Source organism: Vibrio sp. J2-4 (genome assembly GCF_021728155.1).
In the GTDB taxonomy this organism is placed as follows: domain Bacteria; phylum Pseudomonadota; class Gammaproteobacteria; order Enterobacterales; family Vibrionaceae; genus Vibrio; species Vibrio diabolicus.
Genome location: NZ_JAKKCN010000002.1, coordinates 576,715 through 807,400, shown reverse-complemented (window position 1 = coordinate 807,400; position 230,686 = coordinate 576,715). Strand labels below are relative to the sequence as shown.

At 45.0% G+C, this 230,686-nt stretch carries 206 protein-coding genes, 2 tRNA genes and 1 riboswitch (2 of these 209 running past the window's edge); of the genes, 81 read left to right on the top strand and 127 right to left on the bottom strand.

The features are described 5' to 3' along the window. The 4 genes from L3V32_RS09105 to L3V32_RS09090 all read right to left on the bottom strand — a co-directional run. On the bottom strand, positions 1-1,293 hold the 5' portion of the coding sequence (locus L3V32_RS09105; protein ID WP_237284143.1) for a protein-disulfide reductase DsbD. 819 nt of this gene lie to the left of the window's left edge; only the first 1,293 of its 2,112 coding nucleotides appear in the window; the start codon lies at positions 1,291-1,293; its stop codon lies beyond the left edge, outside the window. 65 nt (positions 1,294-1,358) lie between these two features. After that, positions 1,359-1,757, bottom strand: a complete 399-nt coding sequence (locus L3V32_RS09100; RefSeq protein ID WP_053808871.1) for a hypothetical protein — start codon at positions 1,755-1,757, stop codon at positions 1,359-1,361. A gap of 101 nt (positions 1,758-1,858) precedes the next feature. Next, on the bottom strand, positions 1,859-2,461 hold the full coding sequence (locus L3V32_RS09095; RefSeq protein ID WP_237284142.1) for a response regulator transcription factor: 603 nt from the start codon (positions 2,459-2,461) through the stop codon (positions 1,859-1,861). A gap of 25 nt (positions 2,462-2,486) precedes the next feature. After that, complete coding sequence (locus tag L3V32_RS09090) at positions 2,487-4,310, bottom strand: sensor histidine kinase (RefSeq protein ID WP_237284141.1); 1,824 nt, start codon at positions 4,308-4,310, stop codon at positions 2,487-2,489. A 178-nt stretch (positions 4,311-4,488) separates the two neighbouring features. Here L3V32_RS09090 and dsrO point away from each other — a divergent pair, with 178 nt between their 5' ends. From dsrO to L3V32_RS09045, 9 genes are all read left to right on the top strand, one after another. Next, complete coding sequence (gene dsrO / locus L3V32_RS09085) at positions 4,489-5,256, top strand: sulfate reduction electron transfer complex DsrMKJOP subunit DsrO (protein WP_237284140.1); 768 nt, start codon at positions 4,489-4,491, stop codon at positions 5,254-5,256. Beyond that, positions 5,253-6,383, top strand: a complete 1,131-nt coding sequence (nrfD, locus tag L3V32_RS09080) for an NrfD/PsrC family molybdoenzyme membrane anchor subunit (protein ID WP_237284139.1) — start codon at positions 5,253-5,255, stop codon at positions 6,381-6,383. The genes dsrO and nrfD overlap by 4 nt, the downstream gene beginning before the upstream one ends. A 17-nt stretch (positions 6,384-6,400) precedes the next feature. After that, positions 6,401-9,493, top strand: a complete 3,093-nt coding sequence (locus L3V32_RS09075) for a tetrathionate reductase subunit A (RefSeq protein WP_237284138.1) — start codon at positions 6,401-6,403, stop codon at positions 9,491-9,493. Positions 9,494-9,705: 212 nt separating this feature from the next. Continuing rightward, positions 9,706-10,269 carry a cytochrome c gene (locus L3V32_RS09070; RefSeq protein WP_370686147.1) on the top strand — a complete coding sequence of 188 codons (564 nt, stop codon included), beginning with the start codon at positions 9,706-9,708 and terminating at the stop codon, positions 10,267-10,269. A gap of 8 nt (positions 10,270-10,277) precedes the next feature. Further along, complete coding sequence (locus L3V32_RS09065; RefSeq protein WP_237284137.1) at positions 10,278-11,330, top strand: c-type cytochrome; 1,053 nt, start codon at positions 10,278-10,280, stop codon at positions 11,328-11,330. Positions 11,331-11,634: 304 nt separating this feature from the next. Next, complete coding sequence (locus tag L3V32_RS09060) at positions 11,635-12,966, top strand: paraquat-inducible protein A (protein ID WP_006742665.1); 1,332 nt, start codon at positions 11,635-11,637, stop codon at positions 12,964-12,966. After that, a complete protein-coding gene (gene pqiB / locus L3V32_RS09055) occupies positions 12,959-14,605 on the top strand; it encodes an intermembrane transport protein PqiB (RefSeq protein ID WP_237284136.1) in 1,647 nt (548 codons plus the stop codon). The genes L3V32_RS09060 and pqiB overlap by 8 nt, the downstream gene beginning before the upstream one ends. Next, positions 14,605-15,183 carry a membrane integrity-associated transporter subunit PqiC gene (locus L3V32_RS09050; protein ID WP_226420942.1) on the top strand — a complete coding sequence of 193 codons (579 nt, stop codon included), beginning with the start codon at positions 14,605-14,607 and terminating at the stop codon, positions 15,181-15,183. The genes pqiB and L3V32_RS09050 overlap by 1 nt, the downstream gene beginning before the upstream one ends. A 208-nt stretch (positions 15,184-15,391) precedes the next feature. Further along, complete coding sequence (locus L3V32_RS09045) at positions 15,392-15,631, top strand: hypothetical protein (RefSeq protein ID WP_005397103.1); 240 nt, start codon at positions 15,392-15,394, stop codon at positions 15,629-15,631. Between the two features lie 65 nt (positions 15,632-15,696). Here L3V32_RS09045 and L3V32_RS09040 read toward each other — a convergent pair whose 3' ends face one another. The 8 genes from L3V32_RS09040 to sohB all read right to left on the bottom strand — a co-directional run bounded on the left by L3V32_RS09040 (position 15,697) and on the right by sohB (position 24,798). Next, a complete protein-coding gene (locus tag L3V32_RS09040) occupies positions 15,697-17,535 on the bottom strand; it encodes an extracellular solute-binding protein (protein WP_237284135.1) in 1,839 nt (612 codons plus the stop codon). A gap of 497 nt (positions 17,536-18,032) precedes the next feature. Further along, on the bottom strand, positions 18,033-18,734 hold the full coding sequence (gene pyrF / locus L3V32_RS09035) for an orotidine-5'-phosphate decarboxylase (protein ID WP_237284134.1): 702 nt from the start codon (positions 18,732-18,734) through the stop codon (positions 18,033-18,035). A gap of 83 nt (positions 18,735-18,817) precedes the next feature. Next, positions 18,818-19,993, bottom strand: a complete 1,176-nt coding sequence (gene lapB / locus L3V32_RS09030; RefSeq protein ID WP_005376665.1) for a lipopolysaccharide assembly protein LapB — start codon at positions 19,991-19,993, stop codon at positions 18,818-18,820. Positions 19,994-20,011: 18 nt separating this feature from the next. Then, entirely contained in the window at positions 20,012-20,308 is a 297-nt protein-coding gene (locus tag L3V32_RS09025) for a LapA family protein (RefSeq protein ID WP_005397112.1), read from the bottom strand. 263 nt (positions 20,309-20,571) lie between these two features. After that, positions 20,572-20,853 (bottom strand): integration host factor subunit beta, encoded by a 282-nt coding sequence (ihfB, locus tag L3V32_RS09020; RefSeq protein WP_005385816.1) that lies wholly within the window; start codon positions 20,851-20,853, stop codon positions 20,572-20,574. A 213-nt stretch (positions 20,854-21,066) separates the two neighbouring features. Next, positions 21,067-22,737 carry a 30S ribosomal protein S1 gene (gene rpsA / locus L3V32_RS09015; protein ID WP_005385817.1) on the bottom strand — a complete coding sequence of 557 codons (1,671 nt, stop codon included), beginning with the start codon at positions 22,735-22,737 and terminating at the stop codon, positions 21,067-21,069. 110 nt (positions 22,738-22,847) lie between these two features. Further along, entirely contained in the window at positions 22,848-23,528 is a 681-nt protein-coding gene (cmk, locus tag L3V32_RS09010; protein WP_005397113.1) for a (d)CMP kinase, read from the bottom strand. A 208-nt stretch (positions 23,529-23,736) separates the two neighbouring features. Beyond that, a complete protein-coding gene (gene sohB / locus L3V32_RS09005) occupies positions 23,737-24,798 on the bottom strand; it encodes a protease SohB (RefSeq protein ID WP_005385819.1) in 1,062 nt (353 codons plus the stop codon). A 254-nt stretch (positions 24,799-25,052) separates the two neighbouring features. Here sohB and L3V32_RS09000 point away from each other — a divergent pair, with 254 nt between their 5' ends. The 4 genes from L3V32_RS09000 to L3V32_RS08985 all read left to right on the top strand — a co-directional run bounded on the left by L3V32_RS09000 (position 25,053) and on the right by L3V32_RS08985 (position 31,131). Further along, the gene (locus L3V32_RS09000; RefSeq protein WP_046874431.1) at positions 25,053-25,799 is read left to right on the top strand and encodes a YciK family oxidoreductase; all 747 of its coding nucleotides are present in this window, start codon (positions 25,053-25,055) and stop codon (positions 25,797-25,799) included. 129 nt (positions 25,800-25,928) lie between these two features. Next, complete coding sequence (gene imuA, locus L3V32_RS08995) at positions 25,929-26,621, top strand: translesion DNA synthesis-associated protein ImuA (RefSeq protein ID WP_237284133.1); 693 nt, start codon at positions 25,929-25,931, stop codon at positions 26,619-26,621. A 4-nt stretch (positions 26,622-26,625) separates the two neighbouring features. Beyond that, positions 26,626-28,029 (top strand): DNA polymerase Y family protein, encoded by a 1,404-nt coding sequence (locus tag L3V32_RS08990; protein WP_237284132.1) that lies wholly within the window; start codon positions 26,626-26,628, stop codon positions 28,027-28,029. Between the two features lie 27 nt (positions 28,030-28,056). Then, a complete protein-coding gene (locus L3V32_RS08985; protein WP_237284131.1) occupies positions 28,057-31,131 on the top strand; it encodes an error-prone DNA polymerase in 3,075 nt (1,024 codons plus the stop codon). A gap of 75 nt (positions 31,132-31,206) precedes the next feature. On the opposite strand, the gene L3V32_RS08980 is transcribed toward L3V32_RS08985, so the two are convergent. Together L3V32_RS08980 and L3V32_RS08975 are read right to left on the bottom strand one after the other, a co-directional pair. Beyond that, the gene (locus L3V32_RS08980) at positions 31,207-32,160 is read right to left on the bottom strand and encodes a chemotaxis protein CheV (RefSeq protein ID WP_005398212.1); all 954 of its coding nucleotides are present in this window, start codon (positions 32,158-32,160) and stop codon (positions 31,207-31,209) included. 368 nt (positions 32,161-32,528) lie between these two features. Further along, a complete protein-coding gene (locus tag L3V32_RS08975) occupies positions 32,529-33,746 on the bottom strand; it encodes an ROK family protein (protein ID WP_005398213.1) in 1,218 nt (405 codons plus the stop codon). Positions 33,747-34,158: 412 nt separating this feature from the next. Between L3V32_RS08975 and pyk the strand changes: the two genes are divergently transcribed. Then, positions 34,159-35,601 (top strand): pyruvate kinase, encoded by a 1,443-nt coding sequence (gene pyk, locus L3V32_RS08970; protein ID WP_005398214.1) that lies wholly within the window; start codon positions 34,159-34,161, stop codon positions 35,599-35,601. A gap of 121 nt (positions 35,602-35,722) precedes the next feature. Here pyk and L3V32_RS08965 read toward each other — a convergent pair whose 3' ends face one another. Together L3V32_RS08965 and L3V32_RS08960 are read right to left on the bottom strand one after the other, a co-directional pair. Further along, entirely contained in the window at positions 35,723-36,874 is a 1,152-nt protein-coding gene (locus L3V32_RS08965; RefSeq protein ID WP_005398215.1) for a patatin family protein, read from the bottom strand. A 44-nt stretch (positions 36,875-36,918) separates the two neighbouring features. Further along, the gene (locus tag L3V32_RS08960) at positions 36,919-37,011 is read right to left on the bottom strand and encodes a YnhF family membrane protein (protein WP_005372970.1); all 93 of its coding nucleotides are present in this window, start codon (positions 37,009-37,011) and stop codon (positions 36,919-36,921) included. 127 nt (positions 37,012-37,138) lie between these two features. On the opposite strand from L3V32_RS08960, the gene L3V32_RS08955 reads away from it, so the two are divergent. From L3V32_RS08955 to L3V32_RS08945, 3 genes are all read left to right on the top strand, one after another. After that, complete coding sequence (locus L3V32_RS08955) at positions 37,139-37,729, top strand: outer membrane beta-barrel protein (RefSeq protein ID WP_005398217.1); 591 nt, start codon at positions 37,139-37,141, stop codon at positions 37,727-37,729. Positions 37,730-38,299: 570 nt separating this feature from the next. Next, positions 38,300-39,766 (top strand): sodium-dependent transporter, encoded by a 1,467-nt coding sequence (locus tag L3V32_RS08950; protein ID WP_199804038.1) that lies wholly within the window; start codon positions 38,300-38,302, stop codon positions 39,764-39,766. Continuing rightward, positions 39,763-39,858, top strand: a complete 96-nt coding sequence (locus tag L3V32_RS08945) for a MetS family NSS transporter small subunit (RefSeq protein WP_005372963.1) — start codon at positions 39,763-39,765, stop codon at positions 39,856-39,858. Before L3V32_RS08950 ends, L3V32_RS08945 begins: the two co-directional genes overlap by 4 nt. A 61-nt stretch (positions 39,859-39,919) precedes the next feature. Here L3V32_RS08945 and L3V32_RS08940 read toward each other — a convergent pair whose 3' ends face one another. From L3V32_RS08940 to yceD, 15 genes are all read right to left on the bottom strand, one after another. Then, positions 39,920-40,321 (bottom strand): hypothetical protein, encoded by a 402-nt coding sequence (locus L3V32_RS08940; RefSeq protein ID WP_005396996.1) that lies wholly within the window; start codon positions 40,319-40,321, stop codon positions 39,920-39,922. Positions 40,322-40,531: 210 nt separating this feature from the next. Further along, entirely contained in the window at positions 40,532-41,962 is a 1,431-nt protein-coding gene (gene ptsG, locus L3V32_RS08935) for a PTS glucose transporter subunit IIBC (RefSeq protein WP_006743155.1), read from the bottom strand. A 444-nt stretch (positions 41,963-42,406) separates the two neighbouring features. Continuing rightward, positions 42,407-43,174 carry a TatD family hydrolase gene (locus L3V32_RS08930; RefSeq protein WP_005396993.1) on the bottom strand — a complete coding sequence of 256 codons (768 nt, stop codon included), beginning with the start codon at positions 43,172-43,174 and terminating at the stop codon, positions 42,407-42,409. Beyond that, positions 43,165-44,127 (bottom strand): DNA polymerase III subunit delta', encoded by a 963-nt coding sequence (locus L3V32_RS08925; RefSeq protein ID WP_152811897.1) that lies wholly within the window; start codon positions 44,125-44,127, stop codon positions 43,165-43,167. Before L3V32_RS08925 ends, L3V32_RS08930 begins: the two co-directional genes overlap by 10 nt. Positions 44,128-44,154: 27 nt before the next feature. Then, on the bottom strand, positions 44,155-44,787 hold the full coding sequence (gene tmk, locus L3V32_RS08920) for a dTMP kinase (RefSeq protein WP_031780597.1): 633 nt from the start codon (positions 44,785-44,787) through the stop codon (positions 44,155-44,157). Then, complete coding sequence (mltG, locus tag L3V32_RS08915) at positions 44,784-45,800, bottom strand: endolytic transglycosylase MltG (RefSeq protein WP_150919136.1); 1,017 nt, start codon at positions 45,798-45,800, stop codon at positions 44,784-44,786. The genes tmk and mltG overlap by 4 nt, the downstream gene beginning before the upstream one ends. Further along, a complete protein-coding gene (gene pabC, locus L3V32_RS08910; RefSeq protein ID WP_170902938.1) occupies positions 45,797-46,612 on the bottom strand; it encodes an aminodeoxychorismate lyase in 816 nt (271 codons plus the stop codon). The genes mltG and pabC overlap by 4 nt, the downstream gene beginning before the upstream one ends. 107 nt (positions 46,613-46,719) lie before the next feature. Further along, positions 46,720-47,970, bottom strand: coding sequence for a beta-ketoacyl-ACP synthase II (gene fabF / locus L3V32_RS08905; RefSeq protein ID WP_237284130.1), 1,251 nt, complete (start codon positions 47,968-47,970; stop codon positions 46,720-46,722). A gap of 93 nt (positions 47,971-48,063) precedes the next feature. Next, a complete protein-coding gene (gene acpP, locus L3V32_RS08900) occupies positions 48,064-48,297 on the bottom strand; it encodes an acyl carrier protein (RefSeq protein WP_004406112.1) in 234 nt (77 codons plus the stop codon). 246 nt (positions 48,298-48,543) lie between these two features. Continuing rightward, positions 48,544-49,278 carry a 3-oxoacyl-ACP reductase FabG gene (gene fabG / locus L3V32_RS08895; protein WP_031780596.1) on the bottom strand — a complete coding sequence of 245 codons (735 nt, stop codon included), beginning with the start codon at positions 49,276-49,278 and terminating at the stop codon, positions 48,544-48,546. Between the two features lie 46 nt (positions 49,279-49,324). Further along, complete coding sequence (gene fabD / locus L3V32_RS08890; RefSeq protein WP_012841591.1) at positions 49,325-50,248, bottom strand: ACP S-malonyltransferase; 924 nt, start codon at positions 50,246-50,248, stop codon at positions 49,325-49,327. Positions 50,249-50,323: 75 nt separating this feature from the next. Further along, a complete protein-coding gene (locus tag L3V32_RS08885; protein WP_005396980.1) occupies positions 50,324-51,274 on the bottom strand; it encodes a beta-ketoacyl-ACP synthase III in 951 nt (316 codons plus the stop codon). Between the two features lie 5 nt (positions 51,275-51,279). Continuing rightward, the gene (gene plsX / locus L3V32_RS08880) at positions 51,280-52,305 is read right to left on the bottom strand and encodes a phosphate acyltransferase PlsX (protein ID WP_104974988.1); all 1,026 of its coding nucleotides are present in this window, start codon (positions 52,303-52,305) and stop codon (positions 51,280-51,282) included. A 10-nt stretch (positions 52,306-52,315) separates the two neighbouring features. Next, on the bottom strand, positions 52,316-52,486 hold the full coding sequence (gene rpmF / locus L3V32_RS08875; protein ID WP_005396978.1) for a 50S ribosomal protein L32: 171 nt from the start codon (positions 52,484-52,486) through the stop codon (positions 52,316-52,318). Positions 52,487-52,545: 59 nt separating this feature from the next. Beyond that, positions 52,546-53,070, bottom strand: coding sequence for a 23S rRNA accumulation protein YceD (yceD, locus tag L3V32_RS08870; RefSeq protein ID WP_237284129.1), 525 nt, complete (start codon positions 53,068-53,070; stop codon positions 52,546-52,548). A 149-nt stretch (positions 53,071-53,219) separates the two neighbouring features. On the opposite strand from yceD, the gene L3V32_RS08865 reads away from it, so the two are divergent. After that, the gene (locus tag L3V32_RS08865; RefSeq protein WP_005396976.1) at positions 53,220-53,801 is read left to right on the top strand and encodes a nucleoside triphosphate pyrophosphatase; all 582 of its coding nucleotides are present in this window, start codon (positions 53,220-53,222) and stop codon (positions 53,799-53,801) included. A 59-nt stretch (positions 53,802-53,860) separates the two neighbouring features. On the opposite strand, the gene rluC is transcribed toward L3V32_RS08865, so the two are convergent. Next, complete coding sequence (rluC, locus tag L3V32_RS08860; RefSeq protein ID WP_005396975.1) at positions 53,861-54,805, bottom strand: 23S rRNA pseudouridine(955/2504/2580) synthase RluC; 945 nt, start codon at positions 54,803-54,805, stop codon at positions 53,861-53,863. 639 nt (positions 54,806-55,444) lie between these two features. On the opposite strand from rluC, the gene rne reads away from it, so the two are divergent. Then, a complete protein-coding gene (rne, locus tag L3V32_RS08855) occupies positions 55,445-58,519 on the top strand; it encodes a ribonuclease E (RefSeq protein WP_237284128.1) in 3,075 nt (1,024 codons plus the stop codon). Positions 58,520-58,851: 332 nt separating this feature from the next. Continuing rightward, positions 58,852-60,411: a SulP family inorganic anion transporter gene (locus L3V32_RS08850; protein ID WP_005396973.1), complete on the top strand. Its 1,560-nt coding sequence runs from the start codon at positions 58,852-58,854 to the stop codon at positions 60,409-60,411. 60 nt (positions 60,412-60,471) lie between these two features. On the opposite strand, the gene L3V32_RS08845 is transcribed toward L3V32_RS08850, so the two are convergent. Beyond that, entirely contained in the window at positions 60,472-60,921 is a 450-nt protein-coding gene (locus L3V32_RS08845) for a low molecular weight protein-tyrosine-phosphatase (protein ID WP_237284127.1), read from the bottom strand. A gap of 117 nt (positions 60,922-61,038) precedes the next feature. Between L3V32_RS08845 and cobO the strand changes: the two genes are divergently transcribed. Further along, complete coding sequence (gene cobO, locus L3V32_RS08840; protein WP_005396966.1) at positions 61,039-61,644, top strand: cob(I)yrinic acid a,c-diamide adenosyltransferase; 606 nt, start codon at positions 61,039-61,041, stop codon at positions 61,642-61,644. 62 nt (positions 61,645-61,706) lie between these two features. On the opposite strand, the gene L3V32_RS08835 is transcribed toward cobO, so the two are convergent. The 3 genes from L3V32_RS08835 to apbC all read right to left on the bottom strand — a co-directional run bounded on the left by L3V32_RS08835 (position 61,707) and on the right by apbC (position 65,881). Further along, entirely contained in the window at positions 61,707-63,794 is a 2,088-nt protein-coding gene (locus L3V32_RS08835) for an AsmA family protein (protein ID WP_161446070.1), read from the bottom strand. 188 nt (positions 63,795-63,982) lie between these two features. Beyond that, the gene (udk, locus tag L3V32_RS08830; RefSeq protein ID WP_005396962.1) at positions 63,983-64,624 is read right to left on the bottom strand and encodes a uridine kinase; all 642 of its coding nucleotides are present in this window, start codon (positions 64,622-64,624) and stop codon (positions 63,983-63,985) included. A 180-nt stretch (positions 64,625-64,804) separates the two neighbouring features. Further along, positions 64,805-65,881, bottom strand: coding sequence for an iron-sulfur cluster carrier protein ApbC (apbC, locus tag L3V32_RS08825; RefSeq protein WP_237284126.1), 1,077 nt, complete (start codon positions 65,879-65,881; stop codon positions 64,805-64,807). Between the two features lie 162 nt (positions 65,882-66,043). Between apbC and metG the strand changes: the two genes are divergently transcribed. Together metG and L3V32_RS08815 are read left to right on the top strand one after the other, a co-directional pair. Then, complete coding sequence (gene metG, locus L3V32_RS08820) at positions 66,044-68,119, top strand: methionine--tRNA ligase (protein ID WP_237284125.1); 2,076 nt, start codon at positions 66,044-66,046, stop codon at positions 68,117-68,119. Between the two features lie 206 nt (positions 68,120-68,325). Continuing rightward, the gene (locus tag L3V32_RS08815) at positions 68,326-69,135 is read left to right on the top strand and encodes a hypothetical protein (protein ID WP_005396956.1); all 810 of its coding nucleotides are present in this window, start codon (positions 68,326-68,328) and stop codon (positions 69,133-69,135) included. 119 nt (positions 69,136-69,254) lie between these two features. On the opposite strand, the gene fadR is transcribed toward L3V32_RS08815, so the two are convergent. Beyond that, entirely contained in the window at positions 69,255-70,094 is an 840-nt protein-coding gene (gene fadR / locus L3V32_RS08810) for a fatty acid metabolism transcriptional regulator FadR (RefSeq protein WP_005396954.1), read from the bottom strand. Between the two features lie 639 nt (positions 70,095-70,733). Between fadR and nhaB the strand changes: the two genes are divergently transcribed. After that, positions 70,734-72,320, top strand: a complete 1,587-nt coding sequence (gene nhaB / locus L3V32_RS08805) for a Na(+)/H(+) antiporter NhaB (protein WP_005396952.1) — start codon at positions 70,734-70,736, stop codon at positions 72,318-72,320. Between the two features lie 83 nt (positions 72,321-72,403). Further along, entirely contained in the window at positions 72,404-72,940 is a 537-nt protein-coding gene (gene dsbB, locus L3V32_RS08800) for a disulfide bond formation protein DsbB (RefSeq protein WP_065646638.1), read from the top strand. 91 nt (positions 72,941-73,031) lie between these two features. On the opposite strand, the gene L3V32_RS08795 is transcribed toward dsbB, so the two are convergent. Then, positions 73,032-73,649 carry a YecA family protein gene (locus L3V32_RS08795; RefSeq protein ID WP_048625767.1) on the bottom strand — a complete coding sequence of 206 codons (618 nt, stop codon included), beginning with the start codon at positions 73,647-73,649 and terminating at the stop codon, positions 73,032-73,034. Between the two features lie 170 nt (positions 73,650-73,819). Here L3V32_RS08795 and dusC point away from each other — a divergent pair, with 170 nt between their 5' ends. Next, positions 73,820-74,779: a tRNA dihydrouridine(16) synthase DusC gene (gene dusC / locus L3V32_RS08790; RefSeq protein WP_006742820.1), complete on the top strand. Its 960-nt coding sequence runs from the start codon at positions 73,820-73,822 to the stop codon at positions 74,777-74,779. Between the two features lie 35 nt (positions 74,780-74,814). On the opposite strand, the gene L3V32_RS08785 is transcribed toward dusC, so the two are convergent. The 6 genes from L3V32_RS08785 to yfbV all read right to left on the bottom strand — a co-directional run bounded on the left by L3V32_RS08785 (position 74,815) and on the right by yfbV (position 82,083). Continuing rightward, entirely contained in the window at positions 74,815-76,290 is a 1,476-nt protein-coding gene (locus L3V32_RS08785) for a sensor domain-containing diguanylate cyclase (RefSeq protein ID WP_134647358.1), read from the bottom strand. 176 nt (positions 76,291-76,466) lie between these two features. Beyond that, positions 76,467-78,293, bottom strand: coding sequence for a maltodextrin glucosidase (gene malZ, locus L3V32_RS08780; protein ID WP_237284124.1), 1,827 nt, complete (start codon positions 78,291-78,293; stop codon positions 76,467-76,469). Positions 78,294-78,434: 141 nt separating this feature from the next. Next, complete coding sequence (locus L3V32_RS08775; protein ID WP_005396631.1) at positions 78,435-79,229, bottom strand: ABC transporter ATP-binding protein; 795 nt, start codon at positions 79,227-79,229, stop codon at positions 78,435-78,437. Beyond that, entirely contained in the window at positions 79,226-80,161 is a 936-nt protein-coding gene (locus tag L3V32_RS08770) for an ABC transporter permease (protein ID WP_054574798.1), read from the bottom strand. Before L3V32_RS08770 ends, L3V32_RS08775 begins: the two co-directional genes overlap by 4 nt. A 174-nt stretch (positions 80,162-80,335) precedes the next feature. Next, positions 80,336-81,301: an ABC transporter substrate-binding protein gene (locus tag L3V32_RS08765; RefSeq protein WP_012841583.1), complete on the bottom strand. Its 966-nt coding sequence runs from the start codon at positions 81,299-81,301 to the stop codon at positions 80,336-80,338. Between the two features lie 329 nt (positions 81,302-81,630). After that, a complete protein-coding gene (gene yfbV, locus L3V32_RS08760) occupies positions 81,631-82,083 on the bottom strand; it encodes a terminus macrodomain insulation protein YfbV (RefSeq protein WP_012841582.1) in 453 nt (150 codons plus the stop codon). 346 nt (positions 82,084-82,429) lie between these two features. Here yfbV and L3V32_RS08755 point away from each other — a divergent pair, with 346 nt between their 5' ends. Together L3V32_RS08755 and pta are read left to right on the top strand one after the other, a co-directional pair. Beyond that, on the top strand, positions 82,430-83,626 hold the full coding sequence (locus L3V32_RS08755; RefSeq protein ID WP_005396635.1) for an acetate kinase: 1,197 nt from the start codon (positions 82,430-82,432) through the stop codon (positions 83,624-83,626). A gap of 136 nt (positions 83,627-83,762) precedes the next feature. Further along, positions 83,763-85,907 carry a phosphate acetyltransferase gene (gene pta, locus L3V32_RS08750; RefSeq protein ID WP_005396636.1) on the top strand — a complete coding sequence of 715 codons (2,145 nt, stop codon included), beginning with the start codon at positions 83,763-83,765 and terminating at the stop codon, positions 85,905-85,907. Between the two features lie 111 nt (positions 85,908-86,018). On the opposite strand, the gene L3V32_RS08745 is transcribed toward pta, so the two are convergent. Then, the gene (locus L3V32_RS08745; RefSeq protein ID WP_065646642.1) at positions 86,019-87,296 is read right to left on the bottom strand and encodes a DUF4010 domain-containing protein; all 1,278 of its coding nucleotides are present in this window, start codon (positions 87,294-87,296) and stop codon (positions 86,019-86,021) included. Positions 87,297-87,583: 287 nt separating this feature from the next. Here L3V32_RS08745 and L3V32_RS08740 point away from each other — a divergent pair, with 287 nt between their 5' ends. Continuing rightward, positions 87,584-88,006 carry a hypothetical protein gene (locus tag L3V32_RS08740; protein WP_012841581.1) on the top strand — a complete coding sequence of 141 codons (423 nt, stop codon included), beginning with the start codon at positions 87,584-87,586 and terminating at the stop codon, positions 88,004-88,006. A 114-nt stretch (positions 88,007-88,120) separates the two neighbouring features. On the opposite strand, the gene L3V32_RS08735 is transcribed toward L3V32_RS08740, so the two are convergent. From L3V32_RS08735 to moaA, 11 genes are all read right to left on the bottom strand, one after another. After that, positions 88,121-89,068: a glutathione S-transferase family protein gene (locus L3V32_RS08735; protein WP_237284123.1), complete on the bottom strand. Its 948-nt coding sequence runs from the start codon at positions 89,066-89,068 to the stop codon at positions 88,121-88,123. A gap of 167 nt (positions 89,069-89,235) precedes the next feature. Beyond that, on the bottom strand, positions 89,236-90,249 hold the full coding sequence (oppF, locus tag L3V32_RS08730; RefSeq protein ID WP_006742812.1) for a murein tripeptide/oligopeptide ABC transporter ATP binding protein OppF: 1,014 nt from the start codon (positions 90,247-90,249) through the stop codon (positions 89,236-89,238). Then, positions 90,228-91,199, bottom strand: a complete 972-nt coding sequence (locus L3V32_RS08725) for an ABC transporter ATP-binding protein (RefSeq protein ID WP_005396641.1) — start codon at positions 91,197-91,199, stop codon at positions 90,228-90,230. The genes oppF and L3V32_RS08725 overlap by 22 nt, the downstream gene beginning before the upstream one ends. Before the next feature lie 27 nt (positions 91,200-91,226). Further along, positions 91,227-92,129: an oligopeptide ABC transporter permease OppC gene (gene oppC / locus L3V32_RS08720; protein ID WP_005396642.1), complete on the bottom strand. Its 903-nt coding sequence runs from the start codon at positions 92,127-92,129 to the stop codon at positions 91,227-91,229. Between the two features lie 15 nt (positions 92,130-92,144). Next, positions 92,145-93,065 carry an oligopeptide ABC transporter permease OppB gene (gene oppB, locus L3V32_RS08715; protein ID WP_006742810.1) on the bottom strand — a complete coding sequence of 307 codons (921 nt, stop codon included), beginning with the start codon at positions 93,063-93,065 and terminating at the stop codon, positions 92,145-92,147. 128 nt (positions 93,066-93,193) lie between these two features. Further along, positions 93,194-94,870 (bottom strand): ABC transporter substrate-binding protein, encoded by a 1,677-nt coding sequence (locus L3V32_RS08710; RefSeq protein WP_005396644.1) that lies wholly within the window; start codon positions 94,868-94,870, stop codon positions 93,194-93,196. A 532-nt stretch (positions 94,871-95,402) separates the two neighbouring features. Next, positions 95,403-95,858 carry a molybdopterin synthase catalytic subunit MoaE gene (moaE, locus tag L3V32_RS08705; protein ID WP_048625774.1) on the bottom strand — a complete coding sequence of 152 codons (456 nt, stop codon included), beginning with the start codon at positions 95,856-95,858 and terminating at the stop codon, positions 95,403-95,405. 1 nt (position 95,859) lies between these two features. Beyond that, positions 95,860-96,117 carry a molybdopterin synthase sulfur carrier subunit gene (moaD, locus tag L3V32_RS08700; protein ID WP_237284122.1) on the bottom strand — a complete coding sequence of 86 codons (258 nt, stop codon included), beginning with the start codon at positions 96,115-96,117 and terminating at the stop codon, positions 95,860-95,862. After that, complete coding sequence (gene moaC / locus L3V32_RS08695; RefSeq protein WP_005396647.1) at positions 96,114-96,593, bottom strand: cyclic pyranopterin monophosphate synthase MoaC; 480 nt, start codon at positions 96,591-96,593, stop codon at positions 96,114-96,116. Before moaC ends, moaD begins: the two co-directional genes overlap by 4 nt. 26 nt (positions 96,594-96,619) lie before the next feature. After that, positions 96,620-97,132 carry a molybdenum cofactor biosynthesis protein B gene (moaB, locus tag L3V32_RS08690; RefSeq protein ID WP_237284121.1) on the bottom strand — a complete coding sequence of 171 codons (513 nt, stop codon included), beginning with the start codon at positions 97,130-97,132 and terminating at the stop codon, positions 96,620-96,622. A gap of 105 nt (positions 97,133-97,237) precedes the next feature. Further along, positions 97,238-98,227, bottom strand: a complete 990-nt coding sequence (gene moaA, locus L3V32_RS08685) for a GTP 3',8-cyclase MoaA (RefSeq protein WP_005396649.1) — start codon at positions 98,225-98,227, stop codon at positions 97,238-97,240. After that, positions 98,216-98,350, bottom strand: a riboswitch (molybdenum cofactor riboswitch). (Overlaps the previous gene by 12 nt.) Positions 98,351-98,525: 175 nt before the next feature. Between moaA and L3V32_RS08680 the strand changes: the two genes are divergently transcribed. Then, positions 98,526-99,422, top strand: coding sequence for a YvcK family protein (locus L3V32_RS08680; protein ID WP_150919158.1), 897 nt, complete (start codon positions 98,526-98,528; stop codon positions 99,420-99,422). 111 nt (positions 99,423-99,533) lie between these two features. Here L3V32_RS08680 and luxU read toward each other — a convergent pair whose 3' ends face one another. From luxU to uvrB, 3 genes are all read right to left on the bottom strand, one after another. Next, entirely contained in the window at positions 99,534-99,878 is a 345-nt protein-coding gene (luxU, locus tag L3V32_RS08675; protein ID WP_012841577.1) for a quorum-sensing phosphorelay protein LuxU, read from the bottom strand. Then, a complete protein-coding gene (luxO, locus tag L3V32_RS08670; RefSeq protein ID WP_005396653.1) occupies positions 99,875-101,281 on the bottom strand; it encodes a quorum-sensing sigma-54 dependent transcriptional regulator LuxO in 1,407 nt (468 codons plus the stop codon). The genes luxU and luxO overlap by 4 nt, the downstream gene beginning before the upstream one ends. A gap of 294 nt (positions 101,282-101,575) precedes the next feature. Then, entirely contained in the window at positions 101,576-103,606 is a 2,031-nt protein-coding gene (gene uvrB, locus L3V32_RS08665) for an excinuclease ABC subunit UvrB (protein ID WP_065646646.1), read from the bottom strand. A gap of 557 nt (positions 103,607-104,163) precedes the next feature. Here uvrB and L3V32_RS08660 point away from each other — a divergent pair. The 10 genes from L3V32_RS08660 (at position 104,164) to L3V32_RS08615 (ending at position 112,533) form a co-directional block, all read left to right on the top strand. Further along, a tRNA-Asn gene (locus tag L3V32_RS08660) sits at positions 104,164-104,239 on the top strand. A 328-nt stretch (positions 104,240-104,567) separates the two neighbouring features. Then, positions 104,568-105,146 carry an electron transport complex subunit RsxA gene (gene rsxA, locus L3V32_RS08655; RefSeq protein ID WP_005380762.1) on the top strand — a complete coding sequence of 193 codons (579 nt, stop codon included), beginning with the start codon at positions 104,568-104,570 and terminating at the stop codon, positions 105,144-105,146. Positions 105,147-105,149: 3 nt separating this feature from the next. Further along, positions 105,150-105,746: an electron transport complex subunit RsxB gene (gene rsxB / locus L3V32_RS08650; protein WP_012841575.1), complete on the top strand. Its 597-nt coding sequence runs from the start codon at positions 105,150-105,152 to the stop codon at positions 105,744-105,746. An 8-nt stretch (positions 105,747-105,754) separates the two neighbouring features. Next, on the top strand, positions 105,755-108,415 hold the full coding sequence (gene rsxC / locus L3V32_RS08645; RefSeq protein ID WP_237284120.1) for an electron transport complex subunit RsxC: 2,661 nt from the start codon (positions 105,755-105,757) through the stop codon (positions 108,413-108,415). Next, positions 108,415-109,461 carry an electron transport complex subunit RsxD gene (gene rsxD, locus L3V32_RS08640; protein ID WP_012841573.1) on the top strand — a complete coding sequence of 349 codons (1,047 nt, stop codon included), beginning with the start codon at positions 108,415-108,417 and terminating at the stop codon, positions 109,459-109,461. Before rsxC ends, rsxD begins: the two co-directional genes overlap by 1 nt. A gap of 7 nt (positions 109,462-109,468) precedes the next feature. Beyond that, positions 109,469-110,101: an electron transport complex subunit RsxG gene (gene rsxG / locus L3V32_RS08635; RefSeq protein ID WP_006743364.1), complete on the top strand. Its 633-nt coding sequence runs from the start codon at positions 109,469-109,471 to the stop codon at positions 110,099-110,101. Beyond that, positions 110,101-110,793: an electron transport complex subunit E gene (locus tag L3V32_RS08630; RefSeq protein WP_005396543.1), complete on the top strand. Its 693-nt coding sequence runs from the start codon at positions 110,101-110,103 to the stop codon at positions 110,791-110,793. Before rsxG ends, L3V32_RS08630 begins: the two co-directional genes overlap by 1 nt. A 64-nt stretch (positions 110,794-110,857) precedes the next feature. Further along, positions 110,858-111,499, top strand: coding sequence for an endonuclease III (nth, locus tag L3V32_RS08625; protein WP_005396542.1), 642 nt, complete (start codon positions 110,858-110,860; stop codon positions 111,497-111,499). A 32-nt stretch (positions 111,500-111,531) separates the two neighbouring features. Next, positions 111,532-111,948: a lactoylglutathione lyase gene (gene gloA, locus L3V32_RS08620; protein ID WP_005380739.1), complete on the top strand. Its 417-nt coding sequence runs from the start codon at positions 111,532-111,534 to the stop codon at positions 111,946-111,948. Positions 111,949-112,098: 150 nt separating this feature from the next. Beyond that, a complete protein-coding gene (locus L3V32_RS08615) occupies positions 112,099-112,533 on the top strand; it encodes a DUF2753 domain-containing protein (protein ID WP_005384886.1) in 435 nt (144 codons plus the stop codon). Positions 112,534-112,653: 120 nt separating this feature from the next. Here the strand turns inward: L3V32_RS08615 and L3V32_RS08610 are convergent, their stop codons facing one another. Beyond that, positions 112,654-113,535 (bottom strand): OmpA family protein, encoded by an 882-nt coding sequence (locus tag L3V32_RS08610; protein WP_012841571.1) that lies wholly within the window; start codon positions 113,533-113,535, stop codon positions 112,654-112,656. A 263-nt stretch (positions 113,536-113,798) separates the two neighbouring features. Here L3V32_RS08610 and rnt point away from each other — a divergent pair, with 263 nt between their 5' ends. Further along, positions 113,799-114,443 (top strand): ribonuclease T, encoded by a 645-nt coding sequence (rnt, locus tag L3V32_RS08605; protein WP_012841569.1) that lies wholly within the window; start codon positions 113,799-113,801, stop codon positions 114,441-114,443. 28 nt (positions 114,444-114,471) lie between these two features. Beyond that, entirely contained in the window at positions 114,472-115,797 is a 1,326-nt protein-coding gene (locus L3V32_RS08600; protein ID WP_005396535.1) for a Na+/H+ antiporter family protein, read from the top strand. Positions 115,798-115,872: 75 nt separating this feature from the next. Here L3V32_RS08600 and L3V32_RS08595 read toward each other — a convergent pair whose 3' ends face one another. Next, positions 115,873-116,502 (bottom strand): DsbA family protein, encoded by a 630-nt coding sequence (locus tag L3V32_RS08595; RefSeq protein ID WP_005396534.1) that lies wholly within the window; start codon positions 116,500-116,502, stop codon positions 115,873-115,875. Positions 116,503-116,576: 74 nt separating this feature from the next. Continuing rightward, positions 116,577-116,912 (bottom strand): Grx4 family monothiol glutaredoxin, encoded by a 336-nt coding sequence (locus L3V32_RS08590; RefSeq protein ID WP_017635833.1) that lies wholly within the window; start codon positions 116,910-116,912, stop codon positions 116,577-116,579. Positions 116,913-117,196: 284 nt separating this feature from the next. Between L3V32_RS08590 and sodB the strand changes: the two genes are divergently transcribed. From sodB to L3V32_RS08575, 3 genes are all read left to right on the top strand, one after another. Further along, positions 117,197-117,781, top strand: coding sequence for a superoxide dismutase [Fe] (gene sodB / locus L3V32_RS08585; protein ID WP_005396533.1), 585 nt, complete (start codon positions 117,197-117,199; stop codon positions 117,779-117,781). 155 nt (positions 117,782-117,936) lie between these two features. Then, positions 117,937-118,440, top strand: coding sequence for a VC2046/SO_2500 family protein (locus tag L3V32_RS08580; RefSeq protein WP_182036928.1), 504 nt, complete (start codon positions 117,937-117,939; stop codon positions 118,438-118,440). A gap of 132 nt (positions 118,441-118,572) precedes the next feature. Next, positions 118,573-119,316 (top strand): SDR family oxidoreductase, encoded by a 744-nt coding sequence (locus tag L3V32_RS08575; protein ID WP_053808810.1) that lies wholly within the window; start codon positions 118,573-118,575, stop codon positions 119,314-119,316. 141 nt (positions 119,317-119,457) lie between these two features. Here L3V32_RS08575 and adhE read toward each other — a convergent pair whose 3' ends face one another. Beyond that, complete coding sequence (gene adhE / locus L3V32_RS08570) at positions 119,458-122,160, bottom strand: bifunctional acetaldehyde-CoA/alcohol dehydrogenase (RefSeq protein ID WP_237284119.1); 2,703 nt, start codon at positions 122,158-122,160, stop codon at positions 119,458-119,460. A gap of 650 nt (positions 122,161-122,810) precedes the next feature. On the opposite strand from adhE, the gene L3V32_RS08565 reads away from it, so the two are divergent. Then, the gene (locus L3V32_RS08565; protein ID WP_005396528.1) at positions 122,811-123,449 is read left to right on the top strand and encodes a YchE family NAAT transporter; all 639 of its coding nucleotides are present in this window, start codon (positions 122,811-122,813) and stop codon (positions 123,447-123,449) included. A 35-nt stretch (positions 123,450-123,484) separates the two neighbouring features. Then, complete coding sequence (locus L3V32_RS08560; protein ID WP_237284118.1) at positions 123,485-124,348, top strand: ion transporter; 864 nt, start codon at positions 123,485-123,487, stop codon at positions 124,346-124,348. A 55-nt stretch (positions 124,349-124,403) separates the two neighbouring features. Here L3V32_RS08560 and asd read toward each other — a convergent pair whose 3' ends face one another. Continuing rightward, positions 124,404-125,519, bottom strand: a complete 1,116-nt coding sequence (gene asd / locus L3V32_RS08555; RefSeq protein WP_005396526.1) for an aspartate-semialdehyde dehydrogenase — start codon at positions 125,517-125,519, stop codon at positions 124,404-124,406. A gap of 430 nt (positions 125,520-125,949) precedes the next feature. Between asd and nhaC the strand changes: the two genes are divergently transcribed. After that, complete coding sequence (nhaC, locus tag L3V32_RS08550) at positions 125,950-127,383, top strand: Na+/H+ antiporter NhaC (RefSeq protein ID WP_005396525.1); 1,434 nt, start codon at positions 125,950-125,952, stop codon at positions 127,381-127,383. Positions 127,384-127,473: 90 nt separating this feature from the next. Here the strand turns inward: nhaC and L3V32_RS08545 are convergent, their stop codons facing one another. From L3V32_RS08545 to yejK, 3 genes are all read right to left on the bottom strand, one after another. Next, on the bottom strand, positions 127,474-128,637 hold the full coding sequence (locus L3V32_RS08545; RefSeq protein WP_237284117.1) for a chemotaxis protein: 1,164 nt from the start codon (positions 128,635-128,637) through the stop codon (positions 127,474-127,476). A gap of 104 nt (positions 128,638-128,741) precedes the next feature. Then, on the bottom strand, positions 128,742-130,058 hold the full coding sequence (locus L3V32_RS08540; RefSeq protein WP_237284116.1) for an Hpt domain-containing protein: 1,317 nt from the start codon (positions 130,056-130,058) through the stop codon (positions 128,742-128,744). Between the two features lie 82 nt (positions 130,059-130,140). Next, positions 130,141-131,139 carry a nucleoid-associated protein YejK gene (gene yejK / locus L3V32_RS08535; RefSeq protein ID WP_005396521.1) on the bottom strand — a complete coding sequence of 333 codons (999 nt, stop codon included), beginning with the start codon at positions 131,137-131,139 and terminating at the stop codon, positions 130,141-130,143. An 85-nt stretch (positions 131,140-131,224) separates the two neighbouring features. Here yejK and L3V32_RS08530 point away from each other — a divergent pair, with 85 nt between their 5' ends. The 3 genes from L3V32_RS08530 (at position 131,225) to L3V32_RS08520 (ending at position 133,528) form a co-directional block, all read left to right on the top strand. Further along, positions 131,225-131,452 carry a YejL family protein gene (locus L3V32_RS08530; protein WP_005380722.1) on the top strand — a complete coding sequence of 76 codons (228 nt, stop codon included), beginning with the start codon at positions 131,225-131,227 and terminating at the stop codon, positions 131,450-131,452. A gap of 22 nt (positions 131,453-131,474) precedes the next feature. Beyond that, on the top strand, positions 131,475-133,283 hold the full coding sequence (locus tag L3V32_RS08525) for a DUF3413 domain-containing protein (RefSeq protein ID WP_046874519.1): 1,809 nt from the start codon (positions 131,475-131,477) through the stop codon (positions 133,281-133,283). A 154-nt stretch (positions 133,284-133,437) separates the two neighbouring features. After that, a tRNA-Ser gene (locus L3V32_RS08520) sits at positions 133,438-133,528 on the top strand. A 191-nt stretch (positions 133,529-133,719) separates the two neighbouring features. Here L3V32_RS08520 and L3V32_RS08515 read toward each other — a convergent pair. After that, positions 133,720-134,643: a histone deacetylase gene (locus L3V32_RS08515; protein WP_237284115.1), complete on the bottom strand. Its 924-nt coding sequence runs from the start codon at positions 134,641-134,643 to the stop codon at positions 133,720-133,722. A gap of 271 nt (positions 134,644-134,914) precedes the next feature. On the opposite strand from L3V32_RS08515, the gene L3V32_RS08510 reads away from it, so the two are divergent. Both L3V32_RS08510 and L3V32_RS08505 read left to right on the top strand, forming a co-directional pair. Then, entirely contained in the window at positions 134,915-135,604 is a 690-nt protein-coding gene (locus L3V32_RS08510) for an SDR family oxidoreductase (RefSeq protein ID WP_237284114.1), read from the top strand. Between the two features lie 183 nt (positions 135,605-135,787). Next, complete coding sequence (locus tag L3V32_RS08505; RefSeq protein WP_005380717.1) at positions 135,788-135,994, top strand: hypothetical protein; 207 nt, start codon at positions 135,788-135,790, stop codon at positions 135,992-135,994. Between the two features lie 42 nt (positions 135,995-136,036). Here L3V32_RS08505 and L3V32_RS08500 read toward each other — a convergent pair whose 3' ends face one another. Then, positions 136,037-138,004 carry a DNA topoisomerase III gene (locus tag L3V32_RS08500; RefSeq protein WP_237284113.1) on the bottom strand — a complete coding sequence of 656 codons (1,968 nt, stop codon included), beginning with the start codon at positions 138,002-138,004 and terminating at the stop codon, positions 136,037-136,039. A 104-nt stretch (positions 138,005-138,108) separates the two neighbouring features. After that, positions 138,109-138,657: an NAD(P)H nitroreductase gene (locus L3V32_RS08495; protein WP_005396515.1), complete on the bottom strand. Its 549-nt coding sequence runs from the start codon at positions 138,655-138,657 to the stop codon at positions 138,109-138,111. A 173-nt stretch (positions 138,658-138,830) separates the two neighbouring features. On the opposite strand from L3V32_RS08495, the gene L3V32_RS08490 reads away from it, so the two are divergent. After that, positions 138,831-140,147, top strand: coding sequence for an MFS transporter (locus L3V32_RS08490; protein WP_237284112.1), 1,317 nt, complete (start codon positions 138,831-138,833; stop codon positions 140,145-140,147). 60 nt (positions 140,148-140,207) lie between these two features. On the opposite strand, the gene L3V32_RS08485 is transcribed toward L3V32_RS08490, so the two are convergent. Beyond that, on the bottom strand, positions 140,208-142,220 hold the full coding sequence (locus tag L3V32_RS08485; protein ID WP_171058478.1) for an NADPH-dependent 2,4-dienoyl-CoA reductase: 2,013 nt from the start codon (positions 142,218-142,220) through the stop codon (positions 140,208-140,210). Positions 142,221-142,444: 224 nt separating this feature from the next. Between L3V32_RS08485 and sppA the strand changes: the two genes are divergently transcribed. Continuing rightward, positions 142,445-144,295: a signal peptide peptidase SppA gene (sppA, locus tag L3V32_RS08480; RefSeq protein WP_012841560.1), complete on the top strand. Its 1,851-nt coding sequence runs from the start codon at positions 142,445-142,447 to the stop codon at positions 144,293-144,295. Between the two features lie 164 nt (positions 144,296-144,459). Beyond that, positions 144,460-145,473 (top strand): asparaginase, encoded by a 1,014-nt coding sequence (ansA, locus tag L3V32_RS08475; protein WP_237284111.1) that lies wholly within the window; start codon positions 144,460-144,462, stop codon positions 145,471-145,473. Positions 145,474-145,578: 105 nt separating this feature from the next. On the opposite strand, the gene L3V32_RS08470 is transcribed toward ansA, so the two are convergent. After that, positions 145,579-145,863 (bottom strand): YeaC family protein, encoded by a 285-nt coding sequence (locus tag L3V32_RS08470; protein ID WP_005380700.1) that lies wholly within the window; start codon positions 145,861-145,863, stop codon positions 145,579-145,581. A 101-nt stretch (positions 145,864-145,964) separates the two neighbouring features. On the opposite strand from L3V32_RS08470, the gene L3V32_RS08465 reads away from it, so the two are divergent. After that, positions 145,965-146,786, top strand: a complete 822-nt coding sequence (locus L3V32_RS08465) for a DUF2989 domain-containing protein (protein ID WP_237284110.1) — start codon at positions 145,965-145,967, stop codon at positions 146,784-146,786. Positions 146,787-146,901: 115 nt separating this feature from the next. On the opposite strand, the gene msrB is transcribed toward L3V32_RS08465, so the two are convergent. Beyond that, positions 146,902-147,312, bottom strand: coding sequence for a peptide-methionine (R)-S-oxide reductase MsrB (msrB, locus tag L3V32_RS08460; protein WP_005396508.1), 411 nt, complete (start codon positions 147,310-147,312; stop codon positions 146,902-146,904). Positions 147,313-147,649: 337 nt separating this feature from the next. On the opposite strand from msrB, the gene gap reads away from it, so the two are divergent. The 10 genes from gap to L3V32_RS08410 all read left to right on the top strand — a co-directional run bounded on the left by gap (position 147,650) and on the right by L3V32_RS08410 (position 157,764). Beyond that, a complete protein-coding gene (gene gap, locus L3V32_RS08455) occupies positions 147,650-148,645 on the top strand; it encodes a type I glyceraldehyde-3-phosphate dehydrogenase (protein WP_012841556.1) in 996 nt (331 codons plus the stop codon). A 158-nt stretch (positions 148,646-148,803) separates the two neighbouring features. Then, a complete protein-coding gene (locus tag L3V32_RS08450) occupies positions 148,804-149,688 on the top strand; it encodes a D-hexose-6-phosphate mutarotase (protein ID WP_012841555.1) in 885 nt (294 codons plus the stop codon). 199 nt (positions 149,689-149,887) lie between these two features. Further along, positions 149,888-151,924 carry a methyl-accepting chemotaxis protein gene (locus L3V32_RS08445; protein ID WP_124008378.1) on the top strand — a complete coding sequence of 679 codons (2,037 nt, stop codon included), beginning with the start codon at positions 149,888-149,890 and terminating at the stop codon, positions 151,922-151,924. Between the two features lie 96 nt (positions 151,925-152,020). After that, on the top strand, positions 152,021-152,848 hold the full coding sequence (gene rlmA, locus L3V32_RS08440) for a 23S rRNA (guanine(745)-N(1))-methyltransferase (RefSeq protein WP_006741742.1): 828 nt from the start codon (positions 152,021-152,023) through the stop codon (positions 152,846-152,848). Between the two features lie 97 nt (positions 152,849-152,945). Further along, on the top strand, positions 152,946-153,893 hold the full coding sequence (locus L3V32_RS08435) for a ChaN family lipoprotein (RefSeq protein ID WP_237284109.1): 948 nt from the start codon (positions 152,946-152,948) through the stop codon (positions 153,891-153,893). 251 nt (positions 153,894-154,144) lie between these two features. Beyond that, a complete protein-coding gene (locus L3V32_RS08430; protein ID WP_047010122.1) occupies positions 154,145-154,504 on the top strand; it encodes a hypothetical protein in 360 nt (119 codons plus the stop codon). Positions 154,505-154,901: 397 nt separating this feature from the next. Continuing rightward, on the top strand, positions 154,902-156,479 hold the full coding sequence (locus tag L3V32_RS08425; RefSeq protein WP_134647269.1) for an alkaline phosphatase: 1,578 nt from the start codon (positions 154,902-154,904) through the stop codon (positions 156,477-156,479). 136 nt (positions 156,480-156,615) lie between these two features. Next, a complete protein-coding gene (locus L3V32_RS08420) occupies positions 156,616-156,915 on the top strand; it encodes a ribbon-helix-helix domain-containing protein (RefSeq protein WP_031780613.1) in 300 nt (99 codons plus the stop codon). A gap of 151 nt (positions 156,916-157,066) precedes the next feature. Beyond that, the gene (locus L3V32_RS08415; protein ID WP_005397245.1) at positions 157,067-157,462 is read left to right on the top strand and encodes a VOC family protein; all 396 of its coding nucleotides are present in this window, start codon (positions 157,067-157,069) and stop codon (positions 157,460-157,462) included. 17 nt (positions 157,463-157,479) lie between these two features. Beyond that, positions 157,480-157,764, top strand: coding sequence for a putative quinol monooxygenase (locus tag L3V32_RS08410; protein WP_053808794.1), 285 nt, complete (start codon positions 157,480-157,482; stop codon positions 157,762-157,764). Between the two features lie 69 nt (positions 157,765-157,833). Here the strand turns inward: L3V32_RS08410 and L3V32_RS08405 are convergent, their stop codons facing one another. Together L3V32_RS08405 and L3V32_RS08400 are read right to left on the bottom strand one after the other, a co-directional pair. Then, positions 157,834-159,432: a mechanosensitive ion channel family protein gene (locus L3V32_RS08405; RefSeq protein ID WP_012841550.1), complete on the bottom strand. Its 1,599-nt coding sequence runs from the start codon at positions 159,430-159,432 to the stop codon at positions 157,834-157,836. A 267-nt stretch (positions 159,433-159,699) separates the two neighbouring features. Further along, positions 159,700-160,143 carry a YcgN family cysteine cluster protein gene (locus L3V32_RS08400; RefSeq protein ID WP_109169778.1) on the bottom strand — a complete coding sequence of 148 codons (444 nt, stop codon included), beginning with the start codon at positions 160,141-160,143 and terminating at the stop codon, positions 159,700-159,702. Positions 160,144-160,331: 188 nt separating this feature from the next. On the opposite strand from L3V32_RS08400, the gene L3V32_RS08395 reads away from it, so the two are divergent. Next, complete coding sequence (locus tag L3V32_RS08395; protein ID WP_005397239.1) at positions 160,332-160,580, top strand: GlsB/YeaQ/YmgE family stress response membrane protein; 249 nt, start codon at positions 160,332-160,334, stop codon at positions 160,578-160,580. Positions 160,581-160,706: 126 nt separating this feature from the next. Further along, positions 160,707-160,955 (top strand): YkgJ family cysteine cluster protein, encoded by a 249-nt coding sequence (locus L3V32_RS08390; protein ID WP_025574470.1) that lies wholly within the window; start codon positions 160,707-160,709, stop codon positions 160,953-160,955. An 18-nt stretch (positions 160,956-160,973) separates the two neighbouring features. Here the strand turns inward: L3V32_RS08390 and L3V32_RS08385 are convergent, their stop codons facing one another. From L3V32_RS08385 to L3V32_RS08375, 3 genes are read right to left on the bottom strand one after another with little or no spacing between them, the layout of a single operon-like run. Then, positions 160,974-161,633 (bottom strand): transcriptional regulator, encoded by a 660-nt coding sequence (locus L3V32_RS08385; protein ID WP_176319622.1) that lies wholly within the window; start codon positions 161,631-161,633, stop codon positions 160,974-160,976. 28 nt (positions 161,634-161,661) lie between these two features. Beyond that, positions 161,662-162,939 (bottom strand): serine dehydratase subunit alpha family protein, encoded by a 1,278-nt coding sequence (locus L3V32_RS08380; RefSeq protein WP_237284107.1) that lies wholly within the window; start codon positions 162,937-162,939, stop codon positions 161,662-161,664. Between the two features lie 15 nt (positions 162,940-162,954). Further along, on the bottom strand, positions 162,955-163,335 hold the full coding sequence (locus L3V32_RS08375) for a RidA family protein (protein WP_237284106.1): 381 nt from the start codon (positions 163,333-163,335) through the stop codon (positions 162,955-162,957). Positions 163,336-163,652: 317 nt separating this feature from the next. Between L3V32_RS08375 and L3V32_RS08370 the strand changes: the two genes are divergently transcribed. Together L3V32_RS08370 and aqpZ are read left to right on the top strand one after the other, a co-directional pair. Continuing rightward, positions 163,653-164,912, top strand: coding sequence for an amino acid permease (locus L3V32_RS08370; RefSeq protein WP_048625843.1), 1,260 nt, complete (start codon positions 163,653-163,655; stop codon positions 164,910-164,912). A 206-nt stretch (positions 164,913-165,118) separates the two neighbouring features. Beyond that, entirely contained in the window at positions 165,119-165,817 is a 699-nt protein-coding gene (gene aqpZ, locus L3V32_RS08365) for an aquaporin Z (protein ID WP_053808790.1), read from the top strand. Between the two features lie 51 nt (positions 165,818-165,868). Here aqpZ and recR read toward each other — a convergent pair whose 3' ends face one another. The 7 genes from recR to L3V32_RS08335 form a co-directional block, all read right to left on the bottom strand. Then, entirely contained in the window at positions 165,869-166,468 is a 600-nt protein-coding gene (gene recR / locus L3V32_RS08360) for a recombination mediator RecR (protein WP_031780610.1), read from the bottom strand. 30 nt (positions 166,469-166,498) lie between these two features. Continuing rightward, positions 166,499-166,828 carry a YbaB/EbfC family nucleoid-associated protein gene (locus L3V32_RS08355; RefSeq protein WP_005380618.1) on the bottom strand — a complete coding sequence of 110 codons (330 nt, stop codon included), beginning with the start codon at positions 166,826-166,828 and terminating at the stop codon, positions 166,499-166,501. Positions 166,829-166,910: 82 nt separating this feature from the next. Continuing rightward, positions 166,911-169,016 (bottom strand): DNA polymerase III subunit gamma/tau, encoded by a 2,106-nt coding sequence (gene dnaX, locus L3V32_RS08350; RefSeq protein ID WP_152811815.1) that lies wholly within the window; start codon positions 169,014-169,016, stop codon positions 166,911-166,913. A gap of 8 nt (positions 169,017-169,024) precedes the next feature. Next, positions 169,025-169,570, bottom strand: a complete 546-nt coding sequence (gene apt, locus L3V32_RS08345) for an adenine phosphoribosyltransferase (protein ID WP_005380615.1) — start codon at positions 169,568-169,570, stop codon at positions 169,025-169,027. Positions 169,571-169,732: 162 nt separating this feature from the next. Beyond that, positions 169,733-170,119 carry a YbaN family protein gene (locus tag L3V32_RS08340; RefSeq protein ID WP_371131105.1) on the bottom strand — a complete coding sequence of 129 codons (387 nt, stop codon included), beginning with the start codon at positions 170,117-170,119 and terminating at the stop codon, positions 169,733-169,735. 33 nt (positions 170,120-170,152) lie between these two features. After that, positions 170,153-170,284, bottom strand: a complete 132-nt coding sequence (locus L3V32_RS26075) for a hypothetical protein (RefSeq protein ID WP_005380608.1) — start codon at positions 170,282-170,284, stop codon at positions 170,153-170,155. Positions 170,285-170,508: 224 nt separating this feature from the next. Next, positions 170,509-171,615, bottom strand: coding sequence for a response regulator (locus tag L3V32_RS08335; RefSeq protein WP_005397213.1), 1,107 nt, complete (start codon positions 171,613-171,615; stop codon positions 170,509-170,511). 288 nt (positions 171,616-171,903) lie between these two features. Between L3V32_RS08335 and L3V32_RS08330 the strand changes: the two genes are divergently transcribed. Continuing rightward, on the top strand, positions 171,904-172,779 hold the full coding sequence (locus tag L3V32_RS08330) for a LysR family transcriptional regulator (protein WP_005397211.1): 876 nt from the start codon (positions 171,904-171,906) through the stop codon (positions 172,777-172,779). A 67-nt stretch (positions 172,780-172,846) separates the two neighbouring features. Here the strand turns inward: L3V32_RS08330 and purF are convergent, their stop codons facing one another. The 10 genes from purF to fabB all read right to left on the bottom strand — a co-directional run bounded on the left by purF (position 172,847) and on the right by fabB (position 187,196). Continuing rightward, the gene (gene purF / locus L3V32_RS08325) at positions 172,847-174,361 is read right to left on the bottom strand and encodes an amidophosphoribosyltransferase (RefSeq protein WP_005397209.1); all 1,515 of its coding nucleotides are present in this window, start codon (positions 174,359-174,361) and stop codon (positions 172,847-172,849) included. A gap of 36 nt (positions 174,362-174,397) precedes the next feature. After that, positions 174,398-174,889 (bottom strand): CvpA family protein, encoded by a 492-nt coding sequence (locus tag L3V32_RS08320; RefSeq protein WP_005380590.1) that lies wholly within the window; start codon positions 174,887-174,889, stop codon positions 174,398-174,400. Between the two features lie 61 nt (positions 174,890-174,950). Further along, positions 174,951-175,544, bottom strand: a complete 594-nt coding sequence (locus L3V32_RS08315; protein ID WP_237284105.1) for an SPOR domain-containing protein — start codon at positions 175,542-175,544, stop codon at positions 174,951-174,953. A 14-nt stretch (positions 175,545-175,558) separates the two neighbouring features. After that, the gene (folC, locus tag L3V32_RS08310) at positions 175,559-176,821 is read right to left on the bottom strand and encodes a bifunctional tetrahydrofolate synthase/dihydrofolate synthase (protein ID WP_237284104.1); all 1,263 of its coding nucleotides are present in this window, start codon (positions 176,819-176,821) and stop codon (positions 175,559-175,561) included. Between the two features lie 46 nt (positions 176,822-176,867). Beyond that, positions 176,868-177,794: an acetyl-CoA carboxylase, carboxyltransferase subunit beta gene (gene accD / locus L3V32_RS08305; RefSeq protein WP_005397203.1), complete on the bottom strand. Its 927-nt coding sequence runs from the start codon at positions 177,792-177,794 to the stop codon at positions 176,868-176,870. Positions 177,795-177,991: 197 nt separating this feature from the next. Next, entirely contained in the window at positions 177,992-178,786 is a 795-nt protein-coding gene (gene truA / locus L3V32_RS08300; protein WP_005397196.1) for a tRNA pseudouridine(38-40) synthase TruA, read from the bottom strand. Positions 178,787-178,924: 138 nt separating this feature from the next. After that, complete coding sequence (locus L3V32_RS08295) at positions 178,925-183,301, bottom strand: FimV/HubP family polar landmark protein (protein WP_237284103.1); 4,377 nt, start codon at positions 183,299-183,301, stop codon at positions 178,925-178,927. A 198-nt stretch (positions 183,302-183,499) separates the two neighbouring features. Then, positions 183,500-184,513, bottom strand: coding sequence for an aspartate-semialdehyde dehydrogenase (locus tag L3V32_RS08290; protein ID WP_006741728.1), 1,014 nt, complete (start codon positions 184,511-184,513; stop codon positions 183,500-183,502). Then, positions 184,510-185,643, bottom strand: a complete 1,134-nt coding sequence (locus L3V32_RS08285; protein ID WP_237284102.1) for a 4-phosphoerythronate dehydrogenase — start codon at positions 185,641-185,643, stop codon at positions 184,510-184,512. The genes L3V32_RS08290 and L3V32_RS08285 overlap by 4 nt, the downstream gene beginning before the upstream one ends. 341 nt (positions 185,644-185,984) lie before the next feature. After that, positions 185,985-187,196: a beta-ketoacyl-ACP synthase I gene (fabB, locus tag L3V32_RS08280; protein ID WP_006741726.1), complete on the bottom strand. Its 1,212-nt coding sequence runs from the start codon at positions 187,194-187,196 to the stop codon at positions 185,985-185,987. A 128-nt stretch (positions 187,197-187,324) separates the two neighbouring features. Between fabB and mnmC the strand changes: the two genes are divergently transcribed. Further along, positions 187,325-189,343 carry a bifunctional tRNA (5-methylaminomethyl-2-thiouridine)(34)-methyltransferase MnmD/FAD-dependent 5-carboxymethylaminomethyl-2-thiouridine(34) oxidoreductase MnmC gene (mnmC, locus tag L3V32_RS08275; protein ID WP_237284101.1) on the top strand — a complete coding sequence of 673 codons (2,019 nt, stop codon included), beginning with the start codon at positions 187,325-187,327 and terminating at the stop codon, positions 189,341-189,343. A gap of 76 nt (positions 189,344-189,419) precedes the next feature. Here the strand turns inward: mnmC and L3V32_RS08270 are convergent, their stop codons facing one another. The 3 genes from L3V32_RS08270 to L3V32_RS08260 form a co-directional block, all read right to left on the bottom strand. After that, positions 189,420-189,944 carry an NADPH-dependent FMN reductase gene (locus L3V32_RS08270; protein WP_237284100.1) on the bottom strand — a complete coding sequence of 175 codons (525 nt, stop codon included), beginning with the start codon at positions 189,942-189,944 and terminating at the stop codon, positions 189,420-189,422. A 145-nt stretch (positions 189,945-190,089) separates the two neighbouring features. Further along, the gene (locus L3V32_RS08265; protein ID WP_005397926.1) at positions 190,090-190,353 is read right to left on the bottom strand and encodes a YfcL family protein; all 264 of its coding nucleotides are present in this window, start codon (positions 190,351-190,353) and stop codon (positions 190,090-190,092) included. 25 nt (positions 190,354-190,378) lie between these two features. Further along, positions 190,379-190,909 (bottom strand): elongation factor P hydroxylase, encoded by a 531-nt coding sequence (locus L3V32_RS08260; RefSeq protein ID WP_012841543.1) that lies wholly within the window; start codon positions 190,907-190,909, stop codon positions 190,379-190,381. Positions 190,910-191,242: 333 nt separating this feature from the next. Here L3V32_RS08260 and L3V32_RS08255 point away from each other — a divergent pair, with 333 nt between their 5' ends. Beyond that, the gene (locus L3V32_RS08255) at positions 191,243-191,866 is read left to right on the top strand and encodes a trimeric intracellular cation channel family protein (RefSeq protein ID WP_074191661.1); all 624 of its coding nucleotides are present in this window, start codon (positions 191,243-191,245) and stop codon (positions 191,864-191,866) included. Between the two features lie 86 nt (positions 191,867-191,952). Here the strand turns inward: L3V32_RS08255 and aroC are convergent, their stop codons facing one another. After that, positions 191,953-193,038 (bottom strand): chorismate synthase, encoded by a 1,086-nt coding sequence (gene aroC / locus L3V32_RS08250; protein WP_005397911.1) that lies wholly within the window; start codon positions 193,036-193,038, stop codon positions 191,953-191,955. Between the two features lie 179 nt (positions 193,039-193,217). After that, the gene (gene prmB, locus L3V32_RS08245; protein WP_054868017.1) at positions 193,218-194,150 is read right to left on the bottom strand and encodes a 50S ribosomal protein L3 N(5)-glutamine methyltransferase; all 933 of its coding nucleotides are present in this window, start codon (positions 194,148-194,150) and stop codon (positions 193,218-193,220) included. Between the two features lie 63 nt (positions 194,151-194,213). On the opposite strand from prmB, the gene smrB reads away from it, so the two are divergent. Further along, entirely contained in the window at positions 194,214-194,744 is a 531-nt protein-coding gene (gene smrB / locus L3V32_RS08240; protein ID WP_012841540.1) for an endonuclease SmrB, read from the top strand. 97 nt (positions 194,745-194,841) lie between these two features. Here the strand turns inward: smrB and sixA are convergent, their stop codons facing one another. After that, positions 194,842-195,306: a phosphohistidine phosphatase SixA gene (gene sixA / locus L3V32_RS08235; RefSeq protein WP_005397904.1), complete on the bottom strand. Its 465-nt coding sequence runs from the start codon at positions 195,304-195,306 to the stop codon at positions 194,842-194,844. A 375-nt stretch (positions 195,307-195,681) separates the two neighbouring features. On the opposite strand from sixA, the gene L3V32_RS08230 reads away from it, so the two are divergent. Next, positions 195,682-198,459: an insulinase family protein gene (locus L3V32_RS08230; RefSeq protein ID WP_237284099.1), complete on the top strand. Its 2,778-nt coding sequence runs from the start codon at positions 195,682-195,684 to the stop codon at positions 198,457-198,459. A gap of 168 nt (positions 198,460-198,627) precedes the next feature. Then, positions 198,628-198,882: a CG2 omega domain protein gene (locus tag L3V32_RS08225; RefSeq protein ID WP_237284098.1), complete on the top strand. Its 255-nt coding sequence runs from the start codon at positions 198,628-198,630 to the stop codon at positions 198,880-198,882. A 62-nt stretch (positions 198,883-198,944) separates the two neighbouring features. Here the strand turns inward: L3V32_RS08225 and fadJ are convergent, their stop codons facing one another. Further along, positions 198,945-201,056 carry a fatty acid oxidation complex subunit alpha FadJ gene (gene fadJ / locus L3V32_RS08220; RefSeq protein WP_237284097.1) on the bottom strand — a complete coding sequence of 704 codons (2,112 nt, stop codon included), beginning with the start codon at positions 201,054-201,056 and terminating at the stop codon, positions 198,945-198,947. Continuing rightward, on the bottom strand, positions 201,056-202,363 hold the full coding sequence (gene fadI, locus L3V32_RS08215; protein ID WP_005394284.1) for an acetyl-CoA C-acyltransferase FadI: 1,308 nt from the start codon (positions 202,361-202,363) through the stop codon (positions 201,056-201,058). Before fadI ends, fadJ begins: the two co-directional genes overlap by 1 nt. Positions 202,364-203,081: 718 nt before the next feature. On the opposite strand from fadI, the gene L3V32_RS08210 reads away from it, so the two are divergent. From L3V32_RS08210 to L3V32_RS08195, 4 genes are all read left to right on the top strand, one after another. Next, a complete protein-coding gene (locus tag L3V32_RS08210) occupies positions 203,082-203,657 on the top strand; it encodes a sigma-70 family RNA polymerase sigma factor (protein ID WP_029836529.1) in 576 nt (191 codons plus the stop codon). Further along, entirely contained in the window at positions 203,650-204,381 is a 732-nt protein-coding gene (locus L3V32_RS08205; protein WP_005380527.1) for a DUF3379 domain-containing protein, read from the top strand. The genes L3V32_RS08210 and L3V32_RS08205 overlap by 8 nt, the downstream gene beginning before the upstream one ends. A 297-nt stretch (positions 204,382-204,678) precedes the next feature. After that, positions 204,679-205,938 carry an outer membrane protein transport protein gene (locus tag L3V32_RS08200; RefSeq protein ID WP_006741718.1) on the top strand — a complete coding sequence of 420 codons (1,260 nt, stop codon included), beginning with the start codon at positions 204,679-204,681 and terminating at the stop codon, positions 205,936-205,938. A 309-nt stretch (positions 205,939-206,247) separates the two neighbouring features. Beyond that, positions 206,248-207,576 carry an outer membrane protein transport protein gene (locus L3V32_RS08195; RefSeq protein WP_046875549.1) on the top strand — a complete coding sequence of 443 codons (1,329 nt, stop codon included), beginning with the start codon at positions 206,248-206,250 and terminating at the stop codon, positions 207,574-207,576. A gap of 73 nt (positions 207,577-207,649) precedes the next feature. Here L3V32_RS08195 and L3V32_RS08190 read toward each other — a convergent pair whose 3' ends face one another. The 24 genes from L3V32_RS08190 to fliR form a co-directional block, all read right to left on the bottom strand. After that, positions 207,650-208,423, bottom strand: coding sequence for a VacJ family lipoprotein (locus L3V32_RS08190; RefSeq protein WP_005394290.1), 774 nt, complete (start codon positions 208,421-208,423; stop codon positions 207,650-207,652). A 216-nt stretch (positions 208,424-208,639) separates the two neighbouring features. Beyond that, on the bottom strand, positions 208,640-209,854 hold the full coding sequence (gene ccmI, locus L3V32_RS08185) for a c-type cytochrome biogenesis protein CcmI (RefSeq protein ID WP_053349549.1): 1,215 nt from the start codon (positions 209,852-209,854) through the stop codon (positions 208,640-208,642). Then, positions 209,854-210,339: a cytochrome c-type biogenesis protein gene (locus tag L3V32_RS08180; protein ID WP_005380519.1), complete on the bottom strand. Its 486-nt coding sequence runs from the start codon at positions 210,337-210,339 to the stop codon at positions 209,854-209,856. The genes ccmI and L3V32_RS08180 overlap by 1 nt, the downstream gene beginning before the upstream one ends. Continuing rightward, entirely contained in the window at positions 210,336-210,890 is a 555-nt protein-coding gene (locus L3V32_RS08175) for a DsbE family thiol:disulfide interchange protein (RefSeq protein ID WP_237284096.1), read from the bottom strand. Before L3V32_RS08175 ends, L3V32_RS08180 begins: the two co-directional genes overlap by 4 nt. A gap of 1 nt (position 210,891) precedes the next feature. Then, a complete protein-coding gene (locus L3V32_RS08170) occupies positions 210,892-212,868 on the bottom strand; it encodes a heme lyase CcmF/NrfE family subunit (protein WP_139060712.1) in 1,977 nt (658 codons plus the stop codon). After that, positions 212,865-213,350, bottom strand: a complete 486-nt coding sequence (gene ccmE / locus L3V32_RS08165) for a cytochrome c maturation protein CcmE (protein ID WP_054868024.1) — start codon at positions 213,348-213,350, stop codon at positions 212,865-212,867. The genes L3V32_RS08170 and ccmE overlap by 4 nt, the downstream gene beginning before the upstream one ends. After that, entirely contained in the window at positions 213,347-213,553 is a 207-nt protein-coding gene (ccmD, locus tag L3V32_RS08160) for a heme exporter protein CcmD (RefSeq protein ID WP_005380515.1), read from the bottom strand. Before ccmD ends, ccmE begins: the two co-directional genes overlap by 4 nt. Before the next feature lie 11 nt (positions 213,554-213,564). Further along, entirely contained in the window at positions 213,565-214,308 is a 744-nt protein-coding gene (locus L3V32_RS08155; RefSeq protein ID WP_237284095.1) for a heme ABC transporter permease, read from the bottom strand. Between the two features lie 109 nt (positions 214,309-214,417). After that, on the bottom strand, positions 214,418-215,086 hold the full coding sequence (gene ccmB, locus L3V32_RS08150) for a heme exporter protein CcmB (protein WP_006741714.1): 669 nt from the start codon (positions 215,084-215,086) through the stop codon (positions 214,418-214,420). A gap of 1 nt (position 215,087) precedes the next feature. Beyond that, the gene (gene ccmA, locus L3V32_RS08145) at positions 215,088-215,705 is read right to left on the bottom strand and encodes a cytochrome c biogenesis heme-transporting ATPase CcmA (RefSeq protein WP_193447003.1); all 618 of its coding nucleotides are present in this window, start codon (positions 215,703-215,705) and stop codon (positions 215,088-215,090) included. 286 nt (positions 215,706-215,991) lie between these two features. After that, the gene (locus tag L3V32_RS08140) at positions 215,992-216,486 is read right to left on the bottom strand and encodes a DUF2802 domain-containing protein (protein WP_046875563.1); all 495 of its coding nucleotides are present in this window, start codon (positions 216,484-216,486) and stop codon (positions 215,992-215,994) included. 14 nt (positions 216,487-216,500) lie between these two features. Next, positions 216,501-216,995, bottom strand: a complete 495-nt coding sequence (locus tag L3V32_RS08135) for a chemotaxis protein CheW (protein ID WP_005380507.1) — start codon at positions 216,993-216,995, stop codon at positions 216,501-216,503. A gap of 35 nt (positions 216,996-217,030) precedes the next feature. Then, positions 217,031-218,107 (bottom strand): chemotaxis protein CheW, encoded by a 1,077-nt coding sequence (locus L3V32_RS08130; protein ID WP_237284094.1) that lies wholly within the window; start codon positions 218,105-218,107, stop codon positions 217,031-217,033. Continuing rightward, positions 218,097-218,876, bottom strand: a complete 780-nt coding sequence (locus tag L3V32_RS08125) for a ParA family protein (protein WP_006741712.1) — start codon at positions 218,874-218,876, stop codon at positions 218,097-218,099. The genes L3V32_RS08130 and L3V32_RS08125 overlap by 11 nt, the downstream gene beginning before the upstream one ends. 8 nt (positions 218,877-218,884) lie before the next feature. After that, on the bottom strand, positions 218,885-219,997 hold the full coding sequence (locus tag L3V32_RS08120; protein WP_109169796.1) for a chemotaxis response regulator protein-glutamate methylesterase: 1,113 nt from the start codon (positions 219,995-219,997) through the stop codon (positions 218,885-218,887). A 29-nt stretch (positions 219,998-220,026) separates the two neighbouring features. Then, the gene (locus L3V32_RS08115) at positions 220,027-222,267 is read right to left on the bottom strand and encodes a chemotaxis protein CheA (protein WP_237284093.1); all 2,241 of its coding nucleotides are present in this window, start codon (positions 222,265-222,267) and stop codon (positions 220,027-220,029) included. A 9-nt stretch (positions 222,268-222,276) separates the two neighbouring features. Next, positions 222,277-223,017 (bottom strand): protein phosphatase CheZ, encoded by a 741-nt coding sequence (locus L3V32_RS08110; RefSeq protein WP_006741709.1) that lies wholly within the window; start codon positions 223,015-223,017, stop codon positions 222,277-222,279. 120 nt (positions 223,018-223,137) lie between these two features. Further along, a complete protein-coding gene (gene cheY / locus L3V32_RS08105) occupies positions 223,138-223,506 on the bottom strand; it encodes a chemotaxis response regulator CheY (RefSeq protein ID WP_017635949.1) in 369 nt (122 codons plus the stop codon). A gap of 45 nt (positions 223,507-223,551) precedes the next feature. Next, a complete protein-coding gene (locus tag L3V32_RS08100) occupies positions 223,552-224,286 on the bottom strand; it encodes an RNA polymerase sigma factor FliA (RefSeq protein ID WP_237284092.1) in 735 nt (244 codons plus the stop codon). After that, a complete protein-coding gene (locus tag L3V32_RS08095) occupies positions 224,279-225,166 on the bottom strand; it encodes a MinD/ParA family protein (RefSeq protein ID WP_005380498.1) in 888 nt (295 codons plus the stop codon). The genes L3V32_RS08100 and L3V32_RS08095 overlap by 8 nt, the downstream gene beginning before the upstream one ends. 14 nt (positions 225,167-225,180) lie before the next feature. Beyond that, positions 225,181-226,698, bottom strand: a complete 1,518-nt coding sequence (flhF, locus tag L3V32_RS08090) for a flagellar biosynthesis protein FlhF (RefSeq protein WP_012841533.1) — start codon at positions 226,696-226,698, stop codon at positions 225,181-225,183. Positions 226,699-226,726: 28 nt separating this feature from the next. Beyond that, positions 226,727-228,826 (bottom strand): flagellar biosynthesis protein FlhA, encoded by a 2,100-nt coding sequence (gene flhA, locus L3V32_RS08085; protein ID WP_041853026.1) that lies wholly within the window; start codon positions 228,824-228,826, stop codon positions 226,727-226,729. Between the two features lie 210 nt (positions 228,827-229,036). Then, positions 229,037-230,167: a flagellar biosynthesis protein FlhB gene (gene flhB, locus L3V32_RS08080; protein WP_005380490.1), complete on the bottom strand. Its 1,131-nt coding sequence runs from the start codon at positions 230,165-230,167 to the stop codon at positions 229,037-229,039. A gap of 3 nt (positions 230,168-230,170) precedes the next feature. Next, on the bottom strand, positions 230,171-230,686 hold the 3' portion of the coding sequence (fliR, locus tag L3V32_RS08075; protein WP_005384463.1) for a flagellar biosynthetic protein FliR. 267 nt of this gene lie beyond the right edge of the window; the window shows 516 of its 783 coding nt (coding positions 268-783); the start codon falls outside the window, past its right edge — the gene reads right to left on this strand; the stop codon is at positions 230,171-230,173.

Below are 230,686 nucleotides of genomic sequence, written 5' to 3'. Positions count from 1 at the left end.
TTGAACGTAGTGACCCACTAGAGAGTTATCACCTTTCGATGCGAGCCATGTATTGGTACCCGATGACAGACGGATTTCAAATAACCCCAACATATTGGCACCGAACAAAGCAGTGACTAGTACCATCAATCCTAGGAACCAAGGGCTTTGGAACTGCACGCCCCAACCGATCGCGTTACCTGTAAGCTTCAACACCAAAATGAATCCAGCTATCAGCCAGAACGAAGTGAGAATCCCCAGAGAAGAAGCGATAAACTGGGTACGAATTTGACGGCGCTCTACACCATGCGCAGCCACAATACTGCTGAGCTTCATCCCCAATACAGGCAGCACACACGGCATGATGTTCAAAATCAAACCGCCTAACAGTGCAAATAAGAAAATACTCGCTAAAGAGGTAGTTGGCAGTGACGATGTAACCGCTCCTGCTTGTGCTTGTGTTACCTCTTCGACCAGCAAGTTATCATCTTTGATAGAAACATATAACGATTGTTCATTAAGCTCTACCTCACCCAGCCAGGTATCAACCGAGTAATTTGCTGTGACGCTATCACCTTCTTGCTGAAGTCCATCCAACTTGAAGCTGTAGTCACGAATCGCATCACCAACACCATCCACCAACACTTGAGGATTTTGCCAGCCTTGCGTGTTCTTTAGTTTGATTTGTAATTTGGATTGAGTCGCATCCCAATTTGTTTGCGTGACCTCAACAAAAGGCGAAGATTGAGGAACATTGCTCACCGCTTGGGCGTAACTGAACATCACGTCTTCGTCCACTTTCAGCTCAGAGGGTAAGAACGTCAATTGAATTTGGTAGTCCGTCAGCACACAAATCGTAGTACAGGAAGAAAGCGTGAGCACTGCATCAATCGTGACGGGTTTCGACATATCGTCGATATGCAGCGTCATTGGGAACAAAGTGTCGCCTTTGTAACCGAGAGTCTCAATGCCCAATAACTCGAACTTTTGCGGATATGGCCATTGCCAATCAACCTTGCTCAGGTTTTGCGAGTTTTGCCAATCTATCGATGGCGCGACACCACCCTCGCCCGGCGATCGCCAGTAAGTTTTCCAGTCTCCGGTTAACTTGACATCCAAATAACCTGTAAGTGTTTTGGCTTGCGGATCTTGTTGACCCGTTAGTACAAAGCGCGTTTGCACTGGAGGATGTTGTGGATTGGTCATCCAACCGGTATCGGTAGTTTGTGCTGAAATATTCAGAGAGAACAAACTCAAAGCCAGCGTCATAAAGAACATAGACGCGAACTGAGTCAGTTTGGTAATTTGATTCATAGTAATTCCTAATAATAAAAACAAATGTGCTAAATCACTGACGTTATTGGTCAGAAAGCACGTTTTTATTCTTGGAATACACAGAAAGTCAGATGGACTCGATACTTACGACCTATCGGCTCCGTCCAATGTTGTGCGCGAATATAAGCGCAGCACATCCAAATAGCCGACGCTAAAAGACCGACAAACAGAACAACAATAAATGCATCGAGTTGATGTTGAGAAAATTGAATTAACTTTTCAGACAATTCGCATTTGCTGGTTTCTTTAGCATCAATCGACTTGACGCTCGAACCCTCATCAGTAAGTGAAACAGCAGGCGATACTGTCTCGTACTTCATAGAGCATGACGATGCAAAACCTGAATTTTGCATCAGACACACGACAACCACCCAGCCAATAATCGCTAGTAGCCATTTCACCCGTTTATGTGGTGTGTGATGTCGTTTAGTCAATAAACTCATAAGAATTCAGATAAAGTAGGAACGAAGAAGATAATACGCGAGTCGTCATAAAGCTCAAGTTGTATCCACAAATAACATTAAGAAGCTTCACTCACTAAGCTCTAATCTAGCTTGCCATAAATATATGCCAACTCTGCGACGGTTTTCGCTGAGAACTTTTTCAATAGGTTGGCACGGTGTACTTCAACCGTGCGCATTGCAATGCAAAGCTCATCAGCAATTCGAATGTTCCGCTTGCCTGCAATGATCAAACGTAAAATGTCTTTTTCTCTGGGAGTGAGCGATTCATACGCCGATTTTGCCGCCGCCATATCAAGGTTTGCAGCCGACTGCACTTGCCCCTGCAAAATGGCTTGTGCCAACTCATCTCCTTTGACTGGCTTTTGGAAAAAATTGACCGCGCCAGCTTGCAATGCATCGACCGCCATCGGGACATCACCATGCCCCGTCAGGTAAATAACAGCCAAGGGACTGTTGGCTTGATTTAAAATTTGATGCACTTGCTGACCACGAAGGTTGGGCATTCGGCTATCAAGGATGACACACCCCGCCTGCTGAACGTCCACCCCATCGAGGAAAGACTGTCCATCCGGAAAAGTGGTGACGTTGAAGTCATGCTCTTCCAACATAAAAGCGAGCGAGTCACGCACCGATTCATCATCGTCGACCACAAAAACAGGTAGCTGCTTTTCACCGCTGCTCATTGAATGCTCCTATGCCTAGTTCAGATTAGTTTTGATATGGAAACACAAGCTCAACCAAACAGCCATGTGGCGCTGTCGAGCTGATGACAAACTCGCCACCATGCATTTCCATCACATCACGACAAATAGCTAACCCCAGCCCAAGCCCTTCTTCTTTGCTACTCACAAACGCTTGAGTCGGATTCTCTTGCTGCAACCCTGTACCGTTGTCCAATACTCGAATGGAGAGTTGATTGATTTGGTAATCGCAATGCAGGGCAATTTTACCTTGATAACCTGATGAGTGATATTTCTCTTGGAACAAAGTACACGCATCAATCGCGTTGCTGATCACATTAACTAAAACCTGTTGTACGCCAACTGCATCGACAAGTAACGGACGAATGTTCCCCTCTGTACTGGTCACGATCGAAATGTTTTGCTTCTGCATTCGAAAATGGAGCAACTCAATCGTGTCATCAATGAGTACTTGAAGATCGCAAGGCGCTTTGTCGACACTGCGCTTGCGAATCAACGTTCTTAAGCGCTGAATAATTGCATCGGCTCTTTCAACTTGCCCCTGTATTTTCTCAAGCACAGGGACAATATCTTCATGAGAGCGTTTTTTGGCCAAGCGAAGTAAACCGCCTTCACTGTAATTACGAATTGCCGCCAGTGGCTGATTGAGTTCATGGGCAAGACTAGTGCCAATTTCCCCGACAATCGCCACTCTTTGCGAATGCTCTAACTGTTCGCTTTTCTCTTTTAAGCGTAACGATGTCTGCTCCAACGCTTGCTTGCTCTTGCTAAATCGATACTCAAGCCAAAAGTGGTAAACGTTCAATACAATGACAAACATGAACAGCGCCCACGCCCATTCTTGATGACTACGCAGCCAGCGCAGTGCCTCACTCCACCAAGGTTGTTGCAACGGATGGAGATCCAACGCCTGATAAAGTTTGTCGATGCTCAGCAAGCTGACGGGTGACGTCCAACCTGACGCGCCAGCGGCAATAATGGCGGGGTGATCTGGCGGCATAGCAAGCAAGACTTGCGCAATCTGTTTGGCAAGCTGAGCTGAGCCACGCTCTGTTTTGGCAAATGACCAGTTTGGATATAACGGCGTAGAAACAGCGCACGAAGAGTGTTCATTTAGCTGTTGATTTAGGACTCGAAAATCACCTTGCTGTAACAGACCTTCATTTTGCATCTGTTCCAATAAACAAGCAGGGACGACAGCGGCTTCCACATTGCCATCACGCAATTGGTAGAGATTGGCATCAATTGGGAAACCGAGATAGCGAACATCCGCAAAAAAGTCATTCGGATCGAGTCCCATTTCCACGATTTGATAGCGCAGGGTCAGATAACCACCAAACGCTTTTTCGGACACTGCCGCGACAGGGAACCCAGAAACATCTTTTAATGTTTGGTATGGCGAATTTGCCCGAACCACCAGCGCCGAACCAATGCCGTAGTTCGAATTTTGCGGCGCTCGGCTGGTTAGCGTGGCCATCCACGACAGCGCGTATTGCCTGCCCAATCGCACTGCCTGACCGGGGTTAGTTAATATGAAGTCCATGGTCTGAAACTTCACCGCTTGGCCCATTTCATCCAAGTTAAGGGGATGAAGAACAAAATGCACATCAGAAATTTGCTGATTGAGCCAATCAATGGTCGGTTGCCATCTCTGCTCAGCATAAAGGTGACCACGTATCGCTAACACGCCCACTTCGACTTTCTGCTTGGCCTCTGGCTGCACTGCGTTTTGCTCTTGCAGATCTGCTTGTTCAGAAACAGCGCCCTGAGCTAAAGATGCAAAGGCAACCAAGCAAAGAATCCAAAGCTGAAGCCACAGTGCTTTTTTCATGATGAGTCGAATCGTTCCGTCAAGAGAGTGCGACAAGAATAACAGCTACCTTCCCTAAACCACATTTGTTTTAGATCAAGTTTGATCTGGGTATGTGGAAATCCACAATATAAGCCTCGCGGTGCATTTCTCACAATGGAATCAGTCAATTCAAATACAACAAAAAAGCAGGTGAGTTATGGATTCCACCAAACGTCGCTTTCTCAGCGCGGTCACAGCTGGAGCCGCGTTAATTCCAGTCGCGGGCATTGGCACGGCAACCGCGGGAAACATTATTCGAAATAACCAGTCCGCCGACCGAAAAGGACAAGTGGGGAAACGTTATGCAATGGTGGTGGATTTGCGAAAATGCGTCGGATGCCAGGCTTGCACCGTGGGTTGCAGCATCGAGAACCAAGCGCCTATCGGCCAGTTCCGGACCACAGTGAAGCAATACGAAGTCACACTGGATGACGGCTCGAAAGCCACGCGAGAAGCGAAAGCCTTTATGCTGCCTCGCCTTTGTAACCACTGCGAAAACCCACCCTGCGTGGCTGTCTGTCCGGTTCAAGCGACCTTTCAGCGCGAAGATGGCATCGTCATGGTAGATAACAGTCGCTGTGTTGCCTGCGCGTATTGCGTACAAGCTTGCCCTTACGATGCTCGTTTTATCAATGAGGACACCCTCACCGCAGACAAGTGCACCTTCTGCGCTCACCGCCTAGAACAAGGCCTATTACCTGCCTGCGTGGAAACCTGTGTTGGCGGTGCGCGTGTGATTGGTGATTTGAATGATCCATCAAGTGAAGTCCGCCGCTTAATTGCGAAGCACCAAGACGACATCAAAGTGCTAAAGCCCAATGAAGAGACCAAGCCACACGTGTTTTACATCGGCATGGATGAACGCTTTACCAGCCATATCGACGGACAACCTGCTATTTACGACCCACAAGGAGATCGCGCATGAACATCACCGAAGTGTTAGTCCAACCTCAAGCGATGGCATGGCTACCGTGGGCGGTGCAGTATTTCTTCTACATCGGTTCGGCTTATGCGGCCGCTATTTTATTCCTAATCGCCCTGTTATTTGAAAAACACACCAGCCACAGACTGCGCGCTGCGCTTGTGCTGACGCTGGCCATCGGCGCCATCGTGGGACCATTAGCGTTAACTGGTGATTTACACCAACCGGGACGAGCATGGCATTTTTACGCACACATCACGCCGTGGTCATGGATGTCTTTAGGGTCACTTTTCTTGCCTGTTTTCTCAGGTTTAGCGGTAGTGACCGCATGGCTGTATCTCCGCGAGGATCTGATCAACTTACGTAATCAGCCAGGGAAAGTACTGCCTCTAATTTCAAAGCTGTCATTGGGTGACTGGGCGCTCTCTCGTAGAGCGATGCTTATGGTGTCCGCCATCACGGTACTATCAGGCATCACCATCGCTGTCTACACAGGCGCTGAAATTGCGGTCGTTAAATCGCGCTCTTTATGGCACCAACCAGCATCACCGATTCTTTGGTTTGTCACTGCATTTATGGGCTCGGTCGGTTTCGCTCTGCTGATTTGGCTCTTGCTGCCTAGTCAGTCAAAGACGCTAACATCTGGCGATACTAATTTACTAAAAAAATCGGTGGTTACCAGCGGTGTATTAACGCTGATACTGCTACCGATTTGGGCATCTAACAATTCCGCATTTTCACTCTATTCCAGCGAGCAATGGATACAAAATATAGCTCTGCTCACTTTTGTCGTTTTAGGTTGTATTTTGCTCGCCTTCATCTTCTTGCGCGATACCCAAAAGTCCGCATCAGCCAGATTTCGTCACGGCATAGGGCTCGGTTTTGTGTCTGCTGCCGCACTGGCAAGCGCATGGCTGATCCGCTGGTTCACCATCATGGAAGTGCAAACCATCGCCAAGTTCGATGCAGGGCTGTATCCATACCAACTCACTATGGATGGAAATGGCTGGATAGGCATTATCGGCATGCTCGGATTATGGCTTGCACTGGCATTACTCGCTTCAGAGTTAATCCAGCCAAAGCGAAACTCCGAAGTGACACCAACATCACTCACCTTAACTGAACGCTAATCAAAGAGGATTTCATCATGGATAACAAACGCCGTCAGTTTTTGAAATCAGGCATTGCAGTGGGTGGGCTTGGCGCATTCGCTGCAGGTTACGCCACCACCACCAAACACATGGTCGAGGGTGCGATCGAAGGCACAGCAGGAGAAAAAACGCGTGATATTCACCACGGTAACTCGCTTGAACCAGAGTACACGGTCAACAACAAAGGCAACTTAATCCCGAATCCAAATCAGCGCGTCGCTCCATCCATGTGCTTTGGCTGTTGGTCACTGTGCGGGTTGCGTGTACGCATTGATAACCGCAACGACGAGATCTTGCGTATCAGTGGCAACCCATATCACCCACTGTCTCATCAACAACACATTCCTTTCGAAACGCCAGTCAAAGATGCTTATTTGAGTTTGGCAGGAGAAGCGGGCCTCGACGGCCGTTCCACCGCCTGTGCGAGAGGAAACGGGATGCTAGAAATTCGCAACAGCCCGTACCGCATTACTCAGCCCCTGAAACGAGCAGGCAAACGCGGCGAAGGAAAATGGATTCCGATCAGCTACGAACAATTGATAGAAGAAGTCGTAGAAGGCGGAGATTTATTTGGTGAAGGCCATGTTGATGGCTTGCGCGACATTCGCGATTTAACAACGCCCGTTGATCCTGAAAACCCAGAATATGGCCCGAAAGCCAACCAACTGTTAATGACCAACGCCGGTAACGAAGGCCGAGACGACATCTTCAAGCGCTTCGCGTTCAACAGCTATGGTACGCGAAACTTTGGGCACCACGGTTCGTACTGCGGCTACGCATTTCGTGCTGGCAGCGGTGCATTTATGAATGATTTGGATAAATTTGCCCATTTAAAACCAGACTTTGATAATGCGGAATACATCATCTTCATCGGTATGTCGCCAGCTCAAGCTGGCAACCCTTTTAAACGTCAGGCGCGCCAACTCGCCAATGCGCGAACAGAAGGTAGCTTGGAATACACCATCATCACACCAAGTTTGCCTGCGGGTTCATCGAGCTTGGCGGCAGGTGACAATAACCGCTGGGTACCAATCAAACCGGGCACCGATTCTGCCCTCGTGCTTGGCATGATCCAATGGATTATCGAAAACCAACGCTACAACAAAACCTTCTTAGCGCAGCCGGGGGCAAACGCGATGAAGCGAGCAGGCACCGCGCACTGGTGTAATGCTACGCATCTCGTGATAAGCGATGAGCAGCACCCGAGAAACGGCACGTTTTTACGCGCGTCGGATCTGAATCTGCCATTCGAGGGCAAAGCGTTGTCTGACTCCGACCCGTACGTCATCGTGGATGAGCAAAGCGGCGAATTTGGTGTTCATACCCAAGCTGAGGAAGCGGCACTGTTTGTCGATAAAACCGTTTCGCTTGCATCGGGCGAAGTGCGCGTAAAATCGTCTCTACAAAGACTCAAAGAAGAGGCGTTCAAATACAGCCTTGCGTTCTACAGCCAACAATGTGACATCCCTGTTGAGCAAATTGCAGAACTAGCGAAACGCTTCACCAGCTATGGCACAAAAGCGGTGGTCGATACCCACGGTGGCAACATGCACACCAATGGGTTCTATAACTCGTTTACCATCATGATGCTCAATGCGTTGATTGGTAACATAAATATGAAAGGCGGCGCGATGGCAAAAGCGGGAGGTTACCCGACTTCCGCTGCGGGTCCTCGTTACGACTTCACCAAATTTGCAGGCAAGGTCGGACCAAAAGGCGTGTTTCTATCTCGCAGTAAATTCCCATACCACAAAACCAGCGAATACAAACGTCGCGTTGAGGCTGGTGAATCCCCTTACCCAACTCGCGCGCCTTGGTATCCGTTTGCAGCGCCACTGCTGACGGAGCATCTGTCTGCGGCTATTGATGGTTATCCATATCGCGTTAAAGCGTGGATCAACCACATGGCGAACCCGATGTATGGTGTACCCGGTTTGAAAACACTGCTGGAAGACAAGCTTAAAGATCCAAAGCAGCTCGGTTTGATTGTGTCTGTTGATGCATTCATTAACGAAACCACCGCGTTGTCGGATTACATTGTGCCGGACACCGTTACTTACGAAAGCTGGGGCATGGCAACGCCTTGGCACGATGTTCCGGTGAAAACCGTCACCGCTCGTTGGCCGATAGTGGAAGCTCGAACAGAGAAAACCGCCGACGATCGCTCGATTTGCTTAGAGAACTTTCTGATTGATGTTGCTAAGAAAATGCAGCTGGGCGGTTTTGGTGACAATGCAATTCAAGATGCGCAAGGCAACTGGCACGCTCTCCACAGCGCTGAAGATTTCTACTTACGTTCCGCGGCAAACTTGGCTTATGTGAAAGGCGGCGTGCCTGAAGTTTCGGCAGAGGACATCGCGTGGTCCGGCCTAGAGCGTTTAATGCCAGCCATGCAGAAGACACTGACAGCGGAAGAGATGAAACGTGTGGCGTTTATTTTTGCTCGCGGTGGACGCTTTGAAAATGCCAGCGAAGCGTATCAAGGTCAGCAGATGAAGCATAAATGGACACGACCAGTTGCGATATGGAATGAACGTGTCGGCAGCGCAAGAAACACCATGACCGGTGATTTCTACACCGGTTGCCCAACATGGCATCCACAAAAGCTGGCCGATGGCACACCAATGGAAGAACAGTTCCCAAGCTCAGAATGGCCATTCAGCCTGACGAACTTTAAATCCAACATTCACAGTGCGGTATCCAACCTATCGCCAAGGTTGAACTCGATCAAAGGCGTAAACCCTGTGTACATCCATCCAATCGATGCCGAGCGCGCAGGCATTAAAACGGGTGATGAGTTTGTTATCGAAACTCCATCTGCAAGCACCAAAGCACTTGCGATGATAGTCAGCGGGATTCGCCCTGGCACACTCGGGTTTGAACATGGGTTTGGCCATACCGAGCTAGGGCAACGCTCACACTGGATCGGTGATAAACAGCAACCCGTAAAAACGCGCAGCCAAGATGGTGTCAACATTAACGACATTGGCTTAATTGACCCAACCCGAGAAGGGAAAGGCGTGTTGTTAGACTGGGTGGTAGGAGCCGCGGCTCGTCAATCATTACCAGCCAAAATCCGCAAAGCTTAGTAGACAACCAAACCTGAAGAGCTGCCATTTAGCAGCTCTTCACATCCTCTAAATATGTGGAAATCCACAATACCTTTCCTTATTGACAAGGCCGACAATACAGCACCCAAGTCACTATCACAGTAGACACTTGGAGATATTAATAACAATTAAAGTGAGTCAGCATGTCAAAAATACTACCTGTGGTGACGGCCTGTTTGCTGGCAACCACAATGGGCGCAAGCGCCTCGTCTATTCCTGAAAAAGCCAGCGTGTGCAGCGGTTGTCACGGCCAAGATGGTATGGGTCAACCAAACATTGCGCCTATGATTGCTGGTCTGAACGCGAATTATCTCAACACCCAAATAGAACTCTTCCTTAGTGGCGAACGACAAAACGTAGTCATGCAAGGCATGGCGAAAGAGCTTAGCGATCCTGCCGTTCGTAAAGAAGTCATGGATTACTTTGCTAACCTTCCAAGCTACGAGTTCACTAACCCAGAGCAACGCGGCGACCAAGCCGACATTCGTAACCCGTATCGTAAATTGATCTTCCAAGGTGATTGGGATAGAAACATTCCAGCTTGCGCGACTTGTCATGGAGCCAGCGGAATGGGCGTCGACAAATTCCCTCGCCTCGCAAGCCAACATGCTGATTACTTAAAAACGCAATTGATGGCATGGAAAAACGGCACTCGCAGTGGTGACCCGCTCAATATGATGGGTACTATCGCGAAAAATCTCACTGACGAAGAGATTAAAAACCTTTCCTACTACTTTGCCTCATTACGTTACTAGGAGCAGACATGAAACGTTTCTATTCTTTGCTCACATTGCCTCTCATCACTGCTGCTACTTGGGCCAACGAGCCACTGCCGGATCGTCAAACTGAACTGCCCGCGGTGAAAAAAGAGAATAACAATGAATATTTGCAGCCTCGCGATCTGAGTAAAATTCCAAACACCGCCTTTGGTGAGCAAGTAAAACGTGGTTATTCCCTATTTGTTAACTCGCAACAAATGCGCGGAAAATACGTTGGTAACGAACAAAACTGTGTGAATTGCCATATGGAAGCAGGACGAAAAGCCAATGCAGCACCGCTGTGGGCGGCTTACATGGCCTACCCGGCTTATCGCAAGAAAAACGATCGCGTAAACAGCTATGCTGACCGTATCCAGGGTTGTTTCGAATATTCCATGAACGGTAAAGCGCCCGCTTACGATTCGCCAGAAATTGTTGCTCTTAGTGCTTACGCCTACTGGTTGGCGATGGGTGGCTTGCTCGACAAACATGGTATGACGGATGAACCCATTCCGGAGCTAGACGCAAAAGCGTTGCAAGTTGGTGGAAAAGCAAAAGACTTCCCGTTGCCCGAAGCCATTGCACAAGCATTACCAATTGAAGAGCGAGGTAATCTCTCTGGACGTGGTTACCCAAAAATCGCCGCCCCTGAGCAAGAACCATCACTAGAGCGAGGGGCATTAGTCTACGAAAAGAACTGCGAAACTTGCCATCGCGCCGACGGTTCAGGCATAAAAGGCACCGACGGCCATTCATACATTCCACCACTTTGGGGCGAATATGCGTATAACTGGGGTGCAGGTATGCACCGTATTAACACCGCGGCCTATTTTATTTACGAAAACATGCCGCTTGGGAAAAGTGTCCAGTTAAGCAAACAAGAAGCGTGGGATGTTGCGGCATACGTCAATAGCCACGAGCGTCCACAAGATCCACGATTTAAAGGCAACGTGGCCGCAAACGCAGAGAGATATCACCAACATCAAGGCTATTACGGAAAAACAATTAGTGGTAAGCAAGTCGGCTCGAATGCTTTCAAGAGCGGTACCGTCGAGTAAAAGACAACCATTCATCTTAAATACCAGTGCTCCCACCTCCCTGCTCAGGCTCTCTGGGCAGGGTTGTTTTACTCTCCTGAAGCAATCACTGCCCCCCTCCAAACCAGCAACGTTAAGTAGTTTTCGGCTTCCAACATACCAATCTTCGCAGTAAAATAATGCGCCAAACGCGACTTTGTTTATATCTTAGAGCTTCCATATACTATGATGCCAAAAGTAAGAAACTCGTAAACTCCTGAATCAAAACAAGCGTGTCTAATGAAAAAAGAGTATTCTTAGGACAAATGAATCCAAAACCTACCCGATGAGTATTCAACCTAATTCCCGTCAGTTAATTTCATGCGAAGAATGCGGCCTTGTTGTTCGTATTCCCGATATCGATCAAGGGCAAAAAGCTCAATGTCCTCGATGCGCACATTCTCTGACAAAAGTGAATGCTAAGCCCTATCAAAGCGTGATCGCCATTTCATCGGCATGTTTGATCATGTTGGTGTTAAGCATTTCTTTCCCTTTTATGTCGTTCAGTGTGCAAGGGCTATCGCAAGAAATCACCTTATTGCATGCAGCCAAAATGCTGGCTGAATTTCAAAATGTACTTTTAGGTGTGTTGCTTCTCGCAACGGTCGTCGTATTGCCTGCTATCTATGTCGGTCTCATTCTCTTTCTTCATCTCGAAGCATTAAAAGCGCGTAAACATACGCCATCCAAAAAACAACAACGAATGGCGAAAGTTTTATGTCGCCTTCTGTTTCGAGTCGAACCCTGGCTGATGGTCGATGTATTCTTGATTGGCGTATTAGTCAGCTTAATTAAAATCGCTTCTCTGGCAGACATTGGAATGGGGACTTCATTCTGGGCGTTCTGCGTTTATACCGTACTGGTAGTCAAATGTATTTCTATGGTTGACAAAAGCTGGCTCTGGGGACACTTCATTCCAGCCATCGTGCTGCCCGATGTAAATGAGGGCGATACGCACCATAACCACAACCATATTGGTTGCCATACGTGTCATCAACTCAACCCAATTGAAGCGAAAAAGCACCAATACTGCATTCGTTGTAAAAGCCCTATTCATAAATACAACCCAGCAGATAATTTACAAAAAGCTTGGGCGCTTTTGTTTGCGTCAGTCATTTTCTATATCCCCGCGAACCTTTATCCAATGATGTATACCGTAAGCCTTGGACATTCAGAAGGTTCAACTATCATGGAAGGGGTAATACTGCTTTGGCATTTAGGTTCTTACCCTATTGCGATGGTAATTTTCTTTGCTAGCGTATTCATTCCAATGGCGAAAATGCTGGCACTCGCGTGGCTGTATTACAATGCGCAAAAAGCGCGATATCTTCCTCCTGAAGAAAGTATTTCACGCTTAAAGATATACCGCTTAACTGAGTTTATTGGTCGCTGGTCCATGATCGATATCTTTGTCGTCGCCATCTTAGTTGCACTGGTTCAGTTGCAAAACTTAATGGCGATTTATCCAGGCCCTGCTGCGCTCTCTTTCGCGGCAGTGGTCATTTTCACTATGCTTTCTGCAATGATATTTGACTCACGTTTGTTGTGGCAGTTGCCACAAAACGAAGTGCAGGAGCCGATTTCTGACAACTTAAACGAGAAAGCCAAATATGAGTGATGAGAACAACGTAACCGCTCAAATAAAACCGCAAAAGCAGATTTCTGCGATCTGGATTGTCCCGATCCTTGCGCTAGCCATGGGAGCGTGGATGCTGTTCCAATACATCAACAGTACAGGCCCACAAATTACTCTCCAACTGCCGACCGCAGATGGGATTGAGGTTGGTAAAACCGAGATCCGAGCATTGAATGTTAAAGTCGGTCTGATTACCGAAGTCACTCTCAGTGAAAACTACGATCACATCATCGCTAAGGCGCAGATGAATAAAGACGCGAAGCGCATGCTGCGAGATGACACCATGTTCTGGGTGGTGAAGCCGCGTATTGGTCGTGATGGTGTTTCAGGTTTAGAGACCTTGCTGTCTGGCGCTTATATCCAACTTCAGCCGGGTAAATCTAAAGTAGAAAAGGAGCACTTTACGGTATTAGATGTTCCACCAGTCGCTTCTCCTGATGCAGAAGGCCTGCGCCTTGTGTTAACACACCGCGAAGCCGGTAAACTAGGTGTTGGTGATCCGGTTATTTATAAAGGCTTTACCGTTGGTCGTGTAGAGAAAACCAGCTTTGATGTTGATGCTCGCAAGGCGCTGTATCAACTCTTTATTTTCAAACCTTATGACAGTTTAGTGCGCACTCGTACTAAGTTTTGGCTGAATTCTGGTGTTGATTTACAGCTCAATGCCGAAGGGTTTGAAGTTAAGTTTGGCTCGCTAGAGAGCATGCTAACGGGTGGCGTTACCTTCGATACTGTTCCAGGTCTTGAGTCCGGTGAACCACTCACAGAAGACATGGTTAACTTCCGCTTGTACGATGATATTAAGCAGCTGAGAGAAGGCATGTACGATGACTACATTGAGTTCGTCATGTTATTTGATGAATCAGTACGTGGCTTAAAAGCGAATGCGCCTGTTGAGTACCGCGGTCTTCGTATCGGTACCGTGACGAGAGTACCGATGCGTTTACCAACACCAGAAGAAAACTTCTCTGCGAAAAAAATTCCTGTTTTGGTGCGCGTTGAGCTCGGTCGAGTGTACGGAGATTTAGAATCCCAATCTTTATCTATGTTCAAAGAGAAGTTGAAGGAAGAGTTTGCTCGCGGTCTCCGTGGCACCTTAAAGACTGGTAACTTGTTAACTGGCGCGCTTTATATTGATGCAGACTTTTATCCTAATGATGATCAGTACGTTCCAAGTGAATATGAAGGTTTAGATGTATTTCCAACCATGCGTGGTGGTTTTGCCCAAGTTCAGCGCCAAGTTAACGACTTCCTAAATAAGATTAATAGCTTACCAATGGAAGAAACGCTTAACTCTCTCAATTCAACGTTAAAAACGTCGGAAAAGACGTTGGCGTCAGCAGAACGTGTCGCGGACAGTATTGATAAACTTTTAAATCAAAAAGAGACGCAAGAGATCCCAACAGATATTCGCCAAAGCTTGCAGCAGTTGCAAAAAACACTCGATGGTTATGGACCAAACTCAACCATGTACAATGAAATGGAAGCCACGCTCAAAGAACTAGAAAGCGTGATGACAGAGTTTAAACCCGTACTTAAACAGCTAAACGAAAAGCCAAACTCTCTCGTGTTTGGAGAAGATGAAATCAGTGACCCAATCCCAGTTAAAGGCCAAAACTAATGAAACGAGTATTCTTTTTGTCTATCGCGCTATTTGTCGGTCTAACGGGTTGCAGTAGTGCTCCAGAAACTAAAGGGGCTTTGTACCTTCTACCTAAGGCGGAACCAGTGACGCTGAGCTCTTCTGATATCTCACAGCGCCCTACTTTAGTTGTTCGTCCAGTAAAACTGGCAAGTTATTTAAACGACAGTGGTATCGTTTACCGAACCTCTGAGACTCAAGTTATCCAGGCAAGAAACAATCAATGGGCGCATAGTATTTCCGAGCAAATCACTCAGAGAGTCGTCACAGAACTACGCCACAAACAGACTCATTACTGGCCGACTGAAATGAACAACCTGTTGGATCAAAATGGTGAAGCCAAACTACAGCTGACGTTAAATAAATTTAATGGTAGCTACAAAGGCAATATCGAAATTGAGGGTGAATGGTTACTCATCAATGCTGAAGGTAAGGTAGAAAACAGTGCACCAATACAAATCTCTCAGCCTCTAAAGGACGAAGGCTATGGAGCACTTGTCGACGCACTATCCGTCGGGTTGGAAGAACTGACTTCGGACATTGCCAAAAAAATCTAAGATCGATGTTAATTACAGGGAAGCAAGTCGCTTCCCTTTTTTGTACTGCAAGAAGTTTTTTCGATCGAAATAGATGTAGATAATCAAGCGAGACAAATTGATCTTAGTCAGACTGCAATCCGTTCTTTGGTGCTACTCTACGGCAAAATATAAAGCCCCATCCTATGACCTTATGTAGAGGTCTTGTTGATAAGGTTCTTGAGTAGCAATGTCGATTAACATTTCCGATTTAACCACCGCCCTAAATAAGGTGGAGCATATTCATAAAGTTCAGCTTGAAAATGTGCATCAGTTCTTTAAAGCAAACGAAGCTTTCTCGGTAAAAACGTTCAGCCAACTAATATCTAGTGACTCACTTGATGAGCGATTTAAAACCATCGACAAGGCCTTCTCTTTGCTTGGTGATGTGAAAACCTACCTTTTAGAAGCGTCCTACTTAGTTAAGTAAAAATAAAAAAGCCCCTGTAACTTAATTACCGGGGCTTTCATTTTTATCACCGCTAAGTTGTGGAGTTACAACTTGTAGCGATCATCAATGACCGTTGTCTCTGGGAAGGTTTTACCCTCGTCCATCGCTTCCTCAGTCTCTTCTTTTACTTTGCTATCGATCCAGAAATTACCAATATCCATTGGATGAAGCACCCATTCTGTCGCTTTTGTCATGCCATCTTTAGGAATTTTAACCCAGCGCCAATGTGCAACTCGAGAATAAGGCACCATGTATCCAGGAACAATGATATTCGCTTTGCTGACATAGTTTTGGATTTGATGCGATAAATCGTAACGCTTCTCCTGATCAAACTCAGAGTCATAAGCTTCAATCAACTGGTCCAGCTCAGGGCTGCTGTAGTTGGTGTGAGCATTCGTTTGTGGTCGATTCGCATTATCCGAGTGTAGATATTCCCAATACGCAGGAATCTCACCAGAACCCATATTCAAGAACGCTAACTGATGCTTTTTCTCAAGAATGTATTTAAACGCAGATGAACCATCAACCAAGTTTAACGTGAACTCAAGACCAGCAAGTTTCGCTTGCTCTTTCAAGTACGCAATACGCGGTGTCCAAGAGTTGTATCCATAGGTGATAGCAAAGCTCAAGCGTTGGCCCTTGTCGTTGACACGAATACCATCTGCGCCAACTTTGTCAAAGCCCGCTTTTTCGAAATGTTTAACCGCCGCATCGGCATCAAACTTAGGCGGTGTATTGTTAGGATCATCGTATTCGCCATGACCAAAGCCGAGTCCATGCGGTTTACGTGAATAATCTCCACGCATGATATTTTCAATCATGCCGTCATAGTCAGTGGCTGCCATAACGCCTTTGCGCACTTCTAGGCTATCCAACATCGGCATCGCGGTGTTCATCCAAAGACCACCAGCGCCTTGTGGTGCTTCGTTAAAGCCCCAGTACTTTTGGATATAGCCTTTTTTGTACACATCACTATCGGTTTTGTCATGCCAAAAGCTTGGTAGCACCATCTCAAAGTAGTCCAAGTTGCCTTTCTCAAAGTGCTTCATGGCAATATCAGGATCGCGAATCACCTTAATGCGGACTTTTTCTACGTTGTAACGGTTTTTATAGTAGCGGTTGTTATACCCCCACCAATCTTCGCCCACGTGTTTGAATGTCACGCTCTTACCTTTCTTCACTTTATCAATGTAGTAAGGCGCCGCAGTTGGCTCAGATTTAAAGTTGAACTTTCTGACGAAGTTATCAGGCATGCCATCGTTATTTGCGTCCTTTTCTCCTTCAAAGAAGTGTTCCGGACGAGGCTGAAAACCATTACTCGGCATGTTAATCATAACCATGAGCGAGTCATGACTTTGAGCTACAGCAAGATTGACTTTGATCGTGTAGTCGTCAATTTTTTCAACACCAACAACGCTGTTCGTGAAGAAGTCGTTGTACCACGGGTCGATAATGTCTTTTGACGTGTAGTACTTCATCATAAAGACGTAATCATCTGCCGTAATTTTTTCACCATCTGACCACTCGGCCGTTTCATCAAGCTTAAAGAATACGGTTTTGTTGTCCTCTCCAAATGCCCATGACTTAGCAAGTTGGGGGATCCATTTACCAGTATTTGGATGACGCTGAGCAAGCTTTGGTGAACCATCCATTAAATATTGGCGCAAGCCGGAGTTCGCATCTGGACCAACACTTCGTAATGTCTGAGGAAAGCTCTGAATGTAAGTACGATAAGTACCACCTCGTACCGCTTCTTCAGAGGCGAACAGAGGTTCATTGTTATTTGAAATCCATTCTATATCAGCAGGTAGCTCTGCCGCACTCAGTTGAAAACTGGCAGCGGTCAGTGTTGCAAGTACTGAAAATGGCAGTTTTTTAGTCATGTTTCTTCCTTGTTGTGTTTGCGATTAAGGTCGTAGCAAGGAAGACGGAGTGTGAAAGCTGCAAATAGAAAATACGCAGATAGGAAATAATAGGAGCGTAATATGAAGTGACTTCCTGCCAGCTTCTATATTAATTTCAAAGAGTTTCACTAGGTCATCCTAGACCTTACAACGCAGTGAATGCATCTTCGCCATAGTATTCTTTAGGCTTTTGTAACGCAAGTCATCAATAATACATGGTCGCATTTTCTATGCATCACAGTGAGTTATGTTACAAAAGTGTGATCGATACAGTACCAAGCCCTACTTTTCTCATAATAAACCGTAGAACCTTTATCCGAATAAGCTCCCCCCTACACCAATTAAAGCAAGCAAGTAAGCGAGCAGATATAACTGGTTAAAATGAGCAGTTACTTACTACGGTTGGTATTTTTATTAGATACAAAAAAGGTGAGGCATCACAGCCTCACCTTTCTTTATACAATACAAGACTGTGCTTACATACTAGACAAGCTATCATTGATCGATTTCAACACTGCAGCAGGATCCACAGCTTGAGTAATTGGACGCCCAATAACAAGATAGTCAGAGCCTGACTGAATAGCCTCTACTGGTGTCATGATACGGCGCTGGTCACCTTGCTCAGAGCCAGCAGGTCGGATTCCTGGTGTAACTAACTTAAAGTCTTGACCAAGTTCGCTCTTAAGCAATGAAGACTCTTGAGCTGAACATACGACACCATCTAAACCAGCGTTTTTGGTCAATGTCGCCAGACGAATAACTTGATCCTGAGGCGCAATGTTCAAACCAATACCCGCTAAATCACTTTGTTCCATACTGGTTAGTACCGTTACTCCAATCAGAAGTGGGCGATCTTTACCGTATGGCTCAAGAATTTCACGTGATGCCGTCATCATGCGCTCACCACCGCTCGCATGCACATTCACCATCCAAATCCCTAATTCCGCGGCTGCGCGGACCGCCTTAGAACACGTATTTGGAATATCGTGAAATTTCAAATCCAAGAAGACTGAGAAACCACGTTTGTGGAGTTCACGTACGAAATCAGGACCAAATAGCGTAAACATTTCCTTGCCAACTTTTAGGCGACATGACGCAGGATCAATTCTATCTACAAACGCAAGTGCGTCTGCTTGGTTATCATAATCCAGTGCGACAATAACTTTTTGGTCGATCATTTCATCTCCTAACTATTTTGGTTCTTATTAAATAAAAAGTTAAAAAAATGCAGCGGACAGAAACTCTGTCAGCTGCATTAAAATTATTCACCATCCAATCCGCGGATTGGCTTGATCGTCCCCCACCCTTTACAGGATGGGCAGTGCCAATAAAGGGAATGAGTAGAAAACCCACACTTCCGGCATCGGTAGTGTGGTTTCACTTTTAACTGTTCACCCACCATCGCTTGTAGCGTCGATAGACTGTCCTTCGCGCGACCGTCTTCTGCTTCAGCAATGTGGTAGTCAATTAATCGATAAAAGCCCTTCATGGTTGGATTTTTCAGCAGCTGTTTGGTCAGCAGCTCTTGTGCAGCCCCGACGTTCTCGTGGTGAGCAACCAACTGAGCCAACATTAACTCGGCTGATACGCCTGCTTTCTTATCAATACAAGCTCGCAGAAACTCTACAAGTTCATCTTCCTGGCCCAAATGATGGTAGCACTCTGCAATGGTTGGTAAGACATCGCTGATAAAGTCTTTGTCTTGCTCAAGCACACCCGTCAGGTATTTTATCGTGTGTTTATAATCTTCAGACTCTAGATAAATTCGTCCCAAAGCAATACTCGCTCGAACACACTTTGGGTCTTCTGCTAGGGCTTTTTTAAAGTGCTGTATTGCCTTATTAGTATTACCATCGGCTTGGTCGAGCATTGCAATTTCACACCAAAAATGCGCAATATTCGCACGCATTCTGGAGCGTTTATTACCCAACTTAGCCAATTGATTGGCGTAATAAATTGCTTTTTCCCATTCACGTGTTTGTTGGTAAATGGTTACCAATTGCTGAAGGGCCGCTTCTTTGTAATCTGGCTCTTCGACTAACTGTTCGAAGATTTTCTCTGCACGATCGAGAAAACCAGAGACCATGTAATCTTTCGCCAACTGTTGAAGTGCAAGATTCTTTTGATCCAGTGTTAAGCCAGAGCGAGAAATGAGATTTTGGTGAATTCGGATTGCACGGTCGACTTCGCCACGAGACCGGAATAGGTTACCCAACGCAAGGTGGGTATCGATGGTCTCGTTATCAACTTGGAGCAATTCAATAAAGTGATCGACAGCCTTATCTGATTGGTCAGAGAGCAGCAGATTAAGACCCGTCATATACTGACGAGAGATTTGATGAGATTGCTTCTGCTTGTCTTGCTGAGCGCTGCGATGCCCCATATACCAGCCATACGCAGCAGCTATAGGCAACAACAAGAAGAGTAGTTCAAGCATTAAAGTTAAGCCTTATCCTTATGCCTGTTTTTCGATGGCTGGCTTATCAGCAGGTTTGTTTGCATCTGTAGGTTCGTACTTTTTCAGTTTTTTCTTTAAACGACGAACTTGTAGCTGAGTTTTCAGCTGGATACTACCAAAGATAACCCACGCTAAAGCAAAGCCAACCACAAATACCACACCTAATAGTGTAGATAAGTGGAACTCTCCTTTGGCTAGAAGATAGTTAAAAGTCACGAGCTCTTGGTTTTGGGAACCTAACGCCAATGCAATTAAAAAGAGAGCTAAAACAGCAACGATTTTTATAATTTTCATTTACATCACCCTTCTAGGAGTAAGTCGGTAAGATTATGCAGGAAAATACTTCTTCAGACTACGTATATTAGCAATAATCTATACCCAAGTAACCTCAAGATGCTTAGTTTGTAGACACGCCTAGAAGTTAAAGTTACTTGGGTGTAGAAAGCTGCAAAGAAAACAGCCAGAATCAACAGCTCGCTTCGTAAACTGCTTGGATACATTACAAAAAAGCGGCATACACAAACGTATGCCGCTTTTTTCAAACTAATAAGAGTGCGTTAGCCAATATTTACACGCTCACGAAGCTCTTTACCAGGTTTGAAATGTGGAACGTATTTACCTTCCAATTCCACTTTATCGCCCGTTTTAGGGTTACGACCTACGCGAGGCTCGCGGTAATGAAGAGAAAAACTACCAAAGCCGCGGATCTCGATACGGTCACCGCTCTCTAGCGTAGAGGCCATGTGCTCTAAAATATCTTTTACAGCATCCTCTACCTCTTTCGCTGATAAGTGTGTTTGCTCAGCGCAGAGTCTTTCAATCAGTTCAGACTTAGTCATAGTTGCCCTCTTTGAGTATCTTTATCACTTATTATAGTAAGTAATACTAATTCCAACAAACACTTGCTGACAATTCTAGACAAATTTTATGCAAAATGCGCAATGAAGAAATGCCTTTTATTAAGATAGTTTACCGTCATTAGTATTACTACTTAAATATGCTCAAATATAAAAAAGGAGCCTTGCGGCTCCTTTTTTGCTTAAGCGAGTATATTATTCGCCTTTAGCAGCTTTGAAAGCGTCAGCCATTGCGTTACCGAATGCATTGTCATCTTGCTTGTTGATAGATGCCATTGCTTCTTGCTCGTCAGCTTCGTCTTTAGCTTTGATAGATAGGTTGATTACGCGGTTCTTACGGTCTACACCTGTGAACTTAGCTTCAACAACATCACCAGCGCTTAGGATTAGAGAAGCATCTTCTACGCGATCGCGAGATACTTCAGAAGCACGGATGTAACCTTCAACGCCTTCTGCGATTTCAACAGTAGCGCCTTTAGCGTCAACAGCAGTTACAGTAGCGTTAACTAGAACACCTTTCTTGTTGTCAGCAACGTAAGCATTGAATGGGTCGTTTTCCATTTGCTTGATGCCTAGAGAGATGCGCTCACGCTCAGCGTCTACTGCTAGAACAACTGCAGAGATCTCGTCGCCTTTCTTGTACTCACGTACAGCTTCTTCGCCAGCAACATTCCAAGAAATGTCAGATAGGTGAACTAGACCGTCGATGCCGCCTTCTAGACCGATGAAGATACCGAAGTCAGTGATAGACTTGATCTTACCAGTAACTTTGTCGCCTTTAGCTTGTGCTTCAGCGAATGACTGCCATGGGTTAGCTTTACACTGTTTCAGACCTAGAGAGATACGACGACGTTCTTCGTCGATTTCAAGAACCATAACCTCAACTTCGTCGCCAACATTAACAACTTTAGAAGGGTGGATGTTCTTGTTAGTCCAATCCATTTCTGAAACGTGAACTAGACCTTCAACGCCTTCTTCGATTTCAACGAAGCAGCCGTAGTCAGTTAGGTTAGTTACGCGACCAGTTAGTTTGTGACCTTCTGGGTAACGCTTAGCGATTGCTACCCATGGATCTTCGCCTAGTTGCTTAAGGCCTAGTGATACGCGAGTACGCTCACGGTCGAACTTAAGAACTTTAACTTGGATCTCGTCACCAACATTAACGATTTCAGATGGGTGCTTAACGCGCTTCCAAGCCATATCAGTGATATGTAGAAGACCGTCAACGCCACCTAGGTCAACGAACGCACCGTAGTCAGTAAGGTTCTTAACGATACCTTTAACTTCAGAACCTTCTTGTAGAGTTTCTAGAAGCTCGTCACGCTCAACGCTGTTTTCAGATTCGATAACAGCACGACGTGAAACAACTACGTTGTTACGTTTTTGGTCAAGTTTGATAACTTTGAACTCTAGCTCTTTGTTTTCTAGGTGAGCAGTGTCGCGGATTGGACGTACGTCTACTAGAGAGCCAGGAAGGAAAGCACGGATACCGTTTAGTTCAACAGTGAAACCGCCTTTAACTTTACCGTTGATGATACCAACAACAGTTTCAGCTTCTTCGTAAGCTTTCTCAAGTACGATCCAAGCTTCGTGACGCTTAGCTTTCTCACGAGAAAGTTGAGTTTCACCGAAACCATCTTCAACAGCGTCTAGAGCTACGTCTACTTCAGCGCCAACTTCAACTTCAAGTTCGCCAGCAGCGTTCTTGAACTGTTCAGCAGGGATAGCAGATTCAGACTTAAGACCAGCGTCAACAAGAACGAAACCGTTCTCGATAGCTACTACAGTACCTTTAACGATGCTGCCTTGTTGGAATTCTGTTTCGTTTAGAAACTCTTCAAAGAGTTGAGCAAAAGATTCAGTCATTTAGTTAATCTTCAATAAATTAAACGTCCACGGGTATCCTACCGCATGGGGTTATTAAATTCGCCAGTCATCATCCTTGCGACCAACGCTCTTAGTCTAGCCGAGTATCATTACTCAGCTAGCTTCGATTCGATATATTGTAGTGCCTTTTCTACTACTTCGTCGATAGTCATCGACGTAGAATCTAGCACAAGCGCATCCTCAGCAGGGCGTAGTGGCGCCACTGGGCGGTTACGATCTCGGTCGTCACGCTCTTGGATCTCGCTTAAAAGGTCAGCAAATTTAACATCTAACCCTTTCTCTTGCAACTGTTTAAGGCGTCGATTTGCACGCTCTTCTGCGCTCGCATCAAGGAAGATTTTCGCTTGTGCACTTGGGAATACAATTGTGCCCATATCACGACCATCAGCCACTAGGCCCGGAGCGGCCTCAAATGCACGCTGACGACGTAATAATGCTTCACGAACACGTGGCAGAGCCGCAACTTTAGATGCTGCCATACCCGTTTCTTCTTTGCGAAGCTCCCCTGACACATCTTCGCCTTCTAGAACGACCTTCACTAAGTCACCCTCTGCGATAAATTGAACGTCTAGGTGTGTTGCCAGTGGGACAAGTGCGTCTTCTGACTCTGTGTCGACACCGTGGTGAATCGCAGCGAGTGCAAGTACACGATAAATTGCGCCAGAATCTAAGAGTTGGAAACCCAACTTTTTCGCCAGCAACATACATAAAGTGCCTTTACCTGCACCACTAGGTCCATCTACGGTTACAACCGGAGTTTGAGAGGACATGTTCTTCTCCACCTATAGTTTCTTTTCAGCAATTTGCTCGGTTTTCGAGGCGCGCATTATACGGGTAATCGCCCTTTGGAGCGAGGAAAAATGTCGTGTAAAGCATTACACCTAATGCGCAATTGGATTCATCAATAAACATAAGGTTCAACAAAAACGGCGAGAGCTTCCACCCTCGCCGTTTTAAATGTCATGATCTTAGGTTCGATTAAACAATCGGTTTTTGGCCACGCTCAGCTAACTTTAAGATCACACTGTCAGCAACTTTGCCCGCGACACCTGCTAGCTTGTCTGCCAGCTTTTTCTTCTGCACATAATGCACAGAAAGTACGGTTTTATCTTTGCATGCCGCAACAACGATATCATCAGATGTACTAATGTCATCCACCAAACCAAGCTCTTTCGCTTGTGTACCGAACCAGTGCTCACCTGTGGCTACTTTGTCTAGGTCCAAACTAGGACGACGCTCGCGAATAAAGTCTTTAAACAAGACATGTGTTTCTTCAAGCTCTTGCTTAAACTTATCGCGCGCTTTATCGGTATTCTCACCAAACATCGTTAGCGTGCGTTTATATTCACCCGCGGTTAGTTGTTCGTACTCAATGTCATGTTTCTTCAACAGTTTGTTGAAGTTAGGAATTTGTGCGATAACGCCAATAGAACCCACAATTGCAAACGGTGCAGAAACAATCTTATCTGCGACACATGCCATCATGTAACCGCCACTTGCCGCAACTTTGTCAACAGAGATGGTCAGAGGAAGACCCGCAGCTTTGATTCGGTCCAGTTGAGAAGAGGCAAGGCCGTAACCATGAACCATACCACCGCCAGATTCTAAACGAAGTAATACTTCATCACCTTCACGTGCGACAGCCAAAATAGCAGTGATCTCTTCACGTAGAGACGCAACTTCTTTTGCATCTATACTACCGTTGAAATCAAGAACGAATAGGTGTGGTTCACGCTTGCTATCTAATGAACCGTCTTTGCTCGCTTGTTTGATCTCTTTTTCACGAGATTTGTTTTTCTCTTTCTCTTCTTTCTTGACCGCTTTATCTCGAGCTTTGATGAAAGCATCGTCGTGCAAATGATGTTCTAACTGCTCAACAGATTGTTTGTGTTGCTCTGAAAGGTTGGTAATCTCTAACTCCCCTTTCGCCGCACCCGATTTGCCACCAGCCGATTTTGCAATAATGAGCAGAACAATTATCGCAGCAACCACCGTGATAATTTTGGCCAGAAACAGACCATAATCTAATAAAAATTCCAACGAGAGCTCCTTTATCTCATTTCAGATGACGTTAGTATGTTACGCAGAAACATCAGCGAGAAGGCAGCGCGGTTTGTAACCACTTGTTCTGATTGATAGCATACCTAACGAAAGTTCTGGAATTGGTATAACACATGAATTGGTGTATTGTAACCATCTTGTCACGATTACCAAGATTTTCCATTGAGAAACAGGCGTTTTTTAGCGTCAATTAACTATCATGGACCCTCTTACAATAATAAGGATTTATCGCCGTGAACTACTCCGTTTCAGCTGATGCTCTAAAAGGTAAAGTCATTCTTGTTACTGGCGCTGGTAATGGCATCGGCCGTCAAGCCGCGCTTTCTTATGCCGAGCACGGTGCAACTGTTATTCTTTTGGGTAGAAATGTGCAAAACCTTGAATCTATCTATGATGAGATTGAAGCAGCTGGCTACCCACAAGCTGCTATCATTCCTCTGGATCTCAAGGGCGCAACTAAGCAAAATTACATTGATATGGCAGAGACAATCGAAGGACAGTTTGGTCGTTTGGATGGCCTATTACACAACGCTGGTGTCTTGAGTTCGCTGTGTCCATTTGATCAAATCAAAGAGGAAGATTTCGACGATATCATGCAGATCAACGTGAAAGCAGAAGTGTTAATGACTCAAGCACTACTGCCTGTGATGCGTAAATCAGAAGCTGGGCGTATTATCTTTACCTCTTCGACCGTCGGCCACTCTGGTCGCGCGTTCTGGGGGCCATACGCTATCTCTAAGTTTGCCGTAGAAGGCATGATGCAAGTTTTGGCTGACGAGCTGAGTGATACGCCGATCCGTGTTAACGCAATTAACCCTGGAGCAACTCGTACTCGCATGCGTGAAAAAGCATACCCGGGTGAAGATGCAAATACTCTCAAAACGCCATTGGATATCATGCCGCTATATTTGCACTTAATGGATCCAGCGGTTACCGATGTGAATGGTCAGTGCATCGACGCTCAACCGAAGCGTAAATAACTAATTCAGGTTACCTCACATAATCGATTAAAAAGGCAGCAAACGCTGCCTTTTTTCATTTCTCTCTTCATAAAAATCTTGCGACTTTCTTCCATAGAAATATACTGTACATATATACAGGTATTTATTATGCACGATATTATTCAGCACTTAAAAAGCCAGCACCTTGTTTGGCAAGCAAATTTAACGAAAACAGATCCTCAGCAGTTGCGGACTAGTTCCGGGTTTTCTGAATTAGATGATTTGCTCGGCGGAGGCTTTCCACCTCACGGCGTAGTGGAGATGGAATCTATTGGTAGTATTGGTGAATTGCGTTTGCTCGCTCCTTATTTAAAAGCCACTCAGACCAATGGTGTGACTGCATTTATTCAACCTCCCGCGTTAGTGAATTCTCTGTTCTTACACTACATCGGTTTGGATATAAACCAAGTGTGGGTCGTCACTCCAACTCACCCTAAAGATGCTCTTTGGGCTGCAGAGCAATGTCTGAAAAGTGGGGTATGCAGTAATGTTTTATTATGGCAAGAAGAGCTTGAAATACATCAAGTGAAACGCTTACAGGTAGCGAGTGAACAAGGCACTTGTCCTCTATTTATGCTCAAGCCTAATATGACAAACCGCTTGTCTTTACCTGTTTCATTAAGCCTAAAGCTGCAAGGTAATGTACAAGGCGTCAGAGTGGAAGTTCTCAAGCGAAAAGGTGGTTGGAGCAAAGGCAGTGTCGATATCAGTTTCCAACACCATTACCCGCAACTGGTGAAACCATCATCTGAAACTCTGCACTCGACTGTGGTCAATTTCCCACTGGCGAACCAAGGTTAGTGATATGGCTTTGTGGATTTACTTGCACTTCCCTCGCCTACAGCTAGACGCACTCTTTGGTGATAACCAAGATCAACCCGTGGTGATTGTCGAAAGCCAACGTTGTCAGATCATTCAATACAACGAGATTGCCGAACAACAAGGTATTAAGCCTGGTATGGGCTTAGGCAGTGCTGCGTCCTTGTGTCGAGATTTACAAGTGCACCCTTATCATCCACAAACCGAATTAAATAAATTACAAGAGGTAGCTCAGTGGTTGTATTTGATCACATCTGACGTTGTGTTGATGCCAAACCAAGGTATTTTGCTACGTGCCACACCGATGCTCACCCTATATGAAGGGTTGGACAATTACTGGAATAAAGTCAGTAATCACTTAACTAAACTGCAGTTAAGCTTTCAATTTGGTTGTGGCTTTTCACCTCTGTCGGCCAAGTTAATGGCATTGGCAGGAGCGAATGTGCTTAGTGACGATAAATCTCTTATCGAACAAATGTTATTCCCATTACCGCTGCCTCTAACCGATTTATCGAGCTCTATAGTTGAAAAGCTGCATCGCGTAGGCGTTACTTCCTTAAAAGGGTTACTTGAACTGCCATTGCAAGACATCGCACGACGCTTTGATATCGATTTGGTGAACTACGTTGGTCGACTGACAGGGCAGTTCAAGCATCCTGTAGACTTTTATCACCCGACCGAATCCTTCCAAGTTTATTTAGAGCTGTTATTTGAGCTCGAAAACGTCCAGTGGATTGAAAAGCCGCTGGCCAAGTTACTTCGTCAACTCGAAACCTTTCTTAAATTAAGAGATAAGGTCGCTTTTGAGCTGTGTTTAACACTCCACCAGCGTGAGAAACAAGAGCAACACCTTCAACTCACTTCTGCGCAAGGTGATTACCTATGTCAGCGTTGGCAGCAGTTAGCGAGTTTAAGCTTAGAGCCACTCTCGCTCAATGGCCCAGTCACAGGGCTAACGTTAAAAGTCGTCCGTCAAGGTGAGCCTATTAGTGCATCACGCGATCTCTTTGCTGGGCAAAAAGGGAACATGAATGCTTTAGAGCTGCTCTCTTTACTGCAAGCTAAATTGGGAAAAAGTGCCGTGTTAAAACCCAACATCGCTTGCGATCCTAGACCAGAAAAGGCCAGTCAGTATCGCCCTGCTGATGCTCCAGATGAAAAGGAGCACGCCATACCATCCATACTACGCCCCGCAATGCAATTGCCCACTCCCATTGCATTGCAAGAGCAAGTCTCTTTGGTCCACGGACCTGAGCGAATCGTTTCTGGATGGTGGGATGGTGATGAGATCATGCGTGATTACTACATTGCACACACCAAGCAAGGCCGCTGGTTATGGATATTTCGCGATCAGCACAAGCACTGGTTTCTTCATGGCTATTTTTGTTAAATCGACAGTTATTTTTGTTGGATCATTATGAGTTACGCGGAACTATTTTGTCAGTCTAACTTCTCTTTTTTGACTGGGGCTTCTCATGCAGAAGAACTGGTACTCCAAGCTGCTTTCTATCGCTATCAAGCTCTAGCCATAACTGATGAATGTTCGGTCGCGGGCGTTGTCAAAGCCCATGCGACCATCGAACAACATAAACTCGATATCAAACAAATCGTTGGAAGTATGTTTTGGTTAAATGATGAATGCCAAATCGTACTGCTTTGCCCTTGTCGCAAGGCTTATGCCGAGTTGTGTCGTATCATCACAAACGCAAGAAGACGAAGTGAAAAAGGCAACTATCAACTGTTCGAATGGGATTTGATGTCGATTCGACATTGCTTGGTATTGTGGCTGCCCACACATCAAGAGAGTGACCACTATTGGGGACGCTGGCTCAATCAACACCACGCTAATCGTTTGTGGGTAGCGATTCAGCGCCATTTGAGTAACAACGATACTGAGTACATTGCGCACTGCGAGCAGTTAGCACATGAATTTCAATTACCTATAACTGCCTGCGGAGGCGTTCTCATGCATGATGTTGAACGCTTGCCATTACAGCATGTACTTACCGCTATAAAGCATGGGTGTAGCGTCGATAAACTCGGTTTTGATCGTATTTCGAATACAGAACGAGCGCTTCGTCCTTTTAAAAAACTGGTTCGGATTTACAAACCAGAATGGCTGGAAGAAAGTACTTACATCGCCGATTTATGCGAGTTTAAGCTCTCCGATTTAAAATACGAATATCCTACCGAGCTGATCCCAGATGGTTATACACCCGACTCTTACTTACGTATGTTAGTCGAGCGTGGTAAAAAGCTGCGTTTTCCTGAAGGCGTGCCAGCAGAAGTCAATCAAACCATCGAGAATGAACTTGCGCTTATTCAAGAGCTGAAATACCACTACTACTTCCTTACCATCCATGACATCGTAATGTTCGCGAAACAACAAGGCATTCTTTACCAAGGTCGAGGTTCCGCCGCAAACTCTGTGGTGTGCTATTGCCTGGAAATTACCGCCGTCGACCCTCGACAAATCGCAGTCTTATTCGAACGATTTATCAGTAAAGAACGTAGGGAACCGCCGGATATTGATGTGGACTTTGAACACGAGCGCCGTGAAGAGGTTATCCAATATATTTACAAAAAATATGGCCGTGAGCGTGCAGCACTTGCTGCAACAGTGATCAGCTATCGCTTTAAAAGTGCCGTGCGTGAAGTCGGTAAAGCGCTAGGGATTGAAGAGACCCAATTAGATTTTTTCATTAAGAACGTTAATCGCCGAGATCGCAGCCAAGGCTGGCAAGCTCAAATTATTGAACTTGGCTTACAACCAGAATCTCTCAAAGGGCAGCAGTTTATCCAATTGGTCAACGAGATAATTGGCTTCCCACGCCACTTATCTCAGCACGTGGGTGGTTTTGTAATTTCATCTGGCCCTTTATATGAGTTAGTACCTGTTGAAAATGCCTCGATGGAAGATCGCACTATCATTCAATGGGACAAAGACGATTTAGAAAGCTTGAAGCTATTAAAAGTCGATGTGCTCGCACTCGGCATGTTAAACGCCATCAGAAAGTGCTTTCAACTGGTCGAGAAACACCACCAGCGCTCCCTCTCTATTTCCGAGATCACTCGCCGACAAGATGATCCACACGTGTACCGCATGATTCAAAAGGCCGACACGATAGGCGTATTCCAAATTGAATCTCGTGCACAAATGAGCATGCTCCCTCGCTTAAAGCCCGCTTGTTATTACGATTTAGTGATTCAAATTGCGATTGTTCGTCCAGGCCCTATTCAGGGTGATATGGTGCATCCTTTTTTAAAACGGCGTGATCACAAAGAGCCTGTCAGTTATCCATCGGAAGAAGTAAAAAGCGTTCTTGAGCGGACTATGGGCGTCCCAATTTTCCAAGAGCAAGTCATCAAGCTAGCCATGGTAGCAGCTGGGTTTAGCGGCGGCGAGGCCGATCAACTCCGTCGAGCAATGGCATCATGGAAAAAGAATGGCGATCTGGCTAAATTCAGGCCAAAACTGATCAATGGTATGCAAGAGAGAGGTTATGACTTAGCGTTTGCTGAGCGCATTTTCGATCAGATTTGCGGCTTTGGTGAGTACGGCTTCCCTGAAAGTCATTCAGCGTCTTTCGCAGTGCTGGCATATTGTTCTGCATGGTTAAAATATTATTACCCAGCAGAATTTTACACTGCACTGTTGAACAGCCAACCAATGGGATTTTATAGCCCATCGCAATTAGTACAAGATGCTCGCCGACATGGAGTCGAAGTATTGCCGGTGTGCGTCAATCATTCAAAATATCAGCATCATCTCGTCTCACGCCCGAATGGCAGGCTCGGCGTGCAACTTGGTTTTCGCTTGGTGAAAGGCTTTAACGCAGAAAGTGCGCAAAGGCTTATTGAGCGCAAACCACTTAATGGTTACCGCTCGATTCAAGAAGTAAAGCAGATATTAAGAAGCCGAAGTGACATTGAATTATTGGCTTCAGCCAATGCATTTCAGATCCTATCGGGGAATCGTTATAACGCACGCTGGGCAGCAATGGATTCCTTATCTGACCTACCATTGTTTCACAAGGTCGAAGAACCCAGTGTTAGCTACCAAACTCAGCCCTCAGAATATGAAAATTTAATTGAGGATTACGCGAGTACAGGACTATCTCTTAGCCGCCACCCGATTAAATTATTAGAAGAAACGGGCAAACTCCCTCATTTTACCCGCATGAGGCAATTGGCAGAGAAACCGCATAGGTCATTGGTCACAGTGGTAGGCGTGGTAACGGGAAGACAATCTCCAGGCACCGCCGCTGGCGTGACATTTTTTACGTTAGAAGATGACACTGGCAACATTAATGTGGTCGTTTGGCAAGCGACAGCACGAGCCCAAAAGCAAGCGTATTTAGGCGCTAAAGTATTAATGGTGAAAGGCATTCTTGAAAGAGAGGGAGAAGTCACGCACGTTATTGCTGGCAAGTTGATTGATTGCACGCACTATTTGAATAATTTACAAAGTAAATCTCGCGACTTTCATTAGTACAGAGATATTAATAAGCGAGGCGTTAAAAAATCAGAGGGAGAGCTGCTCCCCCTCTGATTTCACTATATCTAATCATGCACTTTTAGAAAGCATCTGGCGTAATCGGTCTTGAGCAACTTCAACCAACAGGTCTGGTTGGAATTTAGAGATAAAACGATCACAACCTACTTTTTGTACCATGGCTTCATTAAAGCTGCCGCTCAGAGAAGTGTTCAACGTAATAAACAACTTAGACATACGTGGATCTTGGCGCACTTCATGAGTCAGTTTATAACCGTCCATTTCAGGCATTTCAGCATCCGTAATCATCATCAACAGCTCTTTTTCTACGTCTTTCCCTTCATCACACCAGCGTTTTAAAACTGTTAACGCTTCTAGTCCGTCACGACACTCGATGATATTCATACCCAATTGAGAAAGCGTATCGCGAACTTGATTACGAGCTGTAGATGAATCATCCACAATCAGAACATTACGCCCGACCATTGCTTGGGCAAGTTCTTGATCCAGAATGTCCGCTGAAATCGTGACATCGTAATGCACGATCTCTGCTAAAACTTTTTCAACGTCAATAATTTCGACAATTTGAGAGGCATCCCCCTCTTTGATTTGCGTGATAGCTGTGAGGTAATTCGAGCGACCAGACGTGGAAGGAGGCGGCTGAATTTCAGTCCATGCCGTATTAATAATGTTTTTAACCGGACCGACTAAGAAGCCCTGCACCGTACGGTTGTACTCTGTCACGATCAAATTTTCTTCTTCCGCTTCACCACGCAAAGCTGGGAAACCTATTGCGCCACGCAAATCAATCACTGGCACCGCTTCACCTCGTAAAGAAGCGACCCCACGAATGTTGTAGTGTGAGCCAGGAAGCTTGGTTAACGGTGGCAGCTTGATGACCTCTTTCACTTTGAACACATTAATCGCAAACAATTGGCGACTATTTAAAGTGAACAGCAGAAGCTCTAGTCGGTTTTCACCAACCAAGTTCGTACGCTGGTCAACCGTATTTAACACTCCGGACATACTACTACCTAAATTATGGATAATTCTTATTTACTCGAAATCAATACAGACACATTAAGGTTCTAAGCCCAAGTAACCTTAAGATATTTGTTTTTCGAGCATGGCTTGAAAGTACAACGGTTTCAGCGCATTACTTCCCTTCTATTTGTATCAGACACAAAGTCACTCTACACATTGAAAGCCATTTGGGTTTATTTACTTGAGCTTTTTAGGAAATTACATGAATGGCGCAGATATAGCAATGCAGCACAACTCAAATTCACCTTCTAGTAATAGGCGATCAAAAAGGGTGAGCTGTTAAGCCTCACCCTAAATCATCTAAAAATGTATAGGCTCGACACCTAAACACTTAATCATATTTGAAGCAATTAGCCTTCCACAACCTTCATCAATAACTGACCATCGTACAACGCTTGCTTGATCAACGCGGCACCAGGCATTGTTGCTTGCTTATAGAAACGAGATTCCACCAGCTCAAGATCTTGGTGATAAACCGGTAAACTCTGCTCTTCGATACAGCGACGCACCGCAGGATAAAGTACATCTTTTGCTTGGTTAATCACACCACCGATCAAGATCTTCTCAGGGTTAAATAAGTTGATCACAATAGCTATTGCAGAGCCTAAATAGCGTCCAAGCTTTTCAATCACATCAACTGCCAACGGATCACCATTCGCTGCCGCTTCACAAATGCTCTCAATACTCATTTCTTCTTGCTCAGCAAGAATAGAGTCTTCGCCATCAGCAATTCGTCTTACGACTTCTTCACGAATGGCTTGAGAACTGGCAACGGTTTCCAAACAACCAATGTTGCCACAATGACAACGTTTTCCATTTGGATCGATTTGAATATGCCCAAGCTCACCAATGTTGCCGTGACGGCCTTGCAAAACGCGCCCATCCAGAATGATGCCGGCACCTAAACCATGGTGAATAGAGATAAGAACAGAGTTGTCATTGTCTTGAGAGTGGCCGAAAAGCTTTTCTGCTAATGCCCAAGCTCGCGTGTCATTGGCAATGAAAACTGGCAAGCCCGTTGCTTTATATATCTCTGGTCCAAGAGCAAGATTTTCGACATTGTAATGAGGCATTTGCAGCACGACACCTTGCTCTGAATTCACAAGGCCAGGCAGCGTAATTGCAATACTGGTAACACGGTCAAGTTGATCCGCGTAAGTTTGGAAGAATTCATCAATTTCGTAGAGCAGACGCTCAAGCACATCGTCTTGGTCACGTTCGTGTATCTCGATTTTAGTATCGATCAACACATCGCCACCTAGCTCATGCAGAGCAATAGTTAAATAACCTCGCCCCAAACGCATTGACAGAAATTGCCACCCTTCGTTGTTGACCTGCAAACCGACGGCAGGTCGACCACGACTCGTCGCTTCTTGTACTGTGGTTTCATGAATCAAGTGCGCTTCAATTAATTCTCGAGTGATTTTGGTGATACTGGCAGGAGCAAGCTCACTCTGCTTGGACAAATCAATTCGAGAAATAGGACCTTTTAGGTCAATTAGTTTATATACACGACCAGCATTGACCTGTTTGATATGATCAATATGGCCCGGTTGAGCCATGTACATCTTGCACTCCGAAATTCTATAACGAGACAATTTTTTTACTTTGCGAACTAATTGTGAAGTGAATTAATAAATCCCCGTGACAAGCATCACGTATAAACCTGTTTGTTTGTGTATTCAATCAAATAACGAAGAATCTACTCCTGTTAAATTGTTTGAAAAATAACTTATTTTTATTCACTAAATTATGAAGTAACTCCTGTTACAACAGCGCATTCTCTTCAATAGAGGCTGAAGCCTATGGAATATCTGTCTGTTTTACCGGGATTACTCTTAATGTAAACATTCTGTGCATATACTTATTCTCAAGCAGCTTTAAGGTGTGGGCTCAGCAACGAGGCAGACCTTGAGAGCGATTGAGGAAAGTAAGGATAGAGTTCAAGTTACCTTTACACATACATTCATCGGAGAATCTATGACTTCCAAACTAAGACGAACAAAAATTGTCACCACGCTTGGTCCTTCAACGGATAAGGACAATGTACTTGAGGAGATCATCAAAGCCGGTGCAAACGTTGTCCGTATGAATTTCTCACATGGAACCAGTGAAGACCACATTCAACGCGCCAAAAAAGTCCGTACCATTGCGGCAAAGCTTGGGCGTCAAGTTGCTATCCTCGGCGACTTGCAAGGCCCAAAAATCCGCGTATCGACCTTTAAAGACGGCCAAGTCATGTTGAATGTGGGCGACAAATTCACATTAGACAGTGATTTACCAAAAGGTGAAGGCAACCAAGAGTCCGTAGGGCTAGATTATAAAGAACTGCCGCAAGATGTGTCACCAAACGACATTCTGTTACTCGATGATGGACGCGTTCAACTGCAAGTCACCAGCGTCGAAGGCAATAAAGTTCATACCCGTGTGATTGTTGGTGGTCCACTATCTAATAATAAAGGGATCAACAAAAAAGGCGGCGGATTGTCAGCCGATGCGCTCACAGAGAAAGATAAAGCCGACATTCTTACCGCCGCAGAAATTCAAGTGGACTACCTTGCTATTTCGTTCCCACGTAACGGCGAAGACATGCATTACGCTCGACGCCTAGCCAGAGATGCAGGCCTTGAAGCCATGTTGGTGGCTAAAGTCGAACGAGCAGAAACCGTCGCAACTAATGAGTCTATTGACGATATTATTCTCGCATCCGATGTGGTGATGGTTGCGCGTGGCGATCTGGGTGTAGAAATCGGCGATCCTGAACTTATTGGCGTCCAGAAAAAACTGATTCGCCGCGCACGCAGTTTAAACCGCATCGTAATTACTGCGACACAAATGATGGAGTCCATGATTACTAGCCCGATGCCGACGCGTGCTGAAGTGATGGACGTGGCCAATGCGGTTCTAGACGGCACTGACGCAGTGATGCTGTCTGGAGAGACCGCAGCAGGTAAATACCCTGTAGAAACGGTCAAATCCATGGCCGAGGTATGTGTGGGCGCAGAAAAAATGTCTGAGGCAAGCCTATCCACTTATCGCTTAGATCGCACCTTCGAAACCGCTGAAGAAACCATCGCAATGGCAACCATGTACTCTGCGAATCACATGGAAGGAATTAAAGCGATGATCTCGTTAACAGAATCTGGCAGGACTGCGTTGATGATGTCTCGCTTAAGCTCTGGCTTACCAATATTTGCCTTATCACGTAATGAATCCACGCTCAATCGAGCTGCACTATACCGAGGCGTGACACCGGTATATTTCGAGTCAAAAAGTGATGCAGGTTTACCGACAGCTCAAGCTGCGATTGCCAGCCTTAAAGAACAAGGGTTCTTGCACAAGGGTGATTTAGTCATGATAACTCAAGGCGATGTAATGGATGTCGTTGGTTCAACCAACTGCATGCGAATTCTGCAAGCATAACCTTTATACCTAACCCTATTAACCATAGAGATTAGGTACGCACACGAATGAGGCTCCGAAAACGGAGCCTCATTTATTTACACCTCACTTTGTATTTAGCGTATGTCGTTAATACAAAAGGTTATGCACTCTCTCTGCCATCAATTTCAATATTCAGTTGGTCATAGAGTTGAACCAGATTAAACCCCGCCTGAAGTCCGAGTTGATAATCATGCTCTAGTGATTCTTGGTCACTTAACAAAGAAGAAGAACGAAGCCCCTCTTTAGGCGCGATTTGTAAAATGAAAGTATCGTCAGGTGGAGCAGATATAAAGGCCTGAGTGAGCTCAAATGTTTGATAGTGAATCATCAGCATGTCGGCTAAACCTGAGTCAAAATTCTCACCGATTAAATGGCTTAGACGATACAAATTATCAGCACCGAACAACCAACGGCCTCCATTCAATAGCATTTTTCCGGCAAGCTTCGACTGATGGGCGGCATTAATTTTTTGTTGGAAGAACGAAGCCCAATCCAACTTCCATCGATTCACTTTTTGCTGCCATGATTGCTGCACCGAATTGATAGACTCTCGATACCACTCGACAGGCACATCCCCTACTTCACTTTGCGCTCTCGCTTCAATCTCCGAGAACGGTTCTGTTCGGATGACAATAATGTTGCGAGCATTCTGACGCCACGCTTCTTGAACAGGGATAGAAGCCGACACACCACCATCAACAAACTTATTGCCATTAACGTCGACAGGTCCGTGGTACAACTTAGGAATCGCGCATGTTGCTAACATGGTGTTAAACCACGTGTCACCCAAGATTGGTAAATATTGATCCGATAGCGTCTCTACATTTGTTACCGCTGCAAACGCACCTCGTCCTCCTAGTGCACTGCGGCCTAAATCAAGATCGAGCTTGTAAGGGAAATCTTGAATCCGCTCTAACGCCCACTCTAAACCCAAGTACTGCTGCTTTCGAATATAACGAAACAGATTAAAAAATTCGGGAGACGTTGTCAGCTCGGTAATAAAAGCTTTGCCCATACCGTGTTGACGACATAAGTAAGAACATAAATTGAGTGCCCCAGCAGAGGTACCGTAGAATTCATCGAAAGGATCAAAGTTGGAAAGTAAAAATGCGTCTAATACGCCAGCGGTAAAAATCCCTCTCTGCCCGCCACCTTGCGTGACTAAAGCAGTTTTTCCATGCCTGAAATGCTCATAAACTTTGACATCAAGCTCAGTGTGGCTTTCTGTGATTATACCGCTGTTACGTATCATAGGCTCACGCCATTTTGTTAAAACACTTAGTAAAAGTAGTTATCTTAAGCCGTTGTAATCGCAATGATGCCAAACGACAAAAGTACTGCAAAAACAGTCACCACGATGATTAACGCGGATTTTAGATCGTGTTCCATAAACACCTCCTTAATATGTAACAAATTAATAACACCAGTGTGAAATATGTTCAAGATTTGCTTAATTTAGTCGCGCAATTTTGACTAACCCATCACAATTAGCTTAGTCATAATAAGGAGATAGGACATGAACCAAAAACTCAGCTGGCTGGTAGGAAGCATACTGCTCAGCACCGCGGTAAGTGCACAAGCCAATATTATCGTTACTCCATTCATAGGCTATACAGGTGGCGGTCAAGTAGAAGACGAAAGTGGCAATACATACGACCTCGATCCCGCAGTGAACTACGCACTTTCAATCGAGACGCCTTTTGAGAAAGGAAGAATTGGATTATTTTACTCCAACCAATCAACAGAACTTGAAAAGTTATCAAATTCGGCAGACATCCATTACCTGCAATTTCAAAGCAGCATGTACTACCCTGTTGCAGAAAACTGGCAAACCTATATTGGTGTTGGCTTGGGAGCCTCTTACACCGATGTTGATTGGGTAGACAAAAAATACGGATTTTCGGCTAGCGCTTTTGCAGGGCTGGAATATGAGTTTTCAAAGAACTTTGCGTTGACAGCCCAATTGAGATGGTTGGGAACGGTCGTTGATAACGATACCTCTGGAGCCTGCACCCTACCTAATGACGGCTCAAACTGCATCATTAAGTTCGATACCGATTGGATGAATCAATTCCAATCAAATATTGGTTTTAGTTTCCGTTTCTAATTTTTTGTACACTTCACTTCGTAGGGCTCTCCGCAAAGAGTGCTGGGCGAGTCCTACACAAAGCAGATAGAAAATATCATCTAAAAATCATCGCTTAGAAAAGTAACGAAGCATTCTCTAGCGGGGTGTGCAAAAGATAGCCGTACGCCCTAGTTCATCAAAATAGTTTTAAACACCAAGTCGATTATTGGATTCTAGTCATTTATTCCATACAACCAACCAATCCCCCACACAAAACCATAATCAAACTCAAATTTAACAAGATTAAAACCAGACAACGCATCTGAGTTAACATTTAGATTCTATTGCGCTAAGTATTATTAGAAGTTAGTCTGATTAGTGAAAACAGATAAATATTTCAGTTTCATCAAACACACATCAAAATTTTAAGATTAATAATCTACTTTCTCTCACAGTAACCAGAATATAGCTCTAGAAAATTATAATAAGCTAGAATTAAGGATAGAAAAGCTGATAGATAACAGCGGTCCTTTCTTCCAACAGTTTACGCAAATATTACTGTGTTACGGAGAGAGCTTCATTCCTCAGGGAGTCGTATAGGAGTCAAATATGAAGCGAGAACAATGGGGATCCCGAGCGGGATTCATCTTAGCAGCAGTCGGGTCTGCTATCGGTTTGGGAAACATTTGGCGTTTTCCATATATGGCCTATGAAAACGGTGGCGGCGCATTTTTTATTCCTTACATTTTCGCCATGATCACGGCCGGTATTCCATTTATGATCCTTGAGTTCAGTATGGGACAAAAGTACCGAGGCTCAGCACCAAAAACGCTAGCGAAAATTCATTCTAAATTTGAATGGCTTGGCTGGTTCCAAGTTGGTGTTGCAGCAGTTATCGCCGTTTACTATGTTGCAGTTATCGGTTGGTCAATTTCTTACTTTGGGTTGTCGTTCACTCAAGGTTGGGGAACCGATACAAACGCATTTTTCTTTAGCGAGTACCTAAAGTTAGGTGACAACTCACCAACAGACTTAGGCAGTATTCAATGGAAGATAGCCTTATCTATGGTGATTGCTTGGGCCATTACTTATACCGCCATTGCCAAAGGCGTGAAATCAGGGATTGAGCGCGCATCTAAAATCATGATGCCAATACTATTCTTGATGGTGATTTTTTTAATCGGACGTATGGTTTTCTTGCCAGGAGCTTTGGATGGCGTTAACTACATGTTTGAACCCGATTTCAGCAAAATTTGGGATGTGAAAGTATGGGCAGCTGCGTACGGTCAGATCTTCTTTACCCTAAGCATCGGCTTCGCGATCATGCTGGCTTACTCTAGTTATCTGCCAGAAAAATCAGACATCACGAATAACGCGTTTATGACCGTGTTGATCAACTGTGGCTTCTCCATCCTAGCTGGTATTATGATCTTCTCTGTCTTGGGTTACATGGCTCAAGAACAAGGTAAACCGCTAACAGAAGTGGTATCTGCAGGCGTTGGCCTTGCTTTTGTTACTTTACCTGCGGCAATTAACTTATTACCCGCACCATATATTCTTGGTCCTCTGTTCTTCTTTGCACTGGTGGTTGCTGGTCTAAGTTCGCACATTTCTATCATGGAAGCCGTAACATCCGCCATCATCGATAAGCTAAACTGGAGCCGAAAAAAAGCTGCAAACGTTGTAATCGGAACTGGTTTTGTGGTTTCTATGGCGTTCGCAACAAATGGCGGTCTATTGCTGCTAGACCTAGTAGACCACTTCGCAAACAACGTTGGCATTATGGTAGGCGGCTTGGTTGAGATTGTATTGATGGCGTGGCTATTGAAACGCGTGCCTGAAGTACGTAATTACGTAAATGAGCGCTCTGATTTCTCTATTGGTCAATGGTTTGAGATCTGTTTACGCTTCGTAACACCGATTATGCTCGCCATTATCTTAGCGACTAAGCTTTATGCTTTATTTACTGAAGGCTACGGTGGTTATGATCTAACTGTAGGCTGGGCACTTATCGCCGCACTATTTATCTTTGGTCTAGTGATTAACGCAGTGAATCGCAAGGAGACAGCGAAATGACAATCAGCGCAATTATTATGATGGTTATTGGTTTAGGTATCACTTGGGGCGGCGCAGCCGTTTGTATCAAGCGAGCCATGGATAAACAATAGCAGTATTGCATTCCAAACAAAAAACGCCGGTATTTACCGGCGTTTTTATGTTTCTTTTATTCTAGAAACTGTATTTGATGCCAACGGCACCACCAAGTTGTAAGTCAGCACCTTTGTAAAGATCTAGCTCTGGGTGTATTTGACCATAAAGATCCCAGCCGCGTGATAAATCCCAGTTCACACCGAGAGGCACACGCACGCCAAACTCATCATCCCATTCATACCAACCACCAACGCCAACATACCAAGTCACAGGCATGTTTTGATCGAATGTTCCACGTTTAGCGATGTAATCAAACGCCATACCATCGTTACCGATAATGCCGCGATACTTATTATCTAACTCAACAACAACACTCAACTGTTGATCGACAGCCATACCAACAGACAAGTTCGTTGGCTCATTTGCCGCCATTGCGGTACTAGAAACTAGTCCTGCTAATAAAATTAATTTGCTCTTCATACACGTTATCAATTATTAAAAAAACATCATGCGCTATTCAAACATAGTGGTGTTTCAATATGTCAACGATGAGTAAGCGCGATGTATGAAAAGACTGGCAAAAGTAAAGATGAGTTTAAGATCACACTCAGAAAGCACTTTTAGCAATGGGAGAGGAACTAAAAAAGGAGGCCGAAGCCTCCTTTTATTCATTGTTATGAATGACGGTGATTAGCCGTGGTTACGGATCCACTCATCCATTTCAGTTTTTAGGTTGTCAGACTTAGTACCGAAGATAGCCTGTACACCACCTGCAACAACTACAACACCAGCAGCGCCAAGTTGTTTCAGTTTGTCTTGGTCAACAGCTGCTGTATCTGCAACCGCGACACGTAGGCGAGTGATACATGCGTCTAGACCAGTAATGTTAGCTTTACCACCGAACGCTGCAACCAGTTCACCACCCATGTCAGAGCCAGAAGTTGCTGCCGCACTTTCTGTTTCATCTTCACGACCAGGAGTTTTTAGGTCAAGTGCTGTGATTACGCCACGGAACACTACGTAGTAAATCACTGCGTATACTAGACCAACAGCAATCATTAGACCCATCTTCTGAGCGTTACCAGATAGAACTAGGAAGTCGATCAGACCGTGAGAGAAAGAAGTACCGTGTACAAAGCCTAGAGTGTTAGAAACAATGTATGCAGAACCAGCTAGTAGAGCGTGGATACCGTATAGTAGTGGAGCAACGAATAGGAATGAGAATTCGATAGGCTCAGTAATACCAGTTAGGAATGAAGTCAGTGCAGCTGACGCCATGATACCCATTACTTTTGCGCGGTTTTCTGGTTTAGCACAGTGAGCAATTGCGATTGCTGCAGCTGGTAGACCAAACATCTTGAACATGTAACCACCCGCTAGCTGACCGAAGCCATTACCAGCAGCACGAGATGCTTCATCAGCAACTAGGTAACAAGTTAGTACGCCGTTTTGAGCTTCACCAGCAGCGTTAACACAAGAACCTGCTTCGAAGAAGAACGGTACGTTCCATACGTGGTGTAGGCCGAATGGGATTAGAGAACGCTCTACAACACCGTAGATACCGAATGCTAGTTGTGGGTTTTGGTGCGCAGCCCAATCAGAGAATGCAGAGATTGCACCGCCAATTGGTGGCCAAATTACAGAAAGGATAACACCAAGGATGATCGCTGCAAAACCAGTGATGATAGGCACTGCACGCTTACCAGCGAAGAAGCCAAGATACTCTGGAAGTTGAATTTTGAAGAAACGGTTGAATGCCCAAGCAGCCACACCACCGACAAGGATACCACCTAGTACACCTGTATCGATTTTCTCAACACCCATAACACCCGCCATTACACCTAGCGTTGCCGTCATGATGCCGTAACCAACGATTGCTGCAAGACCAGCAACACCGTCGTTATTAGTGAAGCCTAGAGCTACACCTACTGCAAATAGAAGTGCCATTTGGCCGAATACTGAACCACCAGCTTGTTCCATAAGATTAGAAACGATCTCTGGAATAAAGCTTAGATGGGCAGCACCCACACCTAATAAAATACCTGCAACTGGTAAAACTGATACTGGAAGCATCAGCGCCTTACCAACTTTTTGCAGGTTAGCAAAAAGGTTCTTAAACATGTTTATGCTCCTGATAAATTTATAAGTATTATTTGGGCACTAACGGCACACCCCCGTAGCCTAAAGGTTAGCACCCAATGAAAATGTAACCACAACTGCATTATATTTTCCGGCTCTAAATATATATTGATGACCCTCAAACTTTCCACACAGTTACGAAATTTAGTTTCAAAACAAGTCTTGGATCACACCCAAAAACAGCTAATGAAAAGGTTTGCATTGCAGTTATATTGCTGTTTTATAAAGAGTTTATTATTTATATAATTAATTTTAAGGCGTAAATAAAATACGCTCCAATGTTATTTTTAGTAACAAAATTACATTTGTGATTTTTGAATGTTATTAAATCAACATTTTTAGTAAACATTAAACTCATGAGTATATCTGTTGTTTTTATCAACAAAAAAGGAGCATGCGCTCCTTTTTTATGCTCTTATTGATTTTTCATCGCAAAAAAAGATTTCGGAAATTTTCGGTGGTTTTTTGTGCCACTTCAGAAAGAGAGCACGATTTGAGTTGCGCAATATAAGAAGCCACCTCGACAACATAAGCAGGTTGATTCTCTTTACCTCGGTGAGGGACTGGAGCCAAGTAAGGAGAATCTGTCTCAATGAGAAGCTTCTCTAGAGGTAGAGTCTTCACCACTTCTTTCAACTCTGTAGCTTGACGGAAAGTGACAATCCCCGAGATAGAAATATAAAACCCCAGCTCAAGTGCAGCTTCAGCAAATGGAAGATCTTCTGTAAAACAGTGGATAACACCACCACATTTCTCCGCCCCACCCTTACGCAAAATATCTAGAGTATCCGCACGTGCGTTTCTGGTATGGATAATTAAAGGTTTGTTAAGCTCCACCGCAAGATCAACGTGTTGCTCAAAACGCTCTTTCTGTAACGCTGCCGTTTCTGGCTTATAATGATAATCCAAGCCTGTTTCACCAATGGCAACGACTTTTTCATTCGATGCGTGGTGACGTAGCACGTCCATCGAAAAGTCGCTTTCAACATCAAGTGGGTGTACACCGCACGAAGCATAAACATTCTCATAAGGCTCAATCATTTCCATCATTTTAGGGAAAGAATCCAGCGTAACTCCCACAGAAAGCAGCTCGGTTACCTTTGCTTGTTTAGCTTTGTTAATAACGTCTTCCACATTGATGTGGAGATCGTCGTAATTCAATTTGTCTAAATGACAATGAGAATCTACGAACATAATACCTCTCGTGATTCAATTAACCAGTTCATTGATAGTAGCTCAAGGTTTAGACCAGGAAAGGCTTGCACCTGAGCTTTGAGGTCCATCAGCGCCTTCGCTGATGAGTACAAACCGTTGTAGTTGTTCGGCTGAAACTTTATAGCGCCAGGAAGCATTTGTGCTTCTGATACACCAAACTGCGCTTTCTGAGCGTCTGTCAGTAAATACCACGCCCAGTCTAGTGATTGCTCCGAGTGTTTAGCCATTAAAGAAGCACACTCAGAAATGTCTGAGGCAGGAGAAGACATCGCCTTAATAAAAGTGCGCTCAAAAGCCAAGTAAGCATCGAGATCGCCATTATTTAACGCATCCAATGTTTTTATAGGAGAGCCCATATTCAGTTTTAAGGCGTAAGCAGGAACTTGCTGCGCCCCTTGTTCGCGCATCCATTGCATCGCTTGTTCCGTTGACGGCGGCGCAACAACCCAGTGTTGGCAACGGCTACGAATCGTTGGAAGCAGGCGCTCCTGATTGTGGGTAACGAGCAAAAACAAGCACTTTGCCCCAGGCTCTTCTAGCGTTTTTAACAATGCATTCGATGCCGATTCATTCATAGAGTCCGCTGGCTCTATAACAAATAGGCGATAACCATTAAGCTGTGATGATTCCTGAGCAAGACGGTTGCAAGCTCGAACTTGGTCCACCGTTATCGCTTTTCCTTCTTTTTCTGGTTTGATCCAGTGTAAATCTGGGTGGTTGTGTGATTGATTTAATTGACAGCTATGACAAAAACCGCACGCTTCACTGGCGTAATTTTGGCAAAGAAGTGCTTGGCTAAAAAACTCGATAAGTTTTTCGATGCCTAAGCCTTGCTCGCTTTGCAATAAAAGCGCACCTGGTACTCTGTCCGACTCTAGCCCTACTTTGAGGTTATCCCATACTGGCTGCAACCATGGATAATCATTTAACATGAGTCACCTAAATTTAAGTTTCACTTATTATTGACGAGCTAACCACTCGTTAAGAGCGTCCCGAATATCACGCGACACGTCTTCGATCGCCTGCTCAGCGTTAATGATAATGATAGAAGGATCAGCATGAGCAATCTCCAAATAACGCTCTCGTGTACGTTCAAAGAAGCTGATATCCATCTTCTCGATACGATCGAGCTCACCACGCCCACGCGCACGCTCAAGCCCAACGCGAGGGTCAATATCCATATAGAGAGTGAAAGCAGGTTTAAAATCACCAAGCGTTGTGTCTCGAAGGTTTTTCATTAGCGACGCGTCAATCTGACGGCCACCACCTTGATAAGCCTGCGACGACATATCGTGGCGGTCACCCACCACCCACTGACCGTTCGCCAAAGCTGGTTTGATCACGTTCTCAACCAACTGGACACGTGCAGCATATAGAAGAAGCAACTCCGTCATGTCTTTAAGTTCTTCGCCTTCATGCTCTTCTTTCACCAGAGCGCGCATCTTTTCTGCTAGCGGCGTGCCTCCTGGCTCACGGGTATTTACGATATTTTCAATACCTGCCGCTTTTAGCGTATCTAAAACGGTTTTAATCGCAGTGCTTTTACCCGCGCCTTCTAGGCCTTCAACGACAATAAAGTTTGCTTTCATCATTTGTTCTTTCTTAGTTCTCTTAAATAGGCTCGAACAGCACGATTGTGCTCTGCAAGGGATTTCGAAAATACGTGTCCGCCCTTTCCACTTGCTACGAAATATAAATAGTTGCTGCTTTCTGGATTCAAAGCAGCTTCAATAGAGGCTTCACCTGCCATCGCGATTGGGGTTGGAGGTAAACCATTGATGGTATAGGTGTTATATGGTGTCGGCGTGCGCAAATCTTTCTTACGAATATTTCCGTCGTAAGCCTCACCCATACCATAAATAACCGTCGGATCCGTTTGTAAACGCATGCGTTTGTTCAATCGGTTGATAAACACAGAAGCGACGCGCTCACGCTCAGAGTCAATGGCCGTCTCTTTCTCGATGATAGACGCCAGAATCAAGGCTTCATATTTGTCTTGCAATGGCAGCTTTTCTTGACGAGCTTCCCAGTTAGCATCCAGAATCTTATTGAGTTTTCGATGCGCTCGTTTTAATAACTGGCTTTCACTTGCACCCGCCGTGTAATGGTAGGTTTCTGCTAAAAACAGTCCTTCAAGCTTTTCTCGCTCAATACCCAACTTTGCTGCCATGTCTTTTTCTGATAGATCGGTTAAGTCATGCTCTAAATAAGGAGCACTTTTCAATTGCTCTACCCACTCAGAAAAGCGGCTGCCTTCAACAAAAGTGATCGCAAACTGGTATTCTTTTCCGGTATTCAGGTGCTCCAATGCTTGCGAAAGCGACATACCAGGCTCTAGTTGATAAGTACCCGCTCGCACTTGCAACAGTTCTGGATATAAGTGAGGTATTAAACGGATGTACTCCGATGTTTCAATTACCTCATCTTCAACTAAGGCGCGCATGACATGATGAAAGCTTGTACCACTTTCTACAGTAAACAGCTGAGGTTGTTCCAATAGAATAGGCCTTTCAACGTATTGTTTAGCCTGTGAAATTATATAAAAAACAGCTGCTGCGCCTATCACTGCGATCAGCACAACAAAAGCCAACAGTTTTTTAATCACGTAGTTAAATTCCCTTGCAGTCGTTGAGTCAATTTTCCTATCGGAAATATAGTCTTAGAGTTAGATGCCACTATGCTGCGAATTGGTGCGACACCTAATATTGAGTTACACATGAAAGCTTCGTCTGCGCTCAGCAAATCTGGAAGTATAAAACGCCCCTCGATGACTTCAATATGACTTACTTTTAGTAACTCAAGCACCTTACGACGCATTACGCCCGCAACGCCAGATAAGGTGAGATCCGGTGTAAATACTTTATTACCTTTAACCCAAAAAAGGTTGGCCATTGTAGTTTCAATGACATGGTTTTGCACATTTAACGTTATTGCATCTGCAAACTCGGTATCGTCGATTTCAGCCTTGGCGAGAATCTGCTCTAAACGGTTGTTGTGCTTGTGTCCAGCAAGTAAAGGTTGAATCCCGAGACGAGTCTCACAAACGCCCAAATCCACGCCTTTTTCTTGCCAAGAAGAGTAATGAGAAGGAAACGCAAAATTGGAGATAGTCACGATAGGGCCTTCAATCCCATTAGGACTATACCCTCGCCCACCAATACCACGGCTAACGTGAATTTTCACCCCAGCTTGTGCATCAGATAAAGCCGCTTTGCTTGCCCAATCACGCACAACTTGCCAGTCAGGGGAAGAGATCTTCAATACGTCAAGGCAGGACTTCATACGCTCAATGTGTTCTTGCCAGTAAACCAACTCTCCGTTTTGGGTCAGAATGGTGGTAAAACCTCCATCACCGTATTGGAATGAGCGATCACCCAGTTCTACATGCGTTTGTGGAACTCCATTTACCCAAAACATTCGCTTACCTTCAAATTAGCAGACAACAAATAAAACAAAACGGCTCAATGCTAAGCATCGAGCCGTTAGAATACAAGTTTCGCTTATCTAAATAAGGTTAGATAGTGTTACTCAGCGAACTTTTTGAAGATCAAAGAACCGTTTGTACCACCAAAGCCAAACGAGTTACAGATAGCGTATTCCATACCTTCAACTTTGCGCGCAGTGTGCGGCACAAGGTCAATGTCTAGACCTTCTTCTGGATCATCAAGGTTAATCGTTGGTGGAGCGATTTGGTCAACCAAAGACATAACCGTGATAATTGCTTCAACAGACCCTGCTGCACCTAATAGGTGACCAGTCATAGACTTAGTTGATGATACAAGTACTTGCTTCGCACCTTCTTCACCAAGAGCACGTTTCACGCCCTTGATTTCTGCAACGTCGCCAGCAGGAGTAGATGTACCGTGAGCATTCACATAACCTACTTGGGTACCTGTGATGTTCGCGTCACGCATTGCCGCTTCCATCGCAAGTGCACCACCAGAGCCATCTTCGCTTGGAGAAGTCATGTGGTAAGCATCACCAGACATACCAAAACCAACCAGTTCTGCGTAAATCTTCGCGCCACGTGCTTTCGCGTGTTCGTACTCTTCAAGCACCATCATGCCAGCACCATCACCTAGAACAAAGCCATCACGGCCTTTATCCCATGGACGAGACGCTTTTTGAGGTTCGTCATTACGAGTAGATAGCGCTTTAGCTGCACCGAAGCCAGCCATGCCAAGAGGCGTAGACGCTTTTTCTGCGCCACCAGCAACCATCGCATCTGCATCGCCGTACGCAATCATTCGTGCAGCATGACCGATGTTATGTAGGCCAGTAGTACATGCTGTAGAAATCGCGATATTTGGACCACGAAGACCACGCATGATAGATAGGTTACCTGCAACCATATTTACGATGGTCGAAGGAACAAAAAATGGGCTAACTTTGCGAGGGCCTTTTTCTACTAATGCAGTGTGACCTGTTTCAATCAGATCTAGACCGCCAATGCCTGAGCCGATAGCAACACCAACTCGAGCCGCATTTTCTTCGGTAATTTGTAAGCCAGAGTTATCAAGAGCTTGAATACCCGCTGCAATGCCGTACTGGATGAAAAGATCCATCTTACGAGCATCTTTTTTAGACATGTACTCTGTGCAATCGAAATCTTTAACAAGACCTGCAAAACGAGTTGAGAAGTTCGTAGCATCAAAGTGCTCGATATTCACGATACCACTTTGACCTTCTAGCAGGGCTTTCCAAGATGATTCTACTGTGTTGCCTACCGGTGACAACATACCCATGCCAGTGACAACTACACGACGCTTGGACACGATATAATTCTCCGGGAATTGAATATTTCTATGAGAGGATAGAAGAAGTTAGAAAGAACACAGGCGGTCTAGGAGACCGCCTGGGAGAGCTAATTACTGAGCGCTGTTTACGTAGTCGATTGCAGCTTGAACAGTAGTGATCTTCTCAGCTTCTTCGTCAGGAATCTCAGTGTCGAATTCCTCTTCTAGAGCCATAACTAGTTCTACAGTGTCTAGAGAATCAGCACCTAGATCGTCAACGAAAGAAGCTTCGTTTTTAACTTCTGCTTCGTCTACACCTAGCTGTTCAACAATGATTTTCTTTACGCGTTCTTCGATGTTGCTCATTTTTCTTTTCCTTTACAGATTTCGCCTAATGCGATGATTCCGTAGTTTATTCGAACTATTGAAAGTTGCAAGGGGGTCCTTGCTGGTCAAACCACAAAATTAGCGAATTTAACCGAATTTCAATACATTTTTGACTTAAATCATGCACAAATCTTGCGCATAAGCATGACAAGTTCATGACAGTTAACTGCAACTATAGGCTATTTTTCACAATGTAAAATAGCTTATTTTGCACAAACTGTCGCATTAAACCATGTACATGCCACCATTTACATGCAAAGTTTCACCAGTAATGTACGCTGCTTCAGGAGAAGCAAGGAAAACTACTGCTGATGCAATTTCACGTGGGTCACCTAAACGACCAGCTGGCACGTTCGACAACGTTGCCGCACGTTGCTCATCATTTAGTGCCTTTGTCATGTCAGTTTCGATGAAACCAGGGGCAACAGTGTTCACTGTTACACCACGAGACGCAACTTCACGAGCCATTGATTTAGTAAAACCAATCACGCCCGCTTTCGCTGCTGCGTAGTTAGTTTGACCTGCGTTACCCATGGTACCAACAACAGAGCCTACGTTGATGATACGACCCGCACGTTTTTTCATCATGCCGCGTAAAACCGCTTTAGACATGCGGTAGATAGGCGTTAGGTTGGTATCGATGATGTCGTTCCACTCATCATCTTTCATACGCATCAATAGGTTGTCACGAGTAATACCAGCGTTATTCACCAGAATATCGATCACACCAAATTCTTCGTTGATCGTTTTTAGTGTCGCTTCGATAGACTCGACATCAGTCACGTTAAGAGCTAGGCCTTTACCGTTATCACCAAGATACTCGCTGATAGCTGCAGCGCCACTTTCAGAAGTAGCCGTACCGATAACCGTCGCACCGCGCTCTACAAGAAGTTCCGCGATCGCGCGGCCAATACCACGGCTTGCGCCGGTAACTAGCGCGATCTTACCTTCTAGATTCATCATGTTGTGTTTCCTTTTCTTATCGCAAGTTTTATCGCTTGATGGATTACTTCGCCGCGTCTAGCGACGCAACATCATTCACTGCTGCTGCAGTTAGCGTTTTCACGATACGTTTTGTTAGACCTGTTAAAACCTTACCAGGACCAAGCTCAAGAAGCTGTTCTACCCCTTGCTCGTGCATAAGCTCGACTGTTTCAGTCCAGCGAACTGGGCTATGTAGCTGACGAACAAGCGCATCTTTGATTTTTGCAGGATCTGTCTCAGCGACCACATCAACGTTGTTGATAACTGGAAGCTGTGGTGAGTTAAATTCGATAGACTCAAGAGCTACTGCAAGTTTTTCCGCTGCTGGCTTCATAAGCGCACAGTGTGATGGAACTGAAACAGGAAGAGGAAGCGCACGTTTCGCACCAGCTTCTTTACATAGTGCTCCCGCACGCTCTACTGCATCTTTGCTACCCGCGATAACTACCTGACCAGGCGAGTTAAAGTTTACTGGAGAGACCACTTCACCTTGCGCTGCGTCTTCACACGCTTTTGCAATCGCATCATCAGCCAAACCGATAATCGCGTACATAGCGCCAGTACCTGCTGGTACCGCCTCTTGCATTAGCTTACCGCGTAATTCAACCAGCTTGATTGCTTCTTTAAAGTCAATCACACCCGCACATACAAGTGCTGAATACTCACCTAGGCTGTGACCGGCTAGGTTTGCTGGTTGCTCTAAACCAAGCTCCTGCCATACACGCCAGATTGCAACAGATGAAGCTAGCAAAGCTGGTTGAGTGCGGAAAGTCTCGTTTAAATCTTCTGCAGGTCCATTTTGAACAAGCGCCCATAGATCGTAACCTAGTGCGTCAGATGCTTCTGCAAATGTTTGTTTTACTACGTCATATTGTTCGCCAAGTTCTGCAAGCATACCTACAGCTTGAGAACCTTGACCTGGAAATACGATAGCAAACTTGCTCATGTTGTTTTCCTTTAAGCAAAGTAAAAAGAAATAAGATGCACCAAGTGCACCTTAAATTTTGAATTCTCGTGAAACTTAGAACTTCACCAGAGCAGAGCCCCAAGTGAAACCGCCACCAAACGCCTCTAGCAATAAAGTCTGCCCGCGTTTAATGCGACCATCGCGCACAGCTTCATCCAGCGCAGACGGTACTGTCGCCGCAGAAGTGTTCCCGTGTCGGTCTAATGTCACTACGACTTGGTCCAAAGACATTGAAAGCTTTTTCGCTGTTGCCGAAATAATTCGATAGTTCGCTTGATGCGGTACTAGCCAGTCTAGTTCAGACTTATGCATGTTGTTGGCTTCAAGCGTATCTTTTACTAGTTTCGATAACTGAGTGACAGCGACTTTGAATACTTCGTTACCTGCCATATGAAGCCATTTGTCAGCATCTTGACCACGCTCAGGTACAGGTAGGCTTAGTAGCTCACCGAATTGACCATCCGAGTATATGTGGGTAGAAATAATACCTGGCTCTTGGCTAGCGCCGACGACAACGGCTCCAGCACCATCACCAAATAGGATAATGGTTGAACGGTCTGTCGGATCACACGTTTTAGACAAAGCATCTGAACCAATAACAAGTACGTTTTTACACATACCCGATTTAATATGTTGGTCTGCAACAGATAATGCGTACACAAAACCAGAACAAGCAGCGGCTAAGTCAAAAGCTGGACAACCTTTAATGCCAAGCTTTGCCTGCACCTGACACGCAGATGAAGGGAAAGTATGGCTACTGCTCGTTGTGGCTACGATAATCAGGTCGATATCGTTTTTATCAATACCCGCCATATCGATAGCGTTTTCAGCTGCGTAGAATGCCATGTCCGCTACAGTCTCATTTTCTGCAGCAATTCGACGCTCTTTAATACCCGTGCGAGCAACGATCCACTCATCACTTGTATCTACCATTTTCTCTAGATCTGCGTTTGTACGCACCTGAGATGGCAGGTAGCTGCCAGTACCTAAAATTTTGCTATACATGAAGACTAATAATGCCTCTCGAGTAAAACCGCTTCCAAACGATCGCTAATACGGCTTGGTACTTGTCGTTTGACCTCGTGTACTGCCTCGCCAAGTGCATTGACAATCGCAGATACATCCGCACTTCCATGGCTTTTTATGACAATGCCGCGCAATCCTAGCAAACTTGCGCCGTTATACTGGTCGGGGTTCAGTGTTTTTAGTTCATTAAATAGCCGAGAAAACAACTTTCTAGCAATCCAACCCTTTATCGTTGACGCCATCATACTGGTTTTAATTTTTTCGATAAAAAGTTGAGCTGTTCCCTCACTGGCTTTTAAGCATACGTTGCCGACAAACCCATCACATACAATGACGTCTGCAACATCATGCAAAATTTGATTACCTTCAATATAACCAACAAAGTTAATCGCGTCGGTCTGAGAAAGCATTTCTGCGCAACGTTTGACTAAATCGTTACCTTTAATCTCTTCTGCGCCAATATTGAGTACAGCAACGCGAGGAGGACAACCTAAGTGTTCTTCTGCTAATGCACTGCCCATTACAGCAAATTGGAACAAACTATCAGCATCGCACGATACATTCGCACCTAGATCTAGCATCCAAGTACGCTTTCCAGTAATCGTCGGTAGAGCTGAAACTAAAGCAGGACGTTCAATACCAGGAAGTAACTTAAGAATGAAACGCGATAGTGCCATTAATGCACCGGTGTTGCCACCACTAACACAAGCATCCGCCTTCTGCTCAGAAACCAAATCGATAGCCATACGCATGGAACTATTTTGGCTATTACGTAGTGCCAATGAAGGTTTTTCTGAGTTCGAGATAACTTTCTCACTATGAAGAATAGTCAAGCGGGAACTGGTCGAGGTACCGAGTTGAAATAATTGAGACGTGATCAGAGATTGATCACCTATAAGAATCACTTTTAGCTCTGGGAAATGAGACAGTGCCTGCACGGCGGCAGGCACTGTTACGCGTGGACCGAAATCCCCGCCCATTGCATCAAGTGCAACGGTAATACTTTGCAAAGGTTCAACCTTACTTGTTGATAACCTTTTGACCACGGTAGTAACCTTCAGCAGTTACGTTGTGGCGTAGGTGAGTTTCACCAGAAGTCGCGTCTACAGATAGAGCAGCTGTAGTTAGCGCATCGTGTGAACGACGCATACCGCGCTTAGAACGAGTTTTACGGTTTTTCTGTACGGCCATTGACCCTACTCCTATACTATTGGGTTAAAAACCTGAAGAAGAATCGGTTACCACACCTATTACTTTTTCAGACTTTTCAAAACGTCGAATGGATTCGGTTTTTCTTCCTCAATTTCTTCAGGAATCTCACCAAAAACCATGTTATTTGAATCAACGCTACAATCCGCTTCATCGTGCATCGCAATTTGAGGTAATTCTAAGATGAACTCGTCTTCAACCAGTTGTATAAGGTCTAATTCACCATATTCATTTAGATCTACCAAATCATAAATTTCTGGTGCTTCCTGTTCCGTTTTCTCACCGTAGTAAGGAGTAGAAAGGAATTCAACTTCGCACTCATGTGCGAATACCTCATTACAACGCTGACACTCTAAATCGACTTCGATGTTAGCTTTACCAGAGATAACAACGAGTCGCTGTTCATCCATCCCAAATGACAATGAGACTTCTGCGTCGCGTTTTACGCCTTCAGTTGTTTCCGCTAAGCGCTTGAAAAGACTAGCTTGGATGATGCCATCGTAATCCAATCGTTTCTGTGCAGCTTTTGCTGGGTCAACCGTTCGCGGTATTTTTACCTTTTGCATAGGGCGCGAATATTATCTTCCAAATCAAAATTAGTCAAAGAAAAAGGCAAAAAAGTTGTACTTTTTTACGCTTAACATACAGAGCATTAGCCAGAATCATTTTTGATCGATTATCCTATCGGAAATGCTCCCACGAATTGTAATTCAAAATGAAAAATTACCAACTGGTTTTAGCTTCAACCTCCCCTTTTCGTAAACAACTGCTTGAAAAGCTTTCACTACCGTTCATTTGTTTATCACCTGATTGCGATGAAACACCGTTTGACCAGGAAACGCCTCTTGAACTGGTGCAAAGATTGGCCCAAGAGAAAGCAACATCTTGCCAGACGGATAAAGCAAGTTTAGTTATCGGCAGTGACCAGGTTTGTGTCATTAATGGTGAAATCGTTGGCAAACCTTTAAATAGAGACAACGCAATAAATCAACTTTTGTCTCAAAGTGGAAAAGTCATCACTTTCTATACTGGTCTTGCGGTACATAACACCGTCACAAACCATACAGAAGTCGGCTTTGATTCTTTCGAAGTACACTTTAGAGATTTGACGCTTGAACAAATCGAGCGCTACGTCGACAGGGAAGAACCTTTTTACTGCGCAGGCAGCTTTAAAAGCGAAGGAATGGGAATTTGTTTGTTTAACAAATTAGTGGGGAAAGATCCGAATACACTTGTCGGGCTACCACTGATTGATTTGATTGATATGTTGCATGTTCAGGGACTCGATGTCCTTTAATCCAAAGACTATAAAAGGGAGCCACAGGCTCCCTTTTTATGTCCACGAGGAAAGCATGGTTACGCGTTTCTTAAACCCGCCAACACTTTTTCTAGCTTCGGTTCCATCGGTGCGTTGATTTCCATCCACTCATCATTTGATGGGTGTTGGAACTTGATGTTTGCCGCGTGTAGGAACAAACGATCTAAACCAACTTGACCTGTGTAAGCATCAAAGCGACGGTCACCGTAGCGATCATCCCAAGCGATTGGGTGGCCCGTGTATTGTGTATGAACTCGGATTTGGTGAGTTCGACCAGTAATCGGACTCGCTTGAATCAATGTTGCTTGTTCAAACTTTTCCAAAATCTTAAAACGCGTTTCAGACGGCTTACCGTTAGGGTTAACACGAACAATACTGTTCACTTCGTTTTTAAGCAGTGGCGCGTTCACAACCTTACAACTGCTTTTCCATTGTCCCATGACAAGAGCTAAGTAAAACTTCTTCACTGTCTTTTCACGAAACTGGGCTTGCAAGTGACGAAGTGCAGAACGCTTCTTAGCAACCAGCAAGATACCTGAAGTATCACGGTCAATACGATGCACAAGTTCAAGAAAGCGAGCTTGAGGACGAAGAGCTCTAAGCGCTTCGATCGCGCCAAACTTTAAGCCACTGCCACCATGCACAGCGGTGCCAGATGGTTTGTTTAGAATTAACATATGATCATCTTCGAAGATGATCATATCTTCCAACTCTGCGACTTTGTTTAGTTTCGTACTTGGCGCGACATCGTCATCTTTTTTCTCGACTGTCACCGGTGGGATACGAACGAGATCGCCTGCTTTTAACTTGTACTCTGCTTTTATACGCTTTTTATTTACACGCACTTCGCCCTTACGCACGATTCGGTAAATCATGCTTTTAGGGATGTCTTTTAATTGGTTGCGCAAAAAATTATCAATGCGCTGACCCGCCATATCTTCGTCAATGTCGACGAACTGGACTTTTGTTCTTATTTCGCTCATGGGCCGTATTGTAAACTCAATTTCGCGCGACTTCACATTATTCTTGTCGTAAAAGAAACACTTGATAGTACAAACTGGTCTAAATTTCGCCAAGCTTTTGTTTAAATTATTAAAACTCTCAATCGAGTTCTCAATTTGTTTTCTGTCTTGATCAGTTTACACATCTCAATTGCTTATGAAACAGCCAGTTATAAATTAGAAATTTTGAGTTTAGCGGCAAATTTTCTATCGTTTGCGTGAAAGCAGATTGCTGATAGCCACGCGCACTGCTATAGTTCACAGCTGCTAAGGAAGGTTTGGTTACATTTTATTCATTACCAATCATTTATCCTCAAGCAATGTGAGTAGATCGTTGAAGGTCGAGTGCAGCATTGGCGTGAGACACATCGAATTCAACACTCTTGCCACCCTACTCCTCGCATATTCACGTTGAGTACCTACCGCCCAAATAGCGGGTCACAAGTCTACGTTTCCAACAGAAACCGCAAGAGGCTTGTGATGACTGAAGTGCCCGAGAGCATCCCCTTCCAGCCGGGAGGCTGCAAAATACAAGCCATGGGATCAGGCACCGTGAAAGAGCGAAAAAACAGTGGCAAGTCGACAAGAAAGATATAAAAGAAAAGACAACGAGAATTTTCAATGAAAAGAATGTTAATTAACGCAACTCAAAAAGAAGAGTTGCGTGTCGCTCTGGTTGATGGCCAGCGACTTTTCGATCTTGATATCGAGAGTCCAGGTCATGAATCTAAAAAAGCGAATATCTACAAAGGACGTATCACACGTATCGAACCAAGCTTAGAAGCCGCATTTGTTGATTACGGCGCCGAGCGTCACGGTTTCCTCCCTCTCAAAGAAATTGCCCGCGAATATTTCCCTGAAGGTTACACCTACCAAGGTCGTCCAAGCATCAAAGAAGTGCTAACGGAAGGCCAAGAAGTTATCGTTCAAGTGGAAAAAGAAGAACGTGGAAGCAAGGGCGCAGCTCTTACTACTTTCATTTCTCTTGCTGGTAGTTACCTTGTTCTGATGCCTAACAACCCTCGTGCTGGCGGTATTTCTCGTCGAATCGAAGGTGACGAGCGTACTCAACTAAAAGCCGCATTAAGTACTTTGGAACTGCCTCAGGGCATGGGCCTAATCGTACGTACTGCTGGCGTTGGCAAGAGTGCTGAAGAACTTGAGTGGGATTTGAATGTACTACTTAACCACTGGGGTGCAATCAAAGGTGCAGCGGACTCGAACCCTGCTCCATTCTTAATCCACCAAGAAAGTAATGTTATCGTTCGTGCAATCCGTGACTATTTGCGTCGTGATATTGGCGAAATCTTAATTGACAGCAACACCATCTACGAACGTGCAAAAGAGCACATTCAATTGGTGCGCCCTGATTTCCTTAACCGCGTTAAGAAATATGAAGGCGAAGTTCCACTATTCAGCCACTACCAAATCGAAAGCCAAATTGAATCAGCTTTCCAACGTGAAGTGCGTCTGCCATCTGGTGGTTCTATTGTTATTGACCCAACCGAAGCACTAACGTCTATCGATATCAACTCTGCTCGTGCAACCAAGGGCGGCGATATTGAAGAAACAGCCCTAAACACGAACCTAGAAGCAGCCGACGAAATTGCTCGCCAGTTACGTCTACGTGACTTGGGTGGCTTAGTGGTTATCGACTTTATCGATATGACACCTGTTCGCCACCAACGAGAAGTAGAAAACCGTCTACGTGAAGCCGTTCGTCTTGATCGCGCTCGTGTACAAATCGGTCGTATTTCTCGCTTTGGTTTGTTGGAGATGTCACGTCAACGTTTAAGCCCTTCTCTAGCAGAAGCAAGCCACCACATCTGTCCTCGCTGTAGCGGTACTGGAGTCGTTCGCGACAACGAATCTCTAGCACTTTCTGTACTTCGTTTAATCGAAGAGGAAGCACTGAAAGACAATACAGCGCAAGTTCTCGCAGTTGTACCTGTGCCAATCGCTTCTTACTTGTTGAACGAAAAACGTCGTTCAGTGAACCATATCGAACGCATTCAAGAAGTGAAGATTACGGTTGTTCCAAACTCTGACATGGAAACGCCGCACTTCGAAGTTATCCGTGTTCGTGAAGGTGAAGAGTTCGATCTGATTTCTTACCTACTTCCTAAAAAACTGGAAGCAATGAAAGAAGCGGAAGGTAAAGAGCCAGCGGAAGTTGACGTAAAACCGAAACGAATCGAAGAACCTGTTCTTAAAGGCTTTGCGGCTCCTTCTCAAACGGCACCTGCACCAGCAGCTAAACCTGCCCCAGAGGCGAAGAAGAAAGAAGAGAAAGTTGAACAAGAAGAAAAACCTGGACTGTTCAGCCGTTTGTTTAAAGCACTTGGTAGTTTCCTATTCGGCGGTTCTGAAGAGGTAAAAGAAGAACCGAAACCTCAGGAAGAGAAAAAGCCAAATCGCGATAATCGACGCAACAAACGTGATCGCAATGATCGTCGTCGCAATAACAACCAACGCGATAATCGTGAGAACCGCGACAATCGTGATAACCGTGATAACCGACGTCGTCGTAAGCCTCGTGATGAGCAAGCGAATGAGCAAAACGAAGCTCAACAACAAACCAATAAACAGCAAAACCGCAACCAAAAGCGTAAGCCTAAAACTCAACAAGCAGATAAAGCCCAAGAGCAAAAAGCAAATGCAAAAGTAGCGGAAAAAGGCCTGCAGCTAGCGGCGGAAGCTCGAACTGAAACAAAACCAGAAGAGAGCAAACCAAAGCAACAAAACGCGAAAGCAGAAAAAGTGAAGGAGCGTCGCCAACGTCGCAAACTGAACAAGTCTGTACGCGTTAAAGACCAAGAAGCGGTTGAGAAGAAAGCAGAAGAAACGGCGGTTAAGACTCAAGAAACGGTTGAAACCAAAGTTGAGAAGCCAACAGAAGCAGCGGTAGAAGCACAACAAGACAACAAGCAAGCAGAGTCTAAGCAACGTCGTAACCGTCGTTCGCCACGTCACCTGCGTGCAAGTGGCCAGCGCCGTCGCCGTGGTCGCGATCGCCGTCCTAACCCGTTCCGCCTGCGTAAAGGTGGTGTAGCTTCTCCTGAGATGGCTATGGGTAAAGTAATGCCACGCTACATTCCGAAACCAGCACCTAAGAAAGAAGAGCAAGTTAAGGAAGAAACAGTAGCAGCAGTACCTACAATGCAAGGTGGTTTTGCTTGTCCAGAGATGGCTATGGGTAAAGTGATTATTCGCCGCGAGCAACCTGTTGTAACAGAAGCGCCAGTTGTTGAATCAAAGATTCAAGAAACAGTTGAAGCGAAAGTGGAAGCTCCAGTAGTAGAAGCACCTGTTGTGGAAACAGTAATCGCAGAAAAAACTGAATCGGCAGTAGTAGAAACAGCTTCGGTAGAGCCTATCGTTGAAACTCCTGCGACTGAACCGGTTGATGCCATTGTAGAAACGGCACCTGCTGAAGAGCCTGTGGTTGAAGCAGCAAAAGAGATTGCAGCCGAAGCGCCAGTAGCTAAACCAGAGCCTAAAGTCGAAGCCATTAAAGTTGCGGCTAAGCTAAACGCTAGCGCACCGATGACGAAAGCACCTGGCCCTCAAGAGCTACGCGAAATCACGGTTGCAGCAGCACCGTTCAAAACCGAACGTTACCAAGCTAAAGGTGCGGGTAGCCAAGTGGCTAAAAACCGCGCATCGGCAGAGATGACAAAGCCTAACTTTAACTAGGCTAAATCATTACGTTCAATTGCTTAACGGCATAAATAAATTAAAGGCTACCATCTGGTAGCCTTTTTTATCTTCATATTTGCCCAATAAATTGTTCATATAAATACCAATTCGTGATCACATTTGTACGCCATTATTCGTATCATTCTTGAACTTAATCACACTTTTCGGTAGCATGCGCCGACTCAAGTTTTCGACACCATTCTGATGCTGCTCTTTTAATACTACGGTTTACACTGCAATGTTTGATTAGAAATCAACCACTCAGTGGCTTGTGCAAATACGAATATGTGTCGGGTTTAACTCATTGCAAAGAGAACTTAAAAACAAACATGTTCGAATTTCCCCAATTTTCTAAGCACTCCGTAAAAAATGATGTGCTATCAGGCTTAACCGTTGCGCTAGCATTGGTTCCTGAAGCTGTCGCATTTGCGTTCGTCGCAGGCGTAGATCCGATGGTCGGTCTTTACGCTGCATTCATCGTTGGTCTTATTACTTCCATTTTCGGTGGTCGTCCCGGCATGATCTCTGGTGCAACCGGTGCCATGGCAGTCGTAATGGTTTCGCTTGTCGCGACTCACGGTGTCCAGTACCTATTCGCAGCCATCATGCTCGCTGGTATTCTTCAAATTGCCGCTGGTATGTTTAAATTGGGTAAGTTCATCCGTATCGTGCCTCACCCTGTGATGATTGGTTTTGTGAACGGTCTGGCTATTGTTATCTTCCTAGCTCAGTTGGGTCAGTTTAAAGCGCCAGATATCAACGGCATGCTTACTTGGCTACCACAAGACCAAATGCTGCTAATGCTTGGTTTGGTTGCGCTAACTATGGCAATCATTCACTTTCTACCAAAAATCACAACGGCTGTACCCTCTTCACTTGTTGCAATCGTAACGGTGACTGCTTTAGTGGTTGGTTTGGATCTGGAAACTCGCACTGTTGTTGACTTCCTGCGTACAATGTCTGGTGATGAAGCGGCAACACTCGCAGGTTCACTGCCGACCTTCTCTATTCCGGCGGTGCCATTTACGCTAGAAACTCTACAAATCATTCTTCCATACGCGATCATTCTAGCGGCCATTGGTCTAATTGAATCTCTGCTAACGCTGACAGTTTTAGATGAGATGACGAACACTCGTGGTCAATCTAACCGCGAATGTATCGGTCAAGGTATGGCAAACATGACTTGTTCTGTGTTTGGTGCTATGGGTGGTTGTGCAATGATTGGTCAGTCGATGATCAACGTAAACTCAGGTGGTCGCGGTCGTCTATCTGGTATCGTTGCGGCTATCGCTCTATTGATGTTTATCTTATTCGCTTCTTCGTTAATTGAAATGATCCCACTCGCTGCTCTGGTTGGTGTGATGTTCATGGTTGTCATTGGTACATTCGAATGGGCAACATTTAAACTAGCGCGTCGCGTACCGAAGCAAGACTTCTTCGTTATTGTTCTTGTGACCGTTGTTACTGTTCTTACTGACCTAGCCGTTGCCGTAGCGGTTGGTGTTATTGTTTCTGCATTAATGTTTGCATGGCAACACGCTAAGCACATCTATGCCGACACATGCTTAAACGAGGAAGGTTCAAAAGAGTACAAGATTCACGGTCCTATTTTCTTTGGCTCTGCCGCTAACTTCTTGGAGTTGTTTAACGCGCCTGAAGATCCAAAAGATGTGATTGTCGATTTTGCAGACTCTCGCGTGACTGATCACTCTGCAATTGAAGCGATTGAAACACTAGCAGAGCGTTACAACTCTCAAGGTAAAACACTACACCTTCGTCACCTAAGTCCAGATTGCCGTAAGCTTTTAGATAAAGCGGGCAGCTTGGTTGAAATTAACGTGAAGGAAGACCCAAGCTACAAAGTCGCAACCGACATTCTAGCGGGTTAACACGAATAAAAAGGGATGAGCTCAGCTCATCCCTTTTTCTACTGTCTTCAAGCCCGGCGATTATAGCTTCTTCAAAATCGCGTCTGATGCCTCTTCGATTAAATCAAGCACCAGTTCAAAGCCATCTTTTCCACCGTAATATGGGTCTGGGACTTCATTGTAATCTGACCCAGAATGACTTAAAAATAACGATACTTTGTGTCGATACTTCAACGGACAAATATCCAATAAATCGGCTAAATTTGCTTTATCTGCGGCTAATATAAGGTCAAACTTGTCAAAGTCATCAATGGTAACTTGACGCGCACGCATTCCTTTAAAAGAGTAACCTCGCTGCTTTCCTGCGGCCATTGCCCTTGAATCCGGTGGGTTTCCTGCGTGGTAGCCAATCGTACCTGCCGAATCAACCTCCACGGCAATATCCAACTCTTGAGCTTTCGCTCTTAACACTGCTTCTCCGGTTGGTGACCGACAAATGTTTCCCATACAAACAACAAGTATTTTCTTCATTTTATTCCCTGAATTATCGGTGGTTTTTCTTCACGATATGTTGGTCTATCATAGCGAGATAAATCAATGAACCCAAATCAGCTTGGGCAAAGCACAAAAAGGAATTAAGGAAGTATTATGTCTATCGAAGAAAATAAAGAAGCACGCCATAAGGCTCGCCAACAAAAAGTCAAAGAACAGGTAGACGCAAAAATTGCTGCTGCTCAAGAGGAAAAAGGTCTGCTACTGATCATTACCGGAAATGGTAAAGGTAAATCGACATCAGGATTCGGTACGATAGCACGCGCAGTGGGTCATGGGTTGAATTGTGCTGTCGCGCAGTTTATTAAAGGTACTTGGGACAATGGTGAGCGCAACCTACTTGAGAAACTCGGCGTTGAGTTCCAAGTAATGGCGACCGGCTTTACATGGGAAACTCAAAACAAAGCCGCTGATACCGAAGCAGCGCAAGGCGTATGGCAAGAATGTAAGCGCATGCTCAAAGATGAATCTATCGATGTGGTTCTTTTTGACGAGCTGACGTACATGGTGAGCTACGGCTACATTGATTTAGACGAGGTCGTTGAAGCGCTGAACAACCGCCCTAAAATGCAGTCGGTTGTCATTACTGGTCGTGGCGCTCATCGCACTCTGATTGAAATGGCTGATACCGTTTCTGAAGTGAAGAATGTAAAGCATGCATTTGAGTCAGGCGTCAAAGCGCTGAAAGGTGTCGACTGGTAAAGCTCACCAGCAGAATTAAAAAAGGGTTGGCTAATGCCAACCCTTTTTGCTTTGGCTCGAATCTAATTGAATAGATTCTTTATCAAACCATCGACTGCTTCTTTGGTTTTTTCGTCTTTGATCTTGTCCGTTAGCTTCTCTACGCCACGATCGATTTCTTTCTGAGCTTTCTGCTTCAGAACATCATCAAATACGAGCTTGAATTTAGGATCCGCCCACTTACCAGACACATTGATTGGAATCGTGATATCTTTCAGCTCATCTATATCTTTGCCGCCTTGGCCTTCTAGGCTACCTACGACTGATGTGCTGATAGTAAAGTTAACAGTTTCATTGATGTAGTTTGCGGTGCCTTTACCACGAACACGGAGCAATGGAGACTGAGCTTGCATATTATCCGTTGATACGACACCTTTATTGAGCTTCAATGTCGCCGTCATCGCACTAAAATCTGTTTTCTTAACTTCATTGGTGCCTTCGACTTTTTGCCCTTTAAATTTCGCGTAGTTTTCACGAATCAATTGAGCAACGTTGATGCCATTTACCGCACCGTCAGCAAAATTGATAACAACCGTACCAGAAAGATTCTTCTTGATACCGGTAGGCGTTAGACTCTTACCGGTAACATTCACATCAATGTTACCCGTCCCTTCAAGCTTGTCGTTATCAGCGACATCAATAAGTAACGGTTGAACTTTCACGCCTTTGATTGACTTTTTCACACTGTAAGTCGCTGGTGACTTGCGTGCATCTAACTTCGCTGTCGCTGAGATTGTGCCTTGGTACAGCTTCGAACTAAATGAAGTAAGCTCAAATACGCCACGATTTACAGTGAAGCTCGTTTTTACCGCTTCCATCTTCGCATTTGCCGCTTTGAATTTGTCGATGGTAATGTCACCCTTTACATCTAACGTTTTCAACGCAGACAAATCAGGCTCAACCTCAGACCCAGCTGGAGCACTCTCGCCACCAGAAGCAGGCTTATTACCTTCGGAATCTTGCTGATCTAATCCTAAGAATTCATCAAGATCGATATTTGGGCTGTGGAGAGCAAATCGTACTTTAGGAATATCGCCAAGTGTCACATCTGCCTTACCATCTAAGGCGATAGCATTCGCTGTTAACTTCTCTAGGACAAAACTCAGGTGGTTTTTCGTTAGGTCGAAAGACAGATCAGACACCATGTCGACTTTCATCGGTGACTGAGGTAAAGCATCCCCCTCAAAAGTCGATTTAAGAGTTAACTTATCCAACTGCACTTTGCTGATAGCCTTGTCCACGCTAAGTTGACCAGCACCCTGCATATCTAACTTCATACCACCAGCGTCGCCTTTCATGGCATAAGTCAGGTTATTTACTTTATCGAATTCAAAAGTATCTAAACCGATCGTTGCCGATTCAATCTTATTGGCAGGGTCAGAGTATGTCGCATCAAAGTTGATGTTCTTTAGCGCGTAGTTTGCCAAACCTTTTTCTAGCTTAAAGTCGGCCTGACCTTTCGCTGTGAACTTTTGGTCATTCATTTCGCCCTTCACGCCAAAATCAGCCGTTGTCCAGTTGTCAAAAGCGAATTCGGAAAGGTTTAATGAGATATCATAAAGTTTGGTGTAACTACCGGCTTGCTTATCCTGCATTTCTAATGAGCCATTAGAAACCGTAACACCAGCAAGATTAATGCTCCAATCAGAGCCAGAAGGCTGCGTTTCACCATTTTGCGTAGGCGCAGTATCGCTCGCTTGCTCTGCTTGTTGTGTTTGGGCTTTCGTCAATGCATCAATATTCTTGCTGCCATCTTTCTTGGTTTCGATATAGAACTCAGCCCCATCAAGCGTGACGTTTCCAATTTCAAGCTGTTGACTAAAAAGTGGCATGACAGAGATATCTACACCAACGGTATCAACTTTGAATAAATTGGGTTTACTAAAGCCTTGTGGGTTTCGCAATTCTGTATGTCCCAACTCAAAGCCGATCGATGGGAAAAATTGCCAACTGATATCTCCTTCAATCACTAGTTCTAAACCGGTTTGCTTTTGCGCTTGCTCAACAATAAGGGGCTTAAACTGGTTAGGATTGACGAAGATGGTTAACGCTAAAATTGCGACCAAAATGACCACAATCGGTATTGCTAGAATTAAGAGCAGTTTCTTCATTTGTTTTTCCTTGCTCGAGTGTTTTTACAATTATAAGCGCAGACTCCATTTACCGCTGACAGTTCCACAAAAGCGTGAAAAATGTCTGGTTTTAACCTGCAACTGACTAATTTAAAAACAAAAAAAGAAGTGGCACTTAAGGTGCCACTTCTTCTCTTAAAAATAAAGCGATATAGCCGTCTAAAGGCTTAAGCTTTCAAAAGTCTTGCAATGTGAGCTTTTAATACATCGATTGCGATACGGTTTTTACCACCGCGAGGAACAATAATGTCCGCATATTGCTTAGAAGGTTCGATAAACTGCATGAACATCGGACGTACTGTTTGTTGATACTGCTTGAGAACAGATTCCATAGTTCGGCCTCGTTCTTCCACGTCACGCTTAACACGACGAAGCAAGCAAATATCTAACGGTGTATCCATAAATACTGTCGCGTGCATCAAATCACGAAGACGAGGGTCAGTAAGAAGAAGGATGCCTTCTAGAATGATCACCTTTTTAGGCGTCATTGTGGTCGTGTTACTTGTTCTTGTGTGCTCAGTGTAGCTGTACTCAGGTACTTCTACTGCTTCACCACGTACCAATTTTTCAAGGTGCTCACACAGTAGGTCGTGGTCCAACGCACTCGGGTGATCGTAGTTCGTCTTTACTCGCTCTTCCATGCTTAGGTGGCTTTGGTCGTTGTAGTAGCAATCTTCCGTGATGACACCGATTTGATGATCGCCTACTTTCGCGCGAAGCTCATTATAAATAGTGCTCGCGATCAGACTTTTTCCAGAAGCAGAAGCGCCAGCAATACCTACGATGACGCATTGATTATTATCAGACATTAGTTTGCACCCGATGATGATTTCTAGTCACATAAAAAGATAAACTGCCTGATTATAGGGAGTTCACCCCATAGTTACTAGCTGGAATTAGGGTTTAGTCATAAGTTTCTGCCTACTCAGAGGATTAACCTCCGAGCAAACGTTAAAATGTGCAATTATCAACCAACAGGCATAGTAAACTTAGTTCACCATTGTAAAGCTAATCGCATCTGGTTTTGCTTTGCCTTGCCAAAACATCGTGCTACATACGCGATCGGCAAGCTGCTTGTAATACCCTGCATGCTCACTTTCTGGGCGCCTTGCTACTGTTGGCACGCCAGCGTCAATATCTTCTCGCATAGAGATATGAAGCGGAATTTGTCCTAGCAGTGCTAAGCCAAACTCTTGCGACATTTTTTCTGCACCACCCATGCCAAAAATATGCTCTTTCGCGCCACATTGGCTACAAATGTGATAACTCATGTTTTCCACAACACCAATAACCGGGACATGGACTTTGTTAAACATTGCCGCTCCCTTCCTTGCATCGGCAAGGGCTAGGTCTTGCGGTGTAGTGACTAACACACTACCTGTCACCGGAATCTGTTGTGACAACGTCAACTGTATATCACCCGTGCCTGGCGGCATATCAATCACCAAATAATCTAAATCTGGCCAGTCTGTCTCCGTTAATAACTGCGACAACGCTTTTGAAGCCATTGGCCCGCGCCATATTGCCGCTTCTGATTTGTCCACTAGATAGCCGATAGAATGAGTATAGATGCCGTGAGCAAAAATGGGCTCCATCCACTTGCCATCACGAACTTCTGGTTTTGCATCTTCTTGCCCCAACATCATAGGTACAGACGGGCCATAAATATCCGCATCCAACAATCCCACTTTCGCCCCAGATTGAGCAATCGCCAACGCTAAGTTAACCGCAGTCGTTGATTTACCGACCCCACCTTTCGCAGAACTAACGGCAATGATGTTCTTAACACCTTTAACCGGATTGGCCACTTGAGTTTCTAATGCTTTAACTCCAAGGCGAATATTGAATGGGAATTCAGCCACTTTATTTGCGGTTTGTTGCTGTTTAATCCAGTCATGCAATATGGTTTGAAGCTCATTACTTGCGAATGGCAACGTTATCTCAACAGAACCTTGTGCCGTAATCGAAATTGCGCCATGAATATCTGCCCAATTTTCCACCAACTGTGGATGCTGGAATTGGTTAAACCAGTGACAAAAATCTTGTTTTGAAGTGAACTGATGCATAAGTCCTCCTTTTAGATGTCATGCTAACACCGTCCTGCCTCAACCAGAACCCCAAAAAAACTAAGGCATTCCGCAGTTTGACACCTTGGAGTTAGTGAGTTCATGGGGTAGTATTATCCATCAAAATTTATTTATACCTATCAAGAAAAGCGAATATTAAGTATGGCAAACGATCCAAGAAACTTTCCGTCAAGGAAAATGCTGGTAACTTGTGCCCTTCCGTACGCTAACGGTTCGATCCACCTTGGTCATATGCTTGAGCATATCCAAGCGGACATTTGGGTTCGTTACCAACGCCTACGCGGCAACACTGTAAACTTCATCTGTGCTGACGATGCTCACGGCACGCCAATCATGCTTAAAGCGCAACAGATGGGTATTACTCCTGAAGAAATGATTGCCGCAGTTAGCGAAGAGCACCAGAAAGACTTTGCTGGCTTTGATATCAGCTTTGATAACTACCACAGCACACACTCAGATGAGAACCGTGAGCTAGCGTCACACATTTATCTTGAGCTGAAGAAAAACGGCTTTATCTCTAGCCGCACAATTTCTCAGTTGTTCGACCCAGAAAAAGAGATGTTCCTACCGGACCGTTTCGTAAAAGGTACGTGTCCAAAATGTAAGTCAGAAGACCAGTACGGTGACAACTGTGACAACTGTGGCGAGACTTACAGCCCAACAGAACTGATCAATCCTAAATCTGCGGTTTCTGGTGCGACGCCAGTAATGAAAGATTCTGAGCACTTCTTCTTCGACCTGCCTCAGTTTGAAAGCATGCTAAAAGAGTGGACTCGCTCTGGCTCGCTACAAGCTGAAACCGCGAACAAGATGCAAGAGTGGTTTGAATCTGGTCTGCAACAGTGGGACATCTCGCGTGATGCGCCTTACTTTGGTTTCGAGATCCCAGGTGAGAAGAACAAGTTCTTCTACGTATGGCTAGACGCGCCTATCGGCTACATGGGTTCTTTCAAAAACCTATGTGACAAGCGCGACGACCTAGACTTCGATGAGTACTGGAAGAAAGACAGCTCAGCAGAACTGTACCACTTCATCGGTAAAGACATCGTTTACTTCCACAGCCTATTCTGGCCAGCAATGCTAGAAGGTTCTGGCTTCCGCAAGCCTAACAACGTATTCGTACACGGTTACGTAACCGTAAACGGCGCGAAAATGTCGAAGTCTAAAGGTACTTTCGTAAAAGCAAGCACTTACCTAGAGCACCTAGACCCTGAGTGTCTACGTTACTACTACGCTGCGAAGCTAAACAGCCGTATCGACGATCTAGATCTTAACCTTGAAGACTTCACTCAGCGTGTAAACGCTGACGTTGTTAACAAGATCGTTAACCTGGCATCTCGTAACGCAGGTTTCATCGCAAAACGTTTTGAAGGCAAACTGTCTGACAACTTTGCAGAGCCTGAACTTTACAACGAATTTGTTGCTGCAGCTGACCGTATCGCTGAGCTTTACGAAACGCGTGAGTTTGGTCGTGCAATCCGTGAAATCACGGCATTGGCAGACAAAGCTAACCAATACGTTGATGAAAAAGCACCGTGGGTTGTAGCAAAAGAAGAAGACAAAGATCAGGAGCTACAAGACATCTGTTCTGTCGGTATCAACCTGTTCCGTGTACTGATGACTTACCTGAAACCAGTAATGCCTGCTCTAGCTGCACGTACTGAAGCATTCCTAAACCAAGAGCTGACTTGGGAAAACATCGCTGCGCCACTAACAGGCCACGAGATCACTAAGTTCAAAGCACTGTTCAACCGTATCGATCCGAAGAATGTTGAAGCGATGATCGAAGCATCTAAAGAAGATGCGGCGGCAGAAATGGCGGCGAAAGAGAAAGCAGAAGCGGAAAAGAACAAGGCTAGCCAAACTGAGCTAGACAAAGAGCCAATCGCTGAAGAGATTGAGTTCGACGCTTTTGCAGCAGTAGATATGCGTATCGCTCGTATCATCTCTTGTGAAGAAGTGCCAAAAGCAAACAAACTGCTTAAGTTCCAACTGGACATCGGTGGTGAAACTCGTCAAGTGTTCTCTGGCATCAAGTCAGCGTACAAACCTGAAGAGCTAGAAGGCAAACTAACGGTAATGGTAGCAAACCTAAAACCTCGTAAGATGAAGTTTGGTATGTCAGAAGGCATGATCCTAGCCGCTGGCCCTGGTGGTAGCGACCTATGGATTCTTGAACCGCACGAAGGCGCTCAGCCTGGCATGCGAGTAATGTAAGTCGCATTCCAAATATAACACTATAAAATCCCTGCCAATTTGGCAGGGATTTTTTGATCATATTCACAACTTTGGTGAATCCATGCACCAATAACGACCGTCCCAAAAGAACATTTAATATAACTAATTGTTTTAATTTAATTTTTGTTTGGCATCAAAACTGCAAACCTTCCTTGTTAGGTCCAAACACTAACAAGGAGTGGGTTATGTTTGTTTTGATTTCCACACTATTGTCCATCGCTATTTTAGCCGGAATATATCACTTATCTTCTAAACGAGAGCAGCAACACGCGCGTAAATATCAGCTGTTAACATTATTGCGAGATGTTGTTCATCTGCTGAGACGCCATCGAGCTGCGACGCACTACTCACTTCAATTTCAACAAAATAACGAACAAGAATTAGAAGTCCTTCATAACGATCTCACCAACAAACTGCATCTTTTGGTCGAAACCTCACGCTTTGAAAATAAACCCATGTATCGCGTGCTGCAGATCAAAGTAGGAAAACTGCTTGAACAATGGAACGATCACAGTGTTGCAAGGAACCAGATGGAGCATGGTAAGTTAATTCGTCATTGCTTGTTCTTGATGGATGAAGTCACGATTGCTTGGTTAGCGGTAGAACAACGAGATGATCTACATAATGAGTACCACATGAACTGGCAAAACATCATGGATAGCTTAGAAACCCTGACTCAATTGAGAATTAGCATTCAAGACTTGGGAGAGCAAGGGGGGAATGAGCGTTTCAAAAATTACGCATCGGTTATGACACGTAAACTAAATCAATTAGCAGTTATCGCTCCGCTTAGTATCGTTTCTCCTGCTTCCACACGCTCAATACAGATATTAAATAACTATGTGACAGGAAGTCATGTCGATTTAACAGAAGCTGAGCTTTATGGAGTCACATCAGACTTATCGTTGACCATCTTCAATACTTACGACCACGTCCTTTCAGACATCGTTGAAGCATTGTATCTACCGTTGCCCAAACTCTCTGTAGCAAGATAAGCTCTATACAGTACCGTGCCAATTGTCACAACAGGAACGTAACTGGTATCTATTGGTAAAAACAAAAAAACCGCAGACCTTAGGTTCTGCGGTTTTTCATTCATCTAACTTCTTAGCGCTTAGCTGTCATCTTCTGTGAAGTTCGTTGGTAATTGCTTTTTCATCTCATTCCAGATTAGCGCGCTTTCCATACCATAGTGACGAATCACAACTGGCAGTTGTTCACGCTGACCACTTTCACAAGTTTCTAGCAACTGATGGTAAAACTTCAGCGCTAGCTCACGAGAAGCTGGGTTTGAGAAATAATAGCTACCAACGCGATCATAGAGCTTCTTCAAGCCATTAAAAATCAAACCGTAAATCTGATTCCCTGAATGGAATGCTAGGCGTTGGAACAACATGTAGTCGTAAAAGTTGAACGTTTTAGCAATCAAGATTTCTTGACGCTTCGCTTCATCTTTCTCGTTGTCTTCTTTCACGTTCTGTAAGACTTTCTCAGCATAAGGTGAAGAAGCGATGAAATCGTCCCAAGAAGCAGCATTCATTAAAGCTTCACAAGATTCAATTACATTCTTGATCGTGCGCTCAGAGTTCTCTTTATTTGCTTTAAATGCATAACGCATAAAGATAGGGCTGATGTTGGTACGTGCTGCAAGCAAATCTTCTACAATGTTTGTTGCGTTATCTACGTCCAACGTCATCAACGTATCCAAAATATGCAGACCAGAGGTCTCCATAAATTGGTTTACCTTCGTTGGTTTACCGTGTTGGATTGTTAACCAACCATCACGGGCTAGTCGTTGAAGAACCTCTCGTAAAGTCGTTCGAGTAACACCAATTAGCTCAGACAGCTCGCGTTCAGCAGGTAAAATAGAGCCAGGAGGAAAACGGCCGTTCCAAATGCTCTCGATAATATATTTTTCTGCGAATCCCGCAGGGCTTTTCGCCTTTATGACCATTCTACTTTTTATCCAATATTGATTTCTGAGGGTCGATACTACTCATCATACCACTACTTAACGGTTTGAGAAAATTTACGATCAATAATTGAAACGATTCTACAATATAGAGTTAATACTCTATATGTTATGTCAATCTAGGACGGTCTGACGTGCGAGTGAAAGCGGTAAAATCTGAATTTTCGTTTAATTAAACAGCTCACAAATTGCGGAGAAATAAAGACAACTGCGTCACAATTTTATATTCAAAATATGAAAAATTACTTTGTATATCACAGTTAATATTCTTTCTTAATTTGCCTTTTCTCGTCACTGACCGTCATTTAAAATCCAAGAGGATTTTTTTGAGCCTTTCATGATATAGTAACGCCGTTTTGATCGCGTTATTACATTTAAAAAGTCATTTTAGTCGGTAGCATCACGTTTTGTTATTGACTAATAAATGCCTGAGTGTAGAGTTTGCGGTCGAAAGTGAGCGGTGCTTGAGTTCAGGGGAAGTAACTTGGCAAGACTGCAATAAACAAAGGATTGTTGTTTTACTAAGTTATTGTTTTAAAAGACTAGTTAATAAGTCTAACAAACAGATACTTAAGCACTATTGTAGTGTCTATTCATAATTTTGTTATAAAGAGAATTATCATGCCGATATCGCTCGGAAACGCTTTTATCAAGAACTTTCTTGGTAAAGCGCCTGATTGGTACAAAGTTGCCATTATAGCCTTCTTAATAATTAACCCGATTGTATTCTTCCTAATAAACCCATTTGTTGCTGGGTGGTTGCTGGTTGCTGAATTTATTTTCACGCTTGCAATGGCATTAAAATGCTACCCATTACAACCTGGTGGTTTACTTGCTATTGAAGCCATCGCTATCGGCATGACTAGCCCTGCGCAAGTTAAGCACGAGTTGGTGGCAAATATTGAAGTATTACTACTTCTGGTATTTATGGTTGCGGGCATCTACTTCATGAAGCATTTATTGCTGTTCATTTTTACCAAAATTTTACTTGGTATTCGCTCCAAAACCCTTCTATCACTTGCGTTTTGCTTTGCCGCTGCATTTTTATCTGCGTTTTTGGATGCTTTGACGGTTATCGCCGTTGTTATCAGTGTGGCGATCGGTTTCTACTCTATCTACCACAAAGTGGCGTCAGGTAATCCGATTGGTGACCATGACCACACACAAGATGACACGATCACTGAGCTAACGCGTGATGACTTAGAAAACTACCGCGCCTTTTTACGCTCATTGTTGATGCACGCTGGTGTAGGTACTGCGTTAGGTGGCGTAACCACTATGGTGGGTGAACCTCAGAACTTAATTATTGCAGACCAAGCGGGTTGGTTATTTGGTGAATTCCTAATCCGTATGTCTCCAGTGACGCTACCCGTATTTTTCTGCGGTCTCATCACTTGTGCTCTAGTCGAAAAGCTTAAAGTGTTTGGCTACGGTGCAAAACTTCCTAACAACGTTCGTCAAATCCTCGTTGACTTTGACAATGAAGAACGCAAAACGCGTACCAATCAAGACGTTGCAAAGCTATGGGTTCAAGGGCTTATTGCCGTTTGGTTGATCGTGGCATTAGCCTTGCACTTGGCGGCGGTAGGCTTAATTGGTCTTTCAGTGATCATCTTAGCGACGGCTTTCACTGGCGTCATTGAAGAGCATTCCATGGGTAAAGCGTTTGAAGAGGCTCTGCCTTTCACTGCACTACTTGCGGTATTTTTCTCGATCGTTGCGGTAATCATCGACCAAGAGTTGTTTAAACCAGTTATCGACGCGGTGCTTGCCGTTGAAGATAAAGGCACTCAGTTAGCTCTGTTCTATGTCGCGAATGGCTTACTATCAATGGTGTCGGATAACGTATTCGTCGGTACGGTTTACATCAATGAAGTAAAAACAGCACTCATTGAAGGTCTCATTACTCGCGAGCAGTTCGACTTACTGGCAGTTGCTATCAACACTGGTACTAACCTACCATCTGTTGCTACGCCAAACGGTCAAGCGGCATTCCTATTCCTACTCACCTCGGCTCTCGCTCCATTAATTCGTCTGTCTTACGGTCGAATGGTTATCATGGCGCTGCCTTACACCATCGTTCTTGCGATTGTCGGGCTAATGGGCATTATGTTCTTCCTAGAGCCTGCAACGGCTTCTTTCTACGATGCAGGCTGGATTTTACCTCATAGTGGTGATCTGACTCCCGTAGTCTCCGGCGGTCACTAAAATTTGAGTTGATTAGGAAACTTATCCACGTTAAAAAGCTCTGAGTATTCAGAGCTTTTTCTATTTCAGACAGGAACAAAAACGTGACTATTTTAAATTCACTTAACCAGTTTTCGAAGGGACGCTTATCGTGGCTGCTGCTTCTGCTATTCGTCGTTTTCTTTGAAGCATGTGCCCTCTATTTTCAGCACGTCATGATGCTTGCACCATGTGTCATGTGTATCTACGAACGAGTCGCGATGATGGGAGTGGGTGTCGCTGCAATCGTTGGTCTTATGGCACCAAATAACCCAGTTTTCCGTTGGCTAGGTTTGATTGGCTGGGGATTAAGCTCTTACAAAGGACTGTTGCTTGCTCAGCAGCACGTTGATTATCAGTTTAACCCATCACCATTCGCGACTTGTGATTTATTCGTAACATTCCCTAGCTGGGCTCCGCTTAATCAGTGGGCTCCTTGGATATTCGAAGCATACGGTGATTGCTCGAAGATTGTTTGGCAATTCCTCGATTTATCAATGCCACAATGGTTAGTAGTTATTTTCGCGGGCAATTTAATTGCTTTAGCATTAATTGTGATCGCACAATTCTTCCCAGCAAGACGCACTAATCCGATTCGTTAATCCTTCCGAGAAATGATAACGAAAAAAGCCGACCAGATGGTCGGCTTTTTACTGAGTAAACATCGCGGCTATTTAACTTAACCACGTTAACTCAACCACGTGATTGACCACAACACTGCTTGAACTTTTTGCCGCTCTCACAAGGACAAGGATCATTGCGCCCGATACCTTTGAATGGGTTTAGGCTTTGAGCCTTATTGCCTACCATCAACTCATCCGCACCTAACGCCACTTCACCGACCATCAAATCAAGCTGGTCGATCAAGTCTGCAAGAGCTGGAGGCGTTTCAATACCGGCGTCGCGCATCTGTTGCTGCGTTGCCGACTCATCGATAGCCAGCATCAAAGTGGTCAGTAATGCTTGTAGCATACGCTGCAATCCATCATTGAGCTCAACGTCTTGCCATTGTTCTTCAATCATTGGCCAAACAGACATAAAGCCTTCGGCAAAATCAGCAAGTTGTTCAGGTTCTTTGCCTGTTAGCTCTAGCACGGAATATTCGTTTCGTTGAATTCGGTTGTGCTGCTTGTGAATTTGCTCTTCTACTGCCGGTTGAATCGCTTTGAATCCTTCACCTAATAGCGGCTCTAACCACTTTTCAGGAGCGAGTGGTTTTGTCGTCAGATTAGCAGCGAGCACTGCGCCTTCGATAAATAGGCAAGATTCATCGATGTGAATTTCGCCTTTCTCAATCAATGTGTATTGCATGACATCTGGTTTCCCATAAATTTGGCGGCATTATACCTCAGAGCATAAAAGCACGTAACCGGGAGTTGCGAGTTTGACTGTATTGAGTGCTTTGAGTCTTTTAATGACAAACTTAGCTGACATCGCTACAATCGCCCTCCTTTTTATCACCAAACTGTATTAGGCAAACTATGCGAGTTGTACTAGGCCCAATGGAAGGCGTTTTAGACCATTTGATGCGCCAAATCCTGACCGAGATAAACGACTATGACCTATGTGTTACGGAATTTGTTCGAGTCATCGACCAGTTATTGCCCGATCATGTATTTCACCGTTTATGCCCGGAGCTGTTGCAAGGTTCTCAAACCGCATCAGGTGTGCCAGTACATGTGCAATTATTAGGACAAGAACCAAACTGGATGGCTGAGAACGCAATTAAAGCGGCGAGCCTAGGCGCCAGAGGCATCGACATAAATTTTGGTTGCCCAGCCAAAATGGTCAATAAAAGTAAGGGCGGTGCTGCTCTACTTCAGCATCCTGAGCTAATTCACCGTGTGGTAAAAGCTTGTCGAGAAGCCGTTCCAGAGGCAATCCCCGTAACTGCAAAAATTCGTCTTGGCTGGGAAAACCCTGAAGATTGCTTTGAAATTGTTGATGCCATTCAATCTGCTGGTGCAAATGAACTCACCGTTCACGCTCGGACTAAGCAGGGTGGTTACAAAGCGTCTGAGATAAAATGGGATTACATCAACCAAATTCGCGAACGTTTTGATATTCCGCTTATTGCGAATGGCGAAATTTGGAATTATGAAGATGGTCAACGTTGCATTGAAACGACTGGCGTTGACTCTTTGATGGTGTGCCGCGGCGCTTTCAATATCCCTAACTTGGGCAACATGGTAAAACACAACCACCAGCCAATGTCATGGCCCGAGGTGGTTGAGCTACTGATCTACTACTCCAAGTTTGAGATGAAAGGCGACAAAGGCTTGTACTATCCAAACCGCGTAAAACAATGGTTCTCTTACTTACGTCAGGCCTATCCTGAAGCAAAAGATCTATTCAGAGAAATCCGAACGTTTAACAAAGCCGCGCCGATTGTTGAGCATATTCAACGTTATCGTGATGAGTTAAATTCTCAGGTTGCATAAAACCTGAGCATTGCAAAGGGCGAACTGCTCGCCCTTTAAGCGCTTAGATCTTCGTAGCAAATCTTATTTTTGCCTGTACTCTTGGCTTGATATAACTTTTCATCTGCCGCTTTAAATAACTCATCAAAGCTTTCCACTCGGTTCTCTTTACTGAACACCACACCGCCAGAGATCGTAAAACCTTCTTTAGTCACGCGTGTCGAGCGTTCGTCTATGGCTTTTTTTACCCGCTCTAAAATTAGCTTAATGCCTTCCGAGTCTTCGTCGTAAATCGCCAACACGAACTCTTCGCCACCAAATCTTGAGGCGACATCTGTGTGGCGAATATTTTCACGTATACATTTTGCAACTAGCTGAATCGCAGAATCGCCGACATCATGACCATAGGTATCATTGATCTTCTTGAAGTTATCAATATCGAACACTGCTAATGCAACCTGTTTTTTCGTCATCTTATTGCGCCACACGGTTTGCATTCCTCGACGGTTCAACAAGCTCGTCATCGGATCTCTGGCGGCGAGATCTTTAAAATAACGTCGCTCACTATGCATATTCACATAGAACAATACGACTGTGCTCAAAACGTAAATAGAGATCGCAACAATAAGGCTGTATTTTTCAAACACCGCTAGGTTCTTAGCTTCATCCCAAAGGTTGTACTCGTAATACATGCTGTGATTCGCACTCAATCGCTCTAACTCGACTGGTTTGATACGTGTACTGTTTGAAGGAATGGATTGTAAATTGGAAACCAAATGAAACTTACCAACAAGACCTAGTGACGAAGCCATCAACGCATTGACATCAAAATCAATGGACAGCACACCTTGATGCCTCCCTTTTTCGTAAACAGGCACCGTCATACTAATGATTTGACCTTCCATCGAATCCAACATCGGCCCAGGTCCGGCCAAGGTGATGTTCACTTTATCTTGTGCGGTTTTTTGCCAAAATGGGCGCGCTTTTAGCGTTGACCAAAGCTCTCTAGTGAAGTTTTTCGCGTACGTGTCAGGAGACGAAATGACGTAACCACGCTTATCGATGTAATGAATACCAACGATATGGGATTCAATATCGTGCAGAAAAGACAATGACGGTGCAAAACCCGCCTTTTGTTCAGCTAATTGGTTAATCGTTGAACCTTGCTGACATAAGCTTTCATCGCCCACAATCATGTAATCAAGATCAACCGCAGGTAACCCCTCACTGTAGACACTCTCTAGCAACAAGACGTCTATCGGCCAAATATAACAAAGCCCCTTTTTGACTAAAGAATTGTGCTCTTCAGACAATGGGTTAGCGTAATTCGTATAGTTAGTAAAACTATAATCTAAGGCGGTGAGGACTTTAATACCACGGGACATGGCACGATCAATACGTGCATACTCAGAATCAATATAGCGATTGACCGCATCGTAGTAGTTTTTTGTCGTAACAAGCAAAACCACTACAAATAATGCGAGGGGAAAAAAGATGACAAATGAGAGACTAAATCGCCTTTGGTTAACCATTGAGTACCATGTATGTGAAAGGTAGATCGTCTCTTATCAAACAATGGGATTACGCTGTCTTATCAACTGGCAATGCGTAGTCCGCATCGCCAGATAATCAGATAACCAACAAATGTGTACGCATTGTAGGAGACTGTTTATATATTAAAGAAGTTTAATCAATATAGAATGTAGTGTCACTTCAGTTGCCACAATTTGAAGCTCTGTGCAGGTATATTGACAGAAAGATGACCCTTATAATCAATAAGTTCGCGTCCATCCAGTAGTGGCGAAAGATGGGTAGCCTCCAAACCAAGTTGCCACAGAGGCAAGTCAATTGAACACTCATCGCCACTTAGATTCATCACAACAACGATCGCTTCACTTCCAAGTACGCGCGCATAAGCCAGCACGTTGGTATCGCAATGCAGCCATTGAATACTACCAGACTGTAAAGACTTGTACTGTTTACGTATCGAAATCCATTGCTTGTAAATCGACAGCCATGCTGAGTTTTCGATTTCATTCCAAGGGAAACAGCGACGATTATCCGGGTCCAGCCCTCCCTCTAGTCCGACTTCACTCCCATAGTAAATACAAGGTGTACCGACGTATGTCATGAGCAGAGCAAGTGCGATGTTCATTTTACGCTTATCACCATCAACCAGTGTGATAAAACGAGCAGTATCATGACTATCGAGTTGATTTAGCTGCGATAGCTGATTCGAAAATGGAATTTTTGCTCTGGCTTCGTCCAACCATGCTTTAAACTCCAAACCATCAATGTCGATTGGTTCATACATAATATCTTGCTGCGCGATAAAAGCTCGAACTGGATGAGCAAAACCGTAGTAATTCATCGCCCCATCTTCTTGGTCACCTTGCAGCCACTGTGTTGCTTCAAAAAAGTGCTCACCTAGCACATAGGCATTCGGATTGACTGACTTCGTCGCATGGCGAAACGCTTCAACATAATGAGCATTGTTTTTCGCTCCCTCTCCTTCGCCAAGCATATGAATAACATCAAATCGCCAACCATCGACTGAGTATGGTGGCTTAAGCCAGTGCTTAATGACAGATGCTTCGCTTTGATAGATATAGTCACGCACTTGTTCATTTTCGAAGTTCAGAACCGGTAAGTTACCAATGCCCTTCCAACCAATATAGTGATTGGTTTCGCCTTCAAAAAAGTAGTAATCGCGGAACTTTGACTGCGGATTGCCATACGCCCCTTCTCCTTTTTGTTGGATATCAAACCAAGGATGATGCACTGACGTGTGGTTAAACACCGCGTCTAAGACAATCTTCATATTCTTACCACGGATTTTCTCACACAGTTCAGCAAACTGATCATTGGTGCCGAACATAAGGTCAACAGTGAAATAATCGGTGGTGTCGTATTTATGATTACTTGGTGAAGAAAAGATCGGATTAAAATAAAGCGCAGTAACGCCGAGCTGTTCAAGATAGTCCAACTTTTGTTCCACACCTTTGAGGTCGCCGCCAAAGAATTCACGTGCCCCGGTATTTTGGTGAGAGCCTACCGCTGCTCCCCACGATTTAATGATCGCTTCTGAATCATGCTGAGCATAAGCTTTACGAATGTCAGATTCACTTTTACTAGCAGAAAAACGGTCAGGAAAGATTTGATAGAACACTTGCTCCTGGACCCAGCTTGGTGGTTGATGGTTTACATTCAACTTAAAGTGGAACTCTTTGGGTGGAATACGCTTTTGTACGCCTCGTGCATCGAGCCAGTATTGTTGTCCATCTTTGAGAAGCTTAAACACATAATGTGTGACATCTCGATCTCGATTTGGGCGGAACGATGCTTCCCATAGTAACAATTCCCCAGCTGTTCCAATTTGAACCATGTCGACCAGATATTCTTCATTGTCCGGCTCAAGACGCACATATACGGAATCAAAATCCAATGTCTCGGTTTTCAGTCTGACTGTGACTTGCTCTTGATTAAAAGCTAAACCATCAATAGTTTGACTATGAAAAATAAATGGCAGGTTCATTATGGGCACTCCTCGTCATCGGATATGCCACTATGTTATTGAAGAATGAGAGACAAGAAATCCTCCTTGCGAGTTGACATATCAGCCAATTTTCCCAAGGAGGATCACACTTAGTAGGCGTAGTAACTAGTAGGATACTGCTTAGTTCAACAAGAGACTGTCATCTGCAAGCTCTTCACCACGCACTTTGGAGAACATATCCAACAAGTCTGGTACTTGCATGTTAGCGCGCTGCTCTCCAGCCACATCTAGCACAATTTCACCTTGGTGAAGCATTACGGTCCTATCGCCACATGCTAATGCGTCTTTCATCGAATGCGTCACCATCATCACGGTTAAATCGAACTCATCGACAATACGTTTAGTTAAGTCGATAACAAACGCCGCCATACGAGGATCAAGCGCAGCCGTGTGTTCATCAAGCAGTAACAACTTACTCTCCGATAACGTCGCCATCACAAGGCTAACGGCTTGTCGTTGTCCACCGGACAGTAAGCCAATGCTATCGCCCAGACGATCTTCTAAGCCAAGCCCTAGGATGCTAATTCGCTCTTGGAACAGCTTGCGACGTTTAGCTGAAAGCGCCAAACCCCAACTGCGTTTTTTACCACGCATGTACGCTAAAGCCATGTTCTCTTCTATCGTTAGCTCTCCACAGGTTCCGGCCAATGGATCTTGAAACACTCGTGCGCATTGCGTCGCACGCTGGGCTACCGTCTGCTTGGTGACGTCTTTGCCATCAATGATCACCTGACCACCTATCATCGGCGTCTCACCTGTCACCGCACCAAGCAACGTCGATTTTCCTGCGCCATTAGAACCAATCACAGTCAGAAACTGATGTTCTGGAACCTCTAAAGAGACACCTTTCAGTGCACGATTTTCCAAAATCGTCCCAGGGTTGAACGTGACCTGAATGTTATTAAGTTCGATCATAATGCCTCCCCAGAACCATTTTTTGATGCCGCTTGTTTAGCATCAGTAACGCGTTGTTTCGCTCTCATGCTCTGTTTTAGCTTTGGAGCAATAAGCGCCACAGCCACCAATACTGCTGTGACAAGGTTGAGGTCTGATGCTTGCAAACCAAACATGCCAGAGCTCAAAGCGAAAGCGACTGCAAGACGATAAAGTACCGAACCAATGATAACGGCAAATACCGCAACCCAAATCTTGCGCCCAGGAATAAGGGTCTGGCCCAAAATCACAGCAGCCAAACCAACCACAATGGTGCCCACGCCAGAGGTCACATCTGCAAAGCTGTTCGTTTGTGCAAACAACGCGCCTGCGAATCCGACAAAACCGTTGGATAAAGCCAACCCAAAGTAGGTATAAAAACCAGTGCTCGCCCCTTGCGCAGAAACCATACGCGCATTCACGCCCGTGGCTCGTAAACCAAGACCAAAGTCGCTGTTGAGCAGGCGAATGACAAAGAAAGCGGACAAAAGAACTAAGACCCCAACAACCAGAGGGCGAATGAACATCGGATCGCCCAAGGCTTCAAACGGCGTGAGAATAGTATCCTCTCCAAGCAACGCCATATTAGGTTTGCCCATAATACGAATATTGATTGAAAATGCCGCGATCATGGTAAGAATGGAAGCCAACAGGTGCAAAATACCACACCGAACAGCCAGAAAAGCGGTTACCCACCCCGTCATACTACCAGCTATCATCGCCATTATTGTCGCAAGCCAAGGATTAATACCTGCGACAATCGCCGTTGCAGCCACCGCAGCTCCCATTGGAAAGCTGCCATCCACACTCAAATCAGGAAAATCGAGAACACGGAACGTAAGATACACACCCAGAGCGACTAGGCCATAAATCAAGCCAATTTCGAGTGCGCCAAAAAAAGCAAATGCAGACATAACTGCTCCTTTCTGCATGCTCAGGCTGGCTAATACCAACCTGAACTTAAGACTTCTAACGTATACTCCCCTTCTTCTCTAGCAGAATGCTCTACACGAGAAATCCGGCGAGTATCAATTTTGGGGCAAGCCTCTACCAACCAACGTGACAGGCTTAACCCCAAAAAGCGTTACTTATTGCATGCTTGTCGCACGTTCAACCACAGAACTTGGCAGCTTGATACCGAGCTTAGATGCTGCGCTTTCATTAATTACAAGGTCAGAGCCCGTCGCGACTTTTACATCCAGCTTGCCTGGTTCTTGACCATCAAGAATCGCCGCCACGTAATCCGCGGTTTGTACACCAACCTGGTAGTAGTCAAAACCTAAGCCTGCAATTGCACCCTTTTCGACATACGACGTCGCGCCACCAAAGACAGGTTTCTTCGCTTGATTCGCTGCCACAATCATCCCTTCAATCGCACTTGCAACTGTATTGTCTGTTGGGGCGTAAAGAATGTCTGATTTCGCTGCAATCGCTTGAGTCGCAGACTGAACATCAGCACTTTTTAGTGCGGTCGCTTCAACCACTTGTATGCCTTTTGCTTTTGCGCTTTCTTTTAGTAATTCAACTAAAGTCACGGCATTAGCTTCACCGGGATTAAATACAACCCCGATGCTTTTCACCTGAGGAAGAATTTCTTGGATGAGATCGACATGCTGAGCAACGGGTGAAAGATCAGACAGGCCAGTTACGTTTTTGCCTGGTTGTTCCATCGACTTAACCAATTTCGCACCAACCGGATCTGTTACCGCAGTAAAGACAACAGGAATAGAGCGAGTAGCCGACACCAAAGCTTGTGCCGAAGGTGTCGCGATGCCAACTAACACATCAGGGTTTTCACCGACGTACTGACGGGCAATTTGCACCGCAATCGCAGGGTTACCCTGTGCGGTCTTATAATCAAATTCTAGATTTTTGCCTTCTTCGTAGCCTTTCGCTTTTAAACCATCAAGCAATCCTTGACGCGTCGCGTCTAACGCGGGGTGTTCGACAATTTGTGAAACTGCAACGGTTGCAGTGGCGGCCAGTACATTGGCAGAAGAGAAAATAGCAGTAGCAGATAGAACGGCAGTGGCTAATAAACGTTTCGTTTTCATCATAACTCCTTGATGTGACTTCGTCCTTGTTTCGCGAGCATTCAACATGAATATCGACTCGTGAATTCAAATGTTTGAAGGGGGTAATGTTGTGTTCGTATAACTGTGCACTTATTGCGCATCTTGTTTTTATTATTACTACTAAGTCTTAGTAAAGAAAAGAAAGATTTAACACTAAATCAACATTTGTGATCGGGGGACTTCTTCATCCGGAAAGAATCTTTGGTAAACAAAGCTTCGCTCGCTTCATCAACGACCGTCAAAGTAGGTAATAGAGGCAGGATCAAAAATGGAGCGGCTAGTGCACACTCCATTTCAAACAATTTAAATTAGAACCAACGCTCTAGTGACGATTTATCGAGCTGGCGAAACGCTCGGTTCAGTATTATCGCAAGCTCTTTATAACGAGGGCGAGCTTTAACAGGCTCTAGTGCAAAACCTGTTTCCACAATTTTTTGATGCAGCTCCCGATACCAAGATGCCAGAGAAGGCGGCAGTTTCGTGTTGGCTCGAGCACCAAGCCACCAAATCCCTTGGAGTGGCAAGCTAATCGCAAACAAGGCGACAACAATAGACTGAGGTAACGCGTGGTAATTGTTGAATGCCATTTGAGTGAGTACGCTGATCGCAGCAACGGCTGGCATGACTTTAATGCCAAAGCGAGTCGCCTTAATGATACGCTGTTCCGGAAATATGGCGCTTAGCTCTTTACGAACCGGCCAGATCTCCATGTAATTCTGGCCATCTTTCAGGCTATGGATCAATCCGACTTTATTACTCATACCGCTCTCTCACTAAAAAATAGTTGAACATTTCAACTGAAGGTACAAAAAATTGATGAAAGTTAATATTCTTTCAAATTTTTTTTGTTATCATTGCTTATTATCGCTATCCTTTGCAGACCCTCAATCTCATTGTTGCTGTTATTTACAATTTAAGCAACTCCGAGATATCTATCTGCACGGATCGCATCATAGTGATGGATGGGTTCATCACTATTTCTTCATATGGAATTAGAACAATTTTTGACCAGGATTAGTACGCAGCCTTCTGGGTATCGGCTATTCTTGTGATTAATTTTTCATTCTTTAACTGATTTTTTATCAGACGAATAACAGGTAGTCATACATGTCTAAGCTAGTTTTAGTTTTAAACTGCGGTAGTTCTTCTCTTAAATTTGCCGTTGTTGATGCCGAGAACGGCGACGAGCACTTATCAGGTCTTGCTGAGTGTCTTCACCTTCCTGAAGCTCGCATCAAGTGGAAACTTGATGGCAAGCACGAAGCTCAACTAGGCAATGGTGCAGCTCACGAAGAAGCACTAGCGTTTATGGTAGAAACTATTCTTGCTTCTAAGCCAGAGCTTAAAGCTAACCTAGGCGCAATCGGTCACCGTATCGTTCACGGCGGCGAGCAGTTCACTCAATCTGCACTAATCACTGATGAAGTTCTAAAAGGTATTCAAGACGCTGCAACATTTGCACCTCTTCATAACCCTGCTCACATCATCGGTATCGAAGCGGCTAAGAAAAACTTCCCAGAGCTGAAAAACGTTGCTGTATTTGACACTGCGTTCCACCAAACTATGCCTGAAGAGTCTTACCTATACGCTCTTCCATACAACCTATACAAAGAACACGGTATCCGTCGTTACGGTATGCACGGTACTTCTCACTTGTTCATCACTCGTGAAGTTGCAGGCCTACTAAACAAACCAGTTGAAGAAGTAAACATCATCAACTGTCACCTAGGTAACGGCGCATCTGTATGTGCGATCAAGAACGGTCAATCTGTAGACACTTCTATGGGTCTTACTCCACTTGAAGGTCTAGTAATGGGTACTCGCTGTGGCGACATCGACCCTGCGATCATCTTCCACCTACACGACGCTCTAGGTTACTCTGTTGATCAAATCAACACGATGCTAACTAAAGAGTCTGGTCTTCAAGGTCTAACTGAAGTGACTTCTGACTGTCGTTTCGTTGAAGACAACTACGGTGAGAAAGAAGAAGCAACACGCGCAATGGACGTGTTCTGCCACCGTCTAGCTAAGTACGTAGCTGGCTACACTGCTTCAATGGACGGTCGTCTAGACGCAATCACTTTCACTGGCGGTATCGGCGAGAACTCTGGCCCTATCCGTGAAATGGTTCTAAACCGTCTTGGCATCTTCGGTATCGAAGTAGATAGCGAAGCTAACCTTAAAGCTCGCTTCGGCGGCGAAGGCGTTATCACGACTGAAAACAGCCGTATCCCTGCAATGGTTATCTCTACTAACGAAGAGCTAGTCATCGCTGAAGACACTGCACGCCTGACAGGTCTTTAATTGAATTACTGGCTAGCCACTCGGCTAGCCAGATTTTCATTCAAACGAATTTCTTAGGGGCTCAACTCCTATTCTTCGAGCTTCATGGAATAAGAGTTGAGCTTTTATCCCCCAAATAGCTAAAGGTACTCTACGAATGTCTCGTACTATTATGCTTATCCCTACTAGCGCAGGCGTTGGCCTAACAAGCGTTAGCATGGGTGTTCTTCGCGCTATGGAGCGTAAAGGCGTTAAAGTTTCTTTCTACAAGCCAATCTGTCAGCCACGTTCAGGTGGTGATCAGCCAGATCTGACTTCAACTATCGTTGGCCACAACAGCGATATGAAGATCGGTGAACCAATGGCGATGTCTGTTGCTGAAAGCCTAATCGGTAACGACAACATGGACGAGCTGCTAGAAACCGTTGTTGAACGTTACAACCAAATCAACAAAGACGCAGACGTTACGCTAATCGAAGGTCTTGTACCTACTCGTAAGCACCCATTTGCAAACCAAGTAAACGCGGAAATCGCAGCAACACTTGGTGCAGAAATCGTGCTAGTTGCGACTCCAGGTACTGATAACCCTGCGCAACTGAAAGAGCGTATCGAAGTAGCATGTTCTAACTTCGGCGGCACTAAGAACAAAAACATCTCTGGCGTTATCATCAACAAGCTAAACGCTCCTGTTGACGAAGCTGGCCGTACTCGCCCTGACCTATCTGAAATCTTTGACGATGCAGACAGCGCGAAACAAAACGAATTGAAAGTGATGGAAATTTTCAACACTTCTCCAATTCGTGTACTAGGTTGTGTGCCATGGAGCATTGATCTGATTGCGACTCGTGCAATCGACATGGCTAAGCACCTGAAAGCAGATATCATCAACGAAGGTGACATCAACACTCGTCGCATCAAGAGCATCACTTTCTGTGCACGTTCTCTGCCAAACATGATTGAGCATTTCAAACCTGGCTCTCTACTTGTTACTTCTGCAGACCGTCCTGATGTTATCGTTGCTGCTTCTCTTGCTGCAATGAACGGTGTGGATATTGGTGCTGTACTGCTAACTGGCGGTTACGACATCCCTCGCGAAATCGAAGGTCTATGTAAACCAGCGTTCGACACTGGTCTACCTATCTTCAAAGCACAAGGTAACACTTGGCAGACATCTCTAAACCTACAGAGCTTCAGCATCGAAGTACCTGCAGACGATAAAGAGCGTATCGAGTTCATCAACGAGCACGTTGCTGGTCACATCGACGGTAACTGGATCGAGTCAATGACTGAAGGCACTCAGAAGTCTCGCCGTCTAAGTCCACCAGCGTTCCGTTACCAGCTAACTGAACTTGCTCGTAAAGCAGGCAAGCGTATCGTTCTTCCAGAAGGTGACGAACCACGTACTGTTAAAGCGGCAGCAATCTGTGCTGAACGCGGCATTGCAGACTGTGTGCTTCTAGGTAACCCAGATGAAATCCGTCGCGTAGCAGCTCAACAAGGCGTTGAGCTAGGTACTGGCGTAACCATCATCGATGCCGATGCTGTTCGTGAAAACTACGTTGCTCGTCTAGTTGAGCTGCGCGGTGCGAAGGGCATGACTGAAGTTGTGGCTCGTGAGAAGCTACAAGATTCAGTATTCCTAGGCACAATGATGCTTGAGAACGACGAAGTTGACGGCCTAGTTTCTGGTGCTGTTCATACTACGGCGAACACTATCGTTCCTCCGTTCCAAATCATCAAGACGGCACCAAATGCGTCTATCGTATCTTCAGTATTCTTCATGCTTCTGCCTGATCAAGTACTGGTTTACGGTGACTGTGCGATCAACCCAGATCCAACCGCTGAACAGCTTGCTGAAATCGCTATCCAATCTGCTGACTCTGCAGCAGCATTCGGTATCGACCCTCGCGTTGCTATGATCTCTTACTCTACTGGTGAATCTGGTAAGGGTGCAGACGTTGATAAAGTACGTGAAGCAACTCGCATCGCGAAAGAGAAGCGTCCTGATCTAGTGATCGACGGTCCTCTGCAGTACGACGCAGCTATCATGGAAAACGTGGCAGCGTCTAAAGCGCCTAACTCTCCAGTAGCAGGTAAAGCGACAGTATTCGTATTCCCAGACCTAAACACGGGTAACACGACTTACAAAGCGGTACAACGTTCAGCTGACCTAGTTTCTATCGGTCCAATGCTGCAAGGTATGCGCAAGCCTGTAAACGACTTGTCTCGTGGTGCGCTAGTAGACGATATCGTGTACACAATCGCTCTAACAGCAATCCAAGCAGACCAAGAAGCTAAATAATCGCTTCTGACATCTAGTTGGACAACTATCCAAAGCCCTCGATTCGTCGAGGGCTTTTTCTATTGTTGGCCACACAGCAAAGAGGCTATGAGCAATAGCACTAATACGCTCTTATGAATATAGCGCCATAAATACTCCAGCCCCAACCACAACACAACCTGTCATCACGGGTGCGATTCGGCGCCAAAGCTTCTTATCCCCTATCGCGATAACCATCCCCATTTTCACAATGGTATTAACCGAAGCGGCAATCAAAATGCCTAATGCAGCAGTGGTCACGCTTAATGTTTGCGTACTTTGACGTCCGAGGGTTAACGAGATCGCATCAACGTCAGTAATCCCTGATAAAGCAGAAAGGATCAACACCCCCGCATTGCCGAACCAGTCAGACAAAGCGTGAGCGAGCAGCATAATCACCGCCAACACGAGGCCAAAGAACAGTGCCGACTGCAAAGCAAGAGGGTTCGTTTGCTTATTTGATTGCTCAATCTGCTCAACTTCACTTCTGCGCCAAATCCACCATGCAGGAATGTACAGCGCAACCATCATCGCCATCACAATTGGCCAAAGCAGTTTCACTAATTGTGGATTGATAACGGACAGTACGATAAGTAAACGAGGGAACATGGTTCCGCAGCTCAAAAGAATACCACTAGCGAGTAACGGGCTGATGCTCGCTTGCTCACGAGAAAGATGGGAAAACTGCAACGTTAATGCTGTCGAAGAGCTAAGCCCCGCAAATACAGACGTAAACAAAATACCTCGCTTCGCCCCGCCGATCTTTATCGCAAAATAACCGACAAACGAGATACTAGCGATCAACACAACCATCCACCAAATCTCATACGGGTTAAGTGCATTCCAAGGGCCGTAAGATTGATTTGGTAACAGGGGTAACATGACTATCGAGATAAGTAATAAACGCAGTGCTGCGTCTAACTCATACTCTTGCAGTTTTTGTAGCGCTTGATGTAGCTCTCTTTTGTTATCAAGCACCACCGCGGTAATGACGGCCGCTGCTGCAGCCAAAACAGCCTCACCCGACACGGTAAGGTTACCCAGAACAAACACCACCATGATACTAACCACGCCAGTGATGCTCACATCTCCGCTCTTTTTCTGCTGTATAACAAAAGCGATGCAAGTGAGGATGACTAAAGCGATAAGCGCAAAACCAATGAGTAAAGGTGTATAGATGTTGGCGAGAATGCCAACTAAACCACCGAGTAAACCGACTAAAGAAAAAGTACGAATGCCTGCTACACGACTGCCTTCTACGCTATTGCGCATCACCCAGCCACGTTGGGTGCCAACAATTGCCCCCAGTAATAGAGCAATAAGCAGATTCCAAATTAGATGCTCGCCACTGACAAACTCATTGATATCCATGCATCACCCCCGTTAAAAAGCGGTTGTTATATCATTAGTTTATTTGAATATGGGTAAGAAGCTGTGACGATGAGAGGATAATCAGAAAATGGCCCCGGCACCTGGCTTACCATTGCGTCTTATAATTTCATTATTCTTTTACCTACCACCAAAACGTAATAGAACGAAGCGATCCTCCCTGTTCAATTTATCAGCATTATTTACATTTCAACTGAACTTTCTTACTCGAGCTACGTAACGAAGATGGACTGCAATTACGCAAACTCACACATAAGTAAGGAATACATATGAACAACTCCATCAACAACTCACTGCTAAAGCTTGGTTTAGCTGCAATTCTGTTCAGTTTTTCTTCATTCAGCTTTTCAGCCCCAAGCATTAAAGGCGTTGATCAAGATATGTCCGGAGGAACGGTAACCGCAAAAATGGCTCATGCTGACGACAACGGATGGATGGTCGTCCACCGAACAGACGAATCAATGAAGCCTGGCCCTGTTATCGGCTATGCCCCACTAAAGATGGGACAGAATGAGAACGTGAATGCAATTTTGATGGAACCGGTTGAGTCTGGCGACATGCTGATGCTAATGGTCCACGGAGAAAAAGGTGGAATGAAGACTGGCGTATTTGAATATACACTAGGAGCCAAAGAAGATGGCCCTGTAAAAGTCGACGGAAAACTAGTGATGGACGTCGTACGCGCTAAGTAAGACGTACGCACACTTAAAAGTCACTCTCCTACTCCTAGTATTTAGTTGGCATAAAAGTACTTAACGACATTGCTAACCGTTAAGTACTTTTTCATTTCTGATAGAGGCAGCAAACTAGCCAATTATTTCTCTTCCATGAGGAGAGTTTAAGTCTAAATCAGGCCCTTTGGGTACGACTTGCGTCGGGTTAATACCAGTGTGGCTGAAATAATAGTGACGTTTAATATGGTAGAAATCCGTGGTTTCTTCGACGCCTTCGACTTGATACAACTCTTTTAAGTATCCTTGAATATTTTCGTAGTCTGCGATGCGCTGCTTGTTACATTTGAAGTGACCCACATATACGACATCGAAACGGATCAGAGTCGTAAACAAACGCCAATCAGCTTCAGTAATCGTATTCCCTGCTAAATAACGATGAGTCGCTAGGTGCGAATCGATTTTATCTAGCGCAGCAAATAAAGAATCGAATGCTTCTTCATATGCCTCTTGCGTGGTCGCAAAACCACAGCGATACACTCCATTATTGACGTTTGGATAAACAAAATCGTTCCACTCGTCAATAACATGCTTTAGCTGTTCTGGATAATAGTCATCGTGGTTTCCTGTTAACTCATTGAACTCCGAGTTAAACATACGAATAATTTCTGACGACTCATTCGACACGATCGTATTGGTCTTTTTATCCCAAAGCACAGGCACAGTTACACGGCCTGTGTAATCTGGTTTGGCCTGCGTATAGATTTGGTGCATACGAGTGTGACCAAATAGTGGCTCAGGAAGCCCCATTTGCCAGCCTTGGCTTAACATATCAGGGCAAACAACCGTGACATCAATATGGGGTTCTAAGCCTTTCAGCTTGCGGAAGATGAGCGTTCGGTGTGCCCAAGGACAAGCAAGAGAGACATACAAATGGTATCGATCAGACTCTGGTTTAAACTCCGCATCAGGTTCGTTTTTAATCCAGTTACGGAATCCGGCATCTTCACGCACAAATTTGCCACCATTTGATTTTGTGTCATACCAGACGTCATGCCAAACACCTTCGACCAACTTACCCATGATTGCGCTCCTCTCATTCTGTTTATGTCTATATTAGCGTTTCCTATCAAACAGAAAATCACTGAACTTAGGACATCATGTTCAAGAAATTCGAATGTATAAATCAGATGCATAAAAAAAGCGCGACCCGATGAAGGTGTCGCGCTTAAGCCCGTCACAGGCTGAATTTATACACTAACGTGCAAACAAGATACCGCGTGAACGTCGTTGCCTTGAATCGTTGGCTTCGTCTTCGCACACTCTTCGGTTGCTTGTGGGCAACGAGTGCGGAACACACAACCCGATGGTGGACTGATCGGCGAAGGAAGGTCGCCTTCCAGCATTTGGATTTTCTTACTGCGTTCAATGTTCGGGTCCGGAATCGGAACCGCTGACATCAATGCGCGTGTATATGGGTGCTTAGGATCAGCAAACAGCGCCTCCGCTTCACCAAGCTCCACTGCGTTACCTAGGTACATAACCAGTACGCGGTCAGAGATGTGTTTTACCACTGACAAGTCGTGCGCGATAAAGACCAGAGAAAGACCTAACTCTTTCTGGATTTCTTTAAGCAGGTTGACGACCTGAGCCTGAATCGAAACATCCAGTGCCGATACTGGTTCGTCACAGATGATCATCTTAGGCTTAAGGATAAGCGCACGCGCAATACCGATACGCTGACACTGACCACCCGAGAATTCGTGCGGATAACGGTTGATCACATTTGGTAGTAGACCCACTTTCGCCATCATTTCTTTAACGCGGTCTTTCACTTCCTGCTTAGACAGTTCTGGGTAGAACGTTTCAAGAGGCTCAGCAATAATGTCGCCAACCGTCATACGTGGGTTAAGAGATGCCAAAGGATCTTGGAAAATCATTTGGATTTCTTTACGCGTTTCACGACGTTGGACGTCTTTCATCTTAGTTAGATCTTGACCCAACCAAACTACTTCTCCATCCGTCGCTTCAACAAGACCGATGATGGCGCGCGCAAACGTCGATTTACCACAACCTGACTCACCTACTACACCAAGCGTTTCCCCTTCGTATAGTCGAACGTTCACCCCATCAACCGCTTTTAGGCTTGAAGGCTTTGACCAAGGCCATGCCGATTTTGACGCAATGCTGAAGTGAACTTTCAGCTCTGAAATGTCCAGAATTAGCTTTTTATCTACTGCGTTCATTTGTTCCAAGCCTCCCATTCAGAAAAACATGCGCGCTGACGGCCATCACCAAATGGAGTCAGAATTGGCGCTTCACGCTTACAACGATCCATCACTCGGTGGCAACGCTCTTGATAAGGGCAGCCCGGTGGTAGACGAAGCAAGTTTGGTGGATTACCAGGAATGGTTGGTAGAATTTCACCTTCCGTATCAAGGCGAGGAATCGCCTTCAGCAGCCCCTCTGCATAAGGGTGGCTTGGATTATAGAAGATTTCGTTTACGTTGCCGTACTCCATCGTACGACCTGCATACATCACCAGCACTTTGTCACACGAACCTGCAACAACACCAAGGTCGTGCGTGATCATGATGATCGCCGTGTTGAACTCGTCTTTAAGCTCATTAAGCAGGTCCATGATCTGTGCTTGAACCGTCACATCAAGTGCAGTTGTTGGCTCATCGGCAATAAGCAGTTTAGGGCGACATAACAACGCCATCGCGATCATTACACGCTGACGCATACCGCCTGAAAACTCATGCGGGTACATCGTGATACGCTTACGCGCTTCAGGGATTTTCACCGCTTCCAGCATGCGTACTGATTCTTCAAATGCTTCCGCTTTGCCCATACCTTTATGCAGCATAAGCACTTCCATCAACTGGTCACTTACCTTCATGTAAGGGTTCAGCGATGTCATTGGGTCTTGGAAGATCATTGCGATCTGTTCAGCGCGAACTTTGTTCAGTTCTTTTTCTGGTAAGTTTAAGATTTCTTTGCCTTCAAACTTTGCGCTACCAGAGATAATACCGTTTTTAGCCAAAAGGCCCATGATTGCGAATACGGTTTGAGATTTACCTGATCCCGACTCTCCAACGATCCCTAAGGTTTCGCCTTGGTTGAGAGAGAAGTTCAAATCGTTTACTGCGGTTACGATACCATCTTGCGTGGTGAATTCGACGCGCAGATCTTTGACATCTAATAAGCTCATCATTGCTTCCTTAATCTTATCTTTTAATTATCTGTCTTTTGGATCCAGCGCATCGCGCAGGCCGTCACCAACGTAGTTGAAGCAGAATAGCGTCACAACCATGAACACGGCTGGGAATGCCAGCTGCCAGATTGCTACTTCCATTGTCTGTGCACCTTCTTGTAGAAGAGCGCCCCAACTTGTCATTGGTTCCTGAACACCAAGACCAAGGAATGATAAGAATGACTCCGTCAGGATCATGCTCGGGATAAGCAGCGTAGAGTAAACCGCTACGATGCCCAGTACGTTCGGCACGATATGACGAGTGATAATTTTCCAGTTGCTAACACCACACACATGTGCAGCTTCGATGAACTCTTTGCTACGTAAGCTGAGTGTCTGACCACGTACGATACGCGCCATATCTAGCCATGCGATAGCACCAATCGCAACGAAGATCAGCATGATGTTACGACCGAAGAATGTTACCAGTACGATTACCAGGAACATAAACGGTACCGCGTATAAAATTTCTAGAATACGCATCATTACGCGGTCAACTTTACCGCCGATGAAACCAGATGCTGCGCCGTAGAGCGTACCAATCAGTACCGCTACAAATGCGCCCATAACACCCACCATCAACGAAATACGCCCCCCAATTAGCGTACGCACATATAAGTCACGACCTAAGCTGTCGGTACCAAACCAATGGTCAGCATTCGGTGCAACGTGCATCGCGTACCAGTCAGTATCATCAAAGGTGTGCGGTGCGATCATTGGCAGAATAATCACCGCCAACGTCATTAGAACAAGAAGGAATAAGCTCACCATTGCCGCTTTGTTGCGCATAAAACGGATACGAGCATCTTGCCAAAGACTGCGACCTTCAATCTCCAAGTTTTCGGAGAACTTCTCAATCGCTTCTAGGTTTTCTTTTTTCGTTAACATAACCAAACGTCCCTGTTAGTAGCGAATTTTCGGGTCAATCATTGCAAGTAGAATATCTACAATCGCGTTGAATAAAATGAATAGGAAACCAATCAGGATGGTTACACCCATTACTAGCGAGTAGTCACGGTTAAACGCAGCATTAACGAATAGCTTACCAATACCTGGTAGACCAAAAATGGTTTCGATAACAACAGAACCGGTGATGATACCTACGAAAGCAGGACCCATGTAAGAAACAACAGGGAGAAGTGCCGGCTTAAGAGCGTGCTTGATGATAATGTAACGGTAGCTTAGACCTTTAGCACGAGCCGTACGAATAAAGTTACTGTTTAGGGTTTCGATCATCGAACCTCGCGTAATACGAGCGAAGGTTGCAACATACAGTAGTGACATACCAATGACAGGAAGCACTAAATACTGCCAGCTACCATCTTGCCAACCGCCCGCAGGGAAGATATTCCAGTGAAGCGAGAATAGATAGATAAGCGCAGGTGCCAATACAAAAGAAGGCATTACCACGCCGAGCATCGCTGTCGACATGATGGTGTAATCAATCCAAGTATTCTGCTTGAGCGCAGCAATGGTACCGACGGTAACCCCCATAATCAGGGTAAAGATAAAGGCGATGAAGCCCACTTTAGCCGAAACCGGTAAGGCAACCGCGATCAGCTCGTTAACCGAGTAATCAAGGTATTTAAATGACGGTCCGAAATCCCCTTGGATAACATTGGTCAAATACGTGGTGTATTGTTCAAATACAGGTTTATCTAAGCCATATTTAGCTTCGATATTTGCCATTACTTCGGGTGGCAATGGACGCTCTGTCGAGAAAGGGTTTCCCGGTGCAAAGCGCATAAGAAAGAAAGATACGGTGATCAAAACCAACATTGTTGGGATCGCCTCAAATATCCTTTTTGCGATGAATTTAAGCATAAACTCACTCTTTCAGTCTGTGACAGTTAAATTAAAGAAGTCGTCCAATTCTTTTGGACTAAAGATAGGCGCTACATGCAATTTCTCACATGTAGAGCCTCATTTTTATAGTTCTATCGAGTTACGAATTACTCTGTGATGTAGAGATCTTTAGAGTAAATCTTGTCTTCCGCGTTATTGACTGGGAAGCCACCAACTTTCGGTGATAGTAGACGTGATTTCACGTACTGGTAGATAGGTGCGATTGGCATATCTTTTGCCATCAACTTCTCTGCTTCTAGGTAAAGCGCTTGACGCTCTTCGTCAGAAGTTGAAGCAAATGCTTTGTTCATGATTGCATCGTACTCTTTGCTGTCGTAGTGAATACCACCAGTAGTGTTATTACTCATCATCAGCGTTAGGAAAGATGAAGCTTCGTTGTAGTCGCCACACCAACCTGCACGAGCAACCTCAAAGTTGCCAGAATCTTTGGTAGATAGGTAAGTTTTCCACTCTTGGTTTTCTAGCGTAACGTCTAGACCAAGCGTCTTCTTCCACATTGAACCCAGTGCAACCGCAAGTTTCTTGTGGTTCTCTGACGTGTTGTATAGAAGGTTAAATTCAAGAGGGTTGTCTGCACCGTAACCCGCCTCTTCCAGTAGACGCGCCGCTTCAGCATTACGCTCTTCTTGCGTCATTTTGCCGTATGCAGGGATTTCTGGGTTGAAACCCGCCGTGATTTCAGGCGTTAGGAAATAAGCTGGCTTTTGACCTTGTGCTAGGATCGCATCAGTCACGATATTACGGTCAATCGCATAAGAAATCGCTTTACGTACGCGAACATCATCAAACGGCTTTTTCTTCGTGTTGAAGATGTAGTAGTAAGTACACAAGTTACCCGACACAGACACGTCTTCTGGATGCTCTTGCTTCAAACGCTTGAAGTGCTCTGTAGGCAGTTCATTCGTGAAGTCAATTTCACCTGCTAGGAAGCGGTTCATTTCCGCTACTTGGTTTTCGATTGGTAGGAAAGTAACTTGATCAAGCGTCGTGTTTTCGTTGTCCCAGTATTGTTCGTTACGTTTTAGAACTAAACGCTCGTTTACAACCCAGTTGTCAACAACATAAGCACCGTTACCTACAAAGTTCTCAGGCTTCGTCCATTGATCGCCGAACTTTTCAACGGTTGCTTGGTGAACAGGCTTCACTGTTGTGTGGCCCATCATCATCACAAAGTATGGTACAGCAGTGTCTAGCTCAACCACTAACGTGTGGTCGTCAACCGCTTTAACACCCAACTCACTCTTGTCTTTTTTACCCGCAACAATGTCTTTTGCGTTCTTCATCTTGGTGTATTCCATGTACCAAGCGTATGGAGAAGCGGTTGCTGGGTCGACTGCGCGTTGGAAGCTGTATACAAAATCACCTGCAGTAACAGGATCACCGTTAGACCATTTTGCGTCTTCACGTAGGTGGAAAGTGTATGTTTTGTTGTCTTCAGTTTCCCAAGATTCTGCAACACCAGGGATAGTGTTACCGTCCGCATCTTGGTTTACTAGGCCTTCAAGAAGATCGCGAATCACGTGGGATTCTGGAACACCTTGAGATTTATGAGGGTCTATTGTCGCAACTTCTGTACCGTTACCACGCACCAATTCTTGAACAGCAGCAAGTTTTGGCTCTTTAGAGTCAGATTTAGCTTCAGGGGCTGGAGCCGGAGCAGGCTCAGCAGCTTGTTTCTCTGCAGGCTTTTCGCCACAACCAGCTAAAGCGAGAGAAAGACCAGCACCAATAAATAAAGCGCGCGTGATTTTATTCTTATACATGCGTAAAACTCCAAATTTTTTCGTTAGCATCCATGACTTCTTTGTAAGGGCCTGGAACGGTCAGAGTTTTAGATTTTTTTAGTGCATTTTCTGAGCACAAAAGCCTAAAACCTTACAAAGACTGCGGCACACATTAGCAATCATTGAAGTAATTTGCCATAAAAATGTAGCAAAAAAACCAATAATCCTGACTAAACCACACATATCTAGCAGTAAACTCTAATCAAAAAGTATTCACCAGCCAAATGGAGACCAGAAGCGACATTCCACAGACAAAACTTTCGATTAATCTACATTTAAACCATTTGATAGCATCTTATGCTAGATATTTACATATTATTTAACATTTATGACAAATGAAGTCTAACAAATAATTGTTTATATATTGGGCTAAAAACTTTTATTGTGAAGAATGTCACCAGAGCGAGCACGGGTTGTGTTGAAGCCAAATGAGCAGAATTATGAAAATAAGTACAAAAAAAGCTAAGTGCCATTGACACTTAGCTTTTTTCACTAGAATGAGGAGTGGGTTCTATTTTTCCCAACGCTGTGCAGCTTGATGATCGGTGTCGCGCGACTCAATCCAACGATCTTCACTCGTCGTGCGTTCTTTCTTCCAAAATGGTGCTTTGGTTTTCAAGTAGTCCATAATGAACTCGCAAGCATCAAATGCTGCTCCGCGGTGTGCACTTGAAACACCAACAAAGACGATTTGATCACCGCTATCCATGTCACCAACGCGATGAATCACGCGTACGCCCAATAATGGCCAACGTGATTCAGCTTGATCGCAAATGTCGCTCAAGCTCTTCTCAGTCATGCCTGGGTAGTGTTCCAAGTGCAAACCAACAACATTATCGCCAAGGTTCATATCTCGAACTTTACCAATGAATGTTACGACAGCACCAGCAGCCGTACCTTCGGATAAACGTTGATATTCGTGATCAACGGAAAAGTCTTCAACTTGTACAGAGACGCGTGGGTCCATCTTAACCTCCGGTTACCGGTGGGAAAAATGCAACTTCATCCCCCGCTTTTACTTCGGTATCAAGTGGGACAATAGATTGATTAACAGCAGCAAGTAGCTTTCCTGGCTCTAAAGCCAAATCCCACTTACCATTTTTATCAGCGCCCTCTTCCACGAGATGTGCGCGAATCGCTTCAACCGTTTCAAATTGATCATCTAATTCGACACTGTCGACACCAATCAGCTCACGAGTTTGAGCAAAAAAAAGTACTTTAATCATGATTCCGCCTTGAAGTGTCCAGATTTTCCACCCGTCTTTTCTAGGAGACGAACTTGACCGATAACCATGTCTTTTTGCACCGCTTTACACATATCGTAAATCGTCAGTGCAGCAACAGAAGCCGCCGTGAGCGCTTCCATTTCTACGCCCGTTTTACCTGCAAGCTTACAAACAGATTCAATACGAACTTTGTTTTCTGACTCAATAGCCTCCAACTGAACTTCGACTTTAGAAAGCAACAGAGGATGACAAAGTGGAATCAAATCCCACGTTTTCTTTGCAGCTTGGATACCAGCAATTCGAGCCGTCGCGAACACATCACCTTTATGATGCTGCCCGGAAACAATCAGTTGCAAGGTTTCTGGGGCCATGTGAACAAATGCTTCTGCACGTGCTTCACGAACCGTTTCTGCTTTTGCAGACACGTCGACCATGTTGGCTTCGCCAGACGCGTTGATATGGGTAAATTGAGTCATTGTTTTTCCTTCGCTTTTAGGAAAGGTTATACAGATAGGTGCGGCATGAAGTTACAAGGGCGATGGCTTGCATCTAACTGCTGCTTGATGATCTTCGTCCAGCCAGTGCGGCACGCGCCAGTTGAACCAGGCATTGCGAAGATAACTGTATGGTTAGCAAAACCTGCAATTGCACGCGATTGGATCGTTGACGTACCAATTTCTTCGTAAGACACCATGCGGAATAACTCACCAAAACCTTCTACTTCTTTATCAAACAGAGGCTTCAGCGCTTCTGGCGTGCTGTCACGTGACGTGAACCCTGTACCACCAGTAATCATGATCGCTTGAACATTGTCGTCCGCAATCCACTGAGAAACAATTGCGCGAATTTTGTACATATCATCAATAACAATTTGCTTATCGACAACATTGTGACCCGCTTCTTGAGCGTGTTCAACAAGGTAGCAACCAGAGGTATCGTTTTCTTCGGTACGAGTGTCAGATACCGTTAGAACGGCAATATTTGCAGGTTGAAATTTGCTTTCAGCGTGACCCATGTGTTCACCTATTCTCTTTTAACTTTGATACGTTTGGTATCGATTCTAGAAAAGCGAGGGAAAGCTAGCCTATAAATAAGCTTTCCCTACAAAATTTGAGTTGATTTAGCCGCCGATAGACGCCAGATGTGGCGTCATACCCGTATTACCATCATGCAAGAAATGGCTCACCGACTTAGTTTGTAACTGCGCTTGGATGCGTTCAATAAGCTCGCTTTCTTGCTCATCACGTTCCAATAGATCACGTAGTTCTACACCGTGGTCTCCAAACAAACACAGATGCAGCTTCCCCATCGCAGAGACGCGTAGTCGGTTGCAGCTCTCACAAAAGTCTTTTTCATAAGGCATGATTAGACCAATTTCACCCTTGTAATCTGGATGAACAAACACTTGCGCGGGGCCGTCATTATGAGAGCGCACTTTAAGCAGCCAACCGTTCGCAATCAACTGATTACGAATTGCTACGCCGGACACATGATGCTTATTGAATAAATCATCCATCTCACCCGTTTGCATCAACTCGATGAAGCGCAGTTGGATTGGACGATCTTTTATCCAGTTGAGAAACGCTGGCAGTTCTTGATGGTTAAGATCTTTCATCAACACCACATTAACTTTGACTTGCTCATAACCAACTTCAAACGCACGCTCGATACCATTCATCACCTCAGTGAACTTATTTTCACCCGTGATTTGATGGAACATACGCGGATCAAGGCTGTCCACGCTAACGTTGATGTGAGTTAAGCCCGCTTCACGCCAGTCTGCGACTTGCTTCGCCATGCGGTAACCATTGGTCGTAGTTGCAACTTTTTGGATACCAGGCGTCGTCGCCACTGAGTGGATAATGTCGGTAAAATCTTTGCGTAAACTTGGTTCACCGCCAGTAATGCGCACTTTTGACGTGCCACAATCAGCAAACGCTTTTACGACCCGTTTGATTTCAGGAAGAGATAAAAAAGACGAGTTTTTATTGCCCGAAGGCTTATAGCCATCAGGAAGGCAATAGGTACATTTGAAATTACATACGTCGGTCACAGACAGACGCAAGTAATAGAACTTACGATGAAATTTGTCTTCGAATTGTTGCGCCACGGAACACCTTTCCAAACACGGGAGGCATGGCCATTTCCAATCATGCCCTTGTGACAGTACGCCACTGGCTCAAAACGCTTATCCTCGGACTTAGCAATAGTGAGCTCGGAGTTATGGCAACCAGAGATATGAAACCTCTGATAGCTTTGCGGTGTAAAATACTTAATATTTGTACTGGAATCCAGACTTGAGTGATAAAAAACTCTCTAGAGACACAATTTACCGCTAAGTGAGTACCTTTCAAGCACTCCTTAAGATAAATTGTAGCCGTTTTTTACAAGATTATTAGAAGAACGTAATGAATATCTACACGGATAAAAAAGTGGTCGCTGTTGGCGGTGGTCATGGCTTAGGTCGAATGTTGGCCGCACTACGGGATTTTGGCGGCAATGCAACTGGCATTGTCGCCACAACAGACAATGGTGGCTCAACAGGAAGAATTCGTCACTGCCAAGGTGGAATCGCTTGGGGTGACACACGGAACTGCATTAATCAGCTGATCACAGAACCGTCGATCAGTTCAATGATGTTTGAATATCGCTTCAAAGGTACAGGTGAGCTTGATGGTCATAACCTCGGTAACTTGATGCTTACGGCGCTCGATAACTTATCGGTCAGACCGTTAGATGCCATCAATCTGATTCGAAACATGTTAAAAGTCGACGTTAACATTCTTCCTATGTCTGAACACCCTTCCGATCTTTCCGCGTTATCCGTGGATGGAAAATGGGTCACGGGAGAAACGAATGTAGACGAGATGGACACCGATTTACGTCGTCTCGATCTATCACCAGAAGTTCCTGCAACTAAAGAAGCAGTGACTGCACTGGCAGAAGCAGACGCTATTATTCTTGGTCCTGGCAGCTTTTTAACCAGCATCATGCCTCCTTTGCTGTTGCCTGAGCTCGGCAAAGCCATTGCCGCCAATGAGAAAGCAAAAGTCATTTTCGTTGCCAACTTGAGTCCAGAGTACGGCCCAGCCGGACGAATGACCATGGCACAAAAATTAGAATGGTGTGAGCGTGCCTGCCAAGGTAGGAAGATAGACGTGGTTCTAGCAGAGGAAACCGAGCAAGAAGTCTTGAGCCAGTGGAATGTAGTGACGGAATCGTTAGCTTCGTCGAACCGAGATTGGCGTCACGACCGAGATAAACTCAAGCTCGCTATTGAAAACCAGCTAAGGCTTTCAATTTAAAAAAAGCCCTCTAAAGCTAGGGGATAGCTTCAAGTTTACTCGCTGTCAGCAATGAAAAAACCCTTCACGTACGTGAAGGGTTTTGTGTAAGAGCCTCATCAGAACAATGCATTACTGCTGCCAATCACGATAAGCGTCGCGTGTTTCGTGCAAAAGATCGAACATCGTTTTTAACTCGTCTGACTCTTCAGCTAACTCACCTGCTTTGGCTTTTTTATCTATCGACATCGCCAATTGACAAAGACGGTCTGCTCCAAAGCTCGCTGCACTGCTTTTTAACGCGTGACTGATTTCTTTGAGGTAACGCAATCTCTCTGTCCCTTGAAACTGAGATAAATTCTCTATGTAGGTATCCATCTCCCCTAAGAAAATATCGAGTAAAACAGGAACATTATCACTGCCAATCTCCATCGACAGTTCATCGATTTTTTGCTGATTTAATACATTCACACTCATACTTTTTGCCGCTCTTCCTTGCCATTCCAAGCCTGTAACTTGCGGTAAATCGTCGACGGACTGACATCAAGGTATCCCGCCGCTCGGGGGATATTGCCATCACACGCTTCAATCGCTTGCTCTATCGCCATTTTTTCTGTCATCCACAACGGCATAATCTCAGACGCAGTCATCACTTTCGGCTCAATGAATTTCGCCACAGAAGACGGACGGTCAAGCGGTTGATTCAGCGGTGGCGGTAACATATCCAACGTGATTTCTTTACCGTTGTTTAGAACAACGATATTGCGCAGCACGTTTTGTAACTGACGAACGTTGCCTGGCCACTCATAGCTATTAAATCGGTCGATTACATCAGGCGCAAAACGCACGAAGCTTTTTCCTTCTTCGTGCGACATATAGCCTAACAGTGAGTATGCAATTTCAATGACATCTTCACCTCGTTCACGTAAAGGTGGCAAATGCAAAGGAATGACATACAAACGATAGTACAAATCTTCACGGAATCGACCTTCTTGTACCTCTTTCCATGGGTCACGGTTAGTTGCACAAACAAAGCGAACATCCACGCTCTTCATTTTTGATGAGCCCACTTTTTGGAACGTGCCGGTTTGAATAAATCGTAGCAATTTGGTTTGCAAATCTAAATCCATCTCACACAATTCATCAAGGAAAAGTGTGCCACCATCCGCTAATTCCGCTGCACCCTGACGATCATTTGCTGCACCGGTAAAAGCACCTTTCACGTGACCAAACAGTTCACTCTCAATCAAATCTTTTGGAATTGCAGCACAGTTAATCGCAATAAAAGGCTTGTCACCACGCTTGCTTGCCGCATGGATTGCCTCGGCACATACCTCTTTACCCGTACCACTTTCACCAGTGATGAAGATACTCGCTTTACTGCTCGCTGCTGAATCAATCGTGCGGTAAACCTGTTGCATAGTTTGGCTGCTGCCAATAAAGCCTTGATAACTTTGATTGCCCGGGTTATCAGCCTCGTTTTTTAACTTAGTCGCTTTACGAATCGCATTGTTAACCGTGACACGTAAACGGTCTGCTTCACACGGTTTGATCAAAAAGTCTTGAGAGCCATGACGCATTGCTTCTACCGCGGTATCGATAGAACCGTGAGCGGTCATAAAAATAATAGGTACGTCTGGATGACTCTTTTTTACAGCGTGTAAAACGTCCATCCCCGTCATATCTGGCAGACGAAGATCGAGCAGAATAAGATCTGGAATTCTATGGTTGAGACTTTCAATGGCATCCCTACCTGTACCGACAATATTGATATCTATACCAAGCGGTGTCAGGTATGAGCGGTACAGTGCCGCAACAGATGCGGTATCCTCAACCATTAAAAGGTAACGAGATTTAGGACCTTCAGATTTTTGTTGCATAACCTAGCTAATATTTTGTTGTGTTTTAAACAATAATCGCATTACGCTTTGCATTTTGCAAATAACATTAGCTAAATTATGGGTAAGAGAAAGGATTCAAAAATAATATCAATTATTTAAAAAATGGCATAAACCATGCTGATAGTTTAGTGACCCCTCGGGTCACCTAGCCAACTGACGTTGTTAGTGAACGAGATGTTCACAAAACAAGCCAATAGACCCGACTGCCTATTGGCTTCTTTTTTTTGCAAGCAATCTAAAACACTTGGCTAAGCTAGATCATTAAGCTTACTTTTAACTATTTGCGATGAACTGCGCTCTTAGTTTTTCAATCTCGTCACGCTTTTGCGCCGCCAATTCAAACTCTAAATCTTGCGCGTGCTGATACATTGCCGCCTCAAGTCGACTGATTTCTTTTTCCAACTGTTGAGGAGACATGACCTCGTATGTTTGTGAAGGCTCCGCCACTTTCGACAACGGTACCTGTTTAGTATTACGCTGACGTTTAGACTTGGTAATATCGCCCAATTCCATAATATCTTTGATATTTCGTTTGAGCGCTTGCGGCGAAATGCCCATTTCTTCGTTGTACGCTTTCTGCTTCTCGCGGCGGCGGTTGGTTTCATCCATCGCCTTTTTCATGGAGTTGGTGATTCGGTCAGCATACAAGATCGCCTTACCTTCAAGATTTCGCGCAGCACGACCAATGGTCTGAATCAGTGAACGCTCGGAGCGCAAGAAGCCCTCTTTATCTGCATCCAATATTGCAACCAGCGAAACTTCAGGCATGTCCAAGCCTTCTCGTAGCAAGTTAATTCCCACCAGAACGTCAAACTCGCCAAGACGAAGGTCGCGGATGATCTCCACACGTTCTACGGTATCAATATCTGAGTGTAAGTAACGTACCCTAACATCATGTTCGTGCAAATACTCAGTGAGATCTTCGGCCATTCGTTTGGTCAATGTTGTCACTAGAACTCGCTCATCTTTAGCAGAACGGAGACGAATTTCAGACAACAAGTCGTCTACTTGGGTCGCTACTGGGCGAACTTCCAATTCTGGGTCAAGCAAGCCTGTTGGACGAACAACTTGATCCGCCACATCGCCTGAAGATTTTTCTAGTTCATAATTTCCTGGCGTCGCAGAGACAAAAATCGTCTGCGGTGCTAATGCTTCAAACTCTTCAAACTTGAGCGGACGATTATCTAACGCAGAAGGTAAGCGAAAACCAAACTCCACCAGCGTTTCTTTACGAGAGCGGTCACCTTTATACATGGCACCAATCTGCGGCACCGTCACGTGAGATTCATCGATGATCAACAAACCGTCATGAGGCAAGTAATCAAACAATGTTGGTGGCGGCTCGCCTTCCGATCGTCCGCTGAGATAGCGAGAATAGTTTTCGATACCTGAGCAAAAACCTAACTCATTCATCATCTCGATATCGAATTGAGTCCGCTGGCTAATACGCTGTTCTTCCAGTAGCTTGTTGTTGTCTAGAAGCTGTTTTTTGCGTACTTCTAATTCAACCTTAATATTTTCGATCGCTTCAAGAATGCGATCTCTTGGTGTCACGTAGTGCGTCTTAGGGTAAATAGTGTAGCGTGGTAAATCTCGCTGTTTCACCACACCAGTCAATGGATCAAAAACACTGATGCAGTCAATTTCATCATCAAACATTTCGACACGAACTGCGTCTTGGTCAGATTCCGCTGGAAAGATATCAATCACTTCGCCACGAACCCGAAACTGTCCTCGCTCAAATGCCACGTCATTTCTCGAATATTGTAGCTCTGCCAAACGTCGTAGCATGTCCCGTTGATCAATCACGTCACCACGACGTAAATGCAACATCATTTGCAAGTAAGATTCTGGGTCACCCAAACCATAGATAGCAGAAACAGACGCAACGATAATCGCGTCTTTACGTTCCAATAGTGCTTTCGTTGCGGAAAGGCGCATTTGCTCTATGTGAGCGTTAACCGATGCGTCTTTTTCAATGAAAGTATCCGTCGTCGGGACATAAGCTTCAGGCTGGTAGTAATCGTAGTAGGAAACAAAGTATTCCACCGCATTATTGGGAAAGAATGATTTCATCTCGCCATATAATTGCGCTGCGAGCGTTTTGTTTGGAGCAAGTAATATTGCAGGTCGCTGGGCTTGAGCGATAACATTCGCTAGTGTGAACGTTTTACCCGATCCCGTTACCCCCAATAGTGTTTGATGTGCCAGTCCAGCATCAAGCCCCTCAAGCAGCTGCTTGATCGCTCCCGGCTGGTCACCCGATGGCTGATAATCGGAGACCAATTCATAGACTTTACTCATACCCTTCCTCAACTTTACTGCGCTTTGGCTGTATATATACACCTTAGCCAATGAAATCTACGTCTATTGAAAATTTACCCACCATTGTTAATAAATTTTCTTGTTTGTCTAGAATGCTATAGCCATACAAAACCTACTCTGATATAGTACTTCGCCCTAGCTGAAGAGCCACACCCATTCTTCACATTGCAGTTTCCACAACTTTTCCCCAAAAATTAGCCTAAACACTCTTTATCCCCAAAAGCTAGATTTTTATCCACCTTGAATACATTTTGCTTAACATCAATAAATCTATGTTTTAATTGCATATTCTCTGCATAACTCTGATTAAAAACTCACCAAATAAACACCACGTTGCATATAAAAGATCTTTACTCAGATCTCATCAACATAGTTATCCACAAAATTAGTGGATAAGTAACCTCACCCCTTTACGGACAAGCAGTACAGAAAAGTAAAGCCCTTCCCCCAATATTTTTTGCTAAAAATGTATTTTTTTACTGTTGACAGTAGTTTGGCTACTCGGTAAGATTCGTTCCGCTTTCAAGCAAAGCAATTCCTCCTTAGCTCAGTTGGTAGAGCGACGGACTGTTAATCCGCAGGTCGCTGGTTCGAGCCCAGCAGGAGGAGCCAAATTCCAGAAAAGTCGTGTCGCAAGACACGGCTTTTTTCGTTTTGAAATCAAAAACTTCTTTCACCATCAATATCTCAAGTGACGACTTAAAATTACTCGCTAAATGTAATTCCCGCCTTCTGAGCAAAAGATTCTTTGAGGAAAGGCAGCACCAGCGTCTTTGTAAAATCCATTCAGCAAACTGTTCAATTTCTTATTGATTCATCAAAATACCTCACATAGACGACTATTTTTCCATCGTGTATGTAAAACCACATCGTTCACTGGTTGTTATTGGTGTCACAAAACACGATAATATCAAGATCGGATTTTAAGAACGTAATAACTATGACCGAATATGTTTTGTTGTTGGTCGGCACTGTGCTGGTGAACAACTTTGTACTGGTGAAGTTTTTGGGCCTATGTCCTTTTATGGGTGTGTCCAAAAAACTGGAAACAGCAATAGGTATGGGCTTAGCGACAACTTTTGTGCTAACGCTCGCGTCAGTGTGTGCGTATTTAGTGGAAAGCTACATTCTTCGTCCACTGGGTATTGAGTACCTTCGAACCATGAGTTTTATTTTGGTGATAGCCGTTGTGGTGCAGTTCACCGAAATGGTTGTGCACAAAACAAGTCCAACACTTTATCGCTTGCTTGGTATTTTCTTACCGCTGATCACTACAAACTGCGCGGTATTAGGCGTCGCGCTTCTTAATATTAATGAGAACCATAACTTTATCGAATCGATTATCTACGGCTTCGGCGCCGCTGTTGGTTTCTCATTGGTGTTGATACTTTTTGCATCCATGCGTGAGCGCATAGCTGCCGCCGACGTACCAGTGCCTTTTAAAGGTGCATCGATTGCAATGATTACAGCGGGTTTAATGTCACTAGCCTTTATGGGCTTTACAGGTTTGGTGAAGTAAACAATGAGTACGATTTTAATTGCGATCATCGCGTTAGCGGTTCTTGCTGCGATTTTCGGCGCGATACTTGGTTTTGCTTCTATTCGCTTCAAAGTCGAGGCAGACCCAATTGTGGATCAAATCGACGCAATCTTACCTCAAACTCAATGCGGTCAATGTGGCTATCCTGGTTGCCGCCCTTATGCTGAAGCGATTGCAAATGGCGACCACATCAACAAATGTCCACCTGGCGGTCAGGCAACAATCGAAAAGCTCGCCGACTTAATGGGTGTTGAGCCAGAAGAATCTGCGCACGATCTCGACAACAAAATTCCAACCGTTGCGTTTATCCATGAAGATATGTGCATTGGCTGTACTAAGTGTATTCAAGCGTGTCCAGTGGATGCAATTGTAGGCGGTACAAAAGCGGTCCATACCGTAATTAAAGACGAATGTACGGGGTGTGACTTATGTGTTGCACCATGTCCAACTGATTGTATTGAAATGATTCCTGTGGCAACCACCACGGAAAGCTGGAAGTGGCAACTTAACTCCATTCCAGTACTCAACATTACGGATGCTGCCGACGATGCAGCGAACGTGAAAGATTCAATTAAGTAAGGTTTCGCATGTTGTCTTTGATTGAACAAATTCGTACAGGCTCGCTTTGGGATTTCCCTGGTGGTGTGCATCCGGCAGAAAACAAAAAGCAGTCCAACAAAACTGAGCTCGTTCACGCGGCTATCCCATCAGAAATTGTATTACCGCTAAAACAGCACATTGGTAAGGCTGGTAACTTATTGGTTGCCGAAGGTGACCACGTATTAAAAGGTCAGCCATTAACGCAATCCGAAACTGGTTTTACCGTTCCAGTGCATGCTCCTACATCGGGTACGATCACCGCAATTGAGCCTAGAACCGTTGCTCACCCTTCAGGTCTGAGTGAACTCTGTGCGGTCATTACACCTGATGGTAACGATACATGGTGTGACAGAAAACCCGTCGCGGATTACAAACAAGAAACACCTGACGCACTGATCGATATTATTCGTCTCGCAGGCATTTCAGGTATGGGTGGCGCAGGTTTCCCTACCGCAAAAAAAATCCAATCAGGTTTTGCTCGCACAGAGATTCTTATCGTCAACGCAGCTGAGTGTGAGCCATACATCACATCAGATGACAAGCTCATGCAAGAGCATGCCGAAGAGCTCATCCAAGGTATCGAGATTGTCGAACATATCCTGACACCAAAGCTCACGATTATTGGTATTGAAGATAACAAACCAGAGGCAATCAAAGCGTTAGAAGCTGCGGCTCTAAACAAAGATATCGTCATTCGCGTTATCCCGACTAAATACCCTTCTGGTGGTGAAAAACAGCTGATCAAAATTTTGACCAATAAAGAAGTACCAAGCGGCGCAATCCCAGCCGATATTGGTATTTTGGTTCAAAATGTCGGTTCTCTTTACTCAATCAAACGCGCAATCATCGATGGTGAACCGATGATAAAACGCGTGGTGACTCTCACCGGTAAAACATTCAAACAACCACGCAATGTTTGGGCATTATTAGGTACACCAGTACAGGCGTTATTGGATGAGTTTGGCTATAAAGCCGATAAGAAGTTACAACGTTTAATCATGGGTGGACCAATGATGGGCTTCACCCTTCCCCACTCTCAAGTGCCGATTACCAAGACAGCAAACTGTATCCTTGCTCCGACTCGTCGTGAGATCTCTCCGCACCAACATGAGATGGAATGTATTCGCTGTAGCCAATGTGCTGAAGCTTGCCCTGCTTCACTGCTACCTCAGCAACTGCAATGGCATGCAAAAGCTGAAGAGTATGACAAACTCGAAGAACTAAACTTAAAGGATTGTATCGAGTGCGGTGCTTGTGCGTTTGTGTGTCCAAGTGAAATTCCTCTCGTACAGTATTACCGCCAAGCAAAAGCGGAAATTCGCACCAGAACACAAGAAGCGGAAGCTGCGGAGCGAGCGAAGCTGCGTTTTGAAGAGAAGAAAGCGCGTATGGAACGCGAAAAAGCAGAACGTGAAAATCGCTTTAAGAAAGCAGCCGATCAGCGCCGTAAAGACATGAAATCTTCTGGTGGTGATGATGCGATTGCAGCAGCGATCGCACGAGTGAAAGCTCAGAAGACAGAAACAACAGAAAAAGCAGAGCCAGCCGTTAAACCTGCCGTCGCTGCAGCCATTGCCAAAGCGAAGGCAAAACAGGCCGCAGCCGCTAAAGCAGGCTCTAGTGAACCTGATAACTCAGAAATGGCAAAACTGCGCGAAGAACGCAAACGTCTAGCCCGCGAACGTAAAGCACAAAAAGAGCAAGGCGAAACGCCAGACAACAACGCTGATGATAAGAAATCGGCAGTTGCAGCAGCCATCGCCCGAGCTAAAGCGAAAAAAGCTCAACAAGAAGAACCAACCGAAACGTTAGAAGCTCAAGCATCTGCTGAGAAAACCGACGATCCGAAGAAAGCCGCCGTTGCAGCTGCCATTGCGCGTGCTAAGGCTCGTAAAGCGAAACAAGCAGACTCAACTGAAACTGAAGAAGTTGAAGCACCTGCTGAACAAGCTGAAGATCCGAAAAAAGTCGCGGTTGCTGCTGCCATTGCGCGTAAAGCGAAACAAGCAGACTCAACTGAAACCGAAGAAGCTGAAACGCCTACTGAGCCAACCGACGATCCGAAGAAGGCAACCGTTGCTGCTGCCATTGCACGCGCTAAGGCTCGTAAAGCGAAACAAGCAGACTCAGCAGACTCAGCAGACTCAGCAGACTCAGCAGACTCAGCAGAGACGGTAGAAGCTGAAGCGCCTGCTGAGCAAGCTGAAGATCCGAAAAAAGCCGCCGTGGCCGCTGCCATTGCACGCGCTAAGGCGCGTAAAGCGAAACAAGCAGATTCAACTGAAACGGAAGAAGCTGAAACGCCTGCTGAACAAACTGAAGATCCGAAGAAAGCCGCGGTTGCTGCTGCCATTGCGCGTGCCAAAGCGCGTAAAGCTAAGCAAGAAGAACCAGCCGAAACGGTAGAAGCTGAAGCGCCTGATGAACAAACTGAAGATCCGAAGAAAGCCGCGGTTGCTGCTGCCATTGCGCGTGCCAAAGCGCGTAAAGCTAAGCAAGAAGAACCAGCCGAAACGGTAGAAGCTGAAACGCCTGCTGAACAAACTGAAGATCCGAAAAAAGCGGCTGTCGCTGCTGCTATTGCGCGCGCGAAGGCTCGCAAAGCGCAGCAAGAAGCTAATAAAAATAATACTGAGGAGAACGAGTAGTGTCGTTTTTTATTGCCAGTTCACCGCATACCCACAGCCGTCGTAGTACACCTGACTTAATGAAATGGGTGGCACTTTGTGCTCTCCCAGGTTTAGCGGCTCAGACCTACTTCTTTGGGTGGGGAACGCTTATTCAGCTGATTTTTGCCATCGCAGTCGCTGTATCACTTGAAGCCTTAGTTATGGTCTTCCGTAAACGTTCGCCGATGCGAGCACTACGTGATAACAGTGCGATCGTTACCGCTTGGTTATTAGCCGTTGCTATTCCACCATGGTCTCCGTGGTGGATTATGGTGATCGGACTTATTTTCGCGATCGTAATTGCTAAACACCTATATGGTGGCCTTGGTCAAAACTTATTCAATCCTGCCATGGTCGCTTATGTGGTCTTGTTAATCTCATTCCCAGTGCAAATGACGAGTTGGAGTGCCCCGACGTCACTCATACCTGATCACGTAAATTTTGCAGATACACTCTCTTTAATTTTTACGGGCTATGATTACGACGGCTTATCGCTTCAGCAAGTTCGAACAGGGGTTGACGGTGTGACAATGGCGACGCCACTTGATGCATTTAAGACCGGCATTCATACAGGTGCAACCCCAAGCGAAGTACTGTCGCAGCCAATATTCGATGGATTAGCTGGCATTGGTTGGCAATGGGTAAATCTTGCCTACTTACTTGGTGGTTTAGTGATGATCAAAAAACGTATCATCCAATGGTATATCCCCGTAGGCTTCCTAGCGAGCCTGACGCTATTTAGCCTCGTGTTCAGCTTGCTGACCCCAGGGGAAACTGCGTCGCCAATCTTCCACTTGTTATCAGGTGCAACCATGCTTGGCGCATTCTTTATTGCAACCGATCCCGTGTCGGCGTCTACCACCGTTAAAGGACGTTTGATCTTTGGCGCGCTTATTGGTGCTTTGGTCTTTATCATTCGCAGTTGGGGCGGCTTCCCTGATGGTGTTGCATTCGCAGTGTTACTTGCAAATATGTGTGTGCCACTGATCGATTACTACACCAAACCTAGAACTTACGGTCACTGAGGTAAACATGTTAACCGCTATTAGAAAAAATGGTCTGACACTTGCGATCTTTGCCTGTGCAACAACCGGATTAGTCGCCTTTACTCAGTACCTAACAAAAGACCAAATCAAGATACAAGAACAACAACAATTGCTTTCTGTTTTGAATCAAGTCATTCCAGAAAACATGCATGACAACGCACTCACGCAAGCCTGCACTATGGTCACGTCACCAGAACTGGGGACATTGCGTGCGATGCCAGCCTACCTCGCCACAAAGAATGGTGAACCGACAGCAATCGCAATAGAATCCATCGCGCCAGATGGCTACAATGGTGAGATAAAAGTTATTACTGGGATTGACAATCAGGGCAATATTTTGGGGACACGCGTCTTAAGCCATCAAGAAACCCCTGGCCTGGGCGACAAAATTGATCTTCGTGTCACCGACTGGATCCTGAGCTTTACGGGCAAACAAGTCACGGAAAGTAACTGGAACTCATGGAAAGTTCGTAAAGATGGTGGTGATTTCGATCAATTTACTGGTGCAACGATCACGCCTAGAGCCGTCGTAAAAGTGGTGCGAAATACCGTTAACTACGTAAACCAATCTCGTGAAGACATTCTTAGCCAGCCTTTGGGCTGTGAAGGAGAGCAGTAATGAGTGAAAATAAATTGCTGATGAAAAACGGTATGTGGAGCAATAACCCTGCTCTCGTACAGCTGCTGGGTCTGTGTCCACTACTAGCGGTTTCTTCCACGATAACCAATGCCTTAGGTCTTGGTATTGCAACCTTATTAGTGCTGGTCGGCTCCAACGTCACGGTTTCTCTTATTCGTAATTACGTACCAAAAGAGATCCGCATTCCTGTGTTCGTGATGATCATTGCCTCTCTCGTTACCTGTGTTCAGTTATTGATGAATGCCTATGCGTATGGTTTATACCTATCTCTTGGTATCTTTATTCCTCTGATTGTAACCAACTGCATCATTATTGGTCGAGCTGAAGCATATGCTTCAAAAAATGATGTTGCGCCTGCAGCATTAGACGGTTTATGGATGGGGCTTGGTATGACAAGCGTTTTGGTCGTGCTAGGTGCCATGCGTGAGTTAATTGGTAATGGCACACTATTCGACGGGGCAGATCTGCTATTAGGAGACTGGGCATCCGCTCTCCGCATTCAAGTTTTCCAATTTGACAACAGCTTTCTGCTAGCGCTTCTTCCACCCGGTGCATTTATCGGTGTTGGTCTGTTGATAGCGCTAAAAAATGTCATCGATAATTCAGTCCAGGCACGTCAACCAAAAGAAGAAAAACCAACCATAGAACGTGCTCGCGTCACCAACGCATAACAAAATAAGGCTCTGTCATAGGAGCCTTTTTCATAAACCGCAGAGACGGTATTGGAAGTCAGCAATGAACAAAATAAAAAGAATCGAAATTCTTGAGCGATTACGAGAAAACAATCCGAATCCTCAAACTGAGCTTAACTGGAGCTCCCCTTTTGAACTGCTAATCGCGGTATTACTATCAGCGCAAGCAACCGATGTAAGTGTCAATAAAGCCACCGACAAGCTTTTCCCTGTCGCTAATACACCGAAAAGTATTCTCGATTTGGGAGTTGATGGCTTAAAAGAATACATAAAGACCATCGGTTTATTTAACTCAAAAGCAGAAAACACTATCAAGACTTGTAAGATCTTGTTGGAAAAACACAATGGTGAAGTTCCTGAAGATCGTGCAGCGTTAGAAGCGCTACCAGGCGTAGGTCGCAAGACCGCAAACGTCGTGCTCAACACCGCTTTTGGTTGGCCAACCATTGCCGTCGATACGCACATTTATCGCGTGTCGAATCGTACTAAGTTTGCAATGGGCAAAACGGTTGATGATGTCGAGCAAAAGCTATTAAAAGTTGTGCCAAAAGAGTTCAAACTAGATGTGCACCACTGGCTCATTCTTCATGGCCGCTACACGTGCTTGGCGAGAAAGCCTCGCTGCGGTAGCTGCATTATTGAAGATTTGTGCGAATATAAAGAGAAAGTATATCCAGATAGCTAACGCTATTTGAAAATCAAAGCTAGGAGCAAAAAATGTCAAATGGTCGAATTCTCCACACTATGCTTCGCGTAGGTGATCTAGACAAATCCATCAAGTTTTACACTGAAGTTATGGGCATGCAGTTGCTTCGTACGAACGAGAATAAAGAGTACGAATACACACTGGCGTTTCTTGGCTACGGTGACGAATCCCAAGGTGCTGTGATCGAGCTAACTTACAACTGGGGTAAAACTGAATATGACCTAGGTACTGCTTTTGGTCATATCGCCATTGGTGTTGATGATATCTACACAACTTGCGACGCTATCAAAGCGGCGGGCGGTAATGTGACGCGTGAACCAGGTCCAGTAAAAGGCGGAAGCACGCACATTGCATTCGTAAAAGACCCAGATGGTTATATGATTGAGCTTATCCAAAACAAGCAAGCTTCAGCAGGTCTTGAAGGCTAAGTAGCACTTCTGATAATTACTTGTGCTGCAAGTTGAACATCGATTACAGGCAGGTCTGCGATCTGCCTGTCCTTTTATAAACAAAACCCTTTACTTGATAATAATTATCGTTTAGATTTGTTCGCAACTTCGATATGCGGGATTACGATAATGATCAGTGAATGGGAAAAACACACACTTCTAGCCGATACGGCACTTCAACTAGATGACCCTGTTCGCAGCATTCTTCATTACCAGCAAGCCCTAAGCCTGAGTGAAGATATTAGCGAATGTGTGGAAATTGAAGCAGACGAGCGATTGTTAATTTCTGTGATTTCTTGTCATAACTTAGCTCAGTTCTGGCGTTGGGCCGGAGACACTGACTATGAACTCAAATACCTTCAGCTGGCTTCAGAGAAAGTCTTAACACTCATCCCACAATGCCCAAATAAAGAATGTGCAAGCTTTATCGACTCAATAGGATGTTGCACTAAAGCATTAATAGACTTCATGAAACGTCATCCTAATCCGGCTATTGCCAAACAGGTTGAAAAAATAGATACCGCAACCAATTGCGAAGTCATTGCCAAATTCCGCTTAAACTAACATTCAAATTATACAGCCGGACTCACCGAAAGGTGCTTGGCAAAATACCACTAAAATATTATTAACGACGTCAGTAAATCAAAAACGCCGAAGCTTTCAGCTTCGGCGTTTTTATATGCATTACACTTGGGTTCGCCCTAGAGATATCACTACTCGGCGGTTTTTGTCTTTTCCTATCGGCGAACCGTTATCAGCAATAGGACGACGCTTGCCGTATCCTTGCACTTGAATTCGATCTTCCGGTAGCCCTAGAGACTGAAAATAATCACGAAGTGACTCTGCACGTCGCTCAGATAAGCTTTGACTCGCACTTTTGCCATCAGTTGAATCGGTGTACGTCGCCACCAGCACGAGATCGATATCTTGATTATGTCGGATATAATCTGCAATTTGTGATAAACGCTTTTTGGAAGCCTTGGTTAACTGATCGCCTTGTCTTTCGTAGTGCAAAATCGTAAAGGCAATGTCTTCAAAACTGTATTTCAATAAATTGGAAATACAGTCGCTAAACGCGTTGTACTTATTTTGAAACAGCACGGATGACAATGCGACTTCAATTCTCTGATCTCGGCTCTGCCAATCCTGATAACTAAAGGTCGGATAACGCCCTTTTTCCAGCTCAGACAAAATGCCCCATGCTGTTTGCCCTCCGACATAACCATCAAACTGTTTAAAAAACTTTAGGTTTGTAATTCGATCGGCGTGTTCACCTGGTCGCCAAGGTGGCGGCATAGAGATGAGACTGACGTTACGTGTTTCTCCCATCGGACGGCGCATTTTTAACTCAAAGTCTAAATTGATTTTTTTATTCGCACGAGATGAAAATACCGCATCTCCAAAACTTGGAATAGGGTGAACAAGTTGGCATTCTAACGGTGTGTTGACCACCATTTCCCATTGAGATTGCTGTGGAGTGGCAACATAACGTTTGCCCATCACAGCAAAACTGCTTGTGCTAAACAACGAAAATACAACGCCACTAGTAATCAGCCATTTCTTCATCTAAGTACTGTCTCTTAAACGGCAGTCTGTTGCCGTCAATTTGAATCAATAAAACCACTTCACCTGGCATGCAAAAACCTCGCCAACGTGCGAAATATCGTGATATTACGATTAACGTTAATCATGGTAACTCAATCACCCGAAATGCGATCGAGCGTATTGATGAGATGCAAAATAGAATTCCGTTTTTCTCCTAAATTGCGGTTTTTCTCGTCGGTATAATCTGCAATAATGCAGCCTTCGTCACACAAAAATAAGCCGACATGACAATAGAAAATGAAGCTCTGACCTTGAAAAAACGCTTTCGTGGTTATTTCCCTGTGGTAGTAGACGTTGAGACCGCAGGTTTCAATGCTCAAACTGATGCACTTTTAGAAATTTGCGCCGTTACGTTAAAAATGGACGAAGATGGCGTGTTGCATCCAGCCTCCACCATTCATTTTCATGTTGAGCCATTTGAGGGCGCTAACTTAGAAAAAGAAGCGCTAGAATTCAATGGTATTCGTGACCCATATAGCCCTCTTCGTGGTGCAGTTTCTGAGCAAGAAGCGTTAAAAGAGATTTATAAACTTATTCGCAAAGAACAAAAAGCCGCAGATTGCTCGCGCGCAATTATGGTTGCCCATAACGCAGCATTCGACTTAGGTTTTGTAAATGCAGCCAATGAGCGCTGTAAATTAAAAAGAGTCCCTTTTCATCCCTTTGCTACTTTTGACACGGCAACATTGAGTGGCCTTGCTTATGGTCAAACGGTTCTCGCGAAAGCATGCAAAACGGCCGGGATGGAATTCGATAATCGTGAAGCACACTCAGCGCTTTACGATACACAAAAAACAGCAGAATTATTCTGCGGTATTGTCAACAAATGGAAGGCCCTCGGCGGTTGGCCGCTTGTTGATGAAGAATAATAAGTAAACACAACATATTAGGAAAAGTATGAATCCTGTCGTTATATCAGTGTGCGTCATGCTCGTGTTAGCATTGATGCGCGTAAACGTGGTGGTTGCCCTCACGTTTAGTGCCATCGTTGGTGGCCTTGTCGCAGGCATGAGCCTTGGAGACACAGTTGCCGCGTTCGAAAGTGGTTTAGGTGGCGGTGCGACTATCGCTCTGAGCTACGCAATGTTAGGCACTTTCGCCGTTGCTATCTCTAAATCTGGCATCACGGACCTACTGGCTAAAAGTGTTATCAAGCGCTTAAATGGTAAAGAAAACTCGGCGTCAACTACCGGGTTAAAGTACGCGGTGTTAGTCGCGCTCGTTCTTGTCACTATGTCATCTCAGAACGTAATTCCGGTCCATATCGCCTTTATTCCAATTTTGATTCCACCTCTTTTGGGCGTATTTGCGAAACTTAAGCTCGATCGACGTTTGGTCGCGTGTGTTCTTACCTTTGGTTTGATCACACCTTACATGATCTTACCTGTTGGTTTCGGCGGTATTTTCTTAAATAACATTCTATTAAAGAACCTACATGACAACGGTTTGGAAAACGTGGTTGCAAGCCAAGTTCCAACTGCAATGTTACTGCCAGGTGCTGGTATGTTGTTTGGTCTATTGCTGGCAATCTTTGTTAGCTACCGTAAACCACGCATCTACGAAGAAACGGAGTTGACTGTCGTTCACGAGACAGATCATGCTATCAATAAAAAGCACATCTTGGTGGCCGCTCTTGGTATTGTCGCCGCATTGGGTGTTCAGCTTTACACTGGCTCAATGATTATTGGTGCTCTAGCTGGCTTTATGGTGTTTACTTTTGGCGGTGTGATTGCCTGGAAAGAAACGCACGATGTCTTCACAAAAGGCGTGCATATGATGGCTATGATTGGTTTCATCATGATCGCTGCCGCAGGTTTTGCTGCGGTAATGAAGCAAACAGGTGGCGTTGAGACATTAGTACAGTCTCTCTCTACCAGCATTGGTGATAATAAGCCGCTTGCAGCACTACTGATGCTGATCGTTGGCCTGCTAGTAACAATGGGCATTGGTTCATCGTTTTCAACCATTCCAATCTTGGCGACAATCTACGTTCCACTCGCGTTGGCATTTGGTTTTTCGCCAATGGCAACAATCGCGCTAGTTGGTACTGCTGCTGCTTTGGGTGATGCTGGTTCTCCAGCGTCCGACTCGACATTAGGCCCTACATCTGGTCTAAATGCCGACGGTCAGCATGAGCACATTTGGGAAACGGTTGTTCCAACCTTTATCCACTACAACATTCCATTGATCATCTTTGGTTGGATTGCTGCAATGGTGCTTTAGTACCGTTGTTTGATGGATATACTTAGTTACGAAAAAGCCGCTCATTGAGCGGCTTTTTGTTATTTGAAATCGCGATTATTGCGCTGGCATATTGTCAATAATACGTTCACGTATCAGTTTCAAGGTAGGCTCTGTTGACAGATAATCCACGGCAATCGGGAAATAAGCGTCGTTAATTTGAAGAACCAAGCTAGGGTAAGAATCCACGCCTAGGCTCTTTGCAAGACTCAGTTGATCTTGGAACACACCTTCTAAGAAAGAGCCGTCCATATCGTTCTTGAACTGCTGAACATTCAAACCAATTTCTTTAGCTAGCTGCAAGTGAGTTGCTTCTTCATGGGGAGGCATCGCACGTAAGTAATACGCATGTTGAATCGCTTCCAGCATCTGCTCATAAGAATCTTGAAAGCCCGCTGCGATAACTGCGCGACAAGATTGGTAAGTGCTTCTTACTGGCGTACAAAGCTTCCAGAAATCGTAGTTAAACTTGGTGCCCAACTGACGCTCAATCTGCTTCCAAATACCTTCGAGTTTTTGTTGCATCTCTGGTGGCATCGGCAAACTAGTATCTGGCGCAAGACCACCCACCACATACTCAAACTGAATAACGCCTGGCAGTTGCTGTTTCAATTTATCAAGCGTCGGTTTGTAACCCCAACACCAACTGCACATTGGGTCATGCACGTAGTAAAGCTTTATGTTCATTCCACTAACCTAAAAAGAAAAAGGAGCCAGTACGGCTCCTTCGTATTCTATCGCTAAATGTGAGTATTTACGAATTACTCAGCTTGATCTTCAGCGCGCGCTGCAGCTTCTTTGATTAGAGGCTGAAGTTCACCTTTTTGGAACATTTCTAGAATGATGTCGCAACCGCCGATAAGCTCGCCTTCAACCCATAGTTGAGGGAATGTTGGCCATTGTGCGTACTTTGGTAGCTCAGCACGGATATCTGGGTTTTGCAGAATGTCTACGTAAGCGAACTTCTCACCACATGCCATTAGAGCCTGTGACGCTTGAGAAGAGAAACCACAGCTTGGCAGTTTCGGTGATCCTTTCATGTACAGCAGGATTGAGTTTTCAGAGATCTGCTGTTTGATTTTGTCGATAGTTTCCATCGCTTCCTCATTCATGGGTTTGAACTTTGTTTATTTGCCACATTCTACTCAATAACGACAGAATAAAAACCATATAATTAATAAGGCTTAAATTCAGGTTGCTTGATGGCGAACAATTCAGCACTTCACAGCCGCTAACCCCTTAAAATATTTTCATATCGGGGTTTTAATAAAGTAAAAACTTGCTAAAATACTTAGCAAGTCAGCCTTAAAGGCTACATAGCTATAAAAAACACTGGAAGCAATCGAAAGGTCATCCTTTCAAATCAATGGAGAATCGAGTAATGGCATTTGAACTACCAGCTCTTCCTTACGCGAAAGACGCACTAGAACCACACATCTCAGCAGAGACTCTAGACTACCACCACGGTAAGCACCACAACACATACGTTGTTAAGCTAAATGGTCTTATCCCTGGCACTGAGTTCGAAGGCAAAACTCTAGAAGAGATCATCAAGACTTCTACTGGTGGCGTATTCAACAACGCAGCGCAAATCTGGAACCACACGTTCTACTGGCACTGTCTTGCTCCAAACGCGGGCGGCGAACCAACTGGCGCAGTTGCTGACGCAATCAACGCAGCATTCGGTTCTTTCGAAGAATTCAAAGCGAAGTTTACTGATTCAGCAATCAACAACTTCGGTTCTTCATGGACTTGGCTTGTTAAGAAAGCTGACGGCTCTCTAGAGATCGTTAACACTTCTAACGCTGCTACTCCTCTAACAGAAGAAGGTACAACACCACTTCTAACTGTTGACCTGTGGGAACACGCATACTACATCGATTACCGCAACGTACGTCCTGATTACATGAACGGCTTCTGGGCACTTGTAAACTGGGACTTCGTAGCTGAGAACCTAGCGAAGTAATTTTACTTCCCCCTAAGTTCAATTTAGTCTTATTTTAAAAGCTCGCTGAACCAGCGAGCTTTTTATTTTTCGCTTAAAAACTCCAATTTAATCTCTTCTTTTTCCTAAAGTTCTTCTCAGACACGCCGTTAAAATGGCATCGAGCGAGGAACATCATGCAAATTCATACTTTAGACAAAGCGGCAATTATTAACGAACTTCAGTTCGGCAATGGTATCAACCATGCTGTCCACGAAGGACGTCGTGCCGATTTTGCACTGATTTTGTCGATGTTTTCTAACGATGTACGCGACGTTGTACCTGTAGAGGAAATCAAAGAAGTAGCCACCAGCGAAGATATACTCCGTCAACAACTTGAATTGTCAACGCCTCAAGCTCTTCGTTCTAATAGCAGCAGCTATGAGCTAGCAGCACAGCAAGCAAAACAATTCCACGGTGCAGGTCTACCCTCAGCGAAACTGAGTCACTACTTGAAACCAGACGCCCTGACCTACTTGCCGGAAGATACGTTTAACCTTCCTGAAGACGTTTATCACAACCTATCCGGTCATGAGCGACGCAAATTGGGCGAGCGCAACAAAAACCTCATCCCAGATGCAGGGCTATACAATCAACTAGTGACGGCTCAACGTCAGTATCAAATTCAACTGCAAGTATAGAGATCATTGTTCAACCAACAGCTTGCAGTATCCACAGTCAGAAATGTGACGCCTTACAAATTACCGCACAATAGTCCTCATCCAAAAGCGTTAGTTTGAAGTCTTTCACACTGAGCCTTTCTAATTTCAACCATGCTAATAGCACAAACCACTGGTGTATTTTTTTTCACACAGGGATACAGTGAAGGTGTTATGGATATTAAAGAATCAATTATTCTCGTCACGTCTGCAGGTTCTGTTATAGGAAGGACTTGTGCTAGTCACTTTGCTCACCTTGGAGCGACGTTGATTCTTTGTGACCAAAACTCTAGCGCTCTAAAATCGAGCTATGAGCAGATTAGTGCCTTCACAGATAAAGTCTATGCGATGAATGTGTGCAGTGATAACACAACGTCCATTAACTTACTGTTTGATCAGATAGAATCGCAGCTGCGTGCGACACCAGACGTGATAGTCAATTGCTGGACGAGCTCTCCCATGCCAGGCTTGATGGCTCCCGAACCTATGAGTACTTACATTGATCACTTGTCTTCTGCAGCACGTTTCCTCTACACCTATGGCCAGGTGGGAGCCGAACGATTTCGCGCTAGAAATAAGAAAGGGGTAATTGTTAACGTCATTTCCCATGACAGCCATGAAGATTTAACGGGAGTCGAAAGCATGGCTGCTTTGGTGTCAGGTTTTACTCACAGCTGGGCAAAAGAGCTCACTCCATTTAATATTCGGGTGGGTGGCGTCATTCCTTCGGTAAACCATACAAGAGAAGAACTTAACGAAAGACACTGGGCCGAGATCCAAGATGAATTGGTTCGCAATACCGCATATATCGTATCAAATGAGTATTTTAGTGGCAGAGTGGTTGCTACAGAAGTATGAATGGACAACGTGTTTGTTGCGTCAATGGATCGCTATTACTCAACTTTCTCAACAAAAAAGCCCCAGTCAAATGACTGGGGCTTTTACTTTTTCCCGGTTAAGGTTTCGTGCTAGCGAAAACCTTACTCACACGACTCTTGATTACGCGTCAGCTTTTTCTTTCTTTGCTTTAGGCGCCGCTTTCGCTGCTTCTTGGTCTGCTTTCTTCTTGATAACTGTTGTACCTTCGAAAGTTTCACCTTCAACGAATGCTTTACCGTAGTAAGAAGCCATTAACACATCTTTAAGTTCGCTAATTAGTGGGTAGCGAGGGTTCGCACCAGTACATTGGTCGTCGAACGCTTCAACTGCTAGCTCATCAAGTTTCGCGATAAAGTCTGCTTCAGCTACGCCTGCCGCTTGGATAGACATTGGGATGTCTAGGTTCACTTTTAGCTCATCCAACCATGCTAGTAGACGTTCAATTTTCTGAGCAGTACGGTCACCAGCTTGGCTTAGACCTAAGTGGTCAGCAACTTCAGCGTAACGACGACGTGCTTGTGGGCGGTCGTATTGAGAGAACGCTGTTTGTTTAGTTGGGTTATCGTTCGCGTTGTAACGTACAACGTTAGAGATAAGTAGTGCGTTTGCTAGGCCATGTGGAATGTGGAACTCAGCACCTAGTTTGTGCGCCATTGAGTGACAAACACCTAGGAATGCGTTAGCAAATGCCACACCAGCGATAGTTGCTGCGTTGTGTACTTTCTCACGAGCGATTGGGTCGTTAGCGCCGTTCGCGTAGCTTGAAGGTAGGTATTCTTTTAGCATCTTAAGTGCTTGTAGAGCCTGACCGTCAGAGTATTCGTTCGCAAGAACAGATACGTAAGCTTCTAGAGCGTGAGTTACTGCATCGTAACCACCAAATGCTGTTAGAGACTTAGGCATGTTCATCACTAGGTTAGCATCAACGATAGCCATGTTTGGCGTGATTTCGTAGTCAGCTAGTGGGTATTTAGCGCCAGTCTTGTCGTCAGTAACAACCGCAAATGGTGTAACTTCTGAACCAGTACCTGAAGTTGTAGTGATACATACAAGCTCAGCTTTTTGACCCATTTTAGGGAACTTGTAAATACGTTTACGGATGTCCATAAAGCGCATTGCTAGTTCTTCGAAGTGAGTTTCTGGGTGCTCATACATTACCCACATGATCTTCGCAGCATCCATTGGTGAACCACCACCTAACGCTAGGATAACATCTGGTTGGTAGCTAGCCATTTGAGCCGCACCTTTCTCTACAACAGAAAGCGTTGGGTCAGCTTCAACATCGAAGAATGTTTGAACTTCCATGCCTTGAGCTTTAAGTAGGCTTACTACGTCATCTGCGTAACCGTTGTTGAATAGGAAACGGTCAGTTACTAAGAATGCGCGTTTCTTACCTTCTAGGTCGCCTAGAGCAATTGGAAGGCTACCACGACGGAAGTAGATTGACTTAGGTAGTTTATGCCACAACATGTTTTCAGCTCGCTTCGCTACAGTTTTCTTGTTGATTAGGTGTTTAGGACCTACGTTCTCAGAGATAGAGTTACCACCCCATGAACCACAACCTAGAGTTAGAGAAGGCGCAACGTTGAAGTTGTACAAGTCACCGATACCACCGTGAGTAGTCGGGATGTTGATTAGGATACGAGCTGTCTTCATCTTGTCACCGAAGTAACGGATACGGTCAGCGTTAGTATCTTGGTTAGTGTAAAGACCAGATGTGTGGCCGATACCACCGATCTCAACCATAGTTACCGCTTGAGCAACCGCGTCTTCGAAGTTGTCAGCACGGAATAGACCTAGAGTTGGAGATAGTTTCTCGTGAGCAAATGCGTCATCGTAAGAAACTTTACCCAGACCTTCACCAACAAGAACTTTAGTATCTGCTGGAACTTTAACGCCTGCCATTTCAGCGATTGCTGCTGCTGGTTGGCCTACGATTTTCGCGTTTAGCGCGCCATCGATAAGCAGTACTTTACGAACTTTTTCCGCTTCTACTTTGCTTAGTACGTAAGCTTTGTGAGAAGCAAAACGCTCTTTCACTTCGTCGTAAACTTCGTCAACTACGATTGCAGCCTGCTCAGAAGCACATACTACGCCGTTGTCGAAAGTCTTAGACATCAGGATAGAAGCCACTGCACGTTTGATGTCAGCAGTTTCGTCGATAACAACAGGAACGTTACCTGCACCTACACCGATTGCTGGTTTACCAGAAGAGTAAGCTGCTTTAACCATGCCTGGGCCACCAGTTGCAAGGATAAGAGCGATGTCATCGTGTTTCATTAGAGCGTTTGATAGCTCAACTGAAGGCTGGTCGATCCAACCGATGATGTCTTTTGGTGCACCTGCTGCTACCGCTGCATCTAAAACAAGTTTCGCTGCGTCGTTAGTCGAGTTTTTCGCACGTGGGTGTGGTGAGAAGATAATACCGTTACGAGTCTTCAGAGAGATTAGAGATTTGAAGATCGCTGTAGATGTTGGGTTAGTTGTTGGTACGATACCGCAGATGATACCTACAGGCTCAGCGATAGTCATAGTGCCTAGGTTGTCATCCTCTTCTAGGATGCCACACGTTTGTTCGTCTTTGTATTTGTTGTAGATAAACTCAGAAGCGAAGTGGTTCTTGATTACTTTATCTTCAACAATACCCATACCAGATTCTTCTACCGCTTGTTGCGCTAGAGGGATACGAGCTTGGTTAGCTGCAAGAGACGCTGCACGGAAGATTTTGTCTACTTGCTCTTGAGAGTAAGTAGCGAACTCTTCTTGCGCTTTCTTAACGCGAGCGACCATTGCATCTAGTTCAGCCATATTAGTTACAGGCATAGGGAATCTCCTAAAATTAACAAATATTAAAAACTTTTTACTAAGGCTATTACTTATCGTTTTTACTGTTTATCAGTCACTTAGAAAACAAACGTCTTAGTAAATTGCTTTCAGGACTGAGTATAATATTTCAGAGTGTGAAAAAAATTGACTTGGATCAGTTCTCACGACCTAAATACCACCAAAGTGGTGCTCCATCACACTAAAACGACATAAATCACTGATAAACAAATAAATTAATCTTCAATTTTTATTGAGCAAAAAAGAAGCAAATAGACAAATAAATAAAAGAAACTACAACAACCTGTAAAAAAGTTTCATTTTTAGACAACAAAATTACATGTAGGCCCAATTCCTTGTGCTACTGAGAGTATATCGAACCGAATACATCTCTCTACAAACCACCTTAGTTTTTATCAAAAGTGTGCGAATGTTAACGTTTATGTAAAACAGCACGCTTTGACAGCAACTTTATACGCAACAATTCTTTTCCAGATTAGATACAGTTTATTAAAGAATTAGTTTTTCTCACTAAAACAGTAGGAAATGCGTTAGTTTTTTTCATTTCTTCCAACCCAACTTTTGCCTTACATTACGCCCAAATTACCCCTTCGCCTTTTCACTAATGTGAACTTTAATGAGTACGCAACATGCAAACTTTTGAACTTGCTATCTTCTTGCAGTTTTTTCTTGGTTTGGTCGCCGCAGTAAACCCTGTTGGTATCATGCCTGTGTTTGTGTCACTAACCGGACATATGACACCAGACGAAAAGCGCAATACGGCAACCACAGCGAACGTGGCTGTTGCTATCATTCTGATCATTTCGCTCTTTGCTGGCCAGTTACTATTAGATATGTTCAGCATTTCTCTGGATTCGTTTCGTGTTGCAGGTGGGCTACTGCTACTTAGCATCGCGTTCTCTATGATGAGCGGTAAACTGGGGGAAGATAAACAAAACAAACAGGAAAAATCAGAATACGTGAGTCGCGAGCAGATCGGTGTTGTTCCTCTTGCGATGCCGCTAATGGCAGGACCAGGCGCAATCAGTTCGACTATTGTTTACGGTGCACGCTACCCAAGCATGTTTGATACGGTAGGCATCAGCATTACAATTGGCTTGTTCTGTCTATGCTCGTGGCTGTTGTTCCGCTCTGCCCCACTGATCGTGCGATTTTTGGGCCAAACTGGTATCAACGTCATTACCCGTATCATGGGTTTGATATTAGGCGCATTGGGTATTGAGTTTATCGCCAATGGTTTACGCAACTTATTTCCAGGATTAGCCTGAGTTTCTATAAAATTGTATGATAGAGCGATTCAACAATGGATCGCTTTGTCATGACGACTGACTCTCTCAAACATACTCTATATGTCACCATTTTTGGTACTCATACCAAAGCTGGTCGAACCTTCGATATTGCACTCATTATCGCGATTATCAGTTCTCTAATCGTACTGGTCTTAGACTCAATACCATCCATGCGCGCCGAGTGGGCAAAAGAGCTGAAATACTTGGAGTACACTTTTACCGGTTTATTCACTATTGAGTATTTTCTCCGACTTTACTGCTCTCCAAAACCAGCGGCCTATGCGAAGAGCTTTTATGGCGTCGTTGATTTACTCGCGATTTTACCTACTTACTTAGCACTGTTTTTCCCTTCTGCCTCCTTTATGGGCGTAATAAGAGCACTGCGAGTCATGCGAATATTCCGCATACTCAAGTTGGTCCGCTATCTTCAAGAGTCCAACATCCTCTTACGCTCTCTACTGATGGCGCGCAGAAAGATTTTTATCTTCTTTAGCTCTGTCGCCATTATGGTCACGATCTTTGGGTCGCTGATTTTCGTCATTGAGGGGCCTGAAAACGGATTTACTAGCATTCCGAAAAGTATTTATTGGGCTATTGTGACCATCACAACGGTTGGATATGGTGACTTGGTACCTCAAACAGATCTCGGAAAAGGGCTTGCCTCACTCACCATGTTGTTGGGTTATTCAATTTTGGCGGTCCCTACTGGTATTTTCACAGCAGAGCTTCACCAAGAAATGCAATCGCACAAAGTATTAGTGAAGTGTCCGAACTGTTCTCACGCCGGGCACGACTCTGATGCGACTTACTGTAAACACTGTGGTAGTGAACTGGCCGATCCTGACAAACGCGTTGTTCGTGGAGAAGACGAAGCATAAAAAAGAGCTCCCTAGGGAGCTCTTTTATTTTGTCATCAAACAAAGGTTGATGTGATTATGCTTTCTCAGAAAGAATAATGCGTAACGTACGACGCAATGGTTCTGCTGCGCCCCAAAGTAGTTGGTCACCAACAGTGAAAGCATTTAGGAAGTCATCACCCATTGCCATCTTACGTAGACGACCTACTGGTACGGACATAGTGCCTGTTACTTTTGCAGGTGTAAGTTCTTGCGCAGTAATGTCACGATCGTTAGGAATCACTTTAACCCAGTCGTTATGAGTGGCGATGATTTCTTCGATTTCGTCCATTGGGACATTTTGCTTAAGCTTGATAGTGAGTGCTTGAGAGTGACAGCGCATCGCACCAATACGGACACAAGTACCATCAATTGGTACAGGCGAGCTTTGTGAGCCCAAAATTTTGTTTGCCTCTGCGCCCGCTTTCCATTCTTCTTTACTCTGACCGTTATCACGTTTCACATCGATCCACGGAATAAGCGAGCCAGCTAGTGGTACACCAAATTTATCGGTAGGGAAAGAACCGCTGCGCATTGTGTCTGCAACTTTTTTATCAATATCTAGGATAGAGCTTGATGGGTTTGCAAGTTCGGAACTTACAGAGTCATTGATAACGCCCATTTGCGAGATCAGTTCACGCATGTTTTGCGCGCCAGCACCAGAAGCGGCTTGGTACGTCATTGCGCTTGTCCACTCAACAAGGCCTTTCTCGAATAAGCCACCTAGACCCATTAGCATTAAACTAACCGTACAGTTACCACCAACAAATGTGTTCGTGCCACCGTGGATGCCTTGTTGGATTTGCTTTAAGTTCACAGGATCAAGCGTGATGATGGAATCTTCCGCCATACGTAACGTAGATGCTGCGTCAATCCAGTAGCCTTTCCAACCAGCTTGACGAAGTGCTGGGTAAACTTTTTCTGTGTAGCTACCACCTTGACATGTAATTACCGCATCAAGCTGTTTTAAGCTTTCAATATCATACGCGTCTTGCAGTAAGCCTGCGTCTTTTCCTAAGTTAGGAGCAGGAATACCAACTTGAGAAGTACTGTAGAATACTGGTTCGATTAGGTCGAAGTCTTTCTCTTCAACCATACGCTGCATAAGGACTGAACCAACCATACCGCGCCAACCAACTAAACCAACTCTCATCGTATTAACTCTCCATGTATTAAAAAACCTACCCCATAGTTAATTTTTCGCATCAAAATCTCAACCCCTATTTTGTAAATAAGCCTATTTTTTAACCTTTTCCTATGAAAATTCGTGTTAAACGAGATTTTTTAGTGTTTGGTTTGCGATTTCGGCCATTTTTCAAGTAGGGAAAGCCCTGTTACTCCAAATTGGTCTTACCACTCAGTGATAAAATAACACATGAAGCACAATAATTTCACATCACACAACATTTAAAACCAAAAAAGTTAAAACAAACTAACAGTTAATTTCACAAGCAAACGTTTTTGCCGACGAACATCAAGATAAAACACCAAATATTCGAAATATAATTTTTGTTAATGTATGTTATGCGCGATTACAACAAGGAGCGCCTTCCTCTATTGCTCCAAGATTGACAGAGGCACATATGAAGCAAGTTACACCACGCCTACCAAGCTTGATACAGGTATTTATCTCGCTCGGTTTATTTCTACTGCTGGCATTTTCGTTCACTGCCAAGCTAGACCTACCGATCCAGCTAGCGCTGTACATCGGTTGGTTCATTATCATGATATTAGGCATTAAGCTTGGTCATCAGTACAAAGATCTGGAAAAAGCTGCACTAAATGGCATTTCCAATGGACTTGGAGCCGTCTTAATTCTTCTTGCCGTTGGCGCGCTTGTTGGTACGTGGATCTCTGGTGGTATTGTTCCAACCATTATTTACTATGGCCTTAAAGCAATTCACCCTTCTATCTTTTTGCTCGCAACCATGATCATCTGTTCATTGACTGCGCTAGCGACTGGCACCTCTTGGGGCGCTGCTGGTACTGCTGGTATTGCGATGATGGGTATTGGCCAAGGCCTTGGCGTTCCTGCACCAATTACAGCTGGTGCGGTGCTTTCAGGTTGTTACTTTGGTGACAAAATGTCGCCTCTATCGGATTCCGTCATCCTTGCTTCATCTATGTCTAACGTTGAAGTAATGGAACATATTAAAGGCATGCTGCCGATCGCACTCATTAGCTACATTATTACAGGCATTATGTTTACTGCATTTGGTTTCCACTACGCAGGTCAAGTTGACATGAGCCAGGTAGACTCTGTAATTAAAGCGATGGAGCAGCAATTCTACATCACCCCTTACTCATTTGTTCCTGTGATCATCGTATTGTCACTTCTAGCAATGCGTATGCCTTCATTCCCAGTGATCAGTTTTGGTTCTCTGCTCGGTATTATTTGGGCAGTAATGATTCAAGATGTGGACTTCCTAACCGCGTTCAACACCGCTTGGGCTCCGTTTGCGATTTCTTCAGGCGTAGATTTCATTGACTCAATTCTTAACCGTGGCGGCATGTCTTCAATGCTTGGCTCGGTTGCTGTTATCGTATTCGGCCTTGGTTTTGGTGGTCTACTAGATAAAGTGGGTGTGTTAGAAACTATCGCTAAGCTGTTTGAAAAACGTGTTCAAAGTGCAGGTTCACTGGCAACAAGTACAATCGGTACAGCCTTTATGGGGAACGTATTTGGTTCAGCGATGTACGTTTCACTTATCCTGACACCAAAAATCTGTGCGAAGAACTACGATCGCCTAGGCTACAAACGTAAGAACTTGTCTCGTAACGCAGAGTTCGGCGGCACATTAACATCTGGTATGGTTCCTTGGAGTGACAACGGTATCTACATGGCAAGTATTCTGGGTGTTGCGACACTATCTTATGCACCGTTCATGTGGCTAAGCTTTGTATGTATCATTGTGACTATCATCAGCTCCTACATGGGTTGGTTTGTTGATAAATGCGAACCAACGGCGGAAGCAGTTGAACAAGCAGAAGGCGAACTGAAGCAGCAAACCGCTTAAGTTCGCATAGAGATAGGGAGAATCTCTCTTCCGAGTGAGAGACAAAGAAAAAGAGCGCATGAGCGCTCTTTTTTATATCTCAACCAAACGTTAACTTTGTTTGACTTGCGTTTTCACTGCTGCACGCTTACCAAACCAATAGCCCAAGCCAAGTGGTGCAAAGAATATAACGGCAATGAACAAGATGAAGTAGAGAATGGTACTTTTAACGAGCTCAATCAGCTTGGTCATCGCTAAACTGACCACTTCCTGCGAGACTCGGTCCATATCTTGAGCAAACTGCTCACGCTCATGGGTAATGATCTGCGCGATTTCTTGGCGCTCTCTGGCTACCATCAGCTCTAAAGCTTGGCGCTCCTCACCCAATTGAGATAAACGCGCTTGCGTTTTTTGGTCAATATCGTCAACCAAAGGTTGTAACTCTACCGCCATTTGCTCTGCCAAATAGCGCATGTACTCTGGATTGTTATCAATAAAGTCCTTCATCGAATCTGCCGTAACTTGTAAGCTATTTAGCGCAGCATTAACTTTTTCGATGCTAGCAGAGCTATTTAATGCTAATAACTGCGCCTTCCAAGTCATAATTTTTGGGGTCTGTTCTGATACAAGGCTTAGACGATCCGAGACATCACCTAATGCTTCTGGCATTGTACCTAGCGTAGTCACTGCCTCTTCCTCGCTAATTTGATTCGCATCTAACCACCCACGGTAAGCTGGCGTCCTGATCATACTTAAGTCCGCGAATGGATGTTGCTTAACGAACTCTGCAACAAACGCTTGTGTCTTGATGTACGCTTCTTGTTTCAACAGAGATTGAGCCAGTTTATCCACCTCTTTCGCTAAGTGAGCAGAAACTAACTTTGCCTCATCTGTCGCAAATAGTTCATTACCAGGGCCAGTCGTAAAGAATTGATCCATCTGTAGCGTAAAAGTCCAAGTATCAATCAGTGCTGCCATTGGCGAGACTTGGTATGCTGCTGCTTGAAGACCTTCTTCAGCATTTATCTTCCAAAGCAAAATATAAGATTGATGGACTTTATCATGCGGCTCATATTGATCGTGCAATGCATCAGCAGCTTGCTCTACCTGAGCAAAAAACTGTTGCGCATACTCACGAGTCAGGAGACGCATATTAAGCTCTTGTTTGGTAAGAGGGACGGTTTGACTCTCGATTTTCACTTCTAACAGGGAGCACCCTGAAAGCATCACAACCAACCCTATCAACATCATTGAAGACAATCGACGAACGGACATGAAAGTACCTTTAACAAATTGTATGGAACAGGAATAAAGCGAACTAAGTCATATAGTTCGGGCCTTTAATACCCCAACTCTGATGATTGTAAGTCAGAGCAATATCAATCTGTTAGCGCTTCTTGTATCTTTTCACTATTGAGAACGTGGTTAGCGAAAAGTATGGTTTGCTTTAGGACATCATCTAAACGTGTCAGTTTCTCTTCCGGCACTTTTTGCCCTTGTTTAATCAACAGTTCAATATCACCCGAAATGCAGTGCAATGGCATTGCCCCTAAACTTCCCGAGACCCCTTTAAGACTATGAGCCGCTCTTTGCGCTTGCTCTTTATCTTCTTCTAATAGCCGATGCATTTTTGAACCATCGCTAGAGTGATCCTGAATAAAGACTTCAAGTAACATTCGCACCGCGCTTTCATCTCCCGATAGCGAGTCCAGCATCTTATTAATATCTATATACGGCTCACGTTCCACGACTTCCACTTGTGATGAGTTCGGCTCATTATGACTCTGTTCGTTAACTTGGCTATTTTGAGAGCTTTCGGACTGAGCAGAAAAAACAACATAAGACCCACCAACTTGCTCAGACTCTTTATCCTCTGCTCTTGATGGTATTAGCGGCTGAACGGTTCTTTGGGAGAAAAGCCCCCATGAAATAAGAGAAAGAAATAAACCACTGATTACTGACAACCAAGTAACAAAGGTCATCAACTTTTGTTCCAACTGGTCATTTATCGAAGTTAACTGGTTCGGGAAATCAGGATTAAGCAGTTGATTAACTAGATAGCTGCCTTGCGCCTTGGCAGATAGCGCGCTTGAAGTATGGGCAAGTTGACGCTGAAAAGCACTTCGCTCTTGAGGAGAAAGCGTGTCCGACTCAATAAAAAGTCGGTCTAAATCACGATAAGTATCGCTATTCGTTGCTGAGTCACTAAAAATAGACTCCAAAACAAGTGCACCTAAGCGATAGTACATTGATTGAATTTGCTCAGAGTTTTCAGCTCGGGAGCGGCTTCTTCGCAACTGTTCAGCCAATGATACAAGCTCACTGTCACTCCCTACAAAGGCTCGAGCACTTTCTAAAAATCGATCGGTCGCATAAAGCAATTGAGTAATATCTGGTGTGATTTTGCCTTCAGAAAACTCACTTTCAAGCTGTAAGCGAACTGCATAGGCTAACTGAAGTTTTAGTGAAACTTGGTCGACGTGCTTAACACGATAAGGCAGATCGAAGTTAAAAAAATGTCTGACTTCTTCGACTTTGCTTCCTAGCTCATTCACTGTTGAAATGGTTTGAATCGTTTGTTTGGCTTGCAACCAAATCCCTAGCGCTAAAACACACCATAAAACGAACCAGAACCAAACAAACCGCCTCATTCCTTCTTTTAGCTTCAGCAACACTCGCCCCTCGCATATCTCCATTAATTACAAGCATATACTATGGATGTTTCTTATTCACATAAAAAAAGAGAGCCATTGGCTCTCTTAATTTGACGATATGGTTTTAGTTGCGACTCAACTGATCTTTTAGATTTGGTGGCGTACCTTTAATCGTTAAGGTATCCGTCTCTGGGTCATAAAAAATACGCTCGCCAAGCAATAGGCTATCAAAGCTAATATTCAAGCCACCACCAGCGCCAACAAATTTAGTCAGTTTGCGAACCGTCGCACGGTCACCAGGGAAAGACTCTTCAAGTTCGTACCCTTGCTCTTTGGTGAAATCCATAAAGCTTGTGCCATCTTGGCTTGGAGGAAGCTCTCCAGAAAGCTCTGAGATTTGAACCTCATCACCGGATTTAATTTGCTCATTGCAGTAATCGTAAACTTGTTTCTTGTACTCGTTCACTTCTTGCTTTTCTAGCTTCGAGTCAGCACAAAAATCATCCACTGCCTGCATCAACACTAAGTTTTGTTGTTTAGTATCTAAGCCGATGTCCGCTTGCAGGAAATCTAGGAAGAAATCCGCCACTTTACGGCCAACGCGTCCCTTGATGTATTGCAAGTAACGATTAGATTCCTTGTCAGTGTCGTAGCTCGACAAGTCAATGCGTGCCGCAATATCCATTTTGGTGATATCTAGGTAATCCGTGGCACTGATGTCCAAACCTTCGGTCACTTTTAAACTTTGGTTCATTGGTAAGATACCGATGAACAAGTAGTCCGTTGCTAAACTCTGATACTCAGCGAAAACCAAAATACCTTCATCCGCAAATGGGTACTTAATCAACTCTTCTTTCAAGCGATTTGCACTAATTTGTGAGAAGTCGTAAAAATCTCGCTCTCCTTTGCGCATTTCTTGAAGCCAAAATTGAAATTCGCTGTCTGACTGGAAAGAGCCAAAACCTTTACCAGCTTTAGAATGGAATACTCGGTGAAGCTCAGCGACTAAGTTTTCAGTAGATGCATCGTTCTCTAATGATGCTGGACGAAAGTTTACAACTAGCTCGTCCTGATCGTTTTTGCACAGTTGATGCAGAATAACGTTTGAAAGATGAAGGCTCATAGTGATTTTATCTTGCTACAAGGTTTTAGTTGATGGGCATTGTAGGTTATCATAAGCCGCTTTTACTATCATTATTAGAGTCTTTATGCCGATTACATCTAAATATACTGACGAGCAAGTAGAGAAAATTCTTGCTGAAGTAGCAACAGTTCTTGAAAAACACGCTGCTTCTCCTGAGTTGACGCTAATGATTGCCGGAAATATCGCAACCAATGTCTTAAATCAACGTGTTGCTGCTTCACAACGCAAAGCGATTGCTGAAAAATTTGCTCAGGCGCTGATGTCTTCTTTAGAAACACCAAAAACACACTAATAACGGACAATAGAACACATACATGGTAGACAGCGGAAACTCATACGGCGAACGTGTATCTCGACTGGTTGGTTGGGGTCACTGGTTTGCATTCTTCAATATCGTTGCATCGATGTTGATAGGCACACGCTACATTGTTCAGTCTCCTTGGCCCGAGACGTTACTTGGTCAGTTTTATCTGGCGGTTTCTTGGGTTGGTCACTTTGGCTTTCTAGTTTTCGCGCTTTACTTACTCGTTCTATTCCCGTTAACGTTTATCCTGCCATCGCGGAAATTGTTCCGTTTGGTGGCAGTGATTTTCGCGACCGTTGGGCAAACCATATTATTGATTGATACCCAAGCGTATCAGTCGATCAATTTGCACTTAACTCCTGTCGTTTGGGAGTTACTATTCAGCGAAGATAAAAGTGCACTCAGTACTGATCTACAACATCTCTTTGTTGTAATGCCGCTGATCTTCCTTATTCAGCTCGCTCTATCCGAATGGGTATGGCGAAAACAGCGCAAACTTTCTCATAAGCACGTAGGACGTCCTCTAGCAGCTGTATTTTTCCTCAGCTTTATGACCAGCCATTTGGTTTATATTTGGGCAGATGCATACTTCTACAATCCAATTACCAGTCAGCGTTCAAACTTCCCATTGTCTTACCCGATGACGGCGAAGAGTTTTATGGAAAAACATGGTCTACTTGACCGTGAGGAATACCTAAAACGCTTAGCGGAAAATGAAGGCAACGTAGAGTTAGTCAATTACCCTCTAGAAAAGCTAGAGTTTAACCGTCGAGTCAATAAGCTCAACGTGTTGATGATCAGCGTAAATAACCTGCGTGCAGACGCGCTGAATCCAGAAGAGATGCCTAACCTCTATGAGTTTGCCGAAAACAATCAGAACTTCCGTAATCATTACAGTTCAAGTAATGATACTTACGGGGCTTTTGGTTTGTTCTACGGCTTACCAACCAGTTACGCCTCAAGCATCAAGGCGCAAGGTGCTTCGCCAGTGTTACTCGATGTACTGAAAGATCAGGGTTACAACTTCGGCCTATTCAGTGGCAGCGGGTTTGAAGATGATCTCTACTCAGAGATTATTTTCCGCGACTTAAAACTAGCGGAAGACCTCGATGGCACACAAGCTCATACCGATAAGCAATCTATCGCGAACTGGAATACATGGTTAACAGAGAAAGCGAGTCAACCATGGTTTAGTTACATCGAAGTCACCACCGTTGATAATTTTGAATCGATCCCTTCAAATAATGACGAAGAAATGTCCGCAAGTGATCGCTTCAAAAAAGCTTATGAATATGCGGTGAAATCAGCGGATAAAACCGTCGCTAGTATTATTGATGAGCTTGAAAAAAATGGACTATTGACAAACACCATCGTGATTATCACTTCTAATCACGGTAGTGAGTTTAACGAAACCAATACGAACAGCTGGGGCGCAAACAGCAACTACAGCCGTTATCAGTTACAAGTTCCTATGGTAATCCAATGGCCAGGAATGTTGGCTGGTGAATTTAATCACAGCACAAGCCACTTGGACCTTTCGGTCACGTTGTTGCAGGATATGCTCGGTGTATCTTCCAACCCATATGATTACAGTAGTGGTCGTAACCTATTTGACGAAAGTCGTCGTCGTTGGATCCTAGCGGGTGACACTCGTGAGCTTGCCTTAATTACTAGCTCACAAACCACAGTGATCGATAAGTTTGGCAACTACAAGTTGTATGACAAAAATTACAAACGACTTCGAGATGATGCACCGAAGTTGCCAGTTTTGATGCAAGGTTTAACTGAGTTACAGCGTTTTTATTCTAAAAACGATTAATACCTAGCAATCCATAGACTATTCAAACTCCCCTTTTTGGGGAGTTTTTGTTTATTTAAACAACACAAACCACAAATTTGCGCAGTAAACATCCAATCAGTTCAACTAGGGGTTTACAACATTTTCAAAGCCTTATATTATGCGCCTCAACAACGGAGAGATGGCTGAGTGGTTGAAAGCACCGGTCTTGAAAACCGGCATACGTTAATAGCGTATCTAGGGTTCAAATCCCTATCTCTCCGCCACATTTAGAAAAAGCCCGCTAAGAAATTAGCGGGCTTTTTCGTATATCCAGATTTGAAAAGATTTGTACAAATCCCTCCTTGAATACAAGCCCAGCAATCGCCACATTCAAAAAGAGCACGCTTAGAAATTAACGACCTTTTCGTTTCAGTGTCCCGTTTTGAATCAGGTTGATACTTACGTCTAGTTGTATTTACTTACCAACAAAGACTTCTTTAGCGGCATTAATGAGCTGCAAATGAATTGGGACAAGGTCTGCATGATTCGTTCGATATCCACCTCCGACGACAGCTGCGACAGGGATACCTCGCGATTTCATTGTTTGCATTAAAAATCTATCACGTTCTAAAATCCCTTGCGTCGAAACATCAAAATATCCCAACTCATCGTCTTGATGTATATCAACACCAGCATCGTAGATAACCAAATCAGGACGATGAAGATTAAGCGCCATATCGACCACTTCCTTAAACGCCATTAAAAAATCCTCATCACCTGTTCCTCGCACCAAGGGCACATCTAGATCAGACTGAGGCTTTCTAGCCGGGAAGTTTTTGTCACAGTGGAAAGAAAGCGTGATGATATCTGGCTCATCGTGACACAAAGTTGCTGTTCCATCCCCATGGTGAACATCACTATCAATGATCAATACTTTATCGACATGCTCGACTTCGAGCGCTTGCCTGGCCGCGATCACTAAGTCATTAAATAAACAAAAACCACTGCCAAACTCTTTGTGTGCGTGGTGATACCCGCCACTCAAATGAATGGCCACACCATACTCAAGTGCTTTATTTGCGGTCAAAGCCGTGCCCGCTGCTGAAGTTAGCGTTCTGGTAATGAGAGACTCACTCCAAGGAAAACCTATTCGGCGCATTTTCGCAGCTGGCATATTTCCATTCACTAGCAAGTCGACGTATTCCTGATCATGAACACGTTTTACTTCCTCAACAGTTAATGCTTCTGGCTGGAAAAACTGCACGTGTTCTTTCCAGTTATCTTTCTCCATGTGTACCAATAGCGATTCATAGAGGTACTGGTACTTCATAATTGGGTAACGATGCCCCTCTGGCAACTCAAGTTGAGAATAAATCGGGTGGTAGATAAATGGCAGCATGAGAAATTCTTAATAACAATGGTAACGAAATAGTATCAACTTCAAGGGTTGAATAAAATGCAATTTAATTGATAATAATTTTCAATATCAATTAAATTTAATATACATATGAATTCTACTTTCTTTGCTATTCTCGGCGCACTGTTTGGCTCTCTTTGTGCTCTGTCCCTATTTTCATCTTTCGTTGTTGGTGCGTGGTGGCTGGTTGATTTTATTGCGCTTAGCTAACACAATGACTTTCAACTGAAATCAAAAAAATATAGGTGTTTGTATGAGTCAAACCGTCTTTATTACCGGAGCAAATCGCGGCATTGGCCTTAGCTTAACTGAGCTGTACCTGAAGCAAGGCCACCAAGTACATGCTACCAGTCGTTCCTTGGAGAACAGTTCAGAACTACAAACTCTAGCCTCACAATTCAGCAATCTGGTTTTGCACGAACTGGATGTCACTCACTACGAACAAGTCGCTAAGCTTGCCGATAAACTCCCTGCCATCGACTTACTCATCAATAATGCAGGATATTACGGCCCCAAGGGATATGGCTTTGGAGACACTGACGTAGAAGAATGGCGTAAAGTCTTCGAAGTAAACACCATTGCACCGTTAAAACTGGTTGAGCTCTGTTACCCTCGCTTACAACAAGGCACGATGAAAAAGATTGCTTGTATCTCATCAAAAGTGGGGAGCATGACGGAAAATACGTCCGGTGGCGGTTATATTTATCGTTCATCGAAAGCGGCGCTAAACTCGGTTGTTAAAAGCTTGAGCAATGATTTAACAACTGAAGGATTTACCGTTTTAGCGCTTCATCCTGGTTGGGTAAAAACGGCAATGGGCGGGCCAAATGCATTGATAGATACGCAAGCCTCCGCGCAGGGCCTAGCGAACGTGATAGAGCTGAGTACACCGCAACTTTCAGGTCGATTTATTAACTACGATGGTACTGAGCTACCTTGGTAGCGGCATTAAGAAACAACCATCAATAAACCAAATAACACCTAAGCTAGGCTTCATAATCGTGACTTGGTTGGCAAACATAATGTTCATCGGCGATCTACCAGCATAATTCGCGCAATCTAACTTGAATTTATCTATATCCAATCCAGACTTATGAAAAAGTAGAACAATTAAGGAGAAGGCACGATGGCAGCAGATAGGGATTTGGTTAATTTTAGCGAAGAGCACGAGCTAAACTACTGCTTGAGAAGTGCTGGTAAACGCCAAACTCAAGCGAATCGAGATACATTAGTTGACTTGGGCAACCAGGTGAAAGAGGTACTGGACAAACGCGTGTTAACTCAAGGTGAAGTAAGAGGCGCGATCCAAAACCACGGCGACCTGTTCGAGTAATCTATTTTCAAGTAAGTGCGGCTTAATTACGCCGCGCTTGTCTTAGGTCCGCTTACCTTTGGCTGCACCAGATTTAGTTGCGACACCACTCTTTGAATAACTACGCTTTTTACGTTTAAACGCAGGACGTTCCACCTTGGGTAGATGACGTAATGAATCAGGGATCGGCCCTGCTTTTACTTGTGCCATCAAGCCATCAATGCGTTGCTCTAGTGCTTGCATAAACGGCTGATATGCCTGATTTCTCTCTGCCATACCTTGTAACTGGTGCTCCCAATGAGCCGTCATATCTGGGTACGTTGAATCCTGTGGCAAGGCATGAATGAGACCTCTTCCCGCAGGAGAGCTGAGAATTGATTTACCTTGACGCGTGAGCAGTTGGCGTTTGAACAGCGTGTCCAAAATACCAGCGCGAGTCGCTTCCGTACCTAGCCCATCAGTATCGCGAAGGATTTTTTTCAGTTCTTTATCCGCAACGTAACGGGCGATCCCGGTCATCGCTTGCAACAGCGATGCTTCGGTAAAGTGCTTTGGTGGCTCGGTTTTTCGGTCTTTTATTTCCCCTTCACGACAAGTTAACACGGTGCCTTCTGGTAACGGTGGCACGGCATCAATACCTTCATCTTCCTTGTCAGTTTTGCCCATTAGCGCTTTCCAACCCGGTGAAACTAACTGACGACCTTTCGCGATAAACGTACCACCAGCGATATCGAAAACCAATTTCGCTTCTGCGTAAACCGCCGCCGGATAAAACTGCATGAGATACTGGCGCGCAATCAATTGATACACTTTCATCTCATTGCCCGAAAGCGCATTCACATTAGCTTGTTTTGGTGTAGGGATAATCGCATGGTGCGCATCCACTTTTTTATCGTTCCAGGCTTTGGACTTTAATGTTAAGTCTGCTCCCTGAACGGCACCTTGCAGCTCTTTTGCGTTATTCGCAATAGCTGTTGTCACCGTCCCTGCTTGTGAGTAGTGTTCCATCGGTAAATAGCGACAATCTGAACGCGGGTAAGTGATCAGCTTGTGCTTTTCATACAATGCCTGACAAGTATCTAGTACTTGTTGCGCACTCATACCATAGCGCTTCGCTGCATCGATCTGTAAAGCAGATAACGAATAAGGTAATGGTGCTGATTGCTTGGTTTGCTTTTGTTCCGACTCCGTCACTTTAGCGGGTTGATTTGCAATACGGTTTGCAACGTTTTCCACTAACTTACGGTTTAACACTCGCCCTTCTTCATCCTGCCAAGGCTTGCATGCCTCACTCGGCTTCCAACGAGCACGAATATCAAATGTACCATTGGCGTCTTGATACGGAATCAGAGCATGTAGGGTAAAATAGTCCTTCGGGACAAAGTTTTCGATTTCTTCATCACGACGCACCACTAAGCCAAGAACTGGCGTTTGCACTCGCCCTACCGAGAGAACACCTTGATACCCTGCTTTTTGACCAAGCAAGGTATAAGCACGAGACATGTTCATACCATACAGCCAATCAGCCCGAGAGCGGGCCAATGCAGAAACTGAAAGTGGGATAAACTCGCGATTACTGCGCATAGAACTGAGTGCGCGTTTAACCGCAGGTAAGTTCAAGTCGGAAATCAGCAAACGCTGTGTGGATTCCTTCTTGGTTTTAGATAACTTGCAATAGTCGAGAACTTCATCAACTAACAGCTGACCCTCTCGGTCTGGGTCTCCTGCATGAATGACTTCGTTAGCTTCTTTGAGCAATTTACGAATCACTGTTAATTGCTTACTTGCGCTTTTCCTCGGTCTGAGCTGCCATTGCTGCGGAACAATTGGTAAATCTGCCATATTCCACTTTTTATAACGCTCATCATAAGCGTCAGGTTCGACTTGTTCGAGCAAATGGCCGATACACCAAGTAACGATATCCCCGTTCCCACAGCGGATGAATCCTTGATCTTTCTTTTGAGGGTTTGGCAGTGCTGCGGCAATCGCACGGCCTAAGCTTGGTTTTTCAGCAATAAACAGACGAGACATAACGTTTTGGAAATAAATATAATTAGGGCCACATTAACGAATGTAGCCCTAATAAATCAAGAAAAACTGTATAAATAAACAGTCAAGTTTGTTTAAGTTTTCAGTTATAGAAATTCAACAAACTGAGAAAGGTCACGCTCAGGAACTTTCATCGGTGTGCAACCAGGCGTACCTAGGTACAAGAAACCAACAATCTCATCGTCACCTTCTAAACCAAACGCTTGATGAACTTCTGGATGGAACATCCACTTACCTGAGCGCCAAAACCCTTGAAAGCCTTGCGCTACCGCTGCCATCTGCATGGATTGTACGGCACATCCCGCAGATAAGTGTTGCTCTAGTGCAGGCACTTTTTCATGTTCCGTTACTTTAGCAATCACCGTGATCACCATTGGCGCACGAAATGGCGCATTTTTCACCTTTTCGACCACCGCTTCATCACTATTTTCAGCTTCTGCAGCTTTTACCAAGATATCTGACAGTTTTTTCAAACCATCGCCCTGTGCGATAACGAAACGCCAAGGGGTTAATCCCGCATGGTCAGGCGCACGAAGGCCTGCACGAATGATGTTCTCAAGCGCTTTACCTTCTGGTGCAGGCGCAGATAACTTCGCGATAGATCGGCGATTGAGCAAAAGATCGAGAGCGTCCATGAAAGAATCCTTATCGAATATCGTTGTTATTTTGTTTACGCCACTTTAGCACAATCTGTTCCTGCGAATAACAACCGGTTTTCTGTGGGCTTGATAACGTGCTTCACTTAACATCAAACTGGATTTAATGTTAATTTATTCGCGAAATGAATAAGTTGAACATAGGCAGGTTGATGAACAAGGACAAACAAAACAGCATTTACGAAAAGATCGTTAATGACGAAGATGCCCGTGCCTGTAAGGCGATTCCTGAATCAGCTTGTCATCAAGTTCCCGGCAACTTTCTTAAAATCATTCTCGCTCAGTTTTTAACGAAGGTCGGCGATGCGTTAATCAACCCTAAAGTCACGATGCCGTGGATACTACAAAGTCTCGGGGCACCGGTTTACTTAATTGGTTGGCTAGTTCCTATTCGTGAGTCAGGATCCCTTATCCCACAACTTAGCATCGCGCACTACATCCGACGCATCCCAGTAAGAAAATGGGTCTGGGTAATTGGCAGCATCTTGCAGGCTCTTTCCATATTTGCAATCGGAGTGGTCGCATTAACTCTGACAGGAGCTGCTGCGGGTTATGGTGTAATTGCATGTCTTGTGATCTTCAGCCTCTCACGCGGTTTAAATTCCGTCGCATCAAAAGATGTGTTGGGAAAAACCATCCCCAAAAACCAACGAGGTCAAGTCAACGGCTGGTCTTCAAGCGCTGCTGGCCTTGTTACGTTGCTTTTCGCTAGCCTTCTGGCACTAGCCTGGCTATGGGACGTAGAGCCGACGGAGCACTTTTACAGTCTGAGTTTAGGCTTAGCGGGCGCCATATGGCTTATTGCGGCATTAGTTTATGCACAAATTAATGAGTATGCAGGTGAGGTAGACGGTGGTCGAAATGGCGTCCTTGAGGCATTTAAACAACTCGCGTTACTTAAAACAGACGTGACCTTTCGTCGATTCGTTATCACGCGGACACTATTTTTATGTTCTGCGCTGAGTGCACCGTACTACGTTGTGCTGGCACAGCAATCTCTCGGTGGACAACTCTGGGTGCTAGCTCTCTTTATGTTTGCGAGTGGCTTGGCCTCCTTTGTGTCAGGTCCTTTCTGGGGAAGAATGTCCGATCGCTCTAGCCGCAGTGTGATGGTCATCGGCGCAACGATGAGCGCGCTACTTGGCGTTGTTTTATTTGTTTACGATACGTGGGTCACCGCTAGCCAAAGCTTCCTATTCGTGATTCCTCTGCTCTACTTTTGTGTGTGTATTGCCCACGACGGAATACGAGTCGGACGAAAAACCTACTTAGTTGATATCGCAGAAGGTGACAAACGGACGAGCTATGTAGCCGTGAGTAACACAGTGGTTGGGATAATGCTGCTTCTAATGAGTTCTCTTGGTGTTATGTCGAACTTCTTGAGCCTTTCAGCTGTGGTGTTAGTGTTCTCTTTTATTACTTTTGCTGGCGTGGTAATGGCCAAACAACTGCCAGATATTAGTGACTAGTTCTATACAAAAAAAGCTGCGCTCAAAGCGCAGCTTTTATGGTAAACACACATTAAAAGGCTAGAGTTTTACCGCCAATTTAACACCTTGACGAATCGCACGCACAGCATCAAGTTCACCCGCATGGTCAGCTCCGCCAATGATATGAATCTTCTCTCCAAGTTCAGACCATTTATCTTCAAATGGACGAACAGACTCTTGCCCCGCACAAATGACGACTTTGTCCGCGTTCAATAATTGTTCTTTTCCATCTACATGAATGTGCAAACCTTGAGCATCAATTTTATCGTAAGACACGCCACCGACTAAATGTACACCCCGTTTTTCAAGTGTACGTTTATGGATCCAACCTGTCGTTTTACCCGGACCTTTACCTACACGACCTTTACGACGCTGAAGCACCCAGACTTCTTTATCGCTGACCGCATCAGGGTAAGGGTATAAACCACCCGGTTGAGACATCTCTTTGTCTATTCCCCATTCATGCAACCAGTCATCCAACGTTTGTCCAACCGGCTCAGTGAGCATGGTCGCGACATCTACGCCAATACCACCAGCACCAACGATAGCCACTTTCTCACCGACTGGCGTTTTGTCTCGAATGAGAGTTTGATAGTCGACGACTTTTTCTGGGTTCTCAATTCCATCAATATTGACTTTGCGTGGCTCGACACCCGACGCCATCACGATCTCATCGTATTCTGTTAGTAGGTCATAATTCGCTTCCGTCGATAAGTGCAGATTCACGCCTGTTTCATCAATACGATTAGCGAAATATCTTATCGTCTCTCGAAACTCTTCCTTACCAGGGATCTGCATCGCGAGACGGAACTGACCACCGATGCGGTCGTTCTTTTCGAACAAATCAACCTTATGGCCACGTTCAGCCAGTGTAGTCGCACAAGCCAAGCCCGCAGGGCCTGCACCAACAACGGCAATGTTTTTCTTCTTAAAGGCTGGTTCAACAACAATTTCGGTTTCATAGCACGCTAGAGGGTTCACTAAGCAACTGGCGCGCTTACCTTTAAACACGTTATCTAGACACGCCTGATTACAGCCAATACACGTATTGATAAGCTGCGCTTTTTCCTGTTCGGCTTTAGCAACAAAGTAAGGATCAGCCAAGAATGGGCGCGCCATCGAAACCATATCGGCATGCCCAGAAGATAGAATACGTTCTGCTTCGTCTGGCGTATTTATTCGGTTACAAGTGATGATAGGAACCGAAACGTGAGGCTTAACTTTTTCCGTAACCCACGTAAACGCACCGCGTGGTACTTGAGTCGCAATGGTCGGAATTCGAGCCTCGTGCCAACCAATGCCAGTGTTAATAATCGTGACACCAGCCTCTTCAAGCGCTTTCGCCAATTCGATAACGTCTTCAAATGTGCTGCCCTGCTCGACAAGATCCAGCATAGAGAGACGGAAAATGATGATGAACTTGTCGCCCACCGCCTTACGAACCGCTTTGACAATTTCTAGCGGAAAACGCATACGTTTTTTGTAACTGCCACCCCATTCGTCGTAACGCATGTTCGTGCGCTTACATAAGAATTGGTTTATCAGGTAACCTTCCGAGCCCATTAACTCGACGCCATCATAACCAGCAAGCTGGGCTAACTCAGCGCTGTTCGCAAAGGCATCAATGGTTTTCTTAATCTGGCGGTCGCTCATTTCACTCGGAGCAAACTTTGCAATTGGCGCTTTAATGCCAGACGCACTTTGCGAGAATGGATGCATGGCATAACGCCCAGCATGAAGAATTTGTAGGGCAATTTTGCCACCGTGCTTGTGCACCGCTTCTGTCACAACTTTGTGGGCCTTGGCATGCTTTGGCTTGCTGAACTCAGCACTCAATGGGTGCAAACGACCGCGTAAGTTCGGAGAAAAACCTCCGGTTACAATCAGTCCAACACCGCCTTTCACGCGTTCTTCATAGAAAGCCGCGAGCTTCTGTAATCCTTCTTTGTGCTCTTCTAAGCCCGTGTGCATTGATCCCATCAGGACTCGGTTTCGTAATTGTGTAAAACCGAGATCCAGTGGCTTTAATAGGTTTGGGTACATGGCAGACATCACTTAACATCCATTGTTATTATCATGGTCTGACCAGATTAAGCCCGCTCAACCAAAAAATCAAACAAGCGTTTACATTTTTGTAACACCGATCAATCTCGCGTGAAAATATGCCAATTGTTGAGTGGTCGTGATAAGCTAAAAAAATGTTATCTTTTGAGATCTTAGAGATAAGAACCCATACTTTGTTAGACTCGGCGTAACTATCTCGTTATGGAGACAAGATGAAAAAACTCTTCAAATTTATTGGTTTGATATTTAAAGGGATATGGAAGAGCATCACCTTTATCAGACTCGCACTGGCAAACCTGATCTTCTTGCTGATGATTGCCGTTTTCTACTTTGCTTTTACTTATACCGGAGACGGTCAACCCGTCGTCGAAAAAGAGTCGGCATTGGTGATGAATCTTTCAGGTCCGATTGTCGAACAAAGACGCTATGTAAATCCAATGGACTCTTTTGCTGGTTCCCTTTTGGGCAATGAGTTACCGAAAGAAAACGTCCTTTTCGATATCGTTGATACTATTCGCTACGCGAAAGACGATCCTAAAGTGTCTGGATTAGTGCTAGCACTGCGAGACATGCCAGAAACAAATCTCACGAAATTACGTTACATCGCGAAAGCGTTGAACGAATTTAAAGCGTCAGGTAAACCAGTTTACGCTGTAGGTGATTTCTACAACCAAAGCCAATATTACTTGGCAAGTTACGCTGATAAAGTTTACCTGGCACCGGATGGCGGCGTATTGATTAAAGGTTACAGTGCCTATTCAATGTACTACAAAACGTTATTGGAAAAGCTTGATGTTTCTACTCATGTTTTTCGCGTAGGTACTTATAAATCCGCTATCGAACCGTTTATTCGTGATGACATGTCCGATGCGGCGAAAGAGTCTGCAACACGTTGGGTTACTCAATTGTGGAGTGCTTTTGTTGATGACGTAACGACAAACCGAAATATTGATGCGAAAGTGCTTAACCCAACCATGGATGAGCTGATTGACGAAATGAAGTCAGTGGACGGTGATCTTGCTCAGCTCGCGGTTAAACTGGGCTTGGTTGATGAACTCGCGACACGCCAAGACATTCGCACTCTATTTGCAAAGCAGTTTGGTAGTGACGGCAAAGACAGCTACAACGCGATTGGTTACTACGACTACCTTGCAACGATTCGCCCTGATTACACACTACCTCAGCACGATATCGCCGTTGTTCTAGCCAGTGGCGCGATTATGGATGGTCAACAACCTCGTGGTACTGTCGGTGGTGATACCGTCGCAAGCTTGTTGCGTCAAGCACGCAATGATGAAAAGGTGAAAGCGGTCGTGTTGCGAGTAGATAGCCCTGGGGGTAGTGCCTTTGCCTCTGAAGTGATTCGCAACGAAGTAGAAGCACTAAAACAAGCAGGCAAGCCAGTTGTTGTATCCATGTCGAGTTTGGCTGCCTCTGGTGGTTATTGGATTTCAATGAGCGCAGACAAGATCGTTGCTCAGCCAACAACCCTGACGGGTTCCATTGGTATCTTTAGCGTCATCACCACGTTTGAAAAAGGCTTTAGTAAGTTAGGCATTAATACTGATGGCGTTGGCACATCGCCGTTCTCTGGTGACGGTATTACCACTGGCCTTTCTGACGGCGCATCTCAAGTGTTCCAATTAGGTATCGAGCACGGTTACAAGCGCTTTATTTCTCTAGTTGGCGAGAATCGCGATATGTCTCTAGAGGAAGTCGACAACGTCGCTCAAGGTAGAGTTTGGACAGGACAAGACGCCCTATCCTTTGGTCTTGTTGACCAAATGGGTGACTTTGACGATGCTGTAGAGCTAGCGGCGAAACTGGCGAACGTGACCGATTACGGCATTTACTGGGTAGAAGAACCGCTTTCTCCCACTGAACTATTTTTACAAGAGTTCATGAAACAGGTGAAAGTCTCTCTAGGTATTGATGCAACCAGCTTGCTACCAAAAAGTCTTCAACCCGTAGCTCAACAGTTCGAACAAGACGCAAGCTTGCTACAAAGCTTTAACGATCCTAAAGGTCAATACGCATTTTGTTTGAACTGCCAAGTGCAGTAGCTTTTTCATTAATATTACAAAGGGTATCTCTACTTGAGGTGCCCTTTTTATTACGCTCAACATCTCCTCAGATGACTTTCTGATGCTGTGCGCATAGCCTCGCATCTCAAGGTTATTTAGGTATATAATCCCCGCCTCTGTTCCCCTACATGAAAGAAAAAACGATGACTAGAAAACACATCTACATCGCTTACACCGGTGGCACCATCGGAATGCAAAAATCGGATCACGGCTATGTGCCTGTTGCTGGCTTTATGGAAAAGCAACTAGTAAGCATGCCAGAGTTTCACCGTCCTGAAATGCCGGATTACACTATCCACGAATACGATCCTCTGATTGACTCATCAGATATGACGCCTGCCGACTGGCAGCAGATTGCGGATGATATTCGTGACAACTATGACAAATACGATGGTTTCGTCATCCTACATGGTACTGACACCATGGCATACACAGCATCTGCATTGTCTTTCATGCTTGAAAACCTTGGCAAGCCAGTGATTGTTACGGGTTCACAGATCCCTCTTGCAGAGCTGCGTTCTGACGGTCAAGCAAACCTATTGAATGCTCTGCATATTGCCGCAAACTACCCGATCAACGAAGTGACTTTGTTCTTCAATAATCAGTTGATGCGTGGTAACCGCAGCACAAAATCTCATGCTGACGGTTTTAATGCCTTTACTTCACCAAACCTTCCTCCACTACTGGAAGCTGGGATCAATATTCAAGTAAGTAACAGCGTAACCGTTGGTGCACAACCAGAAGGTGAATTTAAGGTTCACAACATTACACCACAGCCAATCGGCGTGATCACTATGTATCCTGGTATATCACATGAAGTTATTCGTAATACGCTTCGTCAGCCTGTAAATGCGATGATTCTGTTGACTTTTGGTGTGGGCAACGCGCCTCAAAACCCTGAGCTACTGGGTCACCTTAAAGAAGCCTCTGAGCGCGGCGTTATTGTCGTGAACCTAACTCAATGTTTGGCAGGCAAAGTGAATATGGGCGGCTACGCCACGGGTTGTGCACTGGCAGACTCTGGAGTTATCAGCGGCTTTGACATGACGCCAGAAGCGGCACTAGCAAAACTGCATTACCTTCTAAGCCAAAACCTTTCTTACGAAGAAGTGAAAGAGAGAATGCAGCAAGTACTGCGTGGTGAGATGAGCCTGTAAATTCAAGCTTACTACGATCTAAAAAGCCCAATAGAGATTGGGCTTTTTTCTTTTAAAGTCAAAGTAGTAGCGGTAAAGGGAACCCTATAAAAATCAAAGGTTCACTTAATCAATGTTCGGATTGACACGAACAATGTCGCTCTCTTCTCCGCTAAATTGTTTTTTAAGTTCTTGCTTCGATTTAAAGCTGATTTCACCACCTGCCGCAACCGTCATATGCTGCGCATCAGTATTATGTTTTGATTGATACAACATCACAGCTTGCATACACGAATCTCGCTGCTCTTTAGAAAGTGTTGTACCCTCAGGCCATCTTCCCGTTTCTACTGCATAGACTAAGCGATCATAAACTTCTGGAGTCATCGCTTGTAATAGTTGTTCTGCGTCCATAATGCACCTTCTTATTACATTCTATTTACAGAACATAACGGGTTAAGAAACTGAGTCAAGAATACGAAAATGAATTGGTGTAACGGATCACAAGCAAAGCAATGAAAAGAACACACTGGTTACTTCTCGGCCTCACAAGTCTCGCACTAACGGGCTGTTTCGAAGGTAACGTGACAACCGAAGAGTTGTGCCAAAAAACACCAGAGCTGCGCTGCGAACAGCTCAATATGGATGACGGGCAATGTCGAGTTCCCAGAACAAATTTAGTATGGCATCGGTTTGAGCAATTGAAAAAACCATCAGAAGCCAACCAAATCATCGAATACGGTCTGGTCGCTGAATATAGAAAATGCTTAGAACTCGCCTCTCAGATCACACCTATTGATCAAAGTGCTCTCAAGAGACAGCGTTTTAACGCTTTGGTACACAGTATTGATGAGCTAGAACGCATCGTAAACGAGTTAAAAGGCTCAGAAGACCCGGCTACTTTGTATTTTTTGTGGTCTCAAACGGGTGACATCCAAGCTCGTCGCGCATTTTTACAAATGGAAGGCTCACCCAAGTTAAATACTGCTGAGATGCAATATGCATTAGCTACTTTCTATACTAATCGAGATGCCAAGAAAACGTTAATACTGCTGAATAAAGCGTTGTCTTTATCGGATGAAGACAACCTTAATCCGATCATTCTCAAATCAATGGCAAGCATTCATCAAGGGCTTGGAGAAAAAGAGCGCGCGTATCTGTGGGCAATGGTTGCAAAAAGATTCGACGTCCCGCTTGCTGATGAAAAGCAGCTCAAGCGTATGTTTAATTTTAGTCATGCAGAGCAATATCAGCAGCTAGATGAATTAGCTGAATCGGTGGCAAAAGCCATAGAGAGAGGAAACTACTCTCCAGCAATGATACCCAAAGAGATATAAACGAAAAAACTCCCGCAATTGGCGGGAGTTTTTCTTTGGGTCAAACTACACTCTGTTTTCTACTTACAACAAATCGTATTGAAAGGATAAAACACTATCGAGCACAATTTTGTCGTTATTGTTCTGATTTGTTGAAAATTAACGACACTGAATTAACACAAAAACGCTCACCCGTGGTCTGTGGGCCATCTTCAAAAACGTGCCCTAGATGGCTATCACATGTGGCACAACGAATCTCTGTACGTACCATTCCGTGACTCAGATCTTCTAAATAGCGCACCGCTTGATCATTGATGGGCGCATCAAAACTTGGCCAACCACAGCCAGAGTCATACTTGTTATCAGAGACAAAGAGAGGGGCATTGCAACAGGTACAAGCATAAACACCCGTCTCTTTATTATGCAGTAGTTTACCGCTGAAAGGCGGTTCTGTACCTTGCTCTCGGCAGACACGAAACTCTTCTTCAGAAAGTTGCTCACGCCACTGCTCATCTGACTTCGCCACTTTTTTCCCGTTTTGTTCCACGACTTTCTGCTCCTTCTTTACTGTTTTTGGTATTGACTTTTTTAGCAAAAAACTTGCTTCTCTTAACAGTTGTAGCACATACTTTCTCACCAGGACACCATGCGTAATTAATTTGATAAGAGCACTTATCTCACCAGTTATATTACGCCAACTGGACTACAGAAGAATCAGTTAAAAGTTTAAAAAACGAACATTTGCGAAGAATTGTTAAAAAAAGCGTCGCTTTTTTTTGACTTTAAACAAGTTAAGTTCGATTATCACTTGCAGATGTTTACTGGATTCTGTAATTTTACTACCAGTTATCTTTAATCAGAAATTAAGTTGTGGAGCAACTATAATGACTATCAAAGTAGGTATTAACGGTTTTGGCCGTATCGGTCGTTTCGTATTCCGTGCAGCGCAAGAGCGTGCTGACATCGAAGTTGTAGGTATCAACGACCTTATCGACGTAGATTACATGGCATACATGCTTAAGTACGACTCAACTCACGGCCGTTTCAACGGTACTGTTGAAGTTGAAGGCGGTAACCTAATCGTTAACGGTAAAACTGTACGTGTTACTGCAGAGCGCAACCCAGCGGACCTTAAGTGGGACGAAATCGGTGTTGACGTTGTTGCAGAAGCAACTGGTCTTTTCCTAACTGACGAGACTGCACGTAAGCACATCGAAGCTGGCGCGAAGAAAGTTGTTCTAACTGGTCCTTCAAAAGACGCTACTCCAATGTTCGTAATGGGCGTTAACCACGCGACTTACGCTGGTCAAGACATCGTTTCTAACGCTTCTTGTACTACTAACTGTCTAGCGCCTATCGCTAAAGTTCTTAACGACAAGTTCGGTATCGAATCTGGTCTTATGACTACAGTTCACGCTACTACAGCAACTCAAAAAACTGTAGACGGTCCTTCTGCTAAAGACTGGCGCGGTGGTCGTGGTGCTTCTCAAAACATCATCCCATCTTCAACTGGTGCTGCTAAAGCTGTAGGCGTTGTTCTTCCAGAACTAAACGGCAAACTAACTGGTATGGCTTTCCGCGTACCAACAGCTAACGTTTCTGTAGTTGACCTAACAGTTAACCTAAAAGAAGGCGCATCTTACGAAGCTATCTGTGCAGCAATGAAAGAAGCTTCTGAAGGCGAGCTAAAAGGTGTTCTAGGTTACACTGAAGATGCAGTAGTATCTCAAGACTTCATCGGTGAAGTTCAAACTTCTGTATTCGATGCTAAAGCTGGTATCGCTCTAACTGATAACTTCGTTAAAGTTGTATCTTGGTACGACAACGAAATCGGTTACTCAAACAAAGTTCTAGACCTAATCGCTCACATCTCTAAGTAATTAGATAGTTAGCAATTAGCGAATAACTTCGTTAAAGAAAAGGCGGCTCTAGAGTCGCCTTTTTTGTATCTGGAATTTGAGAGAATACCTCGGCGCTGTTGCATTGTATTTGCGACGGATGTCAAAACCCTATTTTCCCCAATGATAGGAAACAGCACATGGATTTAAAAACTCTCCCAGCTCTAACCGTGTTATCTGATAACGTTACTGTCGTTGAAATTGATCAGGTCAAAGTAGTACGTGTTATTCATGAGAAAGCGACAGCAGGCATCTCCTTACATGGTGGTCACGTTGTTTCGTTCACTCCTGCTGGTCATGAAGATTTGATTTGGATGAGCGAGAAGGCGATTTTCGACGGGAAAAAAGCCCTGCGAGGCGGCATTCCCGTTTGCTGGCCATGGTTTGGGCGTATTGCAGCACCGGCTCATGGTTTCGCACGTACTGCTGAATGGGAGCTGGTTGAACATCGCGAGAACGATAACGGCGTGATTGTTGAACTTGCTCTGTTCCCGACAGAAGAAATCCACGACATTTGGCCACATATGTTTGACGCTCGTTTGGTGGTTGAAGTTGGCGATGAGCTAAAAGTGACACTCAAAGTCATGAACATCGATGACGAAGCTTGGACCTTCTCTGGCGCGTTACATACTTACCTAAACGTTGGAGACATTAAGCAAGCACAAACGACAGGCATGGGTGCCGAGTACATTGATAGCTTGAAAGCTGATGCGGTATGCCAAGGTGGTGATGTTCTGCAACTCACAGACACCATTGATCGCGTTTACACGCAACCAGAAGCGAAAATTTTGGTAAAAGATCCGGAACTGAATCGTACATTAAGCGTGGAAAACCATGGTCATAACTCCGCGGTACTTTGGAACCCTTGGGCAGAAGGTGCACAAGGTATGGCTGATATGGCTGACGATGGTTACCAAACCATGCTGTGTGTTGAATCTACTGTTCACGCTCCAAGTATCGAGCAAGGTAAAACGCTCCAGCCAGGTGAGACTCATGAACTTGTCACTGTAATTTCAGTGCAGTAGTTATAACCAGATCAAAGGTCGGGAATACCCGACCTTTTTTGTAATAAAAGCCCCACCTAGATGGTCCTCTCTCAACTAACTTATTGGTTATCAGTCACTTTTGACTATTTCATTAATAAATATCAAAAAATTCGATCATATAAACCGATAGCATGCCGATACAAAACTCATAAATAATAAAAATATCAGGAACTGATCTATGTTAGAGAGATACCGAAATCAAAGTGTCGGATTCCAGTTAAAGCTGGTTATCACTTTGTGTCTATTCATTGCTTTCAGCAGTATTGCTGCGCTTGTTTACCGTAACGCTTCCGATGTTCTATTGGAAAGCACCCTTAAAGAGCACCAATCTAAAGTAGAGTCGATGGCTAAAACCATTGCAGGCCAATTCGATGCTTATCTGCATACCGCTAAAGTGCTCGAGTCCACTTTTCGTAATGGCTACCTTGCCGGTGTTTATGTCGAAAACTATACGGTTGATTTCATGGGGCATGAAATACCAAACATCACTCAATACAGTGAAAGCTTAATTAACGACACAAAGCTGGTCGATAGCTTCACACGTGATACCGGTGCTATCGCGACTTTATTCGCGCCTTTGGGAGATGACTTTATCCGTGTATCTACCTCACTAAAAGATCCACAAGGTCAACGAGCAGTGGGAACCACACTAGGGCTCGACCACCCAGGTTATCAGCAACTAAAAGCTGGTCAGCCATATTACGCTCAAATAAAGTTGTACGGCGAACGCTACATTACCTATTACTCTCCAATTAAAGATGCTACAGGAAAAGTTGCAGGGTTATCGTTTATTGGTTTGCCCGTAGATCAAGCAACACAAACGCTATTCGATGCGCTAGAGGAGATTAAATGGGGCGATACTGGCTATACCATCATTGTCGACAACGACGACAACAATCTTGGTAAGTACCTACTCCATCCGACTAAAAGTGCAACCGACCCTTCAATCACAGAAGTTCGTGACTACGAGGGTAATAAGCCTTTCCATAAAATTTTTGAACAAAAGAGCGGATTAATTCTCTACCCTTACCAATTCGGCTCAACAGTCGGCGAAAAGTACTTAGTGTTTACCGAAGTACCAGGCTGGAACTGGAAACTACTGGGTGGTACGTTCATCAAAGAAGTGACCAAAGGCAGTGATACACTACTCAAACTTATCGCCATCATTTCTTCGGTAGCAGCAATCATTACTTTTGTTGTACTGACACTTTTCTTGAATCGCAGCTTAAAACCTCTGACCGTTCTAAACTCCTATATGACTCGCTTGGCGGGCGGCGAGGTCAGCTTGAACGTCCCATCGTCTCGTAAGGCATCAAAAAATGAAATTACTAACCTGAATACGGGTGTCGCCAGTATGGCAAGTCAACTCAATGAACTTGTTGGTAAGATCCGTTCCACAAGCGACTTAGTAGAGAGCAACTCCAACAGCGTTGCCAATGATGCCCATAGCAATTTAACCCAAGCTGACCGCCAACAAGAAGAAGTAGAACAAGTGGTAACAGCAATCGAAGAGATGGCCTCTTCTGCTCAATCGGTTGCCCAACAAGTCGAAAGTATTGCGGAAAACGTACGCTCAGCGAATACCGATAGTCAATCTGGTCTCGCGATTGTGGAAGGCGTATGTATCGATGTTGCTCAACTTAACGATCAGTTGGATCAATCAGCAGCGGCTATCGAGCAAGTCAATCGCGATAGTGAGAGTATTCAAACCGTCACGAAGATGATTGATGAGATTGCAGAGCAAACCAACCTACTTGCGTTGAATGCAGCCATTGAAGCCGCACGAGCAGGTGAGCAAGGTCGTGGCTTCGCAGTTGTAGCAGATGAAGTGCGCACACTTGCGCACCGTACACAAAGCTCAGTTCAGGATGTAGTTGAAATTATTGAGAAGCTAAAAGGCTCTACTCATAATGCAGTTAATATGATGACTGACAGCCAACGCAGTGCCAATCAGGTCTTAGACAAAGCACAAGACGCGGGTACAGCATTAGAAGCTATCGCAGTACAAGTCCAGTCGATAGCGTCTCAAGCCGACGCCATTGCTGCGACCTCAGAAGAGCAAGCGCAAGTATCCCAAGAAATTGCTGCAAATGCCCATTCTATCAGTGAGCTAAACCGAGAAAGCCGCGACACCAGCGCGAAAACCTCGCAAAGTGCCATTGAACTGCAACAACAAGCTCGGAACTTGAAAGAGCAAGTCGACTTCTTCCACTAATACTGAATATGAGCCGATTCCATCGGCTCTTTTTGTTTCACTTGAGACCACGCTTTTTGATAGAATTTGCCGCCCTACTTTCTGTTCGAGATCGTCATGAACTATCAATGCCCTTTATGCCACCAAGCTCTAGCGTTAAATGAAAAAACGTTTAAGTGCGAAAACAATCATCAGTTTGACTTAGCAAAAGAAGGCTACGTTAACTTGATGCCAGCGCACCACAAACGTTCTAAAGATCCTGGTGACAATAAAGAGATGATGCAAGCTCGTCGTCGATTCCTTGAGGGGAATTACTACAACCCAATGCGCCAAGAGGTTGCGCAGCTGTGTGCGAAATACACAGAGGGAACCGATCATCAATTATTAGATATTGGTTGCGGCGAGGGTTACTACACGGATCAAGTGCAGAAAACGATACAAACGCAAACGGACGATGCGACGATATATGGATTGGACATTTCAAAAGTTGCGATTCGTTATGCGGCGAAGCGCTACACACAGTGTCACTTTAGCGTCGCTTCTAGCCATCGGCTTCCTTTCGCGAATGAATCCTTAGATGCTATTTTGCGCATTTATGCCCCTTGCAAAGCAGAAGAGCTTCAGCGCGTTGTAAAAGAGAACGGTGTGGTCATCACGGTGACACCTGCTAGTCGCCACTTATACCAACTACGTGAACGCATTTATCAAGATGTTCGTCTTCACAGTGAAGAGCCAGAACACATTGAAGGATATGAATTAGAGCATCAACAACATCTTAACTATGTTATGAATTTGAAGGACGGGGCCGCATTCGATTTATTGCAAATGACGCCATTCGCATGGAAAGCAACCGATGCACTTCGTGAAGAGTTGAAGTCCGCTACACTCTATCAGTGTGAGGCTGATTTTATGCTGCGCGTATATCGCAAAAAGTCCACTCAGTAATAATAGTGGCAACCAACAAACGCAAATAGTTATCATTTATATTGATTCATTGCTCAGCCTCCATTAATATCATCCGGACATTTTTGGAGGCTTTTCAATGCGCTTTTCTATTTTAAGCTTGCTCTTTGCTGGCTTACTTACTGGTTGTTCTTCTGTTCCATCAACCAACTCTCACCCTACCTCTGCGGAAGTCACTACTTTTTACGACTACCAACTTTACACCCCTTCTGGCGAGCACATCGCTCTAAGCAAACTACCAAAAGAGCTGCGACAAGCAGATGTTATTCTTATTGGTGAATGGCACACACATGCCGGCGTTCATCGCTTTCAAACCGATATGCTCAAACAACTTTCATCTTATGACCGCCCACTCGCGTTATCAATGGAACAATTTACCCGCGACAAACAACCTGTTGTTGACGCTTACCTGCGTGGGGAAATCGGTGAACAGTACTTGATGAAACAAGCCAATGCTTGGCCCAATTATGAGAGCGACTATCGCCCTCTCGTTGAGTTTGCTAAGCAGAAAAATCTCCCGGTGATTGCAGCGAATGCACCAAAGGGCATTGTCCGATGTATTGGTCGTCAGGGGATAGACTACGTTAACAAGCTCGATGATGAGCAGCGAACGTTTATTGCAGAATCCATCAACACGGCCAGTAGTCCATACAAAGAGAAGTTTATGGCATCCATGCATCATGGGAAGCCAGAACAAACCGAGAAACAGTTTGCAGCTCAAGTAACTTGGGATGAAACCATGGCAGAGTCTATCGTTAACTACCTAACCGCCACACCAGGTGCCCAGGTTGTTCATGTTGCAGGCAAGTTTCATACCGAGCAAGGACTAGGTACAGCTGCATCCATCTTAAGCCGCAACCCGAGCTTAAGAGTGGTTGTAATTAGCCCAACAGATAATGTGCTTGCCGATAATACTGACTATCAGTTAGAGGTTCTTGCACCACCAGTACGGTATGTACAAGATGCTCACCGCATGGCGGCATATCAACACCTCACTAAGCGCAATAGCGATCTTCAATGTAAGTAGCTGGTCTTCAATTTAAGTTACTACCTTGTCGTTGCGTTGCATCATCACACTGCTCCGAGTTCATAGAGTGACAACGGTCTGCTTCCTGCTGGTCTATTTTTTGCTAATGATCACGAATAGAAACCAGAAGCGGCAAAAGCAGACCTGTTTTTATCCAAATAGCTTCAGAAATAGACTTTGCCGCCGATAGTAATATAACTGCTTTTTACCCGCACTCAGTGAACGAGTGTCGATGTTCCAAGGAGTATTCGATGAATCCAGTAGGAAGCACTTCTGTTAATAGCTATGCCAAACAATCTGTCGCCTCTAAGCAAACAAGTATTGCACAAGAGGAAGGCAACGCTTCGCCGCTAAAAGTCGAACACAATAAGGTGACACTGTCTACGGAGGGCAAAGCGCTCCTCGCCGCTCTGCAGCAAATCGAACACGACAGTAAGAGAGTAGAAGCAGAAGATAAATCTGTTGGTGAAAAAGTGGAGTCCTTTACACATGGCGCACTTGGCATGGATCACCCTGACAAAATCGAGGAAGAAGAAGACGGCTCATACTCTGCGGGTCAATACCTTTCTGCGGCCCTCACTGTCGGTGGCATCATATTAGCGTTGGTCTAATAATCGTTACGACAATAAATCCTATTTGAATAAATCACTAACTGCAGCCCATAATTTGATACGTCAAAGAACGATATGTCGTAAACGTAGGTTATATACTCCTCAATTCGACCGCTCTTATGACCTTAAAACGCATACTCGTTTATTGCTCCCTAAACTAGGTTTCTTGTGAAGGCACTGAATGGATAACTTTAGTCCATGCTTTCAACTCCTAAGCGTAATCCAAGCCCACGTTTGTGGGCTTTCTTCTTTCTAAATTCACAAACGTTAGAGGTTGATTCACTTTTTCTACAAACCCAAGCAAAGACGACAATTTAGTTAAACTTTTATTACCGACACAAAATCGTCATAAATCATTGTTTTAATACCAGCGCTTTCAATAAACAAGGAAAATATAATGAAGCGCTTAGTATCTCCAATCGTTACCGCAGTGGCAGCATCAACCCTCTCTTTTAATGCACTCTCGGCCGAAATCAAAAACGTTATTTTGATGATCGGCGATGGCATGGGGCCTCAACAAGTTGGTCTACTAGAGACTTACGCCAAACACGCACCTAACTCGATTTACCAAGGCGAAACTACCGCTTTGTATAAACTCGCTCAAGAAGGTGTGATTGGATCATCACTGACCAATCCAGAAGACGCGATTGTCGTCGACTCTGCGTGCTCCGCAACGATGCTAGCAACAGGAATACCTACCGCTTCTGAAGTCATTGGCATTGATAGCCAAGGCAACCACGTTGAAACCATTTTGGAAAAAGCCAAAAGCAAAGGTAAGGCTACGGGTCTCGTCTCTGATACACGTATGACTCATGCAACGCCAGCCGCATTTGCCGCTCATCAACCACACCGTTCTCTAGAAAACAGTATTGCGGCGGACATGCTAGAAACTGGCGTAGACGTGATGATGTCTGGCGGACTTCGTCATTGGATTCCAAAGTCGACAAACGACAAGGGAGAGACATACGAGCAACTTGAAAAGCTCACTGAAGGTAATGTCTACCTAAAGTCGAAACGTAAAGATGAGCGCAACTTGCTTACTGAGGCGCAAGACCAAGGTTACAACCTGGCTTTCAGCCGCGATATGCTCACACAAGCTAAAGGTGACAAATTACTTGGACTTTTTGCTTACTCGGGCATGAACGATGGTATTGCCTACAGTCAAAGCAAAAACGATCCAAAACGTACGCAGCCATCACTGAAAGAAATGACCACCAAAGCAATCGACATCCTTTCAAAAGACAAAGACGGCTTTTTCTTAATGGTTGAAGGCGGTCAAATTGACTGGGCTGGCCACAGTAACGATGCGGGTACGATGCTGCATGAAATGATCAAGTTCGACGAAGCGGTAGACTCGGTTTATGAGTGGGCAAAAGGCCGTGATGACACACTGATCATTGTTACCGCTGACCACGAGACCGGTTCTTTCGGCTTTAGTTACTCATCAGCAAACTTGCCTAAACCGCAAAAACGCGACGGCGAAGCATTCAAAAATCAAGATTACGCGCCAAACTTCAACTTTGGTCAGTTCGAAATCCTCGATGGTTTATACAACCAGAAGAAAAGCTACTACGGTATGATCAGCGAATTCCAAGCGCTTGATAAGAAAGCTCAAACACCAGAGAAGTTTGCAGAAATTGTGAATGCAAATAGCGCTTTTTCGATTACGCCTGAGCAAGCAGAACGCGTATTAGCAAGTAAACCAAATCCATACCGACTCGCTGGACACAAATACTTAAGCGAAGAGAACGTTCCGACAATCAATGACTTTGATGCGTTCTTTCCTTACAACGACCGTGGCAACTTGCTAGCTCGTGAGCATGCAACAAAGCAAAACACAGTATGGGGAACGGGTACTCATACGCATACCCCAGTCAACGTATTTGCTTGGGGGCCGGCAGAAACTATCCTTCCGGTATCAAAAATCATGCACCACTCTCAGTTAGGTGAGTACTTAAAGCAACAAATCAAATAATCGGCTTGCACTTACTTCACGACTCGTGATGTTCAAACGCTCTCGTAAGGGAGCGTTTTTTTATGCATGAAAATAGTTGACGTTTTAAACAATAAACCTCAATAATTATAGGTCTTTGATTATATGAATGAAGAAAATGTGCGAAATATTTGCTAAGCAGCCCCAAGACAACTATCAGTTCATCACCCGCTCTATCCGTATTGATGGTCACGCCACAAGTGTAAAACTTGAAGCAAGCTTTTGGACGATTCTTGAGGAAATTGCTAACGCTCAAAACATGACTGTTCCTAAGTTTATTAGTACGGTCTATCAAGAAGCGCTCGAATACAATGGTGAAGTAAACAACTTTGCCTCCCTACTTCGCTGCGCCTGTCTCACTTACGCTCGCCAGCCTAAAGAGACGATTCGTCAAGCACTGACACAACTAAACACTTAATAACAACCAACCACTGACCAACCTACCAATAACCCTCATAGGCTATGCAACAGAGTTGTAAGCCATTGAGCATGTTCTAATTTGTCGTACTAGAGTACTACCCAGACTCCTTTTGAACTCGCTAACCTATGCGGACTATCAAGGAGTACCCATGACAAAAATGATTCACACCATGATCCGAGTCAGCGATCTGGACCGTTCTCTACAATTTTACCGCGACGTACTAGAGCTAGAAATCAAAGACCAATACATCTTTGATGGTTTTTCTCTGACCTATCTAGCCAACGAAGAAACTGGCTTTGAATTAGAGTTGACACACAATCACGATCAAACTGAGCCTTACACTCACGGCTCAGGCTACGGTCACCTTGCTGTCAGCGTAGAGGACATCGAACAAACTCACAAACGCATTAAATCTCTCGGTATTGAAGCGGGTGACATCAAAGCTTTTGATCACCAACAAAAGCATTTGGCAACGTTCTTTTTTGTGACTGATCCTGATGGTTACAAAATTGAGTTCTTACAACGCCAAGGGCGTTACCTATAACAAAAAGAGTAAACATCATGATTCACTTGACTGCTACCTTTCACGCACAACCGGGAAAAGAACAAGAACTGAAAGCAGTGCTCACCCGAGTACTTGAACCCACTCGCAATGAGGAAGGTTGTGTTCGTTATCAGTTATTCCAAGATAAAGACAATGCGTGCCACTTCGTTTTTCAAGAGCAATTTAAAGACCAACAAGCGTTCGATCTTCATGGTAAAACAGAACACTTTTCTCTTTTGATTAGCCAAATCGACAACTTGTTAGAATGCGAACCGAAATTAGCGTTCTTTAACGAACTGTAAAAACACCGCTTAATGCAAATAAAAAGGCACTCTTTACTAGAGTGCCTTTTCGTACTGTTGTGGCTGTGATTACGCGTCTTGCTTCTCTACCATGTGCAAATGCACATCTTGTTGTGGGAAAGGAATCGAAATGCCTTCTCGGTCAAAGCGCAGTTTCACTTCTTTTGTCACATCCCAATACACGTCCCAATAATCATCAGTTTTTACCCAAGGACGAACAATAAAGTCTACAGATGATGTGTTTAACGTATGCACTTTGATCATCGGCTCTGGTGTACGAAGTACTGCAGGGTGAGAAGTAATGATATCAGACAGCACTGACTCGGCTTTCAGCAAGTCATCCGCATAGCCAATGCCAAACACCATATCCACACGGCGAATGCGCTCGTGTGTGACGTTCTTAATCACATCTCCCCAAATTTTACTGTTAGGTACAATAATAATTTGGTTATCAAACGTACGGATTGTGGTGTTCACCAAACTCATATGGCTTACCTTACCATCCACGCCACCAGCATACACAAAGTCACCAACATCAAATGGGCGGTAAATAAGCAACATCATACCCGCCGCGAAGTTGGACAAGGTGTCTTGCAAAGCGAAGCCGATAATCACACCAGCAATACCAAAACCAGTTAGGATCGGTGCTAGGTTCAATCCAAGCTGAGATAGGCCCACCATGATACCAATCACCCACACGAATTTGCCGGACATTGATATAAAGAAATCCTGCATCAAGTGTGAGAGCTTTAAGTTTTTCGATGAAACCGCCTTGCTGACCACTTTGCGCGTTAACTTCGCGAGCCCACGAGCGATCAATAAAATCAGCGCAAATACAAACAACTGGAAAATGTGCTGCGGCGCATTTTCGGCAAACCAGTCTAGCGCAGAGTTGGACCAATGGCTCAGTATTGACCACACTACTTTGGTATTCAGCAAGTCATGGGTGATATTCCCTGTCACTTCGAAAATTTGGCGTTTGTATTCGGACGTTTCTAAACCGACTTTATCGCCAATCGAAATTAAATTGCGTAGGCTTTCCGTCGCAATATTCAGTCTTTGTTTAGTAATAAGCTGACTAAGCTGCAGTGACGCTTTTTCCGATTCAGGGCTTGACGAAAGTTGAGAGCCGATGATTTCACTTTGCTGGCTCAAGTACTCAATTGAGGCAGACAGCAAACGCATACGTTTATCAACTTTATCCTTTAGTTCCGCTTCTGCGCGCTCATTTTGAGCCCCTAACTCTTTCAGCCAAGCAAGGTTTTGCCAACTTGAATCGAAGCTGACATCGAGGTAATGCTGTAACTCTCGGTAATCATTAACAAGAGCAAGTTTCTCTTCATCCTTGGCTTTATTTAAATCTTCAACGACTTTCTTTATTTTTTCCGACAGATAGTTCGTGGCGTCCTCAGAGTATTTTTCCTGCTTTTTAACCAAGGAGATCAATTTGTCGTGAGGGATAGTTTCACGTTCAATCGCTGATGCTAACTGACTTCTTAACTCTTCATTTTTTTGGAACAGCTGTAGTTGAAGCGCGTCGCGCTCATCACCACTCGCTTGCGAGAGACCTTGGGATAAATCCACAATTTCTCGATTCAAGTTATCAATAGAAGTTTCGGCAGCAGAGGGCTCTGGCGTATCCTGAATATCTTTCGCATTGATGACCATAGGGGTCATCATACCGAGGATGAGCGTGAATAATGCCACCCAAGATGTCAGGCGTATTTTCTGGGGGAAATGAAACGTCATGTTTACCTCTTAGGGAACAGTTCTGATCAAAACGACCAAGAATAGAAGTGTAAAGCCTTGAAATTATATACCTAAGTTTACAACACTAAATAATAAACTGAGCAGCATTTCGTTAGTTGGGCGTCAAAGTTGAGAAACCCAATAACAAACAAGCCTTTCATTATTAGATGAAAGGCTTGTGTAAATTTAACTAGGGCGATTGGGGTGATTCAGAATATGGTCTTCCCAATCCACCACATCAATCTCGTATACCACTTTATTGCGGACACTTTCGCCCGCCGCGTGCATCGCAGATTTCGAGCCCGTAATCAACGGATGCCATTCTGGTAAAGGCTGCTTTTCAGCCAACAGGCGGTAAGCGCACGTATGCGGCAGCCAAGTAAAATCGTCGATGTCTTCGCGCGTCAGCTTGGTGCACTCTTCACCCGAAGTAAAACGATTTGGGTAATCCTTACAAGAACACGTTTTGCTATTTAGCCAGCTACAGGCCACATTGGTGTAATAGATTTCATCGGTATCTTCGTCCATTAGCTTATGCAGGCAACATTTACCACAACCATCACAGAGAGATTCCCATTCCTCTTCTGTCATCTGCTCTAACGATTTACTTTGCCAAAATGGAGTGCTCATACTTCAGGTCTCACCAAGGGAATTTAGGGGGCGATTTATACCCCTCTCGACGCAAAAGTTCAAGTTTTGAGAAGATCTCGAATCATTCACACATAACAGTAGAGATATTCAACTACTTTCGCTTTACTGTTCTATCCTTAAACAAGTTTCCATTACTCAATTGATCAAGAAGGCATTAAGGAGTTTTCATGGGTATTATTTCTTGGATTATTTTGGGCTTAATCGCCGGTGCACTCGCAAAATGGCTCATGCCAGGAAAAGATGGGGGTGGCTGGATTGCGACAATGCTACTCGGTATTGCTGGGGCGTTTGTCGGCGGCTTTCTTGGCGGTATTCTGGGTTTCGGCGGGGCAACTGGCGTAAATATCGGTAGCATAATCACCGCAACGCTAGGCGCATTTATTCTGCTGTTTGTTTACAACCGCTTCTTGAGATGATCACAACGGTTTAGAAGCCAAAAGGAGCACTCTATTGAGTGCTCCTTTTTATTTTTTCTTAGGCGACTCTTCCAATCCACGTCAAAATGACCATAATTGCCCCTCAATTTTTAAGAGGTTTACATTATGGATTGTCGACTAGGATGCGGAGCTTGCTGTATTGCGCCAAGTATCTCTTCACCGATACCTGGAATGCCCAAGGGCAAACCAGCAGGTGTTCGTTGCGTACAACTCAACGATGATAATTTGTGTAAGCTGTTTGGTAAGCCTGAGCGCCCTAACGTTTGTCACGATTTTAAACCGTGTCCGGTTGTGTGTGGCAAAACCAACCAAGAAGCGCTCGACAACATCACTGAGCTAGAGCAACTTACTTAATCTATTCAGAGCCCCCGTTTAGTCGTTACCAAGCTCTCGCAAATACAAGTAGATGGTATCGCGCGAAATGCCAAGATGGTTTGCAACCATTAAAACAGCATCTTTGTATTTAAAAATGCCCAAGCCGTGCAGTCGCGTCACCAGTTCACGGTTACGTTTAGAAGGCGCAATGGCTTCATTTTCCCACACTTCTGTTTGTACGGTTTCTATCGTGCTGATGATGGTTTCATCGATATTACGCGCAAACGTTTCTGGTGAGCGAGCACCACCAACACAACACTCGGAGTGTTGCTGAGGCAGCATTGCCTTTAAAAACGCCTGCATCGGTGCATCCATATCCACGTTGATACACAGCAAACCAATCGGTTTGTTTTTTGGATTTCTGACAATGGTCGTAATGGAGTGCAAGGTCTTTCCGTTCGACGTTTTCGTCAGGTACGAATCAGAAACGTCCTTGCCCTCTCTTAACTTCATTCTCGCTAAGTTGGTAATTGGGGCACCTTCACTGCGTTCCGTCACGTGCCCGTTTGCGATTTTGATGATTTCCGGCGCTTCGGCATCTAAGCTGTGGAGAACCACTTCAGTGTGTTCACCATACATGCGTGCAATGCCATCCACGACGTTTTTCATAGAGTTCAAAATATCGAGATCACTCTTGGTGAGTTTCTTTAGTAGCAATGTTACTTCCCTTAGCAAAAACTGGAGGTTAGGCCGACATAATATCGATAATAGATTTGTCAGTATACGGCATACCGAAACGAACCATTGAGCCTACATTTCTTATCGTTTGCTCAACTTCTTCGCCTACTATACCTTGATTCTTAACACTGTGGTTACCCATCGCCATCAAATATGAGCGCACCGCCGTTGTCGATGAAGTACACACTTTCATCGCACAAGAGGACTTCGCACCATCGCACACCATACCTGAACTGTCGCTGATGACGTTTTGAATGGCGTAGCATGATTGCTCGAATGTACCACCAGCTAAATACACCAGCGCCATAGATGCCGCCGCACTGGTAACAGTGTTGCCACAAAATGCGGATAACGGTGGGTAATAAGATTTGATGTAAATAGCCCCTAAATGACTCATGATCAACGCGCGAGCCAGCTGTTCTTCGTCGTTTTGAAATGCTTCTGCCGCAACTACAACTGGCATTGTAGCGGCAATACCTTGGTTCCCACTGCCGAAATTGCTCATGGCTGGCAACGTCGCCCCTCCCATGCGAGCATCAGACGCCGCGGATGTCATCATCTGTATGCGACTCATTAAGTCATTGCCCAATAAGCCTTGCTCGATGTTGCCTTTTAGCGTGCGTCCAATTTCTAGGCCATAGCCTCGGTCGATACCCTCTTGAGCGAGCAAGGTATTAAGCTCTGCTGCTTGGAGAATGAATTTGATCTCTTCAAAAGGCGCTTGAGTGGCAAACTCATAGATTTGTTTGATCGAAATATCCACACCTTCACAAATGGAAGCGGTCGCAACGCGTTGCTGTGATGGGGCATCAAAAATCACGTCGCCATTACGCATGATCTGAAGAATGTTGGTGTGACCGCCACTGATCGTGACCGAAACAACATCGTCACCAGAGGTGAGCGTTACGTTGCAATAAATGAATTCTTGCGTATCCATACGCGCTATGGTTACTCGCTCTTCATCTATCAATTGTTGCGCAGCAGCGACATCCTGCTCATTAATCCGAGCCAACACTTCCAGTTCTGCTGTTGGGTCACCGGCTAATGCACCAACTGAGGCGGCAATTTTGAGGCCTATCTTGCCCGTTCCGGGTACGAAAACACACATCGAGTTTTTAAATAGGTTGTCTGAAACACGCACCTCTATCGCATCAATATCGGATGCGCCCAACTCTTTTCTAGCAACTGCTGCCGCGTACGCAGCAGCAATGGGTTCTGTACATCCTAATGCAGGTTTCACGACTTGCTTAATGATTTGGATATATTGTGTCCATTGCTGGTTCATGCTCTGTTCTCCGTATTACTTTTTACGAGCAATCGCTTCGACTTCAATTAACACGCCAAGAGGTAAATCTTTCACTGCGAAGCAACTGCGTGCTGGACAATCTTGTTGGAAAAACTCTGCGTAGACCTTGTTAAACTCGGCAAAGTCATTAATATTCGATAGGTAACACGTTGTTTTTAAAACAGTATCGATACTGCCACCACCAGCCTCTAAAACGTGCTTCAAGTTAGTAAGAGATTGATGACTTTGTGCACTGATGCCGCCTTCAACGACTTTTCCTGTTGCCTTATCAACGGGTAATTGGCCAGAAGTAAAAATCAAATCGCCATAGCTAGTGCCATGTGAATAAGGTCCGATAGCAGCAGGCGCGTGTTCAGATGAAATCAATTTTTTCATTTTTAAATCCTCACATAAATTTTATTTTTTATTAAGAAGTTTCTAATTCAACTTCCGTATTAGCGTTATTTTTTCAATTAAATATGAATCAAACAACTAGATAAGATCACAAAATTCGTTAAAAACTCCAATTTATTTGAACTTCTTCGCCAAGATCTCAAATTTATCTGAATTTTCCACAAAAAAATTGGTGATATGCATTTTCTCAATTAAATTTGAGAAAAATTCATACTAACAAGAGAAACAATAAAATGAGCGTGACAGTACCTACACAAACCTTACCTATCGGTAAAGAGCCACCGCACGTAAAAGCAGGCATGGCCCTAGATGAGTGGAAAGCCGCGATCAAGTTTGATAGCACAGACTGGGGATGGGTGATCATGAGTATCGGCATGGCAATCGGTGCCGGTATTGTCTTTTTACCAGTAAAAGTAGGCGTATTGGGCCTTTGGGTATTCTTGGCCTCTGCCGTGATCGGCTATCCAGCGATGTACTTGTTCCAACGCCTTTTCATCAACACTCTCTCAAGTTCACCAAAGTGCCAAGATTACGCTGGCGTCATTTCCGGTTACCTTGGTAACAAATGGGGGGCGTTATTAGGTGTGCTCTACTTCATCATGTTGGTGATTTGGGTCTTTGTTTACTCAACAGCCATCAACAATGACTCGGCATCTTTCCTACATAGTTTTGGCATCACGGAAGGTTTATTGTCTGAAAACCCGCTATATGGTCTGGCTTTAGTGTGCGCGCTGGTCGCTATCGCATCTCGTGGTGAAAAGATTTTGTTTAAGGTCAGTACTGGTCTTGTACTGATTAAACTTTGTACCGTTGCATTACTTGGCGTCATGATGATCGAAAAATGGGATGTAGCGAATGTCGGTGCAATTCCAGAAACAGGCGCTGGTTTGAAAGATGCAATTGAGCTACTGCCGTTTACTCTAACGTCTATTCTCTTCATTCAAAGCTTGAGCCCAATGGTGATCTCATACCGCTCAAAAGAAAAATCGATTGAGGTTGCTCGCTTTAAAGCCATGCGCGCAATGAAAATTGCTTTCGGTATCTTGTTTGTGACCGTCTTCTTCTACGCGATTTCCTTTACGCTTGCGATGTCACATGAACAAGCGGTTAAAGCAGCAGAAGAGAACATCTCTGCTCTTGCGATGGTTGCGCAAGGTATGGACGGCACGACGCTAAAACTAATGAGTTTGATGCTGAATATTTTCTCAGTAATGACTGCGTTTTTTGGCGTGTACTTAGGTTTCCGCGATTCTTGCCAAGGTCTAGCGATGCTGGCTCTAAAAAAGGTCATGCCTGAAGAGAAAATCAACAAAGACTTGGTCACCAAGGGAATCATTCTCTTTGCGATTCTCATGGCGTGGGGTGCAATTGTATTGAATCTACCAGTTCTGAGCTTCACATCAGTATGTAGCCCTATCTTTGGTTTGATTGGCTGTTTGATTCCAGCTTACCTTGTCTACCAAGTGCCTTCTTTACACAAATACAAAGGCGCGTCGCTTTACTTGATTATTGCGACTGGTATTTTGTTGTGCGTATCGCCTTTCGTCGCATTTAGCTAAAACCTACGTAGCCTTGGCTGTTACTCAGGTAGTGATGGCCAAGGCAACCTTAAGATTCAACCTATCCTCTCCCTGCTTTTCTCTCATCCTTGAGAATTCTTGCCACGTACCGTCCTATTTGCAGTCTTTACGCGATCTCCCTCACACTTAATTGACAATTCTCGACTATGTTCAGCGGGTCATTTAAGTAGAAATTAGGAAATAACATGAACAAGTATTTAGCAGAGGCTTTTGGTACGTTCTGGCTAGTATTAGGCGGTTGCGGTAGCGCTGTGTTGGCTGCAGGTTTCCCAGACGTGGGTATTGGTCTGCTGGGCGTTGCTCTGGCCTTTGGTTTAACCGTTTTAACCATGGCATTTGCAATCGGTCATATTTCAGGTTGTCACTTGAACCCGGCAGTGACGGTCGGTCTTTGGGCTGGCGGTCGTTTTGAGACAAAAGACGTTGCGCCTTACATCATCGCACAAGTGCTCGGCGGGCTGATCGCTGGTGGCATTCTTTATGTCATCGCGACAGGACAAGCTGGATTCGATGTTGTGGGTTCTGGCTTTGCCGCCAATGGTTATGGTGAACACTCGCCGGGTCAGTACTCCATGCTTGCTGCGCTAGTTTCTGAAGTTGTAATGACGATGATGTTCCTTATCGTAATCATGGGGGCGACAGACAAACGTGCACCTCAAGGTTTTGCACCTATTGCGATTGGTTTGTGTCTGACTCTTATTCACCTGATCAGCATTCCTGTCACAAATACCTCAGTAAACCCGGCTCGTAGTACAGCAGTCGCAATGTACGTTGGTGACTGGGCAGTTTCTCAATTATGGCTGTTCTGGGTTGCGCCTATTTTGGGTGGTGTACTTGGTGCAGTTATCTACAAAAACCTTCTTGGTAAAGAATCGAACGATTAATCGTTCTCAACTCACAAGGTCAAAAAAGCCGCTGAATTCAGCGGCTTTTTATTAAATTCTGTGTCGACCTAACAGCGAGTGTGACAACGTCGTGCCATCGACAAGCTCAAGTTCTCCACCGACAGGCACACCATGCGCGATGCGGCTGGCATCAACTTGGTGTTCTTTACATAGCTCTGCGATGTAATGTGCAGTGGCTTCGCCTTCAACCGTCGGGTTTGTTGCCAAAATCACTTCGGCTATATCACCGCGACGTAAGCGGTAATCCAGCACATCCAGGCCAATATCACTTGGACCAATACCGTCTAGTGGTGACAAATGTCCCATAAGAACAAAGTATCGACCAGAATACTGGCCCGTTGCTTCGACTGCAGCAATGTCTGCCGGGCTTTCTACCACACAAATTTGACCATTTTCTTGGCGTTTTGGGTTAGTACAAATATGACAGACTTCTTCTTCGGTGAAGGTTCGACACTCAGTACAGTGACCGATTTCTGTCATTGCCTGGCTAAGCGCATCTGCAAGTTGCAAACCGCCTTTTCTATCGCGCTGTAACAAATGAAAGGCCATACGCTGCGCCGACTTGGGGCCAACCCCAGGTAGACAACGTAAGGCCTCCATCAATTGCTCCAGCATATGACTGGTACGCATTAAAAGTCCGCTTAATTAAATATCAGCAGATTAGAATGGCATTTTCATACCTGGTGGTAGTTGCATACCGCCAGTTACAGAAGCCATTTTCTCTTTTTGAGTTTCTTCAACACGACGGGCCGCATCGTTGAACGCCGCAGCGATCAGATCTTCAAGCATTTCTTTGTCGTCTTCCATCAAACTTTCATCGATGTCAACACGACGTACGCTGTGACTACCAGTGATAGTAACTTTTACTAGGCCAGCACCAGACTCGCCAGTTACTTCCATATTCGCGATTTCTTCTTGAAGCTTTTGCATGCGATCTTGCATTTGCTGGGCTTGCTTCATTAGGTTGCCCATACCGCCTTTACCAAACATGTTTATCTCTCTGGTTTAATGAGGTGTTGCATCAATTAATGGGGTTATAACCTTAGGTTTTCAACCCCATTCCATTCGATTATTAGATAGGGCGCACACTATCTTTATCAAGCTCTGCAGCAAAACGACGTTCAATAAATTGAACATTTGGATCGTTTTCTAAACTATTCAGAGCTTGCTGTAATTTCTCTTGATAGAGCCTATCTCTAAGTTCAAGTGGTGTTTCTCCACTCTCCCCTATTTCGATGCTCATGTGGCACTCTTCACCTAACACGGTATTAAGTGCTTTAAGCAATTCGGCTTGAGCTCTATCTGTATTCAAATGAGCTTGGCTGCTTCTCAATAGCAACGAAACGGTTGTTCCTTCCTTACTATAATGAGAGTTTAGCGCAAGTTGCTCTACCAGCTTAGGGATCTCCATTAAGCTGATTAGCTTCGCCCATTCATTATGTTCTAACGATTCATCGATGAGCTTTTGTGCCATTTCAGGCGTTTTCTCATGCTCAAGTGCCTGCTTGAGCTGCGTAGGTGTCAGTTTTGTATTCACTTTTGTCTCAACAGGCTTACTTGGACGCCAGCGATACGCTTCCTCAACTTGTGGCTCCGTCGACTTCGGAGCTGAGTTTGGCGACACCTGCGCGGAATTGCCATGCAATTGCGCTACTCGGTCGATGACCGATTCTGGTTGTGCAGATGCCGCTTTAGGCTTTTTTGAGCCACCATTTTGAGGAGTGTTCTGTTGTAGGCCTTGACGCTGAGAACGTAATTGGTGACGTAAACCGCTTAGACCACCGCGCGCCGGTGTTGAAACGCTCTCTTGCACTTGTTGAGGTGGCGTTTCATGCTGCGGCGCTGGGTTTTCGCTCATCGGCGGCGCCATATCATACTGTGGCGGAACCGTCTCATATCCACTCGCGTGATACTCAGGTTGTGAATTGGATGAAGGTTGAGGCGCCACTTGTGGTGTGCTTTGCGCAGGACTCGGCTGCTGAGTTCGAGGAGCAGCTACTGTCTGAGCTGGTGCAGTCTTTGGCTGACTGGCACTTTGAGCTGGGGCTGAAGCTGGTTCGCAGTTACTAGAAACAACATTTGCCCCACTGTTATTTGATGGGCGGAACGCCATCATACGCAACACAATCATTTCCAGACCGACTCGCCCATTTGGCGAGAGAGTCAAATCTTCACGACCTTTCAATGCAATTTGGTAGTAAAGCTGAACGTCTTGCGGACTTAGTGCTTTACTCAACAACTCGATTTTTTCTGCATCTGGCTGCGCTCGGTCTAGCGACGCTGGCAGCGCTTGATACATCGCAATTCGATGAAGCTGTGTTGCGACTTGCTGCAACAAACCATCCCACTCAACACCATTTGCTGCTAATTGCTGGATTTTATCCATGGCTTGTTGAGGTTGCTTGCTGCTGATTGACTCCAGCAAGTGAATCGCTTGGTCGGTATCAATCGTCCCCAACATGTGGCTGACAATATCAGTTTGCACCGCACCGTTACCTAAAGCAATTGCTTGATCGGTCAAGCTGAGAGCATCACGCATACTGCCATCTGCAGCATGTGAAATCATACCCAGTGCTTTTGGTTCTGCCGATACTTGCTCTTGACCCAAAATGTAGTCAAGTTGCTGATGAATATCATCAACGCTGATCGGTTTGAGATGGAACTGTAGACAACGCGACAATATAGTAACAGGCAGCTTTTGTGGATCGGTTGTCGCGAGTAAGAACTTCACATACTCTGGCGGCTCTTCCAGGGTTTTCAACAACGCATTGAAAGAGTGACGCGATAGCATGTGTACCTCATCGATGAGGTACACTTTAAAACGTCCACGAGCAGGTTTGTATTGAACGTTGTCTAACAGTTCGCGAGTGTCTTCAACTTTAGTACGTGATGCCGCGTCGATTTCAAGAAGATCGACAAAGCGACCTTCATCAATTTCACGACAAGTATCGCACTTACCACAAGGTGTCGCGGTAATACCGGTTTCGCAGTTCAAGCCTTTGGCAAACAACCTACCGATACTCGTTTTACCCACACCACGAGTCCCGCTGAACAGATAAGCATGGTGTAAACGGTTTTGCGCCAGTGCGTTTTCCAACGCCGTCAGGACATGTTTTTGTCCGACAACTTGGTCAAACTGATTAGGACGCCATTTTCGCGCTAAAGCTAAATAACTCATTGAATGTATTAATGTCCTTCAAAATCGCAAATGCTGTATACGTTTAGACCTAGTGCTTCTAAACGTTTATCACCACCGATTTCTGGTAGGTTGATAACGAACGCAGCGTGCTCAACTTCACCGCCCAGTTGGCGAATCAGCTTAGTCGTCGCTTCAATAGTGCCGCCCGTTGCCAATAAATCGTCGACAACCAGTACTTTGTCGCCTTCAACGATGGCATCTGTATGGATTTCTAGTGTATCAACGCCGTATTCAAGCTCATAAGATTGAGCAACAGTAGGACGTGGTAGCTTGCCTGGTTTACGTACTGGTACAAAACCAACACCTAGCTCAAGCGCTAAAGGCGCACCAAATAAAAAGCCACGAGCTTCCGTACCCACAACCTTGGTAAAGCCCATATCTTTGTAACGTTCAACAAGTAAGTTGATCGTCGCTTGGTATGCTTTTGCGTCTTCAAGAAGGCTCGTCACATCACGAAATAGAATGCCTGGCTTTGGGTAGTCTTGGATGCTTTTGATGCTAGATTTGATCAGTGAAATTGTTTCTGTAGTCATAATACCGATTTACTTAGATTGGCTCATCGCCCTCTCTAATCGCAGTATCACGAGGGCAACGAACAATAGGTTTTCACCACTATGTGCTTATTTTCGTAAGAGTCACAGGCGCTGAAAATACAAACGCCCACTCGAAGAGCGGGCACACTATTCTCTACAATCTTAGTGATTTTCTTCTCTGTCAGCAACCAACTCAATCACAGGCAGACGCATAAACCAGCCGAGTAAAACGATTAGCATCACTAAAAGACCAATTTTCACCCAAACAAGGGGAACAACAACGATTGAAACCATGAAACTAAGTGCAATAAAAATGGCGCCACGCTGTTTTACTTTTGAAGTAACAGCCCGGTGCTTATGCCAATTATCGAGAATCGGCCCAAACGTTTTGTGGTTATGTAGCCAATGATGAAATGCGGGGCTACCACGCATAAAACATGCACTAGCAAGTAGAATGAAAGGAGTGGTGGGTAAAAGCGGAAGGGCTATGCCGGCAATGCCGAGCACAATACAGAGTCCACCAACGGTATTGAAAAAGTAACGCTTAATACGAATGGTGAACTCCGGTACAAAATAGCTAGATTAAAAGCCTGCGTAACCATTCATTACACGAAGCCAGGTTAGCGTTGCAGGTAGTGTTGGAATTAAAAGTACTGCAATGAAACCTAAAAAGTAAAAAATATTATAAGGCTCTTTAAAATCTTTGTCTGCCATGATGTATCTTCTCACTAGTTGACTTTGCTTCTCCCAAGGCACAGCGTTAAATTATCGTTGCACAAATGGGTCATTATTGTTTTAGGCGTTGACTATACCTTAAACAGCCAAATCTAAACACCAGTAAAAAGTAAGGTTATTGTTCGAGCATTTGTTGTTTTTTGTGGTTCTAAAAAGACAATAAGCAGCGCCAAGACGCTGCTTATTGTGTTATGAAGTCAGAATTATACCAGTCGTGATTTCCGGGCAATATTTAAGCTGAAACTTGAAGAGCCTAAACAACCGATGGATAACTGACCAGCAACACCTAGCGGTAAATCTCGGGTTATGAAGTTTTTCATACTTCCTGCCCCTAAACAGTTACCTGCCGCGATATGTTGATTAGTATTTCCGTCAGACCAATGGCTATCTAAACCCGCAGGCAGGATAGAAACGGAGGACGAAGCCAGATCAGCGACACCAAATACAGCATTAACCGCACCAGCGCACTCTGAACACTCGATTCCTTTTTCAATGATCCCTACCATATCCTTCAGATCAGCACTGAAACTCTTCAAATTACGCAGGTAATCGTCAAACAAAGCCCTAACAAGCAATGTCGTCGCGACACCATCATTACTCTGGGAAGCAGAGTCAACGAGATAGAACGCAAATTGCCCATTCATTAACCAACGATAATCGAACACCAGTGGCATAACGTCCGTCGATTGCAATAAACGGTATGAGCAGCGCCAATCACCTTGAGAAGCATCTTTCTCTGGCAATAGAGCATGCAATAAATCTCTTGCAGCACTCGGGTTCTGCTGCAAATACTCTAGATGCCAGTGAAGCTCTTGCTCATCTGGGATTTCGCCACCGTCATCGACTCGGAACCACTGACTTGAAAAGTCTCGCTGTTCGGAGAAATGGCTATCGGTATCTTCGAGCGTATTGTCTATCGCCTGAGATAGGTGCTCATAATTACCTATCGGTTTAGGAAGAAAATCTTTAATACCAAATCGCAACGCTTTCGCGACATCGGACATTTCATCCGTGCCGGATACCACGATAAGCGGCAAGTATGGATATTCAAGACTGACTTCTTCGACGAATTCAATGCCATCTAATACCGGCATCGATAAATCACACAAGATAAGATCGGGTTGGCATTCCCTGAGTTGTTGAAGCGCCTCTAGGCCGTTTTCAGCTTCTACTACTTTAAAACCCTGACTTTCTAAATAAGCATTGGTTACTTTACGAAATATTGGATCATCATCTACCAACATAATTAGTTTTTGATTAACCACTTCCTGTGCCGAGACCATTGCCGTTTGACTGTGAGTCTTAAACATACCTTTACACCTCACAAAGCTAAGTCAAAAAACAGATTTATTATTAAGTCATTATTTTTGTTGTGTTTACATCCGGCGAAACGTTGCGCAGCAAGACTTGAGGCCGTTCCGCCTTGTTATAAAACGTAGCTTGAAAACGGCGTTTATACAAATATTACGGGGTATAACAGTATTTACTCAAACAGGGTTGCTGTGTTCAAATGATGCAACATGTTGACTTAAAGCAAGCTTTGATCACAAAGTTAATTATAAATTAGCCGTAATCGGTAATTTAATGTGTCTGGAAATATGAAATTAGATGACTTAAACCTGTTTCGACTGGTTGTCGAAAATGGGAGCTACACCGCAACTTCGCGAAAAACCATGATCCCGGTTGCGACCATCACCCGACGCATTCAAGCGCTAGAAGACTCTGTCAATCTTCGACTGTTGAACCGTCACGCTCGCAAACTCTCGCTTACAGAAGCCGGGGAACGTTTTTACCATGAGTGCTCTCCTTTGCTACAAAGGCTAACCACGGCAGCAGAGGAAATCACTGACGACTGCCGAGGAGCATCAGGCAAGATTAAGATATCGGCGCCTTATAACTTAACTAAGCGCATGATGATGCCGATGTTCAACAGCTTTATGAAGCAGTATCCGGACATCAATATCGAACTAACGACAGAAAATAATGCAGACAAGCTTGACCCTACTGAATGGGATGTCATTTTTCGAGTGGGGCCCCAACGTGATTCTAGCCTGATCGCACGTAAGATTGGCGAAGTGAAGGATATTCTTGTCGCAAGTCCTGACTACCTTGCCTCGAATCCAGCACCAAACCACGCAGAAGAGCTCTCTAACCATTCATTGCTAAAAGGCTACCCTCTTATCAAGTGGACCTTAATTAATAGCAAAGGCGAGTCTGTCGTAAACGTTGATCGTGGTCGCTTTCAGGCGAATGCACTAAATGTAGTACGCAGTGCTTGTTCCGAAGGTTTAGGCATCACGCTAATGCCAGATGTCATGATCAAAGAATACATCGAAAGCGGCGATTTGGTACGCATACTGCCAGATTGGAGTGCAAACCCGCGCGACATTTATATGCTTTACAACCACAAAGATCACCTGCCAGAGAAAGTTCGTCTCTTTATCGACTTTGTGATCGCTTACAACATTCACTAATTCGATAGCGAATACAAAAAACCAGAGCCGGAGCTCTGGTTTTTTTTACGCCTCAAGAAAACGCCTATTATGCGCCTTCGTTATGCAGCTCTAGGTTTGCTAAATCCTGTTGGATTTCAAGTTGTGTTTTCGCATCATCGTTACGAAGACCATCTAAGAAGTCTAGGTATTGTTGGTCAATATCACCCGTTACGTATTCGCCGTTAAACACGGATGTATCGAACTGAGTAATATCTTGGTTTCCAAGACCGACTGCCTCAACCAAGTCTTCTAGACGTTGATAAATCAATGCATCAGCACCAATCTGCTTACAAATTGTATCGTTGTCACGGCCATGAGCAATAAGCTCGGTAGCACTTGGCATATCAATGCCGTACACGTTCGGGAATCGAACTTCTGGTGCTGCTGATACCATGTACACTTTCTTCGCACCAGAATCACGTGCCATTTCGATGATTTGTTCTGACGTAGTACCACGAACGATAGAGTCATCCACCAGCAACACATTCTTATCTTTGAACTCCGAACGAATTGCATTCAACTTGCGACGTACAGATTTCTTACGTTGTTGCTGACCAGGCATGATAAACGTACGTCCCACGTAACGGTTTTTCACGAAGCCTTGGCGGTAAGGGATATCGATCGCTTGAGCGATTTGAAGTGCGATATCACATGAAGTTTCAGGGATAGGAATAACGACATCAATATCAAGATTTGCGTAGTCTTCACGAATACGTTCGCCTAACTTTTTACCCATTTCAACGCGAGCACTGTATACCGAAATTTTATCGATGAACGAGTCTGGACGAGCAAAATACACGAACTCGAAAATACAAGGGTTCAGCTTAGGATTGTCTGCACACTGCTTCGTGTACAGTTCACCGTCAAACGTTGCGTAGATCGCCTCACCAGGTGCAACATCACGAACAAAATCAAAACCGACGGCATCCAATGCTACCGACTCAGACGCAACCATGTACTCCGCTCTGCCATTAACTTCACGCTTACCTAAACATAGAGGGCGAATACCGTGTGGGTCACGAAACGCAATCATACCATGACCGATAATCATGGCAGTCACAGCGTAAGCACCACGAATTGTGCGATGCACATTGGTGACTGCGCGGAATACGTCTTCTGTCGTGACATTTCCTTTTACTGAGTCAATTTCGTGCGCCAGTACATTTAGTAATACTTCGGAGTCTGAAGTGGTATTGATATGACGGCGATCTTTTTCAAACAGCTTTTGACGAACTTCGTTAGCGTTGGTCAAGTTGCCATTGTGGGCAAGTGTAATACCGAAAGGAGAGTTTACGTAGAAAGGTTGAGCTTCTGAAGCGCTTGAACTGCCTGCTGTTGGGTAACGAACATGACCAATTCCGACCTCGCCTTGCAGGCGCTGCATATGTCTTGCTTCAAATACATCCTTGACTAAACCGTTCGCCTTGCGCAGACGAAAACGATTGCTTTCTATGGTACAAATACCAGCGGCATCTTGGCCACGATGCTGTAACACCGTTAACGCGTCATAAATAGACTGGTTTACAGGCGTTGTGCCCACGATTCCAACAATACCACACATGTCCTAATCCTCGATTTGCGACAGTAGCTGGCACTACTAGATAGTGCCAGACAGAAAACTTGATGTTGCTTGTAAATGCTCGAAGAATGGGGCGATGATACGGCTGAACTCAGGGATCAACTGTGAATCTTTCCACCAATCCGAGCTTGGGAATGCAGTAAACGCATCCATAAAAAACAGCACCGCAGAAACAATTAAGACTCCGCGTAGACCACCAAATACAATCCCAAGAATTCGGTCCGTACCTGATAGCCCTGTTTTTTGTACCAGTTGACCAATGACGTAATTCACCACTGCACCAACTACCAAGGTCGCGACGAATAACGCCGCAATCGCCGCTCCGTTACGAAACATGTCATCTTCGATGTTGGTGAAGTACACCGCCAATTTGGCGTAGTAGTTGCTGGAGATAAAAAACGCTCCAAACCAAATCACCAAAGACAAAGCTTCTTTAGCAAAACCGCGAACTAAACTGATCAGAGCTGAAAATCCGATCACACCTAAAATGATAAAATCTATCCAATTCATGTTTTCTTCATCTTAAGTTGGCGCGCATTTTAACAGAAAAAATGCTGACGCAAACGTTTTCTTATGGATTTAATGGCTTAAATTTAAGCAATTGACCTTTTGAGCCTGTAATTTTTTGTAATTCCTTGACTTGTCGTTCAAGTTTACTTTTTGACACATCAGGGCCAACAATCACTCTCGTAAACTCGTTTTCTTTCTTTGTATGGGCTTGATAGCCACGCTTTTGCAAATCAGCGACAAGCGCGACCGCATTTTCGTGATTCTTAAGCGCCATCAACTGAATGATCCAAGCAGAATCTTCATATTGATTTTTTTCTTGCACAGGACGAGTGGCCACCTCAACTTGCTCTGGCTGTTTGATGACCTCTGGTTTAGGCGTCGGCGTTGGGTCAGGCTCAGAAGCAGCCACTTGGGCGCCCTCTTGCTCCTGCACCACCGCTTCAACTGGAGAGTCCGGTAACGCTATAACGTCTTCCACTGGCTCTAATATTTCGAAGTTTTCCACATCACTATCAAGTTCAGGTTTGATAGGAATACTGGCAAATTCTTCTTTGTAGTGCAGTTTCTTACCATCTAGCACATCGGGAAGAACAATCACTCCGACTGCGACTAGAATGATGGTGCCGACTAAACGACTTTGGAATTTACTTGCCATCAAAATACCTTTACTTATTTATTATTTGATTGCCAATGTTCCAATACCTCTCCGACGGTATGGAATGAGCCAACCACCAGAATAACGTCTCCTGTCTTTGCGTGGCTTCTCGCACTCTCGAAGGCGTCAACAGGGTTTCCAAAATGAACTTGCCCATCAGGTAAGTATTGGCACAATTCATCAGCTGTCGCCGCTCTCGGTCCAGTAAGCGACGCTGGATACCATTGTGTTGCAACTGGAGTTAGCGCTTCAATGGTTGCTTTAATGTCTTTGTCATGCAGCATTGCAACCACAATATGGATATTCTTACCCAGATATTGTTGCTTCACTCTCTCTACCAAATACTCAGCAGAGTGCGGGTTATGAGCGACATCAAGGACTATTTCAGGTTCGTGATGCAGTACCTGCATACGCCCTGCCAGGCGAGCATTATTCAAGCCATTAACAATGTTTATGTCAGTGATTTGCAATTCCGATGCTCCTAACGCCATCAATGCTGTTGCCGCATTTTGTAGCGGTAACGATGGGACAGGTAAATCCTCTAACGCAAATGCACCACTGCTCCACTTCCAACCATTATTAGTTAGTTGGTAATCATACTGAATACCAACTTGGAAGAACTCAGAGCCAATATCGTCAGCATGAGCCGCCACGGTCGCCGGTGGCGTTGGTTGACCACAAATTGCTGGCTTCCCTGAACGGTAAATGCCTGCCTTTTCAAAACCAATGACATTGATGTCATCACCAAGCCAATCCACATGGTCGATCGCTAAGCTCGTAATAACAGAAACATCATGGTCGACAACGTTGGTGGCATCTAGACGACCGCCAAGTCCTACTTCAAGCAGCACAACGTCAACTTTCTCTACTTGGAAAATACGTAGCGCAGCAAGCGTACCGAATTCAAAGAGGCTAAGGCTGATATCACCACGCTGCTTTTCTACATAGTCGAATGCTTCACAGTGCTTTGCATCTACAACGTCGACGCCATTAATGCGTACACGCTCGTTGTAACGAATCAGGTGCGGAGAGCTGTAAACACCGACTGAATAGCCAGCATCGAGTAAAATAGCTTCCATTAACGCACACGTTGAACCTTTGCCATTGGTGCCGGCAACGGTGATTACGGTTGGAGCTGGTTTGGTAAGATTGGCTTTGTTTGCTACCGCTTGGACACGGTCTAAGCCTAGATCAATTGCTGAGGAATGAATATTTGCTAAATAATCAAGCCACATCTCTAATGAAGATGTGGCTTGAGGAATTGGGTTTTGGGTCATCTAACTTTAACCATTAAATTCTTTGGTTTTTATGTTAGTTGATACTTTACCCTTTTTCGTCCGCTTCTGGTACAGAATATGGTTCTTCATTTGGAGATTCGTTAACCGAAACCACCAAAGGAGACTTGTGGTTAGTCATCTTAGCGATTAGACCACCCACACGCTGACGCATTTCACGACGGTCAACGATCATATCAATCGCACCGTGATCAAGCAGGAACTCACTACGCTGGAAACCTTCAGGAAGATCTTCACGCACTGTTTGCTCGATAACACGACGACCAGCAAAGCCAATCAGCGCCTTAGGTTCACCGATGTTGATATCACCCAACATAGCCAAACTTGCTGATACACCACCCATTGTAGGGTCAGTTAGAACCGAAATAAACGGCAGACCTTTTTCTGATAGACGCTCAAGCGCAGCACTGGTTTTTGCCATTTGCATAAGAGACATCAATGCCTCTTGCATACGAGCGCCACCACTTGCTGAGAAACAAACAAGTGCACAATTGTTTTCAATTGCTGCATCCACCGCTTTTACGAAGCGAGCACCAACAACTGAACCCATTGAACCGCCCATAAAAGAGAATTCAAACGCACACGCCACAAGGGGTAGACCAAGCAGTTCACCTTGCATCACAACTAGCGCATCTTTCTCTCCGCTGTTTTTTTGTGCTGCAGAGATACGCTCTTTGTATCGCTTAGAATCTTTAAATTTCAGTTTATCCTGTGGCTCAAGTTCGGTACCTAATTCAACTCGATTACCTTCATCTAAAAACGTTTCCAAACGACGACGCGCTTTCATGCGCATGTGATGGTTACACTTTGGACAAACTTCTAGGTTACGCTCTAGTTCAGCATGGTATAAAACCTGTTCACAAGAGGTACATTTAGTCCACACACCTTCTGGGATAGAAGCTTTGCGTGAACTTACTAGGTTGCTTTTCTCTAAAATCTTTTCAAGCCAACTCATGGAAGACCTTTTCTCTCAACTCTTCCGCTTCATTGCGAAAGATATAAATTCGACATAATACCGACGGATTAAACCATATCTTGCAGCTACTGTAGATAAAAAACTGGTTGTACCTATTTTTGATATCATAAATAGCGTATGTTTTCCGCTCACATTCAATGTAAACACTACCGATATTTTGAAATAAGTTTGTAAAATTAGTTCAAATTATCTGGCAAAAACAGTGGACCGATCGGCACTTCAGGTAACCCAAATTCTTCTGGATAGTCTACATCTACCAGGTACAGACCTTCCGCTTTCGCTGTCGCACCCGCTAGTTTGCGATCTTTAGCCTCTAGCAACCATTTGATCCATTCAGGACTCTCTTCACCACGTCCAACCTTTATCAAGCTACCCGTGATGTTACGAACCATATGATGCACGAACGCATTGGCTTTAATATCAATAACCACATAGTTCCCATGGCGCGTAACGTTCAGATGCATCAAGTTTCGAAATGGGCTACGAGACTGACAATGCGCCGCACGAAACGACGTAAAATCATTTTCACCAAGCAGATACTGCCCTGCCTCATGCATTTTTTTCTCGTCGAGCTCACCATGATAGTGGCTCACACCAGAGTTTAAGATGCCAGGTCGTAAAGCATGATTGAAAATAATGTAACGATAACGGCGCGCTGTCGCTGAGAATCGTGCATGGAAATCATCTGGGACTTCCTTAGCCCAACGAACCGCTATATCACTCGGCATGTTCGCGTTTGCGCCCATGGTCCAAGCTACCATTTTTCGAGTAACGTTGGTATCAAAGTGCACAACTTGTCCTGTGCCATGCACGCCAGCGTCTGTCCGACCAGCACACTGCACTTCAACTGGGTGATTAGCAATAACGGACAATGCTTTCTCTAGCTCTTCTTGGACACTTTTCACTTCTCTTTGGCGCTGCCAACCAAAGTAGTTTGTACCGTTGTACTCGATACCTAATGCGATTCTCATCTTAACCTTCGAACTCTAAAATGGGGCGGGAAGTATATACTCAAGTCACCTCAAGTTGCCAGTTTCAACAAGGATGACGTAAAGGCATCACCATACTAGCAAGACACAAAAAGGGTAGCCAACGCTACCCTTTTCGATTTATCGGCCATTAATGGCATCAATCAGGCTCTTTGCTTCGCGGCGAATATCATCTTCTCCGTAAACAATCGCCTCTTCTAGTAGCTTTATCGCCCCTTGAGAATCATTCATCTCAAGATAGATTTTAGCAAGGTCCAGTTTTCCGGCAGCTTCAGCGTTGCTATCTACGTCAACATCGCCGATCTCACCGATAACATCTGGAAACTCGTTCAATCCGACATCAAGCTTCAGATCTTCTTCTTCGAATTCACCACCTTCTTTATCGACCTGAGCCATCAATTCATCAATCGTCATAAATTGATTTTTCTTTGGGTCGAAGTCATCCAAGTCGCTTTGCTCTGCCCAGTTTTCTTGCTCGATCTCTGGCTGACTTAGTGCGTCACTCGAATCCCAAACATCACGCTGGTCCTCAGGCACATCTTCCGTAGAACTTACACTATCGGCAGCTGGTTTAAAGCCATCCCAATCATCTCCAACATCAAGCATGGTTTCAAAATCCATACCTGCGCTTGCGATGGTGTCACTGTCTAACTGACCTTCAAATACCTCTGAACTTGCGTCTTCAGCAAGAAGGTTAGCCATTGAAGATTCATCATCTAAGTCACTTAGTGGCTCACCCTCTGTCGCCGTTGGCTGCACTTCTGGTTCAGTATCAAAACCGTTTTGCTGCGCAAAAACTTCAAACAAAGCATCATGATCGTTATCGGCTTGAAGAGTTGGTCTCGATGTCTCAGCTTCAACATTAGGAGTCTCTGGCGCACTCTCATTCATTGATGCGAGAACATCTTCCTCATTGAACTCAGGAAGATCTTGGTCGTCAAAACTTAGCTCTTCATCCTCACCGGAGATTGGTTCTATATCTGCGGTTTCAGAACTCGGTAATTCTGGCTCTTCTTCCATAGACGCCAATGCATCTTCTTCACTGAATTCTGGCAGTTCGAGTTCATCAAAATCGAACTCTTCTGCTTCAGTAGCAGACTCAGCTTCAGAGCGCTCAGGCTCGATAAATTCTGGTTCATCTAACGTAGGTTCGCCCGCCATAGACGCCAATGCGTCCTCTTCGCTGAACTCTGGTAGATCGAGTTCATCGAAATCGAACTCTTCTTCTGCTTCAGTCGCCGACTCAACTTCAGAGCGCTCAGGCTCGATAGATTCTGGTTCATCTAACGTAGGTTCGCCTGCCATGGACGCCAATGCGTCCTCTTCGCTGAACTCTGGCAGTTCGAGTTCGTCGAAATCGAACTCTTCTTCTGCTTCAGTCGCCGACTCAGCTTCAGAGCGCTCAGGCTCGATAGATTCTGGTTCATCTAACGTAGGTTCGCCTGCCATGGACGCCAATGCATCCTCTTCACTAAACTCTGGCAGTTCGAGTTCATCGAAATCGAACTCTTCTTCTGCTTCAGTCGCCGACTCAGCTTCAGAGCGCTCAGGCTCGATAGATTCTGGGTCATCTAACGCAGGTTCGCCCGCCATAGACGCCAATGCGTCCTCTTCGCTAAACTCTGGTAGATCGAGTTCATCAAAATTGAATTCATCTTCTGCTTCAGTGGCCGAATCAGCTTCAGAGCGCTCAGGCTCGACAGGCTCTGGTTCATCAAACGCAGGTTCGTCCGCCATGGACGCCAGTGCGTCTTCTTCACTGAACTCTGGTAGATCGAGTTCATCAAAATCGAACTCTTCTTCTGCATTGGTGGCCGAATCAGTTTCTGATGCTAGTTCTGAACTTTCTGGCTCACTTTTGCTACCCGAGTTTTGTTCTTGTTCTGGTTGAGTTTCACTTTCTAGTTCAGGCTCATCCAGTAGCCAATCTTCTTCTTGTGGAACACCAAATTCATTTTCTACTGTATTTGGTGTCGGAGTGAACGCTGGGGCGTCTTCTTCTGTATCAACTTGAGGCGGCACTTTAGCATCAGGCTCTACTGATGCATCTTGCGTTGACTTAGAATTGGCATCCTCTTCTTGTTGTGGCGAAGATTCCTCTATCTCAGCTTGCGGCTCTTCAACTTGTTGTTGCGTTAAATCATCTTCAGTATCAAATAGTGCATCCAGTTCAGCAGAAAAGTCCGCTTTTTCTTGCTCTGTAGGCTGAAGCTCTTCACTGTCTGACTCAAACAAGTCGTCTAGCTCGCTCATTAAAGGATCGTTCTCTGGTGAGAGGTCCTCTAAATCACCCAGAAACTCATCGCTGCTAAATGGCTCTGAAGCAGTTTCTGGCTCGGTTAATGGTTGCTCTGGCGCTGTTTGTTGCGGATCTGGTTGACTGTCACTTAATAAAGCGTCGATGTCCAAACCAGACTCAATTTCCGGCTCTTCATGAGCGGGCTCTGACTCGGCTATTGAAGATGGTTTTTCGTCGCCGTCTGGTTCGCCAAAACCAAGTGAAGCGAGTAACTCTTCCTCTTGCGATTTATTCTGTGCAGGGCTTTCGTCCTCTCGAATCAGATCATCAAACGGGTCTAACTCAGTCTCAGTTCCTGTCTCTTCATCCAGTTCGGATGTAACGTCATCAATGAGTTCATCTAGTAAATCTGTGCTATCTGCATCTAACTCTTCAATCGAGTCATCGCCTTCAAAACCAGAGAGTGCTTCTAGCTCATTCAGTGGGTCAAACTCGTCGTCTGTTTCATCTTCGTCAAAATCGATCAGTTCATCGAGTAAGTCCGTACTGTTTTCATCTAGAACGACGTCTTCGCTGGCGTCACCTTCAACTTCTGTCGACTCAGTAACAGGCTGCTCGTATTGAGCTAATAGCTTATCGATATCGTCATCAGATGCCTCTCCTGCGCTGAAATCATCATCCGATACGGGCTGTTTTAGTTCAGGTTCATCGGTATCTAGGTCGAAGTCGTCATTGCCAAGTTCCGCAAACAAGTCATCAAGCATATCCTGATCGACAGTGTCACTTGGTAACTCTTCTGACGGCTCATCTGCTGCAAGTAGTTCCGCAAACGCGTCGTCTGAAAGCGAGTCTGCTTTCTCGTTCGTATCATCTGAAAGATCGAAGCCAGCCTCATCGTCATCGAGCACTTCTAGTTCTGGAGCAACCTCATCTAAGGCTCGCTCCATCTCTTCTAAACCAAGCGCTTTTTCTTCGCCGTTAACTTGGATACCATTGTTCGATGACTCAAACTCATCCAGACCAACATCCAGGTCGCCGTCATCACCGATACCCGCAAATGGGTCATCATCCCCTTCTAGGTTGAAATCCAGTTCTTCATCGTCAAGGTTGGCAAAGACGTCTTCTTCTAAATCTGGCTTCTCTTCTTGTGTAGCCTGAGTATTTATATCTTCATCTGCGAACAACTCATCATCAAGTGTGAGTTCTTCATCCAGCTCGTCCGTCGCCGCTAAACCAATTGGCGCAGCTAATGGATCGGTTTCCTGCGGCGATTGCGCAGCAGGCTCTTCCTCTTTGTTTTTAGAACGGCGACCAAGCAACATCACAACCAACAGTGCCAGCAATGCACCTGGAATAAGCGCCGCTAAGCCGACAAGCCAACCATTAGACAAAATCTTGTCAATCGTACTTGGCTGCATGCGTTGTTGCTCAGCAAGGCGCTGGCGCTCTTCAGCAAGCAGTTTCTCGACTTCCGAGCGAATGCGTTCTTCGTCATTCAGCTCATTTTTCAAGGTTTCAACTTCGCTTTGCACTTCTGACAACATTAAGCGAAGACGATGGTTCTTCTCTTCCAATGACTCTAATTCACTTTGTGAGCCTTGAAGTTTGTCTTTTAACGCACTGACCTGCTTTTCACCCTGCGGAGAGGTGTTCACAGGTGGCGCAGGAATAACTGGTATTGTTTTTTGAACCGGTTTTGGTTCCGCAGCTACAGTGGTTTCTGGTTTAGGAGCAACAGGCTTGGGTTCTACTTTTATTTGTGGCTTTGGTTGCTCGGCGACGCGTTGCGCTGGCGTGGCTCTATTTGTCGGCTTCGGCTGTTTTAACTTAGCCTCGTGCGCCTTCATGATCGCAACAGCTTGTTCTGTAGTCGCGCTTTGCACTTGCTCTAGAGACGGTACTCGTAGTCGACTCCCTGGGATCAACTCATGAATGTTTTGGTTCTCAAACGCTTGAGGGTTAATTCGATAAATGGCAAGAAGCGTTTGTTGAACGGTAACACCGCGTGAAGGTCTTAATTCTGAAGCGATCGACCATAGTGTTTGATTTTCACCAGTCGGACCAAAGAAACGTGACGGCTGAGTATTTGCAGGAGGAGCAGGTAATGCTCGCTCAATATCTTCAGCATAGCTCGGAGATGATTGCACTTCACCAGACGGTCCAACAAGACGAATTCCTTCGGCTTGAACCACTGATGATGTCTGAGTCGCGCTCATCAACACAAGGGCTGCTAACAAACGCTTATAATTTTGACGCATAGAAGGCTCAGTTTTGTGCTAAATACAATTTGAAATGGTGATCGGTTAAATATATCGGATATCACATGCAAAACTATAGCGTTGAGAATAAAAAATGTGTGGCTCTCGCCATATTCGTACTAATCTCACACTATTTTGTTCCGTTCGTACAAAAAAGCCTCGCACAGTGCGAGGCTTTGAAATGAACTGGTAAGTGACTTAGTAGTAATCGCGGATCAGAACTTCAGCGATTTGTACCGCGTTAGTTGCTGCGCCTTTACGCACGTTATCCGCCACAACCCACAAGTTTACACCACTGTGGTGGCTGATATCGTTGCGGATTCGACCAACCATAACATGATCTTTACCGCCCGCATCACGCACTTGTGTCGGGAAGTCATCACCGTGGAAGACTTCAATGCCTTCTGTTTGCTCAAGCAAGTTAACAACTTCTTGTGCATCGATTGGAGAGCGAGTCTCAATGTGAAGCGCTTCAGCATGACCATAGAATACCGGCACACGCACACACGTTGGGTTTACTGTGATTGATGGATCGTTAAAGATCTTCTGTGTTTCCCACACCATTTTCATTTCTTCTTTGGTGTAGCCATTTTCCATCATCTGATCGATTTGCGGAATACAGTTAAACGCAATCTGTTGAGAGAATTGCTTCTTATCCGCTGGCAGACCGTTTAGAAGCTTAGCCGTTTGACCTGCTAGTTCGTCAATGCCCGCTTTACCCGCACCAGATACGGATTGGTATGTAGATACGTTAATACGCTCAATACCCACTGCATCGTGAATTGGTTTTAGTGCCACCAGCATTTGAATGGTCGAACAGTTTGGGTTCGCAATAATGTTACGGTTACGAAACTCTGCAATCGCTTCTGGGTTTACTTCTGGCACAACGAGAGGAATGTCGTACTCGTAACGGAAGTGTGAAGTGTTGTCGATAACGATAACACCTTCATCTGCCGCGATTGGCGCCCATTTTTCAGATAGCTCACCACCAGCAGAGAACAACGCAATATGAGCTTGAGACCAATCAAACTCTTCAACGTTCTGTACACGAACCGTTTTGCCATTAAAGCGATAAGTCTTGCCTTCGCTACGCTCACTTGCCAATAAGTGAATGTCACCCACTGGGAATTTACGTTCTTGAAGCACTTCTAAAATTGTTTCACCGACCGCACCGGTCGCACCTAAAATGGCAACATTATATTGCTGGCTCATTGACTTACCTCAATCTGAAAACCTAGTTCTGCTAATGGAGCAAGGTTACATGTTTTGTTACCCACTAGCGTGACAGCGCTGTATTCACGGCGATCCCAGTAGTTTTTACGCATCAGGTCAAAAGCACCTGGCTTACTGATCTCACGACGGAAAAGAGCGTCATCTCTACGCACATCATAGATTAACTGCGTGATGTTATGCAGTGTTGCTTCATCCCAAGCTCTGTCCAATACCATAGTAGGAACAGGCGCGGTTGGCAGTAAATCGCTGGCATGCGCACGTAATTCGTTATTTAAGAACTCACAGTAGCTGTTGAAAATCATCGTCGTACCGCGAGCTTTCCCTTCCAAGCCGTAGCCTGCAACGTGAGGGGTTGCGAATGCTAGCAGAGGCAGAAGCTCCATATCAACCTCTGGTTCAAATTCAAATACGTCAAGCGCTGCGGTAAAACCGTCGTTTTTCAAAAGACGTTGCTTCAATGCCTCGTTATCAACGATTGGACCTCGCGCGGCGTTAATCAAAATCTGATCACCACGAAGCGAGTTTAAAACCGTTTCATCAATTAAGTGATGAGTTGGATATGGACCATCTCTGGTGATTGGCGTGTGCAGCGTAATGATGTCTGAGCCTTCAATCAGTTCTGTCAACGGAGTAAAGCTACGAGGATCACCAGCCTCTTGTTTGAATGGGTCATTGATGAGAACTTTAATCCCCATGCCTTTCAAACATTTCTCTAGGTAGCTACCTACTTGGCCTGCACCAATAATACCTACCGTCTTGTCAAATACCGAGAAGCCTTGTTGCTGAGCGAGCACCATCATCACGCTGAACGCGTATTCCGCCACACCCACTTTGTTACAACCCGGCGCAGCGGTGAAGAATATACCTTTCTCTTTTAAAAGCGCTTGGTCGACATGATCCATACCTGCTGTTGCGGTACCAACAAACTTTAGCTTGTTTGCTTTGCTGATTAGATCGGCATTCACTTTGGTTACCGAGCGAATCATTAGGGCATCAACATCCACTAAATCATCAGCCGTCAGTGTACGACCTGGTTTTAGAATCACTTCACCGAGTTGGCTGAATAGCTCTTCAGCGTACGGCATATTTTCATCAACAATAATTTTCATAGCGCCAGCGTTTTAACATCCATTTGTATGAGTTCGTTTATTCGCAAGATGCGAAACTAAAACGATTGTGCCCTTTTCCCTAAAAATCTCAAGAAATAACCCTAATAAACCTCAAGAAGATTAGTTCCAAAGAAATCGTTTAACGGGAAGCAATGTAAAAAGCAGAAATTGAGAAAAGAAAAAGCCCGGCTAAATAGCCGGGCAAAGTTCCAGAACAAAAGGATCCTATCCCGCTCTCCATGGGATAGAGTCTGCGTCTGTTCGATCAGTGTGACTGATCAAGCTCTGGAAACTGGATTGTTGACGCTGTACTCACTCACGTGGCGCGCCAACAAATTCAGTTAACCTTGGTACTTTTTAATAACCAAAGTTGCGTTTGTGCCGCCAAAGCCAAAGCTGTTTGACATTACGGTTGTTAACTCTGCATCACGTGCTTCTGTCACGATGTCTAGACCTTGAGCTGCTTCGTCCAAGTTTTCAATATTGATGCTTGGAGCAATGAAGTTTTTGTCTAGCATAAGTGTTGAGTAAATCGCTTCGTGCACACCAGCGGCGCCTAGTGCGTGACCAGTCATTGCTTTTGTTGCAGAGATTGCTGGGCTGTTCTCACCAAACAATTGTTGGATCGCACCAAGCTCTTTCACGTCACCAACTGGTGTCGACGTGCCGTGCGTGTTGATGTAATCCACACCGTCAACGTCTTGCATCGCCATCTTCATACAACGGATCGCGCCTTCACCTGATGGTGCTACCATGTCATAGCCATCTGAAGTCGCACCGTAACCTACGATCTCACCGTAGATTTTCGCGCCACGTGCTAGAGCGTGCTCAAGTTCTTCGATAACCAGCATGCCGCCACCGCCAGAGATAACGAAACCATCACGGTCCGCATCATACGTACGAGATGCTTTGTCTGGAGTGTCGTTGTATTTCGTTGACAGCGCACCCATAGCGTCAAACATCATGGTTTGAGACCAATCAAGCTCTTCACCGCCACCAGCAAAAACAATGTCTTGTTTACCAAGTTGAATAAGCTCCATCGCGTGACCGATACAGTGTGCAGAAGTAGCACATGCAGAGCTCATTGAGTAGTTCACACCACGAATCTTAAATGGCGTAGCAAGACAAGCGGAAACCGTAGAAGACATAGTACGAGGAACCATGTAAGGGCCAACTCGTTTTACGCCTTTTGCGCGCATCGTGTCTGTCGCTACCGTTTGGTTATATGCAGAAGCACCGCCAGAACCCGCAACGATACCGGTACGATCGTTTGAAACCTGATCCTCTGTAAGACCAGCGTCTGCGATTGCCTGCTCCATTGATAGGTATGCATAAGCAGCCGCATCACCCATAAAGCGCATCTGCTTACGGTCGATGTGTTCCGCCGGGTTGATTTTTAGGTCACCCCATACTTGCGAACGAAGACCGTGTTCTTTGAACTGCTCAGATGCAGTGATGCCAGATTTGCCCGCTTTAAGAGACGCTAGAACTTCTTCGACGTTGTTACCGATACTTGAAACAATACCCATACCGGTGATTACGACTCGTTTCATTATGACATTCCTATAATTCAAAAATCCGCTAGATGATAACTAAGATAGTCAACAAAAGTGGTCAGCTTTCCCATAAATTCGTACAATCGCCCCATTCTTACCGCGCCAAATCACAAATTTGCACCATTATGACTTCAATAAAAAACGCAGAACTTGGTTGGAACGAAGCTGGTACTCCGGTTTCAGACCAATTTGATGATGTTTACTTCTCTAACGTAAACGGTCTTGAAGAGACACGCTACGTTTTCCTCAAACAAAATCATCTCCCAGAAAGATGGCAGGAATTTGACCAAAGACGCTTTGTTATTGGTGAAACCGGATTTGGCACGGGACTGAACTTTCTTGCTGTATGGCAATGGTTTAATGAATTTCGTCGCAACCACCCAGATGCAGCGCTAAAAGAGCTGCACTTCATTAGTTTTGAAAAATACCCGCTAAGCCTAGCGGATTTGAAAAAAGCACACGAAGCGTGGCCGGAGTTGGCTGAGTATGCAGAAAAGCTGCAAAAGCACTACCCTGCTGCCGTACCTGAGTGTCACCGAATTGTGCTTGAAGATGGCGCAATTACACTCGACCTTTGGTTTGGCGACATCAAAGACTGCATGCCGCAAGTCCCATACAACGAACAAGGTTTGATTGACGCTTGGTTTTTAGATGGATTCGCGCCAAGTAAAAACCCAGAAATGTGGAACCAAAATCTGTTCAACAACATGGCTAAGTTGGCCAAGCAAGACTGTACAGTTGCCACTTTTACCGCAGCGGGCTTTGTGCGTCGAGGATTGAACGAAGCTGGCTTTGCAATGAAAAAAGTCAAAGGCTTTGGCACCAAGCGTGAAATGATCGCAGGCTCGATGGAACAACGCGAAAAGCAGTCGAATCATCTTCCGTGGTTCAATCGCACGGCGTCCAGCAATCTTGATTCGATTGCCATAATCGGAGGCGGTATTGCCAGCGCGGCGTTAGCGAAAACGTTGGTTCGTCGTGGCCAAAACGTCACGCTTTACTGCAAAGACACTCAACCAGCCGAAGGAGCGTCGGGGAATCGTCAAGGGGCCGTGTATCCATTGTTGAACGGTCCTCATACTGGTGTTTCGCGTGTTTTTGCACCTGCATTTTTGTTTGCAAGACAATTTATTGAACAAGCTGCGGAGTCGGTTACATTCGATCACGATTGGTGTGGTGTAACTCAGCTAATGTGGGATGAAAAATCTGCTGATAAGCTGGAAAAGATGCTTGCGGGTAATTTTCCTTCTGAATTGATTCAAAAACTGTCCGCCGAGGAAACTGCGAATACTATCGGATTACCTATCGATATGTCGTCTGTGCACTACCCAATGGGAGGGTGGTTGTGCCCTGCCGAGCTAACTCGTGGGTTAATCAAACAGTTAGAACAGACATCGTTACTCTCAACGAAGTTTGAACATCACGTTGAAGCATTAAATTGGGATGAAGAGCATCAGCTTTGGACACTAACGGTCAATGGTCAAACATTTGAGCACTCAACCGTTGTGATTGCGAATGGCCATGAGTTCCAGACATTGAGCCAAACCGCTTCCCTGCCGATGGGACAGGTGAAAGGGCAAGTCAGTCATGCTCCGGCAACCGAAACGCTGAGTCAATTGAAAACGGTATTGTGTTACGACGGCTACATGACGCCTGTTAACCCAAACAATCAGCACCTGTGCATAGGCGCGAGCTACGATCGCAGTCACCTAGACTACGAATTTGATGAAAACGCTCAGAAGGATAACGCAGAAAAGTTAGTTAAGTGCGTACCGAACCAAGAATGGCCAAAAGAGGTAGATATCAGGGGCAATCGATCTCGCCAAGGTATTCGCTGCGTGAGCCGAGATCACTTACCATTTGTCGGAAATGTGGGTGACTTTGAGACGATAAAAACGCAATACGCCAACTTACAAAATCAAAAAGCAGAAGAGGTAGAAACCGTTCATCAGTTCACTAACTTATTCTGCTTCTTAGGTTTAGGATCTCGTGGGCTGAGCTCTGCACCATTGTTAGCTGAAGTGTTGGCCTCGCAAATCTGTGGAGACCCGCTGCCATTACCTGTTGATGTATTGACCGAACTTCATCCAAGTCGAATGTGGGTTCGTAAACTAAGAAAAGGCAAAGCCATTACTGAGCTGTAAGAGTATTCTCTCGTTTACATTCCCGACGCAGGTATGTGTCGGGAATCGCTAACTCATTAAGTCACTCGTGTTGAAATTACTTCAGCTGTGCAATTGCTTGTTTCACTTGCTCTGCTACTTCCGGATTTACCGCCTCACCAGACTCCACGTCAAAGTTCTCGTAGAAGCTCGGCACAGATAGCGATGCTTTCACATCTGCTCCGAAAAATTGCGCGGAACCTGTTGCCGCAGCAAGAACGCTCTGTGCGCCACCCGGACCAGGAGAAGTTGCTAGGTAAACGACTGGCTTGTTTTGGAATACGTTGCGCTCAATGCGCGTCGCCCAATCAAATAGGTTTTTATACGCTGCTGGGTATGAACCGTTATGCTCTGCGAAGGAAACAGCAATAGCGTCAGCCTCAGCCAAATCACGTAAAAATGCGACTGCACCTTCAGCTTGACCAATTTCTTTCTCTTTGTCTTCGCTAAACATCGGTACTTGATAATTGTTTAAGTCTAAAACGTTCACTTGAGCGTCTTCGACTTGGTTTGCTGCGTATGTAGCAAGTAATTTGTTGATTGAGGTAGAGCTGGTAGAAGCACCAAATGCGACAATTTTCATGGTTGTAATCCTTTGTTCACGTTTTATGCTAACCAGAATAAAAGTTGAACAGTTTCGCTACAACCACAAAAATTTTATGGAGAGGTTCGAATTTTTCGAAGTAGTAAATGATTTGGACTAATAAATGGAGAACGACGTTCGGAGATTAAGCCTGAGCCTGCAGTTCTTGCCACAAGTCACTGACGATCGCGCGATCAGCTGGGCTTAACTCGGTACGAGCGTCTTCCAAACTGCTCTCAATGCGTGACTTCAGCTCAGTAATATCGCTAATGCCTTCTTCTTCACAAGATGCCGCAGACAAAGAGATGTGACCACGTAGATAACCACCAGCAAACAATTCATCGTCAGATGCTGTTTCAATTCGAGCATCAATCAGTTCCAGTAGTTTTTCTTCAAATTCAATAATCATGGTGTATCTCTGAGGTTATTTGAGGTTATTTAACGCAAAAGTCTGACGCTTCCAGCGGCTTGGTTTGGTAAAACGCACGCAGAGCATCCGAAAGCATTTTCACTCGCAAAGGCAAGCCAGCTTCCAAAATACCTAACACTTCTTTATGCACTTTCTGCATAAAGCCGAGCCTATCTGGTTCAAAATCGCCGTGTAGATTGTCACAACTCACCGTAAAAGGGAAGCCAGCACTTTGTGCCAGAATCCATTCATAAGCTTGCGGACGCACTTCAACTTTCTCAAACTCCGCTTGAACTTCTGCCGTGCGCCCATCAGGTTCATACCAATAGCCAAAATCTTCCAGCAAACGACGCTCTGGCCCTGCCACACACCAATGCGAGATTTCGTGTAATGCGGAGGCATAAAAACCCCGAGCAAAAATAATCCGATGATGAGGATGTTCATCATCAGCAGGAAGATAAATAGGCTCATCACCACCTAACTCCAATTTCGTATTAAATTGGTCTAAAAAGGTGTCATTAAAAATAGTGATAAGGTCTTGGTATTCGTGGGTCATCGTCGAGTTTGTACTTCAGTTTGACATGCGCTGGGTATTGTCGCTGTTTTTATCTATAAGGTAAAGATGCTCCCACAGTTTTGGTTATTAGTTGAATTTATCTGAACATCGCTTTCTCCATATAATTTCTCATTCGTCAGCGTACTCATTTGCTACTACACTCTCGCCTTATTTTGATGCTGCTCAAACTGCTGTTTTTTAAGCGGTTTGATTACAGGCATGTTGCTGGTTTTAATCACTTTTTAAGAATGATAAAACCTTTTGTAAGTGTTGTTGCTGCGCCTACGATGATTCACGTAGAACGTAGTAACTTTTTACGTTGAGTGTCTCCCTATGTTGCTAAGTGTGTTGTATATCATTGGTATCACGGCTGAAGCCATGACAGGTGCGTTGAGTGCTGGTAGAAGAAAAATGGACTGGTTTGGTGTTATGTTGGTGGCCAGTGCAACGGCCATTGGTGGTGGCACCGTACGTGACATTTTACTGGGGCACTACCCTCTTGGTTGGGTAAAAAACCCAGAGTTCCTAGCAATCACGTGTGTTGCGGGTGTACTTACCACAGGCTTAGCGAAATGGGTGATTAAGCTAAAAGGTCTATTCATCCGCCTTGATGCGTTAGGTTTGATCGTGTTCAGCATCATCGGAACTAAGATTGCGATGGGCATGGGCTTACACCCTGGAATTTGTATGGTTTCAGCGCTAGTAACGGGTGTATTCGGTGGTCTACTCCGCGACTTAATCTGTCGCCAAACACCGTTGGTACTGCATGAAGAACTTTACGCTTCTGTCGCTCTTATCGCATCAGGAATGTACTTAGCGCTATTAGAATTTAATGTTCCCGATGTAACAGCCACTATCATTACACTGATCACCGGTTATATGCTGCGTATGGCCGCGGTACGTTTTAAGTGGCGTCTCCCTTCTTTCAATTTGGAAACGGAAGGCTCACTCCATTAATTTAAATCTAAACGCGTAATGAAAACACATTAAAAAGGCTGCTCAATGAGCAGCCTTTTGTCTCTCTATCAAGCTTATTTTTAAGCTTAAATCTTCGGTGTTTCAGTTGTTACGCCATGGTTTTGACCACGATGACGCAGCAAATGATCCATCACCACAATCGCTAGCATCGCTTCAGCAATTGGTACGGCACGAATACCCACACAAGGATCATGACGGCCTTTGGTGATCAATTGAGTTGGCTCACCTTCTTTTGTGATGGTCTCACCCGGAACTGTGATGCTTGATGTTGGCTTAAGCGCAATGTTAGCCACAATGTCTTGACCAGTTGAGATACCGCCAAGAATACCGCCCGCGTGATTGCTGCCAAAACCTTCAGGAGCAAGCGTATCACGATGTTGACTGCCTTTTTGGTTTACCACATCAAAGCCGTCACCGATCTCAACGCCTTTCACCGCATTAATGCTCATTAGCGCGTGCGCAATGTCGGCATCCAGACGGTCAAATACAGGTTCACCAAGACCAACAGGCACGTTAGTTGCCACAACCTGAATTTTCGCGCCAATTGAGTCGCCTTCTTTTTTCAGGTCACGGATAAGTTGGTCAAACGCTTCTACTTTGTCCACATCTGGGCAAAAGAACGCGTTGTTTTCGATTTCGTTCCAATCTACCTTGTCGATAGAAACATCACCCATTTGTGATAAATACGCGCGAATCTCAACACCAAACTCATCTTTCAAGTATTTCTTCGCGATTGCACCCGCCGCCACTCGCATTGCGGTTTCACGAGCAGACGAACGGCCGCCACCTCTATAGTCACGGATGCCATATTTTTGGTGGTAAGTATAATCAGCATGACCCGGACGGAATTTATCTTTGATGTCCGAGTAATCTTTTGAGCGCTGATCGGTGTTTTCAATTAGCAAACCGATCGATGTGCCTGTGGTTTTGCCTTCAAAAACACCAGAAAGAATTTTAACTTCATCCGGTTCACGACGTTGTGTGGTGTAACGTGATGTGCCTGGACGACGGCGGTCGAGATCGATTTGCAGATCTGCTTCTGTAATTTCTAACCCCGGAGGACATCCGTCTACGATACATCCCAGTGCGATACCGTGACTTTCCCCGAATGTCGTCACTCGGAAATGTTGTCCGATACTGTTTCCTGCCATTACTTCCTCAAGTTTTTATCGCTACGCCCTCTCAAACCAGAGCGCAACTGCTTTCCAATTCTTCGTGGATTCATAGTGGCTTTATTACGTTTTGATGTAAAGAGTTAATATCGGCGAGGTATGCATAAAAAAACACCGAGCATAAAGCTCGGTGTTTTGACATTTAGTGCAAGACCCTATTAGTCTTTGTACAGTTTAAACTCTTCTGCACACTCAACCAGCTGGTCACGCGTTAGCATGAATACGCCGTGACCGCCGTTCTCGAACTCAATCCAAGTGAAAGGAATCTCTGGGTACTGTTCCATCATGTGAATCATTGAGTTGCCAACTTCACAGATAAGAATGCCGTTATCTGTTAGGTAGTCTGGTGCGTTTGCAAGAATACGACGCACAAGTTTTAGGCCATCCGTACCGGCTGCTAAACCAAGTTCAGGTTCGTGTGTGAACTCGTCTGGCAGGCTGTTCATGTCTTCTTCATCCACATATGGTGGGTTAGACACGATCAGGTTGTACTTCTCTTTTGGTAGGTCGCGGAACAAGTCAGAGCGAATTGGGAAGACTTGCTGCTCCATGCCGTGATCTTGTACGTTTTGCTCCGCGACTTGTAGTGCGTCCGTTGAGATATCAATCGCATCCACTTCAGCTTCAGGGAACGCGTGAGCACATGCAATTGCGATACAGCCGCTGCCTGTGCATAGGTCCATGATGCGCGCAGGCTCTTCCACCAACCAAGGTTGGAATTCTGCTTGAATCAACTCACCGATTGGAGAACGTGGCACAAGTACGCGCTCATCAACGAAGAATTCAAGACCGCAGAACCAAGCTTTGTTGGTTAGGTATGCAGTTGGTGTACGTTCATTGATACGTTTTACTACGCGCTCAACAATACGCAGACGCTCGCTGGTCGTTAGGCGAGAGTTTAATACGTGCGGAGGCACATCAATCGGCAAGTATAAGGTTGGCAGGATAAGCTGAACCGCTTCATCCCACGCATTATCAGTACCATGACCGTAAAACAGGTTCGCTGCGTTAAAGCGGCTTACCGTCCAACGAATCATATCTTGAAGGGTATGCAGCTCCGATACCGCTTCTTCTACAAAAATCTTATCCAAAATTGCCTCCGAAAAGCGCTACAATACTGCCAATAAAAGTTTATTAATGAAATTGTTTACCTAATGAGCAAAAAAGACACCGAACACGATGACGATTTCGCCTTGTTTCAGGAAGCAGTACAGGGCGTAAAAAAGTTGCGACAGGATACCATAATCCAGCAACCAAAAAAAAATACTAAGCAAAAAGAAATCAAGCGCTCCAACCGGGAAGCGAGTGATTCTGAGTTTTACTTCTCCGACGAGTTTGTCCCTCTCTTAAATGAAGAAGGCCCAACTCGTTATGCACGTGACGACGTCTCCACTTATGAAGTTAAACGTCTACGTCGCGGCGTGTATGTACCGGACGTATTCCTCGATATGCACGGCATGACACAACAAGAAGCTAAACGCGAACTTGGTGCGATGATCGCCTACTGCGTCAAAAACGAGATTCACTGTGCGTGTGTGCAACATGGCATTGGTAAACACATCCTGAAACAGAAAGCGCCACTTTGGTTAGCACAACACCCTGACGTAATGGCTTTCCACCAAGCGCCACTAGAATTCGGCGGTGATGGTGCGTTGTTAGTTTTGCTCTCGATTCCAGAAAAGTAACTAGCTCACTGTAGAAGCAATTAAACAAAAAGGCAGGAAATTTCCTGCCTTTCTTCATTCTATATCTAATGTTTAAATGCTTATTTGGTTTCGACGCTTATGGCGTAATATGCCACAGCACTTCACCGTTTTGCGTTTGTAGATCGTATTCAATACATACTAGACCTGATGTAGGAAACATCGGTGGTGCCATGTCTTTTACAAACTCTGAAGTGAGATAACCAACCAAAGGCAAGTGAGAGACAAGCAGAAGCGAGTCTAGTTTTTCCACTTCAATCAATGCACTTGCAAAATCAAATACATGCTCAGATTGACCGTAAGGTGTAATATCTTCACAAGTTTCGATGCTTTTTGCAGCAAAATACTCGCTGATCTCTTGCCAAGTTTGTTGAGCTCTAATGTACGGACTCACCAACACTTTATCGAATTGCGCAAAACCTTGTTCTTTACAGGCTCTCGCAACCGCTTCTGATTCGACTCTGCCTCTTGGGGTCAATTGTCGTGCTGCGTCTGAATCTGCAAAATGCTCGGCTTCGCCGTGACGCATGATGAATATTTTCATGTTATTTCCTAGGGATAGCTAACGCTACCAAAAGGTTGACTGCTATCTTTATTAGATAGACGGGGCTAACTTTAATAATGACGAAACAAAAATACTGATATAATTATCTGTTCATTATACCAATTCGCTTGCTAAAGATAGCGACTTTCTTAACAATCTATTAAAAAGAATGTACTCAGTTCATCACAGTATTTAACTGTGCTATGAGTTCAGAGCATTCATTCAAACAGTTCTTCCCCATACGCAAACGCGATGGGCCTGTGCAGAAGTCTACGAATAACAAAAATACGGCAAGCAGTATTTGTCGAAACGCAAACTTTGCGCCCCCTAGCTAGGGGTTCATAATTACTGTAATGCGAAATCTGGAGACGCATCGTGCATCTAAGTCCTAACGATTCAAATCAATACCGCTACATTACCTTGAGCAATGATCTGCGTGTACTGCTGATTCATTCCGAGACAGCTCAACAGTCAGCAGCTGCTCTAGCAGTGAACGTTGGACACTTCGACGACCCAAACGATCGCCAAGGTCTGGCACACTATTTAGAACATATGCTTTTTTTGGGTACGGAAAAATACCCTAAAGTGGGCGAGTTTCAAAGCTATATTAGCCAGCATGGAGGAACAAATAACGCTTGGACGGGTACTGAGCACACTTGTTTCTTTTTTGATGTTACTCCGAATGCCTTTGAAAATGCCTTAGATCGATTTAGCCAATTTTTTACCGCACCATTGTTTAACGAAGAAGCTTTAGACAAAGAACGCCAGGCTGTCGACTCCGAATACAAACTCAAACTTAATGACGATTCTCGCCGCCTGTATCAAGTCAATAAAGAAGTCATCAATCCAGATCACCCTTTCTCTAAGTTCTCAGTCGGCAACCTAGATACATTAGGTGACCGAGATGGTAAATCCATCCGCGACGAAATTGTCGAGTTTCACCACTCTCAATACTCTGCCGATCTCATGACGTTGACGCTCTTTGGGCCACAGTCGCTCGATGATCAGCAAGCGTGGGTAGAAGCCATGTTTGCCAATATCCCAAATCACCACCTTCGTGGAAAATCGATTGATGTCCCCATTAGCACCAAAGAAAGTACCGGGATTTTAGTTCAAGTTGAACCAATCAAAGAATTTCGAAAACTCATTCTCACCTTCCCAATGCCAGGGATGGATAAGCACTACGGCTTGAAACCACTCTCTTACTTCGCGCATTTACTCGGCTATGAAGGCGAAGGCAGCTTAATGCTCCAGCTAAAAAATGAAGGCTGGATTACGTCGCTTTCTGCGGGAGGCGGTGCTAGTGGTAGCAACTATCGAGATTTTACGGTTAGCTGCACACTCACCCCGCTGGGTCTCAACCACGTTGACGACATCATCCAAGCGGTTTTTCAATACCTCTCGATGATCAAACAAGACGGCCTAGATGAATGGCGCTATCTCGAAAAACAAGCGGTGCTTGAGTCGGCGTTTCGTTTCCAGGAACCATCTCGACCAATGGATTTGGTTAGCCATCTTGTTATCAATATGCAGCATTATCAGCCAGACGATACCATTTATGGCGACTACAAAATGGCGGGCTATGATGAACAACTGCAGCGTTCGTTGCTGCAATACTTAACCATCGATAATGTCCGCGTAACCCTGATTGCAAAAGGACTGGAATACAACCGTACTGCCGAATGGTACTTTACTCCGTATTCCGTCACGCCTTTTAGTGATGAGCAACGCCGCTTCTATCAACAAATCGATCCAAGCTGGCAGTTCGTCTTACCAGAAAAGAACCCTTATATTTGCTACGATCTCGATCCCATGCCGTTCGAAAATGGTGGTTCACTACCAGAGTTAATTGAAGATCTCGAAGGCTTCCGACTTTGGCATTTACAAGACGATGAATTTCGCGTGCCAAAAGGCGTTGTATATGTCGCTATCGACAGCTCTCATGCTGTTGCATCACCGAAGAACATTGTCAAAACGCGCCTATGTGTCGAGATGTTCCTCGATTCGCTAGCAAAAGAAACCTATCAAGCGGAAATCGCAGGGATGGGTTACAACATGTATGCTCACCAAGGCGGGGTTACCTTAACCCTCTCAGGGTTCAGCCAAAAACTGCCTCAATTGTTGGAAATGATCCTGCACCGTTTTGCTTCTCGAGATTTCAGCCCTGCACGCTTTGAAACCATCAAGCAGCAACTGTTACGTAACTGGAGAAATGCTTCACAAGATCGTCCTATTTCGCAGCTGTTTAACGCACTTACAGGGCTACTTCAACCCAATAACCCGCCTTTCGCAACCTTAGTCGAAGCGCTAGAAGAAATCGAAGTCGATGAACTCTCGGTATTCGTAGAATCAATTCTTGCAGAGCTGCACGTTGAAATGTTTGTTTACGGAGATTGGCAGCGTCAACAAGCGCATGACATGGCGACGACCTTAAAGGATGCCCTAAGAGTAAAAGAGCAGCGTTATGAAGAGGCGCTCCGCCCACTCATCATGCTGGGAAAAAACGGCAGTTTTCAACGTGAAGTACATTGTAACCAGCAAGATTCGGCGGTCGTTATTTACCACCAGTGTGAGGACATTGAGCCTCGTAGCATCGCTCTATACTCATTGGCGAACCATCTCATGTCGGCAACATTTTTCCACGAGATCCGCACAAAACAGCAATTAGGTTACATGGTGGGCACTGGCAATATGCCACTTAACCGTCATCCGGGTATTGTGCTTTATGTGCAGTCACCCAATGCAGCGCCTGCCGAGCTGGTTACCTCAATCGATGAGTTCTTAAATGCCTTTTATATGGTGCTGTTAGAACTGAACGATTACCAGTGGCATAGCAGTAAGCGCGGCTTGTGGAATCAAATAGCGACGCCGGACACCACACTGCGAGGTCGTGCTCAGCGTCTTTGGGTTGCAATAGGAAACAAAGACACCGAGTTTAACCAACGTGACAAGGTACTTGCTGAACTGAAGAAATTGACCCGAGCAGACATGATTCGCTTTGTCGTTAATGAGTTGAAACCTCGCACGGCAAACCGATTGGTCATGCACTCTCAAGGGCAATCGCATTCGGACGCTCCGCGCATCCACTTAGGGCAAGAAATTGGATCGATTGAAGAGTTCCAACTTAGGCCAAAAGATTGCGGCTTAGGATGATCTAATTGCGCAGTAATAAAATTATCGATTAGTAAGTATATACCTACAAACCAATGAGGTTGTGGGTCTCATAAATAGAATCGACACCATAATTGGCAGAAAATTGAAATTACGCCATTGCGGCTTATGCTCTAATTACCACACTAAAAATAAATTAATGAGGTAATCATGAAAAAAGCACTACTACTTGCGGCTATTATACTGCCACTGGCATCTGCACACGCTGAAATCTCGATGAAAGGTGATGGCTTTGAGCTAAGTAACGACTGTGTCCGCCTAAGCGGAGACAATGTTTCCATCAAATCAGATGATTGCTCTTCAAAACAGTGGAAAGATAAAGACAACAAAGGCAACAGCAGCGTTCACGGGGACGACAACCCAGGTAAAGGCCACAATAAAGATAAGAAAGACAAGAAGAAGTAACCATTTCTTATTTATGAAAAAGGCTTGCCACTGACAAGCCTTTTTCTTTACCGAAGCAACGTTTAATAGAATGTGGTTCCTTCTCCAGCTCGAGTAAGCAAACCATCACACGGTGCGTAACGATCGCCGTACTTCGATGCAAACTCATTCATTTTCTCAACCAGTTCTTTAATGCCAAACTGATCCATATAACGGAATGGACCGCCCAAGAATGGAGGGAAACCAATGCCAAATATTGCACCAATATCACCATCACGTGGCGAGCGAATGATGCCATCATCCAAACAACGTACCGCTTCATTCAGCATTGGTAGTACACAGCGTAGCGCAATATCGTTATCACTCAACTTAGATTCAGGGTCGAGCTTAAGCAGCTTGTAAATAGATTTATCGACTTCTTTCTTCTTACCTTTGTAAGTGTAGAAACCTTTCCCGCTCTTACGTCCTTTGCGACCGTCATTCAATAAGATATCGAACACGTCCGGGCCTTTGAATCGCTCACCTAACTCGTTGACTAGAATCGGCATGATCTTCGCGCCAATGTCGACACCGACTTCATCCAGTAAGGTAATCGGGCCGACAGGGAAACCAAAATCAAGCAACGCCGTATCAATCTTTTCGATCGGTTCGTTAGCCAGCAGAATATGCGCCGCTTCGTTCATGTATGGCGCAAGAATGCGGTTCACGTAAAAGCCCGCTTTGTCTTTCACTACGATCGGGGTTTTACCTTGCTTTTTAGCAAGTGCAACGACTGTTGAAATGGTTTCATCTGATGTTGTTTCATGCGGAATCACTTCCACCAACGGCATTTTTTCTACCGGGCTGAAGTAATGCAAACCCACTACGTTTTCTGGACGCTCCGCTTTTTCTGCAATTTTGTGGATTGGTAACGAAGAAGTATTAGTCGCAAAGATGGTTTCCGGCTTGGCATTCGCTTCAATATCCGCCACCATTTTTTGTTTAAGATCTAAGTCTTCAAAAACGGCTTCAATTACGACATCAATATGATTAAAGCTGGTAAAGTCGACACCGCCAGACAGTTGCAACATTTTCGCTTGCAGATCGGCTTTTGATAGAATGCGACGTTTACGCTGTTTCTCGAATAACTTGTAGTTATAGTTGAGTGCGTTTAGAACGCCATCGTTGCTGACGTCTTTGATGCGGACAGGCACCTTCGCTTTTGCAACAGACACATGGCTGATTCCTGCGCCCATCAAGCCACCGCCAAGCACGCCAACTTTATGAACTGGCGCGGGTTTCGCATCCGTACCATTTTCTTTCTTCATTTCCGTTGTCGCAAAGAAGATAGAACGGAGCGCTTTTGATTCAGAGCTCATCACAAGCTCACCGAAGCGTTTCGCTTCAAGCTCTTGCCCTTGGGCGAAACCTTTCTCTAAACCATGCTGAATAACGTCTAAAATCGCGACCGTTGCAGGATAGTTACCACGGGTTTTCTGGTTGGTTTTCTTCGCTGCCTGTTCAAACACAAACTTGCGCCCTAACCCGCTACCCGACATCACTTTTTCTTTCGTGGATAGCTTTTTCGTACCCTTGTTTTTACCTTTGTCGATAAACTGTTTAGCTACGTCGAGCAAAATGGTGTCTGGGACACAGGCGTCAACCACACCCAGCTTTTTAGCTTTCTTTGCGCGAAGCTGTTTACCCGTTAAGATCAAGTCCAGTGAAGGTAACAGGCCAATCAAACGCGGCAGACGCTGCGTACCGCCGGTACCTGGCAGCAATCCAAGCTGTACTTCTGGCAGGCCTAAACGCGTTTTATCTGAATCCGTACAAACACGATAATCACATGCAAGAGCAAGCTCTAAGCCACCGCCTAAACATGGACCGTGAATAGCGGCAACCACAGGATATGGTAAGTCCGATAGCTGCTGGAATAGCTCTTGACCTTGCCTCGCTAATGCTTCTGCTTCACTTGCGGTCGTGCACGCTTCTAGCATGCGAACATCGGCCCCCGCGACGAAGTTGTCCGGTTTGAGGGAATGAATGATCATCCCTTTGATGCCACTGGCGTCTTTTAGCTGAGCAAAGATTTCTTTCATTTCATCAGCAAAAGCCGCCTGTAGCGTATTCATTTTTTCATTAGGTACGTCAATCGCTAACCAAGCAATATTCTGCTCATCAACTTTTAGACTAAATGCTTTTTGCTCGCTCATTACTCAACCTCCAGAATCATTGCTGCACCAAGACCGCCAGCTGCACATGCGGTATTCAATGCAATACCGCCACCACGGCGTTTCAGTTCACGTAGGGTTTGCGTCATCATTCGTGCACCTGTCGCCGCGAATGGGTGACCGTAAGCGATTGAGCCACCAAGCACGTTAAACTTATCCATGTCGATTTCACCGATCGCTTTCGAACGACCTAGATTTTCTTGAGCAAACTTATCTGAAGCAAACATCTTCACATTCGCCAATGCTTGCGCAGCAAACGCTTCGTGCATGTCGATCAACGTCAGATCAGACAATTCCAAGCCTGTATTTTCTAGCACTTTCGCTGTGGCATAAGTCGGTCCCATCAGCATGTCCTTTTCCACACCGATCGCTGAAAATGCGTAGCCACGTATGTAGCCAAGAATCTCCATGCCAAGCTCTTTCGCTTTACCTTCGCGCATCAACATCACTGCCGCACCACCATCAGTCAGTGGCGTACTGTTAGCTGCCGTAACACTGCCATACTGGCGATCAAAGGCAGGTCGAAGTTTCGCGTACCCTTCTACGGTTGAGTCGTGACGGACATTGTTGTCTTCCGAAATCCATTTTTTGTATGGTTCTGGAAAAGCCGTCATCACTTCACCTTGGATCTTACCTTCTTTCCAAGCTTGGGAAGCCAGCGTATGAGAGCGATGTGCAAGCGCATCCTGCTCTGCACGAGAAATACCATGCGTCTTTGCCATTTGCTCCGCAGTTTGTCCCATCGACAAGCCCGTCGAGTATTCGGCTACTGCAGGAGGCACTGGCATAAGGTCTTTAAAGCTCAAGTTTTTGAGGATGCTAAGCTTCTGACCCATTGTTTTTGTCTTACTTAGAGCAAGCAGATTAGCGGCCAGTTTCTTAGATACGCCAATAGGCAGGACGGAAGAAGAGTCTGCACCACCAGCAATACCGATATCGATGGTTCCCGCCATGATGCTTTCTGCGACATTGACCGCCGCTTGAAAACTCGTTGCACACGCACGAGTCACACTGTAAGCATCAGTATGGATGTTCATACCGGTGCCTAACACAATTTCTCGTGCGATGTTTGGCGCTTCAGGCATTTGTACTACTTGTCCAAATACCACTTGTTCGATTAACTTCGGATCAATATCTGTTCGAGCAAGCATTTCGCTTACTACCATTTTCCCTAAATCGACCGCTGGCACTTGGCTAAATTCCGTGCTTTGACGAGCAAAGGGAGTTCGAAGCCCCGCGACAATAGCGACACGCTCACCATTGCGTGTTTTTACTTCCTGCTTGCCCATTGTTTCTCCTTAAATACAAGAGGTCTGACCTGATGCATTGTAATGAATTTGTTAAATTTATCAAACATGCGTTTAAATAAACGTGAAGCAAGTAGATCAATTACCCTACTTCTTTGATTCTTATGCGATTAATAATGATTAACTATAGAGAGTTAAAACGGTAAGAGGTATATGGAAGGTAAAATCGAAGCAAAAAAAAACCACACATAACTGTGTGGTCGGAATATCTATAAAACAATTAACTTACGCCAATTGAAAATTAATCAGTTTCCTGATTAGGAGAAAGTAAAGTCAGCCTTCAAAAGGAAGTGTCATCTTGCTCAACATGTTAGTCGCAATGACTAACGAGATGACAAGATGTACTATAACCCCTTCACTGCTTGATATTTTGAAATAGATCAATTTTATAGTGATTTTACGAGCTTTAAGCACATCTAAAAGGCTCAGCGATGCAAACCGATTCAAAAATTCACCGCTAGCAGTCTCTTTTTATGTCCCATCGAATGAACTTATCCAAACCATTGATTACTAATGATGATATTGTTAACAATCTTTACCAATTCATGTTCGATGATATTTGGCATTTGCGTATACACTTTTAAGTAACCACATAGCTTATTGTGTCAGAAGTTATCTACGACACACGCTCAACCGAAACCGCGAGGCTATTGAAAAGTAAAGTCATGCTCAGAACAAATAAGAAACTCACAGAGCGAGGATGGAGGCTCCTGTGGCCATATTAAAAATGTTTGGAAAGAAAAATTCCAACAGTCCGGTCAACTCTGATATGGACAAGCAAAGAAAATACGAAGCGCTCGTCCGAGGGTACCATCGTGACTTATATCGCTACGCATACTGGTTGTGCAAAGATAAAGCGATAGCGGAAGATCTAGTTCAGGAAACCTGTCTTAGAGCTTGGAAGTCACTCGATAGCCTTCAGGACGAAAAAGCTGCCAAGTCTTGGCTCATCACAATATTGAGACGAGAAAATGCGCGCCGCTTCGAACGTAAACAATTTGATTTAGTTGATATCGATGATTACGGCAATGATGCTAAAGTCAGCGATGACCCACATCATCAGCAAGAATGGCTGCAAGCACAGATCATGAAACTCGATGTTGAATACCGCGAGCCTTTATTTCTCCAAGTTGTCGGTGGTTTCAGCGGAGAAGAGATTGGCGACATTCTTGATTTAAATAAAAATACAGTGATGACTCGATTATTTCGTGCTCGTAATCAACTCAAAGAGATGTTGGATTCTCAAGATACTAAGAGAGGACAAAAGAATGGATGATTTAGAATTTCGTCGTCGTATTTTGTCGGATCCAAAACAAAAGGATGAAGAGATTCTGCAAGCTTTAGCTGGTAGCGACGCCAACAATAAGTTTGTTGATGACGTTTTGGATCTCGACGTAAAAATTAAACAAGCCATGAATGTGGATGTACCTGAAGATCTCGCTGATAAGATTTTATTTAGTCAGACGTCGAGTGCACTTGATGAAGAGAAGGTCGTCAGACCAAACTTTGTGCGCAAAGCAATGGCACTTGCCGCTTCTATTGCGTTCACCGCAGGATTATTAGTTGGTCAAGTAAACTGGGGAAATGTTTTGGTGTCTCCAGCACAAGCCAGTTTAGCGGATACCGCGATGAAACACGTTATTCATGAAGAACCTTTTGTTCGTCATCTTGATGAGGATGTACCGAGCTCGCAAATTAATGCGAAAATGTCGCCATTTCATTACCAGTTTAGTGAAAACTTTCCATATCACGTTTACTACCTAAACCACTGCGGTTTTGGCGAATCCAATGCGGTGCATATGGTATTCCAAGGTCCAAAAGGTAAAGTAACGTTATTTATTACTGGTATTCCTAGCGAACAAAGTACCGACTTTAATAAGGATGGCATGACCGGAATCGTTCAGCCCGTCGGGAGTTCAAGCCTGATTTTAGTCGGAGAAGAAGGTGAAAATATTGATGCTATCGCTACGACTCTTGCATCAATGATTAAACCGATGTAATAACTTCGACGATTTCCAGCCTTCAAAAGGTTAAATGCCGCTAAATGATCTTATTTAGCGGCATTTTTGTATAAATAGAACACAAAACATTCACCATCGCTATAGCATTTAGAGCTTAAACTCTAAATTATGCATTTTAAGTGCAATTTCCCGTCTTTTAGACATCATTTCTGCAATTTTTATTCAATTTTATCCAATGGTCGGATTTGTCCAAGCAACTATTGATACTACTATCTGCGCCACTGAGCAAAAGCTCAATTTATCGTCCAAAGAGACGAATCTAATAAGGAAAAACAAATGACTCAGAACACGCGTCTGTTTAAAAAGACTCTCCTAGCAGTAACGGTAGCTTTTGCCTCAGGTCAATCGATGGCAGCGGGTTTCCAAATCAACGCTCAATCAGCAACTGGCATCGGCCGTGCATTTGCTGGTGATGCAGTAATCGCAGATAACGCCGCGGTAATGGCTCGTAACCCAGCAGCAATGGCTCTATTTGATAAAATGGAGCTTTCGCTAGGTTTCGAAAGCATTACTTCAATGATTGAAGTGAAAGATGCGAAATATAACGTTAATACTCCTTTGGGTTCTAGTACTGTAAATGTTGCTGACACTGATGATGTGGGTGATACGTCAATAGCTCCAAACATTCACCTAATCGTTCCAGTAAATGACAAGTTTGCATGGGGCGTAAACGCATACTCTAATTTCGGCACTAAAACTGAATTTTCAGATAACTATACCGCAACCGAGTACGGTGGTCTTACGGATGTAAAAAGCTTCAACTTTGGCTTTGCGGGTTCTTACCGTTTAAACGAACAATGGAGCTTTGGTGCTGGTTTAGATTTAATCTACGGCCAAGGCACAATGAAGCGTACAACTAGCTCTTCAGTCCCACGGGTTGGCGGTCAAAAAATTCTGGACGTAGATAAAGCTGATGGTTGGGCTGTTGGTTTCAACGTTGGTACTGTGTACGAACTAGATGAAAACAACCGTTTTGGTCTAGCGTATCGTTACAGCCCTGAATTTACAGCAAAAGACGACAAAGGTCAGGAAATCACGCTACCTCTACCAGATATGGCCGAGTTTTCTGGTTTCCACAAAATCCAAGACACTAAGTTTGCTGTACACTACAGCATCCAATACATCGGTTGGAAAGATTTCGACCAAATTGATTTTGAGAACCTAAATCAGGGTTTACTTAAAGGTGGTTACTCGAAAGACTATCAATGGCAAGATGGCTGGCACTACGCAATTGGTGGTACTTACTACCTAAACAACAACTGGACACTTCGTGCTGGTTACATGTACGACACAAGTGCTCAAGATAAAGTAACGTCTATCTCGGTACCAGATTCAGATCGCCAGTGGTTCTCAACAGGTTTCTCTTACCATATTGATAATAGCTCAAACATCGATTTTGGCTTCACATACTTGTTAGGTGAAGATGTAAAAGTTAATGAGAATACTCAATTAGCTCCTGGTCTTTCTACCGGTGTAACAGCAACAACTCATGCTGACGCAATTCTATTCGGCTTACAATACAGCCGTAGCTTCTAAGCGCTTCGCTGTTAGTTAGTAGAAAAATACTTTATATAAAAGGCTGGATTTCCAGCCTTTTTTCATATCTGCGATTTATTGCCCACTCAATTTGAGTGAACACGTGTATCTAAATCTCACAATTAGGACGCACAGCTGTTCGCTGAATTCCATTTACAAGCCCTTCACAGTTAGATTATTAAACCACCCAAACAACACTTGAAAGCATAATATTCCAAATGACTGCTTGTGCTGGATTTTCATTTCTAAAGTAAAAACTCTACCTTTAAACTTTCGTCCCACGTTATAAACAAATCAGCGAACATTCGAATGAAAACCAACAAGACTCTTCTATCAACAGCAGTGGCATTAAGCCTACTTGGCACAACGGGCATGGCTAACGCAGCAGGTTTCCAACTTGCTGAATATTCTGCAACAGGCCTAGGTCGAGCATATGCTGGTGAAGCAGCAATGGCTGACAACGCAAGTGCACAATGGCGTAACCCAGCAATGCTAACTTATTTGGAAGGCACTCAAGTGTCCGTTGGTGCAATCTATGTGAACCCAAATATTGATATTGAAGGTGATGTAAACTTCCACGGTAGTACTTCTTCTGCATCTTCAGATGATTTCGCACATGATGCAATCATTCCAAACTTCTACCTATCACACCAATACAATGAGAAATTCGCGATTGGTTTGGCATTTGGCACCAACTACGGTATGGAAACCGATTTAGGTAAAGGCTTTGGTGCATCACACTTCGGTAACGAAGCAAGCGTAACGACAATGGAAGCGAACTTAAACGCAGCTTACAAAGTCAATGAATCAATCAGCGTTGGTGGTGGTATCCGTTACATCATCGGCGAAGGCAGCTTTGGCGCAGCAGCTCCTAAGAATAACGTTGTAGGAAAGCACCCTTTAACTGGCGATCCTATCAGTGTTCCTCAAGGTACCGCTCTAAAATACATGGAAGGTGACGATACCGCTTGGGGCTGGCAAGTTGGTACTGCATGGCAGATCAATGAAAATAACCGTATCGGCTTCGCGTACAAATCTGAAGTTGAACTGAAGCTTGAAGGCCATGCTGAAGGTCTAGGTTTTGGCTTCGGTACTTCTGAGCTTCCACAACTACGTGACAACGGCTACATGTACCTAAACCTGCCTGCAACGGCTGAGTTGGCAAGCTTCCACCAAGTAACAGACCAACTTGCGTTACACGCAAGCTTTAACTGGACGGATTGGAGCTCTTTCGAGAAATTGGAAGCACGCCTAGATACCGCTGGCACGCATATGGTTAAAGTAGAAAACTGGGAAGATAACTACCGCTTTGCTGTTGGTGCCACTTACCAGCTTGATCCTAAGCTAGCGCTACGTACTGGTATTGCATACGATACTTCAGCGGTAAGCGACAAAAACCGTACGATCACTATTCCAGAAACTGACCGTACTTGGCTAAGTATTGGTGCAACGTACGATTGGACAAAAGACTTCAGCCTAGACGCTGGCTTCACCTATATTTTCGCGAAAGACGCACCAATCGTTGAGTCTCGTGGTTACAAGTCAGACGACGCTGCGGAACAAGTCGGCGGCCAATTCGTAGGCGAAACTACGGGTAATGTTTGGCTAATCGGTGTTCAAGCAAACTACCGTTTCTAACCAAACAGCAAAAATACAAAAAAGGCTTAGCATCAGCTAAGCCTTTTTATTTGTATATTGTAAAGAACAGCGCTTAAAAGTCTTCTAGGTATTCGTCTAAATACTCTTCTTCTTCGATGTTCACTTCTTCAACGGTTTCAACTTCTGCTTTAAAGTTTTGACGCTGAATATAAACATCGCGAGTAAGAATGTATGGATCCGGCGACGAGTCTAACTGTGCTTCTTGCGGTACTAACAAAGCACGCTTCTCCATGCCTTCAAACGCCCACTTACCCAAACTCGCCCAGAAGTTGAGGTAAGAGAGGGGTAAATACGTACTATCTACGGTATCTGTCACTTCACGTAAGGTATACGGGCCATAACCTGGAATCATGAAGTAAGGGCCATTTCCAACACCATAGTGGCCTACTGCATCACTGAACGCTTTCTCGTCGTATTTCGTAATACCCGCGGCACTTGCAATATCGAATAAACCGAAAATACCAAACGTCGAGTTAATCCAAAAACGGTTAAAGTGGTCCACGGCTTTCGTGCCGTTACCCATGACTAAGTTATTAACCATGCTGGCTGGCTCATCTAAGTTCGACAAGAAGTTAGCGATACCGGAACGAATAGGAACTGGCGTGTATTCCACATACGCAAGTGATACAGGACGAACCAAATACGGATCTAAATATTCGTAGTTGATTTCCCACATGGTTCGGTTAAAGCCTTCCAACGGGTCATACACATCAGAAGTCGTTTGATTTGTTTCTTGTCCTGTTACTGCTTCATCAGGCGCACTTGAACAGCCAACCAGTCCAACTGCAAGCAGTAACAAGAAGGTAGATTTACCCTTGTTATACATTTTATTTTCCATAACGACTATTAATGTACCTAAGTCACCCCGATTAACCATTGTACGTATGTTGAGCAGGATACATAGTAAAGATGACTCAGATATGGGAATAAATAAAGGCCAGCAATCGCTGGCCTTCGGTATTCTACTCGATCGTTTAGAGTCATACCACTAAAGGCAACTGACTCTACCTCGTTGTCATGTTTCAGAGACAGATGTTAACAATTAATACTGCTGATCAATGGTCACTTCTACTGGTGCGCCAAATTCAACGACGTCACTTTCTCCGTGCCAATCTTGATCACGCGTTGCTACGTTACCGTCAGAATCTACACGCACACGGACGATTAGCTTATCGAGTGAAGATAACTTTTGCCCTTGCATCATGGCATTGCCATCATCTAATACGACTGTGCGAGGGAAAGTACCTAGCGGATAACGAGCAGCAGCCACAGGCATTGGGGAGCCATCAGAACGATGTACTGACACAATGAGAACTGCGTTTGGATCCAACTGAGCATTTGGTGCCACATCAATTGTCACAGCTACACTCTTATCCGGTGAAACCGCTTCGCCCATTTGCTTACGAGCACTCTCAATACTGCGTGACAACATCTCGTAGCGGCTATCTTCTGGACCAATCATTTGCTGCATGATTCCCCAGTACTTGATGGCTGCCGGGAAGTCTTGACGCTCAAACGCATCGAACGCTAACAAAGAAAACACACGCAGATCGACATAGTCTTGCTGCATCAGCTTGCCGAGTAATGAGCGAGCCGTCGCTTGATCCATTTCCTCTTGAGACAGCATCAGAGCTTGTGCATAACCCAACATCACATCTGGGTCTTTTGGCTCTAGGCGGTACGATTTTTCCATCGCATCGATAGCTGTGGTGACATCACGATTTGCTAACGCAATACGACCTAGCAGTAACCAACCTGTCGAGTCTTCCGGCTGGTAATGTAAGCGAGTTCGAAGGGCAAGGGTCAAATCCGCCATTTCATCGTCACTCAGCGGCTCAGAAGAAGCCGACATCAGCTTTTTCGATAACTCAGGTAGATTTGCAGACACTTCTTGCCATTGAACAATATCGTCTGACGCGCCAAATTTATAATACAAACCATAGCTCAGCACCACCGTCAGAATTACCGATGGAACTAAAACCGCGATTGGAGAAACCTTGGTTTCTTTTTGCGCTTTATCACCAGGGATATCGTCAAGCAGTGATTGCTTTAGATCAGAAATCAGTTCGTCTTCACTTTCAACAAGACCTTCGTCAGTTTCTTCTGCAAGCTCAGATAGTCGGTCTTTATAAAATGCCTTGTTGAGCTCATCGCGTAACACATCATCATTGTTCGCTTTTTGTTTAAGCAGCGGCAAAGCCACCAGCGCACAAGCAATAAGCGTGAGAGCAACGGTGGAAATCCAAAATAGTGTCATTACTTCTTATCTCCGTTGTTCTCTTCTTCAAGCAATGCTTTTAAACGAGCTTCTTTTTGCTCATCCCATTGCTCGTCACTGCTCGCTTTTGCCTTAACTTTAGATTTACGGCTACGCAGTACAATCAAACCAAAACCACCCAGTACTACAGCGAGTGGCCCTAGCCACAAAATCGCAGTCGCGACCGTAAATGGTGGGTTGTAAGTCACGAAGTTACCGTAACGGGCGATCATGTAATCAACAATCTCATCTTTGGACTTACCTTCTTTGGTCATTTCGTACACCTTATGGCGTAAGTCTTGAGCAAGTTCAGCGTTAGAATCCGAGATCGTGTTGTTCTGACATTTAGGGCAACGGAGCGTATGGCTTAGCTCTTTGAACTGCTGTTCTTGTTCCAAGTTATCGAACTCGTATACTTCAATGGCAGCGTGAGCAGCAAGAGATAATGTCATGGCAGCAAAAACTGCAAGGATCAGCTTTCTCATTGCTTCGCCTCCTCAACCAATTTGTTGTAAAGCGGCTCCAGTGTTTCTGACCAATTATGTGGGTTTACATCCCCCACATGGCGATAACGAATCACACCATTTGCATCAATAATGAATGTTTCTGGTGCTCCATAAACGCCAAGGTCAAGACCAAGCATACCGCTACCATCAAATAGGCTAATTAAGTAAGGGTTGCCGAGATCATTCAACCAGCCTACCGCTTTGTTACGATCATCTTTGTAATTCATACCGATGATCTTAACGCCCTTACCCGCCAATTCGTTTAGGTATTTATGCTCTGCATAACATGTTGGACACCACGTTGCCCAAACGTTCAAGAGCAACGGCTCACCTTTAAAAATTGACTGGTCGTATTGTTTTCCAGGTTCAGCTAAGTCTTCTAAGTGAAACTCAGGAACTGGCTTACCAACCAAAACCGACTCCAATTTCGTTGGATCATCGCCCTCTTGGTTGCGCATTAACTGGGTTGCGAAAATGCCCGCCAAAATCATGAAAGCGACGAGCGGAATAAATAAGATTTTCTTATTCATGTTATGCCTCCTGCTCTTTTGACTTCGCGTTTTTCTTTGAAGATTTACGGAAGCGATAACGCTTATCTGAAATCGCTAGTGCACCGCCTAACGCCATAATCAAAGAGCCAGCCCAAATCCAACGAACGAACGGTTTATAGTAAATACGAACAGCCCAAGATCGGTTGTCGTCTAAACGTTCACCCATTGCAATGTATAAGTCACGACTAATTCCACGGTCAATGGCAGCTTCGGTCATCATAGACTTAGCCGTACGGTAGAAGCGCTTCTCAGCGTGAAGCGTATTCACGTATTTGCCATCATGTGTGATCTCAAAATCCGCGATGTAGCCATCGTAGTTTGGACCATCTTTATCACGCAGGCCTGAGAAGTAGAAATCATAACCTTGAATTTGGAAGTGTTCGCCAGGTGCTAAACGCACATCACGCTCGATGCTGTAGTTCTGTACCATCGCAATACCGATAACAGATACCGCCAGACCAACATGACCCAACATCATTGCCCAGTGGCTACGTTGCAGCTTGCGAACGCCTTCACTAAAGCTATGACGGTGCGTTGCACGCTCATATAGTTCAAAGCCATGCATTGCAATAATCCAAATCGCCATTACCCAGCCAATGTAAGCCATGGTTGAGAAGAAGTCGGCAAACAGGAACACGCATACCGCAGCCAAGGCGAAAGCAAGCACACCTGAAATGAGCATTGGTTTCACAAGTTTAGATAAATTGTCTCGCTTCCAACGGATAAGTGGACCAATACCAAGTAGGAAAGCAAATGGCATCATCAACCAAGCAAACAGCATGTCGAAGAATGGCGCACCGATAGAAACCGACCCCAAACCAAGCTGCTTGTGTACGAGCGGCAACAGTGTCCCCACTAACACCACAACAAGTGCTGCGATAAGTAATACGTTGTTGGCTAAGAGCGCGTTTTCACGAGAGACTAAGTCGAAGTTACCACGTACACGTACTGCTGCCCCTTTTACAGCAAACAGCAATAAAGAGCCGCCGATAACGAAAACGAGGAAGCCTAGAATAAACATACCGCGCGACGGGTCAGACGCGAACGCGTGCACCGATACTAAAATACCGGAACGGACTAAGAATGTGCCCAACAAACTCAACGAAAATGCAGAGATTGCCAATAGTACCGTCCACGCTTTAAATGTGCCGCGTTTTTCTGTCACGGCAAGAGAGTGCATTAATGCGGTACCCGCTAACCAAGGCATGAATGATGCGTTTTCTACTGGGTCCCAGAACCACCAGCCACCCCAGCCAAGTTCGTAGTAAGCCCACCAAGAGCCTAGTGCGATACCGAGTGTTAAAAATACCCATGCAGCGGTTGTCCAAGGACGAGACCAACGAGCCCAAGCCGTATCAAGGCGTCCGGTCATTAGGGATGCGATCGCAAAAGAGAAGGCAACCGAGAAACCAACGTAGCCCATGTAAAGCATTGGCGGGTGAACAATCAAACCGGGGTCTTGAAGCAGAGGGTTCAAGTCACGCCCGTCAACCGGGAAGAAAGGCAACGTACGTAAGAATGGGTTTGACGTTAAGATGATAAACAGTAGGAAACCCACTGAGATCATGCCCATTACGGCAAGTACACGTGCAACCGACTCTTGCGGCATACCACGACTAAACGTCGCTACAGCGACAGTCCAAGCAGCTTGGATTAAAACCCATAGCAACAGTGAACCTTCGTGTGCACCCCATACTGCGGTTAAACGGTAGTACCAAGGAAGCTGACTATTCGAGTTGCTCGCTACATACTGTAACGTGAAGTCGTTGGTATAAAATCCCCAACATAAAATGGCGAAAGAGAACAACAGCATTAGGAACATAGACCAAGATAACGGTCGCGCTGTGTTCATGAGCATTGTGTTATTATTCGATGCTCCCCACAATGGCAATACGCTCAGCAGCACTGCCATTGCAAGCGAAAGAATGAGAGCAAAGTGACCGATTTCAGCAATCATTGGCCGCTTCCTTGTTTCTGTTCGGTGCTGTATTGAAGCGGTTCATGCGTTTTCTTCATCGCTTCCGCAATTTCTGGTGGCATGTATTCTTCATCGTGCTTCGCTAGGACCTCAAATGCCTCAACTGTCGTGGCATCTTTCAGTACACCTTGAGCCACAATACCCTGCCCTTCACGGAACAAGTCAGGCAGAATACCATCATAAGTAATCGTCACTTTCGGACCGACATCGTGCAGGTCAAAACTCACTTTCAAAGAATTAGGATCTCGACGAACCGAGCCCACAACCACCATACCACCTATACGCAGACGCTGGCCTATTTCTGGCTTGGTGCCATCTGGCTTACCATTAACCAACTCCGTTGGAGTGTAGAAAAGGTCCATATTTTGGTTAAGCGCATAAAGTATCAAACCAATGGTGGCACTAATACCGATAAAGATCGCTAGTACGATACCTAGCCTCTTTTTACGTCTCGGGTTCATAAGGTGTTCTCCATGTTCTTCGCTGCGTCGATACGAGCTTGACGGTCAATTTTTGCTTTCACTTCTTTCAATAATGCATCACCGCGGCGAAGGCTAGTGATCAGAAGAATCAGCATGGATAAGAAAGTAATACCAAACGCACTCCATACGTATGATGCGTAGCCACCCATGGCAAAAAAGTCGCTCAGAGATTCAAAATGCATAATAAATTACCTCACTGAGTTTGTTCTGCTGCGAGTTTGCGCACCCAAGGGCGGTGACTTTCTTTACTGATGATTTCGTTACGGAAACGGACCATCGTCACTGCACCAAAGAAGAACGCAAAGCCAAAGATGTTTAGCAATAACGGCCAAAGCATGTCGGATGAAATAGAAGGTTGTTCAAATTTCGTGATCGTCGCGCCTTGGTGAAGCGTGTTCCACCATTCTACGGAAAAGTGAATGATAGGTAGGTTCACGACGCCTACGATCGCTAAAATACCCGCCGCTTTTGCGGCTGTTTTCTGATCGTCAAACGCGTGATAAAGCGCAATAACACCAAGGTAGAGAAATAGAAGAATCAATTCTGAAGTAAGACGGGCGTCCCATACCCACCAAGTGCCCCACATTGGCTTACCCCAAACGGCACCAGTAAGTAGAGCAATAAAGGTAAATACCGCACCAATCGGCGCCATCGCAAGTGCCGCCATATCAGATAGACGTACTTGCCATACTAAGCCAATAAATGCCGCAATCGCCATCGACATATAAACGCCCATAGACCAAATAGCTGATGGGACGTGAATGTAGATGATTCGGAAACTGTCACCTTGTTGGTAATCTGAAGGCGCAAATGCAAGCCCCCAAACCGTACCAACCGATAAGCATACGAGGGCCAATACAGAAAACCAAGGCAGAAACTTACCACTCAAACGGTAAGCGGTTTCTGGCTTGGCATAAGGATGTAGCCATTTCCACATGTTTTGTTCTCACTCTTACTTCAGGGACACTGTCTAAAGGGTTGAGACCGTAGCAGTGCTTTAATAATAATTCTTTGATCAAGCGCCGCTTCATTGGCACTTTATTGAGTTAGTTAACACTAACTCTCAATGCGGCACTAATGGCAAAAGGCGTTAACGTCATCGCTCCCATTAGCATCGCACCTAAAATTGCTAGTTGACCGTTATACGCCATACCAAGCGCGGCGGCATCAATTGCTGATGTTGCGAAAATCAAAATTGGGATGTAGAGCGGAAGAATAAGCAAACTCAAAAGAACGCCACCCTTTTGCAACCCAACCGTCAAAGCCACACCAATAGCTCCAATAAAACTTAGTGTCGGTGTACCGATCATCAAGGTTAGTACAACAGATAGCCAAGTATTGAAATCGAGCGAAAGTAAAACCGCCAATAATGGGCTAATTAGGATCAGAGGTAACCCTGTTAACAACCAATGTGCTATGACCTTTGAAACCACTACAAGTTGCAATGGAATCGGCATTAGCATCATTTGTTCCAATGCACCGTCTTGAAAATCATCACGAAATAGACGCTCTAATGATAATAAGGCGGATAGCAATGCGGCAACCCAAACAATGCCCGCTGCAATACGTGCTAACAAATTTGGTTCAGGCCCGATACTAAGAGGAAACAGAGTAATAACAATAATAAAGAACCAAAGCGGGTTCAGAATGTCTGCCTGACGGCGAAATGCTATCAATAGCTCGCGGCGAATGATGGTGGTCATAGATGGAATCATATCAATCACCCAACTTTATTTTTCTAAGTTTCGGGCTGTCCGAAAACATATCTTGATGCGTCGTCAACACGACAATACCGCCATTATCAGCGTGACTTGCGAACAAAGATTCAAGCACTTTGACGCCTTGCTTATCGATGGCGGTCAACGGTTCATCTAAAATCCATAAAATTTGCTTACTGAGCCATAACCTTGCTAGTGCCACTCGTCGTTGCTGACCTGCGGAAAGCTGTGCTACAGGCACATCTTCTCGACCGGCCAAACCAACTTGAGTTAAAGCAGTTAAGATTTCTTCGTCAGAAGAGCGGTTATTTTGAATAGATTGGTAAAAACGTAAGTTTTCTAGTGCGGTAAGCTCTCGTTTCACTCCAGTTTGATGCCCTAAGAACAGCAGATCTTGATGGAAAACATCACGAGATTTTTCAACCTCTTCTCCTTTCCACTTAATGATGCCTTCTTCTCTATCACCTAAACCTGTCACAATACGTAGTAACGTAGTTTTGCCAGTACCATTGCGTCCTTCTATCTGGACCAATTCACCAGGCCTAATTTCAAACTGCAGGTTTTCAAACAGGACCCTCTCATCACGGATCGCTGTCAGGTTAGATACTTCTAACATAGAGCTTCAACTAAAAAATGAACGAAGCGCTATATTAGCACAGCTTAGTTATGACAAAACAGGATAAGAGGGCTGGGATGTATGTAAGTTCATGTATTTTTGTTAATTAATCGTCACACTTTAATAAAATTAACTATAAGTAGTTATAAGCTCTCATTTTAACTTGGGGAGCGAGTGCTAAGAATGAAAAGAGCTTAAGGTAATCTAGGGCTGTATTGCAAAAAGATAATTAGTAACCGAACACAAAAAAAGAGGCTTATCGCCTCTTTTTATCGCTTTAAAACCTTTAGCGTCGACGACGTCCACGCGTCGGGTATTCTGCATCATCTGATGGCTGACCGCTTAGTGGTGGAATTTTCTCTTTTCCCGCCAGTTTTTTCTGTAGTGAAAGCATCAATTCCGCTTCAGCTTTTGGCAGTTCACACTCTTCAATGAGCTCATTGATATCTGCACCAAGCTGTACCATTTTAGAAGCTCGACTGTACAAGCGACCATCAGTATCAGCGTGCTCGAGTTCACGAATTCTCTCGTTTAGGTGCTGAATAATGTCTTGTTGTTCCGTTACTTTTTGTCCAAGACCAACGACAACCGAACGCACTTCGAGTAACTGCTTACTCAACTTTTGTACTTCTTTATCTACATGTCGAGACTGTGCTCGTTGCTGGTCTACTTGCTTTTGCAACCCCGAGCGAATGCGCAGTTGCAAAACAACCAACACCAACACGATAAAAGCGACGCCACCCGCAAGGAATGGAACAGATAAAAGAGTCTCTTCAGCCATCATTATTCAGCCCATTATAGGTGAGCCATCTCGTCCCATTCGTCATCCGTTAGGAGCTTGTTCAAATCCACAAGGATAAGAAGTTTGCCGTCACGGTTGCTCACACCTTGGATGAACTTCGCGCTTTCATCAGTACCAACAGAAGGCGTCGTGTCAATTTCAGAAGAACGTAGGTAAACCACTTCTGCCACACTATCTACCAAAATACCAATCACTTGACGCTCTGACTCGATCACAATAATACGAGTATTATCTGTAACTTCGCCTTCCATCAGGCCGAAACGCGAACGCGTGTCGATAACAGTAACCACGTTACCACGCAGGTTGATGATACCCAGAACATAATCTGGCGCACCTGGAACGGGTGCAATTTCAGTATAACGAAGTACTTCACGAACTTGCATTACGTTGATGCCATACGTTTCTTCTTCTAGCTGGAACGTCACCCACTGAAGAACTTCGTCATTCGATGCATCTTTCTTCACTTCTACTTCAAAAGCTTGAGACATAGTTAATCCTCGTTAATGTCGTTCCCGACTTAAATCTAATTCAGTGATTTGACATCTAAACCGGCGTTTAGCATGTCAATGAGCGCCTGGACATGAATTAAGGCGCACATTTTTTCTTTTACCATGCCCGCTAGCCAAGGGCGCTTACCCGCCTGTTCACGCCAGCGAACCTTGTCGATATTGAGCGTTTCCGTCCCCATTAGTTGGTTACTGGCCAGCCCCCACATGCTCTCTCCAAGCATGACAACGTATTGGTAATTATCTTTGTAACTGTCATCGCGAAGCTTATCTGCCATCACCCATTTCGCGGTATCGACGACATCAAACTGTTGCTCACGATTTGTTTGTAGCCCCAAATACCAGGCGGGCTTTCCTATTAAATGGTTAAGCTCGCTGATGCGATGAATACCACCTAACTCATCAAGCGGTACGGCAAACGTGACATCATTCACATCAAAGTAAAGCACTTGAAAATCTTCACTTCGCTTCGTGCTTTCCCAGTCAGTTGGTATTTCGGAACCTGTTTGTGTCTCGAGCTCGGTATCAACGTTCGATTCTATATTGACATCATGCTCAATCACCGATTGAGGTTCAACCAGTTCTGGCTGAGTTCCCTCAAAAACTGGCGCATCAATCACCCAGTCTTGTATCTCTTCAACTGTTTGTAACTCGGACGCCTCACTAACCGTTGGTACGTCTGGCTCAGCCGCTTTTATTTCTGCTGCAATATCAATCGTATTTTGTTCAAGAATACTATCAATATCTAACTCGGCTACAGGGTTGCTTGCTTCAAGCTGACTTAATAACCTTTGCACATCTTCCAGATTTGGGGCTTCCAATTCTGGCGGGTACGCTTCTTGAAACTGGTAAGTTTCCGGCTCCGAGTATTGAAACTGCAATTCTGGCTCTGGCTCTGGCTCTGGCTCTGGCTCTGGCTCTGGCTCTGGCTCTGGCTCTGGCTCTGGCTCTGGCTCTGGCTCTGCAGATGATATTTCTTGAGCCAGCAAGTCAAGCTCTTCCTCAAGAGTCGTTGCTTCAGCCTCATCACCCAATAGCGCATTAAAGTAGTCATCAAGCGCTTGTTCACTGGAAAGCACGTCGTTACTGCTCATCGAACGCTAACCTCTCCAGGTAAATCAGTAACTGTTTATACGCAAACACACCACGACTACCAGATGCAAAATGCGAAGCTGGCAAATGCTTTAAACTAGCATCACGGAACTTGGTATCAATCGGCACCGCAGAGGTCCATACTTGATTTGGGTAATCTTTCTTCAGTTGCATCAATGTCTGCAAAGACGCTTTGGTGCGCTTGTCATACATCGTTGGAACGATAGTCACTTTGAAACCACCCGGACGAGACTTTTGCATAATGGTTAACGTGCGCATCATGCGTTCCAAGCCTTTCATCGCCAAAAACTCGGTTTGAACGGGAATCAAAATTCGGTCACTGGCGGCCAGTGCGTTGACCATCATCACACCAAGAATTGGCGGGCAGTCAATCAACACATAATCATAGTCTTGTGAGACCGCTTGTAGAGCTCGTTTTAAGATCAGCCCCATCCCACTGCGATTCCCCATGACACGATCAAGCGTCGCAAGGGACATATGCGCGGGAATGATATCCATCCCTTCCAGTTTTGTCTCTAGGATTAACGGCCTCACCGTTTCACGAGAGAATGTCTTCAACTGGAATAAATCAAATAGGCTCGAAGTTACTGCGTCAGGATCATAACCAAGATAGGTAGTCAGTGATGCGTGAGGGTCAGTATCGACCATCAGTACGCGATGACCTTTTTGACTCAGCAAACCCGCTAATGTCACTGTTGAGGTGGTTTTACCCACGCCACCTTTCTGGTTAGCTACACTCCAAACAATCATGATGAATCCTACGCTAGGCCAACTTCCACCAACATGCGTTCTGCAATGCGGTCAAGCGGTAAATCTTCTGAAGAAATGCCTGCTTTAGCAACAGCTTGGGGCATACCATAAACAACACAACTTTCTTCATCTTGAGCCCAAATAGTTGAGCCTGCAGACTTCAACATACGAGCACCTTCACGACCGTCTGCACCCATGCCAGTCAGCACTAAAGAGAGTACTTTGTCACCGTATACTTTGGCTGCAGAACCAAAAGTCACATCCACACATGGTTTGTAGTTCATGCGGTCGCCGCCATCAATGATACGAAGACGAGCAGCCCCCGCTCGACCATCCACCATCATTTGCTTACCACCTGGAGCAAGGTATGCCACACCAGGCTGTAAGACATCGCCGTCTTGGGCTTCTTTCACTTGAATCTTACACAAGGTATTCAAACGGCTAGCAAATGCAGCAGTAAAGGTTGCTGGCATATGTTGGATCAACACGATCGGATGCGGGTAGTTCATCGGTAAACGCGTCAGAATTTTTTGCAAAGCAACCGGACCACCAGTCGACGTGCCAATTGCGGTCAGTTGATACTTCTTACCAGAGGCTCGGAACTTTGCCGCAGCCGGTCGAGCAGGAGCTGGAGTCGCTGGCGAAGCCGTTCTTGAACCTAGTGGACGAGCTGCCGCATTAGTACTCGCAGCAGCGCGAGTGATTGGTCGACGCATAAAAGCGCGCTTCGAAGCAATCTGAATCACTCGTTGCTGAAGCAGTGACACCGCTTCTTCGCGGTTACGTGCGATGTCTTCAAACTTTTTCGGTAAGAAATCCAATGCGCCCGCATCTAGCGCATCAAGCGTGGCTTTCGCCCCGTCATGAGTCAGGGACGAAAACATTAGGATTGGCGTTGGAGCCGCTGCCATGATTTCACGCACAGCGGTAATGCCATCCATCACTGGCATTTCAATATCCATCGTGATGACGTCCGGTTTAAGAGATTTGGCTTTCTCAACCGCCTCTCTGCCATTTACCGCAACGTCAATCACTTCTAGGCGCGATTCTGAGTTGATGATTTCGCTCACGCGACGTCGAAAAAAACTCGAATCATCAACGACTAGTACTTTAATCGCCATCTTATTCCTTTTAATAACGTCAGCTTTGCTTAAAGGCGTGAAGCCGCAGCATATCGCTTAAGTAAATCAGGCACATCTAGAATTAATGCAATATGGCCATCGCTAGTGATTGTTGCACCAGCCATGCCCGGAGTGCCTTGCAATAGATTATCGAGTGGCTTAATAACCACTTCTTCTTGACCAATAAGCGTATCCACAACAAAACCAACGCGCTGGTTACCGATCTGTACAATAACCACATGACCGTGACCAGTACGCTCTTCGACGTTTTGTGATTTGGATGCTAACCAGTTCTGCAAGTAAAATAGCGGGATAGATTTTTCACGCACAATGATCGTCAACTGACCATCTACCACGTTTGTGCGACTCAGATCCAAGTGGAAAATTTCGCTCACCGATGCCAGTGGCAGCGCAAACGGATGACCGCCAACACCAACCATCAGTGTTGGTAGGATCGCAAGCGTCAGTGGTACTTTGATGGTGATCTTAGTGCCTTTACCTAGCTCAGAATCGATATCGATTGAACCATTTAAGGTGTTGATCGCCGTCTTAACCACATCCATGCCAACGCCACGGCCAGAGATGTCAGAAATTTTATCTTTACTTGAGAAACCTGGCGCAAAGATAAGGTTGAAGCACTCTTTGTCTGTTAAACGGGCCGCCGCATCTTCGTCCATCATACCGCGCTTAACCGCGATACCACGCAGTTTGTTCGGGTCCATACCGCCGCCATCATCTACGATGGATAGCTCAATGTGATCCCCTTCTTGTGATGCAGACAAAATCACTTTACCTGTGCGTGATTTACCTGCTTTCGCGCGGTCGTCTGGCATTTCAATACCGTGGTCAACCGAGTTACGAACCAAGTGAATCAATGGATCGGCCAATGCTTCTACAAGGTTTTTATCGAGATCGGTTTCTTCACCGCGCATTTCCAGCACGATGTCTTTATTTAGGTTGCGCGCCAAGTCACGGACAACGCGTGGGAAACGGCCAAATACTTTCTTGATTGGCTGCATACGCGTTTTCATTACCGCGCCTTGCAGATCCGCCGTTACGACATCAAGGTTGGCGACCGCTTTGGACATTTCTTCATTGTCGCTGTTCAAACCAAGGCTTAATAGACGGTTTCGGACCAATACAAGCTCACCTACCATGTTCATGATGGTATCAAGCGTTGAGGTATCGACACGAACTGTTGCCTCGGCCTGAGGCTTTTTAACCGCTGGCGCTTTCGCCTCTTCTTTCACCGCGACGGGTTTAGATTCTGGTTTTGGTGCTGGAGCCGGAGTTGGCGCTGCTGGTGCTGGTGCTGGCTTAACCGCAGGCTCAGGTTTCGCAGGGCTTTCCTCTACGTTTGCTGATGCCGGCTTCGTTGCCATATCCAGTTCTTCTAGCGTAGGACCTTTGCCCGCACCATGTAGCTCATCGAGTAACTTTTCGAACTCTTCGTCCGTCATTAAGTCACTATCTTGATTTGCTGACGATGCAACTGGCGCAGCTGGTTCTGCCGCTTTAGGAGGTTCTACTGGTGCAGATGCTGCAGCCTCTGCCGCTGATGGACTTTTGCCAACGCCGTGAAGTTCGTCAAGTAGACGTTCAAATTCATCGTCAGTGATATCGCCACTTTCAACTGATGGCGCACTTGATTGAGGGGGCTCTGATGGCGCTGTTGGTGTCGCAGGTTCTGAAGCGCCTGGAGCTGAGCCTTTACCATGAAGTTCATCCAGCAGCTTTTCGAATTCGTCTTGGGTAATTTCATCGACAGAGCCGACACTTGACGCTGGCGCGGCAGGTTCTTCAATAACAGGCTCAGGACTGACAGGTTCAGGAGTAACCACTGGCTCTTCAACCACGGTTGCAGCGACTTCATCTTCTGATTCAGGTTTACATAGACGATGAAGTTCTTCAAGAAGGGCAGGATCCGCTGCTTCCAATGGTTCACGATCTTGAACGGCTTGGAACTGGGTATTGACCGTATCCAACGCTTTTAGCATCGTATCCATTAAGTTTTGCGTGACCGTGCGTTGGCCGTTTCGTAAAACGTCGAACACGTTCTCCGCACCATGACAAGTATCGACTAGCTCTGCCAAAGACAGGAAGCCAGCACCGCCTTTTACGGTGTGAAACCCGCGGAAAATTGCATTAAGTAAGTCTTTGTCTTCTGGGTTATTTTCCAATTCAACCAACTGCTCAGAAAGCAGTTCGAGAATTTCCCCAGCCTCAATGAGAAAGTCCTGAAGAATATCTTCGTCTAAATCGTAGCTCATACGTTACCTTTAAAATCCAAGACTGGACAACAAGTCATCGACTTCGTCCTGCGATGAAACCGCATCTTCTCTCAGTTCTGGATGAAGAATCGGGCCTTCGGCTTCGCTTGTTTGTGTATTCTTTTTATCTGCCGGTTCTGACAAAACTTGAATGTGTTCTTCAGGTTTATTTCCAGAGAATACGGTTAGGATTTCCACTAAGCGGCCTTCTACTTCATTTACCAACGTAATTACGCGGCGAATAATTTGGCCAGTTAGGTCTTGGAAGTCTTGCGCCATGAGAATTTCGGTCAATTGACCACGCAACTCAGTGCTGTCACCTTCGACTTGAACTAATAGCTCGTCGATTCGGTGACAAAGTGCTTTGAATTCGCTTAATTCGATGCGCCCGTGCATGAGTTCATTCCATTGAGGACGAACTTTCTGAAGGCAATCATGCAGGTTGTCAGCGATAGGAAGGCAGCAGTCGACTGCATCCATCGTTTTGTTGGCTGCTAGCTCTGTCTTCTCGATCACATAATTAAGACGATCCCTTGCGTTAGGGATTTCGTCTTTCGCAATTTCGGTCATGCGCTGATCGAGACTGAACTGCTTGAGTGATTCGTGAAGGTCTCGAGTTAAGGCTCCAATTTCTTGCAGCATTGGATTCTCGGCACCTTCGTAGATCGAGGCAACAAGCATATTGGCTTGGTCTTGTTCCCCGTTTTCTAGCATTTGAACGAGTGACTTCGCCTGCTCTAGTGAGATCATTCTGAATAGACCCTTTTACGTTTAGTTCTTCTTATCACTTTAAAAACGCTAAACGAGTCATTTAATAGGTATTTAATAATTGGTATGAATGACTCGAATAACAAAGAGAAAAAGAGAGAGTTATAAACGCTCGAAAATTTTATCTAATTTTTCTTTTAATGTTGCAGCAGTAAATGGCTTAACAATGTAGCCGTTTACGCCTGCTTGAGCAGCTTCAATGATCTGCTCACGCTTCGCTTCAGCCGTGATCATTAGAACTGGCAAATGCTTAAGTTCTGCATCCGCGCGGATGTGTTTAAGCAAATCGATGCCTTGCATACCTGGCATGTTCCAGTCAGTTACAACAAAATCGAAGTCACCTTTTTTCAGCATTGGTAATGCGGTTAAACCATCGTCCGCTTCTTGAGTGTTATTGAAACCCAAGTCACGAAGCAGGTTTTTAACAATACGGCGCATTGTTGAGAAATCATCAACAATAAGGATCTTCATGTTTTTATTCAAAATTGCCTCCACTGAATCGTAAAATCAGTGTTTTTAGTCATTTTGTGTCCACGCACTGAGCTTGGTGCGCAAACGTTGCATCGCTTGACTCAGTATTTGACTTACGCGAGATTCGCTTACGCCTAACACATCGCCAATTTCTTTCAAATTGAGTTCTTCATCATAATAAAGCGAAAGTACCAAAGCTTCACGCTCTGGAAGCTGTTTTATTGATTCAACCAGTGCTTTTCGAAATGATTCATCGGCAACCCCTTTGAACGGGTTACTGTCATCAGTTTCATCTGCAGGTGAAATCACATCACCAGAAACGCCTAAATCTTCAATACCGACTAATTTTGAGCAGTTGATATCGGTCAGAGCACTATGATATTGATCCAGTGTCATACCGAGATGCGTGGCTACTTCAGAATCAGTAGGATCTCGATTTAATTCGCCTTCCAGTTCCGCAATCGCTTGGTTAATCTCTCGATTATTTTTATGAACAGAACGCGGTACCCAATCGCCTTTGCGCATGTCATCTAACATTGCACCGCGAATACGGATACCTGCATAAGTTTCAAAGCTCGCACCTTTAGAACCATCATAATTCTGCTGAGCTTCGATAAGACCGATCATGCCGGCCTGAATTAAATCCTCTACCTGAACACTCGGCGGTAAACGGCCTAATAGGTGGTGAGCAATGCGCTTAACCAACACTGAGTAGCGCTCTATAAACGCTTGCTGGCTATTAAACTTGCCATGTTGGTCATAGGTTATCGCTTTATTCACCAAAAGGGTCCTCTGCGAATTCGGTACGATTTAGCAACCTTTCCACAAAAAATTCCAAGTGTCCACTTGGTGTTTTCGGTAGTGGCCACGTTAACGCTTTGTTTGCTAGTGAGCTAATAGCTAAAGCGGCAGGTGAGCGAGGGAACGCATCAACGACAATTTTTTGTCTTTTTACAGCCTGTCGTACTTTATCATCTAATGGAATACATGCTACGAGTTCAAGGCTGACATTCAAGAATCGCTCTGTGACTAGCGTCAACTTTGCAAACAATTCTCGCCCTTCTCGGTAGCTTCTGACCATATTTGCTACAACTTTAAAGCGTTGGACCTGGTGTTCTTTACTTAACAGCTTAATTAACGCATATGCATCTGTGATTGAAGTTGGTTCATCACACACAACCACAACGACATCTTGAGCTGCTCGCGAAAAACTGATTACCATGTCAGAAATGCCTGCGGCGGTATCTATCAGCAGGACATCCATTTCGTCTTCAAGACTACCAAATGCTCGAATGAGTCCAGCATGTTGAGCGTGAGAAAGCTCAGTCATGCTCTGCGTGCCAGAAGTTGCAGGGATTATCTTTATACCATAAGGCCCTTCGACAATCGCATCTTTTAGCTCACATTCACCCGCTAAGACATGTCCTAGATTACGTTTTGCACGAATTCCGAGCATCACGTCCACATTGGCCAGACCTAAATCAGCGTCGAGAACCATCACCTTCTTGCCTTGGCGAGCCATACAAATCGCCAGACCCAGTGTTACGTTTGATTTCCCCACACCACCTTTGCCGCCAGTAACAGCAATCACTTTGGTCAACGATGGTTGTGTTAAGCGACGGAGGCCGCTTGCTTGATCGTGTATCATATTCTCAGTCATAGTAGTCCGCCGCCTTAGAGTCCTTCACTGTCACTGTTCCAAAAGTGAGGTTCGTTCTCTGTCGACTTCTCTAACAGTTCATTTGCTTTCGCAAGCATATATTTTGGTTGCGCTATCACAATGTCTTCTGGCACGCGCTGGCCATTAGCGATGTAAGCCACTGGCATTGCGTTTTGAATCACTACACTGATGAATTCGCCTAGACTTAATGACTCATCAAGCTTCGTCATAATACAACCCGAAAGTGGTATGCGTCGGAAGTGATCCAGCGTTTCTTGTAGAACGCGACGTTGTGCGGTAGCTGGCAAAACAAGGTAGCTGTGAATCACTTCTCCGCTCTCTTGCATTAGAGTATCGAGCTGCTCAGAAAGCCTGACATCTCGTTGCCCCATCCCTGCCGTATCGACCAAAATCAGTCTTCTGTTTCTTAGCTGATATATAACATCGGCTAACTCGTTAGAATCTTTAGCAACTCTTACGGGACAACCCATGATTCTTCCGTAAATTGAGAGCTGCTCATGTGCACCTATGCGATATGTATCTGTTGTCACAAGGGCCACATTGTCGGCACCGTATTCCATGGCGGCACGTGCTGCGAGCTTCGCAACGGTGGTTGTTTTTCCCACCCCCGTCGGACCTAACAGTGCGACCACACCACCACGTTTTAAAATGTCCTGTTTAGGAATATTGATTTGATCCGCCACCAGCGACAACAACGCTTTCCACGCTCGCGCTGGTTTTGTATCTTCCGGGATATAGCACGCCATTTGGTCTGCTAACTCCGGAGAAACGCCCATACGCTCTAAGCGCTTAATCAGCATTGCTCTGAGCGGCTCACGACGTTCCACTTCCTGCCACATCAGGCCAGAGACTTGATGCTCTAGAAGACGACGAATTGACGTCATCTCTTCGCGCATACTCTCCAGCTCATCTGCAGACTCTTCTCGCTCATCACTTGGACGGCGGCGATCATAGCGTGTCGGATCCAGCTTCGGCGTTGGACGCTCAAATCGATTATCTTGTGCGATTAACTTCGCCAAAGGTGAATCTGGTTGATATGGCGCTGGCTTTTCTTGGTTGTAGCCGTCGCGATGCTTATTCTGGCGTTGCAATAAAGCAGAGAGCGAATCTTCATTTTCCGCTACATGATCGTCAGCATCTGCTGCACCACCACTATATTGCTTAAGCATGTTAGCGAATCGCTGCGTCATCGAGCCTGTTTTTTCGTTGTTACTGTTATTACTGTTCAGGCTAATTTTATCTTCATCTAAATGACGATCTTGATAACGATCTGCAGAAGACGATGACATTTGACGATGTTCGTTATAGCGATTCGATTGAGAAGCACCGCGATTTTGTTGTGACGCTGCGCTTGCTTGAGACGGGTTAGATTCACTATCTATCGCCGCAACAATCGCCACCCCACCAGCCACTTTCTTGTTTGACATGATCACCGCTTCCGCGCCTAACTCCTCTTTCACTTGGAGCAGCGCCGTTCTCATGTCTTTGGCAAAAAATCGCTTTATTTTCAAACTATGAATCCATTAATGATGCGTGAGATCAGTTACCCACGGCTTGCACAATTCTGATCTGTTTTTCATCCGGGATTTCTTGGTAAGACAGTACCCGGAGATTAGGTATTGTGTTCTTCACAAATTTCGCCAACGTCGAGCGTAATACACCGGAAGTAAGCAGAACGGCAGGTTCGCCTTTCAATTCTTGTTCCTGTGTCGCTTGGCTTAGTGAAGACTGCAATCGTTCAGCGAGCCCCGGTTCAATCCCCGCAGATTCGCCTCCTGATGCTTGCATAGTTTGATGCAATATTTGTTCCAGTTCAGGTATCAAAGTAATCACTGGCAGCTCAGGCTCTATACCATTGATTTCTTGAACAATTAGACGTTTCAGACTAATTCGAACTGCTGCCGTCAATATGTCAGCTTCTTGACTCTTACTTGAGTACTCAGCCAAAGTTTGAACAATCGTGCGAATATCGCGGATTGGAATGGCCTCGTTTAACAAGTTTTGTAGGACTTTCACCACCACACCTAAAGGCAACTGATCAGGAACAAAGTTCTCAACCAACTTAGGCGCGCTGCGTCCTAACATTTCTAATAAATTCTCTACTTCTTCATGACCAATCAACTGCGATGCGTTATTAGTCAATAACTGGCTCAGGTGCGTCGCTAATACTGTCGATGAGTCAACAACCGTATACCCTAGCGCCTGAGCATGCTCACGCTGATCTTCGCGAATCCATACGGCTTCCAGTCCAAATGCAGGGTCAATGGTTGGCTCGCCATCAATCATGCCATACACCTGACCTGGGTTAATCGCTAGCTCTTGATCCGGACGAATCTCAGCTTCGCCCACCGCAACCCCCATTAATGTGATTCGATAGCTGTTTGGCGTCAGTTCAAGGTTGTCACGTATGTGAACCGCAGGGATTAAGAACCCAAAATCTTGCGATAGCTTTTTACGCACACCTTTTACGCGCTCTAACAGTTCTCCACCTTGGTCTCGGTCCACTAGCGGAATCAAGCGGTAACCCACTTCTAGGCCAATAATATCGACTGGCTGGACGTCGTCCCAAGATAGTTCGCGTTGTGATGAAGGCTCTGCACCTTCGTCAGCTTTCGCTGGTAAAGCCGGTTCTTTCGCTTTCTGCTTTTGGCGTTTATCGATGAAATACGCCGCCGCGCCAGCCGCGACCGCCAGACTCAAAAACGCAAAGTGTGGCATGCCCGGTACGATGCCCATCACACCGAGAATAGCTGCGGTAATCATCAGTGCTTTTGGGTTGTCGAACATCTGGAAGACCAGCTGTTCACCCATGTCTTCATCGGTGTTTTGACGCGTCACCATCATCGCCGCTGCAATCGACAGCAATAGCGATGGAATCTGTGCAACTAGGCCGTCACCAATCGTCAGCAAAGTATAGATTTCAATTGCCTCACCGAAACCCAATCCATACTGCGCCATACCGATCGACAGACCGCCGATGATGTTGATAAACAGAATCAAAATACCGGCAATCGCGTCACCTTTTACGAACTTCGAGGCACCATCCATCGAGCCGTAGAAATCCGCTTCTTTGGTCACTTCAAAACGACGAACTCTTGCCTGTTCTTGGTCTATCAATCCAGCATTTAAGTCCGCATCAATCGCCATCTGCTTACCTGGCAACGCATCAAGGGTGAAGCGAGCACTTACCTCAGAGATACGACCCGCACCTTTGGTCACCACCATAAAGTTGATGATCATTAAGATAAGGAAAACCACTAAGCCGACCGCGTAGTTACCACCAATAACGACATTACCAAACGCTTCAATTACGTTACCTGCCGCGTTGCCGCCTTCGTGACCATGCAGTAAGACGACACGTGTCGAGGCAACGTTCAGCGCCAAACGCAACAAAGTCGCTATCAGTAGTACCGTCGGAAAAGCGGCGAAGTCCAACGGACGACGTGTGTAAACGGTCACTAACAACACCACCATCGACAACGCGATGTTAAAGGTGAAGAACATATCCAGCAAAAAGGCTGGAATAGGCAGCACCACCATCGCTAAGGTGGCCAAAACCATCACCGGCGCGCCAATAGCTGGCATTTCACGCTGAGGGATTCGTGGCAATTTATCTGCAAATGGCAGGCTTAACTTCATACTACGAGAGATCTCAATCGATTGAAGCGTCACGTTAGCTCTTACTATTAATACGCGACCGCTTTGGCCTAAAAGTTTAGGTATGGTTGATAATTAAGGCGTTTTAAGCAAGCTATGTACCATAATTAACGCCAAAATAATGACTAAACACTCAAGTAGAGCTTAATATCTGATTCAATTAGCCTTTTTAGAATTAGGCTTCTTTTAGCATTAGTGCCGGTGTTCTGGCGGGATTGGCAAATCGTAATCCTGAATTTTGGGGCGCTGACCACCTCGCTTTCGGTATTGCTTCAACTGGAATACAAATGCCAAAACCTGAGCCACCGCAGTAAACAATCCATCGGGGATCTCTTGTTCTAGCTCGGTAGTATGGTATAGCGCACGAGCAAGTGGCGGAGCAGGTACAATTGTGATGTCATGCTCTCGGGCGACTTCTCGAATCTTCATTGCCATGTGATCGGTGCCTTTAGCGATCACTACTGGCGCACGGTCTGTCTTCTGTTTATAACGAAGCGCAACCGAAAAGTGCTCTGGGTTGGTAACAATAACATCAGCCTGAGGAACGTCTGCCATCATACGACGTTGAGCCGCTTCTCTTTGCAGCATACGAATACGGCCTTTAACTTCCGGCTTACCCTCAGTCTCTTTGTATTCGTCTTTGACTTCTTGCTTGGTCATTTTTAACTGATCGGCGTGCTGCCAGATTTGAAATGGAATATCGATGGCAACCACAATCAATAGCGAGCAACTGATCAGCAAAATAAAGTTCAGCAAAATATCTAAAGCATGGAAGATGTTTTGCGGATACACATCCATACTTAATTGAATCAGATCCGCCTGCGATGCTTGGATCAAATAGATCGCGACACCAGTAACCAAAACCACTTTGAGTATTGATTTGATCAACTCTACCCAGCTTTGCATTCCCACCATCCGCTTTAAACCGCTAAGCGGATTCATTTTCGACAGCTTTGGCATAGCGGCTTGAGCAGAAAAACTGATTCCTCCCACACCCGCAGCACCAATCATGGCGGCAGTAAACAATGTCGCTAACACCAAAAATAGTGGGAACAACAAATCACTCATCGCGCCCAAAGCGATATCAAACAGTTTTGCAGTATCGAAAATCTCTTCTCGTTGAAGATCAAATAAACGGCTCATGATGGAAAACAATGAACGTGCTAACGCCTCGCCAAACCACATCAGTGAAATGGCGCCAACGATCAGTACAGATGCTGATGCAAGTTCTTTAGACCGAGCAACCTGCCCCTTTTCTCTGGCTTGTTGTAACCGTCGGGGCGTGGCTTCTTCGGTGCGTTCCTGACCGTCTGATTCTGCCAATTCTTAGCACTCCAAGCGAATGAGTCGACAAATCTGCGCCTCACCCACTGTCCAGAACATTTCATAATGACTATAAAGGCCAGCCAGTATGTACCAACACAGTAATAGACCCACCATCAACGCAAACGCAAAACCAAGCGAAAAGATATTCAGCTGTGGTGCAGCACGGGTCATTACACCAAACGACAAGTTAATGGTAAGTAGTGCAATAATGCCAGATAGAGACATACTCAGTGCCGTTTGGAACATAATACCAAGCCAGCCTGCCATTTCACGGAAATCAACCGCGTTGAGCGAGCCGGAACCAATCGGCAAGGTTTTAAAGCTGAACACGACCAGTTGCAGCATTTTCAAGTGCCCATCGGTGGCAAGGAAAAACATTGTCGTCAAAAACATGAATAGCTGACCAAGCAATGGCGTGTTCTGACCATTTGCGGGATCAACCATAGAAGCGAAACCCAAACTTGACTGCATACCCAATATTTGTCCCAACAAGACAAAGGTTTGAATCATAAATTG

Coding starts and splice junctions, on each gene's coding strand:
- L3V32_RS09100 (WP_053808871.1), bottom strand. CDS start 1,757: ATGAGTTTATTGACTAAACGACATCACACACCACATAAACGGGTGAAA.
- L3V32_RS09095 (WP_237284142.1), bottom strand. CDS start 2,461: ATGAGCAGCGGTGAAAAGCAGCTACCTGTTTTTGTGGTCGACGATGAT.
- L3V32_RS09090 (WP_237284141.1), bottom strand. CDS start 4,310: ATGAAAAAAGCACTGTGGCTTCAGCTTTGGATTCTTTGCTTGGTTGCC.
- dsrO (WP_237284140.1), top strand. CDS start 4,489: ATGGATTCCACCAAACGTCGCTTTCTCAGCGCGGTCACAGCTGGAGCC.
- nrfD (WP_237284139.1), top strand. CDS start 5,253: ATGAACATCACCGAAGTGTTAGTCCAACCTCAAGCGATGGCATGGCTA.
- L3V32_RS09075 (WP_237284138.1), top strand. CDS start 6,401: ATGGATAACAAACGCCGTCAGTTTTTGAAATCAGGCATTGCAGTGGGT.
- L3V32_RS09070 (WP_370686147.1), top strand. CDS start 9,706: ATGGGCGCAAGCGCCTCGTCTATTCCTGAAAAAGCCAGCGTGTGCAGC.
- L3V32_RS09065 (WP_237284137.1), top strand. CDS start 10,278: ATGAAACGTTTCTATTCTTTGCTCACATTGCCTCTCATCACTGCTGCT.
- L3V32_RS09060 (WP_006742665.1), top strand. CDS start 11,635: ATGAGTATTCAACCTAATTCCCGTCAGTTAATTTCATGCGAAGAATGC.
- pqiB (WP_237284136.1), top strand. CDS start 12,959: ATGAGTGATGAGAACAACGTAACCGCTCAAATAAAACCGCAAAAGCAG.
- L3V32_RS09050 (WP_226420942.1), top strand. CDS start 14,605: ATGAAACGAGTATTCTTTTTGTCTATCGCGCTATTTGTCGGTCTAACG.
- L3V32_RS09045 (WP_005397103.1), top strand. CDS start 15,392: ATGTCGATTAACATTTCCGATTTAACCACCGCCCTAAATAAGGTGGAG.
- L3V32_RS09040 (WP_237284135.1), bottom strand. CDS start 17,535: ATGACTAAAAAACTGCCATTTTCAGTACTTGCAACACTGACCGCTGCC.
- pyrF (WP_237284134.1), bottom strand. CDS start 18,734: ATGATCGACCAAAAAGTTATTGTCGCACTGGATTATGATAACCAAGCA.
- lapB (WP_005376665.1), bottom strand. CDS start 19,993: ATGCTTGAACTACTCTTCTTGTTGTTGCCTATAGCTGCTGCGTATGGC.
- L3V32_RS09025 (WP_005397112.1), bottom strand. CDS start 20,308: ATGAAAATTATAAAAATCGTTGCTGTTTTAGCTCTCTTTTTAATTGCA.
- ihfB (WP_005385816.1), bottom strand. CDS start 20,853: ATGACTAAGTCTGAACTGATTGAAAGACTCTGCGCTGAGCAAACACAC.
- rpsA (WP_005385817.1), bottom strand. CDS start 22,737: ATGACTGAATCTTTTGCTCAACTCTTTGAAGAGTTTCTAAACGAAACA.
- cmk (WP_005397113.1), bottom strand. CDS start 23,528: ATGTCCTCTCAAACTCCGGTTGTAACCGTAGATGGACCTAGTGGTGCA.
- imuA (WP_237284133.1), top strand. CDS start 25,929: ATGCACGATATTATTCAGCACTTAAAAAGCCAGCACCTTGTTTGGCAA.
- L3V32_RS08990 (WP_237284132.1), top strand. CDS start 26,626: ATGGCTTTGTGGATTTACTTGCACTTCCCTCGCCTACAGCTAGACGCA.
- L3V32_RS08985 (WP_237284131.1), top strand. CDS start 28,057: ATGAGTTACGCGGAACTATTTTGTCAGTCTAACTTCTCTTTTTTGACT.
- L3V32_RS08980 (WP_005398212.1), bottom strand. CDS start 32,160: ATGTCCGGAGTGTTAAATACGGTTGACCAGCGTACGAACTTGGTTGGT.
- L3V32_RS08975 (WP_005398213.1), bottom strand. CDS start 33,746: ATGTACATGGCTCAACCGGGCCATATTGATCATATCAAACAGGTCAAT.
- pyk (WP_005398214.1), top strand. CDS start 34,159: ATGACTTCCAAACTAAGACGAACAAAAATTGTCACCACGCTTGGTCCT.
- L3V32_RS08965 (WP_005398215.1), bottom strand. CDS start 36,874: ATGATACGTAACAGCGGTATAATCACAGAAAGCCACACTGAGCTTGAT.
- L3V32_RS08960 (WP_005372970.1), bottom strand. CDS start 37,011: ATGGAACACGATCTAAAATCCGCGTTAATCATCGTGGTGACTGTTTTT.
- L3V32_RS08955 (WP_005398217.1), top strand. CDS start 37,139: ATGAACCAAAAACTCAGCTGGCTGGTAGGAAGCATACTGCTCAGCACC.
- L3V32_RS08950 (WP_199804038.1), top strand. CDS start 38,300: ATGAAGCGAGAACAATGGGGATCCCGAGCGGGATTCATCTTAGCAGCA.
- L3V32_RS08945 (WP_005372963.1), top strand. CDS start 39,763: ATGACAATCAGCGCAATTATTATGATGGTTATTGGTTTAGGTATCACT.
- L3V32_RS08940 (WP_005396996.1), bottom strand. CDS start 40,321: ATGAAGAGCAAATTAATTTTATTAGCAGGACTAGTTTCTAGTACCGCA.
- ptsG (WP_006743155.1), bottom strand. CDS start 41,962: ATGTTTAAGAACCTTTTTGCTAACCTGCAAAAAGTTGGTAAGGCGCTG.
- L3V32_RS08930 (WP_005396993.1), bottom strand. CDS start 43,174: ATGTTCGTAGATTCTCATTGTCATTTAGACAAATTGAATTACGACGAT.
- L3V32_RS08925 (WP_152811897.1), bottom strand. CDS start 44,127: ATGTTAAATGATTATCCATGGTTGCAGCCAGTATGGGATAACCTCAAA.
- tmk (WP_031780597.1), bottom strand. CDS start 44,787: ATGATGAAAGCAAACTTTATTGTCGTTGAAGGCCTAGAAGGCGCGGGT.
- pabC (WP_170902938.1), bottom strand. CDS start 46,612: ATGTTTTGGGTAAATGGAGTTCCACAAACGCATGTAGAACTGGGTGAT.
- acpP (WP_004406112.1), bottom strand. CDS start 48,297: ATGAGCAACATCGAAGAACGCGTAAAGAAAATCATTGTTGAACAGCTA.
- fabG (WP_031780596.1), bottom strand. CDS start 49,278: ATGAATCTAGAAGGTAAGATCGCGCTAGTTACCGGCGCAAGCCGTGGT.
- fabD (WP_012841591.1), bottom strand. CDS start 50,248: ATGAGCAAGTTTGCTATCGTATTTCCAGGTCAAGGTTCTCAAGCTGTA.
- L3V32_RS08885 (WP_005396980.1), bottom strand. CDS start 51,274: ATGTATAGCAAAATTTTAGGTACTGGCAGCTACCTGCCATCTCAGGTG.
- rpmF (WP_005396978.1), bottom strand. CDS start 52,486: ATGGCCGTACAGAAAAACCGTAAAACTCGTTCTAAGCGCGGTATGCGT.
- yceD (WP_237284129.1), bottom strand. CDS start 53,070: ATGCAAAAGGTAAAAATACCGCGAACGGTTGACCCAGCAAAAGCTGCA.
- L3V32_RS08865 (WP_005396976.1), top strand. CDS start 53,220: ATGAAAAATTACCAACTGGTTTTAGCTTCAACCTCCCCTTTTCGTAAA.
- rluC (WP_005396975.1), bottom strand. CDS start 54,805: ATGAGCGAAATAAGAACAAAAGTCCAGTTCGTCGACATTGACGAAGAT.
- rne (WP_237284128.1), top strand. CDS start 55,445: ATGAAAAGAATGTTAATTAACGCAACTCAAAAAGAAGAGTTGCGTGTC.
- L3V32_RS08850 (WP_005396973.1), top strand. CDS start 58,852: ATGTTCGAATTTCCCCAATTTTCTAAGCACTCCGTAAAAAATGATGTG.
- L3V32_RS08845 (WP_237284127.1), bottom strand. CDS start 60,921: ATGAAGAAAATACTTGTTGTTTGTATGGGAAACATTTGTCGGTCACCA.
- cobO (WP_005396966.1), top strand. CDS start 61,039: ATGTCTATCGAAGAAAATAAAGAAGCACGCCATAAGGCTCGCCAACAA.
- L3V32_RS08835 (WP_161446070.1), bottom strand. CDS start 63,794: ATGAAGAAACTGCTCTTAATTCTAGCAATACCGATTGTGGTCATTTTG.
- udk (WP_005396962.1), bottom strand. CDS start 64,624: ATGTCTGATAATAATCAATGCGTCATCGTAGGTATTGCTGGCGCTTCT.
- apbC (WP_237284126.1), bottom strand. CDS start 65,881: ATGCATCAGTTCACTTCAAAACAAGATTTTTGTCACTGGTTTAACCAA.
- metG (WP_237284125.1), top strand. CDS start 66,044: ATGGCAAACGATCCAAGAAACTTTCCGTCAAGGAAAATGCTGGTAACT.
- L3V32_RS08815 (WP_005396956.1), top strand. CDS start 68,326: ATGTTTGTTTTGATTTCCACACTATTGTCCATCGCTATTTTAGCCGGA.
- fadR (WP_005396954.1), bottom strand. CDS start 70,094: ATGGTCATAAAGGCGAAAAGCCCTGCGGGATTCGCAGAAAAATATATT.
- nhaB (WP_005396952.1), top strand. CDS start 70,734: ATGCCGATATCGCTCGGAAACGCTTTTATCAAGAACTTTCTTGGTAAA.
- L3V32_RS08795 (WP_048625767.1), bottom strand. CDS start 73,649: ATGCAATACACATTGATTGAGAAAGGCGAAATTCACATCGATGAATCT.
- dusC (WP_006742820.1), top strand. CDS start 73,820: ATGCGAGTTGTACTAGGCCCAATGGAAGGCGTTTTAGACCATTTGATG.
- L3V32_RS08785 (WP_134647358.1), bottom strand. CDS start 76,290: ATGGTTAACCAAAGGCGATTTAGTCTCTCATTTGTCATCTTTTTTCCC.
- malZ (WP_237284124.1), bottom strand. CDS start 78,293: ATGAACCTGCCATTTATTTTTCATAGTCAAACTATTGATGGTTTAGCT.
- L3V32_RS08775 (WP_005396631.1), bottom strand. CDS start 79,229: ATGATCGAACTTAATAACATTCAGGTCACGTTCAACCCTGGGACGATT.
- L3V32_RS08770 (WP_054574798.1), bottom strand. CDS start 80,161: ATGTCTGCATTTGCTTTTTTTGGCGCACTCGAAATTGGCTTGATTTAT.
- L3V32_RS08765 (WP_012841583.1), bottom strand. CDS start 81,301: ATGAAAACGAAACGTTTATTAGCCACTGCCGTTCTATCTGCTACTGCT.
- yfbV (WP_012841582.1), bottom strand. CDS start 82,083: ATGAGTAATAAAGTCGGATTGATCCATAGCCTGAAAGATGGCCAGAAT.
- L3V32_RS08755 (WP_005396635.1), top strand. CDS start 82,430: ATGTCTAAGCTAGTTTTAGTTTTAAACTGCGGTAGTTCTTCTCTTAAA.
- pta (WP_005396636.1), top strand. CDS start 83,763: ATGTCTCGTACTATTATGCTTATCCCTACTAGCGCAGGCGTTGGCCTA.
- L3V32_RS08745 (WP_065646642.1), bottom strand. CDS start 87,296: ATGGATATCAATGAGTTTGTCAGTGGCGAGCATCTAATTTGGAATCTG.
- L3V32_RS08740 (WP_012841581.1), top strand. CDS start 87,584: ATGAACAACTCCATCAACAACTCACTGCTAAAGCTTGGTTTAGCTGCA.
- L3V32_RS08735 (WP_237284123.1), bottom strand. CDS start 89,068: ATGGGTAAGTTGGTCGAAGGTGTTTGGCATGACGTCTGGTATGACACA.
- oppF (WP_006742812.1), bottom strand. CDS start 90,249: ATGGGAGGCTTGGAACAAATGAACGCAGTAGATAAAAAGCTAATTCTG.
- L3V32_RS08725 (WP_005396641.1), bottom strand. CDS start 91,199: ATGAGCTTATTAGATGTCAAAGATCTGCGCGTCGAATTCACCACGCAA.
- oppC (WP_005396642.1), bottom strand. CDS start 92,129: ATGTTAACGAAAAAAGAAAACCTAGAAGCGATTGAGAAGTTCTCCGAA.
- oppB (WP_006742810.1), bottom strand. CDS start 93,065: ATGCTTAAATTCATCGCAAAAAGGATATTTGAGGCGATCCCAACAATG.
- L3V32_RS08710 (WP_005396644.1), bottom strand. CDS start 94,870: ATGTATAAGAATAAAATCACGCGCGCTTTATTTATTGGTGCTGGTCTT.
- moaE (WP_048625774.1), bottom strand. CDS start 95,858: ATGGACCCACGCGTCTCTGTACAAGTTGAAGACTTTTCCGTTGATCAC.
- moaD (WP_237284122.1), bottom strand. CDS start 96,117: ATGATTAAAGTACTTTTTTTTGCTCAAACTCGTGAGCTGATTGGTGTC.
- moaC (WP_005396647.1), bottom strand. CDS start 96,593: ATGACTCAATTTACCCATATCAACGCGTCTGGCGAAGCCAACATGGTC.
- moaB (WP_237284121.1), bottom strand. CDS start 97,132: ATGGGTCACGCTGAAAGCAAATTTCAACCTGCAAATATTGCCGTTCTA.
- L3V32_RS08680 (WP_150919158.1), top strand. CDS start 98,526: ATGAATATCTACACGGATAAAAAAGTGGTCGCTGTTGGCGGTGGTCAT.
- luxU (WP_012841577.1), bottom strand. CDS start 99,878: ATGAGTGTGAATGTATTAAATCAGCAAAAAATCGATGAACTGTCGATG.
- luxO (WP_005396653.1), bottom strand. CDS start 101,281: ATGCAACAAAAATCTGAAGGTCCTAAATCTCGTTACCTTTTAATGGTT.
- uvrB (WP_065646646.1), bottom strand. CDS start 103,606: ATGAGTAAAGTCTATGAATTGGTCTCCGATTATCAGCCATCGGGTGAC.
- rsxA (WP_005380762.1), top strand. CDS start 104,568: ATGACCGAATATGTTTTGTTGTTGGTCGGCACTGTGCTGGTGAACAAC.
- rsxB (WP_012841575.1), top strand. CDS start 105,150: ATGAGTACGATTTTAATTGCGATCATCGCGTTAGCGGTTCTTGCTGCG.
- rsxC (WP_237284120.1), top strand. CDS start 105,755: ATGTTGTCTTTGATTGAACAAATTCGTACAGGCTCGCTTTGGGATTTC.
- rsxG (WP_006743364.1), top strand. CDS start 109,469: ATGTTAACCGCTATTAGAAAAAATGGTCTGACACTTGCGATCTTTGCC.
- L3V32_RS08630 (WP_005396543.1), top strand. CDS start 110,101: ATGAGTGAAAATAAATTGCTGATGAAAAACGGTATGTGGAGCAATAAC.
- nth (WP_005396542.1), top strand. CDS start 110,858: ATGAACAAAATAAAAAGAATCGAAATTCTTGAGCGATTACGAGAAAAC.
- gloA (WP_005380739.1), top strand. CDS start 111,532: ATGTCAAATGGTCGAATTCTCCACACTATGCTTCGCGTAGGTGATCTA.
- L3V32_RS08615 (WP_005384886.1), top strand. CDS start 112,099: ATGATCAGTGAATGGGAAAAACACACACTTCTAGCCGATACGGCACTT.
- L3V32_RS08610 (WP_012841571.1), bottom strand. CDS start 113,535: ATGAAGAAATGGCTGATTACTAGTGGCGTTGTATTTTCGTTGTTTAGC.
- rnt (WP_012841569.1), top strand. CDS start 113,799: ATGACAATAGAAAATGAAGCTCTGACCTTGAAAAAACGCTTTCGTGGT.
- L3V32_RS08600 (WP_005396535.1), top strand. CDS start 114,472: ATGAATCCTGTCGTTATATCAGTGTGCGTCATGCTCGTGTTAGCATTG.
- L3V32_RS08595 (WP_005396534.1), bottom strand. CDS start 116,502: ATGAACATAAAGCTTTACTACGTGCATGACCCAATGTGCAGTTGGTGT.
- L3V32_RS08590 (WP_017635833.1), bottom strand. CDS start 116,912: ATGGAAACTATCGACAAAATCAAACAGCAGATCTCTGAAAACTCAATC.
- sodB (WP_005396533.1), top strand. CDS start 117,197: ATGGCATTTGAACTACCAGCTCTTCCTTACGCGAAAGACGCACTAGAA.
- L3V32_RS08580 (WP_182036928.1), top strand. CDS start 117,937: ATGCAAATTCATACTTTAGACAAAGCGGCAATTATTAACGAACTTCAG.
- L3V32_RS08575 (WP_053808810.1), top strand. CDS start 118,573: ATGCTAATAGCACAAACCACTGGTGTATTTTTTTTCACACAGGGATAC.
- adhE (WP_237284119.1), bottom strand. CDS start 122,160: ATGCCTGTAACTAATATGGCTGAACTAGATGCAATGGTCGCTCGCGTT.
- L3V32_RS08565 (WP_005396528.1), top strand. CDS start 122,811: ATGCAAACTTTTGAACTTGCTATCTTCTTGCAGTTTTTTCTTGGTTTG.
- L3V32_RS08560 (WP_237284118.1), top strand. CDS start 123,485: ATGGATCGCTTTGTCATGACGACTGACTCTCTCAAACATACTCTATAT.
- asd (WP_005396526.1), bottom strand. CDS start 125,519: ATGAGAGTTGGTTTAGTTGGTTGGCGCGGTATGGTTGGTTCAGTCCTT.
- nhaC (WP_005396525.1), top strand. CDS start 125,950: ATGAAGCAAGTTACACCACGCCTACCAAGCTTGATACAGGTATTTATC.
- L3V32_RS08545 (WP_237284117.1), bottom strand. CDS start 128,637: ATGTCCGTTCGTCGATTGTCTTCAATGATGTTGATAGGGTTGGTTGTG.
- L3V32_RS08540 (WP_237284116.1), bottom strand. CDS start 130,058: ATGGAGATATGCGAGGGGCGAGTGTTGCTGAAGCTAAAAGAAGGAATG.
- yejK (WP_005396521.1), bottom strand. CDS start 131,139: ATGAGCCTTCATCTTTCAAACGTTATTCTGCATCAACTGTGCAAAAAC.
- L3V32_RS08530 (WP_005380722.1), top strand. CDS start 131,225: ATGCCGATTACATCTAAATATACTGACGAGCAAGTAGAGAAAATTCTT.
- L3V32_RS08525 (WP_046874519.1), top strand. CDS start 131,475: ATGGTAGACAGCGGAAACTCATACGGCGAACGTGTATCTCGACTGGTT.
- L3V32_RS08515 (WP_237284115.1), bottom strand. CDS start 134,643: ATGCTGCCATTTATCTACCACCCGATTTATTCTCAACTTGAGTTGCCA.
- L3V32_RS08510 (WP_237284114.1), top strand. CDS start 134,915: ATGAGTCAAACCGTCTTTATTACCGGAGCAAATCGCGGCATTGGCCTT.
- L3V32_RS08505 (WP_005380717.1), top strand. CDS start 135,788: ATGGCAGCAGATAGGGATTTGGTTAATTTTAGCGAAGAGCACGAGCTA.
- L3V32_RS08500 (WP_237284113.1), bottom strand. CDS start 138,004: ATGTCTCGTCTGTTTATTGCTGAAAAACCAAGCTTAGGCCGTGCGATT.
- L3V32_RS08495 (WP_005396515.1), bottom strand. CDS start 138,657: ATGGACGCTCTCGATCTTTTGCTCAATCGCCGATCTATCGCGAAGTTA.
- L3V32_RS08490 (WP_237284112.1), top strand. CDS start 138,831: ATGAACAAGGACAAACAAAACAGCATTTACGAAAAGATCGTTAATGAC.
- L3V32_RS08485 (WP_171058478.1), bottom strand. CDS start 142,220: ATGTCTGCCATGTACCCAAACCTATTAAAGCCACTGGATCTCGGTTTT.
- sppA (WP_012841560.1), top strand. CDS start 142,445: ATGAAAAAACTCTTCAAATTTATTGGTTTGATATTTAAAGGGATATGG.
- ansA (WP_237284111.1), top strand. CDS start 144,460: ATGACTAGAAAACACATCTACATCGCTTACACCGGTGGCACCATCGGA.
- L3V32_RS08470 (WP_005380700.1), bottom strand. CDS start 145,863: ATGGACGCAGAACAACTATTACAAGCGATGACTCCAGAAGTTTATGAT.
- L3V32_RS08465 (WP_237284110.1), top strand. CDS start 145,965: ATGAAAAGAACACACTGGTTACTTCTCGGCCTCACAAGTCTCGCACTA.
- gap (WP_012841556.1), top strand. CDS start 147,650: ATGACTATCAAAGTAGGTATTAACGGTTTTGGCCGTATCGGTCGTTTC.
- L3V32_RS08450 (WP_012841555.1), top strand. CDS start 148,804: ATGGATTTAAAAACTCTCCCAGCTCTAACCGTGTTATCTGATAACGTT.
- L3V32_RS08445 (WP_124008378.1), top strand. CDS start 149,888: ATGTTAGAGAGATACCGAAATCAAAGTGTCGGATTCCAGTTAAAGCTG.
- rlmA (WP_006741742.1), top strand. CDS start 152,021: ATGAACTATCAATGCCCTTTATGCCACCAAGCTCTAGCGTTAAATGAA.
- L3V32_RS08435 (WP_237284109.1), top strand. CDS start 152,946: ATGCGCTTTTCTATTTTAAGCTTGCTCTTTGCTGGCTTACTTACTGGT.
- L3V32_RS08430 (WP_047010122.1), top strand. CDS start 154,145: ATGAATCCAGTAGGAAGCACTTCTGTTAATAGCTATGCCAAACAATCT.
- L3V32_RS08425 (WP_134647269.1), top strand. CDS start 154,902: ATGAAGCGCTTAGTATCTCCAATCGTTACCGCAGTGGCAGCATCAACC.
- L3V32_RS08420 (WP_031780613.1), top strand. CDS start 156,616: ATGTGCGAAATATTTGCTAAGCAGCCCCAAGACAACTATCAGTTCATC.
- L3V32_RS08415 (WP_005397245.1), top strand. CDS start 157,067: ATGACAAAAATGATTCACACCATGATCCGAGTCAGCGATCTGGACCGT.
- L3V32_RS08410 (WP_053808794.1), top strand. CDS start 157,480: ATGATTCACTTGACTGCTACCTTTCACGCACAACCGGGAAAAGAACAA.
- L3V32_RS08405 (WP_012841550.1), bottom strand. CDS start 159,432: ATGGTCATCAATGCGAAAGATATTCAGGATACGCCAGAGCCCTCTGCT.
- L3V32_RS08400 (WP_109169778.1), bottom strand. CDS start 160,143: ATGAGCACTCCATTTTGGCAAAGTAAATCGTTAGAGCAGATGACAGAA.
- L3V32_RS08395 (WP_005397239.1), top strand. CDS start 160,332: ATGGGTATTATTTCTTGGATTATTTTGGGCTTAATCGCCGGTGCACTC.
- L3V32_RS08390 (WP_025574470.1), top strand. CDS start 160,707: ATGGATTGTCGACTAGGATGCGGAGCTTGCTGTATTGCGCCAAGTATC.
- L3V32_RS08380 (WP_237284107.1), bottom strand. CDS start 162,939: ATGAACCAGCAATGGACACAATATATCCAAATCATTAAGCAAGTCGTG.
- L3V32_RS08375 (WP_237284106.1), bottom strand. CDS start 163,335: ATGAAAAAATTGATTTCATCTGAACACGCGCCTGCTGCTATCGGACCT.
- L3V32_RS08370 (WP_048625843.1), top strand. CDS start 163,653: ATGGCCCTAGATGAGTGGAAAGCCGCGATCAAGTTTGATAGCACAGAC.
- aqpZ (WP_053808790.1), top strand. CDS start 165,119: ATGAACAAGTATTTAGCAGAGGCTTTTGGTACGTTCTGGCTAGTATTA.
- recR (WP_031780610.1), bottom strand. CDS start 166,468: ATGCGTACCAGTCATATGCTGGAGCAATTGATGGAGGCCTTACGTTGT.
- L3V32_RS08355 (WP_005380618.1), bottom strand. CDS start 166,828: ATGTTTGGTAAAGGCGGTATGGGCAACCTAATGAAGCAAGCCCAGCAA.
- dnaX (WP_152811815.1), bottom strand. CDS start 169,016: ATGAGTTATTTAGCTTTAGCGCGAAAATGGCGTCCTAATCAGTTTGAC.
- apt (WP_005380615.1), bottom strand. CDS start 169,570: ATGACTACAGAAACAATTTCACTGATCAAATCTAGCATCAAAAGCATC.
- L3V32_RS26075 (WP_005380608.1), bottom strand. CDS start 170,284: ATGGCAGACAAAGATTTTAAAGAGCCTTATAATATTTTTTACTTTTTA.
- L3V32_RS08335 (WP_005397213.1), bottom strand. CDS start 171,615: ATGTTTAAGACTCACAGTCAAACGGCAATGGTCTCGGCACAGGAAGTG.
- L3V32_RS08330 (WP_005397211.1), top strand. CDS start 171,904: ATGAAATTAGATGACTTAAACCTGTTTCGACTGGTTGTCGAAAATGGG.
- purF (WP_005397209.1), bottom strand. CDS start 174,361: ATGTGTGGTATTGTTGGAATCGTGGGCACAACGCCTGTAAACCAGTCT.
- L3V32_RS08320 (WP_005380590.1), bottom strand. CDS start 174,889: ATGAATTGGATAGATTTTATCATTTTAGGTGTGATCGGATTTTCAGCT.
- L3V32_RS08315 (WP_237284105.1), bottom strand. CDS start 175,544: ATGGCAAGTAAATTCCAAAGTCGTTTAGTCGGCACCATCATTCTAGTC.
- folC (WP_237284104.1), bottom strand. CDS start 176,821: ATGACCCAAAACCCAATTCCTCAAGCCACATCTTCATTAGAGATGTGG.
- accD (WP_005397203.1), bottom strand. CDS start 177,794: ATGAGTTGGCTTGAAAAGATTTTAGAGAAAAGCAACCTAGTAAGTTCA.
- truA (WP_005397196.1), bottom strand. CDS start 178,786: ATGAGAATCGCATTAGGTATCGAGTACAACGGTACAAACTACTTTGGT.
- L3V32_RS08295 (WP_237284103.1), bottom strand. CDS start 183,301: ATGCGTCAAAATTATAAGCGTTTGTTAGCAGCCCTTGTGTTGATGAGC.
- L3V32_RS08290 (WP_006741728.1), bottom strand. CDS start 184,513: ATGAGCCAGCAATATAATGTTGCCATTTTAGGTGCGACCGGTGCGGTC.
- L3V32_RS08285 (WP_237284102.1), bottom strand. CDS start 185,643: ATGAAAATTATTGTTGATGAAAATATGCCGTACGCTGAAGAGCTATTC.
- fabB (WP_006741726.1), bottom strand. CDS start 187,196: ATGAAACGAGTCGTAATCACCGGTATGGGTATTGTTTCAAGTATCGGT.
- mnmC (WP_237284101.1), top strand. CDS start 187,325: ATGACTTCAATAAAAAACGCAGAACTTGGTTGGAACGAAGCTGGTACT.
- L3V32_RS08270 (WP_237284100.1), bottom strand. CDS start 189,944: ATGAAAATTGTCGCATTTGGTGCTTCTACCAGCTCTACCTCAATCAAC.
- L3V32_RS08265 (WP_005397926.1), bottom strand. CDS start 190,353: ATGATTATTGAATTTGAAGAAAAACTACTGGAACTGATTGATGCTCGA.
- L3V32_RS08260 (WP_012841543.1), bottom strand. CDS start 190,909: ATGACCCACGAATACCAAGACCTTATCACTATTTTTAATGACACCTTT.
- L3V32_RS08255 (WP_074191661.1), top strand. CDS start 191,243: ATGTTGCTAAGTGTGTTGTATATCATTGGTATCACGGCTGAAGCCATG.
- aroC (WP_005397911.1), bottom strand. CDS start 193,038: ATGGCAGGAAACAGTATCGGACAACATTTCCGAGTGACGACATTCGGG.
- smrB (WP_012841540.1), top strand. CDS start 194,214: ATGAGCAAAAAAGACACCGAACACGATGACGATTTCGCCTTGTTTCAG.
- sixA (WP_005397904.1), bottom strand. CDS start 195,306: ATGAAAATATTCATCATGCGTCACGGCGAAGCCGAGCATTTTGCAGAT.
- L3V32_RS08225 (WP_237284098.1), top strand. CDS start 198,628: ATGAAAAAAGCACTACTACTTGCGGCTATTATACTGCCACTGGCATCT.
- fadJ (WP_237284097.1), bottom strand. CDS start 201,056: ATGAGCGAGCAAAAAGCATTTAGTCTAAAAGTTGATGAGCAGAATATT.
- fadI (WP_005394284.1), bottom strand. CDS start 202,363: ATGGGCAAGCAGGAAGTAAAAACACGCAATGGTGAGCGTGTCGCTATT.
- L3V32_RS08210 (WP_029836529.1), top strand. CDS start 203,082: ATGGAGGCTCCTGTGGCCATATTAAAAATGTTTGGAAAGAAAAATTCC.
- L3V32_RS08205 (WP_005380527.1), top strand. CDS start 203,650: ATGGATGATTTAGAATTTCGTCGTCGTATTTTGTCGGATCCAAAACAA.
- L3V32_RS08200 (WP_006741718.1), top strand. CDS start 204,679: ATGACTCAGAACACGCGTCTGTTTAAAAAGACTCTCCTAGCAGTAACG.
- L3V32_RS08195 (WP_046875549.1), top strand. CDS start 206,248: ATGAAAACCAACAAGACTCTTCTATCAACAGCAGTGGCATTAAGCCTA.
- L3V32_RS08190 (WP_005394290.1), bottom strand. CDS start 208,423: ATGTATAACAAGGGTAAATCTACCTTCTTGTTACTGCTTGCAGTTGGA.
- ccmI (WP_053349549.1), bottom strand. CDS start 209,854: ATGACACTATTTTGGATTTCCACCGTTGCTCTCACGCTTATTGCTTGT.
- L3V32_RS08180 (WP_005380519.1), bottom strand. CDS start 210,339: ATGAGAAAGCTGATCCTTGCAGTTTTTGCTGCCATGACATTATCTCTT.
- L3V32_RS08175 (WP_237284096.1), bottom strand. CDS start 210,890: ATGAATAAGAAAATCTTATTTATTCCGCTCGTCGCTTTCATGATTTTG.
- L3V32_RS08170 (WP_139060712.1), bottom strand. CDS start 212,868: ATGATTGCTGAAATCGGTCACTTTGCTCTCATTCTTTCGCTTGCAATG.
- ccmE (WP_054868024.1), bottom strand. CDS start 213,350: ATGAACCCGAGACGTAAAAAGAGGCTAGGTATCGTACTAGCGATCTTT.
- ccmD (WP_005380515.1), bottom strand. CDS start 213,553: ATGCATTTTGAATCTCTGAGCGACTTTTTTGCCATGGGTGGCTACGCA.
- L3V32_RS08155 (WP_237284095.1), bottom strand. CDS start 214,308: ATGTGGAAATGGCTACATCCTTATGCCAAGCCAGAAACCGCTTACCGT.
- ccmB (WP_006741714.1), bottom strand. CDS start 215,086: ATGATTCCATCTATGACCACCATCATTCGCCGCGAGCTATTGATAGCA.
- ccmA (WP_193447003.1), bottom strand. CDS start 215,705: ATGTTAGAAGTATCTAACCTGACAGCGATCCGTGATGAGAGGGTCCTG.
- L3V32_RS08140 (WP_046875563.1), bottom strand. CDS start 216,486: ATGGCTGAAGAGACTCTTTTATCTGTTCCATTCCTTGCGGGTGGCGTC.
- L3V32_RS08135 (WP_005380507.1), bottom strand. CDS start 216,995: ATGTCTCAAGCTTTTGAAGTAGAAGTGAAGAAAGATGCATCGAATGAC.
- L3V32_RS08130 (WP_237284094.1), bottom strand. CDS start 218,107: ATGAGCAGTAACGACGTGCTTTCCAGTGAACAAGCGCTTGATGACTAC.
- L3V32_RS08125 (WP_006741712.1), bottom strand. CDS start 218,876: ATGATTGTTTGGAGTGTAGCTAACCAGAAAGGTGGCGTGGGTAAAACC.
- L3V32_RS08120 (WP_109169796.1), bottom strand. CDS start 219,997: ATGGCGATTAAAGTACTAGTCGTTGATGATTCGAGTTTTTTTCGACGT.
- L3V32_RS08115 (WP_237284093.1), bottom strand. CDS start 222,267: ATGAGCTACGATTTAGACGAAGATATTCTTCAGGACTTTCTCATTGAG.
- L3V32_RS08110 (WP_006741709.1), bottom strand. CDS start 223,017: ATGATCTCACTAGAGCAGGCGAAGTCACTCGTTCAAATGCTAGAAAAC.
- cheY (WP_017635949.1), bottom strand. CDS start 223,506: ATGAAGATCCTTATTGTTGATGATTTCTCAACAATGCGCCGTATTGTT.
- L3V32_RS08095 (WP_005380498.1), bottom strand. CDS start 225,166: ATGACTGAGAATATGATACACGATCAAGCAAGCGGCCTCCGTCGCTTA.
- flhA (WP_041853026.1), bottom strand. CDS start 228,826: ATGAAGTTAAGCCTGCCATTTGCAGATAAATTGCCACGAATCCCTCAG.